Origin of the sequence: Neisseria sp. P0014.S009, assembly GCF_051958155.1 — a bacterium.
GTDB classification, from domain to species: domain Bacteria; phylum Pseudomonadota; class Gammaproteobacteria; order Burkholderiales; family Neisseriaceae; genus Neisseria; species Neisseria flavescens_C.
In genome coordinates, this window is record NZ_JBQCVS010000002.1 from 1 (window position 1) to 230686 (window position 230686).

Consider the following 230686-nt stretch of genomic DNA (forward strand, 5'->3'; position numbering starts at 1 on the left):
CTCCGCCGAAACAGACATCTTTTCAGACGGCCTCCAAAACGTATTCAGCCGCCCCACCCTACAAGCGTTCAACCAACACCATCTGGGCATCCTCCGCAACGATACCGACCTGCGCCGTGCCATCGCCCAACTGCGGTTTTGGAAGCAAAGCCAAGCCGAACCGCACACCGCGTCTGAATACGAAAACCGCAACCTACTCGAATGCAGCTTCGCTGTCGCCCAAGCCGCATACGTTAGACGGCAAAATATTGGCGCGCATTTTAATAGTGATTGTTAAGGTTGATAGTGAAAACTTTTCTCCAATAAATAATGTCATTGACTGAAAAAGCAAAGGTTCACACATGATTAAGGAAAGATTGAAAGAAAGTAGGAGAAACTGTGGAAACTAAAATGCAGGGATTGACAGTAGTTATAAGTGATAATAACTAATCAACAATGGTCTTTTGCATTTTGTAGAGAGAAAAAAAGATAGGATTAATGAAATAAGACCATCTGAACAGTTTTGCATAAGTTCAAACAAAGTTAGCACAATTCACTATCTTTGCCCTAATCTATTTCTTCAGGCTACTATTAATGATAGGTTCACAGTGAAATTAAAATTAAACAGCCAAATTTCTATCAAAACCTATTGATTTTATACTAAAAATTGGAGTACTATACGGAATCTTTTAAAATTAACTAATAGTTAACAAACAGGAATAAACAATGGCGATTGTTAGGTATAGAGGAAAACTACATAATTTATATTATGTTAAATTTATAATGCTAGTATTTTAGCCTGCTAAATTCTGTTTCGCTCAGTAGTACAATCACGTATAGAATCCAAGAATAAAAAAGCCACCTGAAATTTATCAGATGACTTTTTCTCTGTTGATGCACACTAAATTCTCATTATAACGACTAGTTTTACGACGGTTGTATTCCTTTTTTCATGCTGCCGATGTCCCCTAACGAATTTTGAACAAATTTTTAACTGACATCTTCTATTCCACCCAAGGCATTTGCCAATTTTAAAATAGTGGCATCATAGTCCAAGTTCGTTACCGAACCGCGCCTTGGCGTCCATTTCTTTTACGACAAGTTCATACCTCGTGTCTGGGTTTGCGCTATCTGTCTTTGTTGTTCATCATATTCAAATTGCCGTGTAGCTTGTTGAATTTGATTCAAACTTTCTACTGCTGGTATAGAGGCAGATTCATTTATATGCATTCCAACACGATTTAGATGGGGGTTGAGTTCACCAATTAGATATTGATCTCTTTGCACACTGAACAGAGTGGCATTAGTCATTCCTTGTGATGTCCCTAAAGCAGTAAGAGCCATTACGGAATTTTGGAATTTTTCTTTATCAATAGGCAAACCGTTTTTCTCATGGTAAGCGATCATATGCCCTTTGACAGAATCAAAAAGTTTTTGTGCCTCAGGTGGAAGAGATTGTGGGTTAAATGAAGCAACTGTCTGCATAAAATTGTACTGCTCTTCCTTATCATTCCAAGACATCAGGTTCGGATCTCTGTCAATTTTTTCCCGGATTTTCCGGTACATTTCTTGTGATTCATTCAGACTTTTGTTAGTTTTATAAATACCGCTTCGAATAAAGCTGACATCGCCACGATAATCATCAATCATTTTTTTATTGCGTTCAGCTAACTCTAAAGCTGGCCTATAATTGCGCTCCAAAAGTATAGACTTAGGACCTGTAAAATTGCTGATAGAATGAGACCACCAATTAATAAGTGCCGCTGGAGTAGCTTGCGATGCAAATGTATTGATACTTGTATTGTAGCCAGCAGCCCACATACCCATCAGTTCGTGATTCTGAGCTAGAATGACCATTTTGCCGTAATGTGGACCTGCAGCAGATACGACATCTGAGGCCAAGGCATAATTGATTACTTTATCCCCCCCTTTAGGAATCCCATTTAAAGCTGCTGCACCATAGGCGTTAAAGGTAACGCCCTCCTGCTTGAAACGATAAGATTGAATTTGAGCTAACGTTCCACCTAAGGAATGACCAACTTGTGTGATTCTAGGGGTGTTATACTCAGGGTGATCATCGTGAAATTCCTTAGCTGCTTTTAGCGCTATCCTAGTCAGTTTTACTGCATCTTCTGCCTGGATATTGGCCTTATGTATAACCATTTTCAGATCAACTTTGGCATCCATCAGAGATGACGTCCCCCTATGGGCGACAACAATCTCATTGGTACGGACATCTTGATAAACTACACCTTGGTAGTCTGTTGTCGGATTTTTGTGGATAGCTAGGACTCTATAATGATTTCCACCAATAAGTAAGGTTTTATTAGGAGGGGTAACTACACGGTTTTCATAGGAATCTTGGGCAAGGTCGGCATGTTGTTGTTTGCTTAGTTGGCTCATGGTTTAATTTCCTCTAAAGTAACGGTAATACTAAAAAAATCATTGTCATTATGAGGTCCCGGTCCATAACCTTTCAAAGTATTCTCCCCAAAATCAGGGGCTATTCTTTCATCTGGTAAACCGTCTTCATTTTTATGATACGGATACCCTCGCTTCCAATAATATTTGGTCAGTGTTTTTTCTTTTTCAAGATTTCCCATTACATCGCTGATATTGAATTCAGTTTCTTCCTTTTTACCTGTCGCCTTAAATGAAGCTCCAAAATTTTCAGGCTTCCATTGGCAGACACCTTCTCCGAAATAATCCTCATCCAGTACAGCATCAGCATAGAAGAGTACTTCGTATTCATCATGTCCGACCAAATTCATTTTGATTGGAATATTTTTTTCAGGAGATGCCGTCGCACCTGCCAACCGACTAATGGTATAAGAACAATTTCTTGCTGCATAACCAATATACATATCGTTTATAGGTTTCATCGGCCCTGGTGCATTATTAATCTTAACCTTGATCCTGTATGGTTGTTTCGGCTCGGGGTTCAATTTGAAACGTGCTTCTGTTTGTTGTTGGACACTCATATTATTTCTCTCCGTACAAGCATTTAGGCTAAAAGTTGACAATAAAGCTGCAGATAGCAGCAGGATAAAAGGTTTCATCAGTAAAGTCCTTATTCAATATCATGAGCAAATTAAATATTACTTTAAGATAACTTGATCAGGATACATTCATGTTCGTTTATTGTCTGATGCTTCAACGTATTTACACGTTACTCTAAATTGTGGTTTATAACAATATTCAGACATCTTAACTGAGATGATGCTGATGGTAAATAGATAGTGATTAACGGGAAAAATGTAGTCTGAATGGTAATATTTAAGAAATATTGGAAACTCTACTTTACCTTATCCTACTCATCGTTTTTTTCTATTTCTTCTTTCTTCTAAATTTCAATAACTTGTTTTAAAGTATTCAGGTCCATAAATATTTTATGAATGTTGACAATCTAAAAGGCCGTCTGAAATTACGTTTCAGACGGCCTATTTAATATCAGATGATAAAACTGATTTATCCAGGCAACAAACAGTTTGATTTAGATTTTTACAATAGGTATATTTCTTTTCATCTGATTTGGATAACCGATAACATCATGAAACCTACTTTTTGCCTCCCAATATTGCTTTTACTTTCAGCGTGCCGTCCTGAGGCTGAGACAGCCGACACGGCTGCACCAACGGCGCGTAAGCCTTCTTATTACGAGTCTGAAAAGCGTCAACCTGCAGCCACTCCAGTTAAAACACAAATTCCTGCGTTATCTGCAATCAAAAGCCAGGCCGATTTTAACTTACTTTCGCGTATCTATGATCAAGGTAGTGAATATGAAATTCCTCATATCCTTTTCCTCATCGATCGTGAAGACGACGGCCGTACCGACTACATCAATACTCCTAAATTTCGGCTGCATGAGCATTATCTGGCTACTATCTTGAAACCCATGCTGTCAAAAACTGAATTAAATCAACAATACCGTAGTCCTAACCGGCGTTATCTGTTTGGTACTATCAGTTGGCAGAATAGTACTCAGGAATATGTTTATGAGTTTTGGGAAGGAGACAAAATCACGCCTGAATTGTTGAGATTGGCAGCAGGCCGTCTGAAAGACAGTTTCTATGATCCGTTGCGTTATAAAACCAATTCTTTATGGCAGGAAACCGTTGCCGAACAAAGTGAAGTTCCTTTTATTACCCAAGAAAGTTTGATTAAGAATTTCCCCTACCTGCCTCTAAACCAAGGTAAAGCGATAGGCACATTACGCGTTATTACCAAAGGAGATGATCTTTATAATGTCGGCGCCGACGATATTATTATTTTGAAAGAGGTTCCCCTAGAGCTGCCACCTGTGGCAGGGATTATCAGCGAGAAACCATCTACTGCACTATCGCATGTGAATGTATTGGCACGCGGCTGGGGGATTCCCAATATTTACCTTAAAGACGCAGAAAAAATCCTAGCCCCATATATTGGCCGTCGTATCGAATTTGAAGCGACTGCTAAGCAATACCGAATTGTCCAAACCAACTGGAACACTACCAGTAAAAGCTTTTCAGACGGCCTTACCCTGCCCCAACCTGATGTTTCCGATTATGGCCTTAGGGCTTTGTCAAACCTGCGCCGTGATGACAGCCGTTACTGCGGCAGTAAGGCTGCCAACCTCGGTCATATCCGCGCCCATATTAAAGGTAGTAATGTACCTGACGGATTCTGCATTCCGTTTGCCTATTATCAAGCCATGATGGATAGGCTGGGTATTAATGCAACAACACTGGCCCAAATCGAAACACAAAGTGATGGAGACAACCGCAAGCGACGCACTGCTTTACTCACACTGCAGAAAAAAATTACCGATGCCGAAATCCCGTCAGAATGGAAACACAGATGGGCTGAACAATGGCGCAATCAATTAAACAGCAAAGGCGTGTTTGTCCGCAGCTCCTCTAATTCCGAAGACTTGCCCAATTTCAGCGGCGCAGGGCTATACACCACCGTGCCAAATGTTACCGATGAAAACGCGTTGGCCGAAGCAGTGAAGCAATCTTGGGCTTCCGTTTTCAATTACAGCGCATACGAAGCCCGCCGTATTGCCGGTTTGCCTCACGATAGCGTGAAAATGAGTGTCTTTGTGCAACAAAGCATCAATGCAGATCTCTCCGGCGTGTTGGTTACCATCAATCCTTATGATATTGCTCAGAAAAACAGCTCCTACATTGCCGCCAAACGCGGGTTGGGTATTCGTGTCGTTGAAGGTAAACGGGTAGCCGAACAGGTAGTCTATAACCGTCGCAATGATTCTGTACAACGTCTCAGCTCCTCTAATGAAACCACAGCATTGCAACTGGATAAAAACGGTGGAGTACGAGAGGTGCCTGTAACCAGTGGCAATGTAATGAATCAAGGACAAATACGTCGCCTTGACCAAACCGGCCAACAAATCAAACAGCTATTTGCTAATGGTGAGCAGGACATTGAATGGGCGTTTGACAATCGTAAGCTTGTTATCCTCCAGGCACGACCGTATCTAAACGGCACACGTTAAAGTAAAAAGGCCATCTGAAATTATCGTTTCAGACGGCCTTTGCATTATGAGTTAGTTATACCCTATACTTCCCGTTCTCCAAGGAACTATGATGTCAAAACAGCTCACTTTTTATTTTATTCGCCATGGCCGTACCCAATGGAACGAACAAGAGCTTTTGCAGGGATCAGGCAATTCACCACTGACCGAACAAGGAATTACAGGAGCTCAGAAAACCGGGGCGGCGCTACAACAAGTAGAATTTACCGCTGCTTATTCCAGCATTTTACAACGTGCCATTGATACGGCTGGCCATATTATCGGCCAGCGTCCCATCCCTCTTTTTCAACACTGTGGACTAAATGAGCAATTTTTTGGAAGTTGGGAAGGTATGCAGATCGCTGACTTGCGGAAGCTAACCGAATTCAAACAACTGACCAATGACCCGGCAGCTTATAAAGCATTAAGCAATGGTGGCGAAACCTTTGAACAATTAGCAGTACGTGCAATGGACGCCCTTTGCGATATCATTAAAGTACATCAATCGAGAGCCAATATTTTAGTGGTATCACATGGCCATACCTTGCGGCTTTTATTATCCTTACTAGGCGGAGCGACTTGGGAAAACCATCGTGATGAGGGTAAATCCGTGTCATTGTTAAATACTTCGATCAGTATTGTGAAATACGATAGTGAAAGCGGTTTTCATATTGAGCAACTTAACGATGTGGCTCATTTACAATGATCACAATCTATTACCTAATTCACACATCGACACACTGTTAGCTCAAGCCCCAATACGCTTGTTTTAAATCTACTCATTATTTTTTATTTTAAATCTCAACTAAAACAAGGTCTTTTCTGTATTAATGTCTCTACCGTAAATTCTAAAAAACCGTTTAAACTTAAAGATTCAAACGGTTTTTTAGTATCAACTTATTTATATTCATACTTTTAAATACGGTTAAATTTTAAAATTTAATCCTCCTTCAAATCCCTGCTTACCCTATCAAGATCTGCCAGTATTTAAACCGGCTTTGCCGTTTTCCCACAAAGTTTTCAGCAATACTTTCCACGCCGACAATTTAGGATTGGGCTGTTTGCCTTGTCCGATTAAGTCCATTTGTGTCATATACCAGTTCATTTCCAACATTGCACCTGCTTTTTTATCAACAAATGCTACGCCAGTTTTGATGCGGTCGGTTTGCACGATTTGGTAAGTGCCGTTTTGCATTTTATTTGCTAAATCAGGCACTAAGGCAAACGGACGGGCGACGCCGACCAAATCCAAATGGCCGCTAGATAAGGCATCTTCCATTGCGCTTTGTGAACGAAAACCGCCGGTGATAATCAGCGGAGCTTGGCTGACTGCACGGGCTTTTTCGGCGTAATCGATGAAGAAGGCTTCGCGTTTGCGGGTGCTGTCTTTGGCGGCTAGCATTTGCGGGCTTTCGTAGTTGCCACCGGAAACTTCAATAAAATCAATGCCCATTTCTGACAGTTTTTGTACCACCTGCACCGATTCGCTTTCGTCAAATCCGCCTTTTTGGAAATCTGCCGAATTGAGTTTTACACCCACTAAGAAATCTTTACCCACGGCGGCGCGGATGGCGGTGTAGGTTTCCAAAAGGAAGCGCATACGGTTTTCCAAACTGCCGCCCCATTGGTCTTGGCGGCGGTTGTGGTGCGGCGAGAGAAATTGGCTGATGAGATAGCCGTGCGCGGCGTGAATTTGTACGCCTGAAAAGCCTGCTTGTTCGGCAATTTTCGCGGTTTGTACGAAATGCTGAATCAGCCCGTTGATTTCATCGGCAGTCAATTCGCGCGGCGGGTTGATAAAGCCGTCCATACCCACTAACGGCACGGCGCTCGGCGCAAGCGGTGTTTTATTGACCACCGCAGGCGACTGCTTGCCCGCATGGTTGATTTGCATAATGAGCAAGGTGTCGTTTTGCATGCCGGCTTTCGCCCATTTTTTCAGCATCTCAAGCCCCCGGTCGGAAGTGAAAAAACTACTCGATAAAAAAGAAGAGAACGCAATTAAAAAAATGTTCCAAAACCGTAAGGATCGCTGTAATAGAATTGCTAACCAAACATCAAAAAGTTTATGTATTAGTACAGTAACTCTTGAAGAAAAAAAATTCTCACTTTTAAGAGAGATGGAAACAAAAATTAATGAAACCTTTTCAGAAATAAATAAGACTTCGATTAAAAAACAAAATTCCAATGCTCAAGGACAAAGTAATACGGCAGCCTCTGCCGAAGCTGAAGTCATTGCGAAATTGCAGCAGTTGGAAATCAAACTAAAAAATTACCAATCGGCAATAAACTCTATCGACCAAATGCTTGATCAATACAAATGGGCAAGGGTAAATCTGACCAAAGACCAGCTCTCAGGCTCGAACCACAGCAACCTGACCAAAGCGTCAGCTTCGCTCGTTTTACAAAGTAAGGTAAAAAAATTCCACGATGAAGCAAAAGAAAAAAGAGCCATCAGCACTGGCTATAAACTCCGCTAATTTTAATGTTATTTTTACCCAAACTATTTAACAGGAAAACATCATCATGATGGATCTTCTCCTTTATTCCAGTATTCGTGACTATATCTATGCACGAATAAGCTTCTTTACTGAACATGTATTGTCTAAAAACCTAACGCTTGTTTTTACCATTATCGTTGCCTTATTGACTTTATGGATAATGATTCAAGGTTATCTGATTGCAACCGGCAGAAGCCAGGAAGGACTGAAAGGCTTTGTGTACGGTCTCGGCAAGACCTACCTCATTGTAGCCGTTGCACTGGGTGTGGCGGCCGGCGGCGATTTCAGCGTACGGGTTCTGACCGATACTCTTTCAGACGGCATTTCACAAATCATGACCGGCGACAGCGATGTCGGCAGTAAGTGTCTGACACAAGACAGTAAATCCATCATTGGCTGCCGAATAGACCAAAACCTGACGGCAACCCAAAGCATGATGGGCATACTTGACGGTATCGATACCGCCGACAGCGAATATCTCGAAGGGAAAGTGACACAGGCAAGATGGTTTGTCGGCGTCGGTACCGCAGGGCCTGCCATCGTAGCGGGTACCATGCTAATCATGTTCCGCATCGCCATGGCTCTCTTTATCGGCTTTGCGCCCATCTTTATTTTATGCCTTCTGTTCAAAAAAACAGCACCCCTGTTTCAAAAATGGCTATACTATGGACTGGCAACGATCTTTTCCAGCGTGATGCTTGGCGTCATGGCGGAAATCTCTATGGATCTAGTAGGCAATATCGCCATTACCGATGCAGTATCCAATATTGCTTCGGCACTGATCGGTGGAAACGTCGGCGGTATTATGCAGACAGTTACCCAACAGCTGGGCTTGGGTCTGATGCTTTCTACCTTGCTGATCACCGTACCGCCTATGGCAGGTGCCTGGTTTAACGGCATGATGGCTACATACTCTGGATACAATGCAATGCAGGGTTGGGGAACGGGTCAACCTGCTACTCCACCTGGAATGAATAATCAACAACAGGTTAATTATGCAGCACAGAACAGAATTGAAAGCCCTACCAATAATGTAAATAATAGTAATCATAATGTCTCATGGACAACAGGTGGTAGTCAAACAGGAGCTACAACTACTGATACAATGAAACTAACAAACCTGTCTGGTAAAGAAAATACTCCATCCTAGTATTTCTATATTGCACGTTAAAAAAGATTAAAGAAAATATATAAATTGGACTCTTAAGATGAAAAAATTGCTTTTTATATTATTAGGGCTGACAAGCTTAAATATCTATGCTAATGGTTGTGGTGGAGAATACCAACCTGCAACAGGTACTTGTCGGATTATTGACAGTTCAGGTCGGCAGATTTTGTATAATGTTGGGAAACCCCAATCTTCCAATAACAGTTCCGCTCAGACAAAAGTTATTAATATTGATATTCCTTCAAAATATTTGGCATGGGCTATTAATCTGAAAACTGGTGTTTCAGCTGGTGCAATGGATATGGATTCACTTGAAGCAGCCAAAAAACTAGCTATTAAAACCTGTGAACAAGGTGGGAAAAACGCCCCATGTATAGTTGCAAAATGGGTAAGAAATGGCTGTCTTGCAGTTGCACAGGGTAAGTATAAAGGTAAATGGAAAACCTTCTATGGTGTAGATGACCCTGGACGTAGCGAAACTAATGCATTAAATCAATGTAATAAAGCAACTGGCGTGACACAGTGTAGAATTACTACTTCTGAAGGTTGTGCTCTACCTCATTTTTAAGAGATATAATCAATCTAAAATTTCAGATATCTCACCTTAAAATTTCATTTATCATTTATATAGTAGAGTAAATTATGAAATTCATTTCAACAATTACTGCCTTGGTAATGGGCTTTTCTTCAGTTACCGCTATGGCTGCCAATCCCCTCAATCCTCCGAAAATGGGGGGGGACGAGCGTTTGGCTTGCGAAGCGCTTATGTGCTTGGTCAATCCGGCATCTCAACCATCTGAGTGCCAATCTGCTTTAAGAAAGTTCCACTCTATCAAGCATAAACATGGACATGATACGATTACCGCACGACGCAATTTCCTAAAAAAATGCCCTGCTCAGGATCGTTCTGGTTTTGATGATTTTATTGATTCAATCATCAAGTAATTTTTGCTCATTAAAGAAAAGGCCGTCTGATATTCAGACGGCCTTTTGTAAATAGTCGGTTTCTCCCCCATCTTTATTTTATGCCTTCTGTTCAAAAAAACAGCACCCCTGTTTCAAAAATGGCTATACTATGGACTGGCAACCATCTTTTCCAGCGTGATGCTTGGCGTCATGGCGGAAATCTCTATGGATCTAGTAGGCAATATCGCCATTACCGATGCAGTATCCAATATTGCTTCGGCACTGACCGGCGGAAACGTCGGCGGTATTATGCAGACAGTTACCCAACAGCTGGGCTTGGGTCTGATGCTCTCTACCCTATTGATTACCGTACCGCCTATGGCAGGTGCCTGGTTTAATGGCATGATGGCTACATACTCTGGATACAATGCAATGCAGGGTTGGGGAACGGGTCAACCTGCTACTCCGCCAGGGATGAATAATCAACAGCAGCATGCTAGTTATAATGTACAGAATAGAGCTGAGATCTCCAATAACCCTCAATCAAATAGTTTTCAGCAACCAATCTGGACAACTGGTGGTGGTCAGACAGGGAGTACAACCACCGATGCCATAAAACTGACTAACCAGCCTAGTAAAGGAAATACACCATCCTAGTTCTCTAGATTGAGACTTACAAAAGATTAAATAAAAATATAAAGATTGGACTCTTAAAATGAGAAAATTACTTTTTGTATTATTTGGGCTAACAAGCCTTAATGTCTATGCCAATGGCTGTGGTGGAGAGTACCAGCCAGCGACAGGAACCTGTCGTATCATTGATAGTTCAGGTCGGCAGATTTTATATAATGTTGGAAAACCACAATCTTCCAATAACGGTTCTGCTCAGACGAAAATTGTTAACATCGATGTTCCTTCAAAATATTTGGCACTAGCTATCAATATGAAGACAGGTCTATCTGGTGGTGCACTTGATATGGATTCTCTTGAGGCAGCCAAAAAACAAGCTATTAAAACCTGCGAACAAGGAGGTAGGAATGCCCCATGCAAAATTGCAGTATGGGTTAGAAACGGCTGTCTTGCTGTCGCACAGGGTAGGCATAAAGGCAAATGGAAAACTTTCTATGGTGTAGATGACCTTGGACGAGCTGAAGCTAATGCATTGAATCAATGTCATGCAGTCTCAGGAATAACACAGTGCAGAATTACTACTCAGGAGGCGTGCTCATTGCCTAGATACTAAATATCTGCAATTTTAATCACTTCCCTTTCAAATTTCATTAAATAACAGAGTAAATTATGAAATTCATTTCAACAATTACTGCCTTGGTAATGGGCTTTTCTTCAGTTACCGCTATGGCTGCCAATCCCCTCAATCCTCCGCAGATGGGGGGTGACGAGCGTTTGGCTTGCGAAGCGCTTATGTGCTTGGTCAATCCGGCATCTCAACCATCTGAATGTCAATCTGCTTTGAAAAAGTTCCACTCTATCAAGCATAAACATGGACACGATACGATTACCGCACGACGCAATTTCCTAAAAAAATGCCCTGCTCAGGATCGTTCTGGTTTTGATGATTTTATTAATTCAATCATCAAGTAATTTTTGCTCATTAAAGAAAAGGCCGTCTAGAATTCAGATAACCCTTTCTTTTACAAAGAGCCGCCAATTTGCAAAGCCTTTTCAAATCGCCCTCAAAATCCAACCACTTTTTCTATCCAAATTGTTTATATTAAAACTTACAGGCTTAATCTCATCTTTTCCGATATAGGTTGTAGCTTTTATATAGACATAAATGCCGTCTGAAACAACTTGACACCATCTGCAAAGTGGCTCGAACAAATAAAGAATGGTTCATTTTGTTCAGATTTTTCCCTTTTTACCCCACCAAAACCGAGGTCATACTGAGCGAGCCTGTAATCAGCTTATCGTTGAAAAACGTAACCTCATCTTGCAGTTCGCGTAATGCCATGATGTACAGCAAGGACAAGTAATGATCTGGCGTTGGCACGGAAAGCTCGGCTTTTTCGCCTAGTTGCTCATAATGCACCAAGGTTTCATCATCCTGAGTCGCAATTGCCTGATTGACCGTTTCACGAAAAGCAAACGCCCAGTCATAACCCGCACCGATTTGGTCAATATGTTCCCAACTTAACGCCCTAAGATTATGCACAATATTGCCGCTGCCGATAATCAGCACGCCTTGTTCTCGCAAGGCAGATAATTTTTTCGCCAAGTTGAAATGCCATTCCGCCGATTGCAAACGGTTAAGGCTAAGTTGTACCACGGGAATATCGGCATCGGGATAGAGAAATTTCAACACCGCCCATGCCCCATGATCAAAACCACGCGTTGGGTTCAGCTCGACATTTTCCGGCTGTAATAATGACCGCACTTGCTCCGCCAACTCAGGCGAACCGGGCGCAGGATATTGCACTTGACTGAGTTCATCAGGGAAACCGTAGAAATCGTAAATCATTTCAGGGTGTTCACCTGATGTTACCTGTAAACGGCTACTGTACCAATGCGCTGAAATCATCAAAATAGCTTTTGGTTTGGCAAACTTTTGCGTAATTAGGCTGAAATTCTGATTGAACGGGTTTTCTTTATCTACCGCATTCATCGGGCTGCCATGCCCAACAAACAATACAGGCATTTTTTTCATGGTTTACTCCTCGTTATCGGATACAGCAGATTGTACGGATAAATTTTTATTCAAAAAATACCGGTTTATGAATAACATCTTTTCCTCATAAGAAACCATGACTGATAAGGTCTAGAGATGTTGAGAGAACATATAGAAGAAGGGGTGATTCAAAAGACCGTCTGAACATTTTTACTTCATACGCTAAAATTTCTTTATTTCTGTATTGACAGAAATAAAAGATAAAAATAGAATACCATCACTATGAAACTAAATCCGACCACTGAAAAATTTATCCTCCATTGGGGTGAAATGGGTACCAAATGGGGCGTCAACCGTACCGTTGCGCAAATCCATGCCCTGCTCTACATCTTAGGCAGACCAATGAACGCCGAAGAAATCACCGAAACACTCGGCGTAGCACGCTCCAATGTCAGCAACAGTATTAAAGAGTTGCAAAACCTGAGATTGGTACATACCGTGCATATCTTGGGCGATAGGCGCGATCATTTTGAAACTTCGGATGATGTCTGGACTTTGTTCCGTACCATTGCAGAAGTGCGTATGCAGCGCGAAATAGAACCGACACGGCAATTTTTGCAAAGCCTGATCGACAGCCCTGAATTTAGTCAGGAAAATGAAACTGCCAAGCAGCGAATCCAACAAACCCATGATTTCATTAGTACGCTGACCGTGTGGGCAAATGAAATGCTGAAGCTTTCCACTTCAACCATGGTGAAAATTTTAAAAATAGGCACCGGAATACAAAAATTTTTCCGTTGATGGCAATGGACTTGTTCTCAATAAACATAGCCAATGCTATTTAGGATATGGAAACATGCTCATGGCAGCCTTGCATGGGCATATTTATCTGAAGCTTGATATTCTTTGGTAGATTTTGAATCACTGGATATGGATTTCCCTCCTAAAGAAACAATCCCGGAGCCTATTTAAAATTTTTTGCCCTATAATTTCTCTTTTAACAGAAATTATAGAAATTACAGACTAATTATATATTTAAACCAAAACAAAATAGGAAACCAGCATGTCCGACAACACTACGCACACCCTACCCGCCTACCTGTCTTACTCGATGGGGCTGCTATGGCTGTGGAGTGGTACCCAACCTCTGTTTTTCATGCCTGAAATGTCATTGGATTTGCTGCATTCAGTCGGTATTCCCAATCCGTTGCAATGGCCTACATTAATCGCCGCTTCTCTGCTGGACATTGGTTTTGCTTTTTTATGCTTCAGCCGCCTTCGCTCCCATTCCTCAGTATGGCTGCTGCAATTGATAACCGTCGCGGCATACAGCCTGATTATCGCCTTCAGGCTGCCTGAAATGTGGGCGCATCCATTTGCGCCTTTGGTAAAAAACCTGCCGATTATGGCTACTTTATTTTTCCTGTATCAATCCGTAGGAGATAAAAAATGAACACTTATTTAATTGTTAAAACCCTGCACATCATCTCGGCTACCTTAATGGTCGGCACCGGTTTTGGTACAGCGTTTTACCTCTTTTGGGCAAACCGCAGCGGCTCGGTTGCCGCGCAGTCGGTCGTCTCGCATTGGGTCATCAAAGCAGATTGGTGGTTTACAACCCCCGCCGTCATTTTCCAACCCTTATCCGGCTTATGGATGCTGTACGAACGCGGCTACACTGTTGCCACCATGCTGGAACAAAATTGGATATGGATGACGCTGGCTTTATATATCTTTTCAGGCATTTGCTGGCTACCTGTTGTCTGGCTGCAAATCCGCATGGCAAAAATTGCCGAAAAAGCGCACAAAGAAAACGCAGACACCATTCCGGAGCCCTACTGGCGTTATGCTAGACGCTGGGAATTACTCGGCTATCCTGCCTTTTGCGCCACTATCGTGATTTACTTCCTGATGGTGATGAAACCGGTTTAAAGGTTTTCAGACGGCCTTATTAACAATATAAAGAAAAGCATATGAACATCATCATTTTCGGAGGCAGCGGCTTTATTGGCAGCCGTACCGTTCAAATCCTCAAAGAACAAGGTCACCAAGTTTGCACGCCCGACCGCCGCGCCTTCGATTTTCTTCATCCCGACGAAACCGCCGCACGCCGTTTATTGGAAGGGCAAGACGTCCTCATCAACTGCATTGGAATTATGAGCCGTCATGCCGAAATACTCGAAACCGTACACCACCACACGCCCAAACAGCTCGCCTCATGGGCAAAAGCAGCAGGCATTAAACGCTGGGTGCAACTATCCGCACTGGGTGCCAATCCATCTCAGTCCATCAACTTTGTTGGCAGCAAAGGGCGTGGCGATGATGCCATTGTTCAAAGCGGCATACCGATTGCCATAGCCAGACCATCCGTTGTTTACGGTCGAGGAGGAACCAGCTGCGAACTGTTCATCAAACTAGCCCGCCTCCCTTTACTTCCTCTACCGGAAGCCGGTCGCTTTCATTTGCAGCCCGTACATCTTGCCGATGTTGCAGAAGGTTTGGCGAAACTTGCCGTCCAAACCGACACCGACCATAGCGCCATCAATATGACCGGCAGACAAGCCCTGACTTTGGCGGAATACCTGATCATCCTCCGCCAAACCCTGCTCCATAAATCGCCGCAACGTATCCTACCCGTTCCCCTGCGTCTGATTAACCCTGCGCTACCGTTGGTAAATATCTTCAGCAACGGCATCATCAGCCGCGACAGCTTTGCCCTGCTCCAGCAAGGCTCATGCGCCGACTATTCTGATTTTGCAGCTTTGCTAGGTAGGGAACCATTGGCTGCAGAAAACTTTGCCGGTTGCCTATAATTCATTTAACTTTAAAATGACAAAACAAAGGCCGTCTGTTGTTCAGACGGCCTAAAGCTTTTATAAAATACTTTATTGCAAAACAATTCAGTTCATCAGAAGCTTATTGCTTCTACCTACCCAACTACAAAGGCTGGGCCAAATCATTTTCCGTGTTGTAGCTGATAAAATCCTGCTCATGAGGGAAATGGACAACCCGCGCGCGCTGTTGTTGCAGCCAGCCGCGGATGCTGCGCATTCCTGAATAAAGGTATGGCACAGTACTTTGCAGGATTTGCGGCCGGATAAACATCACGCTGTAATGCGGTCTGGCAGGGGTCTCTACATAAAACGCATTGCACAATGGCGTGCGCCGCGCGATGGTTTCAAACTGGGAAACCAAGTTTTCCGGCAAACGCGGCATATCGCAGGATACGATAAGCAGCCAGTCGGCAGTGGCTATTTGTAAATCGTTGGCGGCAGTACACAAGGCGGCTAAAGGGCCGTAATGCTGCCATTGGCGCGCATCAGAGAAAATGTGCGCGCTGCGTTGGGCGTAAGATTCAAGGTTGCGGTTGGCACTGATGGCGATGTGGCTGACTTGGGGGCGGATTTTTTCGATAACATGATCTATCAAGGCTTTGTTGTGCCATTGCACCAACCCCTTATCGACACCTCCCATCCGGCTTCCCTGCCCGCCGGCCAATATCAGTGCGAAAATTTTCATTTTGGTAGTCCTTTGCGAAGCAGAGTATGGAGTGTGGTTCAAGATGTTGTGTTTATTGGGTAAGTTTCAAGGTTTCAGGCCGTCTGAAACCTGATTTTATGATTAAATTCACTTGAGATGAATTTTATCATAACATGATTTTACATTAAACCCCTGTTTTTTCTTATCATAACCACACAATTATTTTAGACAGGTTGTTTATAAGCCGAAAGAATGATATTTTTATAAGATTATCGGATTAGTTTTCCTGCGTGCTTTATGCGTTTATTCTCCGGATCTTCAGACGGCTTGAGCCTGTCTTCGCGTTTAAAACTGCTGACTTTTTTATGGGTCAGTTCGGCATTTTTGTCGATTGTCTTTACCCTGCTGCTTTCTTGGCGTTTGGAAAGCGCGGCCAAAACGATTGAAGATGCGGGCAGTTTGAAAATGCAGGTGTATCGTTTGGCTTATATGGCAAGCGTCCGTACACCCAATGCGCAAATTGATAACCAAATCAAAGAATTTGAGCGTACGCTGGCCAGTGTAACTCAAAGCGATGCCATTCATCCGCTGATTCCGTCACAAATGCCGCTGGCTTACGATTTGATCCAATCGATGCTGTTGATTGATTGGGAATCCAACATCAAGCCTTCTTTGCAACATTACGAGCGTCCGACCCAAATCGGCCTGTACCGTTTTGCCGGCAACATCGAGCTGTTTTTACAGGCGATGGAAAATGCCAACGAGCAAAATACTTTATGGCTGCGCCGTTTTCAAATGGCGATGATGTTGATGATTTTAGTGGCTGCAGGCTTGATGATTGTTTGGCATTATTCGTGGATCATCCGGCCGCTGGAAAAATTGCGCGACGGAGTAGAAACCATCAGCGAAGGTCGTTTCGGGGTACAAATCGATACAGACCAAATTCGTGAATTCGCCCAAGTCAGCAAGGGTTTTAACCAAATGAGCCGCCGTCTGCATACGCTTTATACAGACTTGGAAGGACAAGTTGCCAAACAAACCCAAGACTTGGCGCGGCAAAACCGTGATTTAACCCTGCTCTACCAAACCACGCGCAATCTGCACCAAACTTTTACGCCCCAACAGGCGGCAGAAGAATTTTTAACTCAGATTCTGCCGGCGTTTTCAGCCTTAGGAGGTACGGTATATCTTTCCGATGAGGAGCGGAAACGTTCTGATTTGGCGGCAAGCGTCGGTGAAACCGAAGAAGGAAATCGTGTAGAATTTCCGATCGTTTATCAAGATGAACAGCTTGGCGTACTAACCCTATATTTTTCAGACGGCCATATGCCTGATGAGCAAGATGAAAAACTGCTGCATACTTTAAGCGGACAGCTGGGCATTTCCATCGCCAACAACCGCATGGAACAAGAGCGCCGCCTGCTTGCAGTCTTGCAGGAGCGTAACTTGATTGCACAAGGTTTGCATGACAGCATTGCACAAGCCCTGACCTTTTTGAATTTGCAGGTGCAAATGTTGGAAAGCGCGTTTGCTTCAAACCAACGCGAGCAGGCTGAAGAAAACATCAGCTTCATTAAAGACGGCGTGCAGGAATGCTATGAAGACGTCCGCGAGCTTCTGATGAATTTCCGCACCAAAATCAGTAATAAAGATTTTCCTGAAGCGGTAGAATCGCTGCTGGCGCGTTTTGAACGACAAACCGGTATTCCAGTTGATTTAAAATGGCAGGACGACGGGCAGGCTTTGAATTATGATGAGCATTTGCAGATCATCTTCATCTTGCAGGAAAGTCTGTCCAATATCCGAAAACACGCGCGTGCGCAACATGTCAGCGTCGAAATTGCCAACCACGGCGATTTTGTCATGACGATTCGTGACGACGGCGCAGGCTTTAATAAAGAACACCTATCAAACCGGCCTTCAGGCGAACATGTCGGCTTGGGCATTATGCAGGAACGGGCCCAACGGATTAACGCAGAATTGGCCATTACATCACAGATTGGGCAAGGTACGGCGGTTATGCTGACTTTGCCACAACAAATGAGAACAGCATCATGACGATTAAAATTACCCTTATTGACGACCACACCCTATTTCGCAGCGGTATCAAGGCCTTGCTTTCGCGCCAACCTGATTTTGAAGTCGTCGGCGAAGCTTCAGACGGCCTGGCCGGCGTAAAAATGGTTGAGCAGCTCAAGCCTGATGTGGTCTTGCTGGACTTGGATATGCCGGTCATGAACGGCCGCGAAGCATTGGCCCAAATTTTAAGTATCAATCCGCAGCTGACCGTCATCATGCTGACTGTTTCTGAAGACAGCGACGATTTGACCGAGTGTATGCGTATGGGTGCAAAAGGCTTTTTGCTGAAAAACATCAATGCCGACTTCCTGTTGGAAAGCATCCGCAAAGCTGTCGATGGCGACAACGTCTTTTCTCCAGAAATGACCAGCCGCTTGGTGCAATCGCTGATTTCTCCATCTCCTTCCCGCTCAGACCATCTGCTGGAGCAACTGACCCCGCGCGAGATGGAAATCTTGGGCTATCTTGCCGCAGGACACAGCAACAAAATCATTGCCCGCCATTTGAATCTGGCAGAGTCAACCGTCAAAGTGCATGTACAAAACCTGTTGCGCAAGTTAAACCTAAGCAGCCGCGTTCAAGCTGCGGTTTATGCGGTGCAACACAAAGTACCTCAACCGGTATTGTCTTAATCAGGCCGTCTGAAACCTTCTTTTTAAAAGGTTTCAGGAAGAGCGTTTATTCGCTATAATCACGCCGATTTATATGCAGGGTTGTCTGATTCTTTCAGACGGCCTTTTTATTTGATTTCTCACTGATTTAAAACAACATGTCCGAAAACATTCCAGAAAATACACCCGAAAATACCGTTCCTGAAGAACACAAACGCAGCATCCGCAGTTTCGTCTTGCGCCAAGGCCATATGACCGCAGCCCAACAGCGCGCCATCGATACGATGTGGCCGCAATTCGGTGTGGACTTCCAAGAAGCTCCTTTGGATTTGAACCGCGCATTTGGCCGGGATAATCCTAAAGTTTTGGAAATCGGTTTCGGTATGGGCGTCGCGACAGTGGAAATCGCCAAACGTCTGCCTGATACCGACTTTTTAGCGATTGATGTTCACGGCCCGGGCGTCGGCAATATCTTGAAGCTGATTGAGGAAGAACACATTTCCAATATCCGCGTAATGCGTCATGATGCGGTGGAAGTAGTGGAAAAGATGCTGGAAGACGGTTCTTTAGACGGTATTCATATTTTCTTCCCTGACCCTTGGCACAAAAAACGCCACAATAAACGCCGCTTGGTACAAGTGCCGTTTGTTGAAAAGCTGCTGCCCAAACTCAAAAGCGGCGGCTATATCCATATGGCGACCGACTGGGAAGAATACGCCGTGCAAATGCTGGAGGTTTTGAGCAGTTTCGACTCTTTGCAAAACACGGCTGCCGATTACGCCCCTACGCCTGATTATCGTCCTGAAACCAAATTTGAAGCCCGAGGAAAACGATTGGGTCATGGCGTTTGGGACTTGGTGTTCCGTAAGAAATAAAGCCAAACATAAAACACAAGGCCGTCTGAAAAATTTCAGACGGCCTTTTATCTTACTGATTAAGCCAAGAAAAGTTTATAAGCCGGATTATCGGTTTCTTCTTTATAAACATAACCCAAGCTCTCCAAGAAGTCGGTAAAGGCTTCATTGTCACTTTCAGGTACATCGATACCGACCAAAATACGGCCGTAGTCTGCACCATGATTGCGATAATGGAACAAAGTAATATTCCATTCGGCACGCATATGGTTCAAGAAACGGGACAACGCACCCGGGCGCTCAGGAAATTCAAAGCTGACCAAACGTTCGTTGGCTACTTTTTCCGTACGGCCGCCGACCATGTAACGGATATGGATTTTGGCGATTTCATCATTGGTCAAATCAACATTGGGCAAGCCTGCTTCAGTCAGTTGTGCACTGATGACGGCCAAGTCTTGCGCACCGGCGGTTTGCAAGCCGACAAAAATATGCGCATTTTTATCGCTGCCGTAGCGATAGTTGAACTCAGTAATGTTCCGGCTTCCCAACAAATTGATAAACTTCAGGAAGCTGCCCTTTTCTTCGGGAATGGTAACGGCGAAAATGCCTTCGTTGCCCTCGCCCAGCTCACTGCGCTCTGAAACGTGGCGTAAGCGGTGGAAGTTCATGTTGGCGCCACTGGTGACGGCAACCAGGTTTTGACCTTGGATATTGTTTTTCGCAACGTAAGCCTTCAAGCCGGCAAGCGCCAATGCGCCTGCAGGCTCGGTAATGCTGCGCGTATCGTCAAAAATATCTTTAATCGCGCCGCACAACATATCCGTATTGACCGTAATAATCTCGTCTAACAGCTCTTTACACAGGCGGAAGGTTTCCTCGCCCACTACTTTAACCGCCGTGCCGTCTGAAAACAGACCGACATCTTTCAAATGTACGATTTCCCCTGCCTCTACCGATTGCTTCATACAGCAAGAGTCATCGGTTTGCACGCCAATGACTTTGATTTCAGGGCAAACTTGTTTGATAAACGCCGCTACGCCTGCTGCCAAACCGCCGCCGCCAATCGGGACAAAAATCGCATTGATATTGCGGTGTTGACGGAGGATTTCCATGCCGACAGTTCCCTGACCGGCAATCACATCCGGATCATCAAACGGCGCGATATAGGTCAGTTTTTCCTTTTCTGCCAACTCCATTGCATAATCATAGGCATCATTGTAAGACACGCCTTTCAATACCACTTCGCCGCCGCGGCTCTTTACCGCGTCAATTTTGATTTTGGGCGTTGTTTCCGGCATCACAATGACGGCGCGGCAACCCAAATACTGCGCCGATAAAGCCACACCCTGCGCATGGTTGCCCGCGCTTGCTGCAATCACGCCGCAATCCAAGGCTTCTTTCGGCAGCTTCGCCATTTTGTTGTACGCACCGCGGATTTTGAACGAAAACACCGGCTGCAAATCTTCACGTTTGAGCAAAACCTGATTGTTCAGACGGTCTGACAGACTGCGTGCCAAATCCAAAGGCGTTTCTACGGCTACATCATAAACGGAAGCGGTCAAAATACGGGTTAGATAATCAGAAAGAGGAAGGGAATGGTTCATGGTATTTTTAGTGTTCGGAAATAAATTGCAATTCGGTCAAATCGACCCGAGGAAAAAGTTAAAACCATACCCCTGAGGCCGTCTGAAGGCAAGAAAAATCTTAGCAAAGCCTAAATGAGACGGTATAATGTCCGCTTAATATCTATTTAATATGTCAAACTGTTTACTTTGAAACAGTGTCCACTCATATTCAAATCCACAAATAATGATGAAAAAAACGCTACTTAGCTTAATTTTTGCTGCCCTCCTGAATACTCCTGCCCTCGCTGCCGACCCGGTTGCATCTGCACCTGCCGTACAAAGCGAGGCTCAAACGCAGCCGCTGCTGCACAGCATCAACAGCCCGACAACGCCGCCGGAAATTGCGGCGACGGCCTATATCGTTACCGACCTGCACAGCAAGCAAACCTTGGCATCCAACAATGCCGATACACCTATCGAGCCAGCCGCGTTGACGCAAATGATGACCGCCTACCTTGCCTTTAAAGCACTGGAAAACGGTACACTTGAAGCAAGCCAAATGCTGACCGTTTCCAATGCCGCATGGAAAGTCGAAGGTTCGCGCATGTTCCTTGATCCGAAAGTTCCTGTCAGTGTCAGCTCCTTGATTAAGGGTACAACCATCCAATCGGCCAACGATGCCGCCATCACCCTTGCAGAAGCCATCGGCAACGGCTCCATCGACGAATTTGTCAAACAAATGAATGAAGAAGCCAAACGCTTGGGCATGAAGCACACCCACTTCAACAATCCGACCGGCATTTCTTCTAACGGCCATGTTTCAACCGTTGGCGACTTGGCCATTTTGGCAGCCGCACTGATCAACGACTATCCGAAATACTATCCTTTGTTTGCAAACAAATCTTTCAAATACAATAATATCGAGCAGCCTAACCGCAATCTTCTGCTCTATCGCGACAGCAGTATCGATGGTTTGAAAACCGGCTATAGCGAAGGCGCAGGCTATCACCTTGCCGCTTCCAGCAAACGCAACAACCGCCGTATTGTTTCCATTCTTGCCGGTGCAGAATCTACCGAAGCACGCGCCAGTGGAAGCAGCAAACTGCTCAACTGGGCGTTACAGGCATTTGATACGCCCAAACTTTATAACGGCGGAGAAGTAATTTCCCAAGTCAAAGTTTACAAAGGCAGCACCAAAGCCGTAGACATCGGTTTCTTGGACGATGTTTACATTACCATCCCCCACGATACCGGCAAAAACGTCAAACCAATCTTAGAAACACTTCAGCCCGTCCTCGCCCCAATTGAAAAAGGCCAAATATTGGGCAAACTGAAAGTCATGAAAGACGGCAAAGTCATTGCCGAAAAAGACGTCGTCGCACTAAACGGTGTGGAAGAAGGCAGCTGGCTGCGCCGTATGTGGGACGCGATTGTGTTGTGGTTTAAAGGTTTATTCAGTTAAATCCTTCTAAACGATTACCCATAACAAGATAAGCCACAAAAAGGCCGTCTGAAACCTGTTTGCCAGATTTCAGACGGCCTTTTTTATTCAATCTAACACACAATCAATTAGATGATTCCAGCGTTGGCGGTAGATGCTGTGTCATCGTGAACATCAGCCGTATCGACAGACGAGTAGCTCATGCGCTCAGTATGCGTATTGACGGCTGACAAATTATTGATATTGCCGTTGCCTGACAACCTACCCATCAACTCTTGTAGGCTCAATGTGCCTTCATCGAAACGGAAGGTATCAATCACGGCATTGTTAGTGTTACTGGAAACGAATTGGTCATTGATGGTAATGCTGTCCCCTTCTGATCCCTTAATGGTAATTTTCCAATCAATATTGCCTCGAACATCAGTGATGGCATCAATATGCAGGTCATTAACAGAGATATTTTGGCCAAATTGCAGTGCATTATGTTCGCCCACATTATCGGTAATCGTATCCTTACCTTCTCCAAGGCTGAAAACATAAGTATCGGCACCCTTACCGCCTACCAAGTAATCGGTTCCTTGTCCGCCGAATAAAACATCGTTGCCATCGCCGCCATTCAAACGGTCATTGCCACTTTCGCCCCATAAAGTATCGTTGCCGTTACCTCCATGTATAGAATCATTACCCATACCGCCATTAAGACGATCGTCTCCATCATAGCCGAAAATGACATCATCACCTGAATCACCGTTAATCGTATCATTACCCAAACCGCCTCTGATACGGTCATTGCCATCGCCGCCGCTGACAAGAGCATGGCTGCTGTCTGTAATTGTGATGATATTATCAGCACCTAAATGATTCGCAGCTTGGGTAAGACTGTGATCATCTATTTCCGCTACATTTTTTGCAGAAGTATTTTCTGCTACCGAAAGGCTATGATTATTTTCGATGGTTAATGTAGTCTCGTTTACAGGCTCCGGAATATTGCCTTCTTTAGGATTACGGGTTTTGGTAATCTCTTGCTCGGAAAGATTATTCACAATAGTGTTATTTTCAATTTTGATATTGTTGAGTTCTCCCAAAATATCTTTTTTGGGAGTAGCATAATCTCTGCCTTCTTCCAAATCGATAGAACCTTTAACACGTCCATATGTGTCCGCATTAGTCCCGTTGTTTACCAGTAAGTTATCGTGAACGGAAATACCCGTATCATTGAAATCAAAATTATGGCTGTTTTTGAAGACTGTGTTTAAGCGTACGCCACCCCAATTGGCATTATCTTTGATAAGGTTATTGGCTACTTCATGACCTTTGCCGCCAAAGATACCAATACCTGCCGCACGCCAGCCTAATTCAACGGTATTGTTTAAAAAGTGGTTATTTTCAGCAACATGGGCATTGGTATTCTCATGATGACTTGACCATGTTGCTAAGCCATCATCACCATTGCCGCGGATATTGGAATTGATAACGGTAGAATTGCTGGTACCTTGTGCAAAGTTAACGCCGTCTGCAAAGTTATTACGAATAGTGGCATTGGAGATAGTCAAACCATCGGTGTAATTTAAAGGTTTGTTTTTAGAATAATCCCCAATCCAAACACCAGCTTCAAAATGTTCAATTTTGATATCGTGAATAGAAGAGCCAGTACCTAAAGTGCCGGATATCCCTTTGTAATTGGCTTTCTCATCATGTCTTGAATTTAGATTTGAATCCATAGAGAGATTGCCCAAATCTATATCTTTACTACCGGGTTCAAAAGTAATACCGCCGCCACCGCTCTCATAACCCTTATCATCGTATTTAGCAGCTTCAGTATTCAAAAAATGTAACTTAGTGTGCCATTGCCCTGCACCGGTAATCTTAATGCCATCAGGAACATAAAGGGAAATCGGTCGTGAAAAATCAAATTGACCTTCAGGAATGTAAACAGATTTTTTAGACGCTTTTGCAGATTCAATCGCAGCCATAAATGCTTGGTAATCATCCGAGCCGTCATTGGCAATTGCACCGAAATCAGTAATGCTGACACTGTTTTCAGGCTGTCTAATAGCGTCCGGTGCCCTTTCCAAATCAATCAAGTCAATGCCTACGGGTGTGCTGTCGAGATTAGTGATGGTAACTGTATCTCCTTTATTGATATGGGCATCTTTAAATAATTGGCTGACTTCGTCAAATTGGAAGCGGGCAAGCCTATCTGCCGCAGGCGTATCATGAACTTTAATATCGTCATTCGGATGATATTTGTAGTTATCTAAATATTGCCAGTTGGATTTGGAAGATAAATCCAAAGTATCGATCACTGTATTATTGACTTTGACTTCTACTTTACCGCTTTCACCGTCAGGAACGGTATAACGGATGGTTGCGGCATTGGCTTCTGCTTGCGCAACAAATGAAACTGAAGCATTGGTCGGCAAATCGACATATGCCTGACCGCTTGCTTCACGGACAGTTGCGTGTTCTGCCTCTGAAGAAGGGGCATTTTTAACAATACCGTTTTTCAGTTCACCTTGTTCTGCCTCATAAGTTGTATAGCCAAGTTTGGCACCATATTGAGAGGCATCGGGTACTGCTTTTTTAATGTTTACCATTTAATATATTCCTTCAAAAATGTCGTAATATTGAGTTATTCTTTTGCAAAAAACTTTTATTAGTCATAATTTTGGCATAAAAGTTCAATATACTATTGTTTAATTTTGAAAAGAAAATGCCGTCTGAAAATATAGAAATTTTCAGACGGCATCTCAATGCCTTATTAGATTGTTGGTAAAGATTTAAGCCAAACCTTTTTTCTCCAGATAGCTTTCGTAATCGCCCAAGTAGTGTTCATATCCGCCTTTGCCATCCAATTCAATGATTTGGGTGGCCAGCGAAGATACAAACTGACGGTCGTGCGATACGAAAATCAGCGTGCCGTTGTATTTTTCCAGCGCCATGTTCAAGGATTCGATGCTTTCCATGTCCATGTGGTTGGTCGGTTCGTCCATGACCAAGACATTGGGTTTCAACAGCAACAGTTTACCGTAAAGCATACGGCCTTTTTCGCCACCGGAGAGAACCTTCACTTTTTTTACAACATCGTTGCTGCCGAAGAGTAAGCGGCCCAAAGTGCCGCGGATGACTTGTTCGTCATCGCCTTCCTGGCCCCATTGGCGCATCCATTCACTCAGGTCCATATCGACGTCGAAGTCGTTTTCATGGTCTTGCGGATAGTAGCCGACGCTGGCTTTTTCCGCCCACTTGATGGTACCTTCGTCCGGCAACAGGCCGTCTGAATATTCGGGGTTGTACGCGCCTGCCAAGAGTTTCAGCAAGGTGGATTTACCTGCGCCGTTCGGGCCGATGATGGCGAGGCGTTGGCCTGCTTCAAGGATGAAGTTCAGGTTTTTAAACAACTGGGTTTCAAAACGTTTGGCCAGTTTTTCAACTTCCACAGCCTGACGGTGCAACTTGGCTTTTTCGTCGGCTTCAAAACGGATATACGGGTTTTGACGGGTAGAAGGTTTGACTTCGACCATCTCCGATTTAATTTTGTCTGCCTGTTTCAGACGGCTGGTTGCCTGACGGGCTTTGGATTTGTTGGCGGAGAAACGGGCAACGAACTCTTGCAACTCTTGCAGTTTCTCTTTGGCTTTGGCGTTGTCTTTCAGGGCGCGCTCACGCGATTGGGCGGAAGCGAGCATATAGTCGTCGTAGTTGCCCGGATAGATAGTGATGGTGTTGTAGTCCAAATCCGCCATGTGGGTGCAGACTTCGTTCAAGAAGTGACGGTCGTGCGAAATGATGATCATGGTGGAATCGTATTGGTTCAACACGCCTTCCAACCAGCGGATGGTGTTGATGTCCAAGTTATTGGTCGGTTCGTCCAAGAGCAATACATCTGGTTTAGAGAACAGGGCTTGTGCCAGCAATACGCGCAGTTTGAAGCCCGGAGCGACTTCTGCCATGGTGGCATTGTGCAAATCTTCGGAAATGCCCACGCCGCTCAATAATTCGGCGGCGCGCGCTTCGGCGGTGTAGCCGTCGTATTCGGCGAACTTGGCTTCCAGTTCGGCGGCTTTCATGTAGTCGTCTTCGGTAGCTTCGGGATTGGCGTAAATCGCATCACGCTCGGTCATCGCCGCCCACATTTCGGTATGACCCATCATCACCACGTCCAGCACGCGCATGTCTTCGTAGGCAAACTGGTCTTGGCGCAATTTACCCAAACGCACGCCGTTTTCAATCGCAACTTCGCCGGCAGTTTGTTCCAAATCGCCGCCAAGAATTTTCATGAAGGTGGATTTGCCTGAACCGTTGGCGCCGATCAAGCCGTAACGGTTGCCTTCGCCGAATTTGACGGATACGTTTTCAAACAGCGGCTTTGCGCCGAACTGCATGGTGATGCCGTTGGTAGAAATCATTATTCGTAAAACCTTTATAAATAGAATGTTATAATCGGACGCGATTGTAGCATATTTTTGCAAAGACCTCAGGATTGAGGCCATGGCAAATGTGTCCAATACCCGATACAAGATGAAAATAGACAACGCTTCACACAAAAATGCGTTGTAGGTAGCATTTCAGGCCGTCTGAAACGGAGAAACGATATGGAGACGCACAAAATCTATTACGCCGTGATTATTTTGGTATGCGCCGCTTCCATGCTGCTCAGCCCGTTTTTCTATATCCGCCGCACGCGCTCAGGCGCTGAATTGCGGCGCGCACCCAGACAGTGGAAACCCATCCTCTTCGCCAACATCATCATGATTGCGGCTTTGTTTGTTTGGTGGAAATGGTTTTAAGGAAAAATAAAAAATGAACAAAATCTGGATCAGCACATTACTGCTCACTTTGACAACTGCGGTTTCCGCCGCGCCTATTTTTGAATGTACCGATTCTGCCGGCCGCAAAGTCTATACCCAAGCCGGCGGCAAAAACTGCAAAGCCAGCAATATCGGCAAACCGTCCGTATATACTTCTGCGCCTGTTTCAACACCGGCAACATCGATTTCCCCAAGCAAAACCGAGCAAGCGGAAGAAGCTGTCGCCCCGGTCAATCCGGCTGACGTCGGCGCAGCCAAGCGTGCTTTAGATACTGCCAAGAAAAATTTGGAAGAAGGCAAAAAAGTGCGTTATGGCAATGAACGCAACTATGCCCGCTATCTCGAACGGATCAACGGTTTGGAAAAAGCCGTCCGCTCGGCTCAGGAAAACTATGATGCGGCGCAACGCCAGCCCGCACCTCAAGATCCTGTTGCCTATTGATTACTTACCACACCAGCAAGGCCGTCTGAAATTTGATGTTCAGACGGCCTTTTCATCTTTTCAATATAACAAAATCGTCTTTATACCAAACAAAGCATTCTTTCCAGTTTTCAGACGGCCTTGTTAAAGTAAGCGTGTATTAAATTCTGACGGTTGCCATTATGTTGTTACTCAAAACACCCTCTGTATTGCCGGGTTTCAAGCTCAGTCTGGGTTTGACGGTTTTGTGCCTGTCGCTTTTGGTGGTTTTGCCGTTTGCAATGATGGCGGCCAAAGCGGCGGAAATCGGCTGGAGCGGATTTTGGAACACAATTACCGAACCCAATGTCTTGGCGGCCGTCTGGCTAAGCTTGCGGATGTCGTTTTATGCGATGTTGACCAATATCGTGTTCGGCACGTTGGTCGCCTGGGTATTGGTGCGCTATGAATTTCCGGGCAAAGGATTGGTAAACGCTTTGGTCGATTTGCCGTTTGCGCTGCCGACGGCGGTAACAGGCATTGCGTTGGCAACCCTGTATGCGCCCAATGGCTGGATAGGCCGTTTTTTCGAGCCTTTGGGTATCAAAATCGCCTTTACACCCATCGGCATCTGGATTGCGCTGATTGTCGTCAGCCTGCCCTTTATCGTCCGCGCCGTGCAGCCGGTATTGGAAGAATTGTCGGGCGAGTATGAAGAAGCGGCGGCAACTTTGGGCGCAAGCCGCTGGACTACGTTCCGCCGCGTCCTTTTGCCTGAAATCACGCCAGCCCTGTTGACCGGTGCAGGCATGATGTTTGCCCGCTCTACCGGCGAATACGGCTCGGTCATTTTTATTGCGGGCAATATTCCGATGGTGTCTGAAATCCTACCCTTGATTATTACCGGCAAACTGGAGCAATACGATGCTCAAGGCGCGTCAGCCGTTGCTCTGTTTATGCTGATGATTTCGTTTGTCATCCTGCTGATTTTAAACATTATGCAATGGACTTTAAGCCGCCGCGCCGGAGCGAGGGTTTAACAAACAACAGGCCGTCTGAAACTTCAAGCAAACATTTTTCAGACGGCCTAAACGGATACAAGAATAAATAGAGACTTCACTAACATGAAAACCCATTCCACTAATCCAAACCTGAGCGAACCGAGTTGGCTGCGCGTGTTGCTGACCGCTACCGCCTTGGGCTTTCTGCTGCTGATGCTGGTCGTACCTTTGGTTGCCGTATTCTACGAGGCTTTAAAAGGCGGTTGGGATTTGTACCTGCAATCTCTGACCGATCCCGAAGCATGGTCTGCCATCAAATTGACGCTGATTACCGCGCTGATTGTCGTTCCCGTCAATGCCGTATTGGGCGTAGCGATGGCGTGGCTGCTGACCCGTTTTGACTTCCGCGGCAAGCAGTTGCTGACTACCCTGCTCGATTTGCCGTTTTCCGTATCACCCGTGGTGGCCGGTTTGATGTTCGTCTTATTGTTCGGCGCGCACACGGCATTAGGCGGCTGGCTGGAAGCGCAAGGCATACAGATTATCTTCGCCATCCCGGGCATTATTTTGGCGACGCTGTTCGTTACCTTCCCTTTTGTCGCACGCGAAATCATCCCACTGATGCAGGCGCAGGGCGACAGTGAAGAACAAGCCGCGCTGATACTCGGCGCAAACGGCTGGCAGATGTTTTGGCGCGTTACCCTGCCCAACATCAAATGGGCGCTGCTCTACGGCATCATTCTTACCAACGCCCGCGCGATGGGCGAATTCGGCGCGGTCAGCGTGGTATCGGGGCACATTCGCGGCGAAACCAACACCATCCCGCTTTTGGTCGAAATCTTCTACAACGAATACAACTTCACCGGCGCATTCGCCCTCTCCGGCGTATTGGCACTTTTAGCCTTGGCCACCTTGCTGGTGCAAAACATCATTACCAAATTACAAGATAAAAAACTCGCCGCCGCCGAAAGGAACGCAGCATGAGCATTACTATTCAAAATCTAAACAAACACTTCGGAGCGTTCCACGCGCTGAAAAACATCAACCTCAACGTCCCCACCGGCAAACTCGTTTCCCTGCTCGGCCCTTCCGGTTGCGGCAAAACCACGCTCTTGCGCATCATCGCCGGGCTGGAAAACGCCGACGGCGGCCAAATTCTCTTTGACGGCCAAGACGTAACCGCCAAACACGTCCGCGAGCGCAAAGTCGGCTTCGTGTTCCAGCACTATGCCCTTTTCCGCCACATGAACGTGTTTGACAACGTTGCTTTCGGTTTGACCGTATTGCCCAAGTCCGAACGCCCGTCCAAAGAACAAATCCGCGCCAAAGTCGAAGAATTGCTCAAACTCGTGCAGCTCTCCCACCTCGCCAAATCCTATCCGCACCAGATCTCCGGCGGTCAACGCCAACGCATCGCCCTCGCCCGTGCCCTCGCTGTCGAACCGAAACTCCTGCTTTTGGACGAACCCTTCGGCGCGCTGGATGCCAAAGTACGCAAAGAATTACGCACTTGGCTGCGCGACATTCATCACAACTTGGGCGTAACCAGCATTTTAGTAACACATGATCAAGAAGAAGCCCTTGAAGTTTCCGACGAAATCGTCGTCATGAACCACGGCAAAATCGAACAAACTGGCAGCGCTGAAGCCATTTACCGCAAACCTGAAAACGCCTTCGTTACCGAGTTCCTCGGCGAAACCGACGCTTTTGAAGGTAGAATCGAAAAAGGCATCTGGCATTACAACGGCTTCGCGTGGAAATTGGACGCGCACTACAAATGGCAGGAGCAAACCGCTATCGGCTATATCCGCCCACACGAATGGCAGCTTGCCACCGAACACGAAACACCAATGATCCGTGCCAAAATCGAAAAAATCCACGCCGTCGGGGCATTGACGCATATTTTGGTAAAACACGACAAACAAGACGTGCATATCACGCTGGCAGGCAGCGATGCCGCGCGTTACCAAATCGCCGAAGGCAAAGAATTGAGGCTGATTCCGAAACAGGTTTATGTCTTCTCTCAAAACGAGCTGATTGAATATTCGATTTGAGACTAAATCATAAGGCCGTCTGAAAATCTGCTTTCAGACGGCCTTTTATCTTATTAAACCTGCCAATCAATCGGCTCTAAACCATGCACCTGCAAATAAGCGTTTGCCTGCGAAAAATGTTTGCAGCCGAAAAAGCCTCGATACGCCGACAAGGGCGAAGGATGCGGCGCGGTCAGCACCAAATGGCGGTTGCGGTCGATAAACGCGCCTTTCTTCTGCGCATGGCTGCCCCACAGCATAAAGACTAAATGCTCGCGTTCCTTATCCAATTGTCGGATGACTTCATCGGTAAACGCCTCCCAACCGAAGGTCGCATGGGAATGCGCCACACCGGCGCGGACAGTCAACACCGTGTTCAACAGCAACACGCCCTGTTCCGCCCAATGCTGCAAATAGCCGTGTTTCGGAATCTGAAAGCCCTCAATATCCGTCGCCAGCTCTTTATAAATATTGACCAGTGACGGCGGCACTGCAATTTCGGGTTGCACGGAAAACGCCAAACCATGCGCCTGACCCGCGCCGTGATACGGGTCTTGCCCCAAAATCACAACCTTTACACTTCCAAACTCTGTCGTCCGAAAGGTATTGAATACATCACGCTCAGGCGGATAAACGGTTATCCCCGCCTGCCTTTCATGGCGCACCTTCTCCAAAATCGTTTGAAAATACGCCTTTTCTTTTTCCGCACCAATCGCCTCGTGCCAAGTTTGCATTATTTGCCGCTCCGTATTTGAATGGGCTTATTATAAAGGATATGCCGCATAACGATATGGTTTGTTGCCGCCGGACTGAAGATTATCGACAGCAACAAGCCTAAAGCGTCATAATAGCATTCTGAATCAGGCCGTCTGAAAAACCAATACGGCTTTTCAGACGGCCTTTTTATATCGTTCGATTTTTATATGAATACACAAACCATCCAAACCTATCTTGTCGGCGGCGCCGTCCGCGACCATCTGTTAGGCCTGCCCGTCAAAGACCGCGACTGGGTAGTCGTCGGTGCAGATGCGCAAACCATGTTGGCTCAGGGCTATCAACCTGTCGGCAAGGATTTTCCTGTCTTTCTCCATCCGGACAGCCACGAAGAATACGCCCTCGCCCGTACCGAGCGCAAAACCGCCAAAGGCTATGCCGGATTCAGCTTTCATGCCGATAAAGACGTTACGCTGGAACAAGACCTGATGCGTCGCGACCTGACCATCAATGCCATGGCGCAGGATTCAGACGGCACGATCATCGACCCCTTTGGCGGACAACAAGACTTGGCGGCCGGTATCCTGCGCCACGTTTCGCCTGCCTTTGCCGAAGACCCCGTGCGGATTTTGCGTATTGCCCGTTTTTCTGCGCGTTATGGTTTTCAAATTGCCGATGAAACCATGTCGCTGATGCGGAAAATGGTAGAAAATGGCGAAGCGGATGCCTTGGTTGCCGAACGCGTCTGGCAGGAATTGGCCAAAGGTTTAATGGAGAAAAACCCGCGCAAAATGATTGAAGTTTTGCGCGAATGCGGCGCACTCAAAGTCTTGCTACCCAAGCTTGACGCCCTTTTCGGCGTACCGCAACGCGCCGACTATCATCCCGAAATCGACAGCGGTATTCATACGCTGATGGTTGTACAACGAGCCGCAGAAATGAATCTGTCCCTCGCCGAACGCTATGCCGCCTTATTGCACGACTTGGGCAAGGCAAAAACACCGGCTGATATCCTGCCGAAACACTACGGACACGACATCAACGGCGTCGAACCCATCCGCGAAGTCAATCAACGCCTTCGCGCGCCCAAACACTGCGCCGAGCTTGCCGAACTTGTCTGCCGTTGGCACATCATGCTCCATCAAGTCGGGCAGTTCAAAAGCAAAACCATTTTGAATGTTTTGAAAAAAACCGACGCATTCCGCCGCCCCGAACGTTTTCAGACGGCCTTAAACGTCTGCGTGGCCGACAAACAAGGCCGTCTGAACCTTGAAGACACCCCCTATCCGCAACGCGAACATTGGCTGGCCTTACTTGAGGCCGCCAATCAAGTAGATGCAGGCAAAATCGCCGCCGAATGCCGCGCACAAGGAAAAGCCCATTTAATTGCCGAACAAATCGATCATGCACGCTTGGCGCAAATTAGGCCGCTGCAAAAAGCGTATCAGGCTGAAAAAATAGGAGGCTATTGATGGCATCTTCGCGTTATAAAATTGAGCGCATGCCCGACGGCATTGCCGTATCTGCGCGTGTTGTACATGACTCGCAGGAAATCGGTTTTACCGCGGTATTTCTTATGTTTTCCTTTGCTCTTACATGCATTGCGCCGTTTTACCTTGAAGAGCATTATTTCACTGATCCAATAATAATTCTTATCCATATACTTTTTACTTTCTACTTAGTGGGTTCGCTTGTTTACAGCCTTCTCTGGCAACTTTTCGGACGTGAAAACATCAAGATCCGTAACCATACGCTGTCTCATGGTTATACCTTGTTCTCCATTGGGCGTTGGCGTAGTTTCCCGTTGTCAGAAATCTCCGAATGGCATTCTCGTGACCATATTCCCAAAGCTCCTATTGCACAAGGAAGGGAACAGAGGTTGCCAAACGAAAACCTATACCAAAATGGTATGAAACGAAAAATTCACAATATCCCCAATATTTTACGTATCCAAAAATGTGTACAAGGTGCATGGTCTTTCGATTATCAGGGAAAAACCATACGTATCGGCGATTTTTTTGATAGCCGCGATTTTCAGGCAGTCAATATTGAATTGAACAGATTTATCCCCACATTCGCCAAAGCCCGTCAACTTAAAGACGCCCTTTGAAACAGCCGACACGATATCCGCTATAATCCGCACCTTGACCATCTTATTTCAACAATAAAATCATGACTATCCAGACCAATTTACTTCACGAAAAAATCAGCAATGAAGATTATCAACGCCTCATTGTCAAACACAGCGAATCTTTCAGCGACAGCGAAATCTGCCTATTGAATGAGATTTTGGAAAAATTTGAATTTGATGTCGTACAGGAACAAGCATTGGCGCAAGCTGTGATGCAGCAGGTGCGCTTCGATCCAAACGACTACCATATCGACAGCGATGATGAAGACACAACCGGTATCTGTCCGCACTGCATCAATCCGCCCATGCCACCCCTGCGCGATTATTTGGTTTGGCGCGAAACACGCGGCTGAAAATTTTCCTAATCGATTTTGATAAGTTACTAACCATTCGCTATCGAATAAGGCCGTCTGAACAGGTGTCATCGTTACATTTGTTCAGACGGCCTTTTGTAAATAAATGTTCATGACTAGGATAAATCAGTATAATCTGCGCCGTTTGAATTTTCTTCGGAGCTTTTATGAACCAGCTTAAAACGGCGGTAGCAGGTGCGCAGATTTTGTTTGTCGCATTCGGTGCCATGGTGCTTGTGCCGCTTCTGACGGGACTGAACCCGGCTTTGGCATTATTAGGCGCAGGCTTGGGCACCTTGTTGTTCCAATTGGTTACCAAACGTAAAGTGCCGATTTTCCTCGGTTCTTCTTTTGCCTTTATTGCACCGATCATCTATTCAATCAAAGAATGGGGGCTGCCTTCTACCATGTTTGGCCTGTTTGCGGCAGGTTTCATGTACTTCATCTTTGCCGCACTGATTAGATGGCGCGGTCTGGATGCGGTACACAAGTTGTTGCCGCCCGTGGTTATCGGCCCGGTGATTATGGTAATCGGTTTGTCTGTTGCCTCAGAAGCCAGCAAGATGGCCATGGGTCAATCAGGCGGCAAGCAGGTCATCGACTATATCGACTCGCTGATTCTCTCCGGCTTTACCTTTGCTGTAACCGTCATTGTTTCTGTCTTCGGCAGCAAAATGATGAAGCTGATTCCGATTCTGATCGGCGTGGCTTCCGGCTATGTGTTGGCTTTAATCATGGGCTTGGTCGATACCAGCGCCATCATCAACGCTCCTTGGTTTGCCGTCCCTCATTTTGAAACGCCTCAAGTCAACTGGCAGGCTGCCTTGTTTATGTTGCCCGTCGCCATTGCCCCGGCCATCGAACACATCGGCGGCATTATGGCTATCGGTAATGTAACCGGCAAAAACTACACCAAAGACCCGGGCTTGGACAAAACCCTCGCCGGCGACGGCTTGGGCGTATGCGTGGCCGGTTTGATCGGCGGCCCTCCTGTAACCACTTACGGCGAAGTAACCGGCGCGGTGATGATTACCAAAAACAGCAACCCCGTCATCATGACTTGGGCGGCTATTTTTGCGATTTTCATGGCGTTTTTCGGTAAGTTCAACGCGTTTTTGGGTTCGATTCCTATGCCGGTTATGGGCGGCATTATGTTGCTGCTGTTCGGTACAATCGCCTCTTTGGGCATCAAAACATTGATTGATGCGAAAGTCGATTTGATGCAGCCGAAAAATCTGGTTATCGTCAGCTCCGTATTGACGACCGGTATCGGCGGCATGATTATCAAAGTAGGTACTTTGAGCTTCGCCGGTGTAGGTTTGTGCGCCGTATTGGCCATTATCCTAAACTGCGTTTTGCCCAATACAAAATCAGAAGAAGCATAAATAGCTGGTTCATAAACTCAAAGGCAGTCTGAAAATGAGGTTTCAGACTGCCTTTTTATTACGCTTTATACAATGAAAAATGCCGGAGACTTAACCATCTCCGGCATTTTTGAATAAGGTGGCGAGCCGAACCCCCGGCACTGGCTCATCAGAGTGGGCTGCTGGCTTCCGCCCCTGACCCGGTGTTCCGAATTACCATGCGGGGAGACCCGCCATAGAAGAAACGCATTATAGCGGTTTTACAGAAAAACTCAAGCGATAAAATCTGTCAGGCCGTCTGAAAACCATTTACACGACAAGATTGTAAACAATATTACCTAGTTGCAAATCATTCCCATTGAAATGTTTATTGTCTTTTCCGTTGAAAAATATCGGAAATTACACTACATTAACACTTTACGCCATCAAGAAGAAATTGCATTTTTCAGACGGCCTTTAATATAAAAACATTACATCCATCAACGGAACACGACCATGACCACGACTACTGCCCCTCAGCGTATTCGAGAAATTCCCTATAACTATACTTCTTATACCGACCGCGAAATCGTCATCCGACTGTTGGGTAACGAAGCGTGGCAAATCCTGCAAGACCTGCGCGGTCAACGCAAAACAGGACGTTCGGCACGAATGCTGTTTGAAGTATTGGGCGATATTTGGGTGGTCGCGCGCAATCCGTATCTGGTTGATGACTTACTGGAGCACCCAAAACGCCGCGCCGCGTTGGTACGCGAAATGCGCCATCGCTTAAATGAAATCCGCAAACGCCGCGACGATAATCGGCAAGTGGATGTCTTGGTTGCCGCAGCAGAAAAAGCAGTCGAGCGTTTTGATAGCAGTTTTGATGAAACCAGCCAAAAACGCCATCAGATTTTGGAACGCTTAAGCAAAATCACCAAGCCGCACAACATCATGTTTGACGGCTTGGCTCGCGTAACGCACGTTACCGATGCGACCGACTGGCGCGTGGAGTATCCATTTGTCGTCGTCAATCCTGATACCGAGGCAGAGATCGCGCCTTTAGTGCGCGCCTTAATCGAGTTGGACTTAGTTATTATCCCGCGCGGCGGCGGTACGGGTTATACCGGCGGCGCAGTACCTTTGGACGCAAACAGCGCAGTCATCAATACCGAAAAACTCGACAAGCATCGCGGCGTCGAATACGTTGAGCTGGCAGGCTTGGACGGCAGACATCCGATTATCCATTGCGGCGCAGGCGTAGTAACCCGCCGGGTAGAAGAAACCGCGCATCAGGCAGGTTTAGTGTTCGCCGTTGATCCGACTTCCGCCGATGCGTCTTGCGTGGGCGGTAATGTGGCGATGAACGCAGGCGGTAAAAAAGCCGTGCTGTGGGGTACTGCCTTGGACAACCTCGCCTACTGGAACATGGTCAATCCTCAAGGCGAATGGTTGCGTATCGAGCGCGTGCGCCACAATTTCGGCAAAATCCACGATGAAGAAACCGCCGTGTTTGACGTACATACGCTGGATTCAGACGGCCGCAATATCGTCAATACCAAACGTTTGGAAATCCCCGGCCACAAATTCCGCAAAGTCGGTTTGGGCAAAGACGTTACCGACAAATTCTTGAGCGGCCTGCCCGGCGTGCAAAAAGAAGGCACGGACGGCATCATCACCAGCGTTGCCTTTGTATTGCATAAAATGCCGAAATACACGCGCACCGTGTGTATGGAGTTTTTCGGTACGGTAGCCACCGCTACCCCGTCCATTGTTGAAATCCGCGATTTCCTACTTGCCCATGAAAGCGTACGACTGGCCGGTTTGGAGCATTTGGACTGGCGTTACGTCCGCGCTGTCGGTTATGCCACCAAAGCGGCAGGCAAAGGCCGACCGAAAATGGTCTTGTTGGCAGACGTGGTTTCAGACGACGAAGCCGCCGTAGAGGCAGCCGCCGAACACATCTGCGAACTCGCCAGCGCCCGTGACGGCGAAGGCTTTATCGCCGTATCGCCCGAAGCGCGCAAAACCTTCTGGCTCGACCGCAGCCGCACCGCCGCCATAGCCAAACACACCAACGCCTTTAAAATCAATGAAGACGTGGTAATCCCACTCGAAAGACTCGGTGAGTATTCAGACGGCATCGAACGCATCAACATTGAGCTTTCCATCCAAAACAAGCTCAAACTCTGTGCCGCCTTGGAGCAATATCTGTCCGGCAAACTCCCCATCGACAAAATGGGAACAGACCTGCCAACCGCCGAACTATTGGGCGAACGCGGCAAACACGCCCTAGCCCACGTTTCCGCCGTTAAAGCGCGTTGGGAATGGTTGCTGGATAACTTGGACGCGCCGCTTGCCGACTATAAAGCACGCTATGGCGCAGCCGTCCACGCCGCTCCCGAAGCCAAAGACAATGAAAGCTGCTTTATTGCCTTCCGCGATTTCCGCCTGCGCGTGTCTGTCAAATCAGACGTAATGAAGCCACTTTCTGAAATCTTCAGCGGCAAAACAGATACCAAAATTATCCAAGGTTTGGGAAAAATCCACTCCAAAACCGTACGCAGCCGCGTCTTCGTTGCCCTGCATATGCACGCCGGCGACGGTAACGTTCATACCAATATTCCGGTTAACTCAGACGATGCCGAAATGCTTCAGACGGCCTACCGTTCTGTAGAACGCATCATGAAAATCGCCCGTTCGCTCGGCGGCGTAATTTCCGGCGAACACGGCATCGGCATTACCAAGCTCGAATTTTTGACCGATGAAGATTTGCAACCGTTTTGGAACTACAAAAACCAAGTCGATCCCAAACACACCTTCAACCGTCACAAACTGATGAAAGGCTCGGACCTGCGCAACGCCTATACGCCGTCCTTCGAGCTTTTGGGAGCGGAATCGCTGATTATGGAAAAATCAGACCTCGGCACCATCGCTGATTCCGTCAAAGACTGTCTGCGCTGCGGCAAATGTAAACCCGTTTGCTCTACTCACGTTCCGCGTGCCAACCTGCTGTACAGTCCCCGCAACAAAATCCTCGGCGTAGGCTTGCTGACCGAAGCCTTCTTATACGAAGAACAAACCCGTCGCGGCGTTTCCATCAAACATTTTGAAGAACTGATGGACATCGGCGACCACTGCACCGTGTGCCACCGCTGCGTTAAACCTTGCCCTGTCAACATCGACTTTGGCGACGTTACCGTAGCCGTCCGTAACTACCTTGCCGATTCCGGCCACAAACGCTTTGCGCCTGCGGCTTCAATGGGCATGGCATTTTTGAACGCCACAGGCCCAAAAACCATCAAAGCTCTTCGTGCCGCCATGATACAGACCGGCTTCCCAGCGCAAAACTTTGCCTACAAAATCGGCAAACTTCTTCCGATTGGCACTAAAAAGCAAAAAGCCGAACCGAAATCCACCGTCGGTACCGCCTCAATCAAAGAACAGGTTATCCATTTCATCAACCGTCCTTTGCCCAAAAGCGTGCCCGCCAAAACACCGCGCTCCATGCTCGGCATAGAAGACGACAAAAGCATCCCCATCATCCGCAATCCCGCCGCGCCCGAAGATGCCGAAGCTGTGTTCTACTTCCCCGGCTGCGGCTCTGAGCGCTTGTTCAGCCAAATCGGGCTTGCCGTTCAAGCCATGCTTTGGCATGTCGGTGTACAAACTGTCCTGCCGCCGGGCTATATGTGTTGCGGCTATCCACAAGACGCAGGCGGCAATAAGGCTAAAGCCGAAGAAATGAGCACCAACAACCGCGTGGCTTTCCACCGTATGGCGAACACCCTCAACTACCTCGACATTAAAACTGTCGTCGTCAGTTGCGGTACCTGCTATGACCAACTGGAAAAATACCGTTTTGAGGAAATCTTCCCAGGCTGCCGTATCATCGACATCCACGAATATCTGCTTGAAAAAGGGGTGCAACTAAACGGTGTAAAAGGCCAGCAATACCTCTACCACGACCCTTGCCATACCCCGATCAAAACCATGAATGCTACCCAAATGGCCAGCAGCCTGATGGGACAGAAAGTCGTCTTAAGCGACCGCTGCTGCGGCGAGTCCGGTATGTTTGCCGTCAAACGACCAGACATTGCCACTCAGGTCAAGTTCCGCAAACAAGAGGAAATTGAGAAAAACCTCAAAGAGCTGCCGCAGGGCGAACCCGTCAAAATGCTCACCTCCTGCCCAGCCTGCCTGCAAGGCCTGAGCCGCTATGCCGACGACAACAATATGCCTGCCGACTACATCGTCATCGAAATGGCGAAACACATCCTCGGCGAAAACTGGCTGGATGAGTTTGTGAAAAAAGCCAATAACGGCGGTGTAGAAAAAGTATTGCTCTAAGGACTTAGACAAAACTTTTGGATGTAATAAAGGCCGTCTGAAAATCTTTCAGACGGCCTTTTTATTCAAAATAATCAAAATACAATAATCAAATCAAATGCCTTTACAAATAGCGATGCTACACCAGCAGTATTTAATAAAAAATAAAACCTGAAGCTTTTATCCCCCAGGTTTTATTTTCAAGTCTTATGCTTTTTCTTGCTGACGTTTTCTTTCTGCCATCATCTCATGCAATGTTTGCTTGGCAGGTTTCATCGGAACATGGTTATTGGTCCAGCTTAACTGCTTGCTTGGCGTCAATGCACGGAATTTGGTAGCAGCCCAGCCGAATGCTCGATAAGCTTTACTGCCGCTGAAAATACCGTTAAACGTACGCCATGCCATTTGTTCGCCGAAAGTATGCGATGCACCTTGACCACGGATAGGATGAGGAACGGTTTCTGTTGGCGAACGTTGTGCTTCAACACGCAGACGTTGCATTTGTTCGGTAATCGGAATGCGTACCGGACAAACTTCAACGCAGGCGCCACACATGGTACACGCAGTCGGCAGATCGCGTGTCGCATCCAAGCCTAACAAATGCGGAGAGATAATCTCGCCAATCGGGCCGGGATAAGTCGTACCGTAAGCCGCGCCACCGATACGGGTATAAACCGGACAGTGGTTCATACACGCACCGCAACGGATACATTGCAAGGTGCGGCGCATTTGATCTTCTGCATACGCTTGGCTACGGCCGTTATCAAGCAGTACCAAGTGCATTTCTTGAGGACCGTCCAACTCTTCGCTACGGCGAGGACCGGTAATCATATTGAAATAAGTAGTAATGTTCTGACCGATGGCGGAGCGTGGCAGCAGACTGTACAAAGGCGGAACATCCGACAGCTTTGCAACCACTTTTTCAATACCGGTAATGGCGATGTGCACAGGCGGTACAGTGGTACTCAAGCGGCCGTTGCCTTCGTTTTCGACCAGACACAAAGTGCCTGTTTCTGCAACGGCAAAGTTCACACCGCTCAAACCGACATCGGCAGTACTGTAAATATCGCGCAATGCTTTACGCGCAAATCCGGTCAGCTGGTCTACGTCGTCTGTTAATGGAGTACCAAGATTTTGATGGAAAAGCTCGCTAACCTGCTCTTTGGTCTTATGAATGGCAGGCATCACAATATGGGTTGGTTTCTCACCGGCCATTTGAACGATAAACTCGCCCAAGTCGCTCTCAACCGCTTTAATGCCTTGGTCTTGCAGATAATGGTTCAGCTCAATCTCTTCGCTGACCATAGATTTGCCTTTCACCATCAGCTTACCGTTTTTATCGGTAATGATGTTGTGAATGATTTGGCAGGCTTCGGCAGGTGTTTCCGCCCAGTGGACTTTAACGCCCAGCTTGGTCAGGTTTTCTTCCAGCTGTTCCAATAATGCAGGCAATTTGGACAACGAACGTTGACGGACATGCTCACACAAGTCACGCAGGCTTTGCAGCTCTTCTTCATCTGTCAAAACGGCTTTGCGCTTGGTCATCAGCATATCCATCGCTGTGCGCAAGCTTTTACGCAGAGGCTTGTCTTGCAAAGAAATCGCGGCGTTTTGCTTGAATGTTTCCGGCTTCATATGGAATTTAATGGTTTGGGAACTCATGCTTTTTCCTCCAAATCGGCAGGGGAAATGTGATCAGGCAGAACGGCCAAAGCCACCAAATCGCGCGGGCCGTGTGCACCATAGGCCAAAGTCAATTGAATATCAGCAGTCTTAGACGGGCCGGAAATCAAAATAACGTTGGTAGGCATGCCTTTTTCTACCAGTTTTTCGCCTTCAACAGCATTATGGAATTCGTTGTACATTTTGCTGGTGTCAAACAAGCAGAAATGCACAGGCGGAACCAAACTCAGGCTGCGCGGCTCGACAGGGCTGGACTCCAGCATAATCGTACCGGTACGGGCAATACCGCATTTAGAGCCGCTAAAACCAGCCTCAATATCGGTAAAGAATTCGTTTTTCCAGTCGTCAATTTTTCGCTCAAAACCACGAGGTTCAATATTGGTATCGGCCAAAGCTGCACGGGCCAGCTGACCATGTTCTGTTTCCAATGGGAGCAGAATGTTTTTCAAGCCTTTGCCTTCGGCTGCTTGACGGAATACTTGCGGCCAGTTGGATTTGGTAACCCAATAGATTTCAGTTTTGACGGCACGCATGGCAGCTGCCCAATGTTTCAAGCGTTCGACATCGTTTGCCCAAGAAACACCCATTTCACGGTAATAATCGAAAACCGGCGGTTCTTCCATCGGCAAGGCATCGGCTTTTTTCAATTTCGCTAAAATATTTTCGCGCGCGCTCATGCTTTACCTCCGGTACGTTCCAACAGGAAAGATGCAATATGTTTCGGACGTGGCATATTGGGTTCGTCTTTGGCAATTTTGCCGCCGATATTCATCATGCAGCCGCAGTCCGCGCTGATGATTTCAGTTGCGCCGGTTTCTTTCAGTGCTGCAACTTTGTCGGTTACCATCGCGCCGGAAATATCAGCTTGTTTCACAGAGAATGTACCACCAAAACCGCAGCATTCACTTTCATGGTCGTGAACGATACGTTCAACATTTTCCATGCCGTCAATCAGCTGCCAGCCTGACAAATGGACATTCATCTCGCGACGCGCAGCGCAGGAAGTATGAACAGCCACTTTAACCGGCTTGCCTTTATCTTCAGGTTTGTAACCAATCGCCAGCAGGAAGTGGGTAAATTCAATGATACGATTGGCGCAATCAATGGCTTTTTGTTCGTACTCGGTGCCTTTGAACAAAGTCGGCCAGTGGTGTTTCATCATGCCGCCGCAAGAACCAGAAGGCACGACAATCGGCCAATTTTCAGGGAATAAATCCAGTTGCGCTTTGGCAACATCAAAGGCTTCTTTAGGATGACCTGACGAATAGGCCGGTTGACCGCAGCAGCTTTGCTCCATCGGATAATGGATACGAATGCCCTGTTGTTCGAGTAAAGTGATGGCATCCATGCCTGCTTCAGGCATGAAAAGGTCGAGAACGCAAGTACCGAAGAAATAAGCATCGGTTGGCTTGCTGTCGAATACGGTGATTTGTGGTGGTTTGATTGCGCTCATTTTTTTGGAACGGGACAACCCGTTTTCTTGTGTAAAAATAAGATGGGTACTTTAAGTAATTGCTTGTAATGGGTCAAGTCTAATTTTAAAAAATAATATTAAAAAAGCATGACAAACCAGACAAACACCTTTCCCTTATTAACTTGATAATCTACATAATAACCACTATCAATAAGAAAACTGATGGGTTCATTTTTTAATAAATGAAACTCGTACATCCCCTCTCTCTTCAAAACACAATAACTGCCTCTTTATAGAATCTTGATTTACATCAGAAGTCATGAACTTAATCTCTGTGACACGTTTTTAGACGAAACAAGCAATCCGCTATGCTGTACATATGTTTCAGACGGCCATATTGGAATAAAAAGATATCTAAGATAATAAAAATAAAAGTTTTTCTCACAAACTCAGGCCGTCTGAAAGATAAGTTCGTCAAAAGGCTACTTTCCGTATACTCAACCCTACTTTTAATCAAAATCAAACACTTGAAAAACCCTTTTCCAGAGCCGCGAAAACCCTATGCACACTCAAGCACTTCCAGTATCATTGAGACAGTTTCTTGACGCAAAATTACAGTCTTAGCCGCCCACAATCGGCATGGATTTGCAAAAGAAGTGAAACCAAGCTTCAAAACAATTTCACCTTAACTTCGGAGTAGGCATTATGTTGACCCAGACTCAACAGGTTGATTTGACCTTGCATCACCTTAAAGAACGCACCCTATCGATTTATACCCCCGAACAGCGTGCAAGCATCGAGACATCTGAAGACTGGAAACAGTTTGACAGACGACTTGAGGAACACTTCCCAAAACTGATGCACGAGCTGGACAATGTTTACAACAACAACGAAGCCGTCCTCCCCATGTTGGAGCAACTGATTGCCCAAGCATGGCAAAGCTATTCACAACGCAACTCATCCTTAAAAGATATTGATATTGCGCGCGAAAACGATCCTGACTGGATTTTGTCCAACAAACAGGTTGGCGGCGTGTGCTACGTCGATTTGTTCGCAGGCGATCTGCAAGGCTTGAAAGCCAAAATCCCTTATTTCCAAGAATTGGGCCTGACCTATCTGCACCTGATGCCCCTATTTAAATGCCCTGAAGGCAAAAGCGACGGCGGCTATGCGGTCAGCAGCTACCGCGATGTCAATCCGGCACTGGGTACAATAGACGACTTGCGCGATGTCATTGCCGCCTTGCACGAAGCAGGCATTTCCGCCGTTGTCGATTTCATCTTCAACCATACTTCTAACGAACACGAATGGGCAAAAGGCTGTGCCGCCGATGATCCGCTCTACGACAACTTCTACTACATCTTCCCCGACCGCTGGATGCCCGACCAATACGACCGTACCCTGCGTGAAATCTTCCCCGACCAACACCCGGGCGGCTTCTCCCAACTGGAAGACGGACGCTGGGTATGGACGACATTCAACTCCTTCCAGTGGGACTTGAATTACAGCAATCCATGGGTATTCCGTGCCATGGCAGGCGAAATGATGTTCCTTGCCAACTTGGGCGTTGATATTCTGCGCATGGATGCTGTTGCCTTTATTTGGAAACAAATGGGCACAAGCTGCGAAAACCTGCCTCAGGCACACGCCCTGATTCGCGCGTTTAACTCTGTAATGCGTATCGCAGCGCCAGCCGTGTTCTTTAAATCCGAGGCCATTGTCCATCCTGACCAAGTTGTCCAATACATCAGCCAAGACGAATGCCAAATCGGCTACAACCCTCTGCAAATGGCACTGTTGTGGAATACCCTCGCCACGCGCGAAGTCAACCTGCTCCATCAAGCACTGACCTACCGCCACAACCTGCCCGACCACACAGCATGGGTCAACTACGTCCGCAGCCATGACGACATCGGCTGGACGTTTGCCGATGAGGACGCATCGCAATTCGGCATCCACGGCTACGACCACCGACAATTCCTCAACCGCTTCTTTGTCAACCATTTTGACGGCAGCTTCGCGCGCGGCCTCCCCTTCCAATACAACCCCAACACTGGCGACTGCCGTGTCAGCGGTACAGCCGCAGCATTGGTCGGTTTGGCGCAAAACGATCCATATGCCGTTGACCGTATCAAACTTTTGTACAGCATTGCTTTGAGTACCGGCGGCCTGCCGCTGATTTACCTAGGCGACGAAGTCGGTACGCTCAACGACGACGACTGGTCGAACGACAGCAACAAGAGTGACGACAGCCGCTGGGCACACCGTCCTCGTTATGATGAAGAGTTGTATAACCAACGCCATGACGGCTCGACCACTGCCGGTCAAATCTTCCAAGGTTTGCGCCATATGATTTCCATCCGCCAAAGCAATCCGCGCTTTAATGGCGGCAGATTGGTCACCTTCAACACCAACAACAAACACATCATCGGCTATATGCGCAACAACGCGCTTTTGGCATTCGGCAACTTCAGCGAGCATGCGCAAACCATCAGTGCACACACCCTGCAGGCCATGCCGTTTAAAGCACACGATTTAATCAGCGGTCAAACCATTTCTCTGAATCAGGATTTAGTACTGCAACCCTATCAAGTCATGTGGCTTGAAATTGCATAAGCCGAAATTTTGATACACCACTCAAGGCATAAGATGTATTTTGTATTTTGGGTAGTTTCGCTTAGAATACATGCTTTAATACCAGATGACACACTAAAAATCAGGAGTAAAAATCTATGTTGAAAAAATTCGTACTCGGCACCATCGCTGCAGTAGTTTTGGTTGCTTGCGGCGGCGAAGGCAGCAACTCAGCTTCTTCTGCACCAGCCCAATCCGGCGCGGCCTCCGGTTCTCTGATTGAGCGTATCAACAACAAAGGTACCATTACTGTCGGTACGGAAGGCACTTACGCACCCTTCACCTACCACGACAAAGACGGCAAATTGACCGGCTACGATGTCGAAGTAACCCGCGCAGTCGCCGACAAACTGGGCATCAAAGTTGAATTTAAAGAAACACAATGGGACTCCATGATGGCAGGTTTGAAAGCCGGCCGTTTTGACGTGGTTGCCAACCAAGTCGGCCTGACCAGCCCTGAGCGTCAAGCGACTTTTGACAAATCCGAGCCTTATAGCTGGAGCGGTGCCGTATTGGTTGCCCGTAAAGACAGCAACATCAAATCCATCGACGACATCAAAGGCGTGAAAACCGCACAATCCCTGACCAGCAACTATGGCGAAAAAGCCAAAGCTGCAGGCGCAGAACTCGTACCGGTAGACGGCTTGGCGCAATCGTTGACCCTGATTGAACAAAAACGTGCCGATGCAACCCTGAACGACGAATTGGCGGTATTGGATTACCTGAAGAAAAACCCGAATGCCGGCGTGAAAATCGTTTGGTCTGCACCGGCTGACGAAAAAGTCGGCTCAGGCCTGATTGTCAATAAAGGCAATGATGAGGCATTGGCCAAATTCAGCACAGCCATGAACGAACTGAAAGCCGATGGCACGCTGAAAAAACTGGGCGAACAATTCTTCGGAAAAGACATCAGTGTTAAATAATTTCCTTGCCTCTCTGCCGTTTATGACGGAAACACGCGCTGATATGCTCATCAGCGCGTTTTGGCCCATGGTTAAAGCCGGCTTCGCAGTATCTTTGCCTTTGGCGATTGCTTCTTTCGCTATCGGCATGATTATTGCCGTAGCCGTTGCTTTGGTGCGGATCATGCCCTCCGGCGGCATTTTCCAAAAATGCTTGCTGAAGCTGGTGGAATTTTATATTTCCGTCATTCGCGGTACGCCGCTTTTGGTGCAGTTGGTCATCGTATTCTACGGTTTACCTTCCGTCGGCATCTATATCGACCCGATTCCTGCCGCCATCATCGGCTTTTCGCTCAATGTCGGTGCATACGCTTCCGAAACCATACGCGCGGCAATTTTGTCCGTACCTAAAGGCCAATGGGAAGCAGGTTTCTCCATCGGTATGACCTATATGCAGACTTTCCGTCGCATTGTCGCACCGCAGGCATTCCGCGTTGCCGTACCGCCTTTGAGCAACGAGTTTATCGGCCTGTTCAAAAACACCTCGCTTGCCGCAGTGGTAACGGTAACCGAGCTTTTCCGTGTTGCCCAAGAGACAGCAAACCGTACTTATGACTTTTTGCCCGTTTATATCGAAGCCGCATTAGTTTATTGGTGTTTCTGCAAAGTGCTGTTTTTGATTCAGACGCGTTTGGAAAAACGTTTTGACCGTTATGTCGCCAAATAAGGAGTTGTCATGATTAAAATCCGCAATATCCATAAGACCTTTGGCGAAAATACCATTTTGCGCGGCATCGATTTGGATGTCGGCAAAGGACAAGTGGTGGTTATCTTAGGCCCGTCCGGCTCAGGCAAAACCACGTTTTTACGCTGTTTAAACGCTTTGGAAATGCCAGAACAAGGTCAGATCGAGTTTGACAATGCGCAGCCGTTAAGCATCGATTTTTCCAAAAAACCAAGCAAACACGATATTTTGGCACTGCGCCGCAAATCCGGCATGGTATTCCAACAATACAACCTCTTTCCGCACAAAACTGCGTTGGAAAACGTTATGGAAGGGCCGGTTGCCGTACAAGGCAAGCCTGTCGCCAAAGCGCGTGAAGAGGCTGTCAAATTGCTTAAAAAAGTCGGTTTGGGCGATAAGATCGACCTCTACCCCTACCAGCTTTCCGGCGGTCAACAGCAGCGTGTTGGTATTGCCCGAGCATTGGCGATTCAGCCTGAATTGATGCTGTTTGACGAACCGACTTCCGCGCTTGACCCTGAATTGGTGCAAGATGTTTTGGATACCATGAAGGAATTGGCACAAGAAGGCTGGACCATGGTTGTCGTTACGCATGAAATCAAATTTGCCTTGGAAGTGGCAACCACCGTTGTCGTGATGGACGGCGGCGTTATTGTGGAACAAGGCAGCCCGCAAGATTTGTTCAATCATCCCAAACATGAGCGGACACAAAAATTCCTACGCCAAATCCGTGCGGACAATGCCGATCTTCAAATTTAATTGAAACGACAGACAATTTGAAAGCATTTCCGACCGTCATTTCATAAAGGCCGTCTGAATAAGTGAAATAGAAATCGTTGATTTCGTTTTCATACTTGTTCAGACGGCCTTTTATATATCTTTTCAGGTAAAATAATGCCTTTCGTTTTACTTACCCCCTTGCCTGCCATCATGATAGAAATCAAAAAACTCACCCTGCAACGCGGTTTGAAAGTCCTGCTCGACAAAGCCGATGCCGTAATCAACCCTGGCCAACGCGTTGGTTTAATCGGTAAAAACGGTACGGGCAAATCCAGCCTGTTTGCGCTGATAAAAGGTGAAATCACACAAGATGGCGGCGAAATCCTTATTCCCAAAACATGGCGTCTGGCTTCCGTCTCTCAAGAAACGCCCGATTTAGATATTTCCGCTCTAGACTACGTTTTACAAGGCGATGCCGAATTGCAGGCTTTTCAGACGGCCTTGGCCCAAGCAGAAGCGCAAAACGACGGCATGAAGCAGGCCGAATATCACGCCAAACTCGAAGAAATCGATGCCTACACTGCTCCGGCACGCGCCGCCAAACTGCTTAACGGCTTAGGTTTTGCACAAGAAGAACATACCCACCCCGTCAAATCCTTCTCCGGTGGCTGGCGTATGCGCCTCAATCTTGCCCAAGCGCTGATTTGTCGTGCCGATTTGCTGCTTTTGGACGAACCAACCAACCACTTGGATTTAGAAACCGTACTGTGGCTGGAAAACCATCTCGCCTCCCTGCCCTGTACGCAAATCATCATCTCCCATGACCGCGACTTCTTGAATGCCACCACAACACAAACCATCGAACTGTCGCAACAAAAACTGACCCAATACGGCGGTAATTACGATTTCTACCAAGCCGAACGCGCCCAACGTCTGGCGCAACAACAAGCCGCCTACGTCAAACAGCAGGCGCAAATCAAACATCTGCAATCCTTTATCGACCGTTTCAAAGCTAAAGCCACAAAGGCCGTACAAGCCCAAAGCCGCATGAAGGCATTAGCCAAACTCGAGCGCATCGCCCCCGCACATTTGGATAGCGAATTTTCCTTTGAGTTTGCCAATCCGACCCACCTGCCCAATCCATTATTGAAACTCGACCATGCCGACTTAGGTTATGGCGACAATACCGTTTTACACGATATCACCTTGTCTTTGGAAAGCGGCGCACGTTACGGCCTGTTGGGCGTTAACGGTAGCGGTAAATCTACATTTATCAAAGCCTTGGCTGGAAAAATTGATTTACTTTCCGGCAGCATCGTCCGCTCCGAAAAGCTCAATATCGGCTATTTTGCCCAACACCAACTGGATACTTTACGTGCCGATCAAAGTCCGGTTTGGCATATCCAACAGCTTTCGCCCGAAGTCCGCGAACAGGAAATCCGTAACTTTTTAGGCGGTTTCAACTTTATTGGCGATATGGCGGTTCAAAAGACCGAGCCATTTTCCGGCGGCGAAAAAGCGCGGCTCGCCCTTGCCATGATTATCTGGCAAAAACCTAATCTGCTGCTGCTTGACGAACCGACCAACCACCTAGACTTAGACATGCGCCACGCCCTAACACTTGCCCTGCAAAGTTTCCAAGGCGCATTGATTGTCGTTTCGCACGACCGCAGCCTGCTTGAAGCGACTACCGACAGCTTCCTATTGATTGACAAAGGCCGTCTGAACAACTTCGACGGCGATTTGAACGACTACCGTCAATGGCGGTTGGCACAAGAAAACGCCGCAGCAGCCCCCGCCGCTTCTGCACAAAGCCAAAGCCGTAAGGACACCAAGCGCATAGAAGCACAAATCCGTCAGGAAAAAGCCAAACGCAGCAAACCGATTCAGCAGAAAATCGACAAAGCCGAAAAAGAAATCGCACGATTAACTGATATTCAGACGGCCTGTGAAGCATTTTTGGCACAAGAATCTGCTTATTCAGAAGAAAATAAACCCAAATTGCAAGAGACACTCGCACAATTAACAGAAACTAAAGTAAAATTAACGCAACTGGAAGAAAACTGGCTGCAATGGCAGGAAGAGCTTGAGCAAATCCAAGTGGATGTCGAAGCCGAGTTTTCCCAATAAAAATAGAGCCATCAGGCCGTCTGAAATAAAACACAATACGGAAAAACATGACTTCAACCATCAAACAAGCCGGATACTTCCTCGTATCCTCTTTCGTCTTGGGCATTTCTCTTCACGCAGCCGCCGCAGTCTACTCCTGCGGCAACGGCAGCTATACCTCCGAACCCAAATCCTCCTGCGCACAGGCCGAATTGCCTAAAATCAGCGGCCATCAAGGCAGCGGTTACCACCTCAACATCCGCAGTCTCAATGCCTCTGATGAACGCGCAAGTGCAAAGCCTAAGAAAAAGGCACGCGCGGAAAAATCCGATAAACAAGAGAAAAAAGCCGACAAACCGAGCAAAAACAAAAACCGTGCAAAAGCTAAGAAACAGCAGCCCATGCCGTCTGAACAAGAATAAAATGCTCAACTGCAACGAATCAGCCCTACCTGAATCATGAAAAAATATCTGCTTACCCTATCCCTGCTACCGCTTGCCATTTTCAACAACCAAGCCCACGCCGCAAAAATCTACACCTGTGAAGTCAACGGCTCGATTGTCTATACCTCACGCCCAAGCGGCAACTGCCAAGCCGTCAACGATTTGCCGATTGTCGGCAAATACAGCAGCAGCCGATACGACGCCCCGGTGAGTGATGCGCCTACACTCAACGCACCGACATCACAAACGGCTCCGGCAAAAAGTAAAAATACAGCGGCAAAATCCAACCATAAGGCAACGCCCAAACCTGCTCCTGTTCGTACCGCTTCTGAAACAGCTCCTCCTCCGGTTCCAAAATCCTCCGGTGTTAACAGTCGCCGTTCTATTTTGGAAACCGAGTTATCCAATGAACGCGCGGCTTTGGCCGATGCCAAAAAGCAACTGAGCCAAGCACGGACAGCCAAAGGCGGCAGCGTCAATCAACAGGCCATCAGTACGTTGCAAGGCGCGGTTTTGGATAGGGAGAAAAACATTCAAGCCCTCCAGCGCGAACTGGGCAGAATGTAAGTCCAAATCAATCAAAACATCAGGCCGTCTGAACAGGTGGAAACGAAATCCAAAATTTTCGTTACGCCAAGCAGACGGCCTGAATCCCATAATGATTACGCCCGTTTCAATTTCTTGTGCCTAGTAAATACGGTATAATTTGCCCTTTACGCACATTACCTCCGGTCTTTTCAGACGGCCTTTATCTCATGACTGCAAAATCTTCTAAAACCCAAACAAAAAAACGCGTCTCTACCAAACCGGCAGCCAAACCGACCACACGCAAATCCACTAAAGCACAAACTCAAGCCGACAATAAAGTCTCCCAACGCCTCAAGGCGGCCAAAGAGCTGCAAAGAAACGAAGAAAAAAAAGCGCGTCCCGAACATGTCGTTAACTTGATTAATGATGCTTTATGGCTGTTTGGCTTGGTTATCACCATTTATCTGGCCATTTCCCTGGCCAGCTTCAGCATGGACGACCCTGCATGGTCGCGCAGCGTTCCCAAAAGCAATGATGTTGCCAACCTCGGCGGCCTCTTTGGCTCCTATCTTTCCGATGTCGGATATTATTTGTTCGGCCTATCGTTTTGGTGGTGGATCGCCGCCTCTTGCGTTTTCCTCTACAAAAATTTCCGCCCCATGAAAAAGCAGGAAAACCACAAGCCCTACAATCACGGCGTAGCCGCTTTGGCATTGTTTCTCCTGCTGGTGTGCAGCCCGATTATCGAACATTTTCTGTTTGACAACGCATTGAGCGAATCCCTTCCCGTTGGCGCCGGCGGCTTGGTCGGCTTATTGGCCGGCTCAGGCCTGGCTTGGCTGTTGGGTAAGTCGGGCAGCCTGTTGATTATGCTCGTGATGTTGCTGTTGTCCATTTCCCTGTTGGCTCAGGTGTCATGGTTGGAAGTCATGGCCAAATCCGGCAGCCATATGGGCGGTCTGTTTGGCAATTTGATGAAAAAACTGTCTCAATTCCAAAATAAAAAAGAAGATGTCCGCACCGAAGCTTTGGAAACTCAAAATACGCGCCGCATGGTTAAAGAGGCCAAAACCATTACCGCCACTCCGGTTGCTCCGTTGGCAGGCAGCAGCAGCAACCGTAAAACTGTTGCCGTATCCGTTGCGCCGCCCCCTAAAATCCAAACTTCCCTGTTTGACGATACAGAACCTAAAAACAACGGCGAATACCACAAGCCCAACATAAACCTGTTGCGTATGCCGTCTGAAGAACCGGTTGCCGTCAATCCGGATGAATTGCAACAAACCGCAGAATTGATCGAAGCCAAGCTGGCTGAATTCGGCATCGGCGTACAGGTTGTTTCCGCTACTTCCGGCCCTGTGATTACCCGCTACGAAATCGAACCGGCACAAGGTGTCAAAGGCAGCCAAATTGTCGCGTTGTCCAAAGATTTGGCGCGCTCGATGTCCCTGCAAGCCGTACGCATTGTTGAGACCATTGCCGGTAAAAACACCATGGGCATTGAATTACCCAATGAGAAACGCCAAGACGTGATGTTGAGCGAAATCCTCTCTTCTCCCGTGTTTACCGACGCCAAGTCCAAACTGACCGTTGCTTTGGGTAAAGATATTGCAGGTACGCCTGTGGTTGGCGACTTAGCAAAAATGCCGCATCTTTTGGTTGCAGGTATGACCGGATCGGGTAAATCCGTCGGTGTGAACGGCATGATTATGTCCATGCTCTTCAAAGCCACGCCCGACGAAGTCCGCTTCATCATGATTGACCCGAAAATGCTGGAATTGAGCATTTATGACGGCATTCCGCACCTGCTATGCCCGGTTGTGACCGATATGCGCGAGGCAGGACAAGCGTTGAACTGGTGTGTTGCTGAAATGGAAAAACGTTATCGCCTGCTTTCCCATGCCGGTGTGCGTAATTTGGACGGTTTCAACCAAAAAGTCGAACAAGCCAAAGCAGCAGGCAAACCATTACTCAATCCGTTCAGCTTAAATCCTGATGATCCCGAGCCTCTGGAAAAACTGCCGTTGATTGTGGTCGTTATCGATGAGTTGGCTGACTTGATGATGACCGAACGCAAATCCGTTGAGCAGCAAATCGCACGCCTTGCCCAAAAAGCACGTGCTGCAGGCATTCACATGATTGTCGCCACCCAACGCCCAAGCGTTGATGTGGTTACCGGCCTGATTAAAGCCAACATTCCGACACGCATGGCCTTTACCGTACAAAGCAAAATCGACAGCCGCACCATTCTTGACCAAATGGGTGCGGACGAATTGCTCAAATACGGCGACTCATTATTCCTGCAACCGGGCAGCGCAGAACCAACACGCCTGCAAGGTGCGTTTGTTTCCGATGATGAAGTGCATCAGGTCGTCAATTTCGTCAAAGAACAGGCTCCAACCAATTATGTGGAAGGTCTGCTCAGTGGCGAAGCAGCCATCGAAACCACCAATATTGTCAATCCGAACGCAAACAGCGATGAGTTATTTGATCAAGCCGTCGCCTTCGTATTGGAAAGCCGGAAAACTTCCATTTCCGCACTCCAACGCCAATTACGCATCGGCTACAACCGAGCCGCTAATTTGGTAGATGCGCTTGAAAATGCCGGTGTTCTTTCTCCGGCAGACATCAACGGCAGCCGACGGATTCTGGCTCAAAAAGACCAGCTGTAAAAAACAACAATATCGAAACACAAAGGCCGTCTGAAAAGAATTTCCTACTTTTCAGACGGCCTTTTTATGTTATTCGTGAAACATTGTGTTATACTAAGCAACTAAATTTTGACCTTATGCACGCTTCCGAAATTCTTCGGAATACTGAGCAGAAGGATAACCGTTTAAACACAACAAATTTAAGGGCTTACGATGAGCGTAACTGTTGAAACTTTAGAAAATCTGGAACGCAAAGTAGTATTGTCTCTGCCTTGGTCCAAAATCAACGCAGAAACTGAGAAAAAACTGAAACAAACCCAACGCCGCGCAAAAATTGACGGCTTCCGTCCGGGTAAAGCACCGTTCAAAATGATTGCCCAAATGTACGGCGCAAGCGCACAAAACGACGTTATCAACGAATTGGTACAACGCGAATTCTACGAAGTTGCCGTTGCTCAAGAATTGAAAGTTGCCGGTTACCCGCGCTTTGAAGGCGTTGAAGAACAAGACGATCAAGAGTCTTTCAAAGTTGCCGCTATTTTTGAAGTTTTCCCTGAAGTAACTATTGGCGACCTGTCTGCCCAAGAAGTAGAAAAAGTTACTGCGACTGTTGGCGATGCCGAAGTTGACCAAACTGTAGAAATCCTGCGTAAACAACGCACCCGCTTCAACCATGTTGACCGCGAAGCCCAAAACGGCGATCGCGTCATCATTGACTTTGAAGGCAAAATCGACGGCGAGCCTTTCGCTGGTGGCGCATCTAAAAACTACGCTTTCGTATTGGGCGCAGGTCAAATGCTGCCTGAATTCGAGGCCGGTGTTGTCGGCATGAAAGCCGGTGAAAGCAAAGATGTTACCGTAAACTTCCCTGAAGACTACCACGGTAAAGATGTTGCCGGTAAATCTGCCGTATTCACCATCACTCTGAACAACGTTTCTGAAGCTACTTTGCCTGAAGTTGATGCAGACTTCGCTAAAGCTTTGGGTATTGAAGACGGCGACGTTGCCAAAATGCGCGAAGAAGTGAAGAAAAACGTTAGCCGCGAAGTTGAGCGCCGCATCGGTGAACAAACCAAAGAATCTGTAATGAACGCCCTGCTCAAAGCAGCCGATTTGCAAGTTCCTGTTGCTTTGGTCAACGAAGAAGCCGCCCGCTTGGCAAACGAAATGAAACAAAACTTCGTTAACCAAGGTATGGCTGACGCTGCAAACTTGGATCTGCCTTTGGATATGTTCAAAGAACAAGCAGAACGCCGCGTTTCTTTGGGTCTGATTCTGGCTAAATTGGTTGAAGAAAACAAACTTGAGCCAACTGAAGACCAAATCAAAGCTGTTGTTGCCAACTTCGCTGAAAGCTACGAAGATCCTCAAGAAGTTATCGACTGGTACTACGCAGAGCCTTCCCGCCTGCAAGGTCCGACTTCTTTGGCAGTAGAAAGCAACGTTGTTGATTTCGTTCTGAGCAAAGCTAAAGTAACTGAAAAAGCGCTGTCTTTTGACGAAGTAATGGGCGCACAAGCTTAATTGCTCCAAGACCGTCTGAAACAGACAATCAAAAGCACCGAAGCGCTTTAAATGCTTTGGTGCTTTTCCATCATTAACAGGAGACAAAAATGTCCTTCGATTTCAATAATTACCTTGTCCCTACCGTTATCGAACAAAGCGGTCGCGGCGAGCGCGCATTCGACATCTACTCACGCCTTTTGAAAGAGCGCATCGTTTTCTTGATCGGCCCGGTGACAGACGAATCTGCCAATCTGGTTGTTGCGCAATTACTGTTCTTGGAAAGCGAAAACCCAGATAAAGATATCTTCTTCTATATCAACTCTCCGGGCGGTTCGGTTACTGCCGGTATGTCGATTTACGACACTATGAACTTCATCAAGCCTCATGTTTCTACCTTATGCTTGGGTCAAGCGGCAAGTATGGGCGCATTCCTGTTGTCCGCAGGCGAAAAAGGCAAACGCTTTGCCCTGCCAAACAGCCGCATCATGATTCACCAACCGCTCATCAGCGGCGGCTTGGCTGGTCAGGCTTCCGATATTGAAATTCACGCTAAAGAGCTGCTGAAAATCAAAGAGAAACTGAACCGCTTACTCGCCAAACATTGTGATCGCGATTTGGCCGACTTGGAACGCGATACCGACCGCGACAATTATATGTCTGCCGATGAAGCTAAAGAATATGGTTTGATTGACCAAGTTTTGGAAAACCGCGCCTCTCTGCAAGCCTAATCTTTATAGTTTTTAAATCAAAAGGCCGTCTGAAAAATATATATTCAGACGGCCTTTCTTCAATCTTACTTCGTGTTGTCTTTGTTATTCACTTGAACCGGATACAGCAAAATCAAAGGATTGGCTTTCACTTGACTCCAGAAACTCTTCAGCAGATTACGCATACTGCCCAAACGCGTGCCTCGAGAGCGGAGCGCAACGGCCAAAGCTAAAGAAAAGCTGACCACCAGATTCACCATGCCGATTGCCAATACACTTGCCAAGCCAAGCATAAAAGTGAATATATCTGCATGACCGCTAATCGCGGCATAACCCAAATTTGCCGAAGAAAACGCCACATGGCGAATATCCAGCGGCAAGCCGAAAAGATGGCCAAAATAGCCGGTCATACCTAAAAGCATACCGAAAATAAAATTGCCCATAAGCGAGCCGTAATGCTTATGAATATAAGCGGCCAGAAGGCGGCGTGGCTGCGGGCGCATGATTTTTCGTAACAACGGATTAAACGGCAGACGCTGACGCAGGTTCAGATAATCGGAACGATTGTCAAAGAAGCCGGCAATAATCCCCGAACAAAACAACCATACTCCGGCAATAGCAGCGTACCATAAGGTCGGCTGGGTAAAAATCTCAATAGATTTAAGCTGGTAGGCTGTAACCGCCTCGTTTAATAAAGGCTGACCATGCGTGTAGGCATAACCCCAAGCGATCCCCGCCGCCAACAATACGGCAATCGATACATTGCCAAACACGGCAACACTTTGCGAACGGCACACATCAATCAGCAATTTTGCCAATTTGTTGTCCACCGCTTTACTGCCTTCATTTGAGTCCACCTGCTCGGCAAAGCTCGCCGCCGTCATGGCAGGCTGCTTAGTCGCAACGGTGCAGTGCAGCATATGAATCAGCATAAAGCCTAAGCCGTAGTTAAGTCCGGCAAGAAATGAAGTAGTAAACTCGCCGAATCCCAAAGACGCAATATGGATTTTATTCAATGCCATCAAAGCAATAATTACGCCGCCTCCTGCTGCGGAATAAAACATTTTGAAATATTCGCTACGGTTGCGCGTAATATAATGTTCGCCATGGTGGCTTTTGTTTTCCGTAATACTGCGTGCCAGCATTCGGATACTGCTTTTACGCAAGTGGCTGGTGCTGTATTGCTCTACTGCCGCGTAAATCATCGCATTCATCAGATTGATGGTTAAGCGGGTGCGGCTGCCGGTTTCAATTTGAATATTGGTCAACAGTTTCAGACGGCTGATAGTTTGCTGCAAACGCTCCAGCAAGTGCGCTACTTTAACTGATGAGCCAGATCCCGCTCCTGTACCACGACGACGCAGATACTCAATTTGCTTATCACACTGGTCAAACATGACCTCCAAGTGCGCCGTATCGTAAGTTTCTTCACTGTGGCGATAGTGTTCTACCAATTTTGCAATTTCACGTTGCAAAGCAACAAATGCCGAATCCGCCTCCAACAAACGGGGAGCAATCCGTATTAAATCCGGCTCAATCGCTTCGGAAGCAATCCAAATCGACAGCATTTCCACCGCTCGCAAACGGGCATCTGCCAACTGTCGGCTGGCCGTCTGAAGCAAAGCAGGATCTGCTTTGCCCTGCAACAATTCATACATGCTCAACCATTGGCGCAAACTCAGGGTTTGCAACCATTTATCATCGTTTTTCGAATGGAAAAGATACAAAAACACTTCGCGCAGATTGGAAAAATCTTTATAAGACGGGCTGAAACGTTCGTAAATCCGTATGCCCATCTCCCGAGTAAAACTATGGCGCGAGAAAATACCAAGCTTAATCAGCGCAGGATAGATGTGAACTTTGGACAGCCAGGCATAGAAGCGCAGGCTGAATTGACGGCATAAAGCATCATCTTGTTTTAAAGTAGATAAAATCAAATCGAAACGTTCGGAAGCCTGTTTTTTGCCTCCTCGGCGCAAAAATTTGATTAATGCATTGAGAATAAGAACAAAGTCGGTATCATTTAAGCGTTCCGACAAAATAATGTGAAGATTTTGATTAGTCAGTTTTTGCATTGTAGTATTATTACACAAAATGAGATATTTAGCAAGAACCTCGGCAAACAGGTCCGATTATATCGCATTCTTTGTCAACCTATGGTACAAGATTTTCAATTAATATTCTCTAAAATTCAATGAATAATCAAATTACATAACAAATATATGATGTGAATCAATAACTAAGAAAGGCCGTCTGAATTCTTTCAGACGGCCTTTTACAACAACATACTACATTGTTTTAACCTTATGCAAACAAGAGCTTACCACCCTCTTCTTTAACATGGATTGTGCTATCCGGTGCATATTTACCTTCAAGCAATGCTTTTGCCAGCGGGTTTTCGATTTCTGACTGAATGGCGCGTTTGAGTGGACGGGCACCATACACAGGGTCGAAACCGGCTTCGGCAATCAGATCCAAGGCAGCATCATCAACTTTCAGATGTAGATGTTGTGCTTCCAAACGTTTTTCCAAACCTTTAAGCTGGATTTTTGCAATACTGCGGATATTGGCCTGATCCAAACCATGGAACACGACTACTTCATCAATACGGTTGATCATTTCAGGACGGAAATGTTCTTTCACATCCTCCATCACAACTTCTTTCACCGCTTCGTAGTCCTGAGTACCCATTTGTTGGATATGTTGGCTACCAATATTGGAAGTCATCACGATAACGGTATTTTTGAAGTCTACGGTACGGCCTTGTCCGTCGGTCAAGCGGCCGTCATCCAATACTTGCAGCAAGATGTTGAATACGTCCGGATGGGCTTTTTCCACTTCGTCCAAAAGAATCACGCTGTACGGTTTGCGGCGGACTTGTTCAGTCAGGTAGCCGCCTTCTTCGTAGCCGACATAGCCGGGAGGCGCACCGATTAAGCGGGCAACAGCATGTTTTTCCATGTATTCGGACATATCGATACGAATCAGGTGATCTTCGCTGTCAAACAGGAAGCCTGCCAATGCCTTACACAATTCGGTCTTACCCACACCGGTCGGGCCTAAGAACAGGAAGCTGCCATAAGGTTTATTCGGATCGGCTAAACCGGAACGGCTACGGCGGATAGCGTCGGATACAGCACGCACGGCTTCATCTTGGCCGACCACACGGCGGTGCAATACTTCTTCCATCTTCAGCAGCTTGTCGCGTTCACCTTCCATCATTTTTGACACAGGGATGCCGGTCATACGAGAAACGATTTCGGCTACTTCATCTGCGCCGACTTCAGTACGGAAAAGTTTATTTTGTTTTTTGCCGTCAGGATTGCTTTCTGCCGCTTGCAACTGTGCGCTCAATTTAGGCAACTTACCGTATTCAAGCTCAGATGCACGGGCAAAATCGCCTTGGCGTTTAGCCTGCTCGATTTTGACTTTGATGTCGTCCATCTGTTTCTTGATGTCAGCTGTGCTGGATGATGCCGCTTTTTCGGCTTTCCAGATTTCATCCAAATCAGCGTATTCTTTTTGCAGTCCGTCGATTTCTTCGTCTATCAATTCCAGACGTTTTTTGCTGGCATCATCAGTTTCTTTGGCAACGTGCATTTTTTCCATTTTGAGCTGGATAATGCGACGGTCAAGTTTATCCATTTGCTCAGGTTTGCTGTCCAGCTCCATTTTGATGCGGCTGGCCGCTTCGTCGATCAAATCAATCGCTTTATCAGGCAGGAAGCGGTCGGTAATATAACGGTCGCTCAACTCCGCTGCGGCAACGATAGCAGGGTCAGTAATATCGATACCGTGGTGAATTTCATAACGCTCTTGCAAACCACGCAAAATAGCGATGGTATCTTCTACACTTGGCTCGCCAACCAATACTTTTTGGAAGCGGCGTTCGAGTGCCGCATCTTTTTCGATGTACTGACGGTATTCATCCAAAGTAGTCGCACCGATACAGTGCAATTCGCCGCGCGCCAAAGCCGGTTTCAACATATTGCCCGCATCCATTGCGCCGTCGGTTTTGCCTGCACCAACCAAAGTATGGATTTCGTCAATGAAAATCAAAGTGTTGCCGTCGTCTTTAGCTAAGTCGTTCAACACGCCTTTCAAGCGTTCTTCAAATTCGCCACGATATTTCGCGCCGGCAATCAAAGCCGCCAAGTCCAGAACCAAAAGGCGTTTGTTACGCAGGGATTCAGGTACTTCACCGTTGACGATACGTTGTGCCAAACCTTCAACAATCGCGGTTTTACCCACACCCGGCTCACCAATCAGCACAGGGTTGTTTTTGGTACGGCGTTGTAATACCTGAATCGCACGACGAATTTCATCATCACGACCGATAACGGGGTCGAGCTTACCGTCACGGGCGCGTTGAGTCAGATCAAGTGTGTATTTTTTCAAAGCATCGCGTTGGTCTTCAGCATTCGCATCGTTCACGTTTTGTCCTCCTCGTACCGCATCGATCGCGGCATTGATATTTTGTTCGGTCGCACCGGCTTCTTTCAAAATTTTGCCGGTCGCATCATTCTGCTGAACCAAAGCCAGCAGGAAAAGTTCGCTGGCGATATAGGCATCGCCACGTTTGGTTGCAGCCTTATCCATCAGGTTTAATACAGCTTGCAGCTCACGGCTAGGCATAATATCGCCACCTTGACCGGACACTTTCGGCAGGCTGTTTAAATGCTGCTGCAAACGCTGTTTCACTTGAGGCACATTCACACCTGCATGAGCCAGTAACGCAGCAGCACCGCTGTTTTGATCGTCAAGCAACGCTTTTAAGATAAAGCCGGCCTCAAGGTAGCTGCTGTCCGCAGCCAAAGCCAAACTTTGACCTTCTTGCAGAGCTTGCTGAAATTTGGCAGTCAATTTATCAAATCTCATTTTAAGTTCCTCTTCAAATATATTCTGTTAGAGCCTATATAAGCGCAAATGTGGATAACTCAAGAGCCATTTACTCATTAATCAATAATTTTTTACTATCTTATTGTTTTACAGTGTTTTATTTTTTAAATTTTATGTGTATAACTTTTATTATCCAGTTACCCTCTACTCAAAAGGCCGTCTGAAAAATCAAGAATAATCAGGTATAATCGGCACCATATTTATTTTCAGACGGCCTTTATGCCGAAGGATACTTTCATGAGCAAAAAACGAGTTTTAACAGGCGTTACCACAACAGGTATTCCACACTTGGGCAACTATGTCGGTGCCATCCGCCCGGCTATCCGCGCAGCGCAAGATTCCAATACCGAATCATTCCTCTTTTTGGCCGACTATCACGGCATCATCAAATGTCATGAGCCGGAAATGATTCATCAATCTACTCAAGCTGTTGCCGCCACATGGCTCGCCTGTGGACTCAATCCGGAACAGACCACTTTCTACCGTCAAAGCGATATTCCCGAAGTGATGGAGTTGAACTGGATTCTGACCTGTATCACTGCAAAAGGTCTGATGAACCGCGCCCACGCTTATAAAGCTGCAGTACAGGCAAATACCGAAAACGGTCAGGAAGATCCGGATCACGGCGTGGAAATGGGCCTGTACAGCTACCCTATCCTCATGACTGCCGACATTCTTATGTTCAATGCCCATGAAGTACCAGTCGGTCGCGACCAAATACAACACGTTGAAATGGCTCGCGATATTGCCGGTCGCTTTAACCACCGCTTCCAAGAGCTCTTCACCCTGCCTGAAGTAAAAATCGACGAAAATGTCGAACTCTTGGTCGGCTTGGACGGACGCAAAATGTCCAAATCCTACGGCAATACCATTCCGCTTTGGGAAAACGACAAGAAAACCCAAAAATCGGTTAACAAAATCATCACCAATATGAAAGAACCCGGCGAGCCGAAACAGACTGATGAAAGTCCTCTGTTTGAAATCTACAAAGCCTTCTCCACGCCGTCTGAAACTGCCGAGTTCACGCAAATGCTGGCCGAAGGCCTTGCTTGGGGTGAAGCCAAGAAACTCTTGGGCGCAAAAATCAATGCCGAGCTCGCAGAACCGCGCGAGCGCTACAATGAATTGACAGCCAAACCCTCTCAAATTGAAGACATTTTGCAGGCCGGCGCACAAAAAGCGCGTAAAGAAGCACGCGAATTGTTGGATAAAGTACGCGATGCAGTAGGTATTCGTCCGTTGAAATAATAGTAAGGCCGTCTGAATATTTCAGACGGCCACAATATCGTTTATCATTTGAAATATAATCGTTTTTCTAGGGTTTCTCATATGAAAAAAACCTTCCCCCTTATCTTGCTCAGCCTTTCATTGGCTGCCTGCGGCGGTAAATCTGAAGATACTGTAGCCAATGATGCTGCTTCAGGCAAAGCGCCCAAGCCTACCTTCAAAGTTAAATATATCGATGAACAAGCTATAGCCGGTTTGGATTTAGGTACAGCTCAAGACGGCGAAACGAAAGAAGGTAAGAAACAACGCACCTATCCGATTAACGGCATAGAGGGCGGTGTTATCAATCTGATTGGTAAGCACCCTACCGACTTAGAAGTCATCAGCGGCCAATGCATGGAAAAAAATGAAAAAGGCGTTTCAGCCGGCTGGTCAGCCAACGGAGTTTGCCACACTGCCTTTGCAAAAATGGTGGACAATATTGCCCAAGACGGCGGCAAACTGACCGACTATCTGATTTCACACGCTGCTTTGCAGCCTTATACCGAAGGCAAAAGCGGCTATGCCGCTGTACAAAACGGTCGCTATATTTTAGAAATTGACAGCGAAGGCATGTTCTATTTCCGTCGCCGTCATTACTAAAACCCTGCCCATCCTATTTTCCCCTGACACAAGGACTGAATCATGGCTCAAGTTACTTTCCAAGGCTCTCCTATTTCTACAAACGGCAATTTGCCTGCCATCGGTCAAGTTGCACCTGATTTCACATTGGTAGCAGCAGACCTATCTGAGAAATCATTGGCTGACTTTGCAGGCAAACGCAAAGTGCTGAATATTTTCCCCAGTATTGACACCGGCGTATGCGCCCAGTCCGTCCGCACTTTTAACAAACGTGCGTCATCTTTGGACAATACCGTCGTCTTGTGCATTTCTGCCGATTTACCGTTTGCACAAGCCCGTTTCTGCGGCGCAGAAGGTTTGGAAAATGTAGTGACACTTTCTACATTCCGCAGCAGCTTTTCTAACGATTACGGTGTTACACTGACAGAAAGCCCATTACGCGGCCTGACTGCCCGCGCAGTGGTGGTTTTGAATGAGCAAAACCAAGTTCTCCACGCTGAATTGGTTTCTGAAATTGCGAACGAGCCTGACTACGAAGCAGCCTTGGCTGTTTTGTAATTAACCAAATAAAATCAGGCCGTCTGAAAATTTTCAGACGGCCTTTAGATTATCTTCAAAATAAAAACGGTAGCCCAAAAGCTACCGTTTTCTGTTTCAAGCCTTATACAGATTTATCTGTTTTGCTTGCTTCTACTGACTCAGTATTCTGAACCTCATTTTGCTCAACAGGTTCAGCAGCTTCAGCAACAGGCGCTTCAGACTCTTCTACTTTGTCATCACGGACATTATGGCTGTAATCTTTAGGCGGACTAGGTTGTTTACCGGCCATAATTTCCAAAACTTGGTCCCGATCGATGGTTTCCCAATCCATCAGTGCTTTGCACATGGTTTCCATCTTATCGCGATTTTCATCCAAGATTTTGTAAGCCACTTGGTACTGCTCATCCAAAATACGGCGGATTTCCGCATCAATATCTTGTTGGGTTTTCTCAGAAATATTTTGAGAACGGGTTACGCTGCGACCCAAGAATACTTCACCTTCGTTCTCAGCATAAACCATCACCCCCATTTTGTCGCTCATACCATAACGCGTTACCATCTCGCGTGCCATTTGAGTTGCACGTTCGAAGTCGTTAGATGCACCGGTAGAAATACGGCCAACAAAAATATCTTCAGCAATACGACCACCAAATAAGATTGAGAGCTGGCTCTGCATTTGGTCTTTGTACATACTGATGCGGTCACGCTCAGGCAACTGCCAAGTCAAACCCAATGCACGACCACGAGGCATAATTGTTACTTTGTGAACCGGATCAGTAAACGGCAGGCTTTCCGCTACGATTGCATGACCGGCCTCATGATAGGCTGTCGCACGTTTTTCATCTTCGTGCATTACCATACTGCGACGCTCCGGACCCATGTAGATTTTGTCTTTAGCATCTTCAAAGTCGCTTTGATCGACTTTAACTTTATTACGACGGCCGGCAAACAAAGCAGCTTCATTGACTAAGTTTGCCAAATCTGCACCTGAAAAACCAGGTGTACCACGAGCCAAAGAAGTCAAATCTACAGATGCATCCAAAGGCACTTTTTTAGCGTGAACTTTCAAGATTTGCTCACGGCCACGAATATCAGGCAATGGAACAACGACTTGACGGTCAAAACGGCCCGGACGCTGTAACGCTGGGTCAAGTACATCAGGACGGTTGGTTGCTGCGATCACAATAACGGTTTGGTTGCTTTCAAAACCATCCATTTCAACCAACAATTGGTTCAACGTTTGCTCACGCTCATCATTGCCACCGCCCAAACCGGCACCACGCTGACGGCCGACAGCATCAATTTCATCGATAAAGATGATACATGGCGCGTTTTTCTTGGCCTGCTCGAACATATCGCGGACACGGCTCGCGCCGACACCGACAAACATTTCTACGAAGTCAGAACCTGAAATACTGAAGAATGGTACACCTGCCTCACCGGCAATCGCTTTGGCCAGCAATGTTTTACCCGTACCGGGGCTGCCTGCTAACAAAATACCGCGCGGCACACGACCGCCTAAGCTTTGATAACGATTGGGTGCTTTCAAATAATCTACGATTTCTTGCACTTCTTCTTTTGCCTCATCACAACCGGCAACATCGGCAAAAGTCACTTTATTGGAATCTTTATCCAACAAACGCGCACGGCTTTTACCAAAAGAGAAGGCACCGCCTTTACCGCCACCACCACTTTGCATGCGCATGAAGTAGAACCATGCACCAATCAACAACAAAACCGGCAGCAGGCTGTAAAACAGACTGGCCAGCATGCTTGGTTTTTCTTCCGGAGTTACTTTGACGCGTACTTTGTTGTCCAACAGTGTTTTAACCAAGTTGTCATCCAAAGGCGCATTGGTATAAAAGGCAGTTTTATCGGTGCGCTCACCTTTAATCAGATAGCCGCTGACAACAGATCCTTCGATATTGACATTGGATACTTCGCCACTATTAACTTGCTGAATAAATTGAGAATATTCGATTTGCTGTTTATCTTCCTGCTTATCGCTGAGTGCATTGAATGCTGCTAAAAGCATAGCACCACCCACTACCCAGACTAATATGTTTTTAATGGTATTCCCCACTGAACAGGCTCCATGGTTACAAAATAAATAAAATCAAGGGAAAGAATTTTAAAGCACCCACCCTACATTGTCAGCGTTTATTTTTGCCTAATAGGTAAATCTCACTGGAACGATTGCGGGAAGCATCCGGCTTTCGAGTTTGTACACTGGCAAAAATTTCGCGCATTGCCGCCGTATATTCCTGATAGCCCGCGCCTTGAAACACCTTCACCAAAAAACTGCCTCCGGGTTTCAAATGCTGCGAGGCAAAATCCAAAGCCAGTTCACACAGGTAAAAACTGCGTGCCTGGTCTGTTACGGCATTGCCTGACATATTGGGTGCCATATCACAGATTACAAGGTCTAGCGGACGATTATCCAATAAGGCTTCAAACTGCTCCAAAACAGCATCTTCCCTAAAGTCTCCCTGAATAAACGACACACCATCAATCGCATCCATCGGCAAAATATCCAAAGCAAAGACAGCCCCAGTTTTACCGACCAGCTTGGCTGCCATCTGCGACCAACTACCCGGTGCACTACCCAAATCCGCCAAGACAGTACCCGGCTTGATCAATTTATCTTTCTGATTGATTTCTAATAATTTATAAGCCGCTCTGGCACGATATCCGTCCTTTTGTGCCATATGGACATAATGATCGTTGACGTGCTCATGCAGCCATGCTTTCGAAGATTTTGAGCGTACAGCCATCTTGGTTTGAAATGCTTAAGTTAAAAACCAGTATTGTACGTTATTTCCCCCGTAAATGTTCTAAATCGCGTACAATATAGCCATTATTCTTTTTAATTGGATACTTATCAAAATGAGCGATAACAAACTAAGCACTAAAGAAATTTTGGCCTTGAAAGCCCAAGCACACCACCTCCATCCTGTTGTTATGGTTGGCCAACAAGGTTTGACTGACTCCGTCATTAAAGAAACCGACGCCGCATTGACAGCGCACGAATTGATTAAAGTCCGTGTTTTTGGCGATGACCGTGCAGAACGTATTGAAATTTGCAATGCCCTGTGTGAAACACTAGGTGCCCAACTGGTTCAACACATTGGTAAATTACTTGTTTTATGGCGTAAAAAACCGGACGAAGAGTAATTCGAACTGAACAAACAGCAGAAGTATTTTCTCAACCCACTTTATTCTATCTTCTGTTGTATTTATGCAGCATAAAACAATTTATTCCATTACTCTAAGTATAAAAATACAAATACGGTTGCCTATTTTTGTAAATAATCCCAAAATTACAAAATCATAACGGCCGCACCCTGTCGGCCGATTATTTTACCCTTGAATCCTTCATAAACATAAAAAACGATGAATGCTCAACAATATGAAGAATCTTTTCTTCTAGCAAAAAAATTAATTACTCAAGACCCGCCTGACTTTGCGCAAGCTATTCCATTGCTCTGCGAGGCAGCAGAGGCGGGACATATCGAGGCTGCATTTCAGCTGGCAGGATGCCTGTTTGAAAACCACGAAAACGAACAAGATTTGGCAATTGCAGTTGAATATTTAAAACAAGCGGCAAGAGCCGGTCATCCCTATGCCCGTTACAATCTTCTCCAATTACAAGAAAATAACGGCGCAGAAGTAGAAACGCTTATTTCAGTCTATCAAGAACTTGCCGAAGAAGGCTTGGTCCCGGCCCAGCTACGCCTGATGCGTTTATATGCGGATAGCGGCAACGAACAGCAAGCAGTCAAATGGGCATTGAAAGCTGCCGAGCAACAAAACCCTCAGGCGCAATATTTCTTAGCACAACACTACCAATACTCAAGCACCCCCGATTTAGAATATTCCCATACGCTCTACCAGCAATCTGCTGCACAGGGATTTATTGCGGCACACTGGCAACTCGGTCTTCAATACAAATTGGGGCAAGGTGTTGCACAAAACCCTGAAAAAGCAATCGAACATTTGCGTATTGCCGCCGATTACGACATTGTTCCAGCGCAAACTTCTCTTGCAGAACTCTTAGTCGCATCAAATCCTGCTGAAGCATTGGAATGGTTTGAAAAAGCTGCCGAACAAGGGGATAGCAATGCACATGTAGCACTTGCCGAAATCTATCTGCTAGGCAAAAACACCGAACGAGACCCTCAGAAGGCCTATCAGCACGCTAAATTTGCTGCTGATCAAAATGATCCGGAAGGTTTGCGCCTTTTAGGTGATATCTATCGCTACGGATTGGGACGAGCAGTTGATGCTGACACCGCACGCCAATATTATCAACGCTCGGCTGATTTAGGTAATCTTGCCGCTTACCAAAAACTTCTGTCTGACAGCGCATTGAATAACCAGCAAAACTATGAGCTAACCAAAGAAATCGCCCTCCAACGTCAGGAAGCCGAGCGTCTGTACAAGCTGGCATTTGCAGCGCACTATGGCTTAAAACGCAAACAGAATTACGCTGAAGCACTGGAGTTATACCATCAGTCCGCAGAACGTGGACACAGTAAATCCCAAACCAATCTAGGTATGATGTATTACTGCGGACAAGGCGTACCTGTCGACTACGGCCAAGCTGCAAAATGGTTTGAAGCAGCGGCCAAACAAAGAGACACGATGGCTCAATATAATCTTGCCTGCCTGTATTATCACGGCATGGGTGTAAAAAAAGACATCAACAATGCTTGCTTCTGGTTGCAAGAAGCCATCCAACATGGACATGAACAGCAAGACGTTCTCAAAGAGCTTCTGACTCAATGGAAGCAATTCTCTCAAAAAGGCTCTACTGATAATTAGAGGCCGTCTGAAATTCTAACTTCCTACATAAATGACATGTCAGCGCTAAAGTAGCCTGTACATGTCATTTTTTTCATTTACCCTTCCTCAACAATCGCCATCTTCAAATCCCATTTCTCCTTAATCTCTTTAGAGTCTTCAGACGGCCTATTCTCTTTGTAAAAAACCAGATAATCTAAATTTAATTTTCTATTTACAACAAAATTTGAAAAATATTTTTCGTATTCGAATAAACTTTCTCAAATATCTGATGCTTTTTTACTGTATCCACTCAATATCTCGATTTAAAAACAAGCTACATAACTCTTTTAAAAAATCTTAATTTCAACCTCTAAATCCTATCAATATCTACAGCACAATTTGCCAGTTTGCCCAATTACTGATAGCATTTGCAGGTTAGCTGGTTTGTAAAAAGTTCAATTCTTTCTGATTTTTTATCAACGGTTATAACGTATTGATAATATTTCAGTAATTAAAACTTTTTTCGAATTTAACTCTAGGAATTTTCGTTTTAAACTCACATTTGTTGATAAACGAAAATATCGGAGTAATACTCCGTCATTGAAAAACACTCAACACAAGGATAGATATTATGTCCACCCAATTACACGATGTTGACCCAATTGAAACCAAAGAATGGTTAGACGCGTTAAGCTCTGTTTTAGAATATGAAGGTAGCGAACGCGCCCAATACCTGCTGGAAAGTTTGGTCAAATACAGCCGTGACAAAGGCATCCGTATGCCTCACGGCACCACTACTCCATATTTGAACACCGTTTCCGTAGAAGACGAAAAAGGCATCCCTGGCGACCAAAACATCGAACACCGCATCCGTGCATTCGTTCGTTGGAACGCTGCCGCTATCGTTTTGCGCGCAGGTAAAAAAGATTTGGAATTGGGTGGACATATTGCATCTTTCCAATCAGCCGCCACTATGTACGAAGTCGGCTTCAACCACTTCTGGAAAGCTAAAGGCGAAGGCGAAGAAGGCGATCTGGTATTCTTCCAAGGCCACGTAGCCCCTGGTATCTACGCACGTGCGTTTGTTGAAGGCCGTCTGACTGAAGACCAGCTGAACAACTTCCGTCAAGAAGTTGGCGGTAAAGGTCTGCCTTCTTACCCTCACCCTCACCTGTTGCCTGACTTCTGGCAATTCCCAACCGTATCTATGGGTCTTGGCCCATTGATGGCAATTTACCAAGCACGCTTCCTGAAATACTTGGAATCTCGCGGTCTGGCTAAAACCAAAGGCCGTAAAGTATGGGTATTCTGTGGCGACGGTGAAATGGACGAACCTGAAAGCCAAGGTGCTATTGCTCTGGCTTCACGCGAAGGCTTGGACAACTTGGTATTCGTCATCAACTGTAACCTGCAACGTTTGGACGGCCCAGTACGCGGTAACGGCAAAATCATTCAAGAGCTGGAAGGCAACTTTGCCGGCGCCGGCTGGAATGTTGTGAAAGTCGTCTGGGGTCGTCGTTGGGACCGCCTCTTGGCAAAAGACAAAGATGGCATCCTGCGCAAACGTATGGAAGAGTGCTTGGACGGTGACTACCAAACTTACAAATCCAAAGACGGTGCATACGTTCGCGAACACTTCTTCAATACACCTGAACTGAAAGCATTGGTTGCCGATATGACCGATGATGAAATTTGGGCATTGAACCGCGGTGGTCATGACCCTCAAAAAGTGTACAACGCTTACGACCGCGCAGTAAACCACGCAGACGGCAAACCTACTGTCATTTTGGCTAAAACCATTAAAGGTTACGGCATGGGCGCATCTGGCGAAGGCCAAAACGTTGCCCACCAAGCCAAAAAAATGGACAAAGCGTCTCTGAAACAATTCCGTGACCGCTTTGACATTCCTGTTACCGACGAGCAAATCGACAGCGGCGACCTGCCTTACCTGACTTTTGCTCCTGACAGCGAAGAATACAAATATCTGCATGCACGCCGTGAAGCTTTAGGTGGCTACCTGCCTCAACGCAAACCTACCCAAGAAGTTCTGGAAGTGCCTGAGTTGTCAGCATTTGAGACTCAACTGAAATCCAGCGGTGACCGTGAATTCTCAACCACCATGGCTTTCGTCCGCATCCTGTCTACTTTGCTGAAAGACAAAAAAATCGGCAAACGCGTGGTGCCTATCGTTCCAGATGAAAGCCGTACGTTCGGTATGGAAGGTATGTTCCGTCAATACGGTATTTGGAACCCTAAAGGCCAACAATACACTCCTCAAGATAAAGACCAACTGATGTTCTATAAAGAATCTGTTGACGGTCAAATCTTGCAAGAAGGTATTAACGAACCAGGTGCTATGGCTGACTGGATTGCTGCTGCGACCAGCTACGCAAACAACGACTTTGCCATGATTCCTTTCTACATCTACTACTCTATGTTCGGTTTCCAACGCGTCGGCGACTTGGCATGGGCAGCAGGCGATATGCATGCACGCGGTTTCCTGCTGGGTGGTACAGCCGGCCGTACAACACTGAATGGCGAAGGTTTGCAACACGAAGACGGCCACAGCCACATTCAAGCAGACTTGATTCCAAACTGTGTAACTTACGATCCGACATTCCAATATGAAGTAGCCGTTATCGTACACGATGGCTTGCGCCGCATGTATGTTAACCACGAAGACATGTTCTACTACATCACCCTGATGAATGAAAACTACACCCATCCGGACATGCCTGAAGGCGTAGAACAAGACATCCTGAAAGGTATGTACTTGCTGAAAGCCGGCGGCAAAGGCGACAAAAAAGTCCAATTGATGGGTTCCGGTACCATCCTGCAAGAAGTCATTGCCGGTGCCGAATTGTTGAAAGCCGACTTCGGCGTAGAAGCAGACATCTGGTCTTGCCCATCATTCAACCAGCTGCACCGCGATGCCATCGAAGTGGAACGCTTCAATCGTCTGAACCCATTGGAAACTGCAAAAGTACCGTTTGTTACTTCTCAACTGCAAGGTCATGACGGTCCGGTTATTGCCGCTACCGACTACATCCGCAGCTATGCTGACCGCATCCGTGCCTACATCCCTAACGACTACCACGTCTTGGGTACTGACGGCTTCGGTCGCTCCGACAGCCGTGCCAACCTGCGCAGCTTCTTCGAAGTTGACCGCTACAACGTTGCCGTTGCTGCATTGAGCGCATTGGCTGAGCAAGGCAAAGTCAGCAAAGAAACCGTTCAACAAGCTATTGAAAAATATGGCATCAAGGCCGATTCAGCCCCTAGCTGGAAACGCTAATTGATGTTTCAGACGGCCTGTTTGCTTCATTCAGACATCAGGCCGTCTGAAAATCGAATACTTGAATGGTTTAACAAACTGTACCGATGCCGTGCGAAACAGTTTTCAGACGGCATCAAACTGAAAATATTAAAGGAACTCAAATGAGTATCGTAGAAATCAAAGTCCCTGATATCGGCGGTCATGAAAACGTCGACATCATCGCCGTAGAAGTTAAAGTAGGCGACACTATTGCCGTTGACGACACCCTGATTACTTTGGAAACCGACAAAGCCACTATGGACGTACCTGCTGATGCAGCCGGCGTCGTGAAAGAAGTTAAAGTTAAAGTGGGCGATAAAATCTCTGAAGGCGGCGTTATTCTGACCGTTGAAACCGGTGCTGCCGCTGCTGATGCCGCTCCGACCCCTGCAACAGAAGCTCCTGCTGCTCCAGCTGCTGCGCCTGCAGCCGCTCCTGCCGGTGGTGCTACTGTACAAGTTGTTGTACCTGATATCGGCGGCCACTCTGACGTAGACGTTATTGCCGTTGAAATTAAAGTTGGCGACACTGTTGCCGTTGATGACACCCTGATTACGTTGGAAACCGACAAAGCCACTATGGACGTACCATGTACAGAAGCCGGTGTTGTTAAAGCCGTATTTGTAAAAGTTGGCGACAAAGTATCTGAAGGTTCTGCCATTATCGAAGTAGAAACCGCCGGTTCCGCCGCAGCTGCTCCTGCTCCTGCCGCTCAAGCTGCCGCACCTGCACCAGCCGCTGCTCCGGCTCCTGCTGCTCCCGCACCAGCCGCTACGCCTGCTCCAGCTGCACCTGCAGCTGCCAAAATTGACGAAGCTGCTTTTGCCAAAGCCCATGCAGGTCCTTCCGCACGTAAACTGGCGCGCGAATTGGGTGTAGATTTGGGTCAAGTTAAAGGTACCGGTCTGAAAGGCCGTATCATGGGCGAAGACGTTAAAGCCTTCGTTAAATCCGTTATGCAAAGCGGTGCAGGCAAACCTGCCGCTGCCTCTTTGGGCGGTGGTCTGGACTTGTTGCCATGGCCTAAAGTTGACTTCTCTAAATTCGGCAGCGTCGAAGTTAAAGAACTGTCTCGCATTAAGAAAATCTCTGGTCAAAACCTGTCTCGCAACTGGGTTGTGATTCCTCACGTTACCGTACACGAGGAAGCGGATATGACCGAATTGGAAGAATTCCGCAAACAGCTGAACAAAGAATGGGAACGCGAAGGCGTGAAACTGTCTCCATTGGCCTTCATCATTAAAGCCTCTGTTGCTGCACTGAAAGCCTTCCCTGAATTCAACGCCTCTTTGGATGGCGACAACTTGGTGCTGAAAAACTACTTCAACATCGGTTTCGCAGCAGACACGCCAAACGGCTTGGTTGTTCCAGTAATCAAAGACGTGGATCAAAAAGGCTTGAAACAAATCAGCCAAGAGCTGACCGAATTGTCTAAAAAAGCCCGCGAAGGCAAGCTCAAACCACAAGAAATGCAAGGCGCATGCTTTACCATTTCCAGCTTGGGCGGTATCGGCGGTACAGGCTTCACGCCAATCGTGAATGCTCCTGAAGTTGCCATCTTGGGCGTGTGCAAATCCCAAATTAAACCGGTTTGGAACGGCAAAGAATTCGCTCCTCGCCTGATGTGCCCATTGAGCCTGTCCTTCGACCACCGCGTCATCGACGGTGCCGCCGGTATGCGCTTTACCGTATTCCTGGCTAACCTGTTGAAAGACTTCCGCCGCATTACTCTGTAATCCGAGCATTTTCAGACGGCCTTTTTACTCAGGCCGTCTGAAAAAAGAAGTCCGAACATCATTCAGAAAGATTAGACATGAGCTTAGTTGAATTAAAAGTGCCCGACATTGGCGGTCACGAAAACGTAGATATTATTGCGGTTGAAGTAAATGTAGGCGACACCATTGCTGTGGACGATACCCTGATTACTTTGGAAACCGATAAAGCCACTATGGACGTACCTGCCGAAGTTGCAGGTGTCGTTAAAGAAGTTAAAGTTAAAGTCGGCGATAAAATCTCCGAAGGCGGCTTGATTGCAGTCGTTGAAGCCGAAGGTGCGGCTGCCGCTCCTAAAGCCGAAGCACCAGCTGCTCCTGCGCAAGAAGCACCTAAAGCAGCCGCTCCTGCTCCTCAAGCTGCTCAATTCGGCGGTTCTGCCGATGCCGAATACGACGTAGTTGTATTGGGTGGCGGCCCTGGCGGTTATTCTGCTGCATTTGCCGCTGCTGACGAAGGCTTGAAAGTTGCCATCGTCGAGCGTTACAAAACTTTGGGCGGCGTTTGCTTGAACGTTGGCTGTATCCCTTCCAAAGCCCTGTTGCACAATGCTGCCGTTATCGATGAAGTGCGTCACTTGGCTGCCAACGGTATCAAATACCCAGAGCCTGAACTCGATATCGACATGCTGCGTGCTTACAAAGACGGCGTGGTTTCCCGTTTGACTACCGGTTTGGCAGGCATGGCCAAAGGCCGTAAAGTAGACGTTATCCAAGGCGACGGCCAATTCTTAGATCCGCACCACTTGGAAGTGTCGCTGACTACCGGCGACGTGTACGAGCAAGCGACTCCTACCGGCGAGAAAAAAATCGTTGCCTTCAAAAACTGTATCATTGCAGCAGGTAGCCGCGTAACCAAACTGCCTTTCATTCCTGAAGATCCACGCATCATCGATTCCAGCGGTGCACTGGCTCTGAAAGAAGTACCAGGCAAACTGTTGATCATCGGCGGTGGTATTATCGGTCTCGAAATGGGTACGGTTTACAGCACTTTGGGGTCTCGCCTGGATGTTGTTGAAATGATGGACGGCCTGATGCAAGGCGCAGACCGCGACTTGGTTAAAGTATGGCAAAAACAAAACGAATACCGTTTTGACAACATCATGATCAACACCAAAACTGTTGCTGTTGAGCCTAAAGAAGACGGCGTTTACGTTACTTTTGAAGGTGCAAATGCGCCTAAAGAGCCACAACGTTACGATGCCGTATTGGTGGCTGCCGGTCGTGCGCCTAACGGCAAACTCATCAGCGCCGAAAAAGCAGGCGTTGCTGTAACTGACCGCGGCTTCATCGAAGTGGACAAACAAATGCGCACCAACGTGCCGCACATCTACGCTATCGGCGACATCGTCGGTCAACCAATGTTGGCACACAAAGCCGTTCACGAAGGTCACGTTGCCGCTGAAAACTGTGCCGGCCACAAAGCCTACTTCGACGCACGCGTTATTCCGGGTGTTGCTTACACTTCTCCTGAAGTGGCATGGGTTGGCGAAACCGAGTTGTCTGCCAAAGCTTCCGGCCGCAAAATTACCAAAGCCAACTTCCCATGGGCTGCTTCCGGCCGTGCGATTGCCAACGGTTGCGACAATGGTTTCACCAAGCTGATTTTTGATGCTGAAACCGGCCGCATCATCGGTGGCGGTATCGTTGGTCCTAACGGCGGCGATATGATCGGCGAAGTCTGCTTGGCGATTGAAATGGGCTGTGATGCAGCCGATATCGGTAAAACCATCCACCCACACCCAACCCTGGGCGAATCCATCGGTATGGCTGCGGAAGTGGCATTGGGCGTATGTACCGACCTGCCTGCTCAGAAAAAGAAATAAGTTCACTCAAATAAAATTTGAACGAACTTGATGGAACAAAGGCCGTCTGAATGTTTCAGACGGCCTTTTCTCAAATAAGGAGAATTAATATGAAAAAAATCGAAGCCATTATCAAACCTTTTAAACTCGACGATGTGCGCGAAGTCTTGACCGAAATCGGCATTACCGGCATGACTGTCAGCGAAGTTAAAGGCTTCGGCCGCCAAAAAGGTCATACGGAAATTTATCGCGGCGCAGAATACGCGGTTGATTTCCTGCCCAAAGTAAAAATCGAATTGGTATTAGCTGACGACAAAGTCGATCAGGCTGTTGATGCCATTTTGGAAACCGCACATTCCGGCAAAATCGGTGACGGTAAAATCTTCATTTATCCGGTTGAAGAAGCTATCCGTATCCGTACCGGTGAACGCTCGGAAGCAGCGCTTTAATAGAAATCGCAAAATACAGAATGCAAATGCCGTCTGAAAATAAGTCGTAGCGTGGTTTGCTCAGGACTTATTTTTCAAACGGCATTAATTGAATACCCCCTATTTTCTAAAGTCTATCCAAGTAAACCTATTATCGAAAACCTCACGCTATCAAGCATGGAGGAGTTCGAGGCAATGCTTCACCTGACCTTCGTGAACGACTTTACCGTATCAAATAACTCTTTCCAAAGTAGTGCTTACCCAATCCCATACTTGTAAAACCTCAATGCCCTCCTTTTAAAATCAAATTCCTCGTATTTTTTTCCTATTCTTATTGTTGCCTAACTTTTCAGACGACCCCTTTCTTTATCCAAACTCCGTTATAATGACGGCTTTAAAATTAATTTATCCAAAGACAGTCTTATCATGAAACACATCCACATTATCGGTATCGGCGGCACATTTATGGGCGGTGTAGCGGCTATTGCCAAAGAAGCAGGTTTTAAAGTCAGCGGTTGCGACGCTAAGATGTATCCGCCGATGAGTACCCAGCTCGAAGCCTTGGGCATTGACGTACACGAAGGCTTTGATGCCGCTCAATTAGACAAATTTAAAGCCGATATTTACGTTATCGGTAATGTTGCCAAACGCGGCATGGATGTGATTGAAGCCATTTTGAACAAAGGCCTGCCTTATACTTCCGGCCCGCAATGGCTTGCTGAAAACGTATTGCACCGGCACTGGGTACTCGGCGTAGCAGGGACACACGGCAAAACGACCACAGCCTCCATGCTGGCATGGGTCTTGGAATATGCCGGCCTTGCGCCAGGCTTCCTCATCGGCGGCGTACCGGAAAACTTCAGCGTTTCCGCCCGCCTGCCGCAAACGCCGCGCCAAGACCCGAACAGCAAATCGCCGTTTTTCGTTATCGAAGCCGATGAATACGATACTGCCTTTTTCGACAAACGTTCCAAATTCGTACACTACCGTCCGCGTACCGCCATTTTGAACAATTTAGAATTCGACCACGCCGACATTTTTGCCGATTTGGGCGCCATTCAAACCCAATTCCATCATTTGGTACGCACCGTGCCGTCTGAAGGCCTCATCGTCTGCAACGGCCAACAACAAAGCCTGCAAGATACTCTAGACAAAGGCTGCTGGACGCCCGTAGAAAAATTTGGTACCGAACAAGGCTGGCAGGTTGGTACCGTCCATGCCGACGGCTCGTTTGACGTATGCCATCATGGCGAAACGGTCGGACACGTCGCTTGGGAACTGATGGGCGAACACAACCGCATGAACGCCCTCGCCGTTATCGCTGCCGCGCGTCATGCCGGCGTCGATATTCAGACGGCCTGCGAAGCCTTGAGCGCGTTTAAAAACGTCAAACGCCGCATGGAAATTAAAGGCACGGTAAACGGCATCACTGTTTACGACGACTTTGCCCACCACCCAACCGCCATCGAAACCACCATCGAAGGTCTGCGCCAGCGCGTTGGTAATGCCCGCATCCTCGCCGTCCTCGAGCCGCGCTCCAACACCATGAAACTCGGCACCATGAAAGCCGCCCTGCCCGCAAGCCTCAAAGGTGCCGACCAAGTGTTCTGCTACGCCGGCGGTGTGGACTGGAACGTCGCCGAAGCCCTCGCGCCTTTAGGCGACAAGCTACACGTCGGCAAAGACTTCGATGCCTTCGTTGCCGAAATCATGAAAAATGCCGAAGCAGGCGACCATATTTTGGTCATGAGCAACGGCGGTTTCGGCGGAATTCACGGAAAACTGCTGGAAGCCTTGAAATAAGCCTTCTCCAATAACCAAGGCCGTCTGAAAAGTTTTCAGACGGCCTTTTATCATATGCCAATTTAAAATCTATATTTACGAAAAATGTTTTGGTAATACCCAAATAACACTCATCTATTATTTGCCCATACATACTTGCTCAAGACCATTTTTCCATTATGCATTGCCAATCCTCCCCAAAATCTGATAATAATACAGACAACATCTAAGCCGTACATATATCATGAAACACAAAACTACCTTTAAGCCCATAGTTCTCAGTATTGCGCTTTCCATCCTTCTGATTACAACAGCGGTATTTTTTGCCCGTCATCACAACTCTATCCCAAGTATTAATACCAATTTCCTACAACAGAAGATTACCGAACCCGAAGGACCATCACCGCAAATCGTACAATCTGCGCGAAACCAAATTGGCAAAACCCTTCGTTACGACCCTGCTTACACCAAGCTCAAATATCCAATGGGCGATGTACCTATGGAAAAAGGCGTTTGCACAGACGTGGTCATCCGTGCCTTGCGCGACCAAAATATCGATTTGCAAGAGCTTGTTCATCAAGACATGAGCCGCAACTTTTCCGTCTATCCGAAACGCTGGGGTTTGAAACAACCTGATACCAATATTGACCACCGCCGCGTACCTAACCTAATGACTTATTTCACGCGTCAAGGCTGGGCAGTTCGAGATACAAACTATCAAGCTGGCGATATTGTAACTTGGGAACTGAAAGGCAACCGTCCCCATATCGGCATCGTCTCCGATCGAAAAATCGGCGACAGGCCCTTGATTATTCATAATATCGGTTCAGGAACCCGTGAAAACGACATCCTCTACCGCTACACCATTACCGGACATTACAGGCTTCCCGTTCGATAAACCTTAGCACCAAATCCTAGGTACCTATTAATCTGAAACGATAAAGAGCAAATATACCTCGTCAGTTTACATAGCATGAAATACAAAAAAGGCCGTCTGAAATAGTTTCAGACGGCCTTTTACTTTTACCTAACCCTCTTTATTTAACCGCAACCGCCGCATTTACCACAGCCGCTGCTGCAGTCGCGTTTTTTCGGTTTGAACACGAATTTTCGCAAGAGGAAGAATACGCAGGCGAGCATAATCAAGCCGACGATAATATATTGAGTCATGATGATAGTATCCTTGAAGAAATTTGGTAAACCACGAATGCGGCAAAATAAGCCATCAGGAACAAATAGCCTGTAATCATAAGCATATTTTTCGTGGATTTGGTTTCGCGTCTAATCACGGTCAAAGTCGCGGCACACATCGGAGCATACACATACCAAGCCAAGAAGGCAAAGGCGGTCGGCAAGCCCCAGTTGTTGTGTATGATGGGAATTAATGCGTTTTGTACGGCATCTTCAGACGACGCGCTGACGGCATAAACGGTACCCAATGCGGCAACGACCACTTCGCGCGCGGCAATACCCGGAATCATGGCGATACACATTTCCCAAGTAAAACCCAAAGGTGCAAAAAACGGCTGAATAGCATGACCAAGCGTACCTGCCAAGCTGTAATCGATGGCGGCACCGGTTGCGCCTTCAGGCGGTTGCGGCCAGCTTACCAAGCCCCACAGAACCACGGCCAACGCAAAAATGATGGTACCCGCGCGTTTCAGGAAGGCTTTTACCCTATCCCACAGGCTGGTCATGATGTGTTTGAAGTTGGGCGTGCGGAAAGTCGGCAGTTCCATCAGAAGCGGGAATTGCTGCACATTGCCTTTCATCCGCGCCAAGCGTTTCATGATATACGCTGCCAATGCGGCCGACAGAATGCCTACGATATAAAGAATAAACAATGTCAGGCCTTGCAGGTTGAAAATCCCACCCACTGTACGGTCAGGAATAACAGCGGCGATAATCAGCGCATACACCGGCAAACGTGCGGAACAAGTCAGCAACGGCGCAACCGCGATGGTAACAAGGCGTTCGCGCGGGTCGTTAATGGTTCGCGCCGACATCACGGCAGGAACGGCACAGGCAAAGCTGGACAAAAGGGGAATAAACGAACGGCCGGACAAACCGCTTTTTGCCATGATGTTATCCAACAGGAAGGCTGCACGCGGCAGATAGCCCGAGTCTTCCAAAAGCAGGATAAAGGCAAACAAAATCGTAATCTGCGGCAGGAACACCAACACGCTACCCAAACCGGCAATGACGCCGTTGACGAGCAAGTCGCTGAGGATGCCCGGCTCCATGTTGGCGCCTATCCATTCGCCCAGCGCGGTAAAGCCGCCTTCGATGGCGTCCATAATCGGCGCCGCCCATGTGTAAACCGCTTGGAACACCATAAACAGGATGACCAGCAGCATAATCATGCCCCAGACGGGGTGTAGCACGATGTCGTCGAGTTTTTTGTGCCATGCGGGCAGCGTCATCTGGGTGCGTACCACTTGTGCTAAAATCGATTCGACTTCTTGATAAAGTTTGTCGCTATCCAGCGCATCGAGCGTGCGTTCGGCAGAGGCGGGGTTTGCGGGGAAAGAGCGTTTGCGCGGCAGCTTCGCCACGGCTTCGCGTACAGCCTGTACGCCCGACGCGCTCACTGCAACTGTTTCCAAAACAGGTGCATCCAACAACTCGCTCAGTTTGGCCGCGTCGATATTCAAGCCCCTTTTGCGGGCCACGTCGCTCAAATTCAGCGACACCACCATAGGCAGTCCCAGCGTTTTCAGTTCCAAAATCATGCGCAGGGTCATACGCAGGTTGGTCGCGTCGGCAACGGCAATAATGGCATCGGGCGGAATGCCCATCTTGCCTACCATTACATCTTTCGCCACCGCTTCGTCGGGGCTGGTCGTGCGTAGGCTGTATGTGCCCGGCAGGTCGATAATGCGGACGGCCTCGTCGTCGAGGAAGGCGCCCTCGCGCTTATCGACAGTTACGCCCGGATAATTGGCAACCTTGGCATGTGAGCCGGTCAAACCGTTGAACAAAACGGTTTTACCGCAGTTTGGCGCGCCAATCAAGGCAAAATAGCTTAGTTCCATCATTTTTCCTTATTCTTTCAGACGGCCTTAAACGGCCTCAACGATACGACACATAATCTTCCCGGCCTCTTCCAAACGCAGGGAAAATTGGGATTGATTGCCCAAGCGTACTGCAAACGGTCCTCTTCCAAAACCGCCCACGGCAATCACTTGCAACGGCATTCCGCTGGAAAAACCCAAATCTGCAAGGCGACGGGTTACCAAGGTATCCAAATCACCAAAAACAGGATTGGAAACGATGGAATCAATATGTACGACTGCGCCTTTTTTCAGGCGCGACAAAGGAATGGTAGACATAAGCCTCTCTTTTCATTTGTTTTAAAAAATCAGATTATTAGAAATGTGAGAAGTGCTGACGAATGTGTGGCACATTTGAAAGGTTGGTTATGAGTGGCTATTCGCTACTTCTTTCAATAAGTGCGGTTTGTTTTAAGTATTGTTATTTTCTTTGCTAATGATAAATCTTATTAATGTAAAAATCAAATGTAACAAGATAAACTAAAAAGGCTGAAATCCTTTTATCATTAGAATTTCAGCCTTTTTATACACTCAACAAACTAAAGGCCGTCTGAAAGGTTTCAGACGGCCTTCAAAATAAAAAACCGAATCAAATCGGTTTTTTATTCCCATTCAGGGAAAGACTCTAAATTACAGAGCGTCTTTCAATGCTTTACCGGCACGGAATTTAGGAGTTTTAGCAGCAGCAATAGTCAAAGGCTCGCCAGTTTTAGGGTTGCGGCCTTGACGTTCGGCGCGTTCGCCGACGTAGAAAGTACCGAAACCGACCAGAGTAACAGTGTCGCCGTTTTTCAACGCATTGGTTACGGCATTAGTAGTAGCATCCAAAGCTTTTTGCGCAGCAGATTTGGAAATGCCGGCTTCTTGAGCAATTGCTTCGATCAATTCAGACTTGTTCACAATTAGTCCCTTCCTATCGTAAAAAATGATGAAATGCCCGAATACACGGGGCTTAAGCACTTTTAAAGCACATACGCACTTTATAGCAATTCTGAAATTATCATGTCAAGTAAAAGATGTGGAATTGCCCTATTTTTGTGGCATTCAGGGCAAAACCACATTTTTTGCAACATCAGACGACCAACTTAATGCTTGGTTGCTTTTGTTCTTGACTTCGTCTTAGAAGTTTGCGGGGTCTCAGCAACCGCCAATTCAGCCGCCCATTGCTCAGGCTGAGCTGCCAAACCCAAAGCCAACACTTCATCAATCCATTTGACCGGATGAATGGTCAGACCGGTTTTGACATTTTCAGGGATTTCTTCCAAATCTTTGACGTTGTCTTTTGGAATCAATACATGCTTGATACCGCCGCGCAAAGCAGCCAGCAGTTTTTCTTTCAAACCGCCGATCGGCAACACTTCGCCACGCAAAGTGATTTCACCGGTCATAGCTACATCAGCACGCACCGGAATTTTAGTAAAGGCAGAAACCATCGCCAAAGTCATGGCGATACCTGCACTCGGACCATCTTTTGGCGTCGCACCTTCAGGCACATGGACGTGAATGTCTTTCTTCTCATAAAAATCAGGAGCCAGACCCACTGATTCAGCACGAGAACGGACAACCGACCATGCGGCCGATACTGATTCTTTCATCACGTCGCCCAGTTGGCCGGTACATTGAATCGTACCTTTGCCCGGCAAGGCAACCGCTTCAACGGTCAACAACTCGCCACCGACTTCGGTCCAAGCCAAACCGGTTACCTGACCGATGCGGTTTTCGCTTTCGGCCACACCATAGTCGAAACGGCGCACACCTAAATAGTCATGCAGATTTTTCTCAGTAACTTTAATCGCTTTAGGCTTGGCCTTGCTTACTGTTTTGGATTTGGACGCTTTTTTCTTGTCCTCATTCAAAGTAACCTGCATCACCACTTTACGGCAGATTTTGGCAATTTCGCGATCCAACGAACGGACACCGGCCTCGCGGGTGTAGTAACGGATAATATCGCGCACCGCACTTTCATCAACCACCAACTCGCCCTCTTTCACACCATTGCGCTTCATTTGTTTCGGCACAAGGTATTGCATGGCAATATTGATTTTTTCATCTTCCGTATAACCGGACAGACGGATAATTTCCATACGGTCAAGCAGCGGAGTCGGGATATTCAAGCTGTTTGAAGTGGCAATAAACATCACATCGCTCAAATCATAATCGACTTCGGCATAGTGGTCGGCAAACTTGTTATTTTGCTCAGGATCCAGCACCTCAAGCAAAGCACTGGCCGGATCGCCACGGAAATCGCTGCCCATCTTGTCGATTTCATCAAGAAGGAACAATGGATTTTTCACACCCGCTTTCGCCATGTTTTGCAGGATTTTGCCCGGCATAGAGCCGATATAGGTACGGCGGTGGCCGCGGATTTCGCTTTCGTCACGCACGCCGCCCAAGGCCATACGCACATACTGGCGGCCTGTCGCTTTGGCAATCGACTCACCCAAGGAAGTTTTACCCACCCCCGGAGGACCAACCAGACACAAAATCGGGCCTTTGAGCTTGTCCATACGTTTTTGAACGGCCAAATATTCCAAAATGCGCTCTTTGACTTTTTCCAAACCATAATGGTCGGCATTCAAAATCAAATCAGCCTTGGCAATATCTTTGCTGACACGGGATTTTTTCTTCCACGGCAGCTCAAGCAAAGTATCGATATAGTTGCGCACGACGGTAGATTCCGCAGACATCGGTGGCATCATTTTCAGTTTTTTCAATTCAGACAGACATTTTTCTTCAGCCTCTTTGCTCATGCCTGCTTCTTTGATTTTGTTTTCCAGCGCATCCAGCTCGCCGCGCTCGTCTTCTTCGCCCAACTCTTTCTGAATCGCTTTGACTTGCTCATTCAAGTAATACTCGCGTTGGGATTTTTCCATTTGACGTTTTACACGGCCACGAATACGCTTCTCAACCTGCATGATGTCGAGTTCGGCTTCCAACTGCGCCAGCAGAAATTCCAAACGCTCAACAATGCCGGCGGTCTCCAGCACATATTGACGCTGCTCCAATTTCAGCTGCAAATGCGCGGCAATCGTATCGGCAAGACGGCTGTTGTCATCGATACTGCTGATGGTACTGATGACTTCGGCAGGGATTTTTTTGTTCAATTTCGCATATTGCTCGAATTGAGTCAGCAAGGTACGGCGCAAGGCTTCAATTTCGGGATTGTCCTTGTCGCTGTTTTCATCAATCGCCTCAACATGGGACAAAAATAATCCGCCTGTTTCGTCAACCGTCAACGCGCGCGCACGACGGATACCTTCTACCAATACTTTAACGGTACCGTCAGGCAGCTTCAAAACCTGCAAAACTTGGGCAACCGTACCGGTCTGGTGCAAGTCTTCAGCTTTAGGGTCTTCTGTATTAGGGTCAAGCTGGGCCAACAGGAAAACCGGATCATCATTGGCCATTGCCGCCTCAAGGGCCGCAATCGATTTAGGACGACCGACGAACAGCGGCAATACCATATGCGGATACACCACGACATCGCGTAAAGGCAAAGTAGCCAGCGCACTGTATTCCTCGAAATATTTGTCTTTTGTCGGCATAGTTAATAATCTCAATCATTGTTAAATCAGAATGTAGCTCAAAATTGGGCTGAAGCGCTCCATTTCAAGACTTGAAAACAGCTTATCCGCACCTATTTTCGAAAACATCATTTTTAATAGCCCGATATGGACGTTTACGATAAAATATATCGGATTTCGGGCCGTCTGAAAACTTTTCAGACGGCCCTGGCTAACCAAACAAGGTAGTAAACCATGACAGACTCAACTGAAAAAAAATCATTAATTGAATTCCCTTGCACCTTTCCTGTAAAAGTCATGGGCGCGGTTCATCCGGAATTTGAATCCGCCATCTTGGAAACCGTGCGTAAACACGCTCCCGATACCGAGCCGCACCACATTACTACGCGCCCAAGCAGCAAAGGCAACTACACCAGCGCAACTGTCAAAGTAAATGTCGACAACCAAGAGCAGCTCGACAATATCTACCGCGACCTGACTTCACACGAATTGGTAAAAGTGGTGCTGTAATGAAAATCGTGCACAAAGGCTTGGTCGATTACCTGCCGACTTTCGAAGCCATGAAGGCATTCAATGCCTCGCGTGACGAAAACACCGAAGACGAATTATGGGTGGTCGAACATCCGCCCGTATTTACCCAGGGCTTGGCCGGAAAACCTGAACACCTCCTCATCCGCGACGATATTCCCGTTGTCCAAATTGACAGAGGCGGTCAAATTACTTATCACGGCCCAGGTCAATTGGTCGTCTATACGATGATCAATTTCAAACGCCGTAAAACCAGCGTCCGCCATATCGTTACCGCACTTGAAAACAGCATTATCGCCACCCTGGCAGAATACGGCATCGAAGCAGCCGCCGACCCCAAACGCCCCGGCGTTTATGTCGGCGAGCGTAAAATCGCTTCCCTTGGCCTGCGTATTAAAGACGGCTCCGTTTACCACGGTTTGGCGCTTAACGTGAACATGGATTTAAGTCCGTTTACCCATATCAACCCCTGCGGTTATGCCGGTATGGAAATGACCCAAATTGCCGACTATGTCTCTCCGGTACCCAGTTTGGCAGAAGTTTCAGACAAACTGACCAAGCATTTACAAAAAGAGCTGGCATAAGGCCGTCTGAAAATATTCAACCCCAACGCCATCTTTTAACTGCCCCTCTGAACCCACAAGCCCTTAGGTCATAAAGACTACGATAAGCTTTTCAGACGGCCTTCATAACGACAGAAAGAACACATCACCATGAGTGAAGAAGTAAAAAACGACCCTAAACGCGGCATCAAACTGAAAGGCGCAGAAAAAACTGCACGTATTCCGATTAAAGTTGTTCCATTGGAACAAAAATTGAAAAAGCCCGAATGGATCCGCGCTAAATTACCGGGCAAAAAATTCTTTGAAATCAAAAACATTCTTCGCGAACAAAAAATGCATACCGTGTGCGAAGAAGCATCTTGTCCAAATATCAGCGAATGCTTTACCAAGGGTACAGCCACATTCATGATTATGGGCGATATTTGTACCCGCCGCTGCCCGTTCTGCGACGTTGGCCATGGCCGCCCCAATATGCTGGATCCCGATGAGCCTAAACACTTGGCCGAATCCGTCAAGTCCATGAACCTGCGCTATGTCGTGATTACTTCCGTCGACCGTGACGACCTGCGTGATGGCGGCGCCCAACACTTCGCCGACTGCATCAAAGCCATCCGCGAAACCAGCCCGAATACCAAAATCGAAATCCTCGTTCCCGATTTCCGCGGCCGTCTGGACATCGCATTGGAAATCTTGGCAGAAACGCCGCCCGACGTGATGAATCATAACTTGGAAACCCATCCAAGCCTGTATAAAAAAGCCCGTCCGGGTGCCAACTACCAACACTCCCTCGAGCTTCTGCGCCGCTACAAAGAAATGATGCCACATATCCCGACCAAGTCCGGCATCATGGTCGGCTTGGGCGAAACAGACGAGGACGTGCGCGAAATCATGCGCGATATGCGTGCCAACAATATCGAGATGATTACCATCGGCCAATATCTGCAACCTTCAGACGGCCACTTGCCCGTCCTACGCTATGTAACGCCTGACCAATTTAAAGTTTTTGAAAAAGAAGCATACGAATTGGGCTTTACTAATGCCGCCATCGGTGCAATGGTCCGCTCCAGCTACCATGCAGACGAACAAGCAGCCGAAGCATTACGTGAAACCCACGGCGGGTGTAGCCACCACTAAGGTTTAAATCATATAAGGCCGTCTGAAAAATCAGGTAACTGTTTTTCAGACGGCCTTTATTTATGCAAAACTCTTTAGATTTTCAAAAAATAAACCTTAGTCGGGCCCTATTGAGCCAATCTTAAGTAATACAAAAAAGCGGCTAAACAAGATAAATACTGTTTGCCGCTTTTTGATTTATTTCTTTATTTTACTTCTTCAACAATTTTGCCGCTTCAATCGCATAGTAAGTCAAAATACCATCGGCACCGGCGCGTTTGAATGCCAATAAGCTTTCCAAAATGGTTTTTTCGCCATCCAGCCAACCGTTTTGAATGGCTGCCTGAAGCATGGCATATTCGCCGGAAACTTGGTAAGCATAAGTCGGTACACCGAACTCATCTTTAACTCGGCGGACGACATCCAGATACGGCAGACCTGGTTTTACCATTACCATGTCTGCGCCCTCTTGAATATCCAATGCTACTTCGTGCAAGGCTTCGTTAGTGTTTGCAGGATCCATTTGGTAGGTTTTCTTGTCTGCCTTACCCAAATTGCCGGAGCTGCCGACGGCATCGCGGAACGGGCCATAGAACGCTGAAGCATATTTTGCCGAATACGCCATAATGCGCGTATGGATATGTCCGGCATCTTCTAAGGCTTCGCGGATGGCAAGAATACGTCCGTCCATCATGTCTGATGGGGCAATGACTTGTGCGCCCGCATCGGCATGACACAAAGCCTGTTTTACCAAAACTTCAATAGTTTCATCGTTCAGGACATAGCCATTTTCATCGGTTAAACCGTCTTGGCCGTGAATGGTGTAGGGATCCAAGGCAACGTCGGTCATGATACCCAACTCTGGGAATTTCTCGCGCAGGGTTCGCACTACTGTCGGTACCAAGCCTTCCGGGTTATAAGCCTCCTCCGCAAACTCGGTTTTGTTTTGCGTTACCACGGGAAACAAAGCCAGCATAGGAATACCGAGATTCAGCGCCTCTTCAGCGGTAAACAACAATTTGTCCAAACTTTGGCGTTTGACGCCAGGCATAGACGGCACTGCCTCTTCCTGATTCTGACCTTCCAATACAAAAACCGGATAGATTAAATCATCTGCCGTCAAAGTATGCTCGCGCATCAGACGACGTGAAAAATCGTCTTTACGCATACGGCGCATACGGGTGTTTGAGACATAACGCGGAGGGAAATTCATAACAATTGCCTTTCAATAATGAAGTCTTAAAATCAGTCTTCGACTTGACGTATGGCTTTAACCGAACGTTTGATTTCGCTAAGCGTACCGGTTTTATAACTATTACGTTCCTGTTCGGTCATACCGTTTTGATCCAATTTGGCGATATTTTTCAATGCCTCGGCATACTGGCCGTCTGAAAGTTTTTCCTGTTTGATGCGCCAACGGTTGTTCACTTCGGAAGCCGTCCATAAGCCTACTTTGTTGTAGTAGAACAAAATGCTTGCCGCCAGCGTCTTCATATCGCTATCGGGTTTGGCACTGCCGATACTGCGGCCGATACGGTTGTTGCGCTGATCGACCGCTTGGTCGGCAAGGTAGCGGCTGAAGTAGTCATCTTTACCTTCACGCAATTCCATATCCGTCAGACGCGCATTACCTGCTTTTTCGGCAATAATGCTGTCGAATTTAGAAGCAATCGCCGCCTGCCATAATGCTTGGCGTACGGCATTGACCTGTGTTCCCCTGCTGTCGCCGTTTGCTTTGTCATCCAAACCTGTACGCTCGGCAAAACGTGTGGCATTACTGGTCATATTGATTAAGCCTTCGTCTTCCATCCCGATAACTTGGGCGGCCACGGGATGGTTAAGCGCAAATTGTGCCATTTTACTGCGGCGGCTTTGATCTTCCTGATACGATTGACAGCCGGACAATACCAGCATGCCGAGAACGGCGCATTGAATGTGTTTTTTAATATGTTTCATGATGTAACTATCGATATTATTGTGTGAGTTCAACTTATTGTTTAACATAGAAACGCCCGTAAGCGCAAAATAATTCCCATACGGACAAATCGGCGCATGAATGGCTATTTTATAATAAAAATAAGGCCGTCTGAAAACTTTCAGACGGCATAAGTATTTTTAACCTACCAAGCTGTGAATCTGCGGCCAGTAAAACAGGCAGGCTATCGAGCAAATAGCAATACTGATACCGGCTGCATTAATGCTGCTGATTTTTTCTTTAAACATTGCCGCACCAATCAGCGTACCCAATACAATCACGCCAATATTCATACCGGCAAATACCAATGTCGGATTATCCTTCATGATTTGGTGTGCAGAAATGTAGGTAACAATATTCAAAAAGTTCAGACAGCCCAAAATCATACCGCCCACTATGCCCTCTTTGGTCCATTTGCTTCCTTTGGCAAACAGGTAGCCAAACATCAAGATGCCGGCCAAACAAAACGCCACCAGCAAATTACCGGCAAACGCGGTACCGCTTTTCGCCACTTGTTTGAACAAAATATCAATGACGCCGTAGCCGCACCAAACGCCCAAAAGCAGCATTACTTGCGTGCTGAAGCCGCCGGATTTCTTGCCGCCATCGCTTTTCCAAAGCAAGAAAAACAGTGCCGTAAATGCCAATACCAAACCAATCAGACGGTCTTCGGTCAACTGCTCATGGAAAAGCGTGAATGAAGCGACAATCGGCAGAAACAGCGATAAGCGTTGTGCCGCGTCCGATTTGACGATACCTGCCGCATCTACGGATTTGCCCATAATGACAAACACGGTTGGCAGCAATATGCCCAAGGCCGCAAAAAGCCACCAAGTCGGTAAAAATACCTGCGGATTGCTTAAATCGGGCTTTAACACCAGCATGGTCAAAGTGACGGCAACGATATAGTTTACTGCTACCGCCTGCTCAATATTGATTTTTTGCTTGCGCGCCACTTTCAGCAATACGGAAACCAACACGCTGCAAACGATACTTGCCAATAAATATGCCATGCTTTAGAACCATCCTTGAGTGGAGACGGGCTTATCTTCATTCAGTTTAATCAGTCCGATGACTACACGGTAAATAAACCAAATGGCAGTTACCAACAAAATCAGCCAACCAATTAAGATCAGTGTAGTAAAAGTTCCCAAAACCGTACCCACTAAAGACACCCAAAATGTCTTAATCAAATAATCGATATGACTGGCGTAAATACTGCCTTGAGCCTCATCGCGTTTAACATACGCCATAATCACACCGACAACGGGGGTAAACAAAATCAATAAGCCCACAGCATATGTAACATAAGCAATAAAAACATAGTTTTTTACGTCAGAGCTGGGCGTGTTGACCACATTTGTCGCCGTATCATTGAAGCTGTTGTCTTTGGCTTCCTGACGCTCGTACTGCATAGCCGCATCATAAGCCAGACGTTTTTCCGGATGAGACAATACTTCAAACGCCTGTCCGATGGCTTTAAACCGCTCCGCATCTTTTTGAATATCCGGATTGGCTACCAATTTGCCGTAAGCCTCGCGGATAACGTTAATATCCGCATCCTGAGACACGCCCAAAACTTCGTATAAATTTAATTGTTCCATCTGTATTCCTATCCTTTATGAATCGACTGCAACATGAACATCTTGCGGATTAAGCGTCCGTAGATTTTCAGGCTTCATGCCCACGATAAACCCACGTTTGCCGCCATTGATAAAAATCTCGTCCAAAGCCCAAATACTTTCTTCCACATAAACCGGCAACGCGGTTTTCATACCGAACGGCGACGTACCGCCGACCAAATATCCTGTCCATTTCGCCGCCTGATCCGCCGTTGCCGGCTCGATGTGTTTCAAGCCCAGTTCACGCGCCAGATTGCGGGTGGAAATATGTTTGTCGCCGTGCATTAAAACAACCAAGCCTTTTTTGTGTTCATCCTGCAGGACGATTGTTTTGATGACTTGATGCTCAGGCTTGCCCGTGCACTCGGCAAAACGCGCCGTACCGCCATGTTCTTCATACGCGTAAACATAAGGGACAAAATCGATTTTCTTACTGCGTAAAAAGCGTATTGCCTGCGTAACCGGATATTCTGCTTTACTCATGGGTTGTTTTCCGCCATCCTTTTAGACGGCCCCTCTTAAATGTGGAACGTAAACAGTCGCAATGTTACCATACCTTTTTTTTGAAATCAGGAGACAACATGGACATCCGCTATCTTGGTGCAAGCAAACGCTATTCGGAAGCCGTCGTAGCCAACGGCTTGGTTTTCCTCTCCGGCATGGTTCCCGAAAATCCTGAAGCCGATGCCAAAGCGCAAACTGAAAACGTTTTGGCGCAAATCGATTCATGGCTCGCGCAATGCCAATCCGACAAAGCCCATATTTTGGAGGCTACCATCTATCTACCCGATATAAACGACTACGCTGCCATGAACGAAGCCTGGGACGCATGGACAGCCCCTGAACGCGCTCCGGCCCGCGCCTGCGTGGAGGCGAAACTGGCTTCGCCCGACTGGAAGGTTGAAATCAAAATTACCGCCCTTCAAATCAAATAAAGCGCAAATATCAGGCCGTCTGAAAACGCAGCTTCAACCAAGCAAGCGCAGTTTTTCAGACGGCCTTTATTCTTTTGCGGTACAATACCGCCCTTAAATTTTTCTATTATTTCAAAGCACAAACAGCCATGTCCAAAAAAACCAAGCAAGAATTAGAAAACAACAAACTCAGCAAACGCCTGCGCCACGCCGTCGGCGATGCCATTAACGATTTCAATATGATCGAGCCAGGCGACAAAATTATGGTCTGCCTCTCCGGCGGCAAAGACAGCTACGCCCTTTTAGACATCCTGCGCCAGCTTCAAGCTAGCGCGCCGATTGATTTCGAACTGGTCGCCGTCAATCTCGACCAAAAGCAGCCGGGTTTCCCCGAAGAAGTATTGCCGACCTATCTCGAAAGCATCGGCGTGCCGTATAAAATCGTTGAAGAAGACACCTACTCCACCGTCAAACGTGTGTTGGACGAAGGCAAAACGACTTGCTCGCTGTGCAGCCGCTTGCGCCGAGGCATCCTCTACCGCACCGCAAAAGAATTGGGCTGCACCAAAATCGCCTTAGGACACCACCGCGACGACATCCTTGCCACCATGTTCCTGAATATGTTTTACGGCGGCAAACTCAAAGCTATGCCGCCTAAATTGGTGAGCGACAACGGCGAACACATCGTCATCCGTCCTCTGGCGTATGTCAAAGAGAAGGACTTGATCAAATATGCCGAGCTGAAACAATTCCCAATCATCCCATGTAACCTCTGCGGCTCTCAGCCCAACCTGCAACGCCAAGTCATCGGTGACATGCTGCGCGATTGGGACAAACGTTTCCCCGGCCGTATTGAGTCTATGTTCTCCGCGCTACAAAACGTTGTTCCATCGCATTTGGCCGATACCGAACTTTTCGACTTTGTCGGCTTGGAGCGTGGTCAAAGCCTGAAACATGGTGGCGACTTAGCGTTTGACAGCGAAAAAATGCCGGAACGTTTCTCCGACGGCAGCGAAGAAGACGAAAGTGAAATCAAAATCGAACCGCAAAAAGCTGAACGCAAAGTCATCAATATTTTGGCAAATAAACCTAAAACCTGCGGTTTATAATTCCATTTAATTTTCAGACGGCCTTTCGGTAGCTATTTACCGAAAGGCCGTCTGAATATTCAAATTTAAAATTTTTCTATTCTTTTTTATCTATTCTTTTCCTGACAAACCGTGCAGCAGCAATCCCAATACGTCTTGCGGCAACTTTTGCGGCGCGGCGGCATAAAGCGCGGTCAGTTGCGGATGGCGCATCAATATATCCGCCTGACGGATGAACAGGTCGATGAGCTCCACCGGCAAATCGGGCTGGATCAGGCGGCGTTGTTGCAGAGTATGGAAGAATCCGCGCATAAAAGCGTATTTTTCTTCGTTCAATTCGTGGAAAAACCGCTCCAGCTCCAAATCGGTGTTCTCTTCGATGTCGCGCAGGAAAGCGGCGGAATAGAGTTCTTCAAACGATTGTCTTTGCAGGGCAAACACAGCCTCGGCGGCTTCGCGCAGGCTGCATTGCCGTTTAAGCAGATTTTCAAATTCGGCACGGACGCGGTTTTTCTGCTCGGTAACGATTGACTGCAAGAGTGCGTTTTTACCGCTGTAATATTTGTAAAAGGTAACGCGGCTGACGGCGGCCTCGGCGCAGATGCTGCCTACGGATACGGCGGAAAAGCCATGTTCGCGGAATAGGTGGCGGGCGGTGTCGATGATAGTTTGTTGTTTGCTGGCAGTCATGACGGTAGGAAGGTTTTGATTTTGTTCATAAAGGAGGTTCATTAAAGTTATCCGCAAGTCGGATGCTTATCATATTTCCCCACGGCGGCAATAGCAATATGGCGGCTTTCAGACGGCCTCTTTCCTTATTCCTTCACTGCCCTACTGATAGAGGCTGTCGGATACTTAGCAGGCCAAATTCATGAAGATTACAGAATCTGCCTCCTCCAACCTTCTCCCCCAAATAGGAGAGGGATTTTTTTGGACGATTCACAAGATAAGAGGGAAGTAAAGTGAATGATAAACACTTGCATTCCTGTTTCTTATTTCTTATACTTTACATTAATAGTTTGTTTTATGTAAATGTGTAAACACAAATATTTGCATACTGACGGAGCAATTGGATCACCTGATGTTCAATCCACCCTGACGTATGCCGTCTGAAAGGATAAGGAAATGCAGAAACACACCCTCCGCCGCCTCCCCCTATTGATTGCCGCCGCTTTCGCCTCCGAATGGATTTATGCCGCCGATGCGGTGCAAGATGCGGAACAAGTGCAGTTGGAAGAAGTCGTCGTCACCGGCGAACGCACCAACCGCAGCGGCTTTGAAACCGCTACATCCAACCGCGTTTTCACCACGCCGAACATTGACCGCAGCGGCCACAACCTTTCCGCGACTGACCTGCTCAAACAGACCGTGAACACGGTGGACTTGGGCAGCGGCAACGATTTGCCGACCGTGCGCGGCGTGGACGGCTCCGGTCCTGCCGTCGGTGCGGTGGCGTTTTTCGCGGGCACGCGGCCGCGCCTGAACCTCTCTATAGACGGCCGCTCCGCCACTTACAACGAATACGCCTTCGGCACGCAGTCGCTGTGGGATATGCAGCAAGTGGAAGTCTTGCACGGGCCGCAAAGCCATGTGCGCGGGCAGAATGCGGTGGCGGGCGCGGTGGTAATGCGTTCCAAAGACCCGACTGACGAATGGGAAGGCGCGTTGCGCTTGGGTTTGGGCAACCAGAAAACGCGCAACATCGCCGGCGTAGTGTCTGGTCCGATTGTGAAAAACAACCTTGCCTTCCGCTTGAGCGCGGAACGGCAACAGCGCGAAAGCTACGAGCCGTTCGTGTCCTACGAGCCGACCGGCAACCCGCGCCGCGTGGAAAACACCAACGTGCGCTTCAAACTCCTGCTCACGCCCGAAAACCATCCCGATTTTTACAGCCGCCTGACGCTGAACCACATCCGTTCGCGCGCGCCGCAAAACGAAATCATGGGCAACACCGCCAGCCGCCGTTTTTTAAAAGAAAAGCCCGTGTTCGTAACCGGCTCGACATTGGGCATCTGGGACGTATCGTGGCAGCTTAACGACTATCTGAAACTGGAAAACAAACTGGTTTACGGCCGCTACCACAACGAGCGGCTGCACCTGCCGATGACCGTCAGTCCGCAAGGCGTACCCGCCGAACTCAAAGGCCGCGAGCTGCAATGGGAACCGGTATTGCATTTTTCCAACAAAGGCCGTCTGAAAGGCCTTGCCGGGCTGCACTACTTCCGCAGCAAACAAGACGAATGGGTAGATATCCGCAGCGTCGGCGGCCGCAATACCTTTAACGACAGCAACAGCGTGCGCGCCCTGTTTGCCGAAACCACATACAGTCCCAGCGAAAAATGGGATATCACGGCCGCCGCCCGCATTGAAAAAGAAACGCACAAACGAAGCGGCGGCAGCGGCGCACTGCACCTTGATTTAGACAAAGGCCAGACCGTGTTCCTGCCCAAAATCGATATCGCCTTCAAACCCACCGACCAATGGGTCAGCGGCATCAAAGCTGCGCGCGGCTACAACCCCGGCGGCGCGGGCATCACCTTCGGCCGCCCCGTCGTAACCTACACTTACGAACCCGAATATGTGAACAACTACGAGTGGTACACCCGCTGGCGCAGCGCAGACCGCCGCCTGCAACTCTCCGGCAACCTGTTCCTGAACCACTACCGCGACATGCAGCTCCCCTTCTATCTCGGCACCAACTCCGTCGTTATCCGCAACGCCAAAAAAGTCCACACCTACGGCGCGGAACTCGCCGCTGACTGGCAGGCCACCGAAAGCCTGAAACTCACCACCGGACTGGGGCTGCTCAACACCAAAATCAAAAGCTATCCCGACAGCGGCATTGAAGGCAACAAACTCGGCCGCGCTCCCAAATACACCGCCAACATCGGCGTGAAATACCTGAACGACAAAGGCTGGGAAGCCGGCGGCGACGTGCGCTTCTACGGCGGCTACTACTCCGCTGCGGACAATGCCGAATCAGGCAAAATCAGCGCATTCAACCAAGTCAACCTCTACACCGCCTACAACTTCAAACAAGGCCGCATCTCGCTCTACGCCGACAATGTGTTCAACCGCCGCCGCCCCATATTCATTTCCAGCGCCGACCGCCAAGACGCGCTCTACCAACGCCCCAGAAGCGTGGGCGTGAGCGCGGAATGGAAGTTTTAAATGAAGCTGAAATGATGAAGGCCGTCTGAAAAAACATAGGTCGGACATTTATGCCCGACCTACCGTTTATTCCTCCAAAACACCCAAAGGAATCCCATGCACTACTTCACCCCTGCCAAAATCCTGCCCGAAGGCACTATCTACCTGACCGACCTGACCCACGTCTCCGACTTCGCCGACTGGCTGACCGAATTCGAAACCCTGTTAAACCAAAACCCCCGCTTCGCCACCGTCTGCACCCCGATGCGGCGGCAGGTAAGCGATGAACAGCGCATTGCCGACCGCAAAACTTACATCGAATGGATAAAGGCACATCGGCCGCAACTGTCCGAACGCTGCGCCGCCATGCTCCTTATCGAACCCGACGCGGCGCAACTGGCGTTCTTCCGTGAACAATCATCTAAACTCGGCCCCGCGCTGGGCGTGAACTATATCGTCGAAGCAGATGAAACAACCGCCCTGCTTCGCGCAGAAGAAGCGTTGAAGGCCGTCTGAAAAGATACTAAACCTATTTAAATACAAATCAAGTCTTGCCACCCAATATGTTCAGACGGCCTTATCCCTTTATTTGGCTCATCTTCAAAAGAATCATGTGATGTCCGACAATCAGACTTCCCCAAACTCACGCGACTGGCTGCTGCTTATCGGCGGCAGCACTTACAAATTTACGCTAACCGGTTTTTATCTGGTCGCGCTGGTCGCTATTTTGAAAAATCATGGTTACAGCCTGAACCAACTGAGCTGGATTCATTTAATCGGCAGTATCGAAGCCGCGAAGGTATTGTTTGCCGCACTGATGGAGCGGCGGCTGGCGGGGCGGTTCGGGCGGTTTCGCGGCTGGCTGCTGGCGGCGACGCTGGGGCTTTCAGCAGTGTTCGGACTGATGGCCTGCACCGACATAACGCAGAACTTCGCGCTGCTTTTGACCTGCTGCGTACTGCTCTCGGCGATGTCGGCGGTGTACGGCTGCGCGATGCTGGGTTTGTCGTGTATCGTCCTGCCGCACCGCGAACGCGGTTTCGGCGGCGTGATTCAGACGATGGCGGCGCGCGGCGGCAAGATGATCGGCGGCGCACTGGTGTTGTGGCTGTATCAGGAATACGGACAGACGGCGGCAGCGGGCTTTATGCTGGCGTTCAGCCTGCTGATGCTGCTGCAACTCTTGTGCTACCGCGAGCCGGAAAGTCCGACTGCGCAAGGCAGTTGGACGGCGTTGGCAACGCGGCTGATTTCTTTTTGGCAGCAACCTGAAACAGGCTGGCGGTGGCTGGTTTTACTGTTTGCCGTTGCCGCGCCATATGCGTTTATGGCGGCGACTTTTGTGCCCAAACTGGCGGATTTGGGCTTCACTCCGAAACAAACGGGCGGAATTTTGGCGATAGGTATTCCTGTTGCCTGCCTGATTGTGACGCCGCTGTCGGGCTGGTTTTCGCGCAATTATCCGCGCCGCAAACTCGTGTTCCTACTCTACGTGCTGCAACTGCCGCTTTTGGCATCCATGACCGCCATCGATACGCTCGCACGCGTCCACCCTTGGCTGCCCCCCGCGCAAATCATCGCCCTGAGCCTGAGCTACACGCTACTGCTGCCGGTGATACTGGCGTTGGTGATGGACAAATCCGACCGCGCCACCGCTGCACTCGACAGCAGCCTGCAATTTTCCGTCGTCCTGCTCGGCAGTTACGCGACCGGTTTCGCCGCCCTACGTCTGGCAAAGGCTATTGGTTATACAGATGCGTATTGGGTTGCAGTGTACTTAGCCGTATTGGTAGGCCTGCTTTTATATTTGAATAGAAATTTATTCAATCATTCAGAGCGTGATTCACAATAATTCGCTTAGATATTTATCCATCGATTTTAATTGGGCGTGCCTCCGGATAATTTTTCATTTTATTGCACAATCTCTCATGAAAATATAACAAAACGTGCCCATAATACTGCCGTTATTACACTCTTACATTCAAAAGGAACCTCATGACTGCTGTTCTCATCGTTCTCGGCTTGATCGCCATTGTTGTCGGCATCTTAGGCACTATTTATCCCGCCCTGCCCGGATTGGGTTTGATGTTTGGTGGCGCATGGCTGTTGGGTTATGCCGGCGATTATCAAGTGTTTGGCTCGGGTACGCTGACCTTTTTGGCCATCGTTGCCGTATTCGGTACTGCGATGGACTATGTGGCGGGCGCATTGGGTGCAAAATATACCGGCGCAAGTAAAACCGCGGTTTGGGGCGCGTTTATCGGCGGCATAGTCGGCGCATTCTTTTCCATTCCCGGCTTGTTGCTCGGCCCGTTGACCGGTGCGGCCATCGGCGAATTTATCGCACGCAAAGACACTTGGCAGGCAGGCAAAGTCGGTATCGGTACGTTTATCGGCTTCATCATCGGCACCGTGGCCAAAATCGGCTGCGCATTAACCATTGCGTTGACCATCCTGTTTGTTTGGTTGGCCTCGTTGTTCTAAGACAAAACATTAAAGGCCGTCTGAATTTCAAGCATTCAGACGGCCTTTTTATTTCGCTGTTTATTTACCGCAACAGGCTTTGTATTTTTTACCGCTGCCACAAGGGCAAGGATCGTTGCGCCCCACTTTTTCGCCTTCACGGCGTACGGTTTGCGGCTTATTGATGATGGCCTGCCAGTACCAGTAAATATCCAGCAGGACATGCGGCAAATCAGATTCCAGCTGGGTCAGCTCTTTTTCATTCAGATGCAAGATGACTTCGCCGTTTTCCTCATCGTCATAGATACCGCCCAAAGCCATAATCGGATAGAACAAATCTTCAAACTCTTCCTGATCGACTGCTTCAAACCAATCGGTAGGCACAATATCCAGTGCGTAAAGGTAGGCGTTACACCAAGTGTAAAAATCCGGGTTACCGGCTTCATCTTCATAAAACCACAAATCAGGCAGAATTTTTTCGTTGAGCTTCATGCGCATATCGGCAGCCATTGCCATTACCAAACGTTCTATTTCGGTGCGTTCTTTGGCATCAAACAAAGATTCCTCACCCAAAATCTCAGGCAGCCAGTTGGTCGGATTCAAAGCATCCGGACCGCTCAATAAAGCCATCATAAAACCTTGAACCTCATCACAACGCATGGTGTTGTGGGCTTCGGATTTGGCATCCAGCAATTCCATCAATCGGCTGCGTGCCGCTTCATCAAAAGTCAGTATTTGCATTTTTGTTCCTTAAAATAAAATCGTATTATTGTTTTCAGACGGCCTGGGTATGGATACGCTGCCGCATTTGTTCAAACAGACAAACCGTTGCCGCCATCGCGACATTCAAGGATTCGGTTTGCCCCAACATGGGAATTTTGACACAGGCATCGGCCTTCTCTTTTACCGTTTCGCTCACGCCGCTGCCTTCGTTGCCAAACACCCAAGCACAAGGTCGGCTGAGGTCCATTTTATACAAACCGATATTGCGACCACCCAAGGCGGTTGCCCAAATTTGATGCTGATACGTTTCTATCCAAGCGGATAATTCCACTCGGCTGAAAATAGACAGCAGAAAATGCGCGCCCATCCCCGCTCGCAACACTTTGGGCGACCAGATATCCACGGAATCATTGCCGCACACGATTTGCCTGACTCCGGCCGCCGCCGCGCTGCGCAAAATCGTGCCTGCATTGCCGGGGTCTTGTACCCGCTCCAATACCACGCAATCGCCGTCTGAAGGCAAGCCTGCCTGCTGCGGAATATCAATCCAAGTCATCACATCATCTGCATCGGTCAGACTGGTGATTTTAGACAGTGCTTCGTTACCGACCCAAGTAATCAATCCCTCGTCCAACTGCGCCGCAATTTCTTGAGTTTCAGGATGCTGCTGTTTCTTTTCAGGCAGATAAACCTGTTTGGGCGTACCGCCGCTTTGCAAATAAGTTTGCAGCAGATGTACGCCTTCCAATACGGTTTCACCGCTTTCACGCCTTGCTTTGGCCTGCGTCAGCAGACGGAATAAATGTTTGAGCTGTTCGTTTTGAGCAGAGGTAATCAGTTTCATGGAGCGCATTATAACTGTTTTGACTTCGTTGAAGCTATGCTTTCAGACGGCCTGACGGTTTTACTTCGGAAATAAAAAACCCTTGCAATGAAGCAAGGGTTTTACATAATTTCATTTTTTACTGCACAACAGTCTGCTGCTCATTTTTTTGCTCGGTGCGGACAGTAGGACGGTTTTCAAGTTTGCCGTCTTTCGCCGCATTCGGCACAACAGTCTCGCCAGGTTCAGAAGCTGCTTTATCACTAGGCGTACCGCTTACCGGAATGATATTTTGTGCAGGCTGAACATTAGACTTCTCTGCAACAGGCATAGCATCACGAGAAGTTTGCGGTGTAAATTGCCATACTGCAACAGCAATCGCACACACGCTGGCAGCGGCTGCGAAAAATTTGAAGAAACCGCTATTGGCCGCTTCACGCTGAGCATATTTTTCCTGTTTGCCTTCAGCTTCGGCTTGAGGCACTGTAAATGCTTTGCTTTGCATGGCTTCACCGGCAACACTCGCCGCCGCACCCTGACGGATACAGTCGCCGATAATGTGGTACTCATGCCAAGCGCGCATAGCTTCCTCGTCTGCCAATACGGCATCCAGCATCTCATCAGTCAATGCTTCACCGTCCATCAATGCAGACACATACTCCAATGTTTTATTTGTTTTGTCGTTCATTTTTATTACCACCTTTGATCTTCAGAAGTATCCAACAGCGGCCGCAAATCTTTTGCAATCAGTTCACGCGCTCTGAAAATACGCGAACGTACAGTACCTATCGGACAATCCACTACCCGAGCTATTTCTTCGTAAGACAAGCCATCCATTTCCCTAAGCGTAATGGCTTGACGCATATCGTCTGGCAGTTGCGCGATGCTTGCTTCGACGGTCTGCAAGATTTCCCGATTCATCATTTCAGCTTCCGGCGTATGGTAATCCGCAATCTGATCGGTTAAATCGAGAACGTCTCCCTCCTCATTGGCTGCTTCCGAGCTGACAAAAAACTGGCGACCCGAAGTGGTCAGGAAATTCTTTGCCGTATTGATACCGATACGGTACAGCCATGTATAAAATGCACTTTCTCCACGAAAATTTGCCAATGCACGATAAGCCCTAATCATTGCCTCTTGGGTTACATCGTGTACTTCGTGCTCATCCTGAATAAAACGGGAAATCAGTCTGTTTAGCCTACGCTGATACTTGGACATCAGCATCTCGAATGCCTTATGGTCACCTTTCTGTGCGCGCTCCACCAAAACTTGATCTATTTGGCGATCGTTCATATTCAACCTTTAATCGTTTTACTGCTTTAAACCAAAAATAGTAAAGCGTGCTGTGCACAGTAAAGACAGCAACGCTTTGAAATAGTTCCACGAGATTACACTCAATTGCTAAAGTTTATTCGTACAGATACTCTAACATTGACTATATTTCTTGATATACATGGGCTTAATAAAAGTAGTTTAATTACTAATAGTTACTAAACTTAGAGTCAGCCACTTTATTTTTTGCTATGTATTTGGCAAACTTTTCATGAACAGGTAAATAACCTTGCTCCATTCGAACATCACTTCCTACCCGAAGATTAACAACAGCAAGGCACTTGTTTCCCATACTTACGATAATCGGCCAATATTTACGGACGAGTGGCACAATATGACACTCTTGCAATAGTTTTTCGACTGATTTTTCCCTCTCTCCCGAATGAATCACATCACCTTTGACCACACTTCTAAGTACCGCCGGCTTCTCCAACTCCTCTTCTGACAAACCTCCCTTAAACGGTAATAAAACGAAACCATTTTTCAACAAAATATCTTTCAGACGGCCTCGAACTTCCCTGCCATTACACCAAGGAAGTTTTTGAAACTCACTTTCCTGACAAACAAACAGCTTGTCCCGATATGCGACCAGTTCTCCGTCTGACAAATTCAACTGCGCCTGATCTGCGGTTTCCAATACTCGGGCAAAATCGGCAATACTGTGATAAGAAGGCAATGATTCTGTTTGCTTTCGCAAAAAATACCAAAGCAGCCGACGACGCAAAAGCGGCGTACATTTCCGCCACAGACTGATGCTGAATATTCCGTTTGGACTGATACGCTGGTATTCAGACTCAATCAATTCATCTAAAAGCTGCAAATCTTCCTGCAATAATCGAACATTGGCACAAATTTGCCGCTCAAAATTCGGAATACGCTGCTGCCATTGCGGCAAAGCCTGATTTCTCATCCAATTACGTAAATAGCCGAAGTCTTCATTACTCTCGTCTTCGACAAAAGACAATCCCCACTGTTGCGCATACTCTGCCAATTCCTGACGGGAAAATGCCAAAAGTGGCCGCCAGATTTGAATCTCTTTATTTAAATCACGCCATACCGGCATGGCCGCCATACCGCGCAATCCACCCCCGCGCACAGCCGACAACATAAATGTTTCGATTTGATCATTACGGTGATGGGCCAAAACAATGATTTTCTTCAGGCCGACTGAAAATGCCTGATATCGTGCAGCCCTGGCCGCAGCCTCCAAACCTTTTCCTTGTTTTTCCACATTGACACGGCACACTCGCAAGGCAACATTCAGACGCTGACAATAATCCTGACAAAATTTTGCCCAACTGTCGGCATTGGTGCTTAAACCATGATGAACATGGACGGCACGCAAATCAAAACGGCGGAATTCGCGCATCCGGTGCAAAAGATGCAGCAGGACGACAGAATCCAATCCGCCACTCAAGCCAACTTCAACAACAGTATGGCTCGGCAAATCAGGAAAAGCTGCTTGAAAACTTTTAAATAGGGAATCAGGGGATAGTTGCGACATTTCAGACGGCCTGAAATTGTGAATTACTCAAAAATTGAACACAAAAAAAGCAAGCAGCGGCATCTGCTTGCTTTTTCAACAGTCAAACTTATTTATCGGTAAATTTACCGTAAGCCATGATGCGGTCGAAACGGCGAGAAAGCAAGTCAGGCATGGTCATGCTTTGCGCTTCGCTTAATTGCTGTTCCAAAACGGTTTTAACGTTTTTCATCGTGGTTTCAAAATCACGGTGTGCACCGCCTAAAGGCTCATCAATCACTTTGTCGATGACATCCAATTCTTGCAGGCGTTTGGCGGTAATACCCAATGCCTGCGCGGCATCTGCTGCTTTTTCAGCAGTTTTCCAAAGAATAGAGGCACAACCTTCGGGAGAAATCACCGAATAAGTCGAGTATTGCAGCATATTGACGTAGTCGCCGACAGCCACTGCCAACGCGCCACCTGAGCCGCCTTCGCCAATGATGGTGCACAATACCGGCACATGCAGGCGGGTCAGTTCGTACAAATTACGGCCGATGGCTTCAGACTGGCCGCGTTCTTCTGCGCCAATGCCCGGATACGCCCCCGGGGTATCGACAAAAGTCATGACCGGAATATTGAATTTTTCGGCAGTCTGCATCAAGCGCAGTGCTTTACGGTAACCCTCAGGACGCGGCATACCGAAATTGCGGCGGATTTTTTCTTTGGTATCGCGGCCTTTCTGATGGCCGATGACCATCACGCTTTGGCCGTTGAAACGTGCCAAACCGCCGACAATGGCATGATCGTCAGAATAATGGCGGTCGCCGTGCAACTCTTCAAAATCGGTAAAAATACCGTTGATATAGTCCAAAGTATAAGGACGCTGCGGATGGCGGGACACTTGTGAAATTTGAGCCGGAGTCAGCTTGCTGAAAATCGACTTGGTCAACTCGCTGCTTTTCTTTTTCAGTCTGGCAATCTCGTCGGAAATATCAACGGCAGATTCGTCTTGTACGAATCGCAACTCGTCGATTTTATTGGTTAATTCGGCGATGGGTTGTTCGAAGTCCAAAAAAACGGGTTTCATAAAACAAAGCTCTCGGTAACGGTTGCTGACATGATACGCTAATCAGACGTATTTGACAGCATTTCTCAAAGGGAAACTGCCATCTTTTGCAATAAAAAATCTTTCAGACGGCCTTTAACAAAGAAATAGTATATCTGCACTAAACGAATGAAGTGCCGTATCTTATGATAAACTTCAATTCAGTTCAATCATTTCAAACAGGCTATGAAAAACGATCATGACAATTCGTCCATGCGCTTGGACAAATGGCTGTGGGCCGCGCGCTTTTTCAAGACCCGCGCGCTGGCACAAAAACACATTGAGCTGGGCAGGGTTTTGGTAAACGGCTCGAAGGTGAAAAACAGCAAAAATATTTCTGCCGGCGACACCATCGACATGACTTTGAACTCCCTACCCTACAAATTCAAAGTTGCCGCGCTCAATCATCAACGCCGACCGGCACCGGAAGCACGTTTACTCTACGAAGAAGACATGAAAACGGCTGCCGAACGCGAAGCTCAAAAACAACTCGACCAAGCCAGCCGCATCAGTGCTGCTTATCCGGACGGACGCCCGACCAAACGCGACCGCCGCCAGCTTGACCGTATGAAGCGCGATAGCTGGTAAGCGTTGAATCCATTGTTTCAAACGGCCCCATATCCATACCGTCTGAAAACCAAAAACAGGCAGGACATCCTGCCTGTTTTTTATTTGTGATGATTAAAATTTATATTCTAACTGACCACGAATAACGTTTACGTCCTGCTTATCTGTGCCGACGGTAGGCGTAACCTGTTTGCCGGCCAAATAGAAGCCTTTAAGTTTCCAGTTTTTCCAAGGAATATAAGTTGCACCGATTTGCACGCCTTGGACGTTTTTGCTGTAATCCTCAACAGAAGAGACACCGGACAACGAACCGACACGGCGGTAGTTCAAGAATACGTCGTAAGAATTGCGGACGTTCCAGTCGGCTGATTTATAGCGCACTTCAGTGAACACGCCATCATTTTTGATTTTTTGGCCGGCATCATTATAGGCTTTGATATTGGACTTGCTGACTGCAGCCATCCAATGCCAATCGTCATTAAATTTGATGTCCGTACCGATTTCTCCGAAGACCGCATTTTTCTTCGCACCGCGTACATCGATGTCTTTCATGTAGCTGACGGTTGCGCCGACGTTGATATTCTCATTCACAGGCAACATGCTTTGAACCGCGGCAAAATGTCTGCGGCGGCCACCAATGCCCCATGCGTTGTCGTTCAGGTTGCCAGTGCGGCGGCCTGCATAGATTTTGGTAGGCAGGGTTTTATTGTCGAAGAAGATTTCACCGCCGGTTACTTCGGTATCCCATACGCGGCCGTATGAAGAAAACGCACCAAATTTACCGACACGCGCTTTAATATTGTTGTACAAAGTACCTTCGGCATACAGTTTATTGACCGGCACATCATGATCGCCGTTGAACTTACCGGTTTCCAAATCGATATTCGGCTCGATTTGCGCCACCAATTTCCAGTCTTTGTACAGTTTCGCGCGTAACCAAAACTCCGCATTAAAGTTGGCATTGGTATCTTCGGGCGTCGGATTAATGCCGCTGTTGTTGGCATTGATGTCTTTAGTATCCGCACGCACGCGCAAGCCACCATTCACAGTCAACAAATCATTAAAAATGCTTATTTTATCGTCATCTTTGCGAATGATACTGCCGGAATTGACGTAATCGTTGGTCGTGGCCAAAGCCGCCGCATCACGTCCGCCATCAGCATTCTCTGCCAAGGAATAAGACGATGAAGCCAATAAAATACAGGTTGCAATCAGTTTGGTTTGAAATTTCATGCCGACTCTCCAAAAGAAGGTATTGAAAGTGAAGTATTCGATAAAGCGTACAAAATTATGAATTTCGTATAAATTATTCATTTTATTTACTAATTATTTTTATCGTATGTAAATTAGTGTAATCAGTCAAGCAGATTTAAACGCTTTATCCTCTTTCAGACGGCCTCTTGATTCAAGTCAAACAGAAGCCTACTCATCAGGCTGTTCAAACTGCCATTCCAAAGCATCGGCCAATGCCGTCCTGCGTTTTTGATGGCATCCCACAGCCTGACACAATTCCTCCGCATTTCCCCAAAACACAAAACGTTCACGCGCACGGGTAATAGCTGTGTAAAGCAAAGCCTTATCCAAACCCCGTGCCTCTTCTTCACTCTCTGTTGTCGCAGGCACTGACGGGGGCAACAGCCATACTTCCCGATATTCCGAACCTTGGCTCTTATGCACCGTCATGGCAAAAGCCGATTCAAAATCGGGCAAACGGCTGATGGCAATTTTTTTAAATCCATCTTTCTCAGGAAAATAGGCAGACAAGCCATTCAACGATTCTTCATCTTTCATAATCAGCCCGATGTCGCCGTTAAACACTTCCAGCATATAATCATTGTGCGTAATCATGATGATTTGTCCGGCAAACCAAGGTGTTTCGCCCGAAACCTTGCCTTGCCGTTGCAGGTATTCTTGATAAGCCTGATTCAAATCATCCGCATCCTGCCGCCAAGCCGCCAATACCACCACATCGGCAGCATGACCATAGGCGAGTGCAACATTATTCTCTGCCACAGCCTGCCAATAATCCTGTTGCTTTTGATATAGCAAGGCGGCCTGCTCTTTCAGACGGCCTGATTTCATTTCCAATTCTTTGGGGAACTTGTCAAACTGTTCGACCGCAGTTTGCTTTTCCCCGGATACCACCGCCCTTGCCAAACAGCCGATACCGCTGTCTGCACCAAAACGGTGGCTGAACGTCAATTTGGCATTGTTTTGCGATAAAGTTTGTGGCCGCCCTTTTATCTCAAAGCCATGATTGGGCAGGTACACTTCCAGCTTTTCAGCGGTTTCTTTATCCAAAGCCGTCGGGCGCGACAATGCCGCCAATACGGCTCCCAAGCCAACCGACGGCAACTGGTTTTCATCGCCAAGCAATACCAGACGACAGCCGGTCGGCACGGCACGCAATAAATCCAACACCAGCGGCAAATCCAGCATTGACGCCTCATCCACCACCAAAACATCCAAAGCAAGCGGATGATCATGATTAAACTCAGGGCGCATTTGCGGCGGACGCAGTTTCAATAATCGATGGACAGTCTGCCCTTCCAAATTTTCCAAATGCGCTTTAATGCTCGGAGACAAACCAAAACCGTCCAAAGCACGCTGTAAGGCCCGTGCCATATGCGCAGCCGCTTTGCCCGTCGGCGCCGCCAAAGCGATACGGGGCAGCTTCGTACTGTTATTACAAATCAGACCCAAAAGCTTTGCTACGGTCGTCGTCTTACCCGTACCCGGCCCGCCGGTAATCAGCATAAAGTTTTGCAGCAAAGCCAAAGCCGCAGCATCCCGTTGCTCTTTACTGTCTTTAGTATCAAACCAGTCGCTCAGGCTTTTTGAAGCCGCCATGAAATTCACTTCTTCCGCCTCTGCACTGGCCAGCCGTTTGATTTCAACAGCCAAATCATGCTCCAACTGCCACATCCGCCCCAAAAACAATTTCCGGCCTTGCAGGATAAGCGGTTTATCCGCATTACCGACCAAGTTCGGCAAGTTGCTTAAGACATCGACATCCGCTTTATCCAAGTAAATAAACGAATGCCCGTTTTGCAAGGCTGCAAACAGTCGAACCACATAAGGTTCAATAACGGATGCGCCCTGTACTTCGTGGCGGCGGAAAAACGTTATGGCCGCATCTGCGGCAGAGGAAAGGATAGAGTCGGTCGGATTCATGGCTCAGAATTGATTGATACGGAAAAAAGAAAGGCCGTCTGAAAAACAGCGTTTCCATAAATGAAAACCTATTTTTCAGACGGCCTCTATTATACCGTTCAAAGCATAAAATATTTGCCTGAAATAATAACCTTATTGCAGCACTTGCAGGCTGCCGTCTTTCATGGTCATTACCCGGTCGAAACGCTCAGCCAGCTCGTCATCATGGGTCACCACAATCAAGCTGGTGTTCAATTCGCGTTTCAAATCCAGCATCATGTCCAGCACATTTTGCGCATTTTTACGGTCAAGGTTCCCTGTCGGCTCATCCGCCAACAGGCATTTCGGCTCATTGACCAAAGCACGTGCAATTGCCGCACGCTGACGCTCGCCGCCGGAAAGTTCGCTCGGACGGTGCAGCATACGCTTATCCAAGCCAACCTTTTTCAGCATCTTGACAGCCTTCTCCTCAGCCATCGCCTTGGGCATTTTGCCGATTAAAAGCGGCATCATGACATTTTCCAAAGCAGAAAACTCAGGCAATAAATGGTGGAACTGATACACAAAGCCTAAATAACGGTTGCGCAATTCACCCAACTGTTTTTGGCTCAAACCGCCCAAATCCTGATCCATCAGTATCACCTTGCCTTCAGACGGCATATCCAAACCACCAAGAAGGTGCAGCAACGTAGATTTACCGCTGCCTGATGAACCAATAATACTCACGCTTTCCGCTTCGGCAACTTCAAAATCCAAATGATTCAACACTTGTACATTCAATGCGCCATCATTATAGCTTTTGCCAACGCCAGTACATTTCAAAATTGTCTTATTCATAACGCAAAGCCTCCGCAGGTTGGGTTTTTGCTGCACGCCAGCTCGGATACAGTGTGGCAATAAATGCCAAACCAAGCGAAATGCAGGCAATAACGGCGACATCCTTCAAGTTCACATCGCTAGGCAGGTAATCGATGAAATAAACCTGTGAGTTAATCAAATGTACGCCAAATAGGTCTTCAAAAAACGCGACAATCTTACCAACATTCCACCCCAACAATACACCGCATACCACGCCCACAAGCGTACCAAAGAACCCCGCAAATGCGCCCTGCACCAAGAAAATCTTCATGACACCGCCCGGGGACAAACCCAAAGTGCGCAAAATCGCAATATCGGCTTGTTTTTCCGTTACCGCCATTACCAAAGACGAGACGAGGTTAAACGCAGCAACCGCGATAATCAGTGTCAAAATGATGAACATCATGCGTTTTTCCAACTCAACGGCTTCAAAATAGCTGCGGTTGTTAAACGTCCAGTCACGCACCCATACTTCATCTTTTTTAGCATCAGGAATCAACTTGGCAATGAAAGATGGTGCATTCTGAGGATCAGCCAGTCGCAAACGCAGCCCACCGACATTTTCACCCAGTCGATACAAGACTTGCGCATCCTTGATATGCGTCATAGCCAAGGTGTTATCGACTTCATAAACACCGGTTTTTACCACACCGACCACATTAAACTGCTTCAAGCGCGGTACCACGCCGGCAGGGGTAACGTTACCCTCTGGCGTAATCACTGTAACCTTGCCGCCAATCTCCGTGCCCAATGCCTCAGCCAGCCCTTGACCCAAAATAATATCAAATTCGCCCGGCTTCAAATCGTCGAAACTGCCGGCCGGCATATCCTTGCCGTAATCAACGACATTTTTTTCTTCAGACGGCAAAATACCGCGTATCTGCACTCCGCGCACTTCGCCAGCATTGGCAAGCAAAGCTTGATCGGAAACATAAGGCGCGCTAGCCAACACTTCCTTTTTGCCTTTTACAAATTCGCGCAAACTCTGCCAACCCGGCGCACTGCCGACATCGTAATAGCCGATTTCTGCATGAGGTGCGACATTCAACAATTGACCGCGTATCTCTTTCTGAAATCCATTCATTACCGATAACACCACAATCAGAGCCGTTACGCCCAAGGCGATACCTACGATTGAAATCATGGTAATAAATGACATAAAGCCGTTGCGTTTTTTCGCACGCAGATAGCGCAGGCCTATCCAAGTTTCTAAAGAAGCCATTCAAAAATGCCTCATTCGTTTGTCAAAAAAGGCTTATTGTACCGTAAAACCGACAGGTCGTCCGATTGCCCAACTGATGTAGCATTCAGGGATAAAGTGTATGTAAAACCATGTATCTTCCCGTAAATTCCGCCGAAAAACTTGCACAATCTGCCAATCGCCCTTATTCTGAAGCTGTGACACACTTTGTCACCATCAAAAAGGAAATACACTAATGAACAGCAAAAAATTCTTGGCCCTCGTATCTGTAGCTGTAGGTTTGTCATTCAGCTTCAATGCATATGCCGCCAAAGAAATCAAAATCAGTTCAAACAATACCGCTTACTCCGACGCCGATGTTCAAAAACTAGCAGCCACTGCTGTCGGCATGGGCGTAAAAGAACCTGTCAGCCTCAACAGCGGAAACGGTGTTGTTACCATATCCGGCAGCAGCGCAACCAAATGCGCATTCAAAGTCGGCAACGGCGATACGCCTCAAATTCAAGGCGTGAGCTGCAAATAATCTGATTTCATCAATGAAAAGGCCGTCTGAAAAACATTCAGACGGCCTTTTTATATTGGCATTTAAGATTGGATATTTCTTCTATCGTAAACAGCCTGTGCCAAAGTACCGGCATCCACATATTCCATCTCGCCGCCCAAAGGGATTCCCCTTGCCAACCGGCTGACTTTATAAGGAAGATTTTTAAACAATTCCGCCAATACATACGCTGTCGCGTCGCCTTCGGCTGTGAAGTTGGTTGCAATGATAATTTCCTCAATATCACTCGCCTGCAAACGGGCAACCAGCTTATCTAATGCCACTGCCGAAATATCCATGCCCTGCGCCGGACTGACTTGCCCCATCAAAACAAAATACAGGCCATCATGGCAATTAGCCGCCTCCATACTGGAAACATCCGCCGGCATATGCACAATCATCAAGCGGCTTTTCTCACGTTTTTCGTCGGCGCAAATTTCACACAAATCGCCTTCGCAAAATGTATTACACATCCGACAATGCTGCACCTGTCTCAAGGCAAACTGCAAAGCATCCACCAACTCCTGCGCTTCTTCGCGTTTGTACTGTAAAAGCTGGTAAGCCATGCGTTGAGCGGATTTCGGGCCGACATTGGGCAGGATTTTTAATGCATTAATCAAGCGGACAAAGGCATCAGGATTTTTACTCATGATTTCAGACGGCCTTTTAAAAGATAGCTAAAAATAAGAAAACAGCCGGAATTTATCCGGCTGCCCTACTCTAATATTCTGCTTATTCGGCAGCATTATTAACTTGTTGTGCACCTTGCGTACGATCGATTTTCTTATCCAAATACTGGAGCAAGGCATCGAAAACATTGGCGGAAAGCTGCTGAACCAAAGCCTGTTTAGCAGCCGGAATCTGTGAATCGGCATTTTCAGGAGCAGAAACGCTCTGAACTTCCATAATCACCGGCGCAGGCATACCTTCCAACAATGTATACGCAGGTTTGCCACCGACAGGACGCGCTTTCAGCAAAGCTGCATAAGCCTCCGGAGACATGGTTTTACGTGCATCTTGCGCGCTCAATTGAGAAACAGGCGACCATTGAACATCGGCAGCTTTACCGGCTTTCAATGCGGCCAAAGTTTCCTGGGCTTTTTTCTCTGCCAGTTTGGCGGCTTCAGAACGCAGATATGCTGCACGGACAGTGTCTTTAACTTCCGCAAATGGTGCGATTTTCTCTTCGCGCACTTCTTTCGCACGAATGACCCAAACGGTATCGTTGTTGATGGCGATCACTTCAGAATTGTGTTTTTTCTTCAGTACATCGTCGCTAAACGCCGCATTAATCAACGTTTCAGGCAAACCGGCTTCTTTCGCGCCTGCTTTGGTTACCCATTCATCCAGGCTTTCCACTTTCAAACCTGAATTGGCGGCTGCTTTTGCCAAAGAAGATGGATCATTAAAGGTATCTTCACCCAGTTTTTCTTTCGCAGCATTAAAGGCAGAAGCTGCTTTTTTCAGTTTCAAGGCTGCTTCGATACGCGCCTTGGCTTGTTCCAAAGTCGGCTCAGCCTCGACATTCAAAACTTTAATGACGTGATAACCCAAAGATGATTTAACGGTATCGCTGACTTCGCCTTTGCCCAATGCAAATGCCGCTTTATCAAACTCTGGCCCGAAGCCGCTGCCGCCGCTTTTGCTCAGATATCCCAAATTGCCGCCTTTATTGCTGCTGGACAAGTCTTTGGAATACTTGGCTGCCAGCTCGGCAAACGAATCCGGATGTGCTTTAAGCTCCGCAGCCATTTTATCCACTTCGGCTTTAATTTCTGCATTGCTTGCTTCATCTCCGTTAGGCATAACCGGAATGAAAATATGCGCAATTTCGGCTCTTGGCGACAAATCTACGCTTTTACTGTCGTAAGCTTTTTGTACTTCTTCCGCACTGACGGTTTGCTTGTCAGCCAAATCCTTGATGCTCAAAGCCACGTATTCCAGCTTAACGGCTTGAGGAATCAAGTAATCTTTCTTATGCGCTTCATAATACTTTTGCAAAGCCGCATCATCTACTTTTACTTGTGCCGCAAATGCTTCAGGGCTGAAAGTAAATGAACGGATAGTACGTGTTGCTTGAGTCAGGTTAATCAACTGACGCGCTTGCGCATCGCTGACCAACGCACCGTTTTGAACCAAATTCAACAGATTTTGCAATTGGAATTGTTCGCGGATATCTTCAACAAACTGATCCTCGGTCATTTTGCGCTGATCCAAATACTTCTTGAGCAAATCCTGACTGAATTTACCGGAAGCATCATGGAAATTCGGATCATCCACGATAACTTGCTTGATTTGTTCCTGAGACACAGCGATACCCATCAGTTTGGCACCTTGCTTCAGATAAGCACGTTGCAATAACGATTGGAATACCGCATCACGCGAAGGCGCATTATTGCCGGCAGCCTGCTCATTTTGTATCGCAATCTGTAAAGCATGCTCGCTAACCTTCTCATCCCCGACTTTGACAATGTAATCAGAACCCGGCGAAGACAAGTTATTGGCACCGAATCCGATAAAGGTCAGACCGATGATACCTAAAACAATCTGGGCGGGTGTTTTATATTTTTCAACAATATGGAACATATTTATCCGAAAGAAAAGTTTGGCGCGGCAGCCGGAAAATGCTGCCGCAAAAATCTTAAAATCCTGAAAACAGGCTCAAAGCGCGTATTGTAACGTATTTTTTCAAGGCTTGCTTTTTCAGACGGCCTAAAAACCTAAAAATGCCTTATCCGAAAATTTCCTGGTACGCTTCTACTGAAAATCCGATATGAACCTGTCCTTCCTTGACCAATACAGGCCGCTTGATAATGCTGGGATTTTCCACCATTAAAGCAATCGCCCCTTCTTTTGTGGCGGCAGATTCTTGCGCATCTTTATCCAACTTGCGCCAAGTCGTGCCTCTTTTATTGAGCAAAATTTCCAAAGCCGCCTGCTCCAGCCAGCCATCAATCAATTCGGCAGTCGGGGCATTTTTCTTAAAATCTACAAACTCAAACTCGATGCCGTTTTCCGCCAACCAACTGCGCGCTTTTTTAACCGTATCGCAATTGGGAATACCGTATAGTTTTATCATCTTATTTATCCTTGGTGTTATTCATAAAATCACAAATTCAGGCCGTCTGAAACTTTTCAGACGGCCTGAATTGAATACAGCTTATTTCTTAGCAGCTTTCTTCACTTTAATCTTCACGCTTTTGCCTTGAGCATTATTTTTACCTCCGACTTTGACGGAAGTTGTTTTCGCCTGCGTTTTTTTCTTGCCTGCGGCTTTAGGTTTGCTTGGCTTGGCAGGCTTGGAGGCAGGTTTACTTTTCACCTTGCTCTTCTTTGCCTTCATGGGAGCAGCCAACGCTTCATCAATTTCTTTAGCCGACAGTTTACGCTTACGCTTTTCGACAGACTTGTCAGCAGCTATTGGCTTGCTTACAGGTTTTGCTTTTCTACCTCCGCGTTTCTTACCGACTGAACCGCCGCTAATTAAGGTCAAATCAATCTTGCTGGTATCCAAATCGGCTCGCGCGACTTTTACAGTGACCGTATCGCCCATATTGAAACGAACACTGCTGCGTTCGCCCTCAATCGCCATAATTTCAGGACGGAAGTTGAAATAATCTTCACCTAAATCGCTGATATGAACCAAGCCGTCGATATGAATATCGTCCAAGGTTACAAAAATACCGAAGCTGGTCATACCCGAAATCTTGCCACTGAAAACTTCGCCGACTTTGTCGCGCATATAATAAGTTTTCAGCCAGTTTTCCACATCGCGGCTGGCATCATCGGCTCGGCGCTCGCAGAAAGAGGTATGCACGCCCAAAGCCTGCCAGGTTTTATTGGGTTGGTACGTTTGTCCATTCAACACAGCCTTGATGGCACGATGTACCGTCAAATCCGGATAACGGCGGATAGGCGAAGTAAAGTGTGCATATGCGCTATAAGCCAGACCAAAGTGACCTTCGCAATGCGGCTCATAAACCGCCTGCTGCATAGAACGCAACATCATCACTTGCAACAATTCCGCGTCCGGACGGCTTTTAAATTGCTCAGCAAGCGCAGCATAGTCTTTCGGCGTCGGATTATCGCCGCCACCCAAACTCAGCCCCAGCAAACCAAGCTGCTCGCGTAAAGTGGCCAATTTTTCGGGAGTCGGGCCCAAGTGATTGCGGAACAAAGCCGTATGTTTGTTTTTCAGCAAAAATTCTGCCGCGCAAACATTCGCCGCCAGCATACATTCTTCAATCAATTTATGCGCATCGTTGCGGACGACGGGAACAATCTTGTCGATCTTACCGTTGTCATCAAAAATCATCTGAGTCTCGACGCTCTCAAACTCAACCGCGCCACGCTCAAAACGTTTTTTCTGCAAGATTTTAAATAACTGATACAGGGTATCGATTTGCTGCTTAAACGGATGATCCTGGCCGTCTGAAATCCAATCCCAAACTTGATTGTAAGTCAGTCGCGCATGAGAACGCATTACTGCCGGATAGAAACGGTATTCCTTGATATTGCCGGCATAGGTAATCACCATATCGCACACCATACACAGGCGTTCGACATCAGGATTGAGCGAGCAGATACCGTTGGACAACTTCTCCGGCAGCATTGGAATCACACGGCGTGGGAAATACACGCTGGTACTGCGTTCCTGAGCATCTACATCAATTCCGTCATCAGGACGAACATAATGGCTGACATCGGCAATCGCCACCACCAAACGGTAATTGCGGCCGACTTTTTCAGCAAAAACCGCATCGTCAAAGTCCCGCGCAGTTTCGCCGTCAATGGTTACCAGAGGCAAATCGCGTAAGTCCACGCGTCCTTTCAAGTCGGTTTTACGCACATGATCAGGAATTTTCTTCGCGGCTTTGACACATGCTTCGCTGAATTGATGAGGCAAATGGTGCTTGCGTACAGCGATTTCGATTTCCATACCGCTATCGGCATAATCGCCCAACACTTCAATCAGCTTAGCCACAGCAGGACGATGTGCTTCAGGATACGTCTCGATTTCAGCCACAATCACTTGGCCGGATTGCGGTTTAAAGTGCGCCACGCTTTCAGGCTCTAACACGATACTTTGGCTCAAACGCTTGTCTTCCGCTTCCAAAATGGCCACGCCGCGATCCATATAAAAACGGCCGACCACTTTAGACTGCGCACGCTCCACTACATCCAAAACCGTACCTTCACGACGGCCTCTGCGGTCGATACCGGCAGGACGAACGGTAACAATATCCCCGTGCATTACGCCGCGCATCTGACGCTCATACAAAACAAAATCGCCCTCACCTGTCGGCGTTAGCGGCACGGCAAAACCAAAGCCGTCTTTATGCGCTTCGACACGGCATTTAACCAATGCCAATTTTTCTGCCGCACACACCGCGCCACGTCGATTGATCAACACCTGACCATCGCGCGCCATCGCTTTCAGACGGCGCTCGAAGAATTCATATTCATCTTCTGTAATCGACAATTCATGTGCCAAAGCTTCGATTTTTGTCGGCACGCCTTTTTGTTCCAATAATTCAATAACCCATTCACGGCTAGGCAGCGGATGAGCGTAACGTTGTTTCTCCCGCTCCAAATACGGGTCTTTTTCTCGTAAATTTAAAGATTTAGTATTTTTGTTCATTTTGATAGTTGACATTCTTTTTTTAAAATATATAATAGCTGCTTCTTCGCAGTTCAGGTAGTCAACTCTACCTTAAATTGAAGAATAAAGCAAAGCCCAGGTGGCGGAATTGGTAGACGCGCTAGCTTCAGGTGCTAGTGTCCTCACGGGCGTGGAAGTTCGAGTCTTCTCCTGGGCACCAAATAATTTGGTGCTTCTTTGCTTAAGAAAATTTAAATTGCCCAGGTGGCGGAATTGGTAGACGCGCTAGCTTCAGGTGCTAGTATCCTCACGGGTGTGGAAGTTCGAGTCTTCTCCTGGGCACCACTGATAAATTAATCAGTCAAGTTTTCACATTATTCTGAATAAATAATAAGTCAGGATAATAGTCCACAGAGAGGTGGATGAGTGGTTTAAGTCGCACGCCTGGAAAGCGTGTATACGTGAATAGCGTATCGAGGGTTCGAATCCCTTCCTCTCTGCCAGATACTAAAGACACCAGCTAACGGTGTCTTTTTTCATATCTGCCCTTCTTAAAAATATTACATCACACTTTTATTTCTCTTACCTTCTAATCAGAAACCTGCCACTCATTCTTATCTTATACTTAACCTTAATGATTAAAGGCCGTCTGAAAGTTTTCAGACGGCCTCTTTCTTAAAACTTACCAAATCCCAAACCATTGTTTATCAGACTGCTTTTTATTGCCGTTCTGCTGCTCGTGGTTTTGACGGCGAAATTGCCAAGGTGCTTGCGGATTGTCTTTTTTCCATAAGCCTTTACGTTTTTCCTTAGCTTGTTTTTGTGCGGCCGAATAGTCGGTATAGGCGGTTTTACTTTGTTGTTTTTTGGCATAACTTTCATAATGCCATGCGGCGCCATCCCGTATCTGCATCAAATTCAGGTCAATCGTTCCGACTGATACTTGGGCAACTTCGCGCTGGTAACGGTCGGCTTCAAATACGCGCACTTTGGCTTTTTTATTCAATGCGGCATCAATCAAATTGTCTCGTGATTGCGTACCATAAGCCTGATTGATTTCCGGTGCATCAATATAAGCCATACGGATTTTGTGTTTTCGGCCGTCGCTATCGATAATGTGCATGGTATCGCCATCATGGATTTTGATGATTTTTCCGTTGTATGTGTAGGATTGCCTCGATGACTTTTGTTTTTGTTCCGATTTGGGTTTAGCTTCGGCTTTGGTGTCAGATGTGGCCTTGACGACATTTTCTCCTAACCATTCATTGACCTTTTCCAAACCGATATTGTCGCCTTGTGCCAATGTTGCGGCAACGCTTACCCCTGTACGAATCAACTCGGTATCGCGTGAGCTGTAACCAAGTGCGCCCAAAACGGATAAAACAACAGGTAACCATTTTATAATTTTACTGATTTGCATATTTTGCCAAATCGAAGGCCGTCTGAAAGACCTAATGCACTTTCAGACGGCCTTTTAAGATTGATTAATCTTCATTAATCCTGACAAGGTAGGATGACTTTTGCACCTTCTGCCGTACCCAAAACCAACACATCGGCGGCATCGCGGGCAAAAATACCGTTTTCGAGTACGCCGGTGATTTTGTTGATTTCGTCTTCCATTTTCAAGGCCTGGTCGATATTGAGGCCGTGAACATCGACGATTTGATTGCCATAGAAAGTGGTATAACCGACACGCAACTCAGGTTGTCCGCCCATCGCAAGCAGTTTGCGCGACACCAGCGAACGGGCATTTTCAACCACTTCTACCGGCAATGGGAATTTGCCCAAACGGGAAACGTATTTGCTTTCATCAGCGATACAGACAAATTTATCAGATGCGCTGGCCACGATTTTTTCGTTCAAATGCGCACCGCCGCCGCCTTTAATCATTTGCAGCGCATGGTTGACTTCGTCTGCGCCGTCAACATAAACCGCCAAACCCATCACTTCATTCAGCGAAACTTCTGGAATCTCGTATTTCGCCAAAAGCTCGCTGGATTTTTTAGAAGTAGACACGGCACCCTTGATTTTCTTACCGCTTTTACCCAAAGCTTCGATAAAAAAGTTGATGGTAGAGCCGGTACCGATACCGATGTATTCGTTTTCAGGAACAAATTCCACCGCTTTTTCGGCGGCAATACGTTTGAGTTCGTCTTGAGTTGCCATGTTGTCAGTCCTTCAGTTTGAATAATAAAGTAATTTTAAGCTCTTAGGCTTTAATCAGCAATACTGCCGCTTGCGCTTCAATGGCTTCCATACGTCCCAGATAGCCAAGTTTTTCGTTGGTTTTACCCTTGATGTTCACGCAGTTTGCAGGCAAACCCAAATCTGCAGCGATATTGGCGCGCATTGCCGGAATATGTGGCGCGAGTTTGGGTTTTTGCGCAATCACGGTCGTATCGACATTAACCACCTTCCAACCCAATGCCTGCACGCTTTGATAAGCCTCGCGCAACAGCACACGGCTGTCTGCATCTTTGAATTTGGCGGCAGTATCAGGAAAATGACTGCCGATATCGCCCAAACCGGCCGCACCCAACAGGGCATCGGTAATCGCATGCAACAGCGCATCGGCATCTGAATGACCCAGCAAGCCTTTTTCAAACGGAATGTTTACGCCGCCGAGTATCAAATCTCGCCCTTCGACCAACTGATGGACATCGTAGCCCTGTCCGACACGGATATTCATGTTTGTTTCCTTAAATAATGGGTTTTGATTGTTCAGACGGCCTTGAGCAACAATCTGACAATGTATTCGTCTTGCGGCAGCGTCAATTTCAAATTGCGCGTATCGCCCTGCACCAAGCGCGGCCGGATACCCAGTTTTTCAACCGCTGATGCTTCATCCGTAATCTCACTTAAATCATCAACCGATAAAGCACGGTGTAACAAGGCCGTCTGAAAAAGCTGCGGCGTTTGCGCCTGCCATAATCCTGCGCGTGCAACGGTTTCATCAATATGATGATTGCCGTCTGCCCGCTTGAGCGTATCAGCCACCGGTATGGCCAAAATACCGCCTTCATCATTCTCACCCGCCTCATTAAGCAAACGCGTTAACGCTTCAGCAGGCAGGCAACAACGCGCGGCATCATGAACCAAAATATTGTCTTGCGCCTCGGCCAAACCTTGCTCCAATAAAACGGACACACCATTGCGTACCGTTTCGGCACGACTTGCTCCGCCTACTCGAAAGACGCGTACTTTCTCAGACAGGGCCGTCTGAAAACCCGAATCTTCCGGCGAAAGAATAACAGCAATTAAATCTATGCGGGGGTGTTGCTCAAAGATTTCTATGGTATGTTGCAATACGGTTTTACCATTGATTTCAACATATTGTTTTGGTTTTCCTGCACCAAATCGCGCTCCCACACCGGCAGCAGGAATCAAAGCGATATTGCGGCGCATCATGCTGACGCTCCGGCATTGGCCTCATCTGGTGTTTCGGCCTTGCGCCATACACACGCTTTGCCTAAATCGTCCAAATATTTTTCATGTGCGGCCAGCTCGTCCGCATTGGCTTTGATAACTTTCAACTTAGACGTACGTTTGGTTTCCACAATAACGGTTTGTTTGACTTCGCCCTCTTCTTCCGTCTCGCTACCCATCAGATCGAACTGCTGACGCGTCATGGCAAGATAGACTTCACCCAAAAGCTCGCAGTCGATTAACGCGCCGTGCAAAACACGTTTGCTGCGGTCAACGGAAAAGCGGTTACACAACGCATCCAAGCTTGCCTTTTGCCCCGGAAACATTTCACGCGCCATGGCCAGCGTATCGGTGACTTTACAACCGAGTTCCTCGATAGAAGGCAAACCCATGCGGCGGAATTCCATATTCAGGAAGCCGACGTCAAACTTAGCATTATGGATAATCAGCTCTGCGCCACGTATAAAGTCGGCAATCTGTTTACCCACTTGGGCAAACGGCGGTGCATTCTTCGCTTCCAATACTTCAATCGTCAAACCATGCACCTTCGCCGCTTCCTCCGGCATATCGCGCTCGGGGTGGACATATAAATGAAGGTTGGAGTCGGTCATTTGGCGGTTGATCATTTCTAAGCCGGCAAATTCGACCAGACGGTCACCGTTTTCAGGATAAAGACCCGTGGTTTCCGTATCGAGGATAATCTGACGTTGGCTCATGGTTGGTGGTTTCTGCAATTATCAAAACGTCCTGAATCATACTGAAGGCCGTCTGAAATGTATAGTCAGCAAAACTTTAGCTGCTTTTGAAATGCCTTTTTACGGCTGGATTTTTTCAGACGGCCTTTATTCTTTTTGCATTTAATGGCCATCTATTACTGCATTTTTAAGTAGAAAGCCCAATTTCTAAAAAATTTTTTAAATTTAATTTCTTTAATAATGAATACCTTACTTATTATTTAAATAATAGGAACAATTATCATTTGCAAATTTAAAAAATCTCCGTATAATACAACCCATCGAAACAAAACAACCGCACAACAGAATGAAAGGAGAAGAAAATGCCCGAAAGTATTTTTAAGCAAGTCTCCCTTGATATTCTGAGACTGCACCAACAAGCCATCCGCTCTTTGATCGCCACCAAGTGTTGCGACGAATGCGAAGTACACGACGCAGTATTCATTACTTTAGATGGCCGCTATTATGTTTGGCTCCCTTGCATGGGCAAATCGCCCCAATCAGAAACCGGCATCCTGCTGATTGAAGATGAAGACGGTAATACGCGCTTAAGCTGGGTTGCCGGTACACGCGAAGTCAAGCAAAAAGACAGTCTGTACAACCGCGTTGTTTCCGCTCTGCAACGAAAAATGCAGCGCACGAAAAACAAGTTCATCCAGTCGGCAAACGCCCGATTGCTTGAGCTGACGCCTCAGCAAGGCCGTCTGACGACAAACAGCAAAGATTTCTCGCTTTCACCACATGACTTGATGAAAGCACTTTATCCGGCAACACATCAAATAGGAGAATTTGCCCTGTAACAGTTTTTGGTAGTGGTTTGTGTTCCTTTTGCGCCCCTTAACATTTTAAAGGGGCGATTTTTTTTGCCCCTACTTTTCAGACGACCTAAACACCGGTTTTCCAGTACAATAAAGGCCGTCTGAACATTTCCTACTTTTCAACCATGCAACTGCTCAAATACATCCAATCACAAGGCCTCGGCAGCCGCAAGCAATGCCAATGGCTGATAGATAATGACTGCATCGCCATCAACGGCGAAATCTATAATCGTGCCAAAGACGATATCGACCCGTCTCAAGTGCACACCCTGTCTGTTGACGGCGAAGAAATTGCCGCCGTCCCCATGCCCTATTTTTATATCCTGCTTCATAAGCCTGCAGATTACGAGACTTCGCACAAACCTCAGCAATATCCAAGCATCTTCAGCCTTCTTCCCGACCACATGCGCAATATCGATATGCAGGCAGTCGGCCGCTTGGATGCAGACACAACCGGAATTATTCTGATTACCAACGACGGCCAATTTAACCACCGCGTTACCTCGCCCAAACACAAAGTTCCGAAGCTCTACCGCATCACTTTGAAACATCCTGCCGACGATACCCTTTGCACTGTGCTGAAAAACGGCGTCCTCCTGCATGACGATAATGAAACCGTCGCCGCGGCCGAAGCAGTATTGACCGACCCAACCACATTGATGATGACCATTACCGAGGGTAAATACCATCAGGTCAAACGCATGGTTGCAGCCGCAGGCAACCGTGTCGAGCAGCTCCACCGTGAGAAATTCGGCGACTGGAATGTCGATGATTTAGCCGCCGGAGAATGGAAATTTATCCAAATCTAAAAAAATTCCAAATTTTTCGATAAATTTTTAAACAATATAGATTTTTTATTTATTTAAAATCAAATATCTAAACCTTATTATTTTTATTTAACAGAATTTAACACTGTAAAGACTGAACTATTGTATAATTCGCCTGTCTGAGTAACACTTGCTTCGAAAGAAGTGAGTAAGTGAGTAAGACGTTTTCCCCGTAATGTGTTTGGCCATCTATACTTTCCCCTTAGTATAGATGGTTTTTTTTATCTAAAATTTGGCAACCAAGCGGGCGTACTTTCAGACGGCCTTTCTCATCTAAAGAAGCCATCATTTCCAACCCTCATCTCCCACTCATTAACTTGCCATTATCCCTTTTCTCTTTCTCGTCTCTTCCGCATCAATCTGTGCCGTTCCCATTTCAGACAAATCGTTTTATAGAAAGAAAACCTATCGGCGACTATCCAAGCTAAGGTTACAGGATGTTATTTAGACGGCCTTAGATAAATACCATCTTTGTTGCCAACATATTCGAAAGCACACCTTAGTGCTATCTAATATCCTCACAACAACCCTTTCCCATATCCCACTTTCAGACGGCCTTTATCGTTACGGCTCTTTCAATCATTCATATCGTTTCAGCCAAATTCTCTGTTTGCAGGTTTCAACACCAAGCAAACCAGAGGGACTCACTAAAAATTCTTCACTACATGGTTTTTTTAACTAATTTTCTTTTCAGACTTTAGTCAAGATTCGTTAAATCTTTGCGGTAAAATGTTGTCTTTATTTTTATGCATCTGAGTATTTATGTCTTCCAATCAACCCCGTCAAACTTGGTCCAACCGTTTGACTTACATCCTTACCGTTGCCGGCGCGACTGTCGGCTTTGGCGCAACTTGGCGTTTCCCGTATTTGGTTGGTGAAAACGGCGGCGGCGCGTATGTGTTTCTGTTCTGTATCGCCATGCTGGTCATCGGTATTCCGATGATTTTGGTGGAAAACGTCATCGGTCGCCGTAAAGGCGTGAACGCGCTGGATGCGTTTGGCGGCACAATGAATGGCAAACCCGTTGCCAAAGTTTGGAAATTGGTCGGTTGGATGGGACTGCTCGGCGCATTCGGCATCATGGCCTATTACATGGTGCTCGGCGGCTGGGTTATCAGCTACATCATCAATATCATCGGCGGTAATTTGGATATTTCCAGCCCGGTTTCCGGAGAAGTCACCAAAAGTTTCTTTACCGAACACATCGAAAACAGCCCTTGGGAAATTGCTTTCTACACCTTCCTATTTGTGGTTGTGAACCAATGGATCTTGGTCAAAGGCGTGATCGGCGGTATTGAAAAAGCGGCAAAATACCTGATGCCTTTGCTGTTTTTATTCCTGATTGCCATGGTTGTGCGCAACGTTACCCTGCCGGGCGCAATGGAAGGCATCATCTTCTATCTGAAGCCTGACTTCAGCAAAATTACAGCCGAACTGTTCGTCTTCGTTTTGGGACAAGTATTCTTCGCATTGAGCTTGGGTTTCGGCGTGATGATTACGTTATCCAGCTATCTGGATAAAAACGAAAATCTGGTTCAGACGGCCGTGATTACCGCGATTACCAACACTTTGATTGCCGTGTTGGCCGGCTTTATGATTTTCCCTTCCCTCTTCAGTTTTGGCGTTGCCCCGAATTCTGGCCCGACGCTGGTGTTCCAAAGCCTGCCGATCGTGTTTTCCAATATGTGGGCAGGCCCGGTGTTTGCAGTGATTTTCTTCTCACTGCTTCTGATTGCCGCGCTGACGACTTCTCTGACCATTTATGAAGTGTTGATTACGACCATTCAGGAGAAAACCAAAATCCGCCGCACAGCCGCGATTACCATCGTACTGGCAGGTATTTTTATCTTCGGCAATATCCCGTCCATCTTGAGCTACGGCCCATGGAAAGATATTTCCGTGTTTGGTAAAAACATTTTCGATGCCTTTGACTACATCAGCGGTAACATCCTGTTTATGCTGACCGCTCTTGGCTCTGCCTTGTTTGTCGGCTTCGTGATGAAAGATGAAGCGAAGGACGAATTGCTCTACAAAGGCAACCATACCACCGTCAATATCTGGTTTGCCTATGTGAAATACCTCGTGCCCTTGGTCATTCTGCTGATTTTCATCAGCAACCTGTTCTAATAAACAAACATATAAAAAGGCCGTCTGAAAAATTCAGACGGCCTTTATTTTGACTATGCTTTATTCAGCCCAGTTTTTCTTCTTACTGGTTTTACCGATACCGGGGTTGAAGCTGTTGGTCGGGTCAAGTTTTTTATAGAACTGTTTCAGCTCGGGCTTGGCTTCATACAGATGACCGACATTATGCTCGGCAGGATATTGCGCACCGCGTTGGTCAAGCAGATGGAGCATTTCATGTTCCAAAGCCATACAGTCGTTGCCTTTTTTAATGATGTAGTCCTGATGGAACACATGACACATAAAATGTCCGTAATACAATTTATGGATGATTTTATTGTCAATTTCAGGCGGCAGTGTTTCAAACCAATCACGATCATCACGGCGCAAGGCGATATCGAGTGCAACCAAATCCTCTACTTCATCATCATGTACAGAACGATAACGGATCGCGGCAGAAGCCACAGCAAAGCGATGCAGCATGGCCGCCTGCGTTTCTTCGGCATTACATTCGAAGAATGCGCCGCCATGAGTTGCAAAATATTCCTTCAAGAAAGCACGCGCTTCTTCTACGCCCTCGCCACCCATTTTTAAAATTAGGTGATGTTCATATTTATCCCGATAGTTGCGCATAGATTTCGGCAAGTGATCAGGCAAAATTTTACTGATCAGTTGCATGAATTTATCAGAGAAGTGTTTTGGTAAGAAACTTATCTTTTTGCTGAATCTATCCACACGGGCTTTCAGATCAAACAGTTTCGGAAGTTGGTGGGTACCGAACGTCTTGATGATATAAAACGTATCTTTACCATAAATGGCAGCAATATCAAAAGCATGACGATGGATATACTCACCGGAAATAGGCAGGTTTTTAAACTCGCTCAAAGCGGCACGACGAATATCGGTCAGCTCATTAATATCATTAGTGCCGATATAGAACACGGCAGTCTGTTTTTCTTGTGGGAACGTATCCAAGCGTACGGCAAACACCATCAGCTTGCCCGCGCAGCCTGAAGCCTCGTAATGGCGTGCAGGATCGGCATTAAAACGGGCGGCAGTCGGTTCATTCACTTGGCGGACATGATCGCAATAAGCATGGTCATGCCCTTTGCCTGCATTTTGAACAATGTCTTTTTTCTGATAATGGAAACCTTGCAGATTGGTCAAAATTTCTTCAGGGGTTTCGCCCAAATCAATGCCCAAATGGTTGACCAGCTCCAGTTTGCCCTCTTCGTTGATTTGTGCAAACAGCGCCATTTCCGTATAAGCCGGGCCACGCTGTACCAATGCACCGCCGGAGTTATTACATACGCCACCCAATACAGATGCGCCGATACAAGACGAACCAATCACGGAGTGCGGCTCACGGCCTAAAGGTTTTAGCAGCAGCTCCAATTGATTCAGGGTAGAGCCAGGCAGGCAGACAACTTGTTCGTTATTGTTAATTGGCTGAATAATGTTCAAACGCATGGTATTTACAATCACGATATCGCGGTCGTAATCATTGCCGTCAGGAGTCGAGCCGCCGGTCAGACCGGTATTGGCGGCCTGCGTAATCACGATAACATCAGCCTCAACACATGCCTGCAAAATTTGCCACATTTCCAACACCGTACCTGGACGGACAACTGCCAGCGCCTTGCCTTCGCCAAAACGGTAGCCTTGACGGTATTGTTCAGTTTTTGCCGGGTCTGTGATGATATATTTTTCGCCGACGGTTTGCGTCAGCCGACTGATTAATTGTGTAGCATTCATTGCATACTCCTTGAGAAATGAATATATTTATTAAATTACAAACATTGTAGTAATCCCTTTTATCAAAGTAAAGGCAAACTCATTTTTAAATTCATCATTCAAATAAACAAAAGGCCGTCTGAAATTTTCAGACGGCCTTTTGATTCAAGCTGGAACAATCAGATTATTCGGCGGCTTTCTCTTCGCGAGCAGGAGCTTCCAGCAAAGCTTTGATAGACAGGCGTACGCGGCCGCGATCGTCTACTTCCAATGCTTTCACGTTCACAACCTGACCTACTTGCAGGTAGTCGCTGACATTGCGTACGCGCTCGTGGGCGATTTGGCTGATGTGTACCAAACCGTCTTTGCCCGGCATCACGCTGACAATCGCGCCAACGTTGTTGTCGAGGATTTTAACCACAGTACCTTCGTACACTTTCCCCACTTCCACTTCGGCAGTGATTTCTTCGATACGTTTTTTCGCTGCATCGCCTGCTTCTTGAGTAGTCGCAGCGATAGTGATGGTACCGTCTTCAGCGATGTTGATTTCAGTACCGGTTTCAGCAGTAATCGAACGAATGGTTTCGCCGCCTTTACCAATAACATCACGGATTTTGTCTTGGTTGATTTTCATGGTGAACAAGCGTGGCGCGTGTGCAGACAGCTCTTGTGGACCTGCAACAGCGGCTTTCATCTGATCCAAGATGTGCAAACGTGCTTCTTTGGCTTGAGCCAAAGCGATTTGCATGATTTCTTTGGTAATACCTTGGATTTTGATGTCCATTTGCAGTGCGGTCACACCTTCGGTTGTACCGGCTACTTTAAAGTCCATATCGCCCAAGTGGTCTTCGTCACCCAAGATGTCGGTCAGAACGGCAAATTTGTTGTTGTCCAAAATCAGACCCATGGCGATACCGGCAACGTGCGCTTTCAAAGGCACACCGGCAGACAACAGGCTCAAGCAGCCGCCGCAGACGGAAGCCATAGAGGAAGAGCCGTTGGATTCGGTAATTTCAGAAACCACACGCATGGTGTAGCTGAAATCTTCAGGTTCTGGCAATACGGCCAACAATGCACGTTTAGCCAAACGACCGTGGCCAATTTCACGACGTTTCGGCGCACCTACGCGACCCACTTCACCGGTAGAGTATGGAGGGAAGTTGTAGTGCAGCATAAAGCGGTCGGTATATTCGCCGGACAGCGCATCAATGATTTGCTCGTCGCGTGAAGTACCCAAAGTTGCAACCGCCAAAGCTTGGGTTTCGCCACGGGTAAACAGTGCAGAACCGTGAGTGCGTGGCAATACACCGGTTTGAATGTTCAACGGACGAACAGTGCGGGTGTCGCGACCGTCGATACGCGGTTGACCGTCCAAAATTTGGCTGCGGACAACATCGGCTTCCAAGTGTTTGAAAATGCCTTTGATTTCGTTGGCTGCCAAAGTGTCGGTTTCTTCGGTAATCAACGCTTCTTTTACAGCATTCCAAGCTTCGTCCAATTTGGCAGAACGCGCTTGTTTTTGACGGATTTTGAACGCTTCTTTAATGGTTTCGCCAGCAATTTCGCGTACTTTGGCAACCAATTCTTCATTGGTTTCAGGTGCTTTCCAATCCCAAACTTCTGGGTTGACTTCGTCGGCAAACTCATTGATGGCATTAATGGCCACTTGCATTTGATCGTGACCGTAAACAACTGCGCCCAACATCACTTCTTCAGACAAGATGTCGGCTTCGGATTCCACCATCAACACGGCTTTAGAAGTACCGGCAACAACCAAGTCCAATTGTGATTTGGCCAACTCGGCTTTAGTCGGGTTCAGAACGTACACGCCGTTTACATAACCCACGCGTGCCGCACCAATCGGACCGGCAAACGGTACACCGCTCAACACCAGCGCGGCAGATGCACCCAACATTGCAGGAATGTCAGAATCAATTTCAGGGTCAACAGACACCACCATCGCTACGATTTGGATGTCGTGGTAGAAACCTTCAGGGAACAAAGGACGGATCGGACGGTCGATCAGACGGCTGGTCAGGATTTCTTTTTCGCTTTGTTTGCCTTCGCGTTTGAAGAAACCGCCGGGGATTTTACCTGCTGCGTAAGTACGCTCGAGGTAATCGACAGTCAGAGGGAAGAAGTCTTGGCCTTCTTTCACTTCTTTGTTAGTGGTAACGGCAACCAAAACAACGGTGTCGCCCATAGATACTTTAACGGCAGCAGCGGCTTGGCGAGCGATTTCGCCGGTTTCCAAAGTAACGGTTTGATTACCGTATTGGAAGGTCTTAACGTGTTTATTGAACATTATTGTTCCTTTCAAAATACCGCACTGCTAAAACACTAATAATGCACACTAAAATCCGAATGTGCATAGTTAGGGTTTCAGACCGTGCGGCAGGTTATAAACAAGCTTTCAGACGGCCTTTAAAGCGCTGAAAACAACTCTCGATTATAAAGGCAACCATCCTTAAAATCCAGTATTTATACAATAAAAAGGCCGTCTGAAACATATCTCTTTCAGACGGCCTTCAAACTTAAAAATTAACCCTGAGTCAGCAAAGTCAATGCTTCCTGATATTTTTCGACTGTTTTTTGAATCACATCGACAGGCACTTTAGGCGCAGGCGCTTTTTTATTCCAACCGCTTTGCTCCAGCCAGTCGCGGACAAATTGTTTGTCAAAAGACGGTGGATTGGTGCCGACTTTGTATTGGTCGGCAGGCCAAAAACGACTGGAGTCAGGCGTCAACACTTCGTCCATCAAAGTCAGCGTACCTTCCTCATCCAAACCAAATTCAAATTTAGTGTCGCAAATAATAATACCGCGAGATTTGGCATATTCGGCCGCTTCCGTGTAAAGCTGAATCGCCTTAGCGCGCACTTCCGCAGCCAATTCTTTTCCGATAATGCGTTCGCATTCTTCAAAGCTGATGTTTTCATCATGATCGCCAACTGCGGCTTTGGTCGATGGCGTAAAAATCACTTCAGGCAACTGCTGCGCTTCCTGCATACCTTCAGGCAGTTGAATACCGCAAACAGAGCCTGTCTTTTGATAATCTTTCCAACCGCTACCTGCCAGATAACCGCGCACAATAGCCTCCACTTTCACCGGAGTGAGCTTTTTAGCCACGACGGCGCGTTTCTCCAAAGCTTTAGCTTCATTTTCAGGCAAAACATCGTAAACTGTCTGACCGGTAAAATGGTTAGGCATGATATGAGCCAGTTTTTTAAACCAAAAATTGGAAATCTGCGTCAGAATCTCTCCTTTACCCGGAATCGGATCATCTAAAATCACATCGAATGCAGACAGACGGTCGGAAGCAACCATCAACATACGTTTATCGTCAATTTCGTACAAATCGCGGACTTTGCCGGAGTAGATTTTTTTCAAGCTGATTTCAGACATTTCGGGTATCTCTTTGGTAAACAGAAGAATTTGGTATTTTAGCCCAATTTGGCATCTTTCGTCAGATTGTTTACAAAATAAAGGCCGTCTGAAACCTTATAGCTCGGTTTCAGACAGCCTTAGACTTTGATTTTAGGGACAAACCCTAAAAACCATCATCCTATCAGATGGCAGGAGCCTGAGTCTGATCTTGGATTTGGTTCACAGCAGACAGAGAGTAGTAGTCGCCGTGGCCGGTTACTTGGTAAGTGCTACCGTCAGCAAACTTGAAGTTTTCAACTTTGTGATCGTTACCGGTGAACCAGTCGTCGATGGTGATACTGTCGTTAGTACCGACAGAAACAGTCAGGTTAGCACCAGATTTGCTCAGCAATACGTCAGAAGCTGCAACGCCTTTACCGAACAACAAGGTGTCATTACCGCTTTCTTCACGGATAGTGTCGTGACCGTAACCTTTGTCGAAGAAGTAAGTATCGTTACCGGTACCTCCGATCAAAATGTCGTTGCCGACGCCGCCGTCGAGGTAGTCGTTACCGTCTTTACCAACCAGACAGTCGTCGCCAGCCAAACCGTACAGATGGTTGTTGCCGCCGTTACCTTCGATATTGTTGTTCAAAGAGTTACCGGTACCGTTCAGGTTTTGCATACCTTGCAAAATCAGGTTTTCAACGTGATCGGTCAGGGTGTAGTCAATAACGGTACGAACAGTATCTATACCGGCTTGTGCATTGCCATACTCGATAACTTGGTCGTTGGCATTGTCAACGAAGTAAACGTCGTTACCATCGCCACCGCGCATGATGTCAGCACCGGAACCACCGTTCAGGTAGTCGTTACCGGCACCACCTTGCAGGTAGTCTTTACCTTCTTCACCGTACAGAGAGTCACCGTCGGCATCACCGTAAATGGTGTCGTTACCAGCACCGGCGTAGATTACGTCTGTGCCGTTGCCACCGTAGATGATGTCTTCGCAAGCAGTACCATAAATGGTATCTTTAGCATCAGTACCGCGGATAACGTTGCCGTCTTTGCAGTCTTCAGCCCGGATGACATTACCTGGGTTTTTGTCTTCGTGACCGTATGAGTTGTTTTGGTTATGGTCGTCAACACAGTCTTTGCAGTCTGGCTCAGGTTTCGGTTCTGGTTTAGGCTGAGGTTTTGGCTCTGGCTTAGGCTCAGGTTTTGGTTCTGGTTTAGGCTCAGGCTTAGGCTCAGGTTTTGGTTGTGGTTTTGGTTCTGGTTGCGGTTCTGGTTGTGGCTCAGGTTTAGGCTCAGGTTTTGGTTGAGGTTTAGGCTGAGGTTTAGGTTGTGGTTTTGGACATGGGATCGGTTTGATTGGATCGCAGTTGTAAGGTGGGCAAACCGGAACACATTTGTAGTTAGGAGTTTTTGCCGGTGGGCAGAAAGCCGCAATAGCAGAAACCAAACCAGTTACCGCATTAACTACTGACACGCCGACGCTGGCAATGCTAGCGATGCTGCCGATAGAAACAGAAGATTTTGCTGCAGGAGCGCAGTAGTAAGAAGAGTAGGAAGCCTTAGGCGCAGGAGCGCAGTAAGAACTAACCAGGGGTCTAGTATAATACCCCCCGTAACAGTATGCCATAATAATTACTCCCAAAAGTTAATAAAATATTGGGTTGACGGAACGAGCAAATCCGCCCTTGCCCAATTATTATTTTAGTAATATTTTGCAAAATATTTACTCAAAAATATCAAACGGTAGAATTTGCCGATAAAAGGACGGAGTTTCGCCTGTTTTTAAATTCCATTATCCTAGCAACAATAAAAACATTAACATTGATTCACACTCTCTCAAACAGCATAGATCCTTTATCTATCTTGTTAAAAGCTGAATTTTAACTCTAGTTATAGTAAACAAACATAATACCAATAAGTGGTTATTATTCTGAATAGATAATATCGACAATTTACCCAAATACAGCCGCCTCTGCATTTTGTACTACGCCAATAATGTGAATTTGTCGTATTTACACTATAATGACACGAACACCTATTTAACAGCTATCAGAGGAGATACTCAACCATGCGTACTTTATTGACCGGAGCCAAAGGCCAGCTTGCCCGTTGTCTGCGCGACCGCCTGCCCGAAGATTGGGAACTGATTGCTACCGACTCTACTTCGCTGGACATTACCGATACCGAAGCCGTGCATCACATGATCAAAAACTTCCAACCAGATGCCATCGTTAATGCCGCAGCTTACACTGCCGTCGATAAAGCAGAAGAAAACGCTGAAGCCGCTTTTGCCGTCAATGCAAGCGCTGTTCACAACCTGGCTGCAGCTGCCCGCGCCGCACACGCCCGCTTTATTCATATTTCCACTGATTATGTATTCGACGGCGAAGGCAAACGCCCTTACCGCGAAACCGACTATACCAATCCGCGCAGCACTTACGGTCAATCCAAAGTAGCAGGCGAGCTTTTGGCTTTAGCCGCGCATCCGGAAAGTACAATCGTCCGTACTTCATGGCTGTTTAGCGAATACGGCAACAATTTCGTTAAAACCATGCTGCGCCTTGCCAAAGAACGCGATTCCCTCTCCATTGTCCACGACCAAACCGGCTGCCCGACTTATGCAGGTGACTTGGCTCATGCCATCATCAGTTTATTGCAACAGCCTACTTCCCCACGCGGCATCTTCCATTACTGTGGCAATAAATCGGCAACATGGTACGAATTTACCAAAGCCATCTTTCAGACGGCCCACCAATTAGACGACAGCTTCCGCATTCCGGAACTGAACGCGATTACCACCGATCAATACCCCCTGCCTGCTCCGCGTCCGGCATACAGCATTATGGATTGCTCACGCCTAGAGACCGAATTCGGTATCAAACCGTCCGACTGGCAAAAAGCCCTACGCGAAATTCTCCGCACAATCGACTGATAAGCTGATTCATCTATATCAAGGCCGTCTGAAAACATATTTTCAGACGGCCTCTTTGTTTCTTTTATATCAAATGCTTTATCTATCCAGTCTGTCATTTGAAAAGTGCTACAATAGCCGTTTATTTTATTTTTCAGACGGCCTGACAATATGTGCAACCATCATCCCAAACATTCACACGATAATGACACCATCCGCATCCGCGGCGCGCGTACACATAATTTGAAAAATGTCGATTTGGACATTCCGCGCCACAAGCTCGTGGTGGTAACAGGATTGTCAGGCAGCGGCAAATCGTCGCTGGCGTTTGATACTTTATATGCTGAAGGCCAACGCCGTTATGTTGAAAGCCTTTCCGCCTATGCCCGTCAGTTTTTGCAGATGATGGACAAACCCGATGTTGATTTGATTGAAGGCCTGTCGCCTGCAATTTCTATCGAGCAAAAATCCACCAGCCACAATCCGCGTTCCACCGTCGGCACGGTTACGGAAATCCATGATTACCTGCGCCTTTTGTACGCCCGTGTCGGCACGCCGTATTGCCCCGAACACAATCTGCCGTTGTCGAGCCAAACCGTATCGCAGATGGTCGATGCCGTCTTGAAGCTGCCGGAAGACACACGCGTGATGATTTTGGCGCCGGCGGTGCGCGAGCGTAAGGGCGAATTTGTCGATTTCTTTGCCGACTTACAGGCGCAGGGCTTTGCGCGTGTACGCGTGGACGGCGAAGTCTATCAGCTTGACGAAGTACCGAAGCTGGAAAAAAACATTAAACACAACATCGACGTGGTCATCGACCGCGTGAAAGTGAAGGCGGACATCAAGCAGCGGCTGGCAGAAAGTTTTGAAACCGCGCTGCGCCACGGCAACGAACGCGCGCTGGCAATGGAAATGGACAGCGGCGAAGAACATTGGTTTTCCGCGCGTTTCGCCTGCCCCGTGTGTTCGTACAGCCTGCCCGAATTAGAGCCGCGCCTCTTTTCCTTCAACAACCCGATGGGCTCCTGCCCGACTTGCGACGGCTTGGGCAACACCAACTTCTTCGATCCCGAAAAAGTGGTCGCCCATCCTGAATTATCCTTAGCCGCAGGCGCGATTGACGGCTGGGACAAACGCAACCAATTCTATTTCCAAATGATTCAATCGCTGGCGCAACATTATAAATTTGATGTCGACGCCGCTTGGGAAAGCCTATCGGAAAAAGTCAAAAAAGTCGTATTGCACGGCTCGGGCAAAGAAGTCATTGATTTCACTTATCTGTCTGAACGTGGTACCACCTTCAACCGCAGCCATGCCTTTGAAGGCATCATCCCCAATCTCGAACGCCGCTACCGCGAAACCGACAGCGAAACCGTGCGCGAAAAACTGCGCGAGTACCAAAACCACCGCGCCTGCCCGAGCTGCGGCGGCGCACGTTTGCGCAAAGAAGCGCGCTACGTTTACGTCAACGGCGAACCGTTGCACGAAGTTTCCGCCTGGCCGCTGACCAAAACCCACCAATTCTTTGAAACGCTGGATTTGGACGGCAACAAAAAACAAATCGCCGAAAAAATCCTCAAAGAAATCACCGAGCGGCTCGGCTTCCTGATTAACGTCGGGCTGGATTACCTGAATTTAAGCCGCTCCGCCGAAACCCTTTCCGGCGGCGAAGCTCAACGCATCCGCCTCGCCAGCCAAATCGGCAGCGGCCTGACCGGCGTGATGTACGTTTTGGACGAACCCTCCATCGGCCTGCACCAGCGCGACAACGACCGCCTGCTCGCCACCCTCAAACGCCTGCGCGATTTGGGCAACAGCGTCATCGTGGTCGAACACGACGAAGACGCCATCCGCGAAGCCGATTTCGTCGTCGATATGGGTCCTGGCGCGGGCGAACACGGCGGCAACGTATTGATTGCCGACACACCCGAAAACGTCGCCAAATGCGAAAAATCCGTTACCGGACAATACCTCAGCGGCAAAAAATCCATTGCCGTGCCGTCTGAACGCACGCCCGTCAATCCCGACCGAATGCTCGTCCTCAAAGGCGCGCGCGGCAACAACCTCAAAAACGTTACCCTCGAACTGCCGCTCGGTTTGATTACCTGCATCACCGGCGTATCCGGCAGCGGCAAATCCACCCTGATTAACGACACCCTCGCCAAAATCACCGCCCGCGAACTCAACCGCGCCCAAGAAGAACCTGCCCCATACGACGACATCCGCGGCCTCGAACACCTCGACAAAGTCATCAACGTCGACCAATCCCCCATCGGCCGCACCCCGCGCTCCAACCCCGCCACCTACACCGGCCTGTTCACCCCCATCCGCGAACTCTTCGCCGGCGTACCCCTCTCGCGCGAACGCGGCTACAACGTCGGCAGATTCTCCTTCAACGTCAAAGGCGGCCGCTGCGAAGCCTGCCAAGGCGACGGCGTCATCAAAGTCGAAATGCACTTCCTGCCCGACGTATATGTCCCCTGCGAAGTCTGCCACGGCAAACGCTACAACCGCGAAACGCTCGAAATCCAATACAAAGGCAAAAACATCAGCCAAGTCCTCGACATGACCGTCGAAGAAGCCCGCGAATTTTTCGACGCCGTCCCCACCGTATCGCGCAAACTGCAAACCCTGATGGACGTAGGCCTCGGCTACATCCGCCTCGGACAATCCGCCACCACCCTCTCCGGCGGCGAAGCCCAGCGCGTCAAACTCGCGCTCGAACTCTCCAAGCGCGACACTGGCCGCACCTTATACATCCTCGACGAACCCACCACCGGCCTGCACTTCGCCGACATCGCCCTGCTGCTGGAAGTCATAGGTCGTCTGAAAGGCAAAGGCAACTCGATTGTGATTATCGAGCATAATCTTGACGTCATTAAAACTGCTGATTATATTGTGGATTTAGGACCGGAAGGTGGCGATGGAGGAGGGAGGATTATTGCTTCAGGTAGCCCCGAGCAGGTGATGAAAGTTAAGGGGAGTTATACTGGAAAGTATTTAGAAAAACTATTTCAATTTAAAACTTCTACCATATAAATATTTAATATTCTTGGAGAGAAAAGTGAATTTTGATTTCACCACAAAGACGTTTAGAGATCTATTAGGAAGTAATTTCAATCAATTAGTAATTCCTCGCTTTCAACGAGATTACACATGGGAAGATGAACATACTCGTGAATTTCTTGAAGATTTAATCTCAAATTTAAAACAAAATAATTCTAATGACAATAATCAATCGGTACCTGATTATTTTTTTGGAACAATTCTTGTTACTGGGAACATGACTGGATCAAATGGTTTTTTAGAGGTTATTGATGGACAACAGCGTATTACTACAGCTACTATTTTATTATCTACTATCGGCAAAATACTAAAATCTTGCGATGAAATTCAGCTAGCTAAAAACGTATGGGAATACATCATTAAAACTACTGATGATGAAGAAAAAATTACTCTTTTACAAAATGACACTACTGATGATTTTTTTAAAGAAAAGATCCAAGATCTAAATATTCCATTAGAAGACGTAATTAAAATTAATGAAACTCCAGATGAAGAAACTAAGTGTATTTTAAATGCTGTAAAGCTTTTTCAAAATTACTTATCAGAAAACAGCATTAAAAACAATTTAAAGTCTTTATTAGGTGATAATAATGAGTTATCAAATAAAGATTATATTTCAATATTAAAGAAAATTCGAGATCTTTTATTAAATAGTCAAGTTGTTTGTGTATCTACAACTGATAAAAATAGTGCTAATTTAATATTTGAAATATTAAATTCAAAAGGAAAAAAACTAGAACCAATTGATTTAATTAAAAATGAAATTTTTAAACACCTTACTACTACTCAACCTAAAGACTATGCTTCAGGAAAATGGAAAAAAATAAAACATCATCTAAGTGAAAGAGAAAGGATTGAATTTTCTACTTTTTATCGACATTTTTGGCTATCACAATATCCTAAAGTTAATAATAGTGATCTACACGATCAATTTCTATCAAATATAAATAATAAAAGTAATTATGATAACTTTCTAGATCAACTCGTAAATAATGCAAAAATTTACAAGATGATATCCTCACCAAACTTTACTATCGACTTCCAAAATAAAAAACAATATTCATTTATTGTAGAATCGCTTACAAACTTAAGTAACTTCAAGATTAGACAATGTCGAGTTGCTCTACTCGCTATTTTTAGAAAGAAAGAAGAAAATAGAATCAAAACGGCTGATCTATATAAAGTAATTAGTTTTTTACCAAAATTTCATTTTATTTATAGTGCACTATGCTCAAAGAGAGCAAATACTTTAGAATCTAAATATGCTAAGTTTGCTGTCGATCTTACAAAATCAGATTCTACAAACAAATCAAAAGACCTAATAGAACAATTTATACAGCAACTTAAAACTATACTGCCTAATGAACAAGAGTTTACAGATAGATTTATAAAATTAGAGTATTCAAACAGAAAAAGAAATGATCAGAATTTAGTTACGAAATATGCTATATATGAATTAGAACGTATTTTTTCTAAAAAAAGATTAGTATCTAATACTGCCAGTATTGAACATATTATCCCAGAGAGTGAACATGATACTAGCAGAGAAGTATTAAATATTGGCAATTTATGTATTTTAGAAAACGACTTAAATGAAAAATGTAATAATCATGATATTAATGATAAATTTAAGATATATAAGGAATCTCAGTTTTTGACTACTAAAGATTTATTAAAACATTACCCTACAGGATTCACAAATAATAATATTGAAGAAAGGGCACATTATTTAGCTCATGAATTTTATCAATCCTTATAAATATTAATATTTGTAAGCTGTGGTCTGTATACTCAAACTATCGCATGCGAGGCTGCGCCACACACCCTACCTGTGAATTACACGGAACTTCAAAACCAACGCGTAGGGTGTGTGCGGTACGCACGCACGCGGTTGCTTGATTGACGGTTTGCCGTTTCAACATTTAACTTCGTTGAAGCTAGCGCTTTCAGACGGCCTCCAATGTCGTCTGAAAACATCAGCTTCAACAAAGTTAAAACTTTAAACAACAAACTATTCCTTCTCCAACGCTCAAACCACAAACAAAAATCCTATGGCGCGTTATCGCAGAAACTTCATTGCCGGCGGCACATTCTTTTTCACCGTCAAACTCGCCGATCCAAAATCGCGCCTGCTTGTCGAACATATCGACTTATTGCGTGCGGCTTATATGGATGTGCAAAAACAATATCCCTTTGAAACCGTCGCCGTATGCGTACTGCCGAACCACATTCACGCCATTTGGACGCTACCGCCCGACGATGCGGATTATTCCCTGCGTTGGCGGCTGATTAAAACCAAATTCTCCGCACATTTCCCTCATGCCGAGAACCTGTCCGCCAGCAAACAGCGGCGACACGAACGCGGTATTTGGCAACGGCGTTTTTACGAACACACCGTACGCGACGAAACGGATTTGCAACGTTGCGCGGACTACATCCATTTCAATCCCTTCAAACATGGATTGTGCGGTAATGTCCGCGATTGGCCGTTTTCGTCGTTTCACTGTTATGTTCGGGATGGATGGCTGCCGTTGGATTGGGGCGGCACAAAAGAAACGGCGGTAATGAGTTTGGTGGAGTGAATGCGCTATAAAACACTACCGACCGCGTGCGTGGCTAGGCCACATACCCTACCTGCAAATCACACGGAACCTAAAAATATTGAAGTGTCAAGTATTATTGTTTAATTTAATTAAAATCATGCAGCTGAAAGAGTCAGTCTATCTAAACATCCTAAAGGCCGTCTGAAAGTTCAGACGGCCTTTGCCTTTGTAAGTAATCCTTTTTATCAATAATTACGCCGCTTTACGATGATAATGTCTGAGCGCGTGCTCTTTGCGACGTCCGCTACTGAATGCGGATACGCGTTTCAGATAGCCGATAACGCGGGTACCGTAGTCAATGTCGTACGAACCGCAGGCGGAACAGGCGTGCAGGGTACGTTTGTCGATATGGCCGCATTCGTTGCAGATGGTGATGCGCACGTTCACGCAGAAGTAGTTGCAGCCGGTTTGCGCGGCGATGTCCAGCAGCAAGCGGTAGCCGGATTCGGGCAGGGCTTCGTCAAGGTTCAAGTGCAGCGCGGAGCCACCGTCGAGCCAGTCCACCAGTTCTTTGCCGTGCAGCAGGAATTTGTCAAGCGCGTTGATTTCTTCGTCTTCGACGACGTAGAAATAGGAGTTGTAGCATTCGCGGCTGACTTTGTAGCCGTCGGCTTTGTCCCATTTGGCGTTTTTCACGCCGAGGTTTTCGGCGGGGACGAACTCAGTGTTGAACTTCACGCCGTAGTGTTTGCTGGCGGCTTGATTGGCTTCAAATATGGTTTTCAGACGGCCTTGGACAAAGTTGATGTAATCGTCGTTGTAGCCAACCTTGATGCCTTGCGATTCGGCGGCTTCCGCCATGCCGTTGATACCGATGGTGAGGAACTGTTTGTCCAGCGTGATGAAGCCTGCATCGTAAACGGGCAACATTCCGGCGGCTTGGTATTCTTCCATCAGTTTGCGGTAGGCGTATTGGTATTTGTGGATTTTGGCGACTTCGGCGGCAAGGTCGCGCCCGTCTTGTTCCAGCCGGTTCATGTTGATGGTGATGACATTGATGGAACCGGTTGCCACGCCGCCTGCGCCGAGGGTATAGCTAAAAGTGCGGTCTTCAATGGCGTTGCGCAGACGGCAGCAGGAAGCCAACGAATCGGGGTTGTCGGAAAGATAGACGAAGAAGGAATTGCCTTCCGCCAACTCTTTCGCCATTTCGTCGGCAAACACGGTGTCTTTGCATTTGCCGCCATCGGTCAGCATCGCAGCGGTCACGACGGGGAAAGTCAAAACGGCTTTGGTGCGCTCTTGATTGAACCATTTGAGGAAGAAGTTTTGCAGCTTCGCCACGCTCGCCCACACCGGTTTGCTGAAATCGGGGAAGACGAAATCGCCGAACATCGCGTCGAAATAGTATTGATCGTAAACGGAAATATTCCAAAATACGCTCTGATAGCCGCGCGCGGCGGCAGGCTGGTTGATGCTGTACACCACCTGCTGCATATGGTTGGCGATTTCTTTGGCGTGAGTTTCCAAATAATCGTCGCCGTAGTCTTTGCGGGCGAAGTAGTCGAAATAAGTCAGAAATTCCACCGTTGCCACCGCGCCGGCAAACTGCGCGCTGATGGCAAACACAAGATTGATAAACGAGCCGCAAAACGATGCCAAATGCTGCGGCGCTTTAGATTCACCACCGAGTTTGCTTAACCCGTCGAACAGGAAAGGATACAGCGTAACCGACACGCAATAAGGCTTGAGGCTGGTTTCGTCGTGGACATAAATCTCGTGCGCCTCAATCTGGCGGATGTATTCGTCGGCGACGGATTGGTCGAAAATTTCGGCGATTTTGCGCGACACTTGGGCGCGGTTAATCTGCACGAAAAAGTCTTTCATGATTTCCGCTTCCATCGTGGCAATGTTCTTCTGGGTAACGTTGGCGTTGGCGTCCATTTTCGATCCGTCCGCCGCGTTTTGCGCGCTGATGTAGTCGCGCATGAATTGTAGTTTTCCGTTTAACTGTTCGGGATGCAGCCGAATCATGTTAATTCTCCTGTATGGTTTGGATGATTTATTAAACAATGACGGTTGGGCCGTCTGAAACATCGCTGTCAGCGAATACAATAAATTCAATTTAAATCAGTGCAATACAGCACCGGGCTAAATTGAAGCCACTGGAAAAACTTTGGGCGCGGGTTTGTCTTTGATAAACAAGCGGTTCAATACCTCTCCCGTACGTAAATCGATAAACTTCTGATTGGTGGTCGGGCTGTCCAAGCCGCCCAGCTCCATCTGCCAGCGACCGGTTTTCAGATACGTCAGATAAGGCAGGATGCCGTCTGAAAGCGCTTCCAGCTCTTCACGCTCCAGGCCGGTGTACAAACAGGCTTTCAAACCCGCCTGTGTCACAATGGCCAGCATTTTCTGCAAGGCTTTCGGCTGCCATTCCCCGCCCATAAACAACACGCAGCTGATTAATCCGCGATAGCGTTTCAGACGGCCTTTTAAATAATCCCCGGTCAATTCTGTGCCAATGCCCTCTTTCCATGTATCGGCACTATGGCAACCCTTGCAGCGCAGAGGGCAGCCTGAAAACAGAAATGCCAACGACACTTCGCCCGGTACTTCCTGCCATACAATTTGCTCAACTGTAAATTTCAAGCTGCTCATTGCAACACCATAAACACAAGATATGGTGCGAATTAAAACACAAGACTACTAGATATGGTATTTTTATTTAACAATGTATTTTACCTGTATAATAGATTTTTATTATTTAGATGATTGCCTATTGCTATAAAATAGCGGTTTTAAACCAATAAAAAGGCTGTCTGAACACGATTCAGACGGCCTGAAATTAAAATACGAAAAGCAAACTCCGTTATAGTAAAGTCTATCTAAATAAAACAAAAAAGGCCGTCTGAAATCATCTTTCAGACGGCCTCTATTTCAGGTTTTAACCCCGATTCGAGCCTTTAACCATATCCATTAAAAACAATCGGCAATCCAAGTTGCCATTAAACAGCGGAATCTTACGCTTCGGAGAAAGGCGCATAAATTTCGGCATATCTCGATCGCCGGTAAACATTCCGGCAAGCCAGCCTGCGTAATGCTGTTTCAACCATGTGCCCAGTTGCGGATAAAGCGCCTGCAAAGCCTGAATTTCGGCAAGGCGCACACCATAAGGCGGATTGGAAATCATAATGCCGTGCTCGCCGTTCGGTCGCACAGCCTGCGCATCTTGCACGTCAAAGCGGATGAAATTATCCACTTCGGCGGCTTGGGCATTAGCTAGTGCGGCACGAATCATATAACGGTCGTTGTCGCTGCCGGAAATGGGCGCGGCGGCCGGTTTGATTTGTTTTTCAGCTTCACGGCGCAGGGCTTGCCATTTTTCTTTGTCGAAGTTTTGCAGTTTTTCAAAACCGAAACGGCGCATCAAACCCGGCGCACGGTGTGTTGCAATCCATGCAGCCTCAATGGCAATCGTGCCGCTGCCGCAAAACGGGTCTTGGAAAGGCTGCGTACCATCGTAACCTGCCAAAAGCAGCAAACCTGCCGCCAAATTTTCCCTCAATGGCGCTTCGCCGGTATCCTGTCGATAGCCGCGTTTGAAGAGTGCTTCACCGGAAGTATCGATAAAGATTTCCACATTGCGTTCATCGATAAAGGCATGAATGCGGATATCGGGGTTGATTTTGCCCACGCTCGGACGCGCATCATAAATATCGCGGAAAGCATCACAGACGGCATCTTTGATTTTCAAACCGACAAAATCCAAGCTTTTCACATTGGCGCGCTTGCCTTCGACTTTGACTTTAAAGGTCTGCTCCAGCTTAAACCAACCTGTCCAATGGAGATTTCGTGCCAATTTGTAGATATCGTGTTCATTGCGATAACCGCCTTTGGTCAAGCGCAGCAAAACACGGCTGGCAACGCGCGAATGCAGGTTGATACGATACACCTGCTCCATCGTGCCTTTACATGCCACACCGCCGTCAACAGCGCGGATATCCTGACATGCCATGCTTTCGAGTTCCTGCGTCAAAGGCGCTTCCAAACCGCGAGGACAAGTGATAAAAAGTGAATAAACCGTCATATAAAACCTTTCCGGGTAGAGCTATCCGAACCACTCGGATAATAAATAAAAACAATATTATAGCCGAAAAACCAAAGGCCGTCTGAAACTTCAGACGGCCTTTGAATAAAGCTTGCTTAGTGATCCAAACTGTCGGTTTCCACCTTAACCGCTTTATCGGTTTTATCCTCCGGCAAAACCAAGTTCAACAATACTGCCATAATACCGCCTGCGGAAATTGAGTTTTGGAACAATACCGGCAGGTTTTTGAACACTTCCGGCTCAAATGCTACGCCCAAACCCAAACCGACAGAAGTAGCCGCTATAACCGCTTCACGACGGCGAATACCGTGGCTGACCAAAATCCGCACACCGGCAATCGCAATCAGGCCGAACATCAACACCATTGCGCCACCCAAAACCGGACTCGGAATCGTAGTAAACGCGCGGCCGATGACAGGGAACAAGCCCAACAATACCAAAATCGCCGCAATATATTTGCCCACATGACGCGAAGCCACGCCGGTCATTTGAATCACGCCGTTATTTTGCGCAAACGTGGTTAAAGGCAAAGAGCCCAACGCAGTCGCAATTACAGAAACCAAACCATCTGCCAATACGCCGCCGCGCAGGCGTTTGGTGTATTCCTCACCCTCAATCGGCTGCTCGGAGACCATCGCAGTCGCCGTCAAATCGCCAACTGCTTCAAATACGCTCAACAGGAAAATCGCACCGGCAACGATAAACGCGTGCCAATCAAATGCGAAACCATATTTAAACGGAACAGGCAGGGTAATCAGCGGCAGGTTTTGCAGGGCGGAAAAATCTACTTTGCCCAAAAACAGCGCAACAATATAACCGACAATCAAACCCACCGCGATGCCGCTCATACGCAGCAATGGGTTTTTCAAGCAGTTGAAAACCAATACAATCAGCAACACCAGCGATGCCAGACCTAAGTTTTCCATCGAACCGAACGTACCGTCTGCTTTCGCACCGAAGCCGCCGCCAAAGTCAGTAATACCGACATGCACCAAACTCAAGCCGATCAACATGACGACCACGCCGCTTACAGTCGGCGTAATCACTTTTTTCAAATAAGGCAAAAGCCAAGCGGAGAAGCACACCAAAAACGCTCCGACAAAGGACACGCCCAAAAGCGTTGAAATCATCGCATCTTCAGTCAAACCGCCCTCTTTCATGCCGGTACCGAGTGCAATCATCACAGTAACAAAAGAGAAATTGACCGACTGAATCGACAACATGCCCGAACCGACCGGTCCGAAACGGTTAACCTGCAAATAAGTGCCGACACCGGAAGCCACCATCGCCATCGACACCAAATAAGCTGTCATTTCAACCGGCAGCTCCAATGCCCCACCGACAATCAGTGCCGGAGTAATCATCGGAACAAAAATCGCCAGAAGGTGCGTAACCGCACTCAACAACGCATTCCCAAACGGCGGCTTGTCTTCCAAACCATAAACCAAATCAAGCGATTCCGCCTGTTTTTCAGTCATTCCGGCCATGTTGAACCTTCTCTCAAGAATCGTTAAAAAATATTAAGATGCGTATTTTAACCAATTTGAAATGTATCAGCAAATTCAAAACCATCAGGCCGTCTGAAAGTTCCGCCCAGCCGTTTTCAGACGGCCTCAAACCGCCTTAACACATTTTAATTCTTGACATCATTTTTCTACCTAAAAACAAACAAACCAATGATTTAAAAATGTATTATTCATTAAGATAATGACAAGTCACCATTAAACAGCAAAGCCTCATAGCGGATATGTTTCACACAAACAACAAAGTAAGCTACAATCCACTGCATAATTCACCCACACCATAAAATTAAAGGTTTCCGTATGTTAAAAGGCAGTCTGGTTGCCCTGATTACTCCGATGAATCAAGACGGCAGCATCAACTACGAACAACTTCATGACTTAATTGACTGGCACATTGAAAACGGCACCGACGGCATCGTCGCCGTCGGCACCACCGGCGAGTCAGCCACCCTGCCTGTCGAAGAACATTTGGCCGTTATTGAAGCCACTGTCAAACACGTCAACAAGCGCGTTCCCGTTATCGCCGGCACAGGCGCCAACAATACTGTCGAAGCCATCGCCCTTTCCAAAGCCGCCGAACAAGCCGGTGCGGACTACACCTTATCTGTTGTTCCCTACTACAACAAACCTTCGCAAGAAGGCATTTACCAACATTTCAAAGCCATCGCCGAAGCCACTTCGATTCCGATGATTATCTATAATGTTCCCGGCCGTACCGTCGTGAGCATGAGCAACGACACTATTTTGCGTTTGGCCGAGATTCCGAATATCGTCGGCGTGAAAGAAGCCAGCGGCAATATCGGCAACAACATCGAATTGATCAACAGCGTTCCTGAAGGTTTTGCCGTGTTCTCCGGTGACGACCCTACCGGTCTGCCTTTCATGCTGTGTGGCGGTCATGGCGTGGTAACCGTTGCAGCCAACGTTGCACCGAAACTCTTTGCCGACATGTGTCGAGCCGCCCTTGAGGGCGATATTGCGACCGCCCGTCGTCTAAACGAGCAACTTATCCCAATTTATAACACCATGTTCTGCGAGCCCAGCCCAGCCGCGCCCAAATGGGGCCTGAGCTTATTGGGCAAATGCGAACCCCATGTTCGTCTGCCTTTGGTAGCACTGACCGAAGCCGGTCAAGCCAAAGTCCGAGCCGCTCTGGAAAAATCAGGACAAATCTGATCCGGAAATAAGGCCGTCTGAATCCCAAACGCCCTTTTCAGATGGCCTCCCTGTTAAGAACTCCATCCACAGGAAAACAAGATGACCTATATCAAACCCATCGTAGTAGCCCTCGCCCTGATTAGCATGACTGCCTGTTCCGGCAGCAAAAAAGAACAACCCAAACTCGACTATCAAAGTCAATCGCATCGCCTGGTCAAACTGGAAGTACCACCTGATTTGAACAACCCAGACCAAGGCAACCTCTACCAATTACCGGCAGGCAGCGGTGCCGTCCGTGCCAGCGACTTCAACAAACGCCGCACTCAAGCCGTACAACAACCTGCCAATGCAGAAGTCTTGAAATCCGTTAAAGGCGTACGCCTTGAGCGTGACGGCAACCAACGCTGGTTGGTTGTCGATGGCAAATCGCCTCGCGAAATTTGGCCGTTGCTGAAAGTATTCTGGCAAGAAAACGGTTTCGACATCAAATCTGAAGAACCTGCCATCGGCCAAATGGAAACCGAGTGGGCTGAAAACCGAGCCAAAATCCCTCAAGACAGCCTGCGCCGTCTGTTGGACAAAGTTGGCTTGGGCGGCATCTACTCTACCAGCGAACGCGACAAATTCATCATCCGCATCGAACAAGGTAAAAACAATTCGACCGACATCTTCTTCGCCCACAAAGGCATGAAAGAAGTTTATGCCGACCGTAAAAAAGACACTACTATGTGGCAGCCAAGCGAGAGCGACCCTAACCTCGAAGCCGCATTCCTCGCCCGCTTTATGCAATACTTAGGCGTTGACGGCCAGCAAGCCGAACAAGCTCTGACCCAAAGCGTTGCCGCCCGCAGTAATGCTTCTGAGTTGGCCCGTGTGGACAACGGTACTTTGTTGCTGGCAGGCGATTACGGCCGCAACTGGCGCCGTACCGCCCTTGCGCTTGACCGCATCGGCCTGACTGTTATCGGTCAAAATGCCGAACGCCGCGCTTTCTTGGTTCAACAAGCGCCAACCGAAGGCGAAGCAGTTGCCAATAAAAAACCAGGCCTGTTCAAACGCGTATTTGGCAAAGGCAAAGCAGAAGCGCCAAAAACGTATCCTGAAATCATCGTGTATGTTGAGCCTATCAACAATGGCGCACGCCTCCATCTGTTGAATAAAGACGGCAGCCCATACAAAGGCAGCGATGCCTCCACATTGTTGAGCCGCCTGCACACAGAATTGCGTTAATCCGTTATTCGACTTAAGGCCGTCTGAAATATTCAGACGGCCTTTTTAACGAATCCGGCATGGTTTCAAATTCCCAATCTGACGTTATAATCAGAACATTTTTCCCCATTACCCAAGCTGCCATGACCCGACAAAAAGCCTATCTGATCCTGACCGCCCTGTTTACCCTGATGTTTATCGTACTGATTCTGTTGGGCGCTTATCTTCTGAGCATTCACAGCAAACAATTTGCCGTTGCCGCCTTTCTGTTTGCCTTTGCGGCCGTTTTTGCCCAAATCGGCAGCCTTGCCCTTTACATCCGCCACAAAGCACGCGCACAAATGGCTCGTATGCAGCAAACCGAAAACCATTAAGGAAAAACCATGTTTGAAAAAATCGTCCTTGCCAGTGGCAACGCAGGCAAACTCAAAGAATTTTCCCGCCTTTTTGCCGACTTAAACATCGAAGTCCTGCCACAATCACAGTTCAATACGCCCGAATGTCCCGAGCCGTACCATACCTTTATTGAAAATGCCCTGGCTAAAGCACGTCATGCCGCCAAATACAGCGGCTTACCGGCACTTGCCGACGACTCCGGCATCTGCACCAACGCCTTAAACGGCGCACCCGGCATTTTCTCCGCACGTTATGCAGGCGAAAACCCCAAATCCGATGCCGCAAACAACGCCAAACTCTCTGCCGATCTTGCCGATAAAGACGACAAAAGCTGCTACTACGTCTGCGTACTCGTACTCGTCCGCCACGAAAACGACCCGCAGCCCATCATCGCCGAAGGCATCTGGCGCGGCCAATGGCAGGCCGAAGCAGCCGGTACAAACGGCTTCGGCTACGATCCGCATTTCTATTTGGCCGAACATGGTTGCACCGCCTCCGAGCTTAACCCTGAAATCAAAAATGCCGAAAGCCACCGCGCTCAAGCATTGCGTGAATTGTTAAGAAAAATCGAATCCTTATAAATCGATAATAGGCCGTCTGAAAACCTGAAACGTTTTTTTAGATGTTCTAAATCCAACAAATAATGGAAGAAATCCATGTCCCCTAAGCAAATCTTGATTGTCGCCATCCGCTTGGTCGTTTTAATCGGTATCGTACAAACGCTTGGCAGCATCGCGACCATATTCGTACAGACAGAAAGCATGTATGACAGTAAACAAATCTCATCCGTACTGATGCTCTACGGCTTGTATTTAATTGCATGGCTGCTGCTATGGTGTTTCCCTGCCGCCATTGCCAACCGCCTGTTGCCCGAACATCTGCAAACCGTACAGGAAGCCCCAAAACACCCTGCACCATGGCTGACAACCGGTATTGTATTAATAGGCATATATACTGTTTTCCAAGCTATCCCCGACCTAATTTACCAGTTCTCTCTCTATCTTTTTGTACAGTCTATTGCTATCGACACACATACATCCGTTTGGGCGGACCTCGGCGCACAAAACCAAGCCGGTATACTTGCCAACATCGCGCAGCTTTTTATCGGCATTTTCCTGCTATTCGGTGCACCCAAACTCTCATCTTGGATGCGCAAAAGACTTTAACTACATAAAAACAACAGGCCGTCTGAAACCTTCAGACGGCCTACCTCACATTCATTCCCATGCCCAAACCCTCGCCTGAAGAATTGGCAGCCTTTGCAAAACACGTCGCTGCCTTCATCCCAACCACACCCGACAAACTTCTTCAACTCATTGACAGTCAAGAAACTGCTATCGTCTTTTTAGGCAAACCAAGCTGTTCATACTGTCGCTATTTTGTTGCAAAACTGCTTACCGTTTCCATAAACAAGCAACTTACCATCCACTTTACCGACAGCAGCAACAAGATAGTTTTAAAAACTTTTCGTGAACAACACGGCATCCAAACTGTTCCCGCTCTACTCAAAATCTCACAAGGCAAAATAAAATTCGTCTGCAATTCCAAATTATCAGAAGAAGAAATTGAAGCTTTTTTGAGCGCTTAGACTTCGCATATTTCCTACTAATTACTTTCCCAGCCTACATTTCAGTTAAAATAACGGCCTAAAAATTTCAGACGGCCTTAAGCCTCAACACATACCATGACCCAAATCACTTTCCAACGCCCCGGTCAGCTAACCGCCCTGCCTCCTTTATCACTCTATATCCACATTCCATGGTGCATCAAAAAATGCCCGTATTGCGACTTTAATTCCCACAGCCTGAAAAACGGCCTGCCGGAAGAAGCCTATATCGATGCCCTACTAACCGACTTGCAGCTTGAATTGCCCAATATTTGGGGCAGACCGGTGGAAACGATATTTTTCGGTGGCGGTACGCCCAGCCTGTTTCAGGCGGAATCGATTGACCGCTTGTTAAGCGGCGTGCGTTCGCTGTTGCGCTTGCAACCCGAAGCGGAAATTACTTTAGAAGCGAACCCGGGCACATTTGAAATTGAGAAGTTTCAGGGATTTAAAGATGCAGGTATTACGCGTCTGTCTATCGGCGTACAAAGTTTTAACGACGATATGCTTGCTCGATTGGGACGCGTTCACAATGGCAAAGAAGCCCTGACAGCCATTGATACTGCATTGAAACTATTTGATAAAGTCAATATCGATTTGATGTATGCCCTGCCAAACCAAACGGTTCAGACGGCCTTAAACGATGTGCAAACCGCTATTGCAACAGGCGTATCGCATATCAGTGCCTATCATCTGACAATGGAACCGAACACGCCTTTCGGTCATACGCCGCCCAAAGGATTGCCACAAGATGAAGCGGCATTGGACATCGAAGATGCCGTACACAGCGAATTGGAAGGCACAGGCTTTATCCACTACGAAACATCGGCTTTTGCAAAACCTGGTATGCAGTGCCGCCATAATTTGAACTACTGGCAGTTCGGCGATTACTTAGGGATAGGCGCCGGTGCGCACGGCAAAATTTCCTATCCCGACCGTATTGAGCGTACCGTCCGCTGCCGTCATCCCAACGACTATCTTGCCGCCATGCAGAGCAATCCGCATGAAGTAGTTGAACGCAAAACCGTTACTGCCGAAGACCTTCCATTCGAATTCATGATGAACGCCCTACGCCTGACCGATGGCGTACCTGCCGCAATGTTGCAGGAACGTACCAGCGTACCCACTGCAAAAATCATGGCACAAATAGAAACCGCCAGACAAAAAGGCCTGCTTGAATCAGACCCGACCGTGTTCCGACCGACCGAGCAAGGCCGTTTGTTCTTAAACGATTTGTTACAGTGTTTTTTATAAGTGCTTTTTTACAACAGTTGAAACATTTTTAGATTTGCTTAATTTACGACAAGAAAATACAATCTGAATAATTGTTGGGAACGACCAACCCCGGCGATTATCCACTACTCCTAATCCTACATTAAGGACAAAACAATGAAAAAAGTTCTGGTAACACTGATTGCTCTTTCCCTGCCTACATTTGCATTGGCTGATGCAACCAAAGGTTTTTATGTTCAAGCTGATGCTGGTCATGCTACTGTAAAACAAAAAGCTAATAATGCCAGTGGCTCGGTTAAAGGTTTTAGTCCACGCATTTCTGCTGGTTACGATTTCGGTGATTTCCGTGTTGCCGCTGACTATACCCATTATAAGTCTGAAAAAATCAACACTGCCTCATTCGATGCTGAAGGTAAATACCACAGTGCCGGCGTTTCTGCTATTTATGACTTTGATCTGGAAGCTCCTGTAAAACCTTATGTAGGTGCTCGTGTGGCTATTAATCATGCTTCTGCAAAAGTCAAGACAGCTAATTCATATTATGAACGTAGTGATACTAAAACTGGTGTTGGAGCAATGGCTGGCGTAAGCTACGAAGTAACACCTAACGTTGCCTTGGATGCAGGCTATCGCTACAACTATTGGGGCAAAATGAATAGCGTTAAGTTCCATACTCACGAAGTATCTGCCGGTGTACGCGTAACATTCTAATTCTTATCATGAAGCAATAATGGCCTCATGCATCAAGTAACGAAAGGCCGTCTGAAACCTGTTTCTCAGGATTTCAGACGGCCTTTAAGTTTTTTAAATATATCTAACTTTTTGCTACTTTTACTTTTTCTGCAAACCACAGCGCCACAGCCGTACCTGCCATATCGGCAATGCCGTCCGCGATCGAACCTTGGCGCGTAGTAGTCAGAAATGCCTGAGCCAACTCACTGCCTATTGCAAACAATAAAGCAGCAAGCAGAATGCCTTTATAGGGAATATTCCTACTGTCTTGAATAAACATTTTTGCACACAACCATGCCTGACCGAAAAACAGTCCGAAATGACCGACTTTATCAAAATGGGGAAATGGTGGAGCGCTATTGCCGCCCTCTTTGAAAAGTAAGGCATAAATGGCGGCGGCAAACCAAATACAAGCAGCGGCAGTAAATTTGTTTAATGGTAAGGCTTTCATTTGTCGGCCTCTTCATCCAACCATGTTTGGCAGATATCTGCCAAGCGGACAAATTTCCCACCCCGTGCCTTCAAAATATCACGCCATTGTACTACTTCTTCTGCATCCGGGGCATCTTCAATACTGCATTCGTAAAGACAGAAGTCTAATGTTTCGCCAACAATACCTGGGGCTTCGGTCTGCATAAGGCTGGTCAGTTCGTTCATATTTACTGTTTCTTTGATTCGTTTATCACTAGTCAGACGCGCTGCCTGTTTTCAGGCCGTCTGAACATGATGTGCAAGGCTGCCCATTTGGCTTACTTACTGTGTAAAAACCGTGTTGCCTCTTCCCATTCGCCATTCAACACGGCCGGCAATCCTTGTAGGGATTTGGTGATGGAGTCATCAATTTGCTGTCTGTGTTCCGCTGACGGTTTATTCAACACATAACCGACAACCAGATTACGGTCGCCAGGGTGATCAATGCCTAAGCGCAGGCGGTAGAAATTGGGCGTACCCAAGCGAGCCTGAATGTCTTTGAGGCCGTTGTGTCCGCCGTTGCCGCCACCAAGTTTGAATTTGATACGGCCGCATGGAATATCCAGCTCGTCATGAACCACCAAGATTTCCTCCGGCTTGATTTTGTAAAACTGAGCCAAAGCGGCAACGGCCTGACCGGAGCGGTTCATAAAGGTCATGGGTTTGAGCAGCCAAACATCGCCATCAGGCGTAGTGGCGCGCGCTACTTCGCCGTAAAATTTCTTTTCGTCTTTAAAATTGACTTTCCATTTCCATGCCAGTTCGTCCAACAGCCAAAAGCCGACATTGTGGCGCGTTTGTTCGTATTCTTGGCCTGGATTACCCAAACCGACGATTAATTTAATTTTCAAGCTCATTACTGTTCTTTCAGTTTGACAGGCCGTCTGAAAAAGTTTCAGACGGCCTTCGATTTATTCTTGCCCTGCGCGTTTACGTCTCGCTTCTTTCGGATCAATCAACAATGGACGATAAACCTCAATCCGATCGCCATTGCGCAACGCTGTCTCGTCTTTCACTGCCTTACCGAAAATACCCAAAGGCGCTTGCTGCAAATCCAACTCTGGGAACTCTACCTCCAAACCGCTTTGCAGGGCGGCTTCGCGTACGGTTGTCCCTTCGGCAACGGTCATGTTCTTCAACACTTGCCTATCGGCCAGTCCGTAAACAATTTCAATCTCAAGCATAGCGGCGGTCGGCCTCTTTAATAAAAGCATCCACCAATGTACCGGCGAGATGGCCGAATACCGGGGAAATCATGGCAGAGAGTACGGCATTGGAGAAATCGTATTCTAATCTGAATTCGACTTTGCACATATCATCGCCCAAGTCGATAAATTTCCAAGTGCCGCGCAGGGTTTTAAATGGTCCTTCGAGCAAATCCATGCGGATTTCCTGCCCTGGGATATTGTGGTTGTGTGTCGCAAACGACTGTTTGACGCGCATATAGTCCATAAACAAGCGCGCTTTTAGCTCATTGCCTTTGCGTTCGATGACTTCGGTCTTGCTGTACCACGGCAAAAATTTTGGATAGTCCTCAACTTTGTCCACCAGCTCAAACATTTCCTTAGCGCTATGCAGCACCAATACGTTTTTCTCGACTTTTTTCATGTTGGTTGTAGACCTTGTTTTTGAATATTCGGGGTTCAGACGGCATGATTTAGAAAAATATCTGCCCTACTTTGGGACAAAATTCCTAATTTAAACCGCTTCGCCATTTTGTTTCGCTTCCAGCCATTCCCAGCGTTCCAGCTTTTCCAAAAGCGACATCTCGATTTCTTCAGCCCTGCTTTGTAACGCACCTGCTTTTTCGTAATCTTTGAAAATTTCAGGATCGGAAAGCTGGGTATTGATTTCAGCCTGTTCGGTTTCCAAAGCGGCGATTTCATCAGGCAGGGCATCGAGTTCACGCTGTTCTTTGTAAGAAAGTTTGACCGTGCGGTTGGCTTTGGGTTTGATTTTTTCAGGCTCGGCAACCGCTTTAGGCGCAGAGGCCGTCTGAATCTTCTCTTCTCTCGATTTTGCGTCGATATAGTCCTGATAGCCGCCGATGTATTCTTTCAGACGGCCTTGTCCTTCGAAAACAATGCTTTGGGTAATCACATTATCCAAGAACATACGGTCATGCGAGACAAGGAATACCGTGCCTTGGTAATCACGCAGCAAGTCTTCGAGCAGCTCTTGGGTGTCAATGTCCAAGTCGTTGGTCGGTTCGTCCAAAACCAGAATATTAGCAGGACGGGTAAAGAGTTTCGCCAGCAAAAGGCGGTTGCGTTCACCGCCGGAGAGCGATGAAACGGGGCTTTGTGCACGGGCTGGATGGAACAGAAAATCTTCCAAATAGCTCATCACATGCTTTTTCTTACCGCCGACTTCAACGTAATCATTGCCCTGTCCGAGCGTGTAAAACACAGTGTCGTTTTCATTCAACGCGCTGCGAAACTGGTCGAAATAAGCAACCTCCTGCTTACTGCCGATGCGGATTCTGCCGTAGGTCGGCTGCAATTCGCCCAAAATCAGCTTAAGGAAGGTGGTTTTACCGATACCGTTTGGACCGATTAAGCCGATTTTGTCGCCACGCTGCAGAATGGCGGAGAATTTGTCCATGATAACTTTGTCGCCATAGGCAAACGAAGCGTGTTCCAATTCGGCGATGATTTTGCCGCTTTTCTCACCGCTGTCGAGCTTGAAGTTGACCTGCCCTTGTACATTGCGACGTTCGGCGCGCTGGCGGCGCAGTTCTTCCAAACGGCGCACGCGCCCTTCGTTACGGGTACGGCGCGCTTCGATGCCTTTGCGTATCCATGCTTCTTCCTGCGCGTGAAATTTATCAAACAGGCGGTTATGTTCTGCCTCGACTGCCAACTCTTGCGCTTTTTTCTCGCTATATTTGGAGAACGAGCCGGGATAGGAGCGCAGAATGCCGCGGTCTAGTTCGACGATGCGCGTGGCGATATTGTCCAAAAAACGACGGTCGTGGGTAATCACAACCAAGCTGCCTTCAAACGCTTTGAGCAGGTTTTCCAGCCAGATAATCGCGTCGATATCCAAATGGTTGGTCGGTTCGTCCAGCAGCAATACGTCGGGCTTTTGCACCCAAGCCTGCGCCAAGGCGACGCGCTTTTTCTGACCGCCGGAAAGGTTGCCGATTTTTTCGTTTTCCGGCAAACCCAGTTCCCCCAAAGTCTGCTTGACTGCTGCATCCAACTTCCAGCCGTCCTTCGCTTCGATTTCAAGTTGCAATTCATTGAGTTCTTTCAACAAAGCCTCACTCGAACCATTTTCCAACTCATGGCTGACATGATGATAACGGCGCAATAAATCGCGGATTTCGCCCAAGCCTTCGGCGACGGTGTCAAATACGGTGGCTTCCTTATCAAAAAAGGATTCCTGCGGCACATAAACGATTTTAAGGTTGTTTTGAACAATAATCTGCCCGTCATCGAGCTTTTGTACGCCTGCAAGGATTTTTAAAAACGAAGACTTACCCGCACCGTTGCGGCCGATTAAACCGATTTTCTCGCCGCTATCTAGTTGAAAAGAAGTTTTGTCGAGCAAGGCGACGTGGCCGACGGCAAAAGAAGCATTTTCTACGGATAAGATATTCATGGGGAAACTTCAAAAAAGAAAAGGGAGACATTTTAACCGATTATCGGCAGATATTTGCCGACAATCATATGAAATTGAAAGTATCAGGCCGTCTGAAAGCGGTTTTCAGACGGCCTTCATCATTATTCTTGAACCTTCAAACCGAAATGCAGATAGGCTCTTTCGGTTGCTACGCGTCCGCGCGGTGTGCGCTGTAAAAAGCCCTGCTGAATCAGATATGGTTCAATCACATCTTCGATGGTATCGGTCGATTCGCCAATCGCAGCAGCCACGTTTTCCAAACCGACAGGACCGCCGCTGAACTTGTGCAAAATCGCCTCAAGGAATTTCCTGTCCATCACATCCAAACCTTGCCCGTCTACATCCAGCATACTCAAAGCCGCATCGGCAATTTCTGCATCAATAACGCCGTTGTTTTTCACATCTGCATAATCGCGTACACGTCGCAAAAGGCGGTTGGCAATACGCGGCGTACCACGGCTGCGCTTGGCCACTTCCATCGCACCCTCGTCGCCCATATCCAACTGTAACAACTGGGCAGAACGAGCAACAATAGTCGCTAAGTCTTTGTTTTGATAAAACTCTAATCGGGATACGATACCGAAACGGTCGCGCAAAGGATTGGTCAGCATGCCGGCACGGGTCGTCGCGCCCACCAATGTAAACGGCGGCAAATCGATTTTGACCGAACGCGCGGCCGGTCCTTCGCCTATCATGATATCCAACTGATAATCTTCAAGCGCAGGATAAAGGATTTCTTCAACCACAGGGCTTAAGCGGTGGATTTCATCAATAAACAGCACATCATGCGGCTCGAGGTTGGTCAATAAGGCTGCAAGGTCGCCGGCTCGCTCCAAAACCGGGCCGCTGGTTTGACGCAAATTAACGCCTAACTCTTTGGCGATAATGTGTGCCAAAGTAGTTTTGCCCAAACCCGGAGGGCCAAACAGCAAAGTGTGGTCAAGCGCTTCGCCACGTTTTTTCGCCGCCTGAATAAAAATAGCCAATTGCTCTTTTGCTTTATCCTGCCCGATATAGTCGTCTAAAGTTTTCGGACGTAAAGCGCGTTCAAGCAATTCTTCCTGAGCGGAAATATTTTGAGCAGTGATAATGCGCTGAGGTTGTGCAGAAGTAAGATTATCGGTTTGTAGCATAATGTTTCTAAATTCTAAGACCGTTCCCGACCCGTTATTTCAGACGGCCCGAACAATCAGATAAAGCGGTTAAATTATGATTTTGGCCATTATACCTGATAAGGCCGAGCCGCTTTTCCCTCAAATCTAAATCACACAAAAATTTTCGTTTTCAGACGGCCAAAGCAACGTATAATAAACGGTTAATTCAAATACCTATCGCATTCAGGAGAACACATGAGCCTCAAGCAAAAAGTCATCGCCATCGACGGCCCCAGCGCATCCGGTAAAGGGACGGTTGCCTCACGCGTAGCCGAAGCCTTGAGTTTTCTTTACCTCGACTCCGGTGCGCTTTACCGCCTGACCGCACTTTACGCACAAAAACAAAATGTTGCCTTGACAGATGAAGACGCCGTCAGCACATTGGCAGAAACTTTGCCCGCACAATTTGAAGGCGGCGCCGTATTATTAAACGGCGATGATGTATCCGAGCAAATCCGTACCGAAGTGATTGGCATGGGCGCATCTGCCGTCGCACAGTTGCCTAAAGTGCGCACAGCCCTTTTGCAGCGCCAACGCGACTTCCTGACCGAAAAAGGTTTGGTCGCCGACGGCCGCGATATCGGCTCGGTTATTTTCCCTGATGCCGCATTAAAAATTTTCCTGACCGCAAGTGCCAATGTCCGCGCCCAACGTCGTGCAAAGCAACTCAGTATTCCATGCGAAGGCGTTGAATTCGAGCGCATTTTGTCAGACATTGAAGCGCGCGACGAAGCAGACCGCCGCCGCCCTGTTGCTCCGTTGAAACAACTACCCGACGCCCTGCTTTTAGATACTGATAACCTTTCTATCGAAGAAGCTGTAAAAAAAGTGCTTGATTGGTATCATAAAGTTTAAAATTTGGAGTATAATCGCGAAGTTTTCATTTCAGACGGCCTGTTAACCGTATAACAAGGCCGTCTGAAAACATTTCCTAACCTGCCGCGCCAAGGACGGCAGGTCATTTCAAACCTAACCCGCACCCCTTGGCGGTGTACCGAAAAGAGTATATATGACTATGGAAAATTTTGCCCAGCTGCTGGAAGAAAGCTTTACCCTGCAAGAGATGAACCCAGGTGAAGTGATTACTGCCGAAGTAGTCGGCATCGATCAAAACTTCGTTACCGTTAACGCAGGTCTGAAATCAGAATCTCTGATTGATGTTGCTGAATTCAAAAACGCTCAGGGCGAGATTGAAGTTAAAGTTGGCGATTTCGTTACCGTTACCATCGAATCTGTTGAAAACGGCTTCGGCGAAACCAAACTGTCCCGCGAAAAAGCCAAACGCGCTGCCGACTGGATCGCTTTGGAAGAAGCTATGGAAAACGGCGACATCCTGTCCGGCGTTATCAATGGCAAAGTCAAAGGTGGTCTGACTGTTATGATCAACAGCATCCGCGCATTCCTGCCGGGTTCTTTGGTTGACGTACGTCCTGTAAAAGACACTTCTCACTTCGAAGGCAAAGAAATTGAATTCAAAGTGATCAAACTGGACAAAAAACGCAACAACGTTGTTGTGTCCCGCCGCGCTGTTCTGGAAGCTACTTTGGGCGAAGAACGCAAAGCCTTGCTGGAAAACCTGCAAGAAGGTTCAGTTATCAAAGGTATCGTTAAAAACATCACCGATTACGGTGCGTTCGTTGACTTGGGCGGCATCGACGGTCTGTTGCACATCACCGACTTGGCATGGCGCCGTGTGAAACACCCAAGCGAAGTTTTGGAAGTTGGTCAAGAAGTTGAAGCTAAAGTCCTAAAATTCGACCAAGACAAACAACGCGTTTCTCTGGGTATGAAACAACTGGGCGAAGATCCTTGGAGCGGCCTGACCCGTCGTTACCCACAAGGCACCCGCCTGTTCGGTAAAGTATCCAACCTGACCGACTACGGCGCATTCGTTGAAATCGAACAAGGCATCGAAGGTTTGGTACACGTTTCCGAAATGGATTGGACCAACAAAAACGTACACCCAAGCAAAGTTGTTCAACTGGGTGACGAAGTTGAAGTAATGATCCTGGAAATCGACGAAGACCGCCGCCGTATCTCTTTGGGTATGAAACAATGCCAAGCTAACCCTTGGGAAGAATTTGCCGCCAACCATAACAAAGGCGACAAAATCTCCGGCGCAGTTAAATCTATCACTGACTTCGGCGTATTCGTAGGTCTGCCTGGCGGCATCGACGGCCTGGTTCACTTGTCTGACCTGTCTTGGACCGAAGCCGGTGAAGAAGCTGTACGCAAATACAAAAAAGGCGAAGAAGTTGAAGCCGTTGTATTGGCAATCGACGTTGAAAAAGAACGCATCTCTTTGGGTATCAAACAACTGGAAGGTGATCCGTTCGGCAACTTCATCAGCGTAAACGACAAAGGTTCTTTGGTTAAAGGTTCTGTGAAATCTGTTGACGCCAAAGGTGCCGTAGTCGCTCTGTCTGAAGAAGTTGAAGGCTACCTGCCTGCTTCTGAATTCGCCGCTGACCGCGTTGAAGACCTGACTACCAAACTGAAAGAAGGCGACGAAGTTGAAGCCGTTATCGTTACCGTTGACCGCAAAAACCGCAGCATCCGTCTGTCTGTTAAAGCGAAAGACGCTAAAGAAAACCGCGAAGCGCTGAATTCAGTTAACGCCGCTGCAACTGCCAATGCCGGTACTACCAGCCTGGGCGACTTGCTGAAAGCCAAACTGTCCGGCGACCAAGAATAAGGTTGCAGACATGACGAAGTCTGAATTGATGGTTCGCCTTGCAGAAGTGTTTGCCGAAAAAAATGGCAACCAACTGCTGGCTAAAGATGTCGAATACAGTGTAAAAGTCTTGGTTGATACCATGACCCGCTCACTGGCTCGTGGACAACGTATCGAAATCCGCGGCTTCGGCAGCTTCGACTTGAACCACCGCCCTGCCCGTATCGGGCGCAACCCAAAAACCGGCGAACGCGTGGAAGTGCCAGAAAAGCATGTTCCTCACTTCAAACCGGGTAAAGAGTTGCGTGAGCGTGTAGACTTGGCATTGCAAGAAAGTGCTCATTAATACTTAGTAGCAAAACGCCGCAGAAATGCGGCGTTTTTTTGTTTTCGCAAGAAATACCAAAACCTGCTCTTTTCACGCATACCTTAATTACACACTATTTCAACTATATCTACTACAATGCTTGTGCAAAAAACGCAGGCCGTCTGAAATCATTTATAATAGACCGACTATTCTGTAATGAAAACATCATTCCAAGTACTGTCCAAACTATTGCGGATGATGTTTCAACTATCGCCAGCAAAGCATAATAAAGGTTACACATGAGCAATAGAGACCAACTATTCACACCACCTCCATTTGAAAACCACAGCCCATTGACTTGGTATCAAGCTGCAGCCGAACAGCCCAACTTTATCCGCGACGAAGCACAAGCGCGAGCCATTGAATATTTGGATCGTTTGTGGACCGAGCTGATGATGTTCAAACGCAAACGCAACCGTTTTCTCGGCCGTAGCTTACGTTCCCCCCAAGTACCTAAAGGACTCTATTTTTATGGCGGCGTAGGACGCGGTAAAAGCTTTTTGATGGATGCTTTTTTCGGCTGCCTCCCCTATCGTCGTAAGCGTCGCGTGCATTTCCATGCCTTTATGGCCGAAATCCATCAACGCCTTAAAGTCTTGAAAAGCGAAGCCAATCCCTTAAAAGCCGTTGCAACAGAAATTGCCAAAGAAACACGCGTATTATGCTTTGACGAGTTCCACGTCAGCGATATTGCCGATGCCATGATTCTAGGCCGTTTGCTGGAAAACCTGCTGAGTGAAGGTGTAGTCTTGGTAGCCACTTCCAACTACGCCCCATCCGAACTCTATCCTCAAGGCCAAAACCGCAGCAGTTTTCTGCCAACCATTGCCCTTATCGAGTCTAACCTGACCGTTTTAAATGTGGATGGCGGCGAAGATTACCGCTTGCGTACGTTGCGTCCTGCCGAAATTTTCTTTGTTCCTAATAATGAAGAGAACGAGCAAAAACTGGCTGCTTTATTTAAAGAAATGAGTGGAATCTCTGAATTAAACCCAGGCATCAGCATTATTCATGGACGGGAAATTCCTCATAAAGCCCAGTCAGAACGCGCCATCTGGTTTGATTTCCGCGCATTATGTTTTGGCCCGCGCTCACAAGCTGACTATTTATATTTAGCCGAACATTACGAGATGGTTTTCCTTTCAGGATTAGAACGCCTAACCCCTCAAGAAAAAGCAGAAGCACGCCGTCTGACATGGTTAATTGACGTTTTATACGATTTCCGTGTGAAGCTGTGCGCTACCAGCGCAGTTGGTGTAAACGATATTTACGTTGAAGGCGATTTTGCCGAAGAATTTACCCGTACAGCCAGCCGTATGATCGAAATGCAATCTGAAGTCTACTTGGAACAACCACACCTGACTTTAAGCAAATAATGCCTTTCCCAAAAAGGGGCGAAATTTGGTAGAATACACTTCCCTCGCCTCTTGGCTACGACAACTTACCTTTCAATAAAAACAAGGACATAACATGGCTATCGAACGTACGATTTCCATCATCAAACCCGATGCAGTAGAAAAAAACGTCATCGGCAAGATTTACAGCCGCTTTGAAGAAAACGGCTTGCGCATTATTGCGGCGAAAATGAAACATCTCTCTGAGCGTGAAGCAAAAGAGTTTTATGCCGTACATAAGGATCGCCCTTTTTATGAAGACTTGGTTAAATTCATGACTCGCAATCCTGTCATGATTCAAGTATTGGAAGGTGAAAATGCCGTTGCCAAAAATCGCGAATTGATGGGCGCAACCAACCCAGCCGATGCAGCTCCTGGCACAATCCGTGCCGACTTTGCAGAATCTGTCAGTGTTAATGCCGTACATGGTTCTGACAGCGTTGAAAATGCTGCAATTGAAATTGCTTACTTCTTCAGCCAAAGCGAAATCTGCCCACGCTAAGAATAAAAGCCTGTAGCCGCTTTACGGCCGTCCGATTCATATCGGACGGCAAAACTGCTTTGTATGTCCTATAAATTAAAGGCCGTCTGAAAATCCAAAGGCTTTTAAAGCAAAGCTGCCCAATAAGCCCCTTTGCTTTAAAAGCTTTACTGAGAAACATAAAAATACATGAAAACCAATCTACTGAATTACGATTTAAACGGACTGACGCAACACTTTGCCGAAATGGGCGAAAAGCCTTTTCGTGCCAAACAGGTAATGCGTTGGATGCATCAAGCCGGTGCACAGAACTTTGAAGAAATGACTGACTTGGCTAAATCATTACGTGCCAAGTTGAATGAACAAGCCACAATCGAAGTGCCTAAATTAATGATGGCACAAGAATCTACTGATGGCACACGCAAATGGTTGCTGGATGTCGGCACGGGCAACGGTGTAGAAACCGTCTTCATTCCTGAAGCTGAACGCGGTACTTTGTGCATCTCTTCCCAAGTCGGTTGTGCATTGGAATGCACCTTCTGCTCTACCGGACGACAAGGTTTCAACCGCAACCTGACTGCCGCTGAAATTATCGGTCAGCTTTGGTGGGCCAATAAAGCCATGGGCGTTACCCCTAAAAACGAACGCGTTATATCTAACGTTGTGATGATGGGTATGGGCGAACCCATGGCAAACTTTGACAATGTTGTTACCGCTTTAAGCATTATGCTGGATGACCACGGCTACGGCTTGAGCCGTCGCCGCGTGACCGTTTCCACTTCAGGCATGGTTCCGCAAATGGATAGACTGCGTGATGCAATGCCTGTTGCTTTGGCTGTATCTTTACACGCATCCAACGATGAAGTGCGTGATCAGATTGTTCCCCTCAACAAAAAATACCCACTCAAAGAATTGATGGCGGCCTGTCAACGTTATTTGGTCAAAGCCCCACGCGACTTTATTACCTTTGAATACGTTATGCTCGACGGTATCAACGATAAAGCGCAACATGCGCGCGAATTGATTGAGTTGGTTAAAGACGTACCCTGCAAATTCAATCTGATTCCGTTCAATCCTTTCCCAAATTCCGGCTACGAACGTTCTAGCAATGAAAATATCCGTGTCTTCCGCGATATTCTGCAACAAGCCGGCTTTGTCGTTACTGTCCGCAAAACCCGCGGCGACGATATCGACGCTGCTTGCGGACAATTGGCCGGACAAGTACAAGATAAAACACGCCGACAACAAAAATGGCAACAGATTTTGGTCGAACAATAAGGTTAATTATGAAAATCAAGTTCGGATTCGCTTTACTTACCGCACTGACTCTTTCTGCCTGCGCTTCCTCTTCCGGCCCAAGCCCTAAAGAACGTGCCATTCAAGTTTCTAATATCAAAACCCAACTGGCTGTGGAATATATGCGCGGCCAAAACTACCGCCAAGCTACCGAAAGTATCGAAGAGGCGCTTAAGTCCAATTCAAAAAATGACCTTGCTTGGTTGGTACGCGCCGAGATTTATCAGTATTTGAAAGTCAAAGATAAAGCTCAGGAAAGCTTTCTTAAAGCATTGTCTTTAAAACCTGATAGCGCGGAAGTCAACAACAACTACGGTTGGTTCTTGTGCAATCAAATGAATGCACCAGCCGAATCTTTGGCTTATTTTGACAAAGCACTGGCTGACCCAACCTACCCAAGCCCCTTTATTGCCAATATGAATAAAGGCATTTGCAGCGCAAGATTAGGTCAATACTCTTTAGCCCAGGCCTATTTGGAAAGGTCTTTAGCAGCGAATCCGCAATTCTTCCCTGCTTTCAAAGAACTTGCCCGAACCAAAATGATGGCAGGCAATCTGAACGATGCCGACTATTATTTCCGCCAATACCAAAGCAAAGTTGATGTCCTGCAGGCTGACGATTTGCTTTTAGGCTGGCGTTTGGCTACCGCCTTGGGCAATAAACACGCCGCATACGAATACGAAGCACAACTTAGGGCAAACTTCCCTTATTCAGACGAACTACAAACCGTCACAACGGGCCACTAAATGGAAAATAACGATAAAATCAACTACGACACACAAGCCGCCAAAACATTGGGGGATGAATTACGCAAACACAGAACTGATGCCAAAATCGATATTCAAGATGTTGCTTCACGTTTGAAACTGTCTGCCGAACAAATTGATGCTTTGGAAAAAGGGGAATATTCAGGTTTTCCCGGTTTAGTCTTTGTTTCAGGCTATCTGCGTTCATATGCACGATTTCTGAAAATTGACGAACAAACCATCGCCAAACATTTGCTCTCCATTACTCCGCAACTTGAAGACCATGTATACGCGGTAACACGCAGCACCAACACCGGCTTAAGCTACAAAGACACTGAGAAACAAGGCTTCCCAAAATGGATATTGGGAATAGCTGCATTGGCTTTGGCTGTAGGCGGCGTTTACTTTTGGCAAAGCAAATCCAGTTTTGAAAATGAGCAGGCAAATATTCAGAACAGCAAAGATGTTGCTGATACGATGAAAACGCCTGCCTTAAAAACGGATAATGTTGCCGTTAGCGAAATGACGGAAGACGGCAAAAAAGAAATCACCAATAAGCCTGAAGTGGCCAATGATCAAGCAGCCTCAGCAGCTTCCGCCGCCGTACAAGAAGAGAAGCCTGCTGTCAAAGTTGAGAAAGACGAACTTTGGATTAAAGTCCAATACCGAAGTAATCTGATTATTACAGACAAAGATGGAAAAGTAGTATTCAGCCGTATCGTTCCAGCCGGAAGCGAACAACGTCTGAGAGGCGGCGCGCCTTACAATGTTTGGATCGGTATTGCAGCCGGCTCGGAAGCCAATTACGGCGGCACACCTATCGAACCTTTGAAATACCGTGTTGCCGGTGAAAAATCCGCCTCTTTTGTTGCAGGAAAAAACTAAAATGACCACACCTAAACGCCGTCAGACACATCAAGTCAAAATTGACCATCTCATCATCGGTTCGGATGCGCCCGTTGTTGTGCAATCTATGACCAATACCGATACCGCAGATGCAGAAGCAACCGCCCGACAGGTCAAAGAGTTGAGCGATGCCGGCTCGGAAATGGTTCGCATCACGGTCAATACTCCGGAAGCGGCTTCCAAAGTCGCCGAAATCCGCAGCCGCTTAGACGATATGGGCTACACCACGCCTTTGATTGGTGATTTCCATTTTAATGGCGAACGCTTATTAGCCGAATTTCCTGAGTGCGGCAAGGCCCTGTCTAAATACCGCATCAACCCAGGCAATGTCGGCAAAGGCGCAAAAGGCGATGAGAAATTTGCCTTTATGATTCGTACAGCGGCAGAAAACAATAAAGCCGTACGCATCGGTGTGAACTGGGGTTCGCTTGATCAAAGCCTTGCAAAGCGCATGATGGATGCCAACCTAGCTTCTGCTACACCGAAGCCGCCTGAAGAAATCATGAAAGAGGCTTTGATTGTTTCGGCGCTGGAATCGGCAGAAAAAGCTGTGGCTTTGGGCTTGCCTGAAGACAAAATCATTTTGTCGTGCAAGGTCAGCGCCGTACAAGACTTGATTCAGGTTTACCGCGAATTAGGCAGCCGTTGCCGTTACCCGCTCCATCTCGGTCTGACTGAGGCTGGCATGGGCAGCAAGGGCATTGTGGCTTCCACCGCAGCTTTGGCCGTATTGTTGCAAGAAGGTATCGGCGACACCATTCGAATTTCCCTTACGCCCGAACCCGGCTCTCCGCGTACACAAGAAGTCATTGTCGGTCAGGAAATCCTGCAAACCATGGGCTTGCGCTCCTTTACGCCAATGGTTACAGCCTGCCCGGGTTGCGGCCGTACCACCAGTACCGTATTCCAAGAGTTGGCTCAAGACGTACAAAACTATTTACGCCAAAAAATGGCTGTTTGGCGCACTGAATATCCAGGCGTTGAATCATTGAACGTCGCTGTAATGGGTTGCGTGGTAAATGGTCCGGGCGAAAGCAAACTTGCCGATATCGGTATCAGCCTGCCAGGTACAGGCGAAACACCGGTTGCGCCGGTTTATGTAGACGGCGAGCGGAAAGTCACCCTCAAAGGCGACAATATCGCTGCCGAGTTTTTACAAATCGTTGAAGATTATGTCAAAACCAACTACTGCGAAGGTGGCGCAAAGCGTAAGCAAAACCGTGTCATTCCGATTCAATCTGCCTAAAACATTTTTAAGATAAAGAGGCCGTCTGAAAACATGTTGGGCAAACTGGATACTTGGCTGACTGAGCATCCCAAACGCAAGGATTTGCATGGTTGGCGACGCTTTATCGTTGAATTTTGGTTTTTTGGTTTAAAAGAAGCACGAGCCTGCTTATTTGCAGGCTTGTTTTTCATTGCCATGTTCCTCATTCCGAAAACAGGCTGGTTGGGAATTTCGCGCTACGACCTGCTGCTGATTTTTGCCGTCTCCGTACAAGTAGCCATGCTGTATTTCAAGCTGGAAACTTGGGATGAAGTCAAATCGATTACGCTGTTTCACTTGGTGGGCTTTGCTTTAGAGTGGTTCAAAACATCTGGCGATATCCAATCTTGGAGTTATCCGGATGAGGCATACACCAAAATCGGCGGCGTACCGCTGTTTGCGGGTTTTATGTATGCTGCGGTCGGCAGCTATATCATTCAAGCATGGCGGCTGTTTGACTTAAAAATCAAAAGCCATCCGCCGTATTGGTTGGGCACTTTGTGCGCACTGGCGATTTATATCAATTTTTTCACCCATCACTATATCGGCGACTATCGCTGGTATCTCGCTGCTTTTGCTCTCGGCCTATACGCCCGGACAACGGTCTTGTACACACCCTATGACACCACTCGCAAAATGCCGCTCCTGCTCGCTTTCGTCCTGATTGGATTTTTTATTTGGCTGGCGGAAAATTTGGGAACCCTATTCGGCGTTTGGCGCTATCCCAACCAAATCGGCGCTTGGGCATCGGTACACATCAGCAAATGGAGTTCATGGGCATTACTGGTGATGATGACTTTTACCATCGTTGCGAATTTAAAACACATCAAACATACCATCAGCGTATCAAAAGATTAATTGTTCAACATGTAAAAAAGGCCGTCTGAAACTTTCAGACGGCCTCTAATTTTCAACAATCAATTAAACAAACTTAAGGCTTTAACAAACACCATAATGACGCCATAGCCCAAAGGAATGCAAACCAAAGCCCAGCGCCACCATACGCCGATACCACCTGCTGATACTTTCTTGCTGATCAGATAAGCATCGGATACAGCGGTTTCATCATCGGGGTTACCACTATGTGCCGCGACCTTAATGTCTTTTTCGTGATGCTTTTCATGAACCGAACGGACACTCAAATTACACAATAAGCCGACAATCAACAAACCCGCCATAATATACATGGTAATGCTATAAGCTTCAGCAGCCGGAACGCCGCTTTCAATTTGGCTTTGGCGGATATAGTTGACCAACACCGGGCCAATAACAGCCGCAGTTGACCATGCCAGCAAAATCCTGCCGTGGATTGCACCGACTTGATAAGTGCCGAACAAATCCTTCAAATACGCCGGAATCGCTGCAAAACCGCCGCCATACATGGAAATAATGACGCAGAAACCAATAACAAACAAAGCCTTGTTACCGCTCCCGCCAATAGACGGAATGGCAAAATACAACAGCGAGCCGAGCACAAAGAAAATAGTATAAGTATTTTTACGCCCGATTTTGTCGGACACGCTGGACCACAAAAATCGGCCGCCCATATTAAACAGGCTCAACAGGCTCACAAAACCTGCCGCCGCACCTGCGCCAATGGCAGCCTGTTTACCGACAGAAGTTTCAGAAAACAGCTCCTGAATCATGACAGAAGCCTGACCTAAAACGCCGATACCCGCTGTCACGTTCAGACACAACACCCAAAACAAGAGCCAAAATTGTGGCGTCTTCATGGCTTCGGAAACATTGACGTGATTACTGCTGACCAATTTGTTTTTGATTTTCGGCGCAACATAACCTTTAGGTTTCCAGCCATCGGCAGGTACACGGATCGTAAACGCGCCGAACATCATCAACACCAAATAAAACAATCCTAAAACGACAAAAGCCTGCGCTACGCCAACTGAAGTTTCACTGGAGAAAAAATTCATCAGCGACACGGATAAAGGCGAAGCCAACATCGCGCCGCCGCCAAAACCCATAATCGCCAAGCCTGTCGCCATGCCCGGTTTATCGGGAAACCATTTCATCAGTGTCGATACAGGCCCGATATAACCCAAGCCCAAACCAACCCCGCCAATCACACCATTGCCCAAATAAAGCAAAAACAGATTATGCGTATGGACGCCAATCGCCGACACAAAAAAGCCCAAACTAAAACAGCAGGCGGCAACAAACATCGCCTTACGCGGCCCAACGCGTTCCATCCAAGTACCAAACATAGCGGCAGACGCGCCCAACATCGCCAAGGCAATGCTAAAAATCCAACCAACCGTGGTCAGCTTCCAATCTCCTGCAGCTGACTCAGTAATACCGATAAGCTTGGTTAGCGGCGCATTGAACACGGAATAAGCGTATATCTGCCCGATGGCAAGATGTACGGCCAAAGCGGCAGGCGGTACCAGCCAACGATTAAAGCCGGGTTTGGCAATGGTTGCCTCACGGTCTAGAAATTTCATAAAATCCTCTTGTCTATGTGTGTCAAACGCTGATTCCATATCATGCGAAATCAGAAAATTGTTGACAATATTTTAGCATAATCTCCCGTTTATCCTTTTTTCTGCTCCATGATAATTTTGCGCATCAGACAGAAAAAACATTCATCTAAACCATTTCTTCACACCCATATCGACAAAAAGGCCGTCTGAAAATTTTTCAGACGGCCTTTTCATTCATATCGTTTTATGCGGCAAAGCGTTTGGCAACTTCATCCCAGTTAACAATTTCCCAGAAACCTTTCAGGTAGTTAGGACGGCTGTTACGGTAGTCGATGTAGTAGGCGTGTTCCCATACGTCGCAAGTCAACAGCGGAGTGTTTTCAGTAGTCAGCGGAGTACCTGCATTAGAAGTAGAAACCAGATCCAATTCACCGGCAGGCGTTTTCACCAACCATGCCCAACCAGAGCCGAAAGTACCGGCCGCGCAAGCATCGAACGCTTCTTGGAATTTCTCGAAGCTGCCCCATTTGGCATCGATGGCCGCAGCCAATTCGCCGGCAGGTTTGCCTTGGCCTTTAGGGGTAAAGCCCAGCCAGTAGAAAGTATGGTTCCACGTTTGGGCAGCGTTGTTGAACATACCGCCGGAAGATTTTTTCAGGATTTCTTCCAAAGGCATTTCTTCAAACTCAGTGCCTTTGATTTGATTGTTCAAATTGGTGATGTAAGTTTGATGGTGTTTGCCGTAGTGAAACTCCAAAGTTTCTTTGGTCAGATGAGGGGACAACGCATCCAGTTCATAAGGCAATTGTGGCAGCTTGTGTTCCATTTTTATGCTCCTAATTATTGATATTTATATTTTGGTAGTGTGTGTTGTCAAATCGACAACATTGCTATTTTACCTGCTTTAGCCTAAACAAACCAATTGAACTTACACTGCGCTATAATAGTGGATTGCAATTTTCCAGCCAGAGATGCCCGTCATGAGCAATTATTCCGATATGCCGTCTGAAGACCGTGAAATCAGCGCATTGTCACTGCCGCCACATTCCACTGAAGCGGAGCAATCCGTATTGGGCGGCTTGATGCTGGAAAATTCTGCTTGGGACCGTATTGCTGATGTCGTTTCCGGCGAGGATTTCTATCGCCACGAACACCGCCTGATTTTTCGTGCGATTGCCAACCTGATTAATGAAAGCCGTCCTGCCGACGTTATTACCGTCCAAGAAAATTTGGAACGCAATGAAGAATTGGAAGCGGCAGGCGGATTCAACTATCTGATTACACTGGCGCAAAACACACCATCCGCAGCCAATATCCGCCGCTACGCCGAAATCGTGCGCGAGCGTTCCATCATGCGCCAGCTTGCCGAAGTCGGTACAGAAATTGCACGCAGCGCATACAATCCGCAAGGGCGTGATGCAGGCCAGCTTTTGGACGAGGCAGAAAACAAAGTATTCCAAATCGCCGAAAGTACCGCCAAATCCAAACAAGGCTTCCTTGAGATGCCCGACCTTTTGAAAGAAGTGGTCGAGCGCATCGATATGCTTTATTCGCGCGACAATCCTGATGAGGTAACCGGCATATCGACAGGTTTTATCGACCTCGACAAAAAAACATCAGGCCTTCAACCGGGCGATTTGATTATCGTGGCGGGCCGTCCGTCTATGGGTAAAACCGCCTTTTCGATCAACATCGCAGAACACGTTGCCGTAGAGGGCAAACTGCCTGTCGCCGTATTTTCGATGGAGATGGGCGGTGCGCAGCTGGTTATGCGTATGCTGAGTTCAGTCGGACGTTTAGACCAAAGCGTTTTAAAAACCGGCAGATTGCAAGACGAACACTGGGGCCGTCTGAACGAAGCAGTTGTTAAACTCTCCGATGCACCAATATATATCGATGAAACTCCGGGTTTGACCGCGCTCGAACTCCGCGCCCGCGCCCGCCGTCTTGCGCGCCAGTTCAACGGCAAATTGGGCTTGATCGTCATCGACTATCTGCAATTAATGTCAGGTTCCGGCCGTTCTGACAACCGCGCTTCCGAGCTTGGCGAAATTTCGCGCTCCCTCAAAGCATTGGCTAAAGAATTGCAAGTTCCCGTCATTGCCCTGTCGCAGTTGAGCCGTACGGTTGAGCAACGTACCGACAAACGCCCGATGATGTCCGACTTGCGTGAATCCGGCGCAATCGAACAAGATGCCGACTTGATTATGTTTATGTATCGCGACGAATACTACAACTCAGAATCACCCGCAAAAGGCTTGGCGGAATGTATTATCGGTAAACACCGTAACGGTCCCGTCGGGAAAGTATTCCTCACTTGGATGGGTCAATTTACCAAATTTGATAATGCCGCCTATGTTCCAGAATCCATGTTGATGGAAGATTGAGACAGGTTATCTGAAAAACTAACCGAATTTCATATTTTATTAGTCACGCATTCCAAAATCGTTTAGAATAAATCCAATAAAAGCAAAAGCATTGCCACAGGCAAATGCAAAAGAGAAAACGTCGGTTACCCCAACACATTACTACCAAAAATCACTCATGTATCAGACACAAAAAGGCTTCACTCTAATTGAGTTGCTGATCGTCATTACTATTGCAGCAGTAATGGCCGTCATCGCACTTCCCAATATGAATCAATGGATTGCCTCCAGACGTGCGGCATCGCAAGCAGAGCAAATTGCCAATCTGCTGCGCTTCGCGCGAAATGAGGCCGTCCGTCTCAATCTTCCCGTTTACATCTGCCCGGTCAAAATCAAATCCGATGGATCGCCCAATAACGGTTGCAATTCCAAATATGCCGGTAATGGTATGTTGGCCTACGCCGATAAAAACGGAGATTCCAACTATAAAAACGATACAGTCGATTTATCCGTCCGCTCCATTATTCTCAATGGAGGCACCGACAAAGTAGAATACAGCTTCGACTACATCCCTATCGGCAATGACCGTTCTGCCCTCTCTACTTCAGCTTCAAAAGAAGTCTGGTGGAGATTCCTGCCCAATGGTACATTTGGCCATTCGACCGATGGCAAGAATTATCAATTTTCAGACGGCCACATCAAAATCAGCCTGACAGATAAATCCGCTGCCGATGCTGAAACCAAGAAAGCCCGTGCTACCGTACTTTTAATTAATGGCAATGGGCATGTCGAAATCTGTGCTAAAAACGATGAGCGCAAAATGTGCGAATACACTTCCAAATAATAACAACGGTATCTTATGAACATTACTAATCCTACTCATCTCAGATCATTTAAAGGCCGTCTGAAAACAAGCTCAACAAGCTCTACTCCAAAACTTCAATCAGGTATGACCCTGATTGAAGTTTTGATTGCCATGTTTGTCCTTGCTATCGGCGTACTCGCCCTGCTGGCTGTTCAATTGCGTACCGTATCCAACGTGCGCGAGTCTGAAAATCAAACCACAGTCGCCCAAATTACGCAAAATCTGATCGAAGGCATGCTCATTAACCCAAAGCTCTCTGAAGAAACCGATACTACAGGGGAAAAAACCTCCCGTTATAAAAAATCCTATGATGCCTATCTAAAATCCGACTCTAAACAAACTGGAAAATTTGAAGCCAAAATGAGCAAAGCCCAACTTGCACAGGCTCAAATTGCACAGTTTAAGGCCGACTTAGCCAAAGCCCTTCCCGAAGCCCAAGTGTTCTCAACCATCTGCAAAGATTCTTCCGGTGCAGAGCCAACTTACGAAAATGGGTTTAACGCAAAATGCGATGGCAAAGGCGACACGACCATCGTTAAAGTTTTATGGTTGCAAGATGTCGAAGAAGAAAATAGCGCAAAAAATCTCAATAAATCGGGGCATCACGTTGTCTATACCTACCAATCACGCGTAAGAGACTAACAATGAACAATAAACGCTTACTCAACCATATTTCCAATAAAACCGCGATGCGCGGTTTCAGTATCCTTGAATTTCTGGTTGCCAGCCTGCTCAGTATGATCGTCTTAATGGCTGTCAGCTCCACCTACTTCACTGCACGCGGATTAAACAAATCTGCCAACTCCCGCATCGGTATCCAGCAAGATTTGCGCAACACCGCCAACATGATCGTCCGCGATGCGCGTATGGCAGGCAATTTCGGTTGCTTCAACATGTCGAATTCTCCCGCCTCTGCAGTAATAGAAGACAAAGGCTCGGATGAATACACATTGAAAACAGCTGGTGTGAATAAGCTGTTGCCAGTTAAAGAAATCAATAAATTAGGCTATGCAGGTTTTGCTCAAACCGGCAAAGCCCTGCTGTTTCAATATGGAATCGACAAAGCAAACCCTGCTGCAAAAACTGCCATTGCCAGCAGCTGTTTCGGTATTGCCAAACCTCAAACAGAAATTAAAGATTTGGCGGCGGCAAAAATGGCTTTAAAAATTAACGACTCTGATCAAGACGGCAGTATCGCCATTATGAAACATGAAATGATTGCCTACGCTGTCGGTAAACTTGGCGAAGAGAGCGGTTTGTTCCGTTTCCAATTATCAAATGATGGCTCATGGAGTAACCCGCAGCTGTTGATTAAAGGCATCACTGCTATGGATATCCACTATATCTATGCAGAATGTCCTAATTCTGAAAATGCATCTGCCAGCGGAGTAAATACAGAATCATTTGATTACAAAAACGCATTGGATATCTCAGCTGAGGCTAAGTCTCCGGCTTCTATCCAAATCGTACTGAATAACGGCAGTATTGACTCATCAAAAGAACAAGACAATAAAGTCGATATCTATAATATTAATGCCACTATCCGCGGAGGAAACGTATGCGCCGACCGATCACTCTAATCAAACCTGACCGGCAGCAGGGCTATGCTTTGTTTATCGTTTTAATGATGATGGTCGTCATCGCCCTGCTCGTGGTCACAGCTACCCAGTCCTACAATACCGAACAGCGTATCAGCACCAACGATGCCGACCGCAAACTGGCAACCACTTTGGCCGAAGCGGCATTGCGTGAAGGTGAAAATCAAATTTTTGATATTGAAGGGAAAAAGACTACTTTTACCGCAAAATGTGAAAAAGGTTTATGTTCCACACCAAACGTCAAATCCAATGGCGATTTTACTGAAGAGGGTAGCCCAACCGTAGATGCTTGGAAGCGCAAATGCGACAAAAACCTGTGTATTGACACCAATGGTATGGAATATCCGTTAGATAAAAAAAGCGGCATCGCAAACAATCCACGCTACATTATCGAATATTTAGGCAAAACTACTGAGGGTCGAATTACCTACCGCGTTACCGCCAAGGCATGGGGTAAGAATGCCAATACCCAAGTCGTTCTTCAGTCTTACGTTGCCAGCGAATAATAAAATGAATACCACCTCTACCCAACAACTAGGCTTTACGCTGGTTGAGATGATGATTGCCGTCGCCATCTTAGCCATCCTGAGCGTCATTGCCATTCCTTCTTACAACCGCTACATTGAACGAGGCTACCAATCACAAGCGCATGCCGAGTTAGTTGCCATCAATTCTGCTTTTAAAAACCAGATGGTTAAAAATCCAAAGTGGAAAACTAATGAGATTAAAATCGAGTTGGATGACTTTATTTCCAAATACAAAGGCCATAAAGATTTGGCAGACAAATACAAATACTCTGCCGAAATGAAATACTCTGCCGAAGATATCAATAAAAGCCGGGCCTATCGTTTGAAAGCCATTCCCACAAAAACAGGCTATACCCTTTCCGTTTGGATGGATAGTTTGGGCAATGCTTACAAATGTACTGATATTGATTCTGCCGATAAGTCCAAAACTACAATGACCAATGGCAAAGGTTGCGAATCGGTTTCCAAAAAGAAATCTTCTTAGTCTGATAAACATAAAAAAGCAGTGTCATTTTATCGACACTGCTTTTTATATTTTACCGTTTCCAATCATCGTCTCGGCGTTGGCGTTTCAACAAAATCCTGACGGCGCCATCATTACCTTGTCGAGGCTCGACATAAGCCAACACATCAGGATGCTGCATCAACCAACGGCGCGTCATATTTTTTAAAACCGGTTTATAGCCTGAAGAACCCAAGCCGCTGCCGTGGACAATCTCGCCGCAAACGCCGCGTTTTTTCGTAAATTCAATAAATTCATTCAGTACCTGCTGCGCTTCTTCCTGCGTATAGCCGTGCAAATCTACATCCGCTACCACAGGATAATGACCGTTTCGCAAACGCATCAAATCATTTTTACCCTGCCCGTTTTTACTGAACGAAGCCGGCGGTTCTTCCCAGCCGCCGCTGCCTACATAAAAATAATCTTCCTGCTCCAAAGTCGCCATTTCTTTAGGTCGCGGCTTGATCGGAGATTTATCACGAGGCTGTTCATAATAGTTACTGGCATTTTTCAACGGTGTAACCTTACCAACTGCCTTGCTGAAATCCACATCCTCTACCTGCTTTGTAGCCTTCGCTTCGGCTTCCCGCTCCGCGGCTTCCTTTTTCGCCTGTTTACCCAAAGCCTTCAGCGTTTCTTGAAAGTTTGCCGTCATGGTTTGTCCTTTCCAAAAAATTGATTGCACCCATTATAGCAAACCCGGCTATAAGGCCGTCTGAAAGACTCTTATCATCGCTTCTTGTTTAGGGTATAGTATTAACGCATTGCCAGTCTTATAAAAGAGAGAAAATATGTTTAAACGCCCGGAAGAAATCATCGTCTTGATACTTGCCCTATTATGGGTCGGACTCAGCTACTACTTTGCCGCCATCCTGATTTCAGATGCCTACACCATCCTCCTGATTACCGTACTGACTTTTGTTTGGGCAGCCATCTGTTTCCTTTTATGGCAGCGCAACTTAAGCCGTCATATTTGGCCGCTGTTCCTCGGCAGCCTAGTTGCCTGTTGGTGGCCGTACTTCACTTGGCTTGCAAGCGATGTTCCCGAAGGTACATGGTATTCAGGCTGGACATTCAAATCCATTATTGCCCTGATTCCCGTTATTGCCGCTTATCTCTTCAAGTGGAAACGAAGCCGGAAAAACAAAATCTCCAATACCCTTGCCTGATACCTCCCGCCGTCTTTTTCAGACGGCGTTTTCCATATCTGACATAACGCTCAGACTGTCAACAATCCCAATAAAATGCTATACTCTTCACACGATTTAACACCCTAAAACAGGCCGTCTGAAAGACTTATCAAGATGATCAGCAAACAAGAATACCAAGCCCAAGCCGCACAAGGTTACAACCGCATTCCACTCGTTCAAGAGCTGCTTGCCGACTTGGACACACCGCTCTCAATCTACCTCAAACTTGCCAACAAGCCTTTCACCTACCTGCTCGAATCCGTTGTCGGTGGCGAACGCTTCGGCCGCTATTCCTTTATCGGTCTGCCTTGCAGCCATTATCTCAAAACCAGCGGCAAACATGTCGATGTGTATCAAAACGGCGAAATCGTCGAACAACACGACGGCAATCCCCTGCCCTTTATCGAAGCCTTCCACAACCGCTTCAAAACGCCCGAAATCCCAAGCCTGCCACGCTTTACCGGCGGCCTGGTCGGCTATTTCGGTTATGAAACCATCTACAATTTTGAACATTTTGCCCACCGCCTGAAACATACGGCCAAAGCCGATCCGCTCGGTACGCCCGACATCCTCCTGATGCTCTCGCAAGAGCTTGCCGTAGTGGATAACCTAAGCGGCAAAATCTACCTGATTGTTTATGCCGATCCGTCTCAAGCCAACGGCTACGAACGCGCGCGCGAACGACTTGAAGACATCCGTACCCAGTTACGCCAAAGTTGCGCCATCCCGCTTTCCCTTGGCAGCAAACAAACCCAAGCAGTCAGCGAATTTGAAGAAGAACCTTTCAAAGTCTGCGTCAACAAAATCAAAGACTACATCTTTGCAGGCGACTGCATGCAGGTTGTCCCCAGTCAACGCATGAGCATGGAATTTACCGACAATCCGCTTGCCCTCTACCGCGCCCTGCGTACGCTGAACCCATCGCCGTATATGTTCTACTACGATTTCAGCGATTTCCATATTGTCGGCTCTTCGCCTGAAATCCTCGTCCGCCGCGAACGCGACGATGTCATCGTCCGTCCTATCGCCGGTACACGCCTGCGTGGCAAAACACCAGCCGAAGACCTCGCCAACGAGCAAGACCTGCTGAGCGATGCCAAAGAAATTGCCGAACACGTCATGTTGATTGACTTAGGACGTAACGACGTCGGCCGTATCAGTAAAACCGGCGAAGTCAAAGTCACCGACAAAATGGTGATTGAAAAATACTCCCATGTAATGCACATCGTCTCCAACGTCGAAGGCCGTCTGAAAGACGGTATGACCAACATGGACATCCTCGCCGCCACCTTCCCGGCAGGCACACTTTCAGGCGCACCCAAAGTCCGCGCCATGGAGATCATCGAAGAAGTCGAACCAAGCAAACGCGGCATCTACGGCGGCGCAGTCGGCGTATGGAGTTTCAACAACGACATGGACTTAGCCATTGCCATCCGTACTGCCGTGATTAAAAACAATACCCTCTTCGTCCAAAGTGGCGCAGGCATAGTTGCCGACTCCGACCCAACATCCGAATGGCAGGAAACTCAAAATAAAGCCCGCGCAGTAATCCGCGCAGCACAAATGGTGCAAGAAGGATTGGATAAATAATTTTCAGATGGCCTTTTTGACTGAAGTTTATCCAAAAGAAAACTTATCTCTAAAGAAAAAAACCATGAAATACGGAACCGCAATTATATTAACTGTCGGGCTGCTTTCAGCCTGTTCTTCCGTCAACACAATGCCTACAAAAGAGAGTAAAACCATAAATCAGAATATACAAACCACACCTGGAAGACCAAACCTGACCGCACCCGAAGTATTGACTAAGGTATTGGATTTCTTACGCTATGCCCAATCGCCTGAGGACTTCCGGATTGAAACGGCGGAAAAGGTGATGAAAATGAAACTTGCCCCATATAGCAAAGAAGAAAAATCGCCATGGGATTTTTATGCAGGTAATAATTTTGGAAATACCGGCTGGAGCTGGTGGATTAATTTCGATTTGGATAAAAGTGGGACAATGCGTTTATATTTCGGTGATGGAGGGGGGTATCCCCCTGCCACACCGATTTGCCAGATGGATTTGGATCAGTTCCATCCACTTCTGGAGCAGGCGGGGTTTACCTATACAGGGAAGGGACGCTTAAGCAAGCCTTTCAACGGCTATGAAAAAAAATATCCGAATGGCTACGAAGCAGATCTCCAAGTCTTTTATCAGGGGGGAAGTGCAGAAAAAGTACTGCATAAATGCATCAATGAAATTACTTTCGATATTTTCAAGCCGGAGTCATAAAACATGAGTCAGATCAATCCTCAACTGCAAAGATATTGGACGACTTTGCCCAAAATTCGCTCCCCAACGGCAAAAACTCAAACGAATACCGCAATCTGATTGCCACCGTAACGGCATCACCCGTATTGACCGAACGCCTCAATACCGCAGCGGAAAAGGGCTATTTGGACAAACTGGCGGTCAATAAAAATCCGCATGCCGGCGCCAGCTATAATACGGAGGAAACTCGGATTTCTATTAATCTGTCTCAGCTGGAAACGAGGCTGCTGTTTCAGACGACGTTTCTTGACAAAAGGCCATCTGAAAGATCAGCTTCCCAGTTTTGAAAGAACCCCATGAAATACACAATCGCAACCGTATTGACCGTCGGGCTGCTGCTTTCAGCCTGTTCTACCGTAAAACCCATGCCCGCAAAGGAGGGTAACACTATGAATCAAAATAAACAGCAGATTGCCGGAAGACCTAATCTGACCGCACCCGAAGTATTGACCAAGGTATTGGATTTCTTACGCTATGCCCAATCGCCTGAGGATTTTGAGATTGAAACGGCAGGGAAAGTGATGAATTTAAAGTTGCTGGAACGCACAGACGGTTATAGTGATTTTTATATCGGTAATAAGTTTGGCGACAGCGATTGGATCTGGTCAATTAATTTTACAAAAGATCAATCCGGAAAAATGCGCTTACATTTCGGTGATGGAGGGGGGAATCTCCCTGCCACACCGATTTGCCAGATGGATTTGGATCATTTCCATCCGCTGCTGGAGCAGGCGGGGTTTATTTACACAGGTAAAGGACATATGGGCAGACCTTTTAATGGTTACGTAAAAACGTATCCGGATGGATATAAATCTCATCTTAATGTGTTCTACCAAGGGGAAAGCAAAGAAAAAGTATTGCATGACTGTATCAATGAAATTACCTTTCTTGTTTTTAAAAAAGGTTTGTAGAAAATGAATAAAATCAATCCTAAGCTGCAAACTGTTTTAGACAACTTTGCCCAAAACTCTCTACCTAACGGCAAAAAGTCAGATGAATACCGTAATCTGCTTGCTGCAGTAACTGCTTCCCCTGCATTAAACGAAAGGCTCAATACGGCAGCAGAAAAAGGCTATTTGGATAAGATAACTGTCAACCAAAATCCTCATGCCGGAGCGAGCTATAGTTCAGAAAAAAAACAAATTTCCATCAACTTGCTAAAATTGGAAACTTCGGCCGAACAAAAATCTCTTATCTTCCAACTCGGACACGAAATCCAGCACGGTTTCTTTTACTACGAACAGGGACATAAAGAAACGGAAAACCGGGTACTTGCCGAAATCGACAAAATTGCAGAAAGCGATGCCAAGCGCAAAGACTATACGAGGCCTGCAAAAACGTTGCAGGATGCTGAACGCAACGATGAGGCGTTGGCAATGATTGCGGGCTGGAATGCCGTCGTCAGCTACGAACAGAAACAGCAGGGGAAAACCAAGCTCAGCCTGCAAGAGGTTGTCGGAACCGGATTCGGATACGAGCAGTATTTTTTAGATGAAAAACTATACCAACTCTATCAAAACAATGATCCAAAAGGAAAAATTATCCCTACCAAAGGTCTGAAATTCAACTCCGATATGACCATTTCCAATAATCAGCAGGAAATTCTGGCCAAAACCTATTTCGACCAACCCGGTGACCAGATCCGTTTGGGACCGCACGGCGAATCGGACTACCGCAACAGCTACGCGGCGCGCGTCATCAGCTACATCGTGCGCAAGCATTACGCACATGACCCAAAAGCCAAGCTGGTCATCGATATGAAGGGGCTGGGACTGGAAGAGCGTCAGCTCGAGATCAACGGCCTAGACTTGGGTGATGGAAACCGCCGCAGAGTATATTACGACAAATCCCACCCGAAAACACCGCAATACTTTGATCATACCATCAATGGTGACAATCAATTTGAGTATGTTCCGATTACTAACCCTAAATCTGAAACCGAAGAGCAGAACTATCCTTATTCTCTCAAAAATATGCCAGAGCAGGCGCAAAAACTTCACGCGCAAATTACAGACAAATTTACTGAATTTATAAAAAAACATCATCTGCCTTATTCAGAAGACAGTATTCAGAACAGTATTACGGCCTTAACCGCTGAAGCCTATGCTAAAAAACTTCCTGAAATTATGGCATTCAATATCACAAAAGATAACTGTCTGGGCGTCATGCATAAGGATAATGCTTTTCTCCGAATCGCTAAAGTTGATGTCAATGAAGCAATGAACATTGATTCTAGAGAAAGCTTTAAAGATATACTGAAAACTGAACAAAACTTTCAGTTAGAAGCTGAACAACGTGAAATGGAAAAACAGATGAATCATTCACAAAGTATGGGAATAGTTCGTTAATACTGTCAAAAGTAAAGCCTATAATCTCTAGAAATTTTTAGGCTACTATAAAAATTAAATACTGATCTTCTAAACTATATCAGTCTAAAATGGGCATAATGATACTAAACGAAAAACAACTAAAATCCATCAGCAAATTCCTCAGCTTTATCTTGCGCCATCATCCCGAGCAAATCGGCATTACTTTGGATAAAGACGGCTGGGTGGATATTGATACCCTACTGACGCAGGTAAACCATCCCGATCGCGACTTTACGGGCAATCCGCTGACCTACGAAATATTGTTGGAAGTGGTCGAAAACAACGATAAAAAAAGGTTTACCCTTTCTGAAGACGGCAAACGTATCCGCGCTGCACAAGGTCATTCGACGGCACAAGTTCAAATCGAACACAAAGTGGCAACGCCTCCTCAGATTTTGTATCACGGTACGGCTGAGCGCTCCGTTCCATCTATTTTGGAGCAAGGCCTGCATTCTGCCTCGCGCCATTTTGTCCATCTGTCTGCCGATGCCGAAACAGCCGTCAACGTCGGCTCCCGCCACGGCAAGCCTGTTGTATTGACCATCGACACTGTCGCCATGCTTGCAGCAGGACACCAATTTTATCTGGCGGACAACGGCGTATGGTTAACTGAAAACGTTCCGCCGCAATTTATCGGCAAACTTTAAAACATCAGGCCGTCTGAAACCCATAAACCCTTTTCAGACGGCCTGCAAACACCCTACCCAATTTCTTCATAAAGCGATTATCCATGAACACATCCCCCATCCTCCCTCCTGCTATGCTCGGCATTCTTGGCGGCGGACAATTAGGCAGAATGTTTACTGTTGCTGCCAAAACCATGGGCTACAAAGTAACCGTACTCGATCCCGACCCGAATGCGCCGGCAGCGGAATTTGCCGACTGCCATTTATGCGCGCCATTTGATGATGAAGCAGCTTTGGAAGAATTAGCAAAATGCGCGGCAGTTACGACCGAGTTTGAAAACGTCAATGCCGGCGCGATGCGTTTTCTCGCCAAACATACCAATGTTTCCCCCAGCGGCGACTGCGTTGCCATCGCGCAAAACCGCATTCAGGAAAAGGCATGGATACGAAAAGCAGGTCTGCAAACCGCACCATATCAAGCAGTTTGCAAGGCCGAAGACATTACTGAAGAAAGCGTACAATTTTTGCCCGGCATCTTGAAAACTGCCACTTTGGGCTACGACGGCAAAGGCCAAATCCGCGTAAAAACATTGGATGAACTCAAAGCCGCATTTGCCGAACACGGCGACGTGGATTGCGTTTTAGAAAAAATGGTGGACTTGCGCGGCGAGATTTCCGTTATCGTATGCCGTCTGAACAATGACAACGTGCAAACTTTCGACCCTGCCGAAAACATTCACGAAAACGGTATCCTCGCCTACTCCATCGTCCCTGCGCGTCTGAGTGCCGACATTCAGCAACAGGCGCGACAAATGGCACAGCGTTTGGCCGATGAATTGAACTACGTCGGCGTATTGGCGGTAGAAATGTTTGTTGTCGGCGACACGCATGAATTGGTCGTTAACGAAATCGCACCGCGTCCGCACAATTCCGGCCACCATACCATCGACGCCTGCGCGGCAGACCAATTCCAGCAACAGGTCCGCCTGATGTGCAACCTGCCTCCGGCTGACACTAAATTGCTGAGCTCTTGCTGTATGGCAAATATTTTGGGCGACGTTTGGAAGGAAGATGGCGGCGAACCCGAATGGCTGCCGTTGCAAAGCAACCCGAATGCACATCTGCATCTTTACGGTAAAAAAGCCGCGCGCAAAGGCCGAAAAATGGGCCACTTTACCGTCTTGGCCAACGATGCGGACAACGCATTCCAAACCGCACAAACCTTACATCAAAGCCTGTAACCTTACCCACTTTTTTCAGACGGCCTTTGATTGCCAAAGGCCGTCTGAAATCAATTTTTCCGACCATCCGCCATGAGCCTTCTGACCATCCTCCGTCCGGCAACCGAAAAAGACTGCCAAGCCATACACAATGCCCATCTGCATGCCGTTCAATACGCCTGCATCCGCAGTTACGATGAAACCATTATGCACACATGGGAAAGTCTGCTCGACATCAACAGCTATTTAGAAACCATCTCCGACAAAAACAAAGCCTTGTGGGTGGTCGAATACAAAGGGCTGATTCAAGGCTTCTTCCAAGTCGATTTCAAAGAAGCGCAACTGGACGCCTTATACGTCCATCCGCTCTTCCACAATCTCGGCTTGGGTACGGCTCTGCTCAGCCGTGCCGAAGAAATGGCACGAAATGCAGGCCTCAGCTTTCTCAAACTGTATGCTTCACTCAATTCCGTGCCTTTTTATCGCCTCAACCGCTACGAGTCGCTCGGTACTGCCGTGTTACAGCTGAACAAAACTGTCCGCGTCGAATGCGAATTGATGCGCAAATACCTGTAATTTTCTCTTCCTCCGTTGCTTTTTTGAAAGAAACCGATGTCCCGAATTGCCGCCCTGCCCGACCATCTTGTCAACCAAATCGCCGCCGGCGAAGTGGTCGAACGCCCTGCCAACGCCTTAAAAGAAATCGTTGAAAACAGTATCGATGCAGGCGCAACGGCGATTGATGTCGAGCTGGCCGGCGGCGGCATCCGCCTCATCCGCGTCAGCGACAACGGCGGCGGCATCCACCCCGACGACATCGAACTCGCACTCCACCGCCACGCCACCAGCAAAATCAAAACCTTAAACGATTTGGAACACGTTGCCAGCATGGGCTTTCGAGGCGAAGGTTTGGCAAGCATCGCCTCCGTCAGCCGCCTGACCCTGACTAGCCGTCAAGAAGACAGTTCGCACGCGACCCAAGTCAAAGCCGAAGACGGCAAACTCAGCAGCCCTACAGCAGCCGCCCACCCCATCGGCACCACCATCGAGGCCGCCGAACTCTTCTTCAATACACCGGCGCGGCGCAAGTTCCTCAAATCCGAAAACACCGAATACGCCCACTGCGCCACCATGCTCGAACGCCTTGCGCTGGCGCATCCGCACATTGCCTTCTCACTCAAACGCGACGGCAAGCAAGTATTCAAACTTCCTGCACAAAGCCTGCATGAACGGATTGCCGCCATCGTCGGCGATGATTTTCAGACGGCCTCATTGGAAATTGACAGCGGCAATGGCTCGCTGCGGCTCTATGGCGCGATTGCCAAACCGACTTTCGCCAAAGGCAAAACCGACAAACAATACTGCTTCGTCAACCATCGTTTTGTCCGCGACAAAGTCATGCTCCATGCCGTCAAGCAGGCATACCGCGACGTATTGCACAACGCACTGACGCCTGCTTTCGTCCTCTTCCTCGACCTGCCGCCCGAAGCCGTAGATGTCAACGTCCACCCGACCAAAACCGAAATCCGCTTCCGTGACAGCCAGCAGGTGCATCAACTTGTGTTCCACACGCTCAACAAAGCCCTTGCCGATACGCGTGCCGACTTGACCGAAAGCGTCAGCAACGCAGGCGAAGTGCTGCATGACATTACCGGCGTTACGTCTGCCCCAATGCCGTCTGAAAACGACGGCGAAAATCTGTTTGATAGCGCATCCAACTATCCGACAGGCAACAAACCCGATACACGCAATGCCTTTGGCTCATCAGGCAAAACCGCGCCTATGCCTTACCAAGCTGCGCGCGCGCCGCAACAACACAGCCTGTCCCTGCGCGAAAGCCGTGCAGCCATGAATACTTACGCCGAGCTTTACAAAAAAACCGACGACATCGACCTTGAGTTAAGCCAATTCGAACAGGCACGTTTTGGCAATATGCCGTCTGAAACGCTTACTCCCCAAACAGATACGCCGCTTTCAGACGGCATCCCATCCCAATCCGAATTGCCGCCTCTCGGCTTTGCCATTGCCCAACTATTAGGCATCTACATTCTTGCCCAAGCCGAAGACAGCCTGCTGCTCATCGATATGCACGCTGCCGCCGAACGCGTCAACTACGAGAAAATGAAACGCCAACGTCAGGAAAACGGCAACCTGCAAAGCCAGCGCCTGCTCATTCCTGTAACCTTTGCCGCATCCCACGAAGAATGCGCCGCCCTTGCAGATCATGCCGAAACGCTGGCAGGCTTTGGCTTAGAATTGTCCGACATGGGCGGCAATACCCTTGCCGTCCGTGCAGTTCCCGCTATGCTCGGTAAAGCCGACGTCGTTTCACTAGCGAAAGATGTTTTGGAAGAACTCGCCCAAGTCGGCAGCAGCGAAACCATCGAAGAACACGAAAACCACATCCTCGCCACCATGTCCTGCCACGGCTCCGTCCGCGCCGGCCGTCGGCTTACCCTGCCGGAAATGAATGCGCTCCTGCGCGATATGGAAAATACGCCGCGCAGCAACCAGTGCAACCACGGCCGTCCAACTTGGGTCAAACTGACTTTAAAAGAATTGGATGCGTTGTTTTTACGCGGACAGTAACGCTAATAAAAAGGCCGTCTGAAAATACTTTCAGACGGCCTTTTAACTTATTTGCCCTTAACGAATATCCATAGGCACAAACGATTTCACGGTTTCATCGATTGCTTTAACACGGGTCAGGAAATCTTCCAATTGGGCAAGCGGCAATGCGCTTGGGCCATCGCATTTGGCTTGGTCGGGATTGGCATGAGATTCAAGGAACAAACCGGCCAATCGGGTTGCCATACCGGCAAGCGCCAAGTCCAATACTTGGGCGCGACGGCCACCTGATGCGGTTGCACCGGATTCGCGCGTTTGCAGGGAATGGGTTACGTCAAAAATAACGGGCAGGTTGTTACACGTTTTTTTCATCACACCAAAGCCGAGCATATCGACCACCAAATTGTCGTAGCCGAAGTTTGCGCCGCGTTCGCACAAAATGATTTGCTCGTTGCCTGCTTCTTGGAATTTCTCGACGATGTTTTTCATTTGAGACGGGCTGAGAAATTGCGGCTTTTTGATGTTGATGACATTGCCGGTTTTCGCCATTGCCACCACCAAATCGGTTTGACGTGCCAAGAAGGCAGGCAGCTGGATGACATCGCAGACTTCGGCAACCGGCTGGCATTGGTAAGGCTCGTGAACGTCAGTAATTACGGGAACGTTAAACTCGCGTTTCACCGCTTGAAAAATCTTCATGCCTTCGTCCAGACCCACACCGCGGAAAGAGTGGATGGAAGAGCGGTTTGCCTTGTCGAAAGAGGCTTTGAAAACGTAAGGGATGCCGAGCTTATCGGTTACTTTAACGTATTGCTCACAGGCCTTCAGCGTAGAGTCGAGGTCTTCAAGGACATTGATGCCGCCGAAAAGGGTAAAGGGCGCATCGTTGCTGACGGTGATGTTGTTGATTTGGATATTCACGGCAAAGCCTTTCAGATAAGTTGAATTTGGGAAACAGGCCGTCTGAAACGTTTCAGACGGCCTTTGTTTGAATATTACAACACGGTGTGCGGCGGCTCATAAGAAATCACGTCGCGGATTTTATTGTTCTCATCGACGAGGACGACTTTCGGCTCATGCGCTGCAATTTCGGGTTCGGACAACATGACGTAAGACATGATAATCACGATGTCTCCTTTTTGAACCAAACGCGCGGCCGCGCCATTGAGGCAAACGACGCCGCTGCCGCGTTCGCCGGGAATGGTGTAGGTTTCAAGACGTTCGCCGTTGTTATTGTTGACGATGGCGACTTTTTCGTTCACGCAAATACCTGCCGCATCCAGCAGATCTTGGTCAACGGTAATACTGCCGACGTAGTTGAGGTCGGCTTCGGTAACGGTGGCACGGTGGATTTTGCCGCCGAGCATGGTACGGAACATGGGTTTCCTTTTTGATTGTGGGTTGATTTGCGGTTTTAACTTCTGGGAAGTTAAAACCGCTGTTTGTGTTATTGAGGATTAGTTATTGGGAAAGTCTGATTCGTCAAACTCGGGTTCCGGGTTGCTTTGAAGGACTTTTCCGTTTAATTTCAACTCGCTATTTTGCAGAGTCAGATGGGTTTTGACATTATCGTTTTCTAAGGTCAGATATTTCTCACTTGCCATGCTTTTAATGGTGCTGTCCACCATCAGGCGCAAGGTCTCGTTAATATCGTCGATGCTGGCACGGCCTGCGGCTTCATCTTCGGCATTAACGCTAAACAGGCTGCTGGCTTGGTTGACGGCGAGCTGCTCCAACAATTTTTGCGGTACGCTCATATTGAAGTCGGCTTCGGTTTTCTTCAACATATCGCCCAAATTGTTGAGGTCTTTGGTCGCCAAACCTTTAAACGCGAGTTTGCCGCTGACATCGACATCGCCATGAGGCATGGTGAATTTGAAGGTTTTGACGTTCAAAACCGGATTATTGGTAAACAGGCCCGAAGCCTCGTTTTTGGCCGTCTGAATCAAGGAAGCCTGAATTTCTTCTTCGCTCATTTTCTTCACGGACACTTCGGCAATTTTGTTTTTCAATGCCAAAAGTGATGCCGCATCCAAATGCTCAGCAGCGACATTGATGTCCAGAGGGCCGTATTTGTCTTCGCCATAAGTCAGGCTTTCAAATTGGAAGCGGCCTTCACTGTTGATGAATTTATCGACTTCGCTGGTCTGGGTATCGAAACGCAGTTTGCTGACTTCGATTTTAGACGGAGCAATCGTGCCGGTCGGATTGATAAACGCACCGATTTGCAGGTTGGTCACAAGGTTGACCAATTCGTTCAACTTAACGTTGTAATCGATATTTTCTTTCCATTGCAGCAGGAATTTATCCAGCGTAATGCTGCTCTTGCCCAAAGCAAGTTTGGTCAGGCCGTCTTCCGTTTCGGATTGGAAGCGCAGGTTTTCCAAAGACACATCGCCTTTGTCGGCCAATTTGACTTGTAAAGACGGCGCAAGATAATCGTGGCGATAGCTTTTGAAGCCTTGGCTGTAATCGGTATTGCCGCCAAAGCCTTTCCAGTTGAGCTTGATACCGGAAAGCTCTTCATAGTCGAAGGCGGGGATATTGAGGCTGAGTTTGCCGTCGCCGGAAAGGTAAACCGTATTGGTCATGGTCACCGGCGTTTGCTGGCCGAAGAAGCGGTCTAAAACTTTTTTGGTTTCCGGATAGTATTGGAACTCGGTTTCCACGTGTGCACGCGTGCCGAAGCCGCCGGCAAACGGGCCGTGTGTTACGTGGTTGATGACCGTAATCGGCTCTTGCAGGACGGTTTTCAAATTGTCCGGCAGGTATTTTTGCGTATTTTGAAGCAGGGTCGGCTTGAGGCGGATGACGGTCGTCTCGGTTGAACTGAACCAGCCGCGATCGTATTGGTGGGATTCAACGGTCAGGAAACCGGATTCCTGCAACAGCTTTTGTTGCTCGGTCAGGCTTTCTTCCGCTTTGACACCAAGATAATAAGGCGTGCCGAGCGCAGCGGCGACAACAACGGCGGCAGTCGGGATAAGATACTTTTTCATCACTTCAAACAGATTAGGTTCAAAGCGTAAAGCATAGCATTTTTTAGCTGTTTTGTCTTATCCGCCGTTTCAGACGGCCTTTAGGTAAAGATTGTGATATTATGCAAACATAAACGATTTTTACACTTTTGACGGGCCTTATCCTGTCTGCCAAAATGTCATTAAAGGTTTGCAAATGCTTTTATTCATTGATAACTACGACAGCTTCACCTACAACATCGTCCAATACTTTGCCGAATTGGGGCAGGAAGTTTTGGTACGTTGCAACGATGAAATCACCATCGAAGAAATCGAGACCCTGAAACCGCAATATCTGGTCATCGGCCCGGGCCCTTGCTCCCCGAAAGAAGCAGGCATTTCTGTTGCGGCCATGCAGCACTTTGCCGGCAGGCTGCCCATCATGGGCGTGTGTCTCGGCCATCAAACCATGGGCGAAGCATTCGGCGGCAATGTCGTGCGCGCGCAAACAATGATGCACGGCAAAGTCTCCCCCGTTTTCCATCACGGCACAGGCATGTTTAAAGACCTGCCCAATCCGGTCAACTGCACGCGCTACCACAGCCTGGCCATCGACCGCGCCACCCTGCCTGACTGCCTCGAAATTACCGCATGGACGGAAGACGGCGAAATCATGGGCGTACGCCATAAGGAATATGCCGTCGAAGGCGTACAGTTCCACCCCGAAGCCCTGCTGACCGAACACGGCTACGATATGCTGAAAAACTTCTTGGAAGAATTCAAAGACTATCGCCCGCAAAAATCTTAATGAAAGGCCGTCTGAAAGGAGTTTGACAGTGTTCAAACTGCATTTTCAGACGGCCTGAATCACATCGGACACGAACAAAGGAAAAATCATGATTACCCCTCAACAAGCGATTGAACGCCTCATCAGCAACAACGAACTTTTCTACGATGAAATGACCGACCTCATGCGCCAAATCATGAGCGGCCAAGTTCCGCCCGAGCAAATCGCCGCCATTCTAACCGGCCTGCGGATTAAAGTTGAAACCGTTTCCGAGATTACCGCCGCAGCCAGCGTAATGCGCGAATTTGCCACCAAAGTGCCGCTTGAAAACGCCGATGACTTGGTCGATATTGTCGGCACAGGCGGCGACGGTGCCAAAACCTTCAATATTTCCACGACTTCCATGTTTGTCGCAGCGGCGGCAGGCGCGAAGGTCGCCAAACACGGCGGCCGCTCCGTTTCTTCATCCAGCGGCGCCGCCGATGTCATGGAACAAATGGGCGCCAACCTCAACCTCAACCCCGAACAGGTTGCCCAAAGCATCCAGCAAACCGGTATCGGCTTTATGTTCGCACCCAACCACCACAGCGCCATGCGCTATGTTGCCCCTGTCCGTCGTTCGCTCGGCTTCCGCAGCATCTTCAATATTTTGGGTCCGCTGACCAATCCTGCCAGCGCGGCAAACCAACTCTTGGGCGTGTTCCACATCGACTTATGCGGCATTCTTTCCCGCGTATTGCAACAGCTTGGTTCCAAACATGTTTTGGTCGTGTGCGGCGAAGGCGGTTTGGATGAAATCACGCTGACCGGCAAAACCCGCGTTGCCGAACTGAAAGACGGAAAAATTACCGAATACGACATCAGCCCAGCCGATTTCGGCATGGAGGTCCGCCGCAATTTGGACGAAATCAAAGTCGAAAATGCGCAAGAATCCCTGCAAAAAATGAACGAAGTACTGGACGGCAAAGCCGGTGCCGCACGCGATATCGTCGTCCTCAATGCCGCCGCCGCGCTCTACGCAGGAAACGTGGTCGCTTCGCTGGCAGACGGTGTCAAAGCCGCTCAAGAAGCCATCGATTCCGGTAAAGCCAAAGCCAAAAAAGACGAATTTATCGAATTTGGCAAACAGTTTGCCTAAACTTTAAAACCATAAACAAAGGCCGTCTGAAAAATCTTTCAGACGGCCTTTTGTTCTTTAAATATTAAAATTTGCTTTTAATATCATTAATCAAGCCTTCGGCTTTTTCTTTGGCTTCATCAATCAAATGTTCGGCTTCTTCTTTGCCTTTTTGCAAAACATCGCCTGCTTTTTCTTCAATGTCGCCGACCACTTCTTTTACTTTGCCAACGCCTTGTTGAACCAAGCCCTCAGCTTCAAGTTTAGCATTGCTGGATACATCTCCAGCCACTTCTTTTACTTTACCGCTGATTTTATCTAATTCGCCGCTCATGGTCATACTCCTGGATTAAATATTGATAGGATGAGTGCTACATCACCCTATATCAGGGACTTCGCTTCAACTTTAAAGGCCGTCTGAAAGCCAAAACATGACAAAACGAGTTAAGTCAGGTTAATCCATCTGTTTCAATATCGCTTCGGCTACTGCCTCGCCTATCATCTTACTGCCGAACTCATTGAAATGAAGCCCGTCACACAGCATCACATCAGTCAAGTCCTGCTCAAACATCAGACTGTATAAATCGTTGACGGTAAAACCATATTGCCTTGCCAAATCCTCCGCCACACGGTTATAGGCCTTCAAATCAGCCAGATAGCGGCGCGAGGGTTTGACGATATTGTGTACGCTTTCCAAAAACGGCGTACTGCTTGCCCAAATAATTTTTGCCCCAGTCTGTTTCAGATAATCAAAAATTTGAATCAGGTTACTGCGGTAGGTTTCTATATCGGCCACCGGCTCATTACAGCCTTGATTGTGGCGGATGTCGTGCAAACCGCAGTTGATGTGGATAATGTCTCCCACAGTCGCGCCCTCTGTCCATTGCCCGATATGCTCTAACACATCATGCGACGAACGGCAGTTTTCCAATGGAGAAACAATATCCACCTCAGGCAAAGCGGCGCGCGTGTAAGGCTCCGAAGCAAGCCGAACGGAATCGCCGATTAAGTAAACGGTCATTTTTGTTCTCCTCCCTTTATTTGAACAAACAGCAAGGCCGTCTGAAATATCACTTATATTATTATAAGAGTGCTATTTCAGACGGCCTTAACTTCAGTCAAGTTCTATCGTTAAATCATAAATTAACGCTGACTGTTTTTATAAAAATCAATTAATTGCTTGGCCTGCAACATGGGCAGCCCAAAACGGTCGCTCACGGCTTTCAAATCCTTCCATTCCTGACCGGTCAGATTTTGCCCAACCCACTTGAGGTTTTCCGGATTGCTTTTGATTTTCTCAAAATACGCCTGCTTGCGTTTCCAGTTGCGCGACCACACCAGCAACATGGTAAAAATACATAAAACAATCAATACAATATTGGTAAACAACATCATGTCCATACGAAATACTCCCGCTTGGATCTCAAAATCAGAAAATATGGATTAAAGGCCGTCTGAAAAAACAATCTTCAGACGGCCTTTATATTATCACTCAATATTTACCCGTTTCAGGCGCAAGGCATTACCCAATACCGAAACCGAGCTTGCCGCCATTGCCGCGCCTGCAATGACGGGATTTAAGAAGCCGAGTGCGGCGAGTGGGATGCCTAAAATGTTGTAGAAGAAAGCGAAAAACAGGTTTTGCTTGATGTTCTTCAAAGTCGCCTGCGACACCAGCAGGGCATCGGCGAGCTGGTTGACCGAATGCTGCATCAGCGTGGCGGACGCGGTGTGTTCGGCAACGTCCGCGCCGCCTTTCATGGCGAAGCTGACGTTGGCGGCGGCGAGTGCGGGCGCGTCGTTGATGCCGTCGCCGACCATCGCCACGGTTTTGCCGGCGGCTTTGAGTTTCTGCACTTCGGCAGCTTTGTCGCGCGGACTCATGTTACCGAAGGCGTGTGCGATGCCCAGTTGTTTGGCGACGTATTCGACCGTGCCTTGGTTGTCGCCGCTCATGATGTAAACGTCGATGCCGTGTTTTTTCAGACGGCCTATGGCTTTGGCGGTGTCGGCTTTCAATGCGTCGGCGAGTGCAAATGCGCCGATGGGTTTGCCGTTGGCGGAAACGGCGACGATGCTTGCGATACGCCAGACGTCGTCTGAAAGGTTTTCAGGTAGCCTTAATTCGGCAAAATCAAGTTTGCCCGCTTTCACCAAGCCCACGCCTTCGACTTCGGCGGTAATACCTGAGCCGACGACGGTTTGCGCGTTTTGTGCGGCGGGGATGTCCAAACCGCGCGCTTGGGCGGCGGAAACGATAGCACGGGCGAGCGGATGAGCGGCGTTTTGTTCGACGGCGGCGGCGATGCGGTACAAAGCGTCTTCGTCAAAGCCGCTGTCGGGAACACAATAAACGGCGGCAACCTGCGGCCTGCCTTCGGTCAGCGTGCCGGTTTTGTCCAACACGACGGCATCGACGTGGGCGGCTTCCTCCATTGCCGCTGCGTCTTTAAACCAAATGCCGTGTTTCACTGCTTTGCCCATGCCAACCATAATCGCGGCAGGGGTCGCCAGACCGAGTGCGCACGGACAAGCAATTACCAAAACGGCAACGGCGTGCATCAGCGCAATCGTCCAATCGCCCTTAACCAGCCAAGTGGCGATAAAAGTCAGAAGCGCGATGCCCACGACAGCAGGCACGAACACCGCCGCCGCTTTATCGGCTACGCGCGCAATCGGTGCTTTACTGCCTTGTGCTTCAGAGAGCGCATTCATCATGTCGCCGAGCAGGGTTTGGCTGCCGAGCTGCGTAGCGTGGTATACCACGCTGCCTTCGGTCATCAGCGCACCTGCCAACACTTTGCCGCCCACCTTTTTCTCTTCGGGGTTGGATTCGCCGGTAAGATGGCTCTCGTCCGCCCAACCGCTGCCGCTCTCGATGATGCCGTCGGCAGCAATGCGTTCGCCGTGGTTGGAGCGGATAAGGTCGCCGATTTGCACTTGGTCGATGGGCAGTTGTTTCCATTCGCCATCGCGTTGCACGTTGACTTGGGTCGGCGTGAGTTTGAGCAGCAAGCCCAAGCTGTTGAGGCTGGATTTTTTGGTGCGGTGTTCCAAAAATTTGCCCAGCGACACAAAACCGATCACCATCACGCCTACTTCAAAATACACGTGTGCCATGCCGTGCGCCGCGTGCAGGCTGAAAAACAGCATATAAACGGAATACAGGTAAATCGACACCGTGCCGATGGTAACCAGCACGTCCATATTCGCCAGTCCGCCCTTAATGCTCGCCCACGCGCTTTTGTAAAACGGGATGGCCAGCCAAAGTTGCACTATGCTTGCCAGTACAAATTGCCATACAGGCGGAATCATCCAATCGTGCCGCCCGATCATCATGCCTGTCATGCCGATTAAAAACGGAATATTAATGGCCAACAAAAGCCACAGCCTCCAGCCGATATGGTGTTCTGCTTCAGGTTGCGGCAATGTATCTTCCGTTTTTTCCTTCGCGCCGTAACCGGTTTTCTCAATGATTTTGGCAATGTCGGCTGCGGAAGTTTTGCTGTCGTCAAACGTAACCTGCGCCTCCTCGCTGGCAAAGTTCACCCCTGCCGATTCGACAAAATCTTTTTTGTTCAACACTTTTTCAATACGCGAAGCGCAGGCCTGACAGGTCATGCCTTCGATTTGAAAACGGACTTTTTGTTGCATGGTTTCTTCCTTCTGAATGTGGTTGGGCTACCTGAAAAAAGCGGAGCAGGGTTTTCAGGTAGCCTTTGGGGTGTTGCAGTCGATTTGTTGCGATTCGATTTACAAAGCCGCATCAAAGCCGCCGTCTTCCACCGCTTCTATCAGCGCGGCAGGGTTGGTTTGGGCGGGGTCGAATTCCACGACGGCATTCTTGTTTTCCAGGCTCACTTCGGCCTTGTCCACGCCGTTTACGCCTTCGAGGATGCTGGTAACGCTTTTCACGCAGCCGCCGCAGGTCATGCCTTCGATGTTTAATGTGATGGTTTGCATAGGGTTTCCTTTCTGTTGGAATGAGGCTGAGGTTTTAAAGCCCGTTGCAGCCAAAGCTTTCAGGTAACCTGAAATGATGAGTCTGCTCTTGCTTTCCCGCTAAGTGCCGCCACTATAAAGCTTTACCCGAAGTAAAGGTCAAGCATCATGATGAACATCAGCCAGGCTGCGGCCGAGAGCGGCCTTTCCGCCAAACAAATCCGTGACTACGAAAAGCAAGGCCTAATCGCCCCGGCCGCGCGCAGCGAAGCGGGCTACCGCCGCTACGGACAGGCCGACCTTGTCCGGCTGCGCTTTATCCGCCATGCGCGGGAAGTGGGCTTTTCGCTGCCGCAGATCGGGCAGCTTTTGAGCCTGCAACACAACCCGCAGCGCACCAGCCGCGAAGTGAAAACGCTCACCGCGCGGCACATCGCCGAGCTGGAAGCCAAAATCGAACGCTTGCAGGGCATGGTGGCCGAGCTGCAACGTTGGCACGATGCCTGCGCGGGAGACGACTGCCCGGATTGTGCGATTTTGGCCGGGCTGGAGGAGTGTTAGGCGGCTTGGGCAGAATAGAAACAGGCTACCTGAAAAGTTTCAGGTAGCCTTAGTCGGCCGCTAACGGTTTGGTACAGGCCTCGTCGTAATACGGCAGCCACTTGCCGCCGCTTTGCTTCAGATATGCGCGAAAACTTTTGTTTACCCGTGTGGCGGTGTAATCCAAATAATGGCAAAAAGTAAGTTATCAAGAGACAAAGGCCGTCTGAAGCGTTTCAGACGGCCTTTATTCAAAAATACGCTTATCGGTTACAAAGCCACATCGTAGCCGCCGTCTTCTACGGCATCAACCAGAGCGTCGGCATCCGTCTTGCTTTCATCGAAAGTAATCACTGCATTTTTGTTTTCCAAGCTGACTTCTGCTTTTTCCACGCCTTCTACGCCTTCCAAAAGACGGGTTACGCTTTTAACACAGCCGCCACAGGTCATGCCGTCGATGTTGAGGGTAACAGTTTGCATTTGTATTTCCTTTCATTCACACAAATCAAATATAGTTGCCAAATACTTTACTCCTTACACAAACAGCTTGCAAATTCTTCATTAAGGCCGTCTGAAAAATGCAGATAGGTGTACAATAACGCATTTTGCTTCATCAAACGGACATAATAATGACTTCAACATTCAAACAATGGGTTAGCGTATGCGCTCTGGCGGTGGGGGCGTTTATTTTCAATACCACCGAATACATTCCGATTGCGCTTTTGAGCGATATTGGCCAAAGCTTCAAAATGCAGGCAACGGAAGTAGGCATGATGATCACGGTGTATGCGTGGATTGTGGCGTTGCTGTCTCTGCCGCTAATGCTGATGACGAAAAACATCGAACGGCGCAAATTATTGCTGGCGTTGTTTGCATTATTCGTCGTATTCCACGCGCTGTCGTTCTTTTCTTGGAACTTCAACATCCTCTTGATCAGCCGTATTGGTATTGCGCTGACACACGCTGTCTTTTGGTCGATTACGGCTTCTTTGGCGGTACGGCTTGCACCCACCGGCAAAACCAATCAGGCTTTGGGCCTGCTCAGTACGGGTACGGTTTTGGCGATGGTTTTGGGTATTCCGCTGGGGCGAGTGGTTGGGCAATACTTCGGCTGGCAGCTCAGCTTCCTGCTGATTGGGATCTGCGCCGCCGGCGTAATGCTGGTGTTGGCCAAAAACCTGCCTGCTTTACCCAGCCAAAATACCGGCTCTTTAAGCAGCCTGCCGAGTCTGTTCAAACGCCGCAATCTGATGCTGCTTTATGCCATGACGGTGTTGATTATTACGGCACATTTCACGGCATACAGCTATATCGAGCCTTTTGTGTTGCAAATCGGCCACTTTAAAGCCGAACAAGTAACAATAGTCTTGAGCCTGTACGGTTTGGCAGGATTTGCCGCATCTTATCTATTCGGCAAATGGTTTGCCAAAGCGCAACGTTTGTTTATGCTCGGCGCGGTGGCGGTCATCCTGCTTTCCGCCCTACTGCTTCTGCCGCTTGCCTCTTTCCCGTATGCAGTATATGCGCTGGTGTTTATTTGGGGCGTGGCCATCGTCATCGTCAGCTTGGGCATGGTGTCGAAAGTATTGTCGTTTGCTTCCGATGCGACAGATGTGGCCAACTCGATTTATTCAGGTTTGTACAATGTCGGTATCGGCGGCGGTGCACTTTTGGGGCATTATGTAACCGTCTGGTTCGGCCTTTCCAATATCGGCATTGCAGGCGCGCTCTTGGCTGCGGCCGCTTTGGCCGTGTGCAGCCTGCTGGTTAAAGCACAAGGCAACCCGACACAAAACGTTTAAAATCCAATCACTTTCCTAATCGAACGGACAAACAGCCTTCCTGCTGTTTGTCCGTTTTTTATTTTATTTTAAAAAATAATTTACAATTTATTTACACTACATTAAATTACAAATATACTGTCGCTGTCAGGTCGTCTGAAAACGGCCGGCACAAGCGTAAAAGAAAAACCAGCAAATTTCAGAGGAACATTCTATGGATCTGCACGCAAAGGACAAAACTCAGCATCCGGAAAACGTCGAGCTTCTCAGTGCACAGAAGCCGATTACCGACTTTAAAGGACTGCTGACGACCATTATCTCTGCTGTTGTCTGCTTCGGCATTTATTACATCCTTCCTTACAGCCCCGACGCCAACAAAGGCATTGCGCTGTTGATTTTCGTTGCCGCGCTTTGGTTTACTGAAGCCGTCCACATTACTGTAACCGCATTGATGGTGCCGATTCTCGCCGTCGTACTCGGCTTCCCCGACATGGACATCAAAAAAGCGATGGCGGGCTTTGCCGATCCGACGATTTACATCTTCTTCGGCGGCTTCGCGCTTGCCACCGCACTGCACATGCAGCGTCTCGACCGTAAAATCGCCGTGAGCCTGTTGCGCCTGTCCCGCGGCAATATGAAAGTTGCCGTGTTGATGCTGTTTGCCGTTACCGCCTTCCTGTCTATGTGGATCAGTAACACTGCGACTGCCGCGATGATGTTGCCTTTGGCAATGGGTATGATGAGCCACCTCGATCAAGAAAAAGAACGCAAAACCTACGTTTTCGTCCTGCTCGGTATCGCCTACTGCGCCAGTATCGGCGGCTTGGGCACCGTGGTCGGTTCTCCGCCGAACATGATTGCCGCCAAAGCGCTGAACTTGGACTTCGTCGGCTGGATGAAGCTCGGCCTGCCGATGATGCTGTTGATTCTGCCGCTGATGCTGTTCTCCATGTACGTCATCCTCAAACCTAATTTGAACGAGCGCGTGGAAGTTAAAGCCGAATCTATCCCTTGGACTTTGCACCGCGTTATCGCGCTGTTGATTTTCTTGGCCGCCGCCATCGCTTGGGTATTCAGCTCCAAAATCAAAGCTGCATTCGGTATTTCCAACCCTGATACCGTTATCGCCCTGATTGCCGCCGTTGCCGTCGTTGTATTCGGCGTGGCGCAATGGAAAGAAGTTGCCCGTAATACCGACTGGGGTGTATTGATGCTCTTCGGTGGCGGTATCAGCTTGAGCGCATTGCTGCAATCTTCCGGCGCCTCTGAAGCACTGGGTCAGCAAGTTGCTTCCACATTCTCCCATTCTCCTGCTTTGCTGGTGATTTTCGTGGTTGCGACCTTCATCATCTTCCTGACCGAGTTCACCAGTAACACGGCTTCCGCCGCCCTGCTTGTGCCTATTTTCGCCAGCATTGCCGCGCAAATGGGTCTGCCTGAACAAGTCCTGGTATTCGTCATCGGTGTCGGCGCATCTTGTGCCTTCATGTTGCCGGTTGCCACACCGCCTAACGCGATTGTGTTCGGTACAGGCTTAATCAAGCAACGCGAAATGATGAATGTCGGCTTATTGCTGAACATCCTCTGCGTGGTACTGGTTGCTCTGTGGGCTTATGCTGTACTGATGTAAACCATCAACCAAGTAACAAGGCCGTCTGAAAGAATATTTTTCAGACGGCCTTGAAGTTTGTCGTTCAGACACAATTTAACGAATGATTAAAACCGGATTCTAACGAAAGGAAACCCATGATTATCCTGCACACCAACAAAGGCGACATCAAAATCGAACTCGATTTCGACAAAGCCCCCGTTACTGCTAAAAACTTCGAGCAATACGTTAAAGACGGCTTCTACGACGGCGTAATCTTCCACCGCGTCATCAAAGGCTTCATGATTCAAGGCGGCGGCATGGATGAAAACATGAACGAAAAGGAAACCCGCGATCCGATTCAAAACGAAGCGTCCAACGGTTTGCCTAACGAGAAATACACCATCGCCATGGCGCGTACTTCCGATCCTCATTCTGCCAGCGCGCAATTCTTCATCAACACTGCCGACAACGCTTTCCTGAACTTCCGTTCAAAAGAGCTGTACGGCAAAACCGTAGTCCAAGACTGGGGCTACGCCGTATTCGGTAAAGTCGTTGACGGTTTTGACGTTGTCGATGCCATCGAAGGCGTTTCTACCAAACGTCACGGCTACCACGACGACGTACCGAGCGAACCTGTCATCATCACTAAAGCCGAAGTGGTTTAATTGATTTGATTTCCCATAAAAACAGCCTGTCCGAATTAAAACCGGACAGGCTGTTTTTCAATAATGACGCATACCATCACACATCATAAGTACCGACCACGCATGCCAAATCCAAAACATGACCCTGCATGGCAAAATGCAGCTCATTAAAGCGGAAACCGCGCGGCAAATCCAAAACGGTGTCCAGCGCGTACACAATCAGTTCATAACGATGGCGGTTGTTCGGTGGCGCCATACCGCCGTAAAACGAAGCCTCTTCGATTTCAAATTTACCCAACGCGCTCGCCCAAGTGTTCGCGCCCTGTGTGAAATCTGTTGCAGAAATACTCTCATTTTCTGCCACGGAAGTTCGTTTCAAATCTGAAATCAACCAATGTGTCCATACGAAGCCGGATGCTGAAATGGCATCTTTGTCTTCCAATACCACGACAAACGATTTTGTTCCTTCCGGCGCATCTTCGATCTCAAAAGGAATCGAATAAGAAGGCATACCGCTCGGGCTGAACTGGCTGCCGCGCTTGCCGTATTTGTCTTCAAATTCGCCGTTGACAATAGCTTTACTGCTGACTTTCATCTTATATCTCCCAATAGTAGGTTTATTCATTCTAACAAACACCAAGGCCGTCTGAAAGATACTGCCGTTTTCACTTTCCAGATGTCGCATTTTCAGACGGCCTCAAGCAATATTCACAATTCGATCAAACACATTTGACATTCCATAGTATAATCCGCCGCATGAAAACTACACAGGATACGCATTATGGATTGGAAAGGTCGTGAACAAAGCCAAAACGTCGAAGATCGCCGCGGAAGCAGTGGCGGCGGTGGCGGCAAAACACCGGGCATACTCGGCATTATCGTGGTTTTGGTTGGTGCATATTACGGCGTGGATTTGAGTGGTTTGGTTGGCGGCTCATCTTCGATGGGCATTCCTACCCAGCAAGCTTCCCGACTCGACAGCCAACAAGAAGCCGAGTTGAAAGAACTGTCCCGTGTCGTCCTTGCTGATACCGAAAAAGCATGGAGCAAATATTTCCAACAACACGGCCAACACTACACACCGACAACCATGGTGTTATATAAAGGCAGTACGTCCACCGCCTGCGGTACGGGCCAATCTGCCATGGGCCCGTTTTACTGTCCGGGCGACCAAAGAGTTTATTTGGATTTGAGTTTCTATGAAGACATGCGCACCAAGCTCGAATCCGCCAGCGATGCCGCGTTTGCCTACGTTATTGCCCATGAAGTCGGCCATCACGTTCAAAACCTGCTCGGCATTCTGCCTAAAGTCCACAAAATGCAACAGCAAGTCGGCAAAAAAGAGGCCAATGCCCTTTCCGTCAAACTCGAATTGCAGGCCGACTGTTTCGCCGGCATTTGGGGACACTACGCCATCAACAACAATATCTTCAAAACAGAAGACATTCAAAAAGCGATGCTTGCCGCCGAATCCGTCGGCGACGACCGCTTGCAGAAACAGGCTCAGGGCTATGTCGTTCCCGACAGCTTTACTCATGGCTCGTCCGAAGAACGCATGACTTGGCTCAAACGCGGTTTGGAAAGCGGCGACATCAACCAGTGCAACACTTTCAACAATTGATTCGTCCAAGCAACACTGTTCTTTGATGTAACGACAAAAGGCCGTCTGAATTCTTCAGACGGCCTTTTAGCCGTGTTAAAATAACGCCTATTATTTTCCCTTAAATTCAAAGGAAATCCACATGGCAAATATCGCCCGCGACATTTTCAAAGCCTACGACATCCGGGGCATCGTCGGTAAAACCCTGACCGACGAAGCTGCCTACTTAATCGGTAAAGCTATTGCTACCAAAGCCTCCGAAAAAGGCATTACCCGCATCGCACTCGGTCGCGACGGCCGTTTGAGCGGTCCCGGCCTGATGGCACAAATTCAACGCGGTTTTACAGACAGCGGCATCGACGTCCTCAATGTCGGCATGGTTGCCACCCCTATGCTCTACTTCGCAGCCATCAACGAATGCGGCGGCAGCGGCGTAATGATTACCGGCAGCCACAATCCGCCCGATTACAATGGTTTCAAAATGATGCTGGGTGGCGACACGCTCGCAGGCGAAGCCATTCAAGAACTTTTAGCTATTGTTGAAAAAGATGGTTTTGTTGCCGCCGACAAACAAGGCAGCGTAACCGAAAAAGACATCTCCGGCGAATACCACAACAACATCGTCGGCCATATCAAGCTCAAACGCCCGATGAAAATCGTGATTGACGCGGGCAACGGTGTCGGCGGCGCATTTGCAGGCAAACTCTACAAAGGTTTGGGCAATGAAGTGACCGAACTTTTCTGCGAAGTGGACGGCAATTTCCCTAACCACCACCCTGATCCTTCCAAACCGAAAAACCTGCAAGACCTCATCGTCGAACTTAAAAACAGCGATGCCGAAATCGGCTTGGCATTTGACGGCGATGCCGACCGCTTGGGCGTGGTCACCAAAGACGGCAACATCATCTATCCAGACCGCCAACTGATGCTTTTCGCGCAAGACGTATTGAGCCGCAATCCTAAAGCCAAAGTGATTTTCGACGTCAAATCCACCCGCCTGCTCGCGCCTTGGATTAAAGAACACGGCGGTGATCCTGTAATGGAGAAAACCGGCCACAGCTTCATCAAATCCACCATGAAAAAAACCGGCGCACTGGTTGCCGGCGAAATGAGCGGCCATGTTTTCTTTAAAGAACGCTGGTTCGGCTTCGACGACGGTATGTATGCCGGCGCACGCCTCTTGGAAATCCTGTCTGCCTTCGACAATCCGTCCGAAGTGTTGAACAAGCTGCCGCAAAGCATTTCCACTCCGGAACTCAACATCGACCTGCCGGAAGGCAGCAACGGCCACAAAGTGATTGAAGAGCTGGCTGCCAATGCCAAGTTTGAAGGTGCGACCGAAATCATCACCATCGACGGCTTGCGCGTTGAATTCCCTGACGGCTTCGGCCTGATGCGTGCTTCCAATACCACGCCGATTTTGGTATTGCGTTTTGAAGCGGATACGCAAGAAGCGATTGAGCGTATTCAAAACCAATTCAAAGCAGTCATTGAAAGCAATCCTGCATTGAAATGGCCGCTGTAAGGGTTTAGGCCAAAACAAAAGGCCGTCTGAAAATCATTTCAGACGGCCTTTTATATTAAACATTGATGATTCCAAAGTTTGAAAACCAAGAATATCCCGGCTTAGTTATCCGACTTGCGCCAACTGTTGACGCATTTCATCGATAACGGCTTTGTAATCCGGTTTGCCAAAAATTGCCGAACCGGCGACAAACGTATCCGCACCTGCCGCCGCAATTTCAGCAATATTGTCTGTCTTCACGCCGCCATCGACTTCCAATGCGATATGGCGGCCGCTTTGCCGTTCATACTCGTCCAACATCTCGCGCACTTTGCGGATTTTCACCAGCGTATTCGGGATAAAGCTTTGTCCGCCAAAGCCTGGGTTGACCGACATCAGCAAAACCATATCCAGTTTGTCCAAAACGTTTTCCAGAATATTGACCGGCGTAGCAGGATTCAATACCAAACCTGCCTGACAACCGTATTCTTTAATCAAACCCAAGCTGCGGTCGACATGGCGGCTGGCTTCCGGATGAAAAGTAATAATATTGGCACCGGCTTTGGCAAACGCATGAATCAAATCGTCCACCGGCTCAACCATCAAATGCACATCGACCGGCACGGTTGCATACGGTTTCAAAGCCGCGCAAACCATAGGGCCGAAAGTCAGATTCGGCACATAATGATTGTCCATCACGTCAAAATGAATCAAATCCGCACCGGCGCGGATAACTTCGGCAACCTCTTCGCCCAAACGGGCAAAATCGGCGGACAAAATACTGGGGGCAATACGGTAGTCGGTCATGTTTATTCTCCTAAAGTGTGTTCCTTTGTCATTATCGCATTTTTAACCCTATGTTGTATGCTGCCGACAACATCTCTACCGTCATTTTTATGAATTTACATTTCATATACATTAATGAAACTTATAATCACATAGTAAGGCTTTGAAAATAAATTATTAGATTACATACATGTGCAAAAAAATCTAACATCATTAACAAAAGTTAACTGCATTGATACTGCCTTTCACACGCTTATCGGTTATATTTCCAAACCTGATGAAACATTAGGAAAACACCGTGTCTGTTGCACTTTCCCGCTATCCGACTTTTATTTTCTTAGCACTCGCCCTACTCTGTTCCAGTCTGCCTGCACATGCCGGTCCGTTTCTGGCCACTTTGGACGACTTCCACCCGAATTGCGACATCCGACAGCTTAATTTATCCGCCGATCAACACGCCGCCCTGCGCCGCCTGCGTACCGACTTCAAACAAATCAACGATAAAGCCTACCGCAAAACCGTACGCTCCGACCGCAACCGCCGTCAAACCATCATCAAAATCCTCTCCGGCGACTCATTCGACTCAAACGCCGCCCGCGATTATGTTGAAAACCGCTACCTCTCCAGCATGGACTATGCAGTGGATGAAATGGAAATCCAATACCGCCTCTATCATCTGCTCAATCCGCGCCAGCGACAGCAATGGTTGTCTTCATGCTTGCGCTGATGGATAAATAAAAATACAAAAAGGCCGTCTGAAACCATACTCAGACGGCCTTTGCTTTTTTCAGCCTTAATCCAGCACTCTTTCTTCCGGCAACCGACCTGCCCAGTCGCAGGCAAACTGCCATGCCGAACGACCCGAACGGCTGCCGCGCATTTGCGCCCATTGCAATGCGGCTTGGCGCGCCGTATCGTCAAAAGGCACATTGAAATCGTCCAACCAGTTCGCCACGGCGGTCAAATAATCGTTTTGATCAAAAGGATAAAAACTCAGCCATAAGCCGAAGCGGTCGGAAAGGGAAATTTTCTCCTCAACAGCCTCTTTCTGATGAATTTCGCCGCGAGTGCCCGTCGTACCGCCGTTTTCATCCATGTATTCGGGAATTAAATGACGACGGTTGGAAGTGGCATAAACCAAAACATTGGTGCAACGTTGCGACAGTCCGCCGTCTAAAGCAGTTTTCAAGGCTTTATAGGTTTCATCGCCGGTTTCAAACGACAAATCATCGCAGAAAACGATAAATTTCTCGGGACGCTCAGACAACAGCGTCAACAAAGCCGGTAAGCTGATCAAATCGCTTTTATCCACCTCAATCAGTCGCAGGCCGCGCTCGGCGTATTCGTGCAACAACGCCTTAACCAAGGAGGATTTACCCGTACCGCGTGCGCCGGTCATCAAGACATTATTTGCCGGACGGCCTGCCAAAAATTGCTCGGTATTGCGTTTCAGCCTGTCGGTTTGCGAACCGACTGCCGCCAATCTGCTCAAAGGAAACGTATGCGGACGCGGCAGGCTTTCCAAAATACCTTTTTTGCCCACGCTGTGCCAACGGTAGGCTAAAGCGCGCCAGTCGGTTTTACCGGCTTCGTCAGGCAGGATTAAATCCAGACGGTTTAAAACGGAATTCGCTTTTTTCAAAAAATTGGATAATTTCATTTTGGCTTTCTTTTTTCAGACGGCCTTTTGTGCCAATACACGCATTACGGTATCGACAACGGCTTGGGTTTGAGGATCGATTTCAATATTGATGAGGTCGCCTTCCTTGCGGCTGCCAAACAGGGTACGCTCCAAAGTCTCAGGAATCAGGTGTACGCAAAATTCGCTGTCGCTGACTTCGCCTATGGTCAGACTGCAACCGTCCAAACCGACAAAGCCTTTGGTCAGGATGTAGGGCTTGAGGTTTTCCGGCAGCTCAAACCAAACGGTACGGTTGAACTCGCTGGATTCAATTCGGGAAATTCGGGTAACCGCCATCACATGGCCGCTCATCACATGACCGCCGATTTCATCGCCAAACCGTGCCGCGCGTTCCAAATTGACACTGTCGCCGACTTTCAAGCTGCCGAGATTGGTTTTGCGTAAAGTCTCGTCCATCAAATCAAAGCTGACTTTGTTGCCGTCGATTCGGGTAATGGTCAGGCAGCAGCCATTGTTGGCTACAGAGGCGCCGGTTTGCAGATTGTCGGCGATTTCGGGGGGCAGCTCAACTGTGTGGGTACGAAAGTCGGGCGAAGGTTGGGCGATGTCTGTAATTTTGCCCATACCTTGTACGATGCCTGTAAACATGATGTCTTCTTTCCGATGGTACGATAAGGCGGATATTGTAGCATTTTCCAGGCACAAAGGCCGTCTGAAAGCGGTGATGGCGATGGTTTGGGGTATAATCGGATTTTTATTTCCGCAGCCCGATCATGCTCAGCTACCGCCACGCCTTCCATGCCGGCAACCATGCCGATATGCTCAAGCACTTTACCCTCTTCCTCGTCCTCGAATATTTCAACCGCAAAGACAAGCCCTATTGGTATATCGATACGCATAGCGGTGCCGGTTTGTATGATTTGAGCGGCGATGAAGCGCAAAAAGTCGGTGAATACAAACAAGGCATTGCGCTCTTGGAACAAGCTGACAAGCTGCCTTCCGAATTGGCTGAATTTGTAGGCCGTCTGAAACAAATACTGCCGCAAGACAACCTTTACTGCGGCTCGCCTTGGCTGGCACAGGCGATCACGCGCGACAGCGACAAAATGCGCCTCTTTGAGCTGCATCCTGCCGATTTTGTCCATTTGCAAAACAATATGCGCGAAGTCCGTCCGCTGCGCAAAGTGCAAGTCAGCCAAGCGGACGGTTATCAGGGCCTGATTTCACTCTTACCTCCTCCGCCCCGCCGCGCCGCCGTCTTGATTGATCCGCCCTACGAAGAAAAACAAGACTACCGCCGTGTCGTCCAAGTCTTGAAAGATGCTTTAAAACGCTTTGAAACCGGCTGCTACATGGTTTGGTATCCTTGCCTGAGCCGCGAAGAAAGCCGCAAATTGCCGGACGAACTCAAAAAAATCGCTCCCGACAATTATCTCCATGCCGAGCTTCATGTCCATACGCCGCGCAGCGACGGTTTCGGTATGCACGGCAGCGGTATGTTCGTCATCAACCCGCCCTATATGCTTGCCGAACAGTTACAAAACAATCTGCCCGAACTTTCCAAAATTTTGGCGCAAGATGCAGGCGCGCATTATGTATTGGAAAGCAAAACGAAATAAACGCTGCCGTCTGAACGCATACCCAAGCGCTTCGATTTTGCCGCCATACCCGTTCAGACGGCCTTAACCCTTTATACTTAAGCCTTTTTCCACTACAATTCACAACATAACAATTAACGACCGTCCACTCATGAATATACGCACACCCCTAGCCTGCACACTCCTGCTCTGCGCGTGCAGCGAATCAGCAAAAAACGAATTTAAAGAAGAATTTACCCAAAGTTTCCGCACCGAATTTGTCCGCTCGGCAACCAAAGCCTGCGTAGAAAAAGCCGCAGGAAAAAGCCCGTTTGATTCCGCGACCACTGAAAAAATCTGCCGCTGTATCGGCGAAAAAACAGTCGACCAAATCAATCCTGAAGAAGCAACCTCGCTTTTGGGCGGCAGCGACTCCATGAGCGACGAGCTGAAAAAACGCATCAAAGACACCAGCATCGCCTGCACTAAAGAAGTTTTAGGCATGGCCGAGAGCAAAACCAAATGAACACGCCGTTTTCAGACGGCCTGAAATTGAAAAATGCCCGATTCAAACTTAGGAAAAGAGTGAAACCATGAAGACACTGAACCAATTCTTAGCCCAACACCTGCCCGAACACAAACTGCCGCAAGAGCTGGCCAGCGTATTGGAATCCGTAGCCTCCGCTTGTTTGTACATTAACGCCAAAGTCCGCCTCGGCGCGCTTTCCGGCGTTTTGGGCATGGCAGGTACCGGCAACATCCAAGGCGAAGACCAAAAGAAACTTGACGTCATCGCCAACAACATCATGATTGATGTTTTAAAAACCAATGCCAACATCGCAGGCCTTGCCAGCGAAGAAGAAGACACCTATGTCGCCACACACGAAAACGGCGGCTATTTGGTATTGTTTGATCCGCTGGACGGCTCTTCCAATATCGACGTCAACATCTCCGTCGGCACCATCTTCTCCATCTTGGCGAAACCTGAAGGCGCATTGACTACCGAATCCTTCCTGCAAAAAGGCCGCGACCAAGTGGCCGCAGGTTATGTTTTATACGGTCCGCAAACCCAACTGGTACTGACTGTCGGTCACGGCGTATTCGTCTTCACTCTGGACGATGCCAACCAATTCCTGCTGACCAAAGAAAATCCGCGCGTTCCCGAATCTACTAAAGAATTCGCCATCAATATGTCCAACCAAAGACATTGGTTCGCCCCTGTTCAACAATACATTGACGAATTGCTGGCAGGCGAAACCGGCGTACGCGGCAAAAACTACAATATGCGCTGGGTAGCCAGCATGGTTGCCGAAATTCACCGCATCCTGATGCGCGGCGGCGTATTCATGTATCCGCAAGACAAACGCGACCCATCCAAACCGGGCAAACTGCGCCTGATGTACGAAGCCAACCCGATGAGCCTGATTATGGAACAAGCCGGCGGCGCATCAAACAACGCCATCGAAGCCATGCTCAACATCCAACCTACCGGCCTGCACCAACGTGTTGCCGTATTCATGGGCAGCCGCGAAGAAGTCGAATACGTTTACAATCTGCATCAAAAATAATCAGATGTATTGATTTCAAACCAAAAAAGGCCGTCTGAAATATGATTTTCAGACGGCCTTTGGTTAAAAAATAAAAGAAACGAAAGATTAAAAGGACAGACTCAAATCTGTCCTTTACTGTTTTCCGTCTAATCTTTATTGGATTACGCCGAACGAGCCAGCTCTTCCGCCGCTTTTTGCACCATATCCGGCGTCAGCTTGTTCAAACAATCCGTATGCCCCAACGGACATTCTCGCTTGAAACAAGGCGAGCAATCCAAATTCAAACTGATGATTTTTGCCTTTTGGCTTAGAGGCGGCGTATGGTCAGGGCTGGATGAGCCGTAAACCGCAATCAATTTCCGATCAAGCGCGGCCGCAAGGTGCATCAGACCGCTGTCGTTGCACACGACCGTATCGGCGCAAGACAACAGATCAATCGCCTCCGGAAGATTAGTTTTGCCGCAAAGATTGGTACACAGGCCGTCTGAAAGTCGGTTGATTTCATCTGCAATATCAAAATCTTTTTGCGAACCAAACAGCCAAACCTGCCAACCCTCGGCCAAATATCGGCGGCCGAGTTCGGCAAAATGACGCGCAGGCCAACGCTTGGCCGGGCCATATTCCGCACCGGGACAAAATGCCAAAATCGGTTTATCCGTCGTCAAACCATGTTTTGCCAAAGCGGCTTGACGGCTTTCGGAATCAATCGTGAAACAGGGATTATCGGAATGCCCGTTAAAATCCGCTTGGGTTGGATACGCCAGCGCAGTATAGCGGTCGACCATCAGAGGCAACGCGGTCTTATCCAATTTGCGGATATCGTTCAGCAAAAAATAGCGTGATTCGCCGACGTAGCCCGTACGCTGTTTAATACCCGTAGCCAAGGCAATAATGGCGGATTTGAGCGAACCGGGCAAAACAATCACTTGATCATAGCCTTCTTTTCCCAATTCGCGACCGATACGCCAGCGTTTTTTCAATTCCAACGCACCATGTCCAAACGGGTTTTCCATCACACGGTTGATTTCAGGCATACGCTCAAATACGGCCATCGACCATTTGGGCGCAAAAGCATCAATAGTGCAGCCGGGATGCAGCTCATGCAAACGGCGATAAAGCGGTTGGGTCATGACGCAGTCGCCAATCCAGCTTGGGGTAATAATCAGGATTTTTTTGGACATAATGGAATGTGTTTTTAATTTTGGCTTATTGTAATATGTTTTTTAAAAGGCCGTCTGAAACTCAGTTTAATCGCCTAGATTAAACTGTATCAGTTGATAGTATTCAATATCTTCCCGAGCTTTTTTGGAAACAGTTAATCCCAAAACAGCTCTACGCGCAGCATTATCTAATCGGGAATAACCACTGCTTTTGATAATTTTTGCTGTATCAACCTTTCCTCCTGCTACATAAATCTCCATAATGACATAACCCTCTTCTCCATTTTCTGCTGATACAGGAGAATATTTTAGAGAAGGAATCTGTGCAATATTCACCATTGCCTGTTTCTCAGAAATAATAAAAAATTTGGCAACGCTGGGAATGTTGACTTTGATATAGGCTTGCTCTTTGGATACTTTATTCAAACAATCCAATAAAGGCTCACCTATTAAATCCAGTGCAATATGCGGATTATCGTTCCATTGTTTAAATCTATCAGGATCAATTGCTGCACATTTTTGTTCCTGAACTTTCTTCAACTTCTTATGATAACCTTTCAGGGTATGAGCATAAACCCACTTTGGTTTGAATCGTTCAAATGAAGCAATTTTCTGCTTTGCCGACTCCATAAATTCAGAAGAAACTTTACCCCTCTTTCTCCATACTGCTTGACCGACCCTGCCTTGTTCATCAACAGGAACAACAGCCCAAACAAACCCTTGTTGAGCCTCAATAGGTAATCCCAAATTTTTCATCACATTCAGTGGCCTTTTTTCCAATGCCCTAATGGACTCTGAAAATGCTAAGCCAGAAATACCAAGCATAACGGCGGCAAGCAATATTCTCTTCATTTTTAGAACCTTATAAAAACAGAAAGGCCGTCTGAAATATTTTCAGACGACCTTTTTATACTGGTTTAACGATGGTAGTTAGGCGCTTCTTTGGTGATTTGTACGTCGTGAACGTGAGATTCGCTCATACCGGCAGAAGTGATTTCCACAAATTCTGCTTTCTCGTGCATTTCAGCAATATTGGCGCAACCCAAGTAACCCATGCTGGAGCGCAGACCGCCGGTCAGCTGGTGGATGATGTTCACAATCGGGCCTTTGTAAGGAACGCGGCCTTCGATGCCTTCAGGAACATATTTGTCTGTGCTGTCGGTTTTGTCTTGGAAGTAGCGGTCGGCAGAACCTTGACTCATCGCACCCAACGAACCCATGCCGCGGTAAGACTTATAAGAGCGACCTTGGTAGAGTTCGATTTCGCCCGGTGCTTCTTCCGTACCGGCAAACATACCGCCGAGCATGACGCTGTATGCACCTGCTGCCAGAGCTTTGGCAATATCGCCGGAGAAGCGGATACCGCCATCGGCAATCAGGGGAACACCTGTACCTTTCAGGGCTTCAGAAACATTGTGAATCGCAGTCAGCTGAGGCACGCCCACGCCGGCCACGATACGGGTCGTACAAATCGAGCCCGGGCCGATACCGACTTTAACGGCATCCGCACCTGCAGCCACCAAATCCAAAGCAGCTTTAGCAGTCGCGATGTTGCCGCCGATGACTTGAATGTGCGGATAGGTTTCTTTTACCCAGCGCACGCGATCGATAACGCCTTGGCTATGACCGTGGGCAGTATCGACCACAATCACGTCCACGCCTGCTTCTACCAATGCTTTGACGCGCTCTTCGGTATCGCCGCCGGTACCCACCGCGGCACCGACGCGCAGACGGCCTTCGGCATCTTTGTTGGCATTAGGGAATTCGGTTGTTTTCAGAATATCTTTAACTGTAATCAGACCTTTGAGTTCGTCTTGGTCGTTCAACACCAAAACGCGCTCAACTTTGTGCGCATGCATGATTTCGCGGGCTTCATCGATGCTGGTACCTTCAGGAACGGTCACCAAACGGTCGCGGGGGGTCATGATGGCAGAAACCGGCAGATCGACACGGTTTTCAAAACGCAGGTCGCGGTTGGTCACGATACCGACCACTTTGCCGTTTTCAACAACAGGCAGACCGGACATTTTGCGTTTGCGTTGTGCGCGCATTTCCAAGACTTCGCGGATCAATGCAGTCGGCGCAACGGTAACGGGATCTTTCACCACGCCGCTCTCATGGCGCTTCACTTTGGAAACGGCACGCGCTTGCAACTCCGGCGTCATGTTTTTATGGATAATGCCGATGCCGCCTTCTTGAGCCATAGAGATGGCCAGACGCGCTTCGGTAACGGTATCCATTGCAGCAGAAAGTAGAGGGAGGTTGAGCGTGATATCGCGGGTGAGTTTGGTTTGAAGTTTGACATCTCGAGGCAGCACGTTTGAGTGCGCTGGAACCAACAAAACGTCGTCGAAAGTATAGGCTTTTTCTACAATACGCATGATGCTCGGTCTTTCAGTTTGTGCAAGATGCACGGCATTATATCACACCGGCTTGATGCTAACATTGGCAATACACGTTTTAACGTTATTTTTTTACATGATTTGATCTGCGGTACAAAAATATGCCAACGCATTGCAGTTTCAAGTAAAATAGTCTAGATGAGAACATCATTTACATAAGGGAAACCCATGAAATCTTCCGTACTCAAAACCTGTCTGACAGCAGCCCTTCTCTCTTCCGCCGCCCTGACCGGCGCGGCCGAGGTTTACACTTGGAAAGGCGCATCGGGCAACAGCTATTCCGATACACCAAACCACCTACAACCGAAGCGTTCCGGCGTGGTCAACATCCGCACGCACAACGTCAAACCCGCCGTTGCGCCTGCTGTTGCGGCATCTGAGCCGGTTGCCGAGCAGCCCAATGAACAGGTTGCGGAACAAAACAAACAAATCGAAGAGCGCAATAAAAAAATCGAAGAGCAAAACCGCCAAAACAAGCTGGAAAACTGCAAAATCGCCAAAATCAACCGCCAAGTCGCCGAAAGCGCACGCTTGGCCAATCGCGACAGCCTAATTAAACAATACCAAAACGACGTTAATAAATACTGCAATTAAGCTCTCGAATAACAATATCAAAAAGGCCGTCTGAAATTTAATTTCAGACGGCCTTTATTTTTTCAGCCTATCAATAATACACCTGAACCAACAACAAGCCGATGGCTAAGCTGAATGCCATGCTCAACAGGCCTGGAATCATGAAGCTGTGGTTGAAGATAAATTTGCCGATTTTGGTCGAGCCGGTTGTATCGAAGTCGATAGCGGCAATAATCGGACCGTAGTTCGGAATGAAGAAATAGCCGTTTACCGCAACAAATGTGCCGATAATGATGGGCGCAGGAATACCTAGTTTGATGGCGATTGGGAACAACGTCGCTACTGTCGCGCCTTGGCTGTTGACCAATACCGACAAGACAAACAGGGCAAAGGCAAAGGTCCATGGTGCAGACTCAACCAAATGGCTGACGGTCGATTCCACTTCTGTTAAGTGGCCGCTCATCAAGGTATCGCCCAACCAAGCCACGCCAAATACTGCAATCACGGCACGCATACCGGCATGGAATACCGAACCTCGGGTAATCGCATCGCCATTGGGTTTACACGCCAAGATAATCAGCGCAGAAGCAGATAACATCACGATTTCAATCGTATGCGCCATGCCCATAGGCTTGATCGCGCCATCGTGTTCAAAAGCCGGACGCAGCTCAGGCAGCGCACCCATCACGACCACCAGCAATGCCGCAGTCAAGAAAATACCGACCGACAATTTGGCTTTCGGCGAAATGGCGACATCGGTTTGTTGTTCCTCCACATCGATGTATTCTTTCACATAGTTCGGGTCTTTCAGCAAAGCCTGATAATGCGGATCGTCTTTCAATTCTTTGCCCAGTTTGTTTACGAACACGCAAGCCAAACCGATACCCAAAATCGTGGACGGAACGGTAACTTTCAACACATCCGCCATCGTGATGTGTTGCGGCTCAAGCATGGTGACGCAGGCAACGACGGCTGCGGCAATCGGGCTGGCGACAATCGCAAATTGGGAAGCGATAACCGCCATCGTCAGCGGACGTGAGGGACGGATGCCATTGCGACGGCTGACTTCGGCAATCACGGGCAAGACCGAGTAAGCCACATGGCCCGTACCTGCCAAGACGGTGAAGGTGTAAGTTACCGCCGGCGCGATAAAGGTGATGTATTTCGGATTGCGGTGCAACACGCGCGTGGCAATCTTAATCATATAGTCCAAACCGCCGCTGGCCTGCATCGCCGCAGCCGCAGACACTACCGCCATAATCATCAGCATCACATCAATCGGCGGGCTGGTCGGCTGCAGATGGAAACCAAAAGACAATACGGCCAAGCCGATACCGCCGAGCACGCCCAAACCAATACCGCTAACCTGCGCACCAATCAGGATACACAGCAGTACGACGGCAAACTGGATAAAAAACATAGTTGACATCACAACTCCCAAAATCCGGCCTTCGCCGAAATAAAATTACAAACGGTTGGAATTATAGATTACTCTAAACAATGTAACCATCTTTTACCCAAATAAATACATCTTCATTCTTAAGTGAACTCTCAGTATTATCCTATACTTAACACCTATTTTTTCGAAAGAAGGTACTTTAATTTTACATATTTATTCATTGTATAGTTCGCGTAGTTTTTACACAGGATATAGCCCAGCATACCATCCAAGAAGCCCCTCTTTAAGAAATACATTTTGATAAATGCGAATAATGGTCGCAAAATCAAATCAAAAAATGGATAGCTAGACTTACCCTCTTGCTTATATTTTTCAGCTGCAAGCGTAGAGTATTGATTCATCTTTCTCAAATATTGTTCCCATGTTTCATAAGTGTAGTGAAGCATAGGAGCACGAAGCTTCTTATTGCCATGCTGATGGACGATTTTAGGATGTACAACTCCTTCTACATAACTACCTATTCTTGGCATCAACCTGCAAACCCAATCAGGACTTAAAGAACCATGACGTACTAATTTCCGTTGAAAATGATTAAGACGTTTTACCCAATAACCAAAAGGCTGTCCTTGCGCAACAACCTCTTCAATTTCTTTACACAACTCTGGCGTACAACGTTCATCAGCATCAATAAAAAAAATCCAATCTGATTTTGCCTGCTCTATCGCAAACGTTTGTTGTTTTCCCCAATCTCCATTCATATCTCTAGTAATTACCTTAGCTCCTAAACTTTCAGCAATTATAGGAGTTTCATCATTACTATGATCATCAATAACAATAACTTCATTGGCAAAAGTACAGCTTTTAATGCACTCCCCAATATTTTTTTCCTCATTTTTGGCGAGGATAAGCAAGCTAATAGTTGAATTCATAATTATCCTTAATGGCATGACTCCCAACTTACCTACAAACTAACAAAATTTTGTGTAAATAAAATTTATGGGATTCATTCTAAGTTAGGCAAAACATGATTTAAGAGTGTATTTTAACCGATATACCGCTACAATATGTCCTCCTTTTTTCAGACGGCCTGACTCATGCAGCTTATTCTTGCCCCCATGCAGGGTAATGCAATATTTTATTAAATTAATATATAAATCAAATATTTGAACAAGTTTTATAAAAAAAGGTGCAAATAAGGTGCAAATAAAATAAAAATATTTTCAAAAACCTCTTGCATTACCGCTAAAATAGCGGTAATATACACACATCGGCAGACAACACAAACCGCCGAAAACATGATAAACCAACTGACCGCCTTCGGGCGGATAGGAGCAAAAAAAATGAAAGCGAATCTTTTAAAAACCATGAGCAGCGAAGCACGCGAAGTTCTTTTTTCTAAATTGAACCCTGAAAATGACTACATTTGCCAAGCTTTAAAAAAAGCCCAAGACGAATTTAACGAAAAACTTAATCAAGCTGCCCAACCTAATGGATTCTTTGGCCGCGCGATGATTGACGAAAAATCTGTTTTAGGTGCGGATGACTTTTTAAAATACCAACGCATCGGCAAAATTCTGGCAGCGCGCGAAGAGATGCTCTCAAAAAGAAAAAACCTTATTTTAAATTTCTTGGGCTTTTTTAATTAATTTTTAATACTGCCGCCTTCGGGCGGCAGAAAGGTCAAAAATGAAATTCTTAATAAACATCATCAAAACCGAAAAAGTTGAAGTAAAACGCCAATACGAAACTGTCACACGATTTAATCGAATCAACACGGGCGAAACAAAAGAAGTGGAGTTCAATCATGAACAAAATCTTTTAATCGTAGATGGGCAAGAATTTAAGGTACACGAAGTCTTGTCCAAACAACTCACCATCGGGAACGAAGACGTTCTAACAGCCCAAATCATGACATACAAAAACGGCGAACAACATTTATTCTACTCGCTTGATGTACCGGCATTTTGGGATATGTTCGATGATTTAAATTGGGGCAAAAAAGTTTTCGGTGGTTATATCGCTAAATGAATAAAACTAAAAGCCGCCTGATTTACTCAAGCGGCTTTTTTATCGGAGGCATTATGGCAAAAAACCGAACAAGCATCACCGAGCGGCTCAAAAAGAGCCAAAAACGAGAGGCGCGCCGCGATATGGCGCATGATTGGGCAGATAAGTGGGAGCAGGATTATTTGAGCATAATGTCTCAAATCAAACAGGCAATCAGCAAAGGAAACGATGACGATCTTATCGACTTATTTGCCGATTTACGCGCGCTGCAACAGCCTAAATTTGAGGCATTGCATCGAGTGATTGACGAGCTTATCACACCGACACGGGAGCTTATTGATGATTGATAATATTGAGTTTGGTTATACACCAAACAATCTAAAGGCCTTGCGCCAAAAACACGGATTGACACAACAAGCAACTGCCGATCTATTAGATGTAAAAATATCAGGATTCCAGCGCTGGGAGGCCGATGTAAATCTTAAAAGCCATACAGACATGCCGTTAAAAAAATGGTTTGAGCTTTTACAAAAACTAACAAAATAAATATTGCATTACCGCTAAAATAGCGGTAATATACACATATGGATTCAGCGCACCCGCGCAAACCGCGCCTCGGGTAATCAGGGGTAAGGAACTAAAATGGACTTAGCATACGAACTCAAACAACTTGAATCTTATTATGATATTTGCAACTATCGTGGCAAACTTAGAGCAGATAGCCTGATCCATGGAATTAACTGTATTTTAGAAGGCAAAGAAAGAACAGTTGACATTCATGATTCAACAAGAGAAGAGTTAGAAAATAGAATTTCTGCCTTTTATAAAGATATTGATGATTATTTGACAAACCGGTAAGAAAACAAAGGCCGCCTGAAATATGGCGGCTTTTTTGAAAGGAAAAATGAATGCCTCATCAGAATAGAAACTGGCAGCGTCGATGGTCGGTTGATTTTGAAACACAAACGGCGAGCCATGAAGATGGCTGGATTTTTGAATTTACAAAAGTCTCAGACGGCGTGTTTGACGGTCGGCTAGTTGCTCAGCCCAAAAACCTCACATTAGAGCAAATCAAAAACGCACCCCGAATTGCCAAAGAAGCCGGCGAAGCATGGGAACGCGCCCGAAGAAACAGACAATAACGAATCTTATAAGTAGCCGTCTGAACTCAGACCAGCCCCGTGCAAAAGGCCGTCTGAACTCAGACGGCCTTTGTTTATTGAAAAGTATCAGACAACGCCTTATGCCGCGCTTTGCAGTCATTGTATAAGCCGATGACTTGCAACGACCACGGCAACACGTCCGCGCCTGTTCCGCCCTCAAGTTTAGGCAGGTTTGGGCATGGTTGCACAAGGTCGGCCGGCGGTTTAATCGCCGTCGGCAATGGCGGCGTTGATGACTGACAACCCATCAGAATCGACGCAAACATTGCGAAAGACAGGCTTTTCGACAATCTTTTGCACTTGGACATATCTCACACGCTCCTTTTCTTCACGCACGGCTTTTCCTGACTGATACTTTTCAGAAATAACCTGATCGGATTTAGCTTTTTCAATTGCGGCATCTTTCAGACGGCCTGAAATTTCCGCCGCCATTGATTCACGTCCGCGCTTGTATTGGGCGGCATGGTCGTATTGCCACGCGCTGACAACAAGCATGGCACAAACCAGCACCGTAATCAGCTTCCAGTTTTTAAGTAGCAGGCTGTTCATAGGTTTTCAACATCGCTTTGTAGTTTTTAATTTCGCTTTCGGCAAATTCAAACGCTTTCAGGTCTGCTTCTTCGCCTGCCTGTTTGCGCTTCTCTTCCCATTCGGCGATACGCGCTTTCAGAAATTCGACAGGATTCATGATTACCCCTTAAACGTGCAAGCCAGGCAAATAGACAGTCTTGCCGTTCTTCTTGGTTGCCGTCATGATTTGGTTGCGCATTGGGCTGTTTCGGCGGAAACCTACATGCACCCATGCACCATCTCCACGTTCAGGGAACTCAAGAATCAACTGGTCAAATGTGATTTTCCCTTCATCGCGCATTTTGATAATCTCTTTCGCAAACGCCAAAGAGGTTAGGCCAACAGCATCACAATCAGCCGCCAAGCCGAAACGATGGGCGGACGTTGGACTGCCACCTACCAGCTTGTTTACGCGCTCACTGCGGAAACAGCTTGTAACGATGATTCCGCGGCCAACATAGGCGCGGATTTTCTCAAGCTGTTGCGCCGTGTAATAGATGTTGTCCATTTCGGCAGATGACGGCTTGTTCTCAATACCGGCACGGCGTGCAGATTCGCTGCGTGTCAATTCTTTTAAGCTAAAGTGTTCAGTGATTTGCATTTTTACTTCTCCATTAAAAAAGGTCGTCCGAACTTTCAGACGACCTGCCGTTACTCTTTACTATCGATAAATTTGTCAGCCGTTTTCTTCGCCCACTTCTTCATCATTCCCGGGGCAAGGGTTTTGACGGTATCCATCGCATGACCTGTCAAAATGCCGACAAACGCGCCAGCAATAGCACAAGTCCAAACTTGGTTAACCATCAAAAACCGTTCCACTACCGCCGCCGCTGCCACTGCCGATACAACCGCCTCGAAAACACTCGAAACGATTTTGTCGTGGTCTTTAATGCTTGACCACGCACTACCGACAATGCCGCCCCCTATGGCAAACAGGTAGCCAAATTGGAAAAAATCCATTATTCCCCCTTTAGGCTGTCTTTCAATTTTTCGCCCGAAAACAAGAATTTAAGTGAGTTATTGCCAGCCAAAAGGCACAAAAAAGACAGAATCGGCGGTATTACCATACCCGTGTGAGCAGGCGGGAACGCTCCCCAAAACGCCTGCGCCGTCAGATACCAAATAAACGCCGACACTAGCAACAAATAGCCTGAAAAGACGTTTCCGCGGTATGACTGCCAGTACATCGCCGCCAACTGTAACAAACCGATACCGCCGAAAACTGGAATCAGGATAGATTCGGGTATCGTTTTGAATTTGTAATAGATAGGCCAGTTATAAATATCGACAGGCGAGAACGCGAAAACGGCGGCATAACCAATCATCGACAACCCACTGGCAAACTCGACAACACGCGTCCCCGTACCAAACAGCCACTTCTGAAAACGCACAGGCAAAAAACGCCATTCCAAAACATATTTAACCCATTTCAATGAGTTACTCATTTTCCATCTCCAAATAAAAAGGCCGTCTGAATATTCAGACGGCCAGTTAGCAAGTAACGAGGGCCTTTGCCATTCTCGCCTGCGACATGCGTGACCAATGGTTCGGACATTTCTCCACCCCTATTATTTATCTTTGACCAGTTCTGCACCCGAAAAAGGGCTTTTCTCGTTTGCCGTATCCGCCACGGATGACAACGCCCAATCAATTAAATCAACATCACGCGGCGGCGGAACATTGAGCATCAACTGAACAGAATTGACCATCTTCTTACCGGCTTTACAGCAGCTATCGTCATAATAGCTACCAATAGTAACCCCATAAACACCATAGCCATAATCCAAAGAAATTCCCGCTACAACATGGAACGAAGTCGGCACTCCCGTTTCTTCATCAACAATATTTTTTCGCAAACCGATAATATTTTTACTACTCATACAACCTCCATAAAAAATCCGTCTAAAAATAATTAGACGGCAAACATTAAAAATTAGGCGATTGGCACATTAACCAATTTTCCGGCGCAGCTTTTCGGGTTGTTTCACTATTATTTAACGCCACCGGCACCAAAATCTGCAACGACGTATCAGAATGACGATACCCACAACCACCCCAAAACGTAGCATTTCCGTATCTACTGGTATTAATATTCAAAAGATTTCCCAACTGATTCATCAGGGCAAAAGCGTCATTAAACTCTTTTTCCTGCCGTTGCGCCCATTCATTTCCCATTTGCTCATACCATGCGGCGGCGGCATTGCTTCGAGCCAAAGATTCAGTCTGCAACTCTTTCGCCAAGGCATCTTCCGCATTCTGAATCTGATCTTGATAATACTGAGTCTCAGAAACAGGGTTAGCTTTGCTGTAAAAAACAATATCCCCGCCACGCACTACCTTTGACACTTCGAGCATCTTATTGTACTGCTTGTAAGATGCCGCCAAATTTTCCGCCATCCGACCATTGAACGCCGATAACAGCCCAACCTTGAACGACTGCCATTTCGATAAATTAAAACGCGGATCACCATCCCATGCGTCTTTTAAATAATCCGAATATTTATAGTTCAAAATCGGCTGATAACGAGGTATATTGCTCAGATTCCATCGAAAGACATCATCAGGCGTAGGTGCCGGCGTCCGAATACCGGAAGCCGACCAAAGACTATGAACACCCGCACTCATACCTGGATCAATTTTCTGACCGAGCAGATATTCGGCTGACTCGTAGCCCAAAATACCAACAGGCTGGCAAACCCGATTAAACAGATACCCGCCGGTGACAACATATTTATAACCATCACCAGACGGCATCTTTTGCACGCTGCTTGCATCAGGATTGATACTCCCAAGCAATTTCAAAGGCTTCATGCTGCTACTGTATTGCTCGTACTTTAGCTTTAATTTCGGGCTGCCTTCCAAATAGGTTGTAACCCTATCCCTTAAGGCGGCATCTTCACCGCTGGATAAAGTCGCAACAACGTTCGCCAAGCTTTCACGCGGCTGCCTTTTATCGACGCGCGAAGTAAAGAACCATCGCGCCCGCTCCACCTGACCAGTAATCAGATTTGACGGACGAGCAGGCAAACCGAAAGTCTCCGCAGTTGCCGAGCTATCACCTGTCGCCATTACATAATTTAGTAACGGCGACGAAGGGTTGTACATATCCAACCCAAACTCTTCAAACACATGCACCGTCGAACATCGACACAAATACTGATACGGCAAACCTGCGGTTTCGTAGAAAAAGATTTCAAGCTCCGTTCCACCCGTCATTTCAACGACCATAAATCCCGCGCCAAGTGACACATTGCTATATCCGCTATGCTCATGCTCAACGGTTGCAGTACTCCGAAAGGACATAGTTACAGGCATTCCCGACACAGGATTACGACCGGACTGCAAACTGCGTAATACAAAATTCCGCTGCTCCTCCTCAGTCAACACACCCTGCATCTTCTTCCTCAACAACGCCGCATTTTGAATATCACCACCCGATTTGAGCGCATTGCACATTAATTCAGCCATTTCCCATTTTTCACGGTCGTAGCCGTTGCCCCAGCCGTGTATTACCGACGGAACAATACCTTTTGCACCCTCAAAAAACCATTGATCACTGTACAGCGGCAGCAAAAAACGAATGCCCCGATTCAGCGAATTGTAATAGCCCGGATTAGAAATATTACCAACCGGATTATTCAAATTCATGGGTCGGATAGAAATAGAACGACCGAGATGATGACTAAACGGCAAATTTTTACTGGCATCATCAATCGCCAACTCCCGCCCATCTTCAGCAACAATCCGCAACAAAGATGGGTGAGTCCCCTGGTTAAACGGATATCTCAATTTCAGACGACCTATATATCTCGGAACGAATACCCCGTAATTACACAAATCAACGCCGTTGTCGTTGTAAATCGACAAACCCCAATCATCAGTTGAAATAGCCATACAAAAAATTCCGACCAGCAAATGCCCCACCGCCAAAATAAATATCAGGCCAGAAGCGGGAATGATAAAAATTATGCGCCCAACACAGCATCCCATTTTTAATATAAAGCGGAGATAAATGCTCCACCTCCGGCGGAGCATTGAAATGAGATTGCGGCATCAGGAAAATACCCTTAAAAAAATGACGACGAGGGAACAGCATATCAATCGGAACCATGCCCGTCTCAGAATTGCCAAGATACAAAACACCTTCAACAACCAACGAAGATTCCAGATTCAAATCAATTTGCCGCCCATCGCTGTCAAAACAAAAAAGTCCGTAATCCATTACCACAATCCCGGGCGATAGCCCAACAAAATCCGCAATCCGCCTGACGAATCGCGGGCAACAAAACCATGCTGGTTCATTACCACACTCCCGCCACCTGCCGCAGAAGACGATTGAAAATCTCCATTCGGATTGACGCTGAACGTCCCCATCCGCAACGTACCCGCAACAATCGTCGGCGATTGAATCGTCTGACTTGCCGCAATATGCCGACCGTGAATCGTACCGTCTGCAATCAAATCGCCATTCAGACCAAGCGTTGACCGTCCGTTTTTCACATCCACAACCATCGCAGGCACGATCTGATTGCTGTTCGGATCGACAAACATAACCTTATCGGCCATCATCATGATATGACCTTCGGCAGTCTTGCTGTCCGCACCTACCGCAATACCGGAAATCGCCCGTCGTCCGTTGCCGAATGCCTGAGTCTGCAACGAATACAGGCTCTTCATATTGCCTTCCAAGTCACTGACGACCTTTTTAACTTCGGTTACAACGGCCGTGTCAATTTTCAGCGCCTTGACTTCCTGCTTGACCTGCTCGGAAATTGCCCGACGGTCTGCCTCGCCCAAACCTTTAGGCTGATTGACCAAAGCAAACAAATCACGCGACAGCTCGTCTTGAGTGATGCGACCACGCATCTGCGCCAAAATCGGAGCAGGGTCGGGGTCGGAACGACCCGCCACAGCGGCGGAAAACTCCCCCGCATTACCGGCATTATCGACAATACGCACCCAAAAATAAAAAGCGTCCGTTACCGAAACACCTGCAAGCGTGTAGGTCGTTTGCGGATACGCAACCGTCGCCAATTTTGTTGCGACTTCAAAATTATTTTCCCGCGCATACCAAATTTCAGACGACACATTCTTCATGACCGTATCGGGCAGATACCAATCAAGCTGCACCGCGTTCATCTTCGCCGTTGTCCGAACACCGCTTACCGTGTAATCAACACTCCAACCTTTCTCAATCGGAGAAGACAACACCCCGCGCGCATTCCGCCCGCGAATTTCCGCGCGATACTGACCATTTGGCAGGTTTTGCAGCGAAAGATCAGCCGTCTGAGCATCAGGAATATGACGGTACAGCTTATTATTGCGGTAAATCTTAATATCATAAGATAAAACGCCGCCGTCAGCAGTTAAGTTATCCCACGAAATTAACAACTTATCTCCGTCCGACTTCACATCAGGCAAAGACAGTTTCGGGACGGCTCCGTGAAGCGTCGTAACATCTGTATCAAACCGCGCGCGGTTATCGACCGCGGCGTATTTTTTCGGGTCGTGCAAAATACCCGAAACCTCAAAAGTACCGTCGGCGGCGTTTTCTTTCGTCCCGATAACCCGATACAGGCGTGGTTTGACGCGTCCAATTAATACCCAAACGCCGCCAGCCGCCGAATCGACAACCTCAGCAAGCTCCAAGCGGTTTTTCTCAGGCTGCGCCATCACTTTCAGCGACTTGATACCCACCGCCGTCTCGACAGACAACTGCTTACCGACCGCATCTTCGACATCGCGGTCAAGCGTTACCGACAAGCCCGAAACAGCAACCAAACGCCCAGACACTTCCGCGCCCGCATAATCGTTGTCCATGATTTGAACAACGTCATACGGCAAATGGCGCAAACCCTCACGACCGACGGTAAACTTGATTGCCGACTGTTGCCGCAACTCCGTTTCCAGCATCCACGCGCCGTATCGCGCTGCCTGACCGCGAGAATCGCAGCCAAACGCCGTGATTTGCTTGATATTCAGACCATAACGCTTGATTGCCTGCTGGTCTTCGACGTATTCCGTTTTCGTTCGGTACCCGTCGTATTTGTCCACATACTGCACGATGACCGCCGTCGTAATCGACTTGTACGGAACGCCCGAATACGCAAACAGCCCGTCTTTGACATTGCTGTTGTTGTAAATGGCAACCGGGTCGGAATCCGCGTCCATCACCAAAGAAAAACGGCTGCCATCCCAAACAGGCAGCCCGCGGAACACGCTCGCCAAATCCAGCAGGAACTCACCCGCCTGACGCCGATTGGTAATATAGGCATTACAAACAAAACGCGGCTCCTTGCCGCCGAAGCCGTCATCGACCAACTCATCGCAGTATTTGCCGATCTGATACAGCGTCCATTTATCAATATCAGCAGATTTCAGACGACGTGCCAACGTGGAATAACGCGGCTGCGTCAACACATCATAAAAAACCCAAGCCGGGTTGTTAGTCCAAGCCTTTTTAAACGAGCCGTCCCAAACCGTACCCGAATAAGTCCGTTTATCAGGGTCGTAATTAGACGGGACATTGACCAACATCCCGTCAATCAGATAATTTCGGCGCGGGTTATTGCTGCCAAACTGGTCGGAATCCATCGCCAACGCCGCCAAAGCCGTATGCGGATAACTCAATTTCGCATCGATAATCTCGACATAGCTGGCGAAATACGTTTTATTGACTACCTTGTCAGTATTACTATCAGGCGTAGCCCGGGATACACGGATATTGAACGGTGCAGACGGCAAATTTTCAAACAACACATCCTGATAATATATACCGCTTGATTTTTCAGTAAATTCAACCGTCTTAGACGCATGAACACCCTTATTGTCAATAACTTCGACAACCATAGCCGTTTGAGCCGGATTCGTATCGCCATTTTCTTCGACGCGGTAATTTCGCTCGACACCGACCGTTACCCGCAGGCGGCTGACCAACTCATCAGACACCGCCCGCACCACCTGCGCGCGGTTTTTGACCTCGACCGACACAGGCACGGCACGCTCCGAAGCATCAAAGCCCGGAATATAAGTTTGATCGGGCGTACCGCGCTGAAAGAAGCCGACCACGCCCTTAAAATTAAAAGACCCGTCAGGATTCTGAACGGGCGTATCATCAAAATAGACAGACTTCCACGGCTTATCGTTGCCATTGGCGAAACCCCTGATTTCGCCTTCACAAATCGCATCGATAATCCGCAAAGACTGCGCCGAATTCAACGTATTCGGAGCTTCATACGGCGTAGATGCGCCGCCACCTGATTTACCGCCCATTCCAAAATCCTCAATCTACCGTATAAACCGCCTCGTAATTCATCGCGCGGACGGAGTCGTTTTCAAAATCAGTGTTATATTTCTGACCGTTCGGCGCCGTTGCCGCAACGCCAGTCACAAAAGTTTTCTTCATGCCCAAAGTCAAATCCACCGCCATCGGGTCGGAATTGCCATTAGGATTTTTAATTTTCGCCGCATCAAAAACCATACGGACGACGCTGTTGCCGTTTGCCGCCGTACTGTTGCCCTCAATCCGCCGAGATTCGATACCCTGCGACACCACGCGGCTGCCGCAATAAATACGGCCATAGGCAAGCGGCATCGACTGCCCTTGAGCCGCCGTATTGCTCAGATTCGAGAACGAGCTGTTCCGGCTGCTTTCAACGCCTTTTCCCTGTTCAAATTTCGGCGGCTTAGTCAGCATTTGAGCCACGCCGCCAGCAACCATACCGACACCCGCCACAACAAGGCTCGCACCGCCCGACCAACTCGTCAGCGCACCGACAACAATCAGCGCCGCGCCTAAAACCGTCTGAATGATTCCGCCGTTTTTGCCCGCGCCTTGAACGCGCGGCACAATATGCAGCACACCCTCGGCAGGCTGACCGAATCCGCTTTTCAATTCGCCCTCAGACCAATCGCGCCGACCGAAACGCACCTGATAAAACCCCTGCCGCAGCTTTTGCCGCAACGCTGGAATCTGCACCGTCAGCGCGTGAACCGCCTCAGCAGGGCTGGCAACCTGCAAATCAAAACGGCGGCCGCATTCGCGCAAACCGCCGTACAAACACACCGTAATCATAAATCCACCGAATGCAGCAAATCATTTTCGACCGCCTGCAACATTTCAGGCTCAAATTCATGGAGTCGCCAAACGCTATGCACACGCTCAGACCACCACTGATTAAACGGCTCTCGCCGGCTCAACTGGTTATAAGCATGATGCAAGATTTGCCCATCGCCCAAATACAAAGCCGCGTGGTTCGCATGACCGCCATAACTGGTCAAAATCACATCCCCGCCGCGAAGGCCGTCTGAAACACGGACAAACCCGACACGCTCGAAATGTTTGCGCAAATACTCATGCTCAGCATCATCATCAATATCGCCGCGCGTGTGATCGGGCAAATCAATCCCCATCAACATAAACGCATCACGAATCAATGCCCCGCAATCAGCCTTGCCGTACTCAAACACACGGCCACGCAAATGCGGACAACAGCGGAACTGCTTTAGACGACCGCCAACTGCCAAAATCCACGGCAAACCCGTCTGAATCTGCATCTGACGGTCAGCTCCCGATAAGAACGGCTCACCGTTTGGATGAGAGTGGACAACCGCGACGATTTCGCCGTCTGCCGCCAACGCCTGCCAACCTTTCGGATTCATCTCAAAAGTTTCTTCTGGGTTTTCGGCAATATTGTCTATGGCAAAAAAACGCCGACCCTTATCATGAATATCCGCAATCGCACCACACATTTCCTGCGGCGCGTACCCGTCAGCAAACCAAAAAATCAAATCTTGTATTTCGTCCGAAATCTCAATCATGCCCCACCCACCTTATCCGCACTCGGAAACCCGCCAAACGGCAACACAGCCGTCGCACCAAACCGCGCCCGACAGCCCGTCAAGGTCCCACTGCAAGCATCCTTTTTAATATCATCCGTCGGCATATCCAAACGGTCGGCAACCGCACGACCCGCATAACCGCAGCCCTCGCCGCGATACTGCCAAATACAGGTATTCGCCATCATAATACGCGACGGGATGACCGAGCCGTCCGATTCAGACGGCGCAGCAAGTTCAAAGACCGCCCATTCCGCCGTCAGACTCGTCATCTGCTCAATGACGTACTTCCCGATAATTTCCTGATTCGGATCGGCGGTCGGATTGCCGTCTTTAAAGTTCGCCGCATCCAAAAACTTCGCATACGTCAGACGACGGACGACATCCACCCCGACCAATTGGTTATACTGGTCAGCCGCGCCGGTCACAAACCCGAGCAGGTTTGAAACCGTCAGCGTCGGACGGTTGCCCGCCCCCTGCGAAGTCGTTTCAAAGCCTTCGGCAGAAATAGGGCATGGCGTATATTCCTGCCCCTTCCAAACGACTGCCTGATTCAGTTCGTTTACCTGATTGCAGAAACGGAAAACTTCCCCGCCCAAAGCGCGGAAATCCACCTCCCACATCTCAACCAACGCATCCTGCTGCGTAGCCGACAACGCCTTGAGCATCGTTCCCGACATCGCCTTCATTCGCGCATTCATGCCATCACCTCTTCAAATTCCGCCGACAGCTCATACACCTTGCCGCCCTTCGGAGTTTCCGTGTACTCGACAACCTTGACCAACAAACGCTCACTACCGGGCGGCGTCCAGTAAAACGGCTCCACCCCGCCACACGAATCAAAAAAGCCTTTGATTTCGCTAATCAAAGGCTTTTTACCCGCAATACGAATCTGCCAAGTCTGCATTTTTGGTTTCAGCGTCAATTTCTGCCGCTGCTCATACCCATTGCCAAACTTGACCGTCCGAACATTAAACGAGTGTTTCGCCGTACTTTCCGACGTAACCTGCCACTTAAAAACCTTAGCCATAAAACCTCTTAGACCGAATCAACGGCTGCTGTGATAACGACCGCCGACCCGTGCCACATTATTGACATACCAATTTTCAATCATCGCAGGCAGAGCCGCGCCCAGTTGCTTCGCCATCTCAACATCACCATCAACCGACGAATCAGAAGACCCATCACGATTAATCGTAATGTTTACCGTCATGCCACCCGTACCGCCGCCCAAAGCAGCGACCTGCGGCGCAACGCCGACCACTCCGCCCGAAGCGTAGCGGTTTTTATTGATAGCCTCCAACAAAGCACGATGACGGCGGGTCGAAGCCGCATTAATAACGAACTCGCCATTAGACAGCAACGCAGGGATACTGTCGCTCGTCGCCGTACCAGCCCCCCAAACAGCACCGCCGTTGGAGAATTGCTGCACAACACCGCCGTCTTTGAATCCGCCACCACCCCAAGCACTCATCGCCGCCTTCATCGCGTTGAACAACGCCATCTTAATCAGCATCTTCGACAAATCTTGCAGGATAGACACAGCCAAACTGCGAAAATCAGCCTTGCCCGTTGCCACGAAATCAGCTAACGCATCAGACATCTTACCGAGCGACCCCGACACAGCATCAGACATACTTTCGCGCATCGACTTGAACGAATCCGAATAATTCCGCATGCCGTCCGAAATACCCGCCAGCCAATTGTTATCAAACGCATCCTTGGTTTCTTTCTCCAAGCGCAACCGCTCTTGCAGGCGGCCGTCATTATCAAGCTTGGCAGTCTGCAACCTCTTAATGACATCAGCACTAGCACCCGAAGCAATAGCCTCAGCAATCAGCTTGTCGTACTTCCGCGCAGCAGTCAGCCGCTCAACCTCCTCACGCGACTTACCCAGCAACGACAACTCAAACAACTGGTCGTCGAAATCACGCTGCCCTGCCGTCTCAAGTTCGCGCAGCGCATCCGCGTATTTCTTCGCATCTTTCGTCAACTGAGCCTGATTGTCAGCCTTGACCGCCGAATCCATAGCCGCCTGACGCTCAGAGGCCGACCATTTCTCAAAGGTTGGGTCAGACAGCAACCGCAACTGTTCCGCGTAGGTTTTATTCAGATTCGCAGCAGACAACGACAGCTCAGCACTCGCAGCGAGCTGGCGTTTCCCGAACTCCTGCTCCCATTTCTGATAGCCGGTCAGCTCAGGCTTACGCTCTCTCGCCTCAGCAAACAAACCGGAGCGGGCCATCGCCTTAGCTTGGCCGCCAACACCGCCGGCAAAACGTGCCGCCGCCTCTTGAGACCGCCAATTAAAATGCCAATGGTCAGCCGTCGATTTCGTGCCATTCTTGTTGACCTGCCCGCCGACTTCAAATTTCACATTAAAGTCTTTGCCGTCTTTGAAGCCCAAAGACTCAAAGTATTGCTTAATCTGCCGCGCAACCTTCGCCTTGTCTTCACTCTTCAAAGACAGATTAGGAGTCATGTCAAATGCCAAACCCTTATTGTGAAAACTATTTTTCCCAATATGGTATTTGTCGTTTACCGCACCAAATCGAACCAGTTTATTGCCCAAAAACTGCTGCATCGCGTGCATCGCAGCATAAGTACCGCCAAACGCACGACCACCTGCCTCAGCACCGGGCTTTAAACGCAGACCGGCAGAAGTAGTCGGAAATAAATTTTTATCCCCGGACGACCTCGATGATTTCTTAGCCTCACGCGCCTTTTCAGCCGCCAATTCTGCTTTGTGCTGCTGACGCAACTGAGCAAGGTACTTTTCCGCATCGGCAATCTGTTGCTTACTGCCATGCTTCCTAAGTTTATTAAGCTCTTCCTGCCAGAACTGTTCTTCGCGCGCAAATCTCTCAGCCTTACTCTGAGTCTGGTCTCTCAGACGGTCGAAATTAGCGGCAGCACTGACCGAATCAGCCTGCTCCTTTCGGATAGCGGCGGCCTGCTTCTGCGCCTCATCACGCATCTTGATTTGCTTTTCCAACAAATCAATTTCGCGCTTCGCCGCGTCAACCTGCGGCTGCGTGTACGGATTTTCAGGAATTTGCTGCAGAAACAGCCGCTTTTCAGCCAACCGGCTTTCCAGCGTAGCCTCCCGCCCGATGGACTTCATATCCTCCCAGGCTTCCGAAGCTGCCTTCTTAACCGCATTCCAGCCGCGCTCAATCGCGCCCAGATTCTCCAAAACACGCTCAGACATCTTCTGAGATTCGTCCGAGAACTTACTCTGCACCAAAGCCACAGCTTCCTGCTGTCTGCCTTGCTCAATCAAAGCCCGCGCCTGCTCATAGACATCTGCATTCAGCGTTTGGTACACGCGCGAAAACTTGACGACGGCCTTCAACGGATCGTCTGCGATTTCCTCATAGACGCGCGCCAAATCCTCCACGCTCTTGCCCGTAGCCTTAGACTGCAAGACCACAGACTCAGCAAACCGACCATAGTTTTCAGCCGCTACCGAGCCGCTCTCCACAAAAGCCAATATCGCCGAGCGAGCCTCAGACCATCCGCCCGTCGCATTACCGACAGAATCGGCAACCGACAGCAGCTTACCGGCCGATGCGCCGGCGCTACCACCGGCAAGAATAACAGCCGCAGAAAACCGTTGCGATTCCTCCGATCCGTCGTAATACGCCTTACCGACAGCCCCCAATCCGGCAATCAATCCGCCAAGAGCCACCGTCGCAGGATTGATGCTTGCCGCCAATCCCTTGAACATATTGCCGAAGCCGCCGAACGAATCACGGAGCTGACCGCCTTGTTGCAAAGCGACCATAAACGGATTCTGACCGCCGGCCAACTGCGTAATAATATCCGTGAATTGCGCCGGAACCATACGCATTGCGCTGTTGTATTGGCCAACAGTAATATTGTTCAGCTTAAGCTGATTCTCCTGCTGCTTCAGAGATTTCGTCACCTCACGGATTTTGGCCACATCCGCGCCGCGTTGCCGCGCCAACGTCTCATAATAAGCAGCCGTACCACGGCCACCGGCTTCACGCACTGCGATTTCGCGCTGCACAGAATTAATAATCGACTGAGTCGCACGCTCCTGCTTCTTGGTCAGCCGTTCGGCCTCTTTGCCAGCCTTATCATACCCGGCCGCTACCGCCGCCGCGCCTGCCGCCGATTCCTTACCGGCTTCCTTCGCCGCCTTGCCGATATTGCGCAGCGCGACTCCTGCCTTCTTCGCACCATACTCAATTTCGGTGACATCCAACCCAGCCTTAATCGTATTTTCAGCCATCCTTCTTTTCACCCATTATCGACAAAGCCTCGCGTTCCATCACGCGCAAAAAACCAAACAACTTTTTTCGGCGGCGTTTTTTGATACCCATCATATCCATGGCAACATCAACGGCGTTGTAATCTAACGCGTAGGCTCCCGCCATGTTGACTCGCCACTGCCCGGATACCGCCAAAAACAACTGCACCGCCTCCCAATTGTTCGGCCACACTTCCACCTCATCAGACAAGACATCGGAATCGTCAAACCCGAAAAGGCTCAACGCAGATACCGTCTTCTCATCGTCCGAAAACATCGCACGGACGGCGGCAATTAGTTTTTTTCGCGTGCACCGTCATAGGCCAAATAATAGGCATCAATAATTGCCACGCCGGACTGGGGATATTCGTTCAACAGGTAAGAAATATTCTCAGCATTCAGCTCATCATCGAAGCCCCAAGACTTGACGATGTCCAAAACAATTTCAGAATCGCTGACAGAACTGTCTTTGAGTTTGTCGCCCAATTCCACCAACGCAGGGCGGTTTTTCCACACAAACTCAAACTCAACAGCCAAATACTCGCCGGCAGGAACAGGGATTTTTACTTCAGTTTTAAACGTAGCGGCATGAGCCAATTTCAATTTAGACATTACTTTTTTCCTATAAAAAAAGCCGTCCGAAAACGGACGGCAAACACTCAACCCAAAGAGAAAGAAACCATAAAATCAAAAGTAGCGGTTAAACAAACCTGCCAGCGAATACGTCATATTCGCCGTCATGATTTCGTTACGCACCACAGTCGGCATAGCGCTCATGCTCACATAGCCGTTGTAAACGACCACGGATTTATTCTTCAGCACAATGCGCAACGGAGTCAGCTTGCCGCTGTCGCTTGCCGCTTTCGCAGCCTTATAGCCTGGCAAGTTCGGGTCGTCGGCAATTTTGAAAGTCATCGAACTGGCAGACTGAGTTGTCGGAATCTTACGGTCGACGTCTTCTTCCAAGAAGCCGTACTCGTAAAATTGCTGCTCACCGCCCTCAGACGACAGCTCCATAATCTGCGTAATTTGTTGCCAAGAGATAACCTTTTGGCAAGAGCCTGCGCCCGAGCCGGCAGGATATTTATTCAAATCGCGCGTATCAATACCATCGAGCTTGAAACTGTTTGCATCAACGCTTGTCACACGGAACACGCGCTCATTCAAACCGCCCCAACCCGAAACGATGGCAACATAGTCGCCATTCACCAAACCATGCGCAGCACAAGTCGCCACAGCCTCTTCCGCATTGGAAATTGCCGTGATTTTCTTCTCTGCTGCCAGCCCAGTTGCAATCTGCACAATCGAGCCATTTGCCAAAGTAACAGCCATAATAAAACCTCAAAAAATACCAAATAAAAAGGCCGTCTGAAACAGACAGCCGCCATCAAACCGCAACCTAAGCGGTAATCACAAAATCTTGCACCATACCGCGCCGGTCATCATCCAAAACAACCGACTCAGCCGCCGACACAGCATAAGCTTCAAGCGAAGACAAGACCGACTTTTCAATCTCAATACTCTTCGCAACCGCGCTCAGCCTGTCAACATCCCACACCGAAACAGAAAACCGCACCTCATAGCCGTCTTCTTCCATCGGGTCGATAAACAAATTACCGGCACCACCAACGCGCTGCACAATCACCAACGGAAACTCAGCCTCTTCCGGCGCGAAGTCATGGTACACATCAACATCAGGCACAGCCTGATTGATGGCCCTAATCAGTAAGCTGTCCATTGACCACCTCCAAAACCGCATTCAACATCGCCGCTTCCATCTTCGCCTCCTGAATCTGCAAGGCGATAGACACAAACGGACGACCGGCAATAGACTTACCGTTTTTACGGCGAACGCCGTTATGCACCATATAGCCGTAGGGGACGGCCTTAAGCGAACCGCCCTCATACCGGCCACGGCTGCCCTCTCTATCACGCCAACCGACCTGATACACAGCGCGACGGCCGTCAACCGATTCCGATTTATCGTAAAAAGCAAAAACCGAGCCTCTCAAATCGCCCGGTTCAAAGGTATAACGCCTCTTGCTGCCATCTGCATTTCGGCTGCCCTTACTGTAAAAATAATGGCGTTTGTGACTGCGTGGAGCCTGAATCTTGACCTCATCACGCAACAATTCCACGCCTTTAAACGCCGCCCACCGCAAGCGATCGCCGACCGCCTCCGGCAAACTGTCAAACCGCGCAATCGCATCGGAAAAATCCGCATCAATTTCCACTTTCATCAGGCAGGCTCTCACAGGTCAAATCCAAAAATTCACGCCGGCGCAAATCAGGAATGACCGCGCGAATCACATAAATCCCATTCTCAGTCTTGACGCGCATATCCGCAGAAATACCCGTTCGCCAGCGAATCCGCACAGAAGCGCGTACCGAAGCCGTCAACACATCATTCCGCATCGTCTCCGAACCGGACACATGGCGCACATCAGCCCACAATTTAGCCAAAGGCCGCCAAACAGACACCGTCGCACCCGACTTGTCCTTTTCCTTCACCCGTTGGAGAATCTCCACACGGTGACGCAACTGCCCAGCATTCATACACACCTCAAAACAAAGGCCGTCTGAATATTCAGACGGCCTGATAATTAACTATTAAAAATATTTAGGTAACTCATGATCCAAAATATACTGCGTACGGTTTACCGCTTTCCCACCGTTTAATTCAATTTTTTTCAACTGCCCCATTGCCATTTGGGTTTCCATAGACTGGCTCGCCCAAACTTTCGTTACTCCATCTTTTTCAGTAAATGTAAATTTAATTTTTATCAATGGTGTCGTCGAGTACGAATTTCCCATTAACGCCTGAAACATCAGTCCCTCCCCATCTGTTTTTTCACGGGAGCAAACAACCATTCTTTCAGTTTCCTGATCCAAAGTGCCGCCGGAATTATTACAAAAAACCACCGCTGCCGACTTAACAACAGCTAACGGCTGGTTATATTCCGCCTCCGCCTTACCAGATACAGTCTGCTTCCTAACTGGTTCAGTCGCACAACCCGCAAGCACCACAGCCATTGCAACTAACAATATTTGTTTTTTCATTTTAAACTCACTTATTTGCAAAATGAGTAACAATGTTATCTTTTTGTAAATTTCTTGACAAGTATTTTCTTTCTGTCTTACATTCCGATTCACGAGGCGTCGAAAACCTCTTAGCAAACGGCATTCACCCCGTCAGCGTGAATTTTTTACGTCCATCAGATTCTTTGGTTTCCTTTATTGTTTGTTTTGATACCACCGAAGTTTCCTATGGTCGGGAGGGCTGCGAATACAAGACCCGCTTTCAGCGGGGAATAAGCACGGCCCATTTGCTAGGGTTTTCGAACCTCCCGACCGCCCTTTTCGGGCAACTTCGAATGTATAGCAAAGGAAACTTCATCATGAACCAAGTTCAAAACATCTCTTTCCACGGCCAAACCGTATCCGTTTTTTCCCAAAACAACCAACACTACGTCGCCATGAAGCCGATCGTTGAAAATATCGGCTTGGATTGGGTTTCACAACATAAAAAAATCCAACGCAGCGAAATCTTAAATTCAACTATGGTCATGATGACCATAGTTGCAGAAGACGGCAAAAAGCGTGAAATGCTCTGTCTGCCACTAGACTACCTCAACGGCTGGCTTTTCGGCGTGGACGCCAACCGCGTAAAACCCGAAATCCGCGAACGCCTGCTCACTTACCAACGCGAATGCTTCCGCGTACTCAACAACCACTTCAACCAACCGAAACAAACCATCAAGCTGCCTGCGCCGGCAAATGCCGATATTTTGGCAACCCGGGCAGAAATGCACAGCATCCTGAACGCGATTCAAGGCGCATCGACCAGCTCCTTCGTCGATACCTACGGAAGCTGGGACGCGAAAATCAGAGGCATGGTCGGAAACCGCCTCCATGATTTGGACTTCTATCAGCTCTCATCGCTGATACAAAAACTCATCAAAGATTTACCCAAATACATCTTGGAAAAACACCCCGTAATCCTAAGACGGATTAAGGAAGAACGCTACAGCTTCGACCGCCCCGCCGAAAACCTGCCCGCCCTGCCGGACGCGGCGGAGAAAAAACCGCGCCCCGCACCCGCAAACGCCGCGCCCGCCGCCCCAATGTATGACGAGAAGCGCGACCGCCGCCAGCGCGACGAACTGGCGCAACGCTACGAATCCGACATCGCCAGCCTGCTGCTGTATTACGGCGAAGCCACCGACCGCAAAAACGAATGGGCGCAACGGATCAAATGCGACGCACTCATGCAAACCGCCCACCTGACGCGGGTATTGAACGAGGTTTGGAATAATTTCATCCACGACGAGGAAAACCAAAGCCTTTCCGACTACGACTTCAAACAGGCCATACTCGAACTGAACCGCCTGCACTGCACGATTTCGGATGCGGCAAACGGCTGGTAAGCCCCGTACAGGCCGTCTGAATTTCAGACGGCCTCTTTTTTCTCAACCGGATAAAACGTAGAGATACCACGGAAAAAACGCTCACCGACCAAACCCTCGTCGCAAAGCGCGCCAATATCATTTCGAGCAAAAATCCAGCCGCTCCAACGCCATTTGCCAAACACCTCATTGGCAACAGCCGTCGCCGTGCAACCCGGATTGTTTCGGATATACGCCAAAACCGCTTTCTTATTTGAAGTTTCCATAATATGTAATGTGTAAAATCAAAAAACCGCCCGAAATCTGCCGTTCGGACGGTTTTTTATCTTGGCTCACACTCAAACACGGCAGCCGTAAGCCTTAGCTGCACTCGAAGAAGTCGGGAAACGCCGTATTAATCCCTAATCAGAATAAAAAGCAGAAGAGCGTTTTTTGGCGGCACGGTTTACGCTTAACCGTCAGGGGATCCGGCTACACACCGGGCAAATTTCGATACGGCTCCAACAACCTCCGAGCCGCGCGTGGCAATCCGGCAGGACTATCCTCTCGGACGGAGTACAAATAGCCGACAGTCATCAGGACGGCATTCTGAATAGCTGGATTAAGCACCACCCCATTCGTTTCGCCGTTTTCCTCAGCTTCCTTCGCCGCCGCAGTATCTCGATACAAAGGACGGTTCAGATATGCAATACAGTCAGCCGTGGCCGCATCTAAATAAAGGCGAAGCAGATCATCTTCATCTTCACCATCAATACGAAGATGAAGCTTGACCAATTCCAACGTAATCATCGCTATTCCGTTTTATCTTTTTGGCCGTCATCACCTTGACCATCACCGGAATCGCTGCGTTGTTTTTTATCGCCTTTACCACTTACTTCGACAGCACCCAATTTTTCGGCCACTTCCAAAAATTCTTCCGGAATCTCATCGCCGACATTGTAGCGGACAGGATAAAT

General features: G+C 47.8%; 227 protein-coding genes, 3 tRNA genes, 1 other RNA gene and 2 pseudogenes (1 of these 233 cut by a window edge). 124 read left to right on the plus strand and 109 right to left on the minus strand.

Annotated features, from left to right (window positions below):
- Positions 1-277: pseudogene (locus ACTHS4_RS01650) on the plus strand (L-aspartate oxidase); the annotation flags it as partial.
- Between the two features lie 794 nt (positions 278-1071).
- Here the strand turns inward: ACTHS4_RS01650 and ACTHS4_RS01655 are convergent.
- Together ACTHS4_RS01655 and ACTHS4_RS01660 are read right to left on the minus strand one after the other, a co-directional pair.
- Positions 1072-2382: a lipase family protein gene (locus ACTHS4_RS01655; protein WP_070825628.1), complete on the minus strand. Its 1311-nt coding sequence runs from the start codon at positions 2380-2382 to the stop codon at positions 1072-1074.
- Entirely contained in the window at positions 2379-3038 is a 660-nt protein-coding gene (locus ACTHS4_RS01660) for a hypothetical protein (protein WP_283115586.1), read from the minus strand. Before ACTHS4_RS01660 ends, ACTHS4_RS01655 begins: the two co-directional genes overlap by 4 nt.
- A gap of 491 nt (positions 3039-3529) precedes the next feature.
- Here ACTHS4_RS01660 and ACTHS4_RS01665 point away from each other — a divergent pair, with 491 nt between their 5' ends.
- Positions 3530-5473 (plus strand): PEP/pyruvate-binding domain-containing protein, encoded by a 1944-nt coding sequence (locus tag ACTHS4_RS01665; RefSeq protein ID WP_440365428.1) that lies wholly within the window; start codon positions 3530-3532, stop codon positions 5471-5473.
- Between the two features lie 91 nt (positions 5474-5564).
- A complete protein-coding gene (locus tag ACTHS4_RS01670; RefSeq protein WP_440365429.1) occupies positions 5565-6197 on the plus strand; it encodes a histidine phosphatase family protein in 633 nt (210 codons plus the stop codon).
- Positions 6198-6461: 264 nt separating this feature from the next.
- Here ACTHS4_RS01670 and ACTHS4_RS01675 read toward each other — a convergent pair whose 3' ends face one another.
- Positions 6462-7436 carry an oxidoreductase gene (locus ACTHS4_RS01675; protein WP_440365430.1) on the minus strand — a complete coding sequence of 325 codons (975 nt, stop codon included), beginning with the start codon at positions 7434-7436 and terminating at the stop codon, positions 6462-6464.
- 19 nt (positions 7437-7455) lie between these two features.
- On the opposite strand from ACTHS4_RS01675, the gene ACTHS4_RS01680 reads away from it, so the two are divergent.
- The 7 genes from ACTHS4_RS01680 to ACTHS4_RS01710 all read left to right on the plus strand — a co-directional run bounded on the left by ACTHS4_RS01680 (position 7456) and on the right by ACTHS4_RS01710 (position 11668).
- The gene (locus ACTHS4_RS01680) at positions 7456-7971 is read left to right on the plus strand and encodes a hypothetical protein (RefSeq protein ID WP_440365431.1); all 516 of its coding nucleotides are present in this window, start codon (positions 7456-7458) and stop codon (positions 7969-7971) included.
- Between the two features lie 46 nt (positions 7972-8017).
- Positions 8018-9142 (plus strand): type IV secretion system protein, encoded by a 1125-nt coding sequence (locus ACTHS4_RS01685; protein WP_371460212.1) that lies wholly within the window; start codon positions 8018-8020, stop codon positions 9140-9142.
- A gap of 58 nt (positions 9143-9200) precedes the next feature.
- The gene (locus tag ACTHS4_RS01690) at positions 9201-9728 is read left to right on the plus strand and encodes a DUF4189 domain-containing protein (RefSeq protein ID WP_070826280.1); all 528 of its coding nucleotides are present in this window, start codon (positions 9201-9203) and stop codon (positions 9726-9728) included.
- 74 nt (positions 9729-9802) lie between these two features.
- A complete protein-coding gene (locus tag ACTHS4_RS01695; protein ID WP_084824581.1) occupies positions 9803-10105 on the plus strand; it encodes a TrbM/KikA/MpfK family conjugal transfer protein in 303 nt (100 codons plus the stop codon).
- Positions 10106-10213: 108 nt separating this feature from the next.
- Positions 10214-10723 carry a hypothetical protein gene (locus ACTHS4_RS01700; RefSeq protein WP_283122293.1) on the plus strand — a complete coding sequence of 170 codons (510 nt, stop codon included), beginning with the start codon at positions 10214-10216 and terminating at the stop codon, positions 10721-10723.
- Positions 10724-10781: 58 nt separating this feature from the next.
- Positions 10782-11309, plus strand: coding sequence for a DUF4189 domain-containing protein (locus ACTHS4_RS01705; protein ID WP_070826279.1), 528 nt, complete (start codon positions 10782-10784; stop codon positions 11307-11309).
- Positions 11310-11365: 56 nt separating this feature from the next.
- Positions 11366-11668: a TrbM/KikA/MpfK family conjugal transfer protein gene (locus ACTHS4_RS01710; protein WP_371460214.1), complete on the plus strand. Its 303-nt coding sequence runs from the start codon at positions 11366-11368 to the stop codon at positions 11666-11668.
- Positions 11669-11945: 277 nt separating this feature from the next.
- Here ACTHS4_RS01710 and ygiD read toward each other — a convergent pair whose 3' ends face one another.
- A complete protein-coding gene (ygiD, locus tag ACTHS4_RS01715; protein WP_371460215.1) occupies positions 11946-12731 on the minus strand; it encodes a 4,5-DOPA dioxygenase extradiol in 786 nt (261 codons plus the stop codon).
- A gap of 243 nt (positions 12732-12974) precedes the next feature.
- Between ygiD and ACTHS4_RS01720 the strand changes: the two genes are divergently transcribed.
- From ACTHS4_RS01720 to ACTHS4_RS01735, 4 genes are all read left to right on the plus strand, one after another.
- Positions 12975-13493 carry a GbsR/MarR family transcriptional regulator gene (locus ACTHS4_RS01720; RefSeq protein WP_440365432.1) on the plus strand — a complete coding sequence of 173 codons (519 nt, stop codon included), beginning with the start codon at positions 12975-12977 and terminating at the stop codon, positions 13491-13493.
- Positions 13494-13755: 262 nt separating this feature from the next.
- Positions 13756-14145 (plus strand): DoxX-like family protein, encoded by a 390-nt coding sequence (locus ACTHS4_RS01725; protein WP_070826274.1) that lies wholly within the window; start codon positions 13756-13758, stop codon positions 14143-14145.
- The gene (locus tag ACTHS4_RS01730) at positions 14142-14624 is read left to right on the plus strand and encodes a DUF2269 family protein (protein WP_070826273.1); all 483 of its coding nucleotides are present in this window, start codon (positions 14142-14144) and stop codon (positions 14622-14624) included. Before ACTHS4_RS01725 ends, ACTHS4_RS01730 begins: the two co-directional genes overlap by 4 nt.
- 41 nt (positions 14625-14665) lie before the next feature.
- Positions 14666-15505, plus strand: coding sequence for an NAD-dependent epimerase/dehydratase family protein (locus ACTHS4_RS01735; RefSeq protein WP_070826272.1), 840 nt, complete (start codon positions 14666-14668; stop codon positions 15503-15505).
- A 124-nt stretch (positions 15506-15629) separates the two neighbouring features.
- Here the strand turns inward: ACTHS4_RS01735 and mobA are convergent, their stop codons facing one another.
- Positions 15630-16211, minus strand: coding sequence for a molybdenum cofactor guanylyltransferase MobA (mobA, locus tag ACTHS4_RS01740; RefSeq protein ID WP_070826271.1), 582 nt, complete (start codon positions 16209-16211; stop codon positions 15630-15632).
- A 258-nt stretch (positions 16212-16469) separates the two neighbouring features.
- On the opposite strand from mobA, the gene ACTHS4_RS01745 reads away from it, so the two are divergent.
- The 3 genes from ACTHS4_RS01745 to trmB all read left to right on the plus strand — a co-directional run bounded on the left by ACTHS4_RS01745 (position 16470) and on the right by trmB (position 19737).
- On the plus strand, positions 16470-18230 hold the full coding sequence (locus ACTHS4_RS01745) for a histidine kinase (RefSeq protein WP_070826270.1): 1761 nt from the start codon (positions 16470-16472) through the stop codon (positions 18228-18230).
- Entirely contained in the window at positions 18227-18883 is a 657-nt protein-coding gene (locus tag ACTHS4_RS01750; protein ID WP_003680203.1) for a response regulator, read from the plus strand. The genes ACTHS4_RS01745 and ACTHS4_RS01750 overlap by 4 nt, the downstream gene beginning before the upstream one ends.
- Before the next feature lie 137 nt (positions 18884-19020).
- Complete coding sequence (gene trmB, locus ACTHS4_RS01755) at positions 19021-19737, plus strand: tRNA (guanosine(46)-N7)-methyltransferase TrmB (RefSeq protein ID WP_440365433.1); 717 nt, start codon at positions 19021-19023, stop codon at positions 19735-19737.
- Between the two features lie 59 nt (positions 19738-19796).
- On the opposite strand, the gene ilvA is transcribed toward trmB, so the two are convergent.
- The gene (gene ilvA, locus ACTHS4_RS01760) at positions 19797-21320 is read right to left on the minus strand and encodes a threonine ammonia-lyase, biosynthetic (RefSeq protein WP_440365434.1); all 1524 of its coding nucleotides are present in this window, start codon (positions 21318-21320) and stop codon (positions 19797-19799) included.
- Positions 21321-21525: 205 nt separating this feature from the next.
- Between ilvA and ACTHS4_RS01765 the strand changes: the two genes are divergently transcribed.
- Positions 21526-22743 (plus strand): D-alanyl-D-alanine carboxypeptidase family protein, encoded by a 1218-nt coding sequence (locus ACTHS4_RS01765; RefSeq protein WP_440365435.1) that lies wholly within the window; start codon positions 21526-21528, stop codon positions 22741-22743.
- Between the two features lie 107 nt (positions 22744-22850).
- Here ACTHS4_RS01765 and ACTHS4_RS01770 read toward each other — a convergent pair whose 3' ends face one another.
- Positions 22851-25319 carry a calcium-binding protein gene (locus ACTHS4_RS01770; protein ID WP_440365436.1) on the minus strand — a complete coding sequence of 823 codons (2469 nt, stop codon included), beginning with the start codon at positions 25317-25319 and terminating at the stop codon, positions 22851-22853.
- 183 nt (positions 25320-25502) lie between these two features.
- Positions 25503-27131 carry an ABC-F family ATPase gene (locus ACTHS4_RS01775; protein WP_063069000.1) on the minus strand — a complete coding sequence of 543 codons (1629 nt, stop codon included), beginning with the start codon at positions 27129-27131 and terminating at the stop codon, positions 25503-25505.
- Between the two features lie 186 nt (positions 27132-27317).
- Between ACTHS4_RS01775 and ACTHS4_RS01780 the strand changes: the two genes are divergently transcribed.
- The 5 genes from ACTHS4_RS01780 to ACTHS4_RS01800 all read left to right on the plus strand — a co-directional run bounded on the left by ACTHS4_RS01780 (position 27318) and on the right by ACTHS4_RS01800 (position 30988).
- A complete protein-coding gene (locus ACTHS4_RS01780; protein ID WP_036491242.1) occupies positions 27318-27512 on the plus strand; it encodes a hypothetical protein in 195 nt (64 codons plus the stop codon).
- A gap of 13 nt (positions 27513-27525) precedes the next feature.
- A complete protein-coding gene (locus ACTHS4_RS01785) occupies positions 27526-27975 on the plus strand; it encodes a DUF4124 domain-containing protein (RefSeq protein ID WP_440365437.1) in 450 nt (149 codons plus the stop codon).
- 161 nt (positions 27976-28136) lie between these two features.
- A complete protein-coding gene (cysT, locus tag ACTHS4_RS01790) occupies positions 28137-28973 on the plus strand; it encodes a sulfate ABC transporter permease subunit CysT (RefSeq protein ID WP_063069002.1) in 837 nt (278 codons plus the stop codon).
- A gap of 84 nt (positions 28974-29057) precedes the next feature.
- Complete coding sequence (cysW, locus tag ACTHS4_RS01795; RefSeq protein ID WP_070826265.1) at positions 29058-29918, plus strand: sulfate ABC transporter permease subunit CysW; 861 nt, start codon at positions 29058-29060, stop codon at positions 29916-29918.
- Positions 29915-30988, plus strand: a complete 1074-nt coding sequence (locus ACTHS4_RS01800; RefSeq protein WP_070826264.1) for a sulfate/molybdate ABC transporter ATP-binding protein — start codon at positions 29915-29917, stop codon at positions 30986-30988. The genes cysW and ACTHS4_RS01800 overlap by 4 nt, the downstream gene beginning before the upstream one ends.
- 53 nt (positions 30989-31041) lie before the next feature.
- On the opposite strand, the gene ung is transcribed toward ACTHS4_RS01800, so the two are convergent.
- Positions 31042-31701: a uracil-DNA glycosylase gene (gene ung / locus ACTHS4_RS01805; RefSeq protein ID WP_440365438.1), complete on the minus strand. Its 660-nt coding sequence runs from the start codon at positions 31699-31701 to the stop codon at positions 31042-31044.
- Between the two features lie 204 nt (positions 31702-31905).
- Between ung and ACTHS4_RS01810 the strand changes: the two genes are divergently transcribed.
- The 4 genes from ACTHS4_RS01810 to ACTHS4_RS01825 all read left to right on the plus strand — a co-directional run bounded on the left by ACTHS4_RS01810 (position 31906) and on the right by ACTHS4_RS01825 (position 35550).
- A complete protein-coding gene (locus ACTHS4_RS01810) occupies positions 31906-33153 on the plus strand; it encodes a multifunctional CCA addition/repair protein (protein WP_070826288.1) in 1248 nt (415 codons plus the stop codon).
- On the plus strand, positions 33153-33791 hold the full coding sequence (locus ACTHS4_RS01815; protein WP_070826262.1) for a hypothetical protein: 639 nt from the start codon (positions 33153-33155) through the stop codon (positions 33789-33791). The genes ACTHS4_RS01810 and ACTHS4_RS01815 overlap by 1 nt, the downstream gene beginning before the upstream one ends.
- Before the next feature lie 62 nt (positions 33792-33853).
- The gene (locus ACTHS4_RS01820) at positions 33854-34165 is read left to right on the plus strand and encodes a hypothetical protein (protein ID WP_070826261.1); all 312 of its coding nucleotides are present in this window, start codon (positions 33854-33856) and stop codon (positions 34163-34165) included.
- Between the two features lie 167 nt (positions 34166-34332).
- Positions 34333-35550 (plus strand): uracil-xanthine permease family protein, encoded by a 1218-nt coding sequence (locus ACTHS4_RS01825; protein WP_070826260.1) that lies wholly within the window; start codon positions 34333-34335, stop codon positions 35548-35550.
- Between the two features lie 117 nt (positions 35551-35667).
- On the opposite strand, the gene ffs is transcribed toward ACTHS4_RS01825, so the two are convergent.
- Positions 35668-35764, minus strand: an RNA gene (gene ffs, locus ACTHS4_RS01830) — signal recognition particle sRNA small type.
- Positions 35765-36024: 260 nt separating this feature from the next.
- Between ffs and ACTHS4_RS01835 the strand changes: the two genes are divergently transcribed.
- Entirely contained in the window at positions 36025-39858 is a 3834-nt protein-coding gene (locus tag ACTHS4_RS01835) for a DUF3683 domain-containing protein (RefSeq protein ID WP_440365439.1), read from the plus strand.
- A 186-nt stretch (positions 39859-40044) separates the two neighbouring features.
- Here the strand turns inward: ACTHS4_RS01835 and ACTHS4_RS01840 are convergent, their stop codons facing one another.
- The 3 genes from ACTHS4_RS01840 to ACTHS4_RS01850 are packed head-to-tail and all read right to left on the minus strand — an operon-like array spanning position 40045 to position 42973.
- On the minus strand, positions 40045-41499 hold the full coding sequence (locus ACTHS4_RS01840; protein WP_049333852.1) for a LutB/LldF family L-lactate oxidation iron-sulfur protein: 1455 nt from the start codon (positions 41497-41499) through the stop codon (positions 40045-40047).
- A complete protein-coding gene (locus ACTHS4_RS01845; RefSeq protein WP_440365440.1) occupies positions 41496-42197 on the minus strand; it encodes a LutC/YkgG family protein in 702 nt (233 codons plus the stop codon). Before ACTHS4_RS01845 ends, ACTHS4_RS01840 begins: the two co-directional genes overlap by 4 nt.
- The gene (locus ACTHS4_RS01850; protein WP_293198526.1) at positions 42194-42973 is read right to left on the minus strand and encodes a (Fe-S)-binding protein; all 780 of its coding nucleotides are present in this window, start codon (positions 42971-42973) and stop codon (positions 42194-42196) included. The genes ACTHS4_RS01845 and ACTHS4_RS01850 overlap by 4 nt, the downstream gene beginning before the upstream one ends.
- Positions 42974-43639: 666 nt before the next feature.
- On the opposite strand from ACTHS4_RS01850, the gene ACTHS4_RS01855 reads away from it, so the two are divergent.
- The 10 genes and pseudogenes from ACTHS4_RS01855 (at position 43640) to clpP (ending at position 55900) form a co-directional block, all read left to right on the plus strand.
- Positions 43640-45550 (plus strand): alpha-amylase family protein, encoded by a 1911-nt coding sequence (locus ACTHS4_RS01855; protein ID WP_440365441.1) that lies wholly within the window; start codon positions 43640-43642, stop codon positions 45548-45550.
- A gap of 116 nt (positions 45551-45666) precedes the next feature.
- Entirely contained in the window at positions 45667-46491 is an 825-nt protein-coding gene (locus ACTHS4_RS01860) for an amino acid ABC transporter substrate-binding protein (RefSeq protein ID WP_440365442.1), read from the plus strand.
- Complete coding sequence (locus tag ACTHS4_RS01865; protein ID WP_440365443.1) at positions 46481-47197, plus strand: amino acid ABC transporter permease; 717 nt, start codon at positions 46481-46483, stop codon at positions 47195-47197. The genes ACTHS4_RS01860 and ACTHS4_RS01865 overlap by 11 nt, the downstream gene beginning before the upstream one ends.
- A gap of 9 nt (positions 47198-47206) precedes the next feature.
- Entirely contained in the window at positions 47207-47974 is a 768-nt protein-coding gene (locus ACTHS4_RS01870; RefSeq protein ID WP_004520600.1) for an amino acid ABC transporter ATP-binding protein, read from the plus strand.
- Between the two features lie 171 nt (positions 47975-48145).
- Positions 48146-50065 (plus strand): ATP-binding cassette domain-containing protein, encoded by a 1920-nt coding sequence (locus tag ACTHS4_RS01875; RefSeq protein ID WP_440365500.1) that lies wholly within the window; start codon positions 48146-48148, stop codon positions 50063-50065.
- A gap of 47 nt (positions 50066-50112) precedes the next feature.
- Positions 50113-50466 (plus strand): nucleolar protein, encoded by a 354-nt coding sequence (locus ACTHS4_RS01880; protein ID WP_440365444.1) that lies wholly within the window; start codon positions 50113-50115, stop codon positions 50464-50466.
- Positions 50467-50502: 36 nt separating this feature from the next.
- Positions 50503-51054 (plus strand): hypothetical protein, encoded by a 552-nt coding sequence (locus ACTHS4_RS01885; RefSeq protein WP_440365445.1) that lies wholly within the window; start codon positions 50503-50505, stop codon positions 51052-51054.
- Between the two features lie 293 nt (positions 51055-51347).
- Positions 51348-53687 (plus strand): annotated as a pseudogene (locus ACTHS4_RS01890) (DNA translocase FtsK); the annotation flags it as partial.
- A 192-nt stretch (positions 53688-53879) separates the two neighbouring features.
- A complete protein-coding gene (gene tig / locus ACTHS4_RS01895; protein WP_070826251.1) occupies positions 53880-55190 on the plus strand; it encodes a trigger factor in 1311 nt (436 codons plus the stop codon).
- Between the two features lie 89 nt (positions 55191-55279).
- Entirely contained in the window at positions 55280-55900 is a 621-nt protein-coding gene (clpP, locus tag ACTHS4_RS01900) for an ATP-dependent Clp endopeptidase proteolytic subunit ClpP (protein WP_003683589.1), read from the plus strand.
- 65 nt (positions 55901-55965) lie between these two features.
- Here clpP and ACTHS4_RS01905 read toward each other — a convergent pair whose 3' ends face one another.
- Entirely contained in the window at positions 55966-57954 is a 1989-nt protein-coding gene (locus tag ACTHS4_RS01905) for a site-specific recombinase (RefSeq protein ID WP_070826250.1), read from the minus strand.
- Positions 57955-58183: 229 nt separating this feature from the next.
- Positions 58184-60757, minus strand: coding sequence for an ATP-dependent chaperone ClpB (gene clpB, locus ACTHS4_RS01910; protein ID WP_070826249.1), 2574 nt, complete (start codon positions 60755-60757; stop codon positions 58184-58186).
- A gap of 258 nt (positions 60758-61015) precedes the next feature.
- Here clpB and trpS point away from each other — a divergent pair, with 258 nt between their 5' ends.
- The 3 genes from trpS to tpx all read left to right on the plus strand — a co-directional run bounded on the left by trpS (position 61016) and on the right by tpx (position 63184).
- Positions 61016-62026 carry a tryptophan--tRNA ligase gene (gene trpS, locus ACTHS4_RS01915; protein ID WP_070826248.1) on the plus strand — a complete coding sequence of 337 codons (1011 nt, stop codon included), beginning with the start codon at positions 61016-61018 and terminating at the stop codon, positions 62024-62026.
- 81 nt (positions 62027-62107) lie between these two features.
- On the plus strand, positions 62108-62647 hold the full coding sequence (locus tag ACTHS4_RS01920; RefSeq protein ID WP_070826247.1) for a hypothetical protein: 540 nt from the start codon (positions 62108-62110) through the stop codon (positions 62645-62647).
- Positions 62648-62689: 42 nt separating this feature from the next.
- Entirely contained in the window at positions 62690-63184 is a 495-nt protein-coding gene (gene tpx, locus ACTHS4_RS01925; protein WP_003679194.1) for a thiol peroxidase, read from the plus strand.
- A gap of 103 nt (positions 63185-63287) precedes the next feature.
- On the opposite strand, the gene ftsH is transcribed toward tpx, so the two are convergent.
- Together ftsH and rlmE are read right to left on the minus strand one after the other, a co-directional pair.
- The gene (ftsH, locus tag ACTHS4_RS01930; protein WP_070826246.1) at positions 63288-65249 is read right to left on the minus strand and encodes an ATP-dependent zinc metalloprotease FtsH; all 1962 of its coding nucleotides are present in this window, start codon (positions 65247-65249) and stop codon (positions 63288-63290) included.
- A gap of 70 nt (positions 65250-65319) precedes the next feature.
- A complete protein-coding gene (gene rlmE, locus ACTHS4_RS01935) occupies positions 65320-65940 on the minus strand; it encodes a 23S rRNA (uridine(2552)-2'-O)-methyltransferase RlmE (RefSeq protein ID WP_070826245.1) in 621 nt (206 codons plus the stop codon).
- A 112-nt stretch (positions 65941-66052) separates the two neighbouring features.
- Here rlmE and yhbY point away from each other — a divergent pair, with 112 nt between their 5' ends.
- From yhbY to ACTHS4_RS01975, 8 genes are all read left to right on the plus strand, one after another.
- On the plus strand, positions 66053-66340 hold the full coding sequence (gene yhbY, locus ACTHS4_RS01940; protein ID WP_049323205.1) for a ribosome assembly RNA-binding protein YhbY: 288 nt from the start codon (positions 66053-66055) through the stop codon (positions 66338-66340).
- Between the two features lie 219 nt (positions 66341-66559).
- Positions 66560-67990, plus strand: coding sequence for a tetratricopeptide repeat protein (locus tag ACTHS4_RS01945; protein ID WP_440365446.1), 1431 nt, complete (start codon positions 66560-66562; stop codon positions 67988-67990).
- A 592-nt stretch (positions 67991-68582) separates the two neighbouring features.
- Positions 68583-71246, plus strand: a complete 2664-nt coding sequence (gene aceE, locus ACTHS4_RS01950; protein WP_440365447.1) for a pyruvate dehydrogenase (acetyl-transferring), homodimeric type — start codon at positions 68583-68585, stop codon at positions 71244-71246.
- A 143-nt stretch (positions 71247-71389) separates the two neighbouring features.
- Positions 71390-73003, plus strand: coding sequence for a dihydrolipoyllysine-residue acetyltransferase (gene aceF, locus ACTHS4_RS01955; protein WP_440365448.1), 1614 nt, complete (start codon positions 71390-71392; stop codon positions 73001-73003).
- Between the two features lie 77 nt (positions 73004-73080).
- Positions 73081-74865: a dihydrolipoyl dehydrogenase gene (gene lpdA / locus ACTHS4_RS01960; RefSeq protein ID WP_049344805.1), complete on the plus strand. Its 1785-nt coding sequence runs from the start codon at positions 73081-73083 to the stop codon at positions 74863-74865.
- 89 nt (positions 74866-74954) lie between these two features.
- Positions 74955-75293, plus strand: coding sequence for a P-II family nitrogen regulator (locus tag ACTHS4_RS01965; RefSeq protein WP_063069030.1), 339 nt, complete (start codon positions 74955-74957; stop codon positions 75291-75293).
- 405 nt (positions 75294-75698) lie between these two features.
- Positions 75699-77075 carry a UDP-N-acetylmuramate:L-alanyl-gamma-D-glutamyl-meso-diaminopimelate ligase gene (gene mpl / locus ACTHS4_RS01970; RefSeq protein WP_314273030.1) on the plus strand — a complete coding sequence of 459 codons (1377 nt, stop codon included), beginning with the start codon at positions 75699-75701 and terminating at the stop codon, positions 77073-77075.
- Between the two features lie 223 nt (positions 77076-77298).
- Positions 77299-77952: a DUF1287 domain-containing protein gene (locus tag ACTHS4_RS01975; RefSeq protein ID WP_070873798.1), complete on the plus strand. Its 654-nt coding sequence runs from the start codon at positions 77299-77301 to the stop codon at positions 77950-77952.
- 143 nt (positions 77953-78095) lie between these two features.
- Here the strand turns inward: ACTHS4_RS01975 and ACTHS4_RS01980 are convergent, their stop codons facing one another.
- From ACTHS4_RS01980 to lon, 5 genes are all read right to left on the minus strand, one after another.
- The gene (locus tag ACTHS4_RS01980) at positions 78096-78224 is read right to left on the minus strand and encodes a FeoB-associated Cys-rich membrane protein (protein ID WP_003683546.1); all 129 of its coding nucleotides are present in this window, start codon (positions 78222-78224) and stop codon (positions 78096-78098) included.
- Positions 78221-80089: a ferrous iron transporter B gene (feoB, locus tag ACTHS4_RS01985; protein ID WP_049336637.1), complete on the minus strand. Its 1869-nt coding sequence runs from the start codon at positions 80087-80089 to the stop codon at positions 78221-78223. The genes ACTHS4_RS01980 and feoB overlap by 4 nt, the downstream gene beginning before the upstream one ends.
- Positions 80090-80116: 27 nt before the next feature.
- Positions 80117-80386, minus strand: coding sequence for a FeoA family protein (locus ACTHS4_RS01990; RefSeq protein ID WP_049344802.1), 270 nt, complete (start codon positions 80384-80386; stop codon positions 80117-80119).
- Positions 80387-80737: 351 nt separating this feature from the next.
- On the minus strand, positions 80738-81007 hold the full coding sequence (locus tag ACTHS4_RS01995) for an HU family DNA-binding protein (RefSeq protein ID WP_003683413.1): 270 nt from the start codon (positions 81005-81007) through the stop codon (positions 80738-80740).
- Positions 81008-81192: 185 nt separating this feature from the next.
- Positions 81193-83652, minus strand: coding sequence for an endopeptidase La (gene lon, locus ACTHS4_RS02000; RefSeq protein ID WP_371460226.1), 2460 nt, complete (start codon positions 83650-83652; stop codon positions 81193-81195).
- A gap of 213 nt (positions 83653-83865) precedes the next feature.
- On the opposite strand from lon, the gene ACTHS4_RS02005 reads away from it, so the two are divergent.
- The 3 genes from ACTHS4_RS02005 (at position 83866) to lipA (ending at position 85856) form a co-directional block, all read left to right on the plus strand.
- Entirely contained in the window at positions 83866-84141 is a 276-nt protein-coding gene (locus tag ACTHS4_RS02005) for an HP0495 family protein (RefSeq protein WP_049328369.1), read from the plus strand.
- Positions 84141-84743, plus strand: a complete 603-nt coding sequence (lipB, locus tag ACTHS4_RS02010) for a lipoyl(octanoyl) transferase LipB (RefSeq protein WP_070826236.1) — start codon at positions 84141-84143, stop codon at positions 84741-84743. The genes ACTHS4_RS02005 and lipB overlap by 1 nt, the downstream gene beginning before the upstream one ends.
- Before the next feature lie 129 nt (positions 84744-84872).
- The gene (lipA, locus tag ACTHS4_RS02015; protein WP_070826235.1) at positions 84873-85856 is read left to right on the plus strand and encodes a lipoyl synthase; all 984 of its coding nucleotides are present in this window, start codon (positions 84873-84875) and stop codon (positions 85854-85856) included.
- Positions 85857-86046: 190 nt separating this feature from the next.
- On the opposite strand, the gene hemB is transcribed toward lipA, so the two are convergent.
- From hemB to ybaK, 5 genes are all read right to left on the minus strand, one after another.
- The gene (gene hemB / locus ACTHS4_RS02020) at positions 86047-87048 is read right to left on the minus strand and encodes a porphobilinogen synthase (RefSeq protein WP_039863499.1); all 1002 of its coding nucleotides are present in this window, start codon (positions 87046-87048) and stop codon (positions 86047-86049) included.
- A 32-nt stretch (positions 87049-87080) separates the two neighbouring features.
- Positions 87081-87791: a DUF6973 domain-containing protein gene (locus ACTHS4_RS02025; protein ID WP_070608363.1), complete on the minus strand. Its 711-nt coding sequence runs from the start codon at positions 87789-87791 to the stop codon at positions 87081-87083.
- A gap of 159 nt (positions 87792-87950) precedes the next feature.
- A complete protein-coding gene (locus ACTHS4_RS02030; RefSeq protein WP_371460227.1) occupies positions 87951-88823 on the minus strand; it encodes an EamA/RhaT family transporter in 873 nt (290 codons plus the stop codon).
- A 3-nt stretch (positions 88824-88826) separates the two neighbouring features.
- Complete coding sequence (locus ACTHS4_RS02035; RefSeq protein ID WP_371460228.1) at positions 88827-89414, minus strand: DnaJ domain-containing protein; 588 nt, start codon at positions 89412-89414, stop codon at positions 88827-88829.
- Positions 89415-89429: 15 nt separating this feature from the next.
- Positions 89430-89915 (minus strand): Cys-tRNA(Pro) deacylase, encoded by a 486-nt coding sequence (gene ybaK / locus ACTHS4_RS02040; protein ID WP_371460229.1) that lies wholly within the window; start codon positions 89913-89915, stop codon positions 89430-89432.
- Positions 89916-90013: 98 nt separating this feature from the next.
- Between ybaK and ACTHS4_RS02045 the strand changes: the two genes are divergently transcribed.
- Together ACTHS4_RS02045 and ttcA are read left to right on the plus strand one after the other, a co-directional pair.
- Positions 90014-90367: a RidA family protein gene (locus tag ACTHS4_RS02045; RefSeq protein WP_371460230.1), complete on the plus strand. Its 354-nt coding sequence runs from the start codon at positions 90014-90016 to the stop codon at positions 90365-90367.
- Between the two features lie 128 nt (positions 90368-90495).
- Positions 90496-91455: a tRNA 2-thiocytidine(32) synthetase TtcA gene (gene ttcA / locus ACTHS4_RS02050; protein ID WP_004519719.1), complete on the plus strand. Its 960-nt coding sequence runs from the start codon at positions 90496-90498 to the stop codon at positions 91453-91455.
- 90 nt (positions 91456-91545) lie between these two features.
- Here the strand turns inward: ttcA and ACTHS4_RS02055 are convergent, their stop codons facing one another.
- Positions 91546-92166 (minus strand): TetR/AcrR family transcriptional regulator, encoded by a 621-nt coding sequence (locus tag ACTHS4_RS02055; protein WP_371460231.1) that lies wholly within the window; start codon positions 92164-92166, stop codon positions 91546-91548.
- Between the two features lie 393 nt (positions 92167-92559).
- On the opposite strand from ACTHS4_RS02055, the gene ACTHS4_RS02060 reads away from it, so the two are divergent.
- The 4 genes from ACTHS4_RS02060 (at position 92560) to ACTHS4_RS02075 (ending at position 97068) form a co-directional block, all read left to right on the plus strand.
- Positions 92560-94605: a TonB-dependent receptor gene (locus ACTHS4_RS02060; protein WP_371460232.1), complete on the plus strand. Its 2046-nt coding sequence runs from the start codon at positions 92560-92562 to the stop codon at positions 94603-94605.
- A 96-nt stretch (positions 94606-94701) separates the two neighbouring features.
- On the plus strand, positions 94702-95100 hold the full coding sequence (locus ACTHS4_RS02065) for an extensin (RefSeq protein ID WP_070826232.1): 399 nt from the start codon (positions 94702-94704) through the stop codon (positions 95098-95100).
- A gap of 100 nt (positions 95101-95200) precedes the next feature.
- Positions 95201-96436, plus strand: coding sequence for an MFS transporter (locus tag ACTHS4_RS02070; RefSeq protein WP_070826231.1), 1236 nt, complete (start codon positions 95201-95203; stop codon positions 96434-96436).
- A gap of 143 nt (positions 96437-96579) precedes the next feature.
- Positions 96580-97068, plus strand: coding sequence for a DUF456 domain-containing protein (locus ACTHS4_RS02075; RefSeq protein ID WP_049333782.1), 489 nt, complete (start codon positions 96580-96582; stop codon positions 97066-97068).
- 60 nt (positions 97069-97128) lie between these two features.
- Here the strand turns inward: ACTHS4_RS02075 and ACTHS4_RS02080 are convergent, their stop codons facing one another.
- The 6 genes from ACTHS4_RS02080 to ACTHS4_RS02105 form a co-directional block, all read right to left on the minus strand.
- Positions 97129-97788, minus strand: a complete 660-nt coding sequence (locus ACTHS4_RS02080; RefSeq protein WP_049348483.1) for a YecA family protein — start codon at positions 97786-97788, stop codon at positions 97129-97131.
- Between the two features lie 34 nt (positions 97789-97822).
- Entirely contained in the window at positions 97823-98614 is a 792-nt protein-coding gene (locus tag ACTHS4_RS02085) for a TrmH family RNA methyltransferase (RefSeq protein ID WP_371460233.1), read from the minus strand.
- Positions 98615-98732: 118 nt separating this feature from the next.
- Positions 98733-99281 (minus strand): sigma-E factor negative regulatory protein, encoded by a 549-nt coding sequence (locus tag ACTHS4_RS02090; protein ID WP_371460234.1) that lies wholly within the window; start codon positions 99279-99281, stop codon positions 98733-98735.
- Positions 99282-99286: 5 nt separating this feature from the next.
- Positions 99287-99886: an RNA polymerase sigma factor RpoE gene (rpoE, locus tag ACTHS4_RS02095; protein WP_036493687.1), complete on the minus strand. Its 600-nt coding sequence runs from the start codon at positions 99884-99886 to the stop codon at positions 99287-99289.
- 187 nt (positions 99887-100073) lie between these two features.
- Entirely contained in the window at positions 100074-101429 is a 1356-nt protein-coding gene (gene tilS, locus ACTHS4_RS02100; protein ID WP_371460235.1) for a tRNA lysidine(34) synthetase TilS, read from the minus strand.
- An 88-nt stretch (positions 101430-101517) separates the two neighbouring features.
- The gene (locus ACTHS4_RS02105; RefSeq protein ID WP_070814024.1) at positions 101518-102477 is read right to left on the minus strand and encodes an acetyl-CoA carboxylase carboxyltransferase subunit alpha; all 960 of its coding nucleotides are present in this window, start codon (positions 102475-102477) and stop codon (positions 101518-101520) included.
- 204 nt (positions 102478-102681) lie between these two features.
- Between ACTHS4_RS02105 and ACTHS4_RS02110 the strand changes: the two genes are divergently transcribed.
- Positions 102682-103083 carry an RNA-binding S4 domain-containing protein gene (locus ACTHS4_RS02110; protein ID WP_003679090.1) on the plus strand — a complete coding sequence of 134 codons (402 nt, stop codon included), beginning with the start codon at positions 102682-102684 and terminating at the stop codon, positions 103081-103083.
- A 93-nt stretch (positions 103084-103176) separates the two neighbouring features.
- On the opposite strand, the gene ACTHS4_RS02115 is transcribed toward ACTHS4_RS02110, so the two are convergent.
- From ACTHS4_RS02115 to ACTHS4_RS02130, 4 genes are all read right to left on the minus strand, one after another.
- On the minus strand, positions 103177-104376 hold the full coding sequence (locus ACTHS4_RS02115) for a hypothetical protein (RefSeq protein WP_070734809.1): 1200 nt from the start codon (positions 104374-104376) through the stop codon (positions 103177-103179).
- 108 nt (positions 104377-104484) lie between these two features.
- Positions 104485-106236 (minus strand): exodeoxyribonuclease V subunit alpha, encoded by a 1752-nt coding sequence (gene recD, locus ACTHS4_RS02120; RefSeq protein ID WP_371460236.1) that lies wholly within the window; start codon positions 106234-106236, stop codon positions 104485-104487.
- Positions 106237-106368: 132 nt separating this feature from the next.
- The gene (gene lolD / locus ACTHS4_RS02125; RefSeq protein ID WP_070826227.1) at positions 106369-107052 is read right to left on the minus strand and encodes a lipoprotein-releasing ABC transporter ATP-binding protein LolD; all 684 of its coding nucleotides are present in this window, start codon (positions 107050-107052) and stop codon (positions 106369-106371) included.
- Positions 107045-108295 (minus strand): lipoprotein-releasing ABC transporter permease subunit, encoded by a 1251-nt coding sequence (locus ACTHS4_RS02130; RefSeq protein ID WP_004519734.1) that lies wholly within the window; start codon positions 108293-108295, stop codon positions 107045-107047. Before ACTHS4_RS02130 ends, lolD begins: the two co-directional genes overlap by 8 nt.
- A gap of 214 nt (positions 108296-108509) precedes the next feature.
- On the opposite strand from ACTHS4_RS02130, the gene ACTHS4_RS02135 reads away from it, so the two are divergent.
- Complete coding sequence (locus tag ACTHS4_RS02135) at positions 108510-108797, plus strand: hypothetical protein (RefSeq protein WP_070826226.1); 288 nt, start codon at positions 108510-108512, stop codon at positions 108795-108797.
- 62 nt (positions 108798-108859) lie between these two features.
- Here ACTHS4_RS02135 and recR read toward each other — a convergent pair whose 3' ends face one another.
- The 4 genes from recR to rnr all read right to left on the minus strand — a co-directional run bounded on the left by recR (position 108860) and on the right by rnr (position 114456).
- Positions 108860-109465: a recombination mediator RecR gene (recR, locus tag ACTHS4_RS02140; RefSeq protein WP_003679078.1), complete on the minus strand. Its 606-nt coding sequence runs from the start codon at positions 109463-109465 to the stop codon at positions 108860-108862.
- Positions 109466-109547: 82 nt separating this feature from the next.
- Positions 109548-111401, minus strand: a complete 1854-nt coding sequence (locus ACTHS4_RS02145) for a SurA N-terminal domain-containing protein (protein WP_371460237.1) — start codon at positions 111399-111401, stop codon at positions 109548-109550.
- Between the two features lie 145 nt (positions 111402-111546).
- A complete protein-coding gene (locus tag ACTHS4_RS02150) occupies positions 111547-111894 on the minus strand; it encodes an ArsC family reductase (RefSeq protein WP_070826225.1) in 348 nt (115 codons plus the stop codon).
- Positions 111895-111975: 81 nt separating this feature from the next.
- Complete coding sequence (rnr, locus tag ACTHS4_RS02155) at positions 111976-114456, minus strand: ribonuclease R (RefSeq protein ID WP_141761463.1); 2481 nt, start codon at positions 114454-114456, stop codon at positions 111976-111978.
- Between the two features lie 94 nt (positions 114457-114550).
- On the opposite strand from rnr, the gene ACTHS4_RS02160 reads away from it, so the two are divergent.
- The 3 genes from ACTHS4_RS02160 (at position 114551) to ACTHS4_RS02170 (ending at position 114920) form a co-directional block, all read left to right on the plus strand.
- Positions 114551-114637 (plus strand) — tRNA-Leu (locus ACTHS4_RS02160).
- 38 nt (positions 114638-114675) lie between these two features.
- Positions 114676-114762 (plus strand) — tRNA-Leu (locus tag ACTHS4_RS02165).
- 67 nt (positions 114763-114829) lie between these two features.
- Positions 114830-114920 (plus strand) — tRNA-Ser (locus ACTHS4_RS02170).
- A gap of 179 nt (positions 114921-115099) precedes the next feature.
- On the opposite strand, the gene ACTHS4_RS02175 is transcribed toward ACTHS4_RS02170, so the two are convergent.
- From ACTHS4_RS02175 to dnaQ, 5 genes are all read right to left on the minus strand, one after another.
- On the minus strand, positions 115100-115837 hold the full coding sequence (locus tag ACTHS4_RS02175; protein ID WP_063068119.1) for a thermonuclease family protein: 738 nt from the start codon (positions 115835-115837) through the stop codon (positions 115100-115102).
- A gap of 74 nt (positions 115838-115911) precedes the next feature.
- Positions 115912-116583: a ribose-5-phosphate isomerase RpiA gene (gene rpiA / locus ACTHS4_RS02180; protein ID WP_003679072.1), complete on the minus strand. Its 672-nt coding sequence runs from the start codon at positions 116581-116583 to the stop codon at positions 115912-115914.
- A gap of 43 nt (positions 116584-116626) precedes the next feature.
- Positions 116627-117106, minus strand: a complete 480-nt coding sequence (gene ispF / locus ACTHS4_RS02185; protein WP_440365449.1) for a 2-C-methyl-D-erythritol 2,4-cyclodiphosphate synthase — start codon at positions 117104-117106, stop codon at positions 116627-116629.
- Between the two features lie 32 nt (positions 117107-117138).
- Positions 117139-117825 carry a 2-C-methyl-D-erythritol 4-phosphate cytidylyltransferase gene (gene ispD, locus ACTHS4_RS02190; RefSeq protein WP_440365450.1) on the minus strand — a complete coding sequence of 229 codons (687 nt, stop codon included), beginning with the start codon at positions 117823-117825 and terminating at the stop codon, positions 117139-117141.
- Positions 117822-118559: a DNA polymerase III subunit epsilon gene (gene dnaQ, locus ACTHS4_RS02195; RefSeq protein WP_440365501.1), complete on the minus strand. Its 738-nt coding sequence runs from the start codon at positions 118557-118559 to the stop codon at positions 117822-117824. Before dnaQ ends, ispD begins: the two co-directional genes overlap by 4 nt.
- A 341-nt stretch (positions 118560-118900) precedes the next feature.
- Between dnaQ and ACTHS4_RS02200 the strand changes: the two genes are divergently transcribed.
- From ACTHS4_RS02200 to ACTHS4_RS02210, 3 genes are all read left to right on the plus strand, one after another.
- Complete coding sequence (locus ACTHS4_RS02200) at positions 118901-119377, plus strand: hypothetical protein (protein WP_003683363.1); 477 nt, start codon at positions 118901-118903, stop codon at positions 119375-119377.
- Between the two features lie 143 nt (positions 119378-119520).
- Positions 119521-120204 carry a 16S rRNA pseudouridine(516) synthase gene (locus ACTHS4_RS02205; protein ID WP_440365451.1) on the plus strand — a complete coding sequence of 228 codons (684 nt, stop codon included), beginning with the start codon at positions 119521-119523 and terminating at the stop codon, positions 120202-120204.
- A gap of 780 nt (positions 120205-120984) precedes the next feature.
- On the plus strand, positions 120985-122349 hold the full coding sequence (locus tag ACTHS4_RS02210) for a sodium-dependent transporter (RefSeq protein WP_440365452.1): 1365 nt from the start codon (positions 120985-120987) through the stop codon (positions 122347-122349).
- Between the two features lie 60 nt (positions 122350-122409).
- Here the strand turns inward: ACTHS4_RS02210 and dld are convergent, their stop codons facing one another.
- The 4 genes from dld to ACTHS4_RS02230 form a co-directional block, all read right to left on the minus strand.
- Positions 122410-124101, minus strand: a complete 1692-nt coding sequence (gene dld, locus ACTHS4_RS02215) for a D-lactate dehydrogenase (protein WP_070826218.1) — start codon at positions 124099-124101, stop codon at positions 122410-122412.
- 163 nt (positions 124102-124264) lie between these two features.
- On the minus strand, positions 124265-126385 hold the full coding sequence (pnp, locus tag ACTHS4_RS02220; protein WP_003683274.1) for a polyribonucleotide nucleotidyltransferase: 2121 nt from the start codon (positions 126383-126385) through the stop codon (positions 124265-124267).
- 236 nt (positions 126386-126621) lie between these two features.
- A complete protein-coding gene (locus ACTHS4_RS02225; protein WP_049333747.1) occupies positions 126622-127485 on the minus strand; it encodes a phosphoribosylaminoimidazolesuccinocarboxamide synthase in 864 nt (287 codons plus the stop codon).
- Positions 127486-127648: 163 nt separating this feature from the next.
- A complete protein-coding gene (locus tag ACTHS4_RS02230) occupies positions 127649-129091 on the minus strand; it encodes a calcium-binding protein (protein ID WP_440365453.1) in 1443 nt (480 codons plus the stop codon).
- 441 nt (positions 129092-129532) lie between these two features.
- Between ACTHS4_RS02230 and rfbD the strand changes: the two genes are divergently transcribed.
- The 3 genes from rfbD (at position 129533) to ACTHS4_RS02245 (ending at position 135200) form a co-directional block, all read left to right on the plus strand.
- Positions 129533-130396, plus strand: a complete 864-nt coding sequence (gene rfbD / locus ACTHS4_RS02235; protein WP_440365454.1) for a dTDP-4-dehydrorhamnose reductase — start codon at positions 129533-129535, stop codon at positions 130394-130396.
- Between the two features lie 150 nt (positions 130397-130546).
- Entirely contained in the window at positions 130547-133414 is a 2868-nt protein-coding gene (gene uvrA, locus ACTHS4_RS02240) for an excinuclease ABC subunit UvrA (RefSeq protein WP_440365455.1), read from the plus strand.
- A 25-nt stretch (positions 133415-133439) separates the two neighbouring features.
- Positions 133440-135200: a DUF262 domain-containing protein gene (locus ACTHS4_RS02245; protein WP_440365456.1), complete on the plus strand. Its 1761-nt coding sequence runs from the start codon at positions 133440-133442 to the stop codon at positions 135198-135200.
- Between the two features lie 89 nt (positions 135201-135289).
- Here the strand turns inward: ACTHS4_RS02245 and ACTHS4_RS02250 are convergent, their stop codons facing one another.
- Positions 135290-135448: a hypothetical protein gene (locus ACTHS4_RS02250; protein ID WP_440365457.1), complete on the minus strand. Its 159-nt coding sequence runs from the start codon at positions 135446-135448 to the stop codon at positions 135290-135292.
- A gap of 44 nt (positions 135449-135492) precedes the next feature.
- Here ACTHS4_RS02250 and ACTHS4_RS02255 point away from each other — a divergent pair, with 44 nt between their 5' ends.
- The gene (locus tag ACTHS4_RS02255; RefSeq protein ID WP_440365458.1) at positions 135493-136023 is read left to right on the plus strand and encodes an REP-associated tyrosine transposase; all 531 of its coding nucleotides are present in this window, start codon (positions 135493-135495) and stop codon (positions 136021-136023) included.
- A gap of 213 nt (positions 136024-136236) precedes the next feature.
- On the opposite strand, the gene nrdD is transcribed toward ACTHS4_RS02255, so the two are convergent.
- The 4 genes from nrdD to ACTHS4_RS02275 all read right to left on the minus strand — a co-directional run bounded on the left by nrdD (position 136237) and on the right by ACTHS4_RS02275 (position 141582).
- Positions 136237-138081 carry an anaerobic ribonucleoside-triphosphate reductase gene (nrdD, locus tag ACTHS4_RS02260; RefSeq protein WP_440365502.1) on the minus strand — a complete coding sequence of 615 codons (1845 nt, stop codon included), beginning with the start codon at positions 138079-138081 and terminating at the stop codon, positions 136237-136239.
- Positions 138082-138135: 54 nt separating this feature from the next.
- Positions 138136-138645, minus strand: coding sequence for an anaerobic ribonucleoside-triphosphate reductase activating protein (gene nrdG, locus ACTHS4_RS02265; protein WP_070826210.1), 510 nt, complete (start codon positions 138643-138645; stop codon positions 138136-138138).
- Between the two features lie 286 nt (positions 138646-138931).
- A complete protein-coding gene (locus ACTHS4_RS02270; RefSeq protein ID WP_070826209.1) occupies positions 138932-140074 on the minus strand; it encodes a THUMP domain-containing class I SAM-dependent RNA methyltransferase in 1143 nt (380 codons plus the stop codon).
- A 116-nt stretch (positions 140075-140190) separates the two neighbouring features.
- A complete protein-coding gene (locus tag ACTHS4_RS02275) occupies positions 140191-141582 on the minus strand; it encodes a nucleobase:cation symporter-2 family protein (RefSeq protein ID WP_003679024.1) in 1392 nt (463 codons plus the stop codon).
- 336 nt (positions 141583-141918) lie between these two features.
- Between ACTHS4_RS02275 and dapA the strand changes: the two genes are divergently transcribed.
- From dapA to ACTHS4_RS02315, 8 genes are all read left to right on the plus strand, one after another.
- The gene (gene dapA, locus ACTHS4_RS02280; RefSeq protein ID WP_070460828.1) at positions 141919-142794 is read left to right on the plus strand and encodes a 4-hydroxy-tetrahydrodipicolinate synthase; all 876 of its coding nucleotides are present in this window, start codon (positions 141919-141921) and stop codon (positions 142792-142794) included.
- A gap of 126 nt (positions 142795-142920) precedes the next feature.
- Positions 142921-144006, plus strand: a complete 1086-nt coding sequence (gene bamC / locus ACTHS4_RS02285) for an outer membrane protein assembly factor BamC (protein WP_371460168.1) — start codon at positions 142921-142923, stop codon at positions 144004-144006.
- A gap of 122 nt (positions 144007-144128) precedes the next feature.
- Positions 144129-144359: an NGO_0222 family membrane protein gene (locus tag ACTHS4_RS02290; RefSeq protein ID WP_314511623.1), complete on the plus strand. Its 231-nt coding sequence runs from the start codon at positions 144129-144131 to the stop codon at positions 144357-144359.
- Between the two features lie 9 nt (positions 144360-144368).
- Positions 144369-144962: an RdgB/HAM1 family non-canonical purine NTP pyrophosphatase gene (gene rdgB, locus ACTHS4_RS02295; RefSeq protein ID WP_314511621.1), complete on the plus strand. Its 594-nt coding sequence runs from the start codon at positions 144369-144371 to the stop codon at positions 144960-144962.
- Positions 144963-145037: 75 nt separating this feature from the next.
- On the plus strand, positions 145038-145547 hold the full coding sequence (locus tag ACTHS4_RS02300; RefSeq protein ID WP_128582751.1) for a hypothetical protein: 510 nt from the start codon (positions 145038-145040) through the stop codon (positions 145545-145547).
- 59 nt (positions 145548-145606) lie between these two features.
- Positions 145607-145969, plus strand: a complete 363-nt coding sequence (locus ACTHS4_RS02305) for a thioredoxin (RefSeq protein ID WP_440365459.1) — start codon at positions 145607-145609, stop codon at positions 145967-145969.
- A gap of 96 nt (positions 145970-146065) precedes the next feature.
- Positions 146066-147241 carry a radical SAM family heme chaperone HemW gene (gene hemW, locus ACTHS4_RS02310; RefSeq protein WP_440365460.1) on the plus strand — a complete coding sequence of 392 codons (1176 nt, stop codon included), beginning with the start codon at positions 146066-146068 and terminating at the stop codon, positions 147239-147241.
- Positions 147242-147376: 135 nt separating this feature from the next.
- The gene (locus tag ACTHS4_RS02315) at positions 147377-147931 is read left to right on the plus strand and encodes an opacity family porin (RefSeq protein WP_070826204.1); all 555 of its coding nucleotides are present in this window, start codon (positions 147377-147379) and stop codon (positions 147929-147931) included.
- 103 nt (positions 147932-148034) lie between these two features.
- Here ACTHS4_RS02315 and ACTHS4_RS02320 read toward each other — a convergent pair whose 3' ends face one another.
- The 7 genes from ACTHS4_RS02320 to ruvB form a co-directional block, all read right to left on the minus strand.
- Positions 148035-148403, minus strand: a complete 369-nt coding sequence (locus ACTHS4_RS02320) for a VanZ family protein (protein ID WP_070826203.1) — start codon at positions 148401-148403, stop codon at positions 148035-148037.
- Positions 148400-148609 (minus strand): dioxygenase, encoded by a 210-nt coding sequence (locus ACTHS4_RS02325; protein WP_070826202.1) that lies wholly within the window; start codon positions 148607-148609, stop codon positions 148400-148402. The genes ACTHS4_RS02320 and ACTHS4_RS02325 overlap by 4 nt, the downstream gene beginning before the upstream one ends.
- Positions 148610-148701: 92 nt before the next feature.
- Positions 148702-149280: an aminoacyl-tRNA hydrolase gene (gene pth / locus ACTHS4_RS02330; protein ID WP_063068141.1), complete on the minus strand. Its 579-nt coding sequence runs from the start codon at positions 149278-149280 to the stop codon at positions 148702-148704.
- Positions 149281-149334: 54 nt separating this feature from the next.
- A complete protein-coding gene (locus ACTHS4_RS02335) occupies positions 149335-149607 on the minus strand; it encodes an RnfH family protein (RefSeq protein WP_070826201.1) in 273 nt (90 codons plus the stop codon).
- Positions 149600-150031: a type II toxin-antitoxin system RatA family toxin gene (locus ACTHS4_RS02340; protein ID WP_003683270.1), complete on the minus strand. Its 432-nt coding sequence runs from the start codon at positions 150029-150031 to the stop codon at positions 149600-149602. Before ACTHS4_RS02340 ends, ACTHS4_RS02335 begins: the two co-directional genes overlap by 8 nt.
- Before the next feature lie 90 nt (positions 150032-150121).
- A complete protein-coding gene (locus ACTHS4_RS02345) occupies positions 150122-152029 on the minus strand; it encodes an ATP-binding cassette domain-containing protein (RefSeq protein WP_070826200.1) in 1908 nt (635 codons plus the stop codon).
- A 122-nt stretch (positions 152030-152151) separates the two neighbouring features.
- Positions 152152-153183 (minus strand): Holliday junction branch migration DNA helicase RuvB, encoded by a 1032-nt coding sequence (gene ruvB, locus ACTHS4_RS02350; RefSeq protein WP_039862144.1) that lies wholly within the window; start codon positions 153181-153183, stop codon positions 152152-152154.
- Between the two features lie 216 nt (positions 153184-153399).
- Here ruvB and cmk point away from each other — a divergent pair, with 216 nt between their 5' ends.
- The 10 genes from cmk (at position 153400) to ACTHS4_RS02400 (ending at position 163193) form a co-directional block, all read left to right on the plus strand.
- Entirely contained in the window at positions 153400-154059 is a 660-nt protein-coding gene (gene cmk, locus ACTHS4_RS02355) for a (d)CMP kinase (protein WP_070826198.1), read from the plus strand.
- A 154-nt stretch (positions 154060-154213) separates the two neighbouring features.
- A complete protein-coding gene (rpsA, locus tag ACTHS4_RS02360; RefSeq protein ID WP_003678994.1) occupies positions 154214-155899 on the plus strand; it encodes a 30S ribosomal protein S1 in 1686 nt (561 codons plus the stop codon).
- A 10-nt stretch (positions 155900-155909) separates the two neighbouring features.
- Complete coding sequence (locus tag ACTHS4_RS02365; protein WP_003678992.1) at positions 155910-156224, plus strand: integration host factor subunit beta; 315 nt, start codon at positions 155910-155912, stop codon at positions 156222-156224.
- Positions 156225-156484: 260 nt separating this feature from the next.
- The gene (zapE, locus tag ACTHS4_RS02370; RefSeq protein WP_049333700.1) at positions 156485-157621 is read left to right on the plus strand and encodes a cell division protein ZapE; all 1137 of its coding nucleotides are present in this window, start codon (positions 156485-156487) and stop codon (positions 157619-157621) included.
- 94 nt (positions 157622-157715) lie between these two features.
- On the plus strand, positions 157716-158141 hold the full coding sequence (ndk, locus tag ACTHS4_RS02375) for a nucleoside-diphosphate kinase (RefSeq protein ID WP_004519785.1): 426 nt from the start codon (positions 157716-157718) through the stop codon (positions 158139-158141).
- Positions 158142-158309: 168 nt separating this feature from the next.
- Positions 158310-159398, plus strand: a complete 1089-nt coding sequence (rlmN, locus tag ACTHS4_RS02380; RefSeq protein ID WP_070826197.1) for a 23S rRNA (adenine(2503)-C(2))-methyltransferase RlmN — start codon at positions 158310-158312, stop codon at positions 159396-159398.
- 8 nt (positions 159399-159406) lie between these two features.
- The gene (gene pilW, locus ACTHS4_RS02385; RefSeq protein WP_063075505.1) at positions 159407-160162 is read left to right on the plus strand and encodes a type IV pilus biogenesis/stability protein PilW; all 756 of its coding nucleotides are present in this window, start codon (positions 159407-159409) and stop codon (positions 160160-160162) included.
- Positions 160163-161047 (plus strand): helix-turn-helix domain-containing protein, encoded by an 885-nt coding sequence (locus ACTHS4_RS02390; protein ID WP_371460121.1) that lies wholly within the window; start codon positions 160163-160165, stop codon positions 161045-161047. It begins immediately after the preceding gene.
- 1 nt (position 161048) lies between these two features.
- Complete coding sequence (gene ispG / locus ACTHS4_RS02395) at positions 161049-162314, plus strand: flavodoxin-dependent (E)-4-hydroxy-3-methylbut-2-enyl-diphosphate synthase (RefSeq protein WP_070826285.1); 1266 nt, start codon at positions 161049-161051, stop codon at positions 162312-162314.
- 33 nt (positions 162315-162347) lie between these two features.
- Positions 162348-163193, plus strand: a complete 846-nt coding sequence (locus ACTHS4_RS02400) for a DUF817 domain-containing protein (RefSeq protein ID WP_070608252.1) — start codon at positions 162348-162350, stop codon at positions 163191-163193.
- 59 nt (positions 163194-163252) lie between these two features.
- Here the strand turns inward: ACTHS4_RS02400 and ACTHS4_RS02405 are convergent, their stop codons facing one another.
- The gene (locus ACTHS4_RS02405) at positions 163253-164794 is read right to left on the minus strand and encodes an L-lactate MFS transporter (protein WP_070608251.1); all 1542 of its coding nucleotides are present in this window, start codon (positions 164792-164794) and stop codon (positions 163253-163255) included.
- Between the two features lie 223 nt (positions 164795-165017).
- The gene (locus ACTHS4_RS02410) at positions 165018-165599 is read right to left on the minus strand and encodes a superoxide dismutase (protein WP_070460856.1); all 582 of its coding nucleotides are present in this window, start codon (positions 165597-165599) and stop codon (positions 165018-165020) included.
- A gap of 154 nt (positions 165600-165753) precedes the next feature.
- Here ACTHS4_RS02410 and dnaB point away from each other — a divergent pair, with 154 nt between their 5' ends.
- From dnaB to ACTHS4_RS02440, 6 genes are all read left to right on the plus strand, one after another.
- Positions 165754-167160 carry a replicative DNA helicase gene (gene dnaB, locus ACTHS4_RS02415; RefSeq protein ID WP_070826195.1) on the plus strand — a complete coding sequence of 469 codons (1407 nt, stop codon included), beginning with the start codon at positions 165754-165756 and terminating at the stop codon, positions 167158-167160.
- A gap of 157 nt (positions 167161-167317) precedes the next feature.
- A complete protein-coding gene (locus tag ACTHS4_RS02420) occupies positions 167318-167983 on the plus strand; it encodes a pilus assembly FimT family protein (protein ID WP_070826194.1) in 666 nt (221 codons plus the stop codon).
- Positions 167984-167998: 15 nt separating this feature from the next.
- The gene (gene pilV / locus ACTHS4_RS02425; RefSeq protein ID WP_210402766.1) at positions 167999-168646 is read left to right on the plus strand and encodes a type IV pilus modification protein PilV; all 648 of its coding nucleotides are present in this window, start codon (positions 167999-168001) and stop codon (positions 168644-168646) included.
- Positions 168647-168648: 2 nt separating this feature from the next.
- Complete coding sequence (locus tag ACTHS4_RS02430; RefSeq protein ID WP_070826192.1) at positions 168649-169584, plus strand: PilW family protein; 936 nt, start codon at positions 168649-168651, stop codon at positions 169582-169584.
- Positions 169563-170108, plus strand: coding sequence for a pilus assembly PilX family protein (locus ACTHS4_RS02435; RefSeq protein WP_285069923.1), 546 nt, complete (start codon positions 169563-169565; stop codon positions 170106-170108). Before ACTHS4_RS02430 ends, ACTHS4_RS02435 begins: the two co-directional genes overlap by 22 nt.
- 4 nt (positions 170109-170112) lie before the next feature.
- Positions 170113-170613, plus strand: coding sequence for a PilX family type IV pilin (locus ACTHS4_RS02440; RefSeq protein WP_070712654.1), 501 nt, complete (start codon positions 170113-170115; stop codon positions 170611-170613).
- Positions 170614-170665: 52 nt separating this feature from the next.
- On the opposite strand, the gene ACTHS4_RS02445 is transcribed toward ACTHS4_RS02440, so the two are convergent.
- A complete protein-coding gene (locus ACTHS4_RS02445) occupies positions 170666-171286 on the minus strand; it encodes a Smr/MutS family protein (RefSeq protein ID WP_285069922.1) in 621 nt (206 codons plus the stop codon).
- A 136-nt stretch (positions 171287-171422) separates the two neighbouring features.
- On the opposite strand from ACTHS4_RS02445, the gene ACTHS4_RS02450 reads away from it, so the two are divergent.
- The 10 genes from ACTHS4_RS02450 to mutL all read left to right on the plus strand — a co-directional run bounded on the left by ACTHS4_RS02450 (position 171423) and on the right by mutL (position 180939).
- Positions 171423-171800, plus strand: coding sequence for a hypothetical protein (locus ACTHS4_RS02450; RefSeq protein ID WP_285069921.1), 378 nt, complete (start codon positions 171423-171425; stop codon positions 171798-171800).
- A gap of 135 nt (positions 171801-171935) precedes the next feature.
- Positions 171936-173411 carry an anthranilate synthase component I gene (gene trpE / locus ACTHS4_RS02455; protein WP_070826187.1) on the plus strand — a complete coding sequence of 492 codons (1476 nt, stop codon included), beginning with the start codon at positions 171936-171938 and terminating at the stop codon, positions 173409-173411.
- Between the two features lie 64 nt (positions 173412-173475).
- On the plus strand, positions 173476-174096 hold the full coding sequence (locus ACTHS4_RS02460) for a hypothetical protein (protein WP_084824585.1): 621 nt from the start codon (positions 173476-173478) through the stop codon (positions 174094-174096).
- 125 nt (positions 174097-174221) lie between these two features.
- Entirely contained in the window at positions 174222-174422 is a 201-nt protein-coding gene (locus ACTHS4_RS02465) for a hypothetical protein (RefSeq protein WP_141761461.1), read from the plus strand.
- 9 nt (positions 174423-174431) lie between these two features.
- On the plus strand, positions 174432-175046 hold the full coding sequence (locus tag ACTHS4_RS02470) for a hypothetical protein (protein WP_070826184.1): 615 nt from the start codon (positions 174432-174434) through the stop codon (positions 175044-175046).
- Positions 175047-175049: 3 nt separating this feature from the next.
- Positions 175050-176483 (plus strand): hypothetical protein, encoded by a 1434-nt coding sequence (locus ACTHS4_RS02475; RefSeq protein WP_440365461.1) that lies wholly within the window; start codon positions 175050-175052, stop codon positions 176481-176483.
- A gap of 98 nt (positions 176484-176581) precedes the next feature.
- Positions 176582-177151, plus strand: coding sequence for an RNA 2'-phosphotransferase (locus ACTHS4_RS02480; RefSeq protein WP_070826182.1), 570 nt, complete (start codon positions 176582-176584; stop codon positions 177149-177151).
- Positions 177152-177234: 83 nt separating this feature from the next.
- Positions 177235-178371, plus strand: coding sequence for a 5-(carboxyamino)imidazole ribonucleotide synthase (locus ACTHS4_RS02485; protein ID WP_070826181.1), 1137 nt, complete (start codon positions 177235-177237; stop codon positions 178369-178371).
- Between the two features lie 72 nt (positions 178372-178443).
- Positions 178444-178926, plus strand: coding sequence for a GNAT family N-acetyltransferase (locus tag ACTHS4_RS02490; protein WP_003678948.1), 483 nt, complete (start codon positions 178444-178446; stop codon positions 178924-178926).
- 36 nt (positions 178927-178962) lie between these two features.
- Positions 178963-180939: a DNA mismatch repair endonuclease MutL gene (mutL, locus tag ACTHS4_RS02495; protein ID WP_371460124.1), complete on the plus strand. Its 1977-nt coding sequence runs from the start codon at positions 178963-178965 to the stop codon at positions 180937-180939.
- 57 nt (positions 180940-180996) lie between these two features.
- On the opposite strand, the gene kdsA is transcribed toward mutL, so the two are convergent.
- The 3 genes from kdsA to ACTHS4_RS02510 all read right to left on the minus strand — a co-directional run bounded on the left by kdsA (position 180997) and on the right by ACTHS4_RS02510 (position 183917).
- Complete coding sequence (kdsA, locus tag ACTHS4_RS02500) at positions 180997-181839, minus strand: 3-deoxy-8-phosphooctulonate synthase (RefSeq protein WP_371460125.1); 843 nt, start codon at positions 181837-181839, stop codon at positions 180997-180999.
- 74 nt (positions 181840-181913) lie between these two features.
- Complete coding sequence (gene panD, locus ACTHS4_RS02505) at positions 181914-182297, minus strand: aspartate 1-decarboxylase (protein WP_003678944.1); 384 nt, start codon at positions 182295-182297, stop codon at positions 181914-181916.
- 78 nt (positions 182298-182375) lie between these two features.
- Positions 182376-183917: a YdgA family protein gene (locus tag ACTHS4_RS02510; protein ID WP_070826178.1), complete on the minus strand. Its 1542-nt coding sequence runs from the start codon at positions 183915-183917 to the stop codon at positions 182376-182378.
- Between the two features lie 175 nt (positions 183918-184092).
- Between ACTHS4_RS02510 and ACTHS4_RS02515 the strand changes: the two genes are divergently transcribed.
- The gene (locus ACTHS4_RS02515) at positions 184093-184683 is read left to right on the plus strand and encodes an aminodeoxychorismate/anthranilate synthase component II (RefSeq protein ID WP_070826177.1); all 591 of its coding nucleotides are present in this window, start codon (positions 184093-184095) and stop codon (positions 184681-184683) included.
- 88 nt (positions 184684-184771) lie between these two features.
- Positions 184772-185800: an anthranilate phosphoribosyltransferase gene (gene trpD / locus ACTHS4_RS02520; RefSeq protein WP_440365462.1), complete on the plus strand. Its 1029-nt coding sequence runs from the start codon at positions 184772-184774 to the stop codon at positions 185798-185800.
- A 64-nt stretch (positions 185801-185864) separates the two neighbouring features.
- Here trpD and ACTHS4_RS02525 read toward each other — a convergent pair whose 3' ends face one another.
- From ACTHS4_RS02525 to ACTHS4_RS02545, 5 genes are all read right to left on the minus strand, one after another.
- The gene (locus ACTHS4_RS02525; RefSeq protein WP_070826176.1) at positions 185865-186113 is read right to left on the minus strand and encodes a CsbD family protein; all 249 of its coding nucleotides are present in this window, start codon (positions 186111-186113) and stop codon (positions 185865-185867) included.
- Positions 186114-186233: 120 nt separating this feature from the next.
- On the minus strand, positions 186234-186800 hold the full coding sequence (locus ACTHS4_RS02530) for an SGNH/GDSL hydrolase family protein (RefSeq protein WP_070826175.1): 567 nt from the start codon (positions 186798-186800) through the stop codon (positions 186234-186236).
- Positions 186801-186922: 122 nt separating this feature from the next.
- Positions 186923-187180 carry a hypothetical protein gene (locus tag ACTHS4_RS02535; RefSeq protein WP_004519821.1) on the minus strand — a complete coding sequence of 86 codons (258 nt, stop codon included), beginning with the start codon at positions 187178-187180 and terminating at the stop codon, positions 186923-186925.
- Positions 187181-187267: 87 nt separating this feature from the next.
- A complete protein-coding gene (locus ACTHS4_RS02540; protein WP_440365463.1) occupies positions 187268-189433 on the minus strand; it encodes a heavy metal translocating P-type ATPase in 2166 nt (721 codons plus the stop codon).
- A gap of 99 nt (positions 189434-189532) precedes the next feature.
- The gene (locus tag ACTHS4_RS02545) at positions 189533-189742 is read right to left on the minus strand and encodes a heavy-metal-associated domain-containing protein (RefSeq protein ID WP_003674677.1); all 210 of its coding nucleotides are present in this window, start codon (positions 189740-189742) and stop codon (positions 189533-189535) included.
- A gap of 147 nt (positions 189743-189889) precedes the next feature.
- On the opposite strand from ACTHS4_RS02545, the gene cueR reads away from it, so the two are divergent.
- Positions 189890-190282: a Cu(I)-responsive transcriptional regulator gene (cueR, locus tag ACTHS4_RS02550; protein ID WP_440365464.1), complete on the plus strand. Its 393-nt coding sequence runs from the start codon at positions 189890-189892 to the stop codon at positions 190280-190282.
- A 249-nt stretch (positions 190283-190531) separates the two neighbouring features.
- Here the strand turns inward: cueR and ACTHS4_RS02555 are convergent, their stop codons facing one another.
- Positions 190532-190741, minus strand: coding sequence for a heavy-metal-associated domain-containing protein (locus tag ACTHS4_RS02555; protein ID WP_440365465.1), 210 nt, complete (start codon positions 190739-190741; stop codon positions 190532-190534).
- A gap of 149 nt (positions 190742-190890) precedes the next feature.
- Between ACTHS4_RS02555 and ACTHS4_RS02560 the strand changes: the two genes are divergently transcribed.
- From ACTHS4_RS02560 to ACTHS4_RS02570, 3 genes are all read left to right on the plus strand, one after another.
- Positions 190891-192063 carry a sugar transporter gene (locus ACTHS4_RS02560; RefSeq protein WP_440365466.1) on the plus strand — a complete coding sequence of 391 codons (1173 nt, stop codon included), beginning with the start codon at positions 190891-190893 and terminating at the stop codon, positions 192061-192063.
- Positions 192064-192256: 193 nt separating this feature from the next.
- A complete protein-coding gene (locus ACTHS4_RS02565; protein WP_440365467.1) occupies positions 192257-193672 on the plus strand; it encodes an SLC13 family permease in 1416 nt (471 codons plus the stop codon).
- Positions 193673-193788: 116 nt separating this feature from the next.
- Positions 193789-194298 (plus strand): peptidylprolyl isomerase, encoded by a 510-nt coding sequence (locus tag ACTHS4_RS02570; protein ID WP_004519830.1) that lies wholly within the window; start codon positions 193789-193791, stop codon positions 194296-194298.
- Positions 194299-194374: 76 nt separating this feature from the next.
- Here the strand turns inward: ACTHS4_RS02570 and ACTHS4_RS02575 are convergent, their stop codons facing one another.
- Entirely contained in the window at positions 194375-194872 is a 498-nt protein-coding gene (locus tag ACTHS4_RS02575; protein WP_440365503.1) for a YbhB/YbcL family Raf kinase inhibitor-like protein, read from the minus strand.
- Between the two features lie 186 nt (positions 194873-195058).
- On the opposite strand from ACTHS4_RS02575, the gene ypfJ reads away from it, so the two are divergent.
- Both ypfJ and ACTHS4_RS02585 read left to right on the plus strand, forming a co-directional pair.
- Positions 195059-195898 (plus strand): KPN_02809 family neutral zinc metallopeptidase, encoded by an 840-nt coding sequence (ypfJ, locus tag ACTHS4_RS02580; protein WP_440365468.1) that lies wholly within the window; start codon positions 195059-195061, stop codon positions 195896-195898.
- A gap of 121 nt (positions 195899-196019) precedes the next feature.
- Complete coding sequence (locus ACTHS4_RS02585; protein ID WP_440365469.1) at positions 196020-197402, plus strand: phosphomannomutase/phosphoglucomutase; 1383 nt, start codon at positions 196020-196022, stop codon at positions 197400-197402.
- 105 nt (positions 197403-197507) lie between these two features.
- On the opposite strand, the gene rpe is transcribed toward ACTHS4_RS02585, so the two are convergent.
- Positions 197508-198188, minus strand: coding sequence for a ribulose-phosphate 3-epimerase (rpe, locus tag ACTHS4_RS02590; protein WP_003678905.1), 681 nt, complete (start codon positions 198186-198188; stop codon positions 197508-197510).
- Between the two features lie 277 nt (positions 198189-198465).
- On the opposite strand from rpe, the gene ACTHS4_RS02595 reads away from it, so the two are divergent.
- On the plus strand, positions 198466-198894 hold the full coding sequence (locus tag ACTHS4_RS02595) for a Spy/CpxP family protein refolding chaperone (RefSeq protein WP_049336552.1): 429 nt from the start codon (positions 198466-198468) through the stop codon (positions 198892-198894).
- A 66-nt stretch (positions 198895-198960) separates the two neighbouring features.
- On the opposite strand, the gene ACTHS4_RS02600 is transcribed toward ACTHS4_RS02595, so the two are convergent.
- Positions 198961-199827: an ATP-binding protein gene (locus ACTHS4_RS02600; protein ID WP_036472369.1), complete on the minus strand. Its 867-nt coding sequence runs from the start codon at positions 199825-199827 to the stop codon at positions 198961-198963.
- A gap of 15 nt (positions 199828-199842) precedes the next feature.
- Positions 199843-200457 carry a riboflavin synthase gene (locus ACTHS4_RS02605; protein WP_003683409.1) on the minus strand — a complete coding sequence of 205 codons (615 nt, stop codon included), beginning with the start codon at positions 200455-200457 and terminating at the stop codon, positions 199843-199845.
- Positions 200458-200582: 125 nt separating this feature from the next.
- On the opposite strand from ACTHS4_RS02605, the gene ACTHS4_RS02610 reads away from it, so the two are divergent.
- The 3 genes from ACTHS4_RS02610 (at position 200583) to ACTHS4_RS02620 (ending at position 202954) form a co-directional block, all read left to right on the plus strand.
- Entirely contained in the window at positions 200583-201428 is an 846-nt protein-coding gene (locus ACTHS4_RS02610) for a 23S rRNA (adenine(2030)-N(6))-methyltransferase RlmJ (RefSeq protein WP_070826167.1), read from the plus strand.
- Between the two features lie 130 nt (positions 201429-201558).
- Complete coding sequence (locus tag ACTHS4_RS02615; protein WP_070826166.1) at positions 201559-201912, plus strand: hypothetical protein; 354 nt, start codon at positions 201559-201561, stop codon at positions 201910-201912.
- A 67-nt stretch (positions 201913-201979) separates the two neighbouring features.
- Entirely contained in the window at positions 201980-202954 is a 975-nt protein-coding gene (locus ACTHS4_RS02620; RefSeq protein WP_070826165.1) for a class 1 fructose-bisphosphatase, read from the plus strand.
- A 143-nt stretch (positions 202955-203097) separates the two neighbouring features.
- Here ACTHS4_RS02620 and waaF read toward each other — a convergent pair whose 3' ends face one another.
- The 3 genes from waaF to guaB all read right to left on the minus strand — a co-directional run bounded on the left by waaF (position 203098) and on the right by guaB (position 206477).
- A complete protein-coding gene (gene waaF / locus ACTHS4_RS02625; protein WP_070826164.1) occupies positions 203098-204117 on the minus strand; it encodes a lipopolysaccharide heptosyltransferase II in 1020 nt (339 codons plus the stop codon).
- 66 nt (positions 204118-204183) lie between these two features.
- Positions 204184-204948: a TonB family protein gene (locus ACTHS4_RS02630; protein WP_440365470.1), complete on the minus strand. Its 765-nt coding sequence runs from the start codon at positions 204946-204948 to the stop codon at positions 204184-204186.
- A gap of 65 nt (positions 204949-205013) precedes the next feature.
- On the minus strand, positions 205014-206477 hold the full coding sequence (gene guaB, locus ACTHS4_RS02635) for an IMP dehydrogenase (RefSeq protein WP_003678893.1): 1464 nt from the start codon (positions 206475-206477) through the stop codon (positions 205014-205016).
- A 189-nt stretch (positions 206478-206666) separates the two neighbouring features.
- Here guaB and ACTHS4_RS02640 point away from each other — a divergent pair, with 189 nt between their 5' ends.
- Positions 206667-207092, plus strand: a complete 426-nt coding sequence (locus ACTHS4_RS02640; RefSeq protein ID WP_371460139.1) for a DUF4124 domain-containing protein — start codon at positions 206667-206669, stop codon at positions 207090-207092.
- A gap of 70 nt (positions 207093-207162) precedes the next feature.
- On the opposite strand, the gene ACTHS4_RS02645 is transcribed toward ACTHS4_RS02640, so the two are convergent.
- The gene (locus tag ACTHS4_RS02645; protein WP_371460169.1) at positions 207163-208491 is read right to left on the minus strand and encodes an anaerobic C4-dicarboxylate transporter family protein; all 1329 of its coding nucleotides are present in this window, start codon (positions 208489-208491) and stop codon (positions 207163-207165) included.
- Positions 208492-208646: 155 nt separating this feature from the next.
- Positions 208647-209399, minus strand: coding sequence for a glycosyltransferase family 2 protein (locus ACTHS4_RS02650; RefSeq protein WP_070826161.1), 753 nt, complete (start codon positions 209397-209399; stop codon positions 208647-208649).
- A gap of 411 nt (positions 209400-209810) precedes the next feature.
- On the opposite strand from ACTHS4_RS02650, the gene ACTHS4_RS02655 reads away from it, so the two are divergent.
- The 6 genes from ACTHS4_RS02655 to ACTHS4_RS02680 all read left to right on the plus strand — a co-directional run bounded on the left by ACTHS4_RS02655 (position 209811) and on the right by ACTHS4_RS02680 (position 211619).
- Positions 209811-210116 (plus strand): hypothetical protein, encoded by a 306-nt coding sequence (locus ACTHS4_RS02655; protein WP_371508436.1) that lies wholly within the window; start codon positions 209811-209813, stop codon positions 210114-210116.
- Between the two features lie 40 nt (positions 210117-210156).
- On the plus strand, positions 210157-210498 hold the full coding sequence (locus ACTHS4_RS02660; RefSeq protein ID WP_371508433.1) for a hypothetical protein: 342 nt from the start codon (positions 210157-210159) through the stop codon (positions 210496-210498).
- Between the two features lie 53 nt (positions 210499-210551).
- On the plus strand, positions 210552-210824 hold the full coding sequence (locus tag ACTHS4_RS02665; protein WP_440365471.1) for a hypothetical protein: 273 nt from the start codon (positions 210552-210554) through the stop codon (positions 210822-210824).
- Positions 210817-211023 (plus strand): helix-turn-helix domain-containing protein, encoded by a 207-nt coding sequence (locus tag ACTHS4_RS02670; protein WP_371508430.1) that lies wholly within the window; start codon positions 210817-210819, stop codon positions 211021-211023. Before ACTHS4_RS02665 ends, ACTHS4_RS02670 begins: the two co-directional genes overlap by 8 nt.
- Before the next feature lie 96 nt (positions 211024-211119).
- Positions 211120-211335: a hypothetical protein gene (locus tag ACTHS4_RS02675; protein WP_371508428.1), complete on the plus strand. Its 216-nt coding sequence runs from the start codon at positions 211120-211122 to the stop codon at positions 211333-211335.
- 50 nt (positions 211336-211385) lie between these two features.
- Entirely contained in the window at positions 211386-211619 is a 234-nt protein-coding gene (locus tag ACTHS4_RS02680) for a hypothetical protein (RefSeq protein WP_371508427.1), read from the plus strand.
- Between the two features lie 74 nt (positions 211620-211693).
- Here ACTHS4_RS02680 and lysC read toward each other — a convergent pair whose 3' ends face one another.
- From lysC to ACTHS4_RS02790, 22 genes are all read right to left on the minus strand, one after another.
- Complete coding sequence (gene lysC, locus ACTHS4_RS02685) at positions 211694-211948, minus strand: Rz1-like lysis system protein LysC (protein ID WP_440365472.1); 255 nt, start codon at positions 211946-211948, stop codon at positions 211694-211696.
- Positions 211845-212189: a hypothetical protein gene (locus ACTHS4_RS02690; RefSeq protein WP_371508425.1), complete on the minus strand. Its 345-nt coding sequence runs from the start codon at positions 212187-212189 to the stop codon at positions 211845-211847. The genes lysC and ACTHS4_RS02690 overlap by 104 nt, the downstream gene beginning before the upstream one ends.
- Entirely contained in the window at positions 212170-212328 is a 159-nt protein-coding gene (locus tag ACTHS4_RS02695; protein WP_371508423.1) for a hypothetical protein, read from the minus strand. Before ACTHS4_RS02695 ends, ACTHS4_RS02690 begins: the two co-directional genes overlap by 20 nt.
- A gap of 9 nt (positions 212329-212337) precedes the next feature.
- Positions 212338-212811 carry a D-Ala-D-Ala carboxypeptidase family metallohydrolase gene (locus ACTHS4_RS02700; protein WP_049344747.1) on the minus strand — a complete coding sequence of 158 codons (474 nt, stop codon included), beginning with the start codon at positions 212809-212811 and terminating at the stop codon, positions 212338-212340.
- A 50-nt stretch (positions 212812-212861) separates the two neighbouring features.
- Positions 212862-213170, minus strand: coding sequence for a hypothetical protein (locus ACTHS4_RS02705; protein WP_371508422.1), 309 nt, complete (start codon positions 213168-213170; stop codon positions 212862-212864).
- Positions 213170-213655 carry a hypothetical protein gene (locus ACTHS4_RS02710; protein WP_371508419.1) on the minus strand — a complete coding sequence of 162 codons (486 nt, stop codon included), beginning with the start codon at positions 213653-213655 and terminating at the stop codon, positions 213170-213172. The genes ACTHS4_RS02705 and ACTHS4_RS02710 overlap by 1 nt, the downstream gene beginning before the upstream one ends.
- Positions 213656-213778: 123 nt before the next feature.
- Positions 213779-214090 (minus strand): hypothetical protein, encoded by a 312-nt coding sequence (locus ACTHS4_RS02715; RefSeq protein ID WP_371508417.1) that lies wholly within the window; start codon positions 214088-214090, stop codon positions 213779-213781.
- A gap of 46 nt (positions 214091-214136) precedes the next feature.
- The gene (locus ACTHS4_RS02720) at positions 214137-216104 is read right to left on the minus strand and encodes a hypothetical protein (RefSeq protein WP_371508416.1); all 1968 of its coding nucleotides are present in this window, start codon (positions 216102-216104) and stop codon (positions 214137-214139) included.
- Positions 216088-216432, minus strand: coding sequence for a hypothetical protein (locus ACTHS4_RS02725; protein ID WP_371508414.1), 345 nt, complete (start codon positions 216430-216432; stop codon positions 216088-216090). The genes ACTHS4_RS02720 and ACTHS4_RS02725 overlap by 17 nt, the downstream gene beginning before the upstream one ends.
- Positions 216432-219482 carry a host specificity protein J gene (locus ACTHS4_RS02730; protein ID WP_440365473.1) on the minus strand — a complete coding sequence of 1017 codons (3051 nt, stop codon included), beginning with the start codon at positions 219480-219482 and terminating at the stop codon, positions 216432-216434. Before ACTHS4_RS02730 ends, ACTHS4_RS02725 begins: the two co-directional genes overlap by 1 nt.
- A gap of 10 nt (positions 219483-219492) precedes the next feature.
- Positions 219493-220284, minus strand: a complete 792-nt coding sequence (locus ACTHS4_RS02735; protein ID WP_371508410.1) for a tail assembly protein — start codon at positions 220282-220284, stop codon at positions 219493-219495.
- On the minus strand, positions 220281-221030 hold the full coding sequence (locus ACTHS4_RS02740; RefSeq protein ID WP_371508408.1) for a C40 family peptidase: 750 nt from the start codon (positions 221028-221030) through the stop codon (positions 220281-220283). The genes ACTHS4_RS02735 and ACTHS4_RS02740 overlap by 4 nt, the downstream gene beginning before the upstream one ends.
- A complete protein-coding gene (locus ACTHS4_RS02745) occupies positions 221027-221749 on the minus strand; it encodes a phage minor tail protein L (RefSeq protein WP_371508407.1) in 723 nt (240 codons plus the stop codon). Before ACTHS4_RS02745 ends, ACTHS4_RS02740 begins: the two co-directional genes overlap by 4 nt.
- Positions 221746-222078: a phage tail protein gene (locus ACTHS4_RS02750; protein WP_371508405.1), complete on the minus strand. Its 333-nt coding sequence runs from the start codon at positions 222076-222078 to the stop codon at positions 221746-221748. Before ACTHS4_RS02750 ends, ACTHS4_RS02745 begins: the two co-directional genes overlap by 4 nt.
- An 18-nt stretch (positions 222079-222096) precedes the next feature.
- A complete protein-coding gene (locus ACTHS4_RS02755) occupies positions 222097-225081 on the minus strand; it encodes a phage tail length tape measure family protein (RefSeq protein ID WP_440365474.1) in 2985 nt (994 codons plus the stop codon).
- Between the two features lie 217 nt (positions 225082-225298).
- Complete coding sequence (locus ACTHS4_RS02760; RefSeq protein ID WP_371508401.1) at positions 225299-225601, minus strand: DUF1799 domain-containing protein; 303 nt, start codon at positions 225599-225601, stop codon at positions 225299-225301.
- A 17-nt stretch (positions 225602-225618) separates the two neighbouring features.
- Positions 225619-225936, minus strand: coding sequence for a phage tail assembly chaperone (locus ACTHS4_RS02765; RefSeq protein ID WP_371508399.1), 318 nt, complete (start codon positions 225934-225936; stop codon positions 225619-225621).
- Between the two features lie 75 nt (positions 225937-226011).
- Positions 226012-226656, minus strand: coding sequence for a phage tail protein (locus ACTHS4_RS02770; protein WP_371508397.1), 645 nt, complete (start codon positions 226654-226656; stop codon positions 226012-226014).
- 67 nt (positions 226657-226723) lie between these two features.
- Positions 226724-227062: a hypothetical protein gene (locus tag ACTHS4_RS02775; RefSeq protein WP_250578879.1), complete on the minus strand. Its 339-nt coding sequence runs from the start codon at positions 227060-227062 to the stop codon at positions 226724-226726.
- A complete protein-coding gene (locus ACTHS4_RS02780) occupies positions 227043-227564 on the minus strand; it encodes a hypothetical protein (protein WP_440365475.1) in 522 nt (173 codons plus the stop codon). The genes ACTHS4_RS02775 and ACTHS4_RS02780 overlap by 20 nt, the downstream gene beginning before the upstream one ends.
- The gene (locus tag ACTHS4_RS02785; protein ID WP_003681001.1) at positions 227548-227880 is read right to left on the minus strand and encodes a phage head closure protein; all 333 of its coding nucleotides are present in this window, start codon (positions 227878-227880) and stop codon (positions 227548-227550) included. The genes ACTHS4_RS02780 and ACTHS4_RS02785 overlap by 17 nt, the downstream gene beginning before the upstream one ends.
- 54 nt (positions 227881-227934) lie before the next feature.
- Positions 227935-228384 carry a hypothetical protein gene (locus tag ACTHS4_RS02790; protein WP_440365476.1) on the minus strand — a complete coding sequence of 150 codons (450 nt, stop codon included), beginning with the start codon at positions 228382-228384 and terminating at the stop codon, positions 227935-227937.
- Between the two features lie 338 nt (positions 228385-228722).
- On the opposite strand from ACTHS4_RS02790, the gene ACTHS4_RS02795 reads away from it, so the two are divergent.
- The gene (locus ACTHS4_RS02795) at positions 228723-229751 is read left to right on the plus strand and encodes a phage antirepressor N-terminal domain-containing protein (protein WP_440365477.1); all 1029 of its coding nucleotides are present in this window, start codon (positions 228723-228725) and stop codon (positions 229749-229751) included.
- A gap of 23 nt (positions 229752-229774) precedes the next feature.
- Here the strand turns inward: ACTHS4_RS02795 and ACTHS4_RS02800 are convergent, their stop codons facing one another.
- The 3 genes from ACTHS4_RS02800 to ACTHS4_RS02810 all read right to left on the minus strand — a co-directional run.
- The gene (locus ACTHS4_RS02800; protein ID WP_371508391.1) at positions 229775-229996 is read right to left on the minus strand and encodes a hypothetical protein; all 222 of its coding nucleotides are present in this window, start codon (positions 229994-229996) and stop codon (positions 229775-229777) included.
- 205 nt (positions 229997-230201) lie between these two features.
- Positions 230202-230519, minus strand: a complete 318-nt coding sequence (locus ACTHS4_RS02805) for a head-tail connector protein (protein WP_371508390.1) — start codon at positions 230517-230519, stop codon at positions 230202-230204.
- Between the two features lie 2 nt (positions 230520-230521).
- Positions 230522-230686, minus strand: partial view of a hypothetical protein gene (locus ACTHS4_RS02810; RefSeq protein WP_440365478.1) — the 3' portion only. The gene runs 45 nt beyond the window's last position; the window shows 165 of its 210 coding nt (coding positions 46-210); its start codon lies off the right edge, out of view; it ends in the stop codon at positions 230522-230524.

What these genes read in the sequence shown, in the direction of transcription:
- ACTHS4_RS01655 (WP_070825628.1), bottom strand. Translation starts at nt 2,382, where the DNA reads ATGAGCCAACTAAGCAAACAACAACATGCCGACCTTGCCCAAGATTCC.
- ACTHS4_RS01660 (WP_283115586.1), bottom strand. Translation starts at nt 3,038, where the DNA reads ATGAAACCTTTTATCCTGCTGCTATCTGCAGCTTTATTGTCAACTTTT.
- ACTHS4_RS01665 (WP_440365428.1), top strand. Translation starts at nt 3,530, where the DNA reads ATGAAACCTACTTTTTGCCTCCCAATATTGCTTTTACTTTCAGCGTGC.
- ACTHS4_RS01670 (WP_440365429.1), top strand. Translation starts at nt 5,565, where the DNA reads ATGTCAAAACAGCTCACTTTTTATTTTATTCGCCATGGCCGTACCCAA.
- ACTHS4_RS01675 (WP_440365430.1), bottom strand. Translation starts at nt 7,436, where the DNA reads ATGCTGAAAAAATGGGCGAAAGCCGGCATGCAAAACGACACCTTGCTC.
- ACTHS4_RS01685 (WP_371460212.1), top strand. Translation starts at nt 8,018, where the DNA reads ATGATGGATCTTCTCCTTTATTCCAGTATTCGTGACTATATCTATGCA.
- ACTHS4_RS01690 (WP_070826280.1), top strand. Translation starts at nt 9,201, where the DNA reads ATGAAAAAATTGCTTTTTATATTATTAGGGCTGACAAGCTTAAATATC.
- ACTHS4_RS01695 (WP_084824581.1), top strand. Translation starts at nt 9,803, where the DNA reads ATGAAATTCATTTCAACAATTACTGCCTTGGTAATGGGCTTTTCTTCA.
- ACTHS4_RS01705 (WP_070826279.1), top strand. Translation starts at nt 10,782, where the DNA reads ATGAGAAAATTACTTTTTGTATTATTTGGGCTAACAAGCCTTAATGTC.
- ACTHS4_RS01710 (WP_371460214.1), top strand. Translation starts at nt 11,366, where the DNA reads ATGAAATTCATTTCAACAATTACTGCCTTGGTAATGGGCTTTTCTTCA.
- ygiD (WP_371460215.1), bottom strand. Translation starts at nt 12,731, where the DNA reads ATGAAAAAAATGCCTGTATTGTTTGTTGGGCATGGCAGCCCGATGAAT.
- ACTHS4_RS01720 (WP_440365432.1), top strand. Translation starts at nt 12,975, where the DNA reads ATGAAACTAAATCCGACCACTGAAAAATTTATCCTCCATTGGGGTGAA.
- ACTHS4_RS01725 (WP_070826274.1), top strand. Translation starts at nt 13,756, where the DNA reads ATGTCCGACAACACTACGCACACCCTACCCGCCTACCTGTCTTACTCG.
- ACTHS4_RS01730 (WP_070826273.1), top strand. Translation starts at nt 14,142, where the DNA reads ATGAACACTTATTTAATTGTTAAAACCCTGCACATCATCTCGGCTACC.
- ACTHS4_RS01735 (WP_070826272.1), top strand. Translation starts at nt 14,666, where the DNA reads ATGAACATCATCATTTTCGGAGGCAGCGGCTTTATTGGCAGCCGTACC.
- mobA (WP_070826271.1), bottom strand. Translation starts at nt 16,211, where the DNA reads ATGAAAATTTTCGCACTGATATTGGCCGGCGGGCAGGGAAGCCGGATG.
- ACTHS4_RS01745 (WP_070826270.1), top strand. Translation starts at nt 16,470, where the DNA reads ATGCGTTTATTCTCCGGATCTTCAGACGGCTTGAGCCTGTCTTCGCGT.
- ACTHS4_RS01750 (WP_003680203.1), top strand. Translation starts at nt 18,227, where the DNA reads ATGACGATTAAAATTACCCTTATTGACGACCACACCCTATTTCGCAGC.
- trmB (WP_440365433.1), top strand. Translation starts at nt 19,021, where the DNA reads ATGTCCGAAAACATTCCAGAAAATACACCCGAAAATACCGTTCCTGAA.
- ilvA (WP_440365434.1), bottom strand. Translation starts at nt 21,320, where the DNA reads ATGAACCATTCCCTTCCTCTTTCTGATTATCTAACCCGTATTTTGACC.
- ACTHS4_RS01765 (WP_440365435.1), top strand. Translation starts at nt 21,526, where the DNA reads ATGATGAAAAAAACGCTACTTAGCTTAATTTTTGCTGCCCTCCTGAAT.
- ACTHS4_RS01770 (WP_440365436.1), bottom strand. Translation starts at nt 25,319, where the DNA reads ATGGTAAACATTAAAAAAGCAGTACCCGATGCCTCTCAATATGGTGCC.
- ACTHS4_RS01775 (WP_063069000.1), bottom strand. Translation starts at nt 27,131, where the DNA reads ATGATTTCTACCAACGGCATCACCATGCAGTTCGGCGCAAAGCCGCTG.
- ACTHS4_RS01780 (WP_036491242.1), top strand. Translation starts at nt 27,318, where the DNA reads ATGGAGACGCACAAAATCTATTACGCCGTGATTATTTTGGTATGCGCC.
- ACTHS4_RS01785 (WP_440365437.1), top strand. Translation starts at nt 27,526, where the DNA reads ATGAACAAAATCTGGATCAGCACATTACTGCTCACTTTGACAACTGCG.
- cysT (WP_063069002.1), top strand. Translation starts at nt 28,137, where the DNA reads ATGTTGTTACTCAAAACACCCTCTGTATTGCCGGGTTTCAAGCTCAGT.
- cysW (WP_070826265.1), top strand. Translation starts at nt 29,058, where the DNA reads ATGAAAACCCATTCCACTAATCCAAACCTGAGCGAACCGAGTTGGCTG.
- ACTHS4_RS01800 (WP_070826264.1), top strand. Translation starts at nt 29,915, where the DNA reads ATGAGCATTACTATTCAAAATCTAAACAAACACTTCGGAGCGTTCCAC.
- ung (WP_440365438.1), bottom strand. Translation starts at nt 31,701, where the DNA reads ATGCAAACTTGGCACGAGGCGATTGGTGCGGAAAAAGAAAAGGCGTAT.
- ACTHS4_RS01815 (WP_070826262.1), top strand. Translation starts at nt 33,153, where the DNA reads ATGGCATCTTCGCGTTATAAAATTGAGCGCATGCCCGACGGCATTGCC.
- ACTHS4_RS01820 (WP_070826261.1), top strand. Translation starts at nt 33,854, where the DNA reads ATGACTATCCAGACCAATTTACTTCACGAAAAAATCAGCAATGAAGAT.
- ACTHS4_RS01825 (WP_070826260.1), top strand. Translation starts at nt 34,333, where the DNA reads ATGAACCAGCTTAAAACGGCGGTAGCAGGTGCGCAGATTTTGTTTGTC.
- ACTHS4_RS01835 (WP_440365439.1), top strand. Translation starts at nt 36,025, where the DNA reads ATGACCACGACTACTGCCCCTCAGCGTATTCGAGAAATTCCCTATAAC.
- ACTHS4_RS01840 (WP_049333852.1), bottom strand. Translation starts at nt 41,499, where the DNA reads ATGAGTTCCCAAACCATTAAATTCCATATGAAGCCGGAAACATTCAAG.
- ACTHS4_RS01845 (WP_440365440.1), bottom strand. Translation starts at nt 42,197, where the DNA reads ATGAGCGCGCGCGAAAATATTTTAGCGAAATTGAAAAAAGCCGATGCC.
- ACTHS4_RS01850 (WP_293198526.1), bottom strand. Translation starts at nt 42,973, where the DNA reads ATGAGCGCAATCAAACCACCACAAATCACCGTATTCGACAGCAAGCCA.
- ACTHS4_RS01855 (WP_440365441.1), top strand. Translation starts at nt 43,640, where the DNA reads ATGTTGACCCAGACTCAACAGGTTGATTTGACCTTGCATCACCTTAAA.
- ACTHS4_RS01860 (WP_440365442.1), top strand. Translation starts at nt 45,667, where the DNA reads ATGTTGAAAAAATTCGTACTCGGCACCATCGCTGCAGTAGTTTTGGTT.
- ACTHS4_RS01870 (WP_004520600.1), top strand. Translation starts at nt 47,207, where the DNA reads ATGATTAAAATCCGCAATATCCATAAGACCTTTGGCGAAAATACCATT.
- ACTHS4_RS01875 (WP_440365500.1), top strand. Translation starts at nt 48,146, where the DNA reads ATGATAGAAATCAAAAAACTCACCCTGCAACGCGGTTTGAAAGTCCTG.
- ACTHS4_RS01880 (WP_440365444.1), top strand. Translation starts at nt 50,113, where the DNA reads ATGACTTCAACCATCAAACAAGCCGGATACTTCCTCGTATCCTCTTTC.
- ACTHS4_RS01885 (WP_440365445.1), top strand. Translation starts at nt 50,503, where the DNA reads ATGAAAAAATATCTGCTTACCCTATCCCTGCTACCGCTTGCCATTTTC.
- tig (WP_070826251.1), top strand. Translation starts at nt 53,880, where the DNA reads ATGAGCGTAACTGTTGAAACTTTAGAAAATCTGGAACGCAAAGTAGTA.
- clpP (WP_003683589.1), top strand. Translation starts at nt 55,280, where the DNA reads ATGTCCTTCGATTTCAATAATTACCTTGTCCCTACCGTTATCGAACAA.
- ACTHS4_RS01905 (WP_070826250.1), bottom strand. Translation starts at nt 57,954, where the DNA reads ATGCAAAAACTGACTAATCAAAATCTTCACATTATTTTGTCGGAACGC.
- clpB (WP_070826249.1), bottom strand. Translation starts at nt 60,757, where the DNA reads ATGAGATTTGATAAATTGACTGCCAAATTTCAGCAAGCTCTGCAAGAA.
- trpS (WP_070826248.1), top strand. Translation starts at nt 61,016, where the DNA reads ATGAGCAAAAAACGAGTTTTAACAGGCGTTACCACAACAGGTATTCCA.
- ACTHS4_RS01920 (WP_070826247.1), top strand. Translation starts at nt 62,108, where the DNA reads ATGAAAAAAACCTTCCCCCTTATCTTGCTCAGCCTTTCATTGGCTGCC.
- tpx (WP_003679194.1), top strand. Translation starts at nt 62,690, where the DNA reads ATGGCTCAAGTTACTTTCCAAGGCTCTCCTATTTCTACAAACGGCAAT.
- rlmE (WP_070826245.1), bottom strand. Translation starts at nt 65,940, where the DNA reads ATGGCTGTACGCTCAAAATCTTCGAAAGCATGGCTGCATGAGCACGTC.
- yhbY (WP_049323205.1), top strand. Translation starts at nt 66,053, where the DNA reads ATGAGCGATAACAAACTAAGCACTAAAGAAATTTTGGCCTTGAAAGCC.
- ACTHS4_RS01945 (WP_440365446.1), top strand. Translation starts at nt 66,560, where the DNA reads ATGAATGCTCAACAATATGAAGAATCTTTTCTTCTAGCAAAAAAATTA.
- aceE (WP_440365447.1), top strand. Translation starts at nt 68,583, where the DNA reads ATGTCCACCCAATTACACGATGTTGACCCAATTGAAACCAAAGAATGG.
- aceF (WP_440365448.1), top strand. Translation starts at nt 71,390, where the DNA reads ATGAGTATCGTAGAAATCAAAGTCCCTGATATCGGCGGTCATGAAAAC.
- lpdA (WP_049344805.1), top strand. Translation starts at nt 73,081, where the DNA reads ATGAGCTTAGTTGAATTAAAAGTGCCCGACATTGGCGGTCACGAAAAC.
- ACTHS4_RS01965 (WP_063069030.1), top strand. Translation starts at nt 74,955, where the DNA reads ATGAAAAAAATCGAAGCCATTATCAAACCTTTTAAACTCGACGATGTG.
- mpl (WP_314273030.1), top strand. Translation starts at nt 75,699, where the DNA reads ATGAAACACATCCACATTATCGGTATCGGCGGCACATTTATGGGCGGT.
- ACTHS4_RS01975 (WP_070873798.1), top strand. Translation starts at nt 77,299, where the DNA reads ATGAAACACAAAACTACCTTTAAGCCCATAGTTCTCAGTATTGCGCTT.
- ACTHS4_RS01980 (WP_003683546.1), bottom strand. Translation starts at nt 78,224, where the DNA reads ATGACTCAATATATTATCGTCGGCTTGATTATGCTCGCCTGCGTATTC.
- feoB (WP_049336637.1), bottom strand. Translation starts at nt 80,089, where the DNA reads ATGGAACTAAGCTATTTTGCCTTGATTGGCGCGCCAAACTGCGGTAAA.
- ACTHS4_RS01990 (WP_049344802.1), bottom strand. Translation starts at nt 80,386, where the DNA reads ATGTCTACCATTCCTTTGTCGCGCCTGAAAAAAGGCGCAGTCGTACAT.
- lon (WP_371460226.1), bottom strand. Translation starts at nt 83,652, where the DNA reads ATGCCGACAAAAGACAAATATTTCGAGGAATACAGTGCGCTGGCTACT.
- ACTHS4_RS02005 (WP_049328369.1), top strand. Translation starts at nt 83,866, where the DNA reads ATGACAGACTCAACTGAAAAAAAATCATTAATTGAATTCCCTTGCACC.
- lipB (WP_070826236.1), top strand. Translation starts at nt 84,141, where the DNA reads ATGAAAATCGTGCACAAAGGCTTGGTCGATTACCTGCCGACTTTCGAA.
- lipA (WP_070826235.1), top strand. Translation starts at nt 84,873, where the DNA reads ATGAGTGAAGAAGTAAAAAACGACCCTAAACGCGGCATCAAACTGAAA.
- hemB (WP_039863499.1), bottom strand. Translation starts at nt 87,048, where the DNA reads ATGAATTTCCCTCCGCGTTATGTCTCAAACACCCGTATGCGCCGTATG.
- ACTHS4_RS02025 (WP_070608363.1), bottom strand. Translation starts at nt 87,791, where the DNA reads ATGAAACATATTAAAAAACACATTCAATGCGCCGTTCTCGGCATGCTG.
- ACTHS4_RS02030 (WP_371460227.1), bottom strand. Translation starts at nt 88,823, where the DNA reads ATGGCATATTTATTGGCAAGTATCGTTTGCAGCGTGTTGGTTTCCGTA.
- ACTHS4_RS02035 (WP_371460228.1), bottom strand. Translation starts at nt 89,414, where the DNA reads ATGGAACAATTAAATTTATACGAAGTTTTGGGCGTGTCTCAGGATGCG.
- ybaK (WP_371460229.1), bottom strand. Translation starts at nt 89,915, where the DNA reads ATGAGTAAAGCAGAATATCCGGTTACGCAGGCAATACGCTTTTTACGC.
- ACTHS4_RS02045 (WP_371460230.1), top strand. Translation starts at nt 90,014, where the DNA reads ATGGACATCCGCTATCTTGGTGCAAGCAAACGCTATTCGGAAGCCGTC.
- ttcA (WP_004519719.1), top strand. Translation starts at nt 90,496, where the DNA reads ATGTCCAAAAAAACCAAGCAAGAATTAGAAAACAACAAACTCAGCAAA.
- ACTHS4_RS02055 (WP_371460231.1), bottom strand. Translation starts at nt 92,166, where the DNA reads ATGAACCTCCTTTATGAACAAAATCAAAACCTTCCTACCGTCATGACT.
- ACTHS4_RS02060 (WP_371460232.1), top strand. Translation starts at nt 92,560, where the DNA reads ATGCAGAAACACACCCTCCGCCGCCTCCCCCTATTGATTGCCGCCGCT.
- ACTHS4_RS02065 (WP_070826232.1), top strand. Translation starts at nt 94,702, where the DNA reads ATGCACTACTTCACCCCTGCCAAAATCCTGCCCGAAGGCACTATCTAC.
- ACTHS4_RS02070 (WP_070826231.1), top strand. Translation starts at nt 95,201, where the DNA reads ATGTCCGACAATCAGACTTCCCCAAACTCACGCGACTGGCTGCTGCTT.
- ACTHS4_RS02075 (WP_049333782.1), top strand. Translation starts at nt 96,580, where the DNA reads ATGACTGCTGTTCTCATCGTTCTCGGCTTGATCGCCATTGTTGTCGGC.
- ACTHS4_RS02080 (WP_049348483.1), bottom strand. Translation starts at nt 97,788, where the DNA reads ATGCAAATACTGACTTTTGATGAAGCGGCACGCAGCCGATTGATGGAA.
- ACTHS4_RS02085 (WP_371460233.1), bottom strand. Translation starts at nt 98,614, where the DNA reads ATGAAACTGATTACCTCTGCTCAAAACGAACAGCTCAAACATTTATTC.
- ACTHS4_RS02090 (WP_371460234.1), bottom strand. Translation starts at nt 99,281, where the DNA reads ATGAACGACAAAACAAATAAAACATTGGAGTATGTGTCTGCATTGATG.
- rpoE (WP_036493687.1), bottom strand. Translation starts at nt 99,886, where the DNA reads ATGAACGATCGCCAAATAGATCAAGTTTTGGTGGAGCGCGCACAGAAA.
- tilS (WP_371460235.1), bottom strand. Translation starts at nt 101,429, where the DNA reads ATGTCGCAACTATCCCCTGATTCCCTATTTAAAAGTTTTCAAGCAGCT.
- ACTHS4_RS02105 (WP_070814024.1), bottom strand. Translation starts at nt 102,477, where the DNA reads ATGAAACCCGTTTTTTTGGACTTCGAACAACCCATCGCCGAATTAACC.
- ACTHS4_RS02110 (WP_003679090.1), top strand. Translation starts at nt 102,682, where the DNA reads ATGAAAAACGATCATGACAATTCGTCCATGCGCTTGGACAAATGGCTG.
- ACTHS4_RS02115 (WP_070734809.1), bottom strand. Translation starts at nt 104,376, where the DNA reads ATGAATAATTTATACGAAATTCATAATTTTGTACGCTTTATCGAATAC.
- recD (WP_371460236.1), bottom strand. Translation starts at nt 106,236, where the DNA reads ATGAATCCGACCGACTCTATCCTTTCCTCTGCCGCAGATGCGGCCATA.
- lolD (WP_070826227.1), bottom strand. Translation starts at nt 107,052, where the DNA reads ATGAATAAGACAATTTTGAAATGTACTGGCGTTGGCAAAAGCTATAAT.
- ACTHS4_RS02130 (WP_004519734.1), bottom strand. Translation starts at nt 108,295, where the DNA reads ATGGCTTCTTTAGAAACTTGGATAGGCCTGCGCTATCTGCGTGCGAAA.
- ACTHS4_RS02135 (WP_070826226.1), top strand. Translation starts at nt 108,510, where the DNA reads ATGAACAGCAAAAAATTCTTGGCCCTCGTATCTGTAGCTGTAGGTTTG.
- recR (WP_003679078.1), bottom strand. Translation starts at nt 109,465, where the DNA reads ATGAGTAAAAATCCTGATGCCTTTGTCCGCTTGATTAATGCATTAAAA.
- ACTHS4_RS02145 (WP_371460237.1), bottom strand. Translation starts at nt 111,401, where the DNA reads ATGTTCCATATTGTTGAAAAATATAAAACACCCGCCCAGATTGTTTTA.
- ACTHS4_RS02150 (WP_070826225.1), bottom strand. Translation starts at nt 111,894, where the DNA reads ATGATAAAACTATACGGTATTCCCAATTGCGATACGGTTAAAAAAGCG.
- rnr (WP_141761463.1), bottom strand. Translation starts at nt 114,456, where the DNA reads ATGAACAAAAATACTAAATCTTTAAATTTACGAGAAAAAGACCCGTAT.
- ACTHS4_RS02175 (WP_063068119.1), bottom strand. Translation starts at nt 115,837, where the DNA reads ATGCAAATCAGTAAAATTATAAAATGGTTACCTGTTGTTTTATCCGTT.
- rpiA (WP_003679072.1), bottom strand. Translation starts at nt 116,583, where the DNA reads ATGGCAACTCAAGACGAACTCAAACGTATTGCCGCCGAAAAAGCGGTG.
- ispF (WP_440365449.1), bottom strand. Translation starts at nt 117,106, where the DNA reads ATGAATATCCGTGTCGGACAGGGCTACGATGTCCATCAGTTGGTCGAA.
- ispD (WP_440365450.1), bottom strand. Translation starts at nt 117,825, where the DNA reads ATGATGCGCCGCAATATCGCTTTGATTCCTGCTGCCGGTGTGGGAGCG.
- dnaQ (WP_440365501.1), bottom strand. Translation starts at nt 118,559, where the DNA reads ATGAGCCAACGTCAGATTATCCTCGATACGGAAACCACGGGTCTTTAT.
- ACTHS4_RS02200 (WP_003683363.1), top strand. Translation starts at nt 118,901, where the DNA reads ATGCCCGAAAGTATTTTTAAGCAAGTCTCCCTTGATATTCTGAGACTG.
- ACTHS4_RS02205 (WP_440365451.1), top strand. Translation starts at nt 119,521, where the DNA reads ATGCAACTGCTCAAATACATCCAATCACAAGGCCTCGGCAGCCGCAAG.
- ACTHS4_RS02210 (WP_440365452.1), top strand. Translation starts at nt 120,985, where the DNA reads ATGTCTTCCAATCAACCCCGTCAAACTTGGTCCAACCGTTTGACTTAC.
- dld (WP_070826218.1), bottom strand. Translation starts at nt 124,101, where the DNA reads ATGAATGCTACACAATTAATCAGTCGGCTGACGCAAACCGTCGGCGAA.
- pnp (WP_003683274.1), bottom strand. Translation starts at nt 126,385, where the DNA reads ATGTTCAATAAACACGTTAAGACCTTCCAATACGGTAATCAAACCGTT.
- ACTHS4_RS02225 (WP_049333747.1), bottom strand. Translation starts at nt 127,485, where the DNA reads ATGTCTGAAATCAGCTTGAAAAAAATCTACTCCGGCAAAGTCCGCGAT.
- ACTHS4_RS02230 (WP_440365453.1), bottom strand. Translation starts at nt 129,091, where the DNA reads ATGGCATACTGTTACGGGGGGTATTATACTAGACCCCTGGTTAGTTCT.
- rfbD (WP_440365454.1), top strand. Translation starts at nt 129,533, where the DNA reads ATGCGTACTTTATTGACCGGAGCCAAAGGCCAGCTTGCCCGTTGTCTG.
- uvrA (WP_440365455.1), top strand. Translation starts at nt 130,547, where the DNA reads ATGTGCAACCATCATCCCAAACATTCACACGATAATGACACCATCCGC.
- ACTHS4_RS02255 (WP_440365458.1), top strand. Translation starts at nt 135,493, where the DNA reads ATGGCGCGTTATCGCAGAAACTTCATTGCCGGCGGCACATTCTTTTTC.
- nrdD (WP_440365502.1), bottom strand. Translation starts at nt 138,081, where the DNA reads ATGTTTCAGACGGCCCAACCGTCATTGTTTAATAAATCATCCAAACCA.
- nrdG (WP_070826210.1), bottom strand. Translation starts at nt 138,645, where the DNA reads ATGAGCAGCTTGAAATTTACAGTTGAGCAAATTGTATGGCAGGAAGTA.
- ACTHS4_RS02270 (WP_070826209.1), bottom strand. Translation starts at nt 140,074, where the DNA reads ATGACGGTTTATTCACTTTTTATCACTTGTCCTCGCGGTTTGGAAGCG.
- ACTHS4_RS02275 (WP_003679024.1), bottom strand. Translation starts at nt 141,582, where the DNA reads ATGGCCGGAATGACTGAAAAACAGGCGGAATCGCTTGATTTGGTTTAT.
- dapA (WP_070460828.1), top strand. Translation starts at nt 141,919, where the DNA reads ATGTTAAAAGGCAGTCTGGTTGCCCTGATTACTCCGATGAATCAAGAC.
- bamC (WP_371460168.1), top strand. Translation starts at nt 142,921, where the DNA reads ATGACTGCCTGTTCCGGCAGCAAAAAAGAACAACCCAAACTCGACTAT.
- ACTHS4_RS02290 (WP_314511623.1), top strand. Translation starts at nt 144,129, where the DNA reads ATGACCCGACAAAAAGCCTATCTGATCCTGACCGCCCTGTTTACCCTG.
- rdgB (WP_314511621.1), top strand. Translation starts at nt 144,369, where the DNA reads ATGTTTGAAAAAATCGTCCTTGCCAGTGGCAACGCAGGCAAACTCAAA.
- ACTHS4_RS02300 (WP_128582751.1), top strand. Translation starts at nt 145,038, where the DNA reads ATGTCCCCTAAGCAAATCTTGATTGTCGCCATCCGCTTGGTCGTTTTA.
- ACTHS4_RS02305 (WP_440365459.1), top strand. Translation starts at nt 145,607, where the DNA reads ATGCCCAAACCCTCGCCTGAAGAATTGGCAGCCTTTGCAAAACACGTC.
- hemW (WP_440365460.1), top strand. Translation starts at nt 146,066, where the DNA reads ATGACCCAAATCACTTTCCAACGCCCCGGTCAGCTAACCGCCCTGCCT.
- ACTHS4_RS02315 (WP_070826204.1), top strand. Translation starts at nt 147,377, where the DNA reads ATGAAAAAAGTTCTGGTAACACTGATTGCTCTTTCCCTGCCTACATTT.
- ACTHS4_RS02320 (WP_070826203.1), bottom strand. Translation starts at nt 148,403, where the DNA reads ATGAAAGCCTTACCATTAAACAAATTTACTGCCGCTGCTTGTATTTGG.
- ACTHS4_RS02325 (WP_070826202.1), bottom strand. Translation starts at nt 148,609, where the DNA reads ATGAACGAACTGACCAGCCTTATGCAGACCGAAGCCCCAGGTATTGTT.
- pth (WP_063068141.1), bottom strand. Translation starts at nt 149,280, where the DNA reads ATGAGCTTGAAAATTAAATTAATCGTCGGTTTGGGTAATCCAGGCCAA.
- ACTHS4_RS02335 (WP_070826201.1), bottom strand. Translation starts at nt 149,607, where the DNA reads ATGCTTGAGATTGAAATTGTTTACGGACTGGCCGATAGGCAAGTGTTG.
- ACTHS4_RS02340 (WP_003683270.1), bottom strand. Translation starts at nt 150,031, where the DNA reads ATGAAAAAAGTCGAGAAAAACGTATTGGTGCTGCATAGCGCTAAGGAA.
- ACTHS4_RS02345 (WP_070826200.1), bottom strand. Translation starts at nt 152,029, where the DNA reads ATGAATATCTTATCCGTAGAAAATGCTTCTTTTGCCGTCGGCCACGTC.
- ruvB (WP_039862144.1), bottom strand. Translation starts at nt 153,183, where the DNA reads ATGCTACAAACCGATAATCTTACTTCTGCACAACCTCAGCGCATTATC.
- cmk (WP_070826198.1), top strand. Translation starts at nt 153,400, where the DNA reads ATGAGCCTCAAGCAAAAAGTCATCGCCATCGACGGCCCCAGCGCATCC.
- rpsA (WP_003678994.1), top strand. Translation starts at nt 154,214, where the DNA reads ATGACTATGGAAAATTTTGCCCAGCTGCTGGAAGAAAGCTTTACCCTG.
- ACTHS4_RS02365 (WP_003678992.1), top strand. Translation starts at nt 155,910, where the DNA reads ATGACGAAGTCTGAATTGATGGTTCGCCTTGCAGAAGTGTTTGCCGAA.
- zapE (WP_049333700.1), top strand. Translation starts at nt 156,485, where the DNA reads ATGAGCAATAGAGACCAACTATTCACACCACCTCCATTTGAAAACCAC.
- ndk (WP_004519785.1), top strand. Translation starts at nt 157,716, where the DNA reads ATGGCTATCGAACGTACGATTTCCATCATCAAACCCGATGCAGTAGAA.
- rlmN (WP_070826197.1), top strand. Translation starts at nt 158,310, where the DNA reads ATGAAAACCAATCTACTGAATTACGATTTAAACGGACTGACGCAACAC.
- pilW (WP_063075505.1), top strand. Translation starts at nt 159,407, where the DNA reads ATGAAAATCAAGTTCGGATTCGCTTTACTTACCGCACTGACTCTTTCT.
- ACTHS4_RS02390 (WP_371460121.1), top strand. Translation starts at nt 160,163, where the DNA reads ATGGAAAATAACGATAAAATCAACTACGACACACAAGCCGCCAAAACA.
- ispG (WP_070826285.1), top strand. Translation starts at nt 161,049, where the DNA reads ATGACCACACCTAAACGCCGTCAGACACATCAAGTCAAAATTGACCAT.
- ACTHS4_RS02400 (WP_070608252.1), top strand. Translation starts at nt 162,348, where the DNA reads ATGTTGGGCAAACTGGATACTTGGCTGACTGAGCATCCCAAACGCAAG.
- ACTHS4_RS02405 (WP_070608251.1), bottom strand. Translation starts at nt 164,794, where the DNA reads ATGAAATTTCTAGACCGTGAGGCAACCATTGCCAAACCCGGCTTTAAT.
- ACTHS4_RS02410 (WP_070460856.1), bottom strand. Translation starts at nt 165,599, where the DNA reads ATGGAACACAAGCTGCCACAATTGCCTTATGAACTGGATGCGTTGTCC.
- dnaB (WP_070826195.1), top strand. Translation starts at nt 165,754, where the DNA reads ATGAGCAATTATTCCGATATGCCGTCTGAAGACCGTGAAATCAGCGCA.
- ACTHS4_RS02420 (WP_070826194.1), top strand. Translation starts at nt 167,318, where the DNA reads ATGTATCAGACACAAAAAGGCTTCACTCTAATTGAGTTGCTGATCGTC.
- pilV (WP_210402766.1), top strand. Translation starts at nt 167,999, where the DNA reads ATGAACATTACTAATCCTACTCATCTCAGATCATTTAAAGGCCGTCTG.
- ACTHS4_RS02430 (WP_070826192.1), top strand. Translation starts at nt 168,649, where the DNA reads ATGAACAATAAACGCTTACTCAACCATATTTCCAATAAAACCGCGATG.
- ACTHS4_RS02435 (WP_285069923.1), top strand. Translation starts at nt 169,563, where the DNA reads ATGCGCCGACCGATCACTCTAATCAAACCTGACCGGCAGCAGGGCTAT.
- ACTHS4_RS02440 (WP_070712654.1), top strand. Translation starts at nt 170,113, where the DNA reads ATGAATACCACCTCTACCCAACAACTAGGCTTTACGCTGGTTGAGATG.
- ACTHS4_RS02445 (WP_285069922.1), bottom strand. Translation starts at nt 171,286, where the DNA reads ATGACGGCAAACTTTCAAGAAACGCTGAAGGCTTTGGGTAAACAGGCG.
- ACTHS4_RS02450 (WP_285069921.1), top strand. Translation starts at nt 171,423, where the DNA reads ATGTTTAAACGCCCGGAAGAAATCATCGTCTTGATACTTGCCCTATTA.
- trpE (WP_070826187.1), top strand. Translation starts at nt 171,936, where the DNA reads ATGATCAGCAAACAAGAATACCAAGCCCAAGCCGCACAAGGTTACAAC.
- ACTHS4_RS02460 (WP_084824585.1), top strand. Translation starts at nt 173,476, where the DNA reads ATGAAATACGGAACCGCAATTATATTAACTGTCGGGCTGCTTTCAGCC.
- ACTHS4_RS02470 (WP_070826184.1), top strand. Translation starts at nt 174,432, where the DNA reads ATGAAATACACAATCGCAACCGTATTGACCGTCGGGCTGCTGCTTTCA.
- ACTHS4_RS02475 (WP_440365461.1), top strand. Translation starts at nt 175,050, where the DNA reads ATGAATAAAATCAATCCTAAGCTGCAAACTGTTTTAGACAACTTTGCC.
- ACTHS4_RS02480 (WP_070826182.1), top strand. Translation starts at nt 176,582, where the DNA reads ATGATACTAAACGAAAAACAACTAAAATCCATCAGCAAATTCCTCAGC.
- ACTHS4_RS02485 (WP_070826181.1), top strand. Translation starts at nt 177,235, where the DNA reads ATGAACACATCCCCCATCCTCCCTCCTGCTATGCTCGGCATTCTTGGC.
- ACTHS4_RS02490 (WP_003678948.1), top strand. Translation starts at nt 178,444, where the DNA reads ATGAGCCTTCTGACCATCCTCCGTCCGGCAACCGAAAAAGACTGCCAA.
- mutL (WP_371460124.1), top strand. Translation starts at nt 178,963, where the DNA reads ATGTCCCGAATTGCCGCCCTGCCCGACCATCTTGTCAACCAAATCGCC.
- panD (WP_003678944.1), bottom strand. Translation starts at nt 182,297, where the DNA reads ATGTTCCGTACCATGCTCGGCGGCAAAATCCACCGTGCCACCGTTACC.
- ACTHS4_RS02510 (WP_070826178.1), bottom strand. Translation starts at nt 183,917, where the DNA reads ATGAAAAAGTATCTTATCCCGACTGCCGCCGTTGTTGTCGCCGCTGCG.
- ACTHS4_RS02515 (WP_070826177.1), top strand. Translation starts at nt 184,093, where the DNA reads ATGCTTTTATTCATTGATAACTACGACAGCTTCACCTACAACATCGTC.
- trpD (WP_440365462.1), top strand. Translation starts at nt 184,772, where the DNA reads ATGATTACCCCTCAACAAGCGATTGAACGCCTCATCAGCAACAACGAA.
- ACTHS4_RS02525 (WP_070826176.1), bottom strand. Translation starts at nt 186,113, where the DNA reads ATGAGCGGCGAATTAGATAAAATCAGCGGTAAAGTAAAAGAAGTGGCT.
- ACTHS4_RS02530 (WP_070826175.1), bottom strand. Translation starts at nt 186,800, where the DNA reads ATGACCGTTTACTTAATCGGCGATTCCGTTCGGCTTGCTTCGGAGCCT.
- ACTHS4_RS02535 (WP_004519821.1), bottom strand. Translation starts at nt 187,180, where the DNA reads ATGGACATGATGTTGTTTACCAATATTGTATTGATTGTTTTATGTATT.
- ACTHS4_RS02540 (WP_440365463.1), bottom strand. Translation starts at nt 189,433, where the DNA reads ATGCAACAAAAAGTCCGTTTTCAAATCGAAGGCATGACCTGTCAGGCC.
- ACTHS4_RS02545 (WP_003674677.1), bottom strand. Translation starts at nt 189,742, where the DNA reads ATGCAAACCATCACATTAAACATCGAAGGCATGACCTGCGGCGGCTGC.
- cueR (WP_440365464.1), top strand. Translation starts at nt 189,890, where the DNA reads ATGATGAACATCAGCCAGGCTGCGGCCGAGAGCGGCCTTTCCGCCAAA.
- ACTHS4_RS02555 (WP_440365465.1), bottom strand. Translation starts at nt 190,741, where the DNA reads ATGCAAACTGTTACCCTCAACATCGACGGCATGACCTGTGGCGGCTGT.
- ACTHS4_RS02560 (WP_440365466.1), top strand. Translation starts at nt 190,891, where the DNA reads ATGACTTCAACATTCAAACAATGGGTTAGCGTATGCGCTCTGGCGGTG.
- ACTHS4_RS02565 (WP_440365467.1), top strand. Translation starts at nt 192,257, where the DNA reads ATGGATCTGCACGCAAAGGACAAAACTCAGCATCCGGAAAACGTCGAG.
- ACTHS4_RS02570 (WP_004519830.1), top strand. Translation starts at nt 193,789, where the DNA reads ATGATTATCCTGCACACCAACAAAGGCGACATCAAAATCGAACTCGAT.
- ACTHS4_RS02575 (WP_440365503.1), bottom strand. Translation starts at nt 194,872, where the DNA reads ATGAAAGTCAGCAGTAAAGCTATTGTCAACGGCGAATTTGAAGACAAA.
- ypfJ (WP_440365468.1), top strand. Translation starts at nt 195,059, where the DNA reads ATGGATTGGAAAGGTCGTGAACAAAGCCAAAACGTCGAAGATCGCCGC.
- ACTHS4_RS02585 (WP_440365469.1), top strand. Translation starts at nt 196,020, where the DNA reads ATGGCAAATATCGCCCGCGACATTTTCAAAGCCTACGACATCCGGGGC.
- rpe (WP_003678905.1), bottom strand. Translation starts at nt 198,188, where the DNA reads ATGACCGACTACCGTATTGCCCCCAGTATTTTGTCCGCCGATTTTGCC.
- ACTHS4_RS02600 (WP_036472369.1), bottom strand. Translation starts at nt 199,827, where the DNA reads ATGAAATTATCCAATTTTTTGAAAAAAGCGAATTCCGTTTTAAACCGT.
- ACTHS4_RS02605 (WP_003683409.1), bottom strand. Translation starts at nt 200,457, where the DNA reads ATGTTTACAGGCATCGTACAAGGTATGGGCAAAATTACAGACATCGCC.
- ACTHS4_RS02610 (WP_070826167.1), top strand. Translation starts at nt 200,583, where the DNA reads ATGCTCAGCTACCGCCACGCCTTCCATGCCGGCAACCATGCCGATATG.
- ACTHS4_RS02615 (WP_070826166.1), top strand. Translation starts at nt 201,559, where the DNA reads ATGAATATACGCACACCCCTAGCCTGCACACTCCTGCTCTGCGCGTGC.
- ACTHS4_RS02620 (WP_070826165.1), top strand. Translation starts at nt 201,980, where the DNA reads ATGAAGACACTGAACCAATTCTTAGCCCAACACCTGCCCGAACACAAA.
- waaF (WP_070826164.1), bottom strand. Translation starts at nt 204,117, where the DNA reads ATGTCCAAAAAAATCCTGATTATTACCCCAAGCTGGATTGGCGACTGC.
- ACTHS4_RS02630 (WP_440365470.1), bottom strand. Translation starts at nt 204,948, where the DNA reads ATGAAGAGAATATTGCTTGCCGCCGTTATGCTTGGTATTTCTGGCTTA.
- guaB (WP_003678893.1), bottom strand. Translation starts at nt 206,477, where the DNA reads ATGCGTATTGTAGAAAAAGCCTATACTTTCGACGACGTTTTGTTGGTT.
- ACTHS4_RS02640 (WP_371460139.1), top strand. Translation starts at nt 206,667, where the DNA reads ATGAAATCTTCCGTACTCAAAACCTGTCTGACAGCAGCCCTTCTCTCT.
- ACTHS4_RS02645 (WP_371460169.1), bottom strand. Translation starts at nt 208,491, where the DNA reads ATGTTTTTTATCCAGTTTGCCGTCGTACTGCTGTGTATCCTGATTGGT.
- ACTHS4_RS02650 (WP_070826161.1), bottom strand. Translation starts at nt 209,399, where the DNA reads ATGAATTCAACTATTAGCTTGCTTATCCTCGCCAAAAATGAGGAAAAA.
- ACTHS4_RS02655 (WP_371508436.1), top strand. Translation starts at nt 209,811, where the DNA reads ATGAAAGCGAATCTTTTAAAAACCATGAGCAGCGAAGCACGCGAAGTT.
- ACTHS4_RS02660 (WP_371508433.1), top strand. Translation starts at nt 210,157, where the DNA reads ATGAAATTCTTAATAAACATCATCAAAACCGAAAAAGTTGAAGTAAAA.
- ACTHS4_RS02665 (WP_440365471.1), top strand. Translation starts at nt 210,552, where the DNA reads ATGGCAAAAAACCGAACAAGCATCACCGAGCGGCTCAAAAAGAGCCAA.
- ACTHS4_RS02670 (WP_371508430.1), top strand. Translation starts at nt 210,817, where the DNA reads ATGATTGATAATATTGAGTTTGGTTATACACCAAACAATCTAAAGGCC.
- ACTHS4_RS02675 (WP_371508428.1), top strand. Translation starts at nt 211,120, where the DNA reads ATGGACTTAGCATACGAACTCAAACAACTTGAATCTTATTATGATATT.
- ACTHS4_RS02680 (WP_371508427.1), top strand. Translation starts at nt 211,386, where the DNA reads ATGCCTCATCAGAATAGAAACTGGCAGCGTCGATGGTCGGTTGATTTT.
- lysC (WP_440365472.1), bottom strand. Translation starts at nt 211,948, where the DNA reads ATGTCCAAGTGCAAAAGATTGTCGAAAAGCCTGTCTTTCGCAATGTTT.
- ACTHS4_RS02690 (WP_371508425.1), bottom strand. Translation starts at nt 212,189, where the DNA reads ATGAACAGCCTGCTACTTAAAAACTGGAAGCTGATTACGGTGCTGGTT.
- ACTHS4_RS02695 (WP_371508423.1), bottom strand. Translation starts at nt 212,328, where the DNA reads ATGAATCCTGTCGAATTTCTGAAAGCGCGTATCGCCGAATGGGAAGAG.
- ACTHS4_RS02700 (WP_049344747.1), bottom strand. Translation starts at nt 212,811, where the DNA reads ATGCAAATCACTGAACACTTTAGCTTAAAAGAATTGACACGCAGCGAA.
- ACTHS4_RS02705 (WP_371508422.1), bottom strand. Translation starts at nt 213,170, where the DNA reads ATGGATTTTTTCCAATTTGGCTACCTGTTTGCCATAGGGGGCGGCATT.
- ACTHS4_RS02710 (WP_371508419.1), bottom strand. Translation starts at nt 213,655, where the DNA reads ATGAGTAACTCATTGAAATGGGTTAAATATGTTTTGGAATGGCGTTTT.
- ACTHS4_RS02715 (WP_371508417.1), bottom strand. Translation starts at nt 214,090, where the DNA reads ATGAGTAGTAAAAATATTATCGGTTTGCGAAAAAATATTGTTGATGAA.
- ACTHS4_RS02720 (WP_371508416.1), bottom strand. Translation starts at nt 216,104, where the DNA reads ATGGCTATTTCAACTGATGATTGGGGTTTGTCGATTTACAACGACAAC.
- ACTHS4_RS02725 (WP_371508414.1), bottom strand. Translation starts at nt 216,432, where the DNA reads ATGGATTACGGACTTTTTTGTTTTGACAGCGATGGGCGGCAAATTGAT.
- ACTHS4_RS02730 (WP_440365473.1), bottom strand. Translation starts at nt 219,482, where the DNA reads ATGGGCGGTAAATCAGGTGGCGGCGCATCTACGCCGTATGAAGCTCCG.
- ACTHS4_RS02735 (WP_371508410.1), bottom strand. Translation starts at nt 220,284, where the DNA reads ATGATTACGGTGTGTTTGTACGGCGGTTTGCGCGAATGCGGCCGCCGT.
- ACTHS4_RS02740 (WP_371508408.1), bottom strand. Translation starts at nt 221,030, where the DNA reads ATGATTGAGATTTCGGACGAAATACAAGATTTGATTTTTTGGTTTGCT.
- ACTHS4_RS02745 (WP_371508407.1), bottom strand. Translation starts at nt 221,749, where the DNA reads ATGAATGCGCGAATGAAGGCGATGTCGGGAACGATGCTCAAGGCGTTG.
- ACTHS4_RS02750 (WP_371508405.1), bottom strand. Translation starts at nt 222,078, where the DNA reads ATGGCTAAGGTTTTTAAGTGGCAGGTTACGTCGGAAAGTACGGCGAAA.
- ACTHS4_RS02760 (WP_371508401.1), bottom strand. Translation starts at nt 225,601, where the DNA reads ATGTTTTCGGACGATGAGAAGACGGTATCTGCGTTGAGCCTTTTCGGG.
- ACTHS4_RS02765 (WP_371508399.1), bottom strand. Translation starts at nt 225,936, where the DNA reads ATGTCTAAATTGAAATTGGCTCATGCCGCTACGTTTAAAACTGAAGTA.
- ACTHS4_RS02770 (WP_371508397.1), bottom strand. Translation starts at nt 226,656, where the DNA reads ATGGCTGTTACTTTGGCAAATGGCTCGATTGTGCAGATTGCAACTGGG.
- ACTHS4_RS02775 (WP_250578879.1), bottom strand. Translation starts at nt 227,062, where the DNA reads ATGGACAGCTTACTGATTAGGGCCATCAATCAGGCTGTGCCTGATGTT.
- ACTHS4_RS02780 (WP_440365475.1), bottom strand. Translation starts at nt 227,564, where the DNA reads ATGAAAGTGGAAATTGATGCGGATTTTTCCGATGCGATTGCGCGGTTT.
- ACTHS4_RS02785 (WP_003681001.1), bottom strand. Translation starts at nt 227,880, where the DNA reads ATGAATGCTGGGCAGTTGCGTCACCGTGTGGAGATTCTCCAACGGGTG.
- ACTHS4_RS02790 (WP_440365476.1), bottom strand. Translation starts at nt 228,384, where the DNA reads ATGAAAAAACAAATATTGTTAGTTGCAATGGCTGTGGTGCTTGCGGGT.
- ACTHS4_RS02795 (WP_440365477.1), top strand. Translation starts at nt 228,723, where the DNA reads ATGAACCAAGTTCAAAACATCTCTTTCCACGGCCAAACCGTATCCGTT.
- ACTHS4_RS02800 (WP_371508391.1), bottom strand. Translation starts at nt 229,996, where the DNA reads ATGGAAACTTCAAATAAGAAAGCGGTTTTGGCGTATATCCGAAACAAT.
- ACTHS4_RS02805 (WP_371508390.1), bottom strand. Translation starts at nt 230,519, where the DNA reads ATGATTACGTTGGAATTGGTCAAGCTTCATCTTCGTATTGATGGTGAA.